Here is a 168,266-nt window from a genome sequence, read left to right on the forward strand (position 1 = left end):
GACAACCCGTTGGAATCACAGTCGCTCCGGCCAGCCAACCCCCGTTCCGATCGCGTTCAGAGACAGGCTCTTAGCGCCGGAATATTGCGCGCAATGATCCCCTGCAAGGCGATCAACACATGCGCAGCAACAAGTATCTGATCGGTGCACAGATGCGGTGACCCGCCGTGTCCGCCCCGGCCGCCAATGCGGATGGTGATGTCGGCCGTGGCCGCCATGACCGGGCCATCACGGCAGAACAGAACGCCCTCCGCCAGACCAGGCAGGTTGTGCAATCCGAACAACTGCCGGATCGGGAAGCGTTCGAGCAATGCGTCACGAAGCATCGCCCCGGCGCCGCGTCCGATCTCCTCCGCCGGCTGAAAGATTAGCACGACACTGCCGCGGAAGCGTCGGGTGGCGCAGAGGTATCGTGCCGCACCAAGCAGCATTGCGGTGTGGCCATCATGTCCGCACGCGTGCATATGGCCTCCATGACGCGAGGCGTAGGGCAGGCCGGTATCCTCGAGGATCGGCAGGGCGTCCATGTCGGCACGGAGTCCGATGAGGGGGCCATCGGCCGATCCACGCACGACGCCGCTGTCGCCGACGCCGACCTGCACCACGTCACAGCCGAACTCGCGGAGGCTTTCAGCGACGAACTGAGCCGTCTCTTGGAGTTCGAAGCCGAGTTCCGGTGCCGCGTGGAGCCGCTGCCGCCAAAGGGTCATTTCGGGGTGTCCACCCGCGATCTCAGGCAGAATCGGCATGGCTGCGACCGCCCCGACCCGACCGACGCGACCCGGAACGGGTCACGTGTCATGGCCAAACGGCGCAGCGTCATCTTGTTACGCCGAGTTGCATGGTCACATGTGTATTAAGGTCACAACTAGCGAGATATTTTGAAGGAACTGCTTTTCAGTTATCTTATGAATACAACGAGTTTATCTGAAGAATTAATTTATTCTCGCAACATATTTTACAGAAATTATGAAATATATCCATAATTTTCATGTATTTTTTCTATAGGCATTGGTGATGCGCGGTTTTCGGAATAATAATCCTTCCTAGTTTAGAGCCCGTTTCAGAATGCGCCGACTGGCACATTCTGAAATCCGGCGCCGGCCCGCACCTGCATTCTCAAACGGTATCTAATGGTCGGAATCTGACAGAAGGTACCGTGCGAGGCTCCCCGGAAGTCGCTCGCGAGAAGGCGTGCACGTATCCCGCGGCCACCCGCCTAGCCTGAGCTATGCGGTCGGATCCCCGACGCGGAGCGGATCTGATTCAAGCTGTCTGTCGGAGAGGGGGCCGACAGGCATGTCGAAGGCGTTGTCGGTCGATCTTCGGGAGCGGGTGGTGGCGGCGATCGAGGCTGGATCCTCGTGCCGGGCAGCCGCCTCACGCTTCGACGTCGGCATTTCGAGCGCGATCCGCTGGGCGTCCTTGAAGCGCTCGGTGGGCTCGGTGGCGCCGGGGCCACTGGGTGGGGATCGCCGCTCGGGTCGGATCGAGGCCCATGCGCCGCTGATCCTTGGACTGCTGGAGCGGACGCCGGACATCACGCTGAGCGAGCTACGCGTGGAACTGGCCGAGGCCGGCGTGCCGGTCGGCGTCGCCACCTCATGGCGGTTCTTCGCGCAGCGGCGGATCACGCTGAAAGAAAGTCGGCGCACACGGCCGAGCAGCAACGGCCCGACATCCTGACGCGACGCTGGGAATGGTTCGAGGACCAGATCGATCTCGATCCCGACCGCCTGGTGTTCATCGACGAGACCTGGGCCTCGACCAACGTGGCCCGCACCCGTGGGCGGGCACCGCGCGGCCAGCGCCTGCGCGCCGCCATCCCGCACGGCCACTGGAAGACGAGCACCTTCGTCGCCGGCCTGCGCAACAGCGGCATGGTCGCGCCGATGGTGTTCGACGGGCCGATCAACGGCATCGCCTTCCAGGCCTATGTCGACCAGGTGCTGGTCCGGGACCTGCGGGCTGGCGACATCGTCGTGATGGACAACCTCGGCAGCCACAAGCGGCCAAGCATCCGCGCGGCCATCGAGGCTGCCGGCGCGCGCCTGCTCTACCTGCCGCCCTACAACCCCGACTTCAATCTGCTGAGGAGCACTGCTCCGAAGGGACGCCTTCGCCAAGCTCAAGGCTATGCTCCGCAAGGCCGCCGAGCGAACCATCGACGGTCTCTGGTCCACCACCGGCAAGATCATCGACACCTTCAATTCAACCGAATGCGCAAACTACTTCAGTGCCGCTGGGCATGATCCAGCATGATCGGAAAATGCTCTGGTGCTGAACCGGAGCCTGATAAGGGCACCTATGCCCTGCATCGATTACGTGATCTGCCATGAGCTGTGCCATCGCTGCGAGGTCCACCATCGACCAACTTCTTGGCAACTCCTTTCCCACTACTTTCCCGATTGGGAGGATCGCAAGCGACGGCTGGACCATTTCGTGCTTTGAGCGATTGGTCCTGCCCCCTTGGGAGATCTCGGCGAAACGCGCCTGACCGAGCGATTCAGGCCAGGCGGCGTCCTGGACGCCCGGCAGCGATCTTGGCACGAGGCAGCGCGCATCTTCCCTATCGAACTGATGGCTTGCCCTCGCCACCAGTTGTAGGCTCTGGGCGACGCATCGCCCCCGGAGGTCAGGATCATGCATATGAACCTACGCCGCCATCCAACGATCGGAGTTGGCCGCAGCACGATCGAGAAGGCGGTGGAAGGCGAGCTCTTGCCTGTCCTACGGTCCGAGCCAGGCTTCGAGGCCTACTTCGCGTTCTGGGATGAGGCGGGCGCTGGCGTCAGCGTAAGCAGCTTCGCGGACGCGGAGACGGCACACCGCTCGACCGACGCGGCCCGCCGGTGGCTGGCAAGCCACCTGGACTTCTTCCCTTCGCCTGGCGAAGAGTTCTCAGGCGAGTGCTTCGTGCAGGAGGGAGCGCTGCGGCGCGCCTCGGGTGGCGACGATCCGCTCCCCTACCTTCTCGTCCGCATACTGGCCGGCGTTCCGGCAACGCAGGACACCCGGGCCTTCGTCGAGCAGCGGACGCTTCCGGTGATTGCACGCGCGCCGGGCTTCCGCGCCGTATGGATGGCCCGGAGCGATCGGGACGCAGACGGCGCCGCGGTCGCCACCTTCTTCGATGGCCGGGGCGAGGCCACGGCCTGCCATGAAGCGGCCGTGGGGCTGCTGCGTGAAGGACTCCCCACCGTTTCGGTGATACGCGTCCTGCAGGGTCGTGCGGTGATCGCGTGCGTCGGTGCGTCATGACTGGACGCGCAGGCTGACGCGCAGCTCTTGGCGCTACGCCTCGTTCTGCAAAATCGCGGCGGCAAAGCGGATTGGGCAGGAGCTGCTGGTGCGTCTGCTGCGCCGCACACTGCTCGCATCAGATTTCGTGAAATGCGTCCCGGACAAGCCGGCGTCGCACGGATTGGCGCTTCCGAAGCCGATGAGACCGCTTCCAAACACCCGGCAACCTCAACGGACTTGCCGGAAATTGTGCACGGGCGTTGCCTTGAAGCGCCTGGCTTTGATGCAAGCGCGATGCATGACATCGGCCTGACGCGCTGAGAAGATTCTCTCAAACCTCGTTCTCCAGACGGCCGGTAGAGAGCGAACGAATTTGGAAGCCAGCGCTGGTGCCTCGGACTCCAACATTCGGAGTTCCCTCGCACGCCGTGCGTTACCTTCGCCGATTGAACCGGAAACGAATTAGACTCGCGCCGAGAGGGGATCTCACATATAAAACCGGGCGGCGACTTACTCGGCGACAGTGATCAGCTTCTGCGTAATCCACTCGGTGCATTGGCACGGCTGGGAGCAGAAAGGGCACGGCCATGGAGAGCGCGGTAATTTCGGTTGGACGGATAGCGGCACCCTATCGCCCGCATGGGGAAGGCCTGGTCGTCGTGCGACCAGTCTCGGCACCAAGGCCGAGCCGAGCCCGGAAGCCTGCATCAGCGAAATCGCCCCGCCCCTACCGGATAATGTGCGACCGCGACCTGAACGCGTGTGTGAGGCGTCGCCCCCCCTGTCCTCGGAAGCAGCGCCAATGGCGGTAGCGATCGCTCTCATCCTGGTGGCCGTCGGCTCCGTCGCCTTCCATATGTTGAGCCCGTGGTGGTGGACACCCATCGCGTCCAACTGGAGCTACATCGACGACACGCTTATCGTGACCTTCTGGATTACCGGCGTCGCTTTCACGATCATCGTCCTGTTCATGGCGTATTGCGTGGTCAGGTTTCGACACCGCCCGGGACACAAGGCAGAACATGAGCCGGAGAATAAGCGGCTCGAATGGTGGCTAACGATCGGCACGACGATCGGCGTCGCGGCATTGCTCGCGCCTGGGCTGATCGTCTGGCATCGCTTCATCACCGTGCCTGCGAACGCGACCGAGATCGAGATCGTCGGCCAGCAGTGGCAATGGACCTTCCGCCTGCCTGGCCACGACGGGCGACTGGGTACCGTCTCTGTTCGATTCATCGGTCCGGACAATCCGCTCGGCATCGATCCTTCCGACCCAGCCGGGCAGGACGACGTGATCGTGGAAGGTGGGGAACTGCAGCTTCCGATTGGTCGTCCGGTCAAGGTGCTAATGCGCGCCATTGACGTGCTGCACAATTTCTACGTGCCGGAATTCCGCGCGAAGATGGACATGGTGCCGGGTCAGGTTACCTTCTTCTGGTTCACGCCGACGCGCACCGGCACCTTCGAAGCAGTCTGCGCGGAGCTCTGCGGCCTCGGCCACGCGGTGATGCGCGGGCGCGTCGTGGTGGTGGAGGAAGCCGAGTACCACGCGTGGCTCGAGCGCCAGCCCACCTTCGTGCGCCGCTTGGCCGCAGCGAGATAGGGCAGGCAGGAGAGGGACACGATGAGCATCGCATCCGGATCCGTTGATGGCATCCCGGCGGCCGAGGTCCCCGACGTCGAGCTGTATCACCCCCGAAGCTGGATCACGAAGTGGGTCTTCTCCCAGGACGCCAAGGTCATAGGCATCCAGTATGCCCTGACAGCGACGGCGATCGGCCTTGTAGCGCTGGTGCTGTCCTGGCTGATGCGCCTGCAGCTGGGCTTCCCGGGCGTCTTTGATTTCATCACCCCGGCCGAGTACTACCAGTTCATCACGATGCACGGCATGATCATGGTGGTCTATCTGCTGACCGCGCTGTTTCTCGGCGGCTTCGGCAACTACCTGATCCCGCTGATGATCGGCGCGCGGGACATGGTGTTCCCCTACATGAACATGCTGTCCTACTGGATCTACTTGCTCGCCGTCCTGGTGCTGGTGGCAAGCTTCTTTGCCCCCGGCGGGCCGACCGGCGCGGGCTGGACGCTGTATCCGCCGCAGTCGATCCTGTCCGGCACGCCGGGCGGGCAGGACTGGGGCATCATCCTGATGCTGCTGTCGCTGATGCTGTTCATCATCGGCTTCACCATGGGCGGGCTGAACTACGTGGTGACCGTCCTGCAGGCGCGCGCGCGCGGCATGACGATGATGCGCATGCCGCTGACCGTCTGGGGCATCTTCACCGCGACAGTCATGGCGCTGCTTGCATTTCCCGCGCTGTTCGTCAGCGCAGTGATGATGCTGCTCGACCGCCTGCTCGGCACCAGCTTCTTCATGCCGGCACTGGTCGAGATGGGCCAGAGGCTGAACCACGAAGGCGGCAGCCCGCTGCTGTTCCAGCACCTGTTCTGGTTTTTCGGCCATCCGGAGGTCTACATCGTGGCGCTGCCCGCCTTCGGCATCGTCTCCGACCTCATCAGCGTGCATGCGCGGCGGAACATCTTCGGCTACCGCATGATGGTCTGGGCCATCATCATCATCGGCGCGCTGAGCTTCATCGTCTGGGCGCACCACATGTATGTCAGCGGCATGAACCCATATTTCGGGTTCTTCTTCGCCACCACCACGCTGATCATCGCGGTGCCGACAGCGATCAAGGTCTATAACTGGCTGCTGACGCTGTGGCGGGGCGATATCCACCTGACCGTGCCGATGCTGTTCGCGCTCGCCTTCATCGTCACCTTCGTCAATGGCGGATTGACCGGCCTGTTCCTCGGCAATGTCGTGGTCGATGTGCCGCTGTCGGACACGATGTTCGTCGTCGCCCATTTCCACATGGTGATGGGCGTGGCGCCGATCTTCGTCATCTTCGGGGCCATCTACCACTGGTATCCGAAGATCACGGGACGGATGCTGAACGAGGTGATGGGCCGCATCCACTTCTGGGTCAGCTTCCTCGGCGCCTATCTGATCTTCTTCCCGATGCACTACATCGGTCTGCTCGGCGTGCCGCGGCGCTACCACGAGATCGGGGAGACGGCCTTCGTCCCGGCCTCCGCCCACACGTTGAACGCCTTCATCAGCGTCATGGCGCTGATCGTCGGTGCGGCGCAGATCGTCTTCCTGTTCAACCTGGCCTGGAGCATCCGGCGTGGCCGGTCGGCGGGCGACAATCCCTGGAATGCAGCGTCGCTCGAATGGCAGACGCCGCAGACGCCGCCGCCGCATGGCAATTGGGGGCAGGACCTGCCGGTGGTCTATCGCTGGGCCTATGACTACAGCGTCCCAGGTGCCGCGCAGGACTTCATCCCGCAGAACCAGCCGCCGGCGAAGGCCGCGGAATGACCGCCATCATCCTCTACGTCGCCGTCCTCGGCAGCATCGCGGCTTGGTGGCTTTCGCGGCAGCGGCTGATGGCGAAGCCGTGGCTGGAGGTCGGCGCGGCAGGCGAAGCGCCGGGCACCGGTGCCTCCGAGGTTCCGGCGGCAAAGCTAGGTCTCTGGGTCTTCCTGGCGGTGGTGGGTGCCCTGCTGACGCTGTTCGTCAGCGCCTACCTGATGCGCATGCACATGTCGCAGGATTGGCGACCATTGCCGACGCCGTGGATGCTCTGGTTCAACACGGCCCTGCTGGCGCTCAGCAGCTTTGGCCTCCATCGCGCTCAGATGGCCGCGCGCATCGGTTGGCGGCAGGGGATCGAGGTCGGGATGATCGCTGGCGGGCTCGCCGCGCTGGGCTTCCTGGCCGGGCAGTACCTCGCTTGGCAGCAGGTGATGGCGGAAGGCTTCGGCGTCGCCACCAACCCTTCCAGTTCCTTCTTCTATCTGATCACGACGGTTCACGGCCTGCATCTGCTGGGCGGTCTCGTCGTCCTTGGCAGGACCATCTACCGGACGGCGCGCGGTGCGGGGCTCGAGCAACTTCGCCTCAGCGTCGAACTCTGCGCCACCTACTGGCATTTCCTTCTGGTGGCATGGATCGCGCTGTTCGGCCTGTTGCTGCACGGTTAAGGGAGGTTCGCGACGATGGAAGGCATCGCTCAGACGCAAGCCGCCCAACGGCCCGGAGGCATGGAAGGCTTCGTCGCGGATTGGAGTTCCGACCAGAGGGCATTCAAGAATGTCTCCTGGGGGAAGGCCATGATGTGGATCTTCCTGCTCAGCGACACCTTCGTGTTCGGCTGCTTCCTGCTCTCCTACATGACGGTGCGGATGTCCACGCGGGTTCCTTGGCCGAATCCGAGCGAGGTCTTCGCGCTCGAGATCTTCGGCACGCATATGCCGTTGATCCTGATCGCCATCATGACCTTCGTGCTGATCACCAGCAGCGGCACCATGGCGATGGCGGTCAATTGCGGCTACCGCCGCGACCGGGGACGCACCGCGATCCTGCTGGTCGTGACAGCGCTGCTGGGCGCGACCTTCGTCGGCATGCAGGCCTTCGAGTGGACCAAGCTGATCCATGAGGGCGTGCGTCCCTGGGGCAACCCCTGGGGCGCCGAGCAGTTCGGTTCCGCTTTCTTCATGATCACCGGCTTCCACGGGACGCACGTGACGATCGGCGTGATTTTCCTGTTGATCGTCGCGCGCAAGGTCTGGCGCGGGGACTATGACGACGGTCGGCCGGGCTTCTTCACCAGCCGGGGCGGCCGCTACGAGATCGTCGAGATCACAGGACTCTACTGGCATTTCGTCGACCTGGTCTGGGTCTTCATCTTCGCGCTGTTCTATCTTTGGTAGGAGGCGAGGCATGGCGCATGCAGCGAAGGTAGGCGATGCACATGGGGGGCACGGTGCGGCCGCTCGGGCCTCGGTTGCGCACGAGGAAGGCCAGCAACATCCAATCCGGCTCTATCTCGTGGTCTGGGTATGGTTGTTCATCCTCAGCACCTTCTCCTACCTGGTGGACTTCTTCCACCTGCAGGGGATGCTGCGCTGGTCGCTGATCCTGCTGTTCATGATGCTCAAGGCAGGACTGATCGTCGCCGTTTTCATGCACATGAAGTGGGAAAGGCTGGCGCTTGGCTACGCCATCCTGGTGCCGCCGTTGGCGGTGCTGATCTTCGTTGCGATCATGGTGCTGGAAGCCGACCACACGCTGCTATCGCGACTGCAGTTCTTCAGCCCCAATCCCAACTGAGCTACCTCCCTGCGGAGCGCAAGGCCGCCGGGCAATGCCAATCATGCATCCACAACCCGGCGATACAAATGCCAGGTAGCGTGCCCCAGCACCGGCATCACCACCGCCAGGCCGACGAAGAGCGGCAGGCACCCAAGGGCGAGAAGTAGCGCGACGATGATGCCCCAGGCGGCCATCGGTACTGGATTGCGTAGCACCGCTCGTATGGAGGTCCGTACCGCCACGCGAAGTCCGACATTTCGATCCAGCAGCAACGGGAACGAGACTACGGTGAGGGTAAGGATCAGTAGGGCGAAGAAGAATCCGACCATATTGCCCCACAGGATCAGACTCCAACCAGCGCCAGTCGTCAGCACCTGTCCGAGCAGCGCCCAGAAGGAGTCGGGCAGTTCATCGCCCATCGTGCCCCGATAGACCGCCTGCGCGGCAAACAGCCAGGCCACGAAGATCACGCACATCACCACGCCGAGCGCCGCGATCGAGCCGATCGCCGGCGAGCGGAGGACATCGAAGGTGTTGAGCCAAGTGGTCGGGAGCCCCTTCTCGTGCCGCCGACTCAACTCGTAGATCCCGAGGGCCGCGATCGGTCCCATGAGCGACAACCCAGCGACCAGGGGGTACAGTAGCGGTAGTAGCGCGCCACCAGATGCCGCTCTTGCCGCAACGAAGCCAACGATCGGATAAATCACCCCAAGGAAGATCAACTGCGTCGGCATCTCCATGAAATCCTCGTAGCCCTTTGTCAGGGCAATCCGGATGTCGGAAAAGCCGATTGCCCGAACGACAGGCTCCACTTGGTCAGGATTGGCCTCGGAAGCCAGCGAGACCTGGGCCATCGCATCCCCTCCTTATGAACCACAAGCATCCGCCTTCGCGTGACCCAACGTCACGGAAGATGCCCCGGAAACCTGCCAATTCGAGGGTACCCTTGTGTCCGTCGAATGACAGGCTCACGGGTCAACTAATTCGGTGGTTTGTATCATATCTGGTGTCGCTTGGCACGCGTTGATGATGCTCGGCGCATGCTGCGTCGTCAGATCCCGCAGCGCCTGGCCGACCGCTGCTCTCTTGCTGAGATCGGGTCCTCTTGTTGGTTGTGGGCTATCGTCGCACTGACGGGGTTGTCGGGACGCTTGCGCGACCATCGCCCGGCGATTGCGCGGCAATCTGACGGGCTGCGCTGTGTTCCCCAAGCCGCGCCATGGTCATCGCGTAAAACAGCGCCGCCAGTCCGAGAAGAACGACAAGAAGTGCTCGAGATCGCTGCCGCCGACGCAACAGCGCCAGTTGCATGACATCGCTGTCCTGCTGGTAACGCTCAATGCTGGTCGGGCGCTGGTCGTTCGTCATGTGCCGCGCGTCCAGAATCGATGCTCTTATGCCATGCCACTACGGTGCAAGGCAGGTTCGTTGCGTTCAATGTGACCGATATCCGACCGTTGAACGGGCTGCGCCGGGGGCTGCTGGCGCTGTCGCGGCTGGCGGTGATGGACTGGCTGACGCGCAAGGCGCTGTCCTGGCGCGCGTCGAACACGACGGACGTGGCGTTCTGTCTGGAACCGCTGGAGGAGGACTTGGCGCGGTTCTGGCGGCCAGAGTTATTCCATACCGATCGGGGCATCCGGACACTGGTGTCTCCCAGGTGCCGGCGTTTGGACGTGACGGCATCCTGCCGCCGACGCGATGCAGCCCGTCAGCGACTAGGTGTTGGCCCTGCCAAGCGGTGCTGCCGACCTGCGTAGCGCCGGCGCACAGGTTTTCGCGGAGAATTGCATCGCCTGCCACGGAGAGAACGGAACCGGAGGCCTTGGGACCGGTGCGCCCTCGCTGGCCGGCGGCTGGCGGATTTATGGTGGCGACAGGGCGACGATCCTCACCGCGATCCATGGTGGCCGGCAGGGGGTGATGCCATCCTGGACAGGCCGGCTGAGTGCGGCCCGAAATCAACGTCCTCGCGATTTGTGTCTCGCAACTCGGAGCAATCACCCATCGCGCGGGGCACCATGATGGAACCGCGAGCGCAGAAGCTTCTCGCCATCCTGACCGTCGCGATCGTCTTTGGCGTGTTCCTCGCGGCGAATGCCCATCTCGTCCCGGCAGCCTTCACGTCGATGCCCGCTGACGAGCCGGTGCGCGGAGGGCATCGGTGAGCATGCAGGGCATCACCGCCTGATCTTCACGCACCGAGGGCGCGTCCTGCGGCTGACGGTGGACGCTGCCGGCGCCATCGTCTACCGAGTGATGTTTGCGCCTCCGCCGCCCGCCCGTCGCCGCGTGAATATCGGCTCCTAGGCCGGAAGGGCGCCGTACCTAGCGGCGCCGGAATAACGCCATCACGCCTCTTTGGGGCAGGACGCCGCGCAGACTAAATAGCTAGTCTCCAGTCGCGAACTCCGATCGGGTCAATGCAGTACCGCGTGGCAGGGAAGACCGCGTCCAGGCATTCGGCGATGGCCGTGGGCTTGCCGGGCAGATTCACGATCAGGCTCCGCCCCCGCGTGCCGGCGACCTGCCGCGAGAGGATCGCGATCGGCACGGCGCGCTGCGAGACCGCGCGCATCAGTTCGCCGAAGCCCGGCGGCAACCGGTCGGAGACTGCGTCCGTCGCCTCCGGCGTCACGCGGCGCCGGGCCGGTGCCGCCGGTGGTGACGATCAGCGGGCAAGCGTCGGCGTCCACGAGCGCGATCAGGGTGGCCTCGATCGCCGGCCGCTCGTCCGGTACCAGGCGGCGCACGGCGTGCCAGGGCGTGGCTAGGATGCGCGCGAGCGTCGCTTCGATCCTCGGTCCTCCCTGGTCCTGATAGACCCCACGGAAAGCGCGGTCACTCACCGTGACCACGCTAATTCGCACGCCCGCAGTCATGCGCCGAAGCGGGGAAAGAGCACGTTGTTCTCCAGATGGACGTGCTGCATCAGATCCTCGGCGAAGCGCGCCGTGGTGGTATCGTCAATGCCAATATTCGCAGGCCCTGCCGACGACGCAGAGCCCTGAGGGACGGAGCCTACGTCCATGACCTGGCCGAAGAGGCTGTTGCTCCTGCCGCTCCTGCTGTTCGAGCCGGAATGGCGCGTGCTGGCAGGGCGGGCTACGCTCGGGCGCACGTTCTGGGTCTATGGCGTATTGGTCAGCACGGGCCTGGCGCTGCCGTTCCTGCTGGCGCGGGAGGCCGGGCGCGCGGATCTGCAGCAGATCCTGCTCATCGTCTTTCCCGCCTACGCCACGGCGATCCTGGTAGCTGTGTGGCGGTGCGCCGAGCACGCGGCCGCGCCATGGGGCGTCATCGCGCGCGCGCTCACCGTGGCCTGGGCACTCAACACCCTGCTGCTCCTGCTGTTTCTCCAGATCGAGCTGATCGAGCTATGGGCGGGAGGCAGCGCATCATGACCACACTCACACATGCGACGCCGACGAGTTCAGCCTTCGGCACATTGGTTGCGGAGACGGCGCGCGATCTGTTTCCCGGGTATTTCGCGCTGGTCATGGCAACAGGCGTTGTCTCGATCGCCTGGCACCTGCTCGGCCTGCGGCTGATCGCCCTGCCGCTCGTTGGCATCGCCTGGACGGCCTATCTGGTGCTCTGGGGGCTGACGCTCGCGCGGCTCGTGCTGTTCCCGCGTCGCATCGTCGAGGACCTGTCGAACCACCAGCGCGCGCCCGGCTTCTTCACCGTGGTCACGGGCACCTGCGTGCTCGGAACGCAGACCGTGGTCGTCGCCGGTGCGGAGGGTGTCGCTGCCTGGCTCTGGTATCTCGGCGTCGGGTTGTGGTTCGTGGTGATGTACGCCTTCTTGACCGCGGTCACGATCCGCGCACGCAAGCCCACGCTGTCGGTCGGCATCAACGGCGCCTGGCTGATCGCGACGGTCGCGACGCAATCCGTCGTGGTGCTGAAGGGCACGCTGGGTGCCGCCGCGCCACCACCGCCCGAGGTGCAATTCCTCTGCCTCGCCTTCTTCATGATCGGCTGCATGCTCTACCTCGCGATCATCCCGGTGATCTTCTATCGCCTCACCTTCATACGGCTCAGCGCGGTGGATTTCGGCCCGCCCACTGGATCAACACGGGCGCGGTGACGAGCACCACGCTGGCTGGCTCGATCCTGCTGCAGCGCAGCGCAGCGCCAGCTGGCCGCTGCTGGCGGATTTCGTGCCCTTCCTATGCGGATTCACGCTGTTCTTCTGGGCGGCGGCGACCTAGTGGATACCCGTCCTCATCGCGCTCACGCTCTGGCGCTACCTCGTGCGACGGGAACCGCTGCGCTACGAGCCGACCCTATGGGGGATGGTCTTCCCGCTCGGCATGTACATGACCGGCACGCTGCAATTGTCGCGCGCGCTGGACCTGGCCTTCCTGGCGGCGGTGCCGGCCGTCTTCATCCACCTCACGCTCCTCGCCTGGGGGCTGACCTTTCTCGGCCTGCTGGGGCGGAACGGCGCCACGCTGCTGCTGCTGCTGCTGCTGCTGCGAACGAACCGGCGGGCGTGACAGGGTGCGCGGAAAGAGGTATTTTCATCTCCAATTCCGGGGTCCGTAATGCGCCTGCTCGCCTCCACCGACTTCGCGCTGCGCGTCCTGCTGACCCTGGGGGAGGCCCCGGAGCGCCGGCGCTCGACCGAGGAACTGGCCGTTGGCATCGGTGTGCCGCGCAACCACGTGCAGAAGATCGTGCAGGACCTGGCCGCGGCAGGGCTGGTTCGAACCCAGCGCGGCGCGGGCGGTGGCGTGGTGCTGGCCCGCCCACCGGAAGCGATCCGCATTGGCGAGGTGGTGCGTCGGCTCGAGGCCGACCAGGCGCTGGTGGAGTGCTTCCGCGCCGATGGCGGGGCCTGCTGCTTCTCGCCGACCTGCCGGCTGGCGGGCGTGCTGGGGCGAGCGCAGGACCGTTTCATGGCTGTCCTGGATGCGACGACGCTGGCGGCCTGCTTGGGAACCTTGCCACATATAGTAGCTGAATAGGCATTCCGAATACCACATAATAGGCTACACCAAGTCGCGCTCCTTGCGGCCGGAGCGGAAGGTTGTCCATGGACGGCTCGCGCATCGGCGTCGCAAGAGGCCCGTTTTGGCCGGTGCTAGCGTCGGCGAAGCGCCGCTGCCTGCCCGCACCGTCGACCCAGGCATGGATCTGGCCGTGGCGCGTCGTACAGTCTTCCGCCCGGAAGATGCGGAGGAGTTCGGCCGCGTCGCTCACCTCGTCGCCGCCGGCAACATGGCGTTGCTTGGCGCACGCGCGGATGCCACAGAACAGGCGCGGCTGCGCAACGCCATCGCCACCGGCGCGTTGATCACGTCCGGGCGCCACCTCCAGCATGGCAATGCGGCGCAGCCGGGGCGCAACATGGAGGTGTTCACCAACTGCGCGACGGCCATCACCTCCTTCGCGCTGTTCCACCTGTTGCTGAATGGCAGCGTTGGTCTGCCCCCTGAAAAGTGGTCCTCCCTGAAGTAGGCTTCTGGCCTGATGGAGGATGCTGAATGTCGCAGAAGAAGCATAAGCCTGAGGAGATTGTCGCGAAGCTGCGGCAAGTGGATGTTCTGGTTTCGCAGGGGCGTTCCGTGTCGGAAGCGGTGCGCGCCAACAGCGTGACGCCGTTCACGTATTACCGCTGGCGCAAGGAGTCTGGCGGCCTGAAGGGCGATCAGGTGAAGCGCCTCAAGGACCTTGAGAAGGAGAACGAACGGCTGCGCGAGGCCGTCTCGGATCTGACCCTGGAGAAGCTGATCCTCAAGGAAGCTGCCTCGGGAAACTCCTGAGCCCCGCCTTCGTCAGTGCAATATCGCAACATGAATCAGGTTGCTGATCCGGTCCATGCGGCGGTTGTGCCAGTCATTCCCCTGTCGCGCATTGCTCAGGAAGGCGAAGGACACGCCCGAGACCGGGTCCGCCCAGCACTGCGATGACCCTACGCCGCTGTGCCCGAAAGTCCGTGAGTGACCTATCGTGCCGAGACCTCGCGTCTCCAGCGTGGTCCCACGCGAAAAGGGCCCAAGGCCGCGATGCATCGCGATGCCGATCTGCTCATCCACGCGGTCGCCGGTGAAGTCTCGCGTCACAAAGTCCATGGTGCGCGGCGCAAACAGCCGTGTCGCGCCGAGCGACCCGCCCCGCGCCAGCATCTGGTAGAACATCGCCATGGCGCGCGCCGTGCCATGCGCCCCACCCGCGGCAAACCCTGCCTGACGGAAGGTCGCGCTGGCTTCGACCGGTGCGACGGCCAATCCGCCCGCGGCATCGGGCGCATGCATGGGCGCGGTCCGGTGCCATTCAGAGGGCGGAAGGCTCATGAACAGTTCCAGCTCCAGCCCCAGCGGCTCGATCAGCCGGGCGCGGACGACATCGCGAAAATCCTTGCCGGTCAGCGCCTCCACCAGCACACGTGCGACGCCGTAAGCGGCATTGGGATGTTAGGCCGTGCGTGTGCCCCGCGGCCATTCCGGGACGATGCCGCAGGCGGCTTCGCGCAGACGCGCTGCGTCGTCCCAACATTCGATCGGAATGACGGCCTTGGGGAAGCCTGCCTGATGGCTCAGAAGGTCGATGACCGTGATATCGCCCTTGCCGTGCGCCTCGAAGCCGGGGATGTGGTCCGCGATCGCGTCGCCGAAGCACAGCAGGCCGTCCTCGACCAGCAGCCAGACCGCAGCGGCGGTGATGACCTTGGTGTTGGAATAGAGAAGGAAAAGTGTCTGGCCTTCGACCGCTTGCTGACGATCGCGTTCCATGCAGCCGAAGCTGCGATGCAGCGCGAGCTTGCCATGCCGCGCGACGGCAAGCTGCGCGCCGGGATGAAAGCCCTGGGCGATGTCCTTTTCGACGAGTGCGCAGGCGCGATCCAGCTTGGAGGAATCCAGGCCGAGTGATTCGGGCGTCGCTTCCGGCAGGGGAAACGCCATCACGCTTCTCGTCCTAGGAGGCGATCGAGCGCATGGCGCAGCGCTGCCGCCGGGGCCTTCGGAAGCGCCGGGCAACGCCAGCCGACATATCCGTCCGGCCGCACCAGCACCGCGCCGTCCGGGTCTGCGCCATAGGCCTCCGTCCAGCCGCCCCCCGGATCATGGACGTCCTGCCCGAGCACCAGCGCCAGCGGCACGATCCCTTGCTGAGCCTGCGCCGCCGCGCGCCAGGCCTCGCCCTGCGGGCCTGCGAGCAGGACAAAGCCGCCGCCGAAGAGATCGATCGTCGAAACCTCCTTGCCACCGCGCTCCAGGCTCAGATGCGGCGCCCGGGCGCCGGGCCGGGCGGAGGCGACATACTGGGTGACAGGATCGTCGATCCGCGGAACTGGCGTTCCGTCAGGCACGACGGCGGCAGAATCGTAGAGAATGCCAAAAATCAGCCCGAGCTCGTTCAGATACTGCGCTCGCGGCAATTGTGCCTTGTCCTGCTTCTCCGTCCGACCCAGCGAGAGCATGTTGTCGAGCGTCGCTTGCACCGTCAGCTGCGCAGCGGGCAGTCGCTCGGCCTCATAGCTGTCGAGAAGGGCGGGGGCGGCCTGCCCGCCCAGCACGGCGGCGAGTTTCCATGCCAGATTCTGCGCATCCTGAATGCCAATGTTCATGCCGAAACCGCCACTCGGCGTCGTCTCATGGGCGGCATCGCCGGCCAGGAAGACGGAGCCGACGCGGAAGCGCTCGGTGACCATGGCGGAAGCTTGCCAGAAGCTGATCCCCAGCACCTCGACGGCCAGATCGGGCAGTCCCGCCGCCTGGCGTATCATCGCGACGCAACGATCCGGTGTCAGGGTCTCCGGCGTGAAGCCGTACTGCGTCAGGCTGTGGATCAGGAAACCCCAGCGCGTGCCGCCATCGATCGTCAGGAACGTTCCACGCAAGGTGGGCTGCTCGACATAGTAAAGCGAGGCTGGCCGATGCACGACCAGCGCGCGGAGATCGGCGCGGCAGTGGATGTTCACCGAATCATAGATGTTGGGCCGGCCGGTGCGCTTCAGCCCGAGCCTTTCCCGCACCGGGCTGCGCGCGCCATCGGCGGCGACCAGGTAGCGGGCGCGGACGATGTGCGGTGTGCCGTCGACGCGATCGCGCAGCATCGCGGTGACGCCGTCGGCATCGATGAAGAAATCGGCTAGCTCCACATTGAAGCGCAGGGCGCCCGCGGGCTGCTCTTCCGCGTGCCGCCGCAGCACGGGCTCCAGCAGATCCTGCGAACAGAGCGCGCCGCGCACCGACGACGCCGCGGCGCTCGCCGCCTGCGCCCGGGAAGAATGGCGGCGCGCGATTTCCTTCCCGGCGAGACTTTCCACCCAGATCGTCGTGCCGGCGAAGCCCTCGGGACTGTTGGCGCGAATATCCTCCTCGACGCCGATTTGCCGGAAGATTTCCATGCTGCGCGCGTTGATGCTGCGCGCCTTGGGCAGCATGGCCGTGCCGGGATGGCGCTCGACCAGCAGCGATGGCACGCCGAAACGCGACAACAGGAGCGACAGCGTCAGCCCGACCGTTCCGCCGCCCGCGATCAGGATCGGAATCTCGGACGGAAGCGCGGCGCTCACGGCGCCATGCCCGCAAGGCTGCGCTGCATCGCGATCTCACGCTGGAGATAGGCGGCGAATTCGGCCGGAGTATTCCCGGACGGTTCGCTATCGCCCTCGGCCACTATGCGCGCAACGTCCGGAACACGCAGCCCGGCGGCGACGGATTGCTGGACGCGCCCGATGCGATCCGCCGGCGTGCCGGCGCGGGTCCAGATTCCGGTCATGCCGAACAGCTTCCAATCGGGATAGCCCAGTTCCGTGAACAGCGGCACATCGGGCAGCAGCCCGGAACGGTGGTTGCCGGTATAGCCATAGGCGCGCAAGCGGCCCTCCTTCACCAGATCGGCGACCAAGCTGGCGCCAGCGAAGACGAGGTCCACATGGCCAGCCACCACCTCGGTGATGGCAGGGCCGGTGGCAAGCACCACCTCGAGAAGACGGGAGCCGACCATGCGATCGAACTGCCGCGCGGCCAGCTGTGTGATGTTGCCGGCGCCGGACACGGCGATGCTGAGCGCCTCCGTTTCCCGCCTGGCCAGTTGCGCGACCTGATCGAGGCTCGCTGCCGGAAGGTTGGGTCTGCCGACCAGGACGAGGCCAGAGCCGTATTGCACAAGCGTCACCGGCTGAAGGTCGCGGGCCGGATCGTAGGGCAGCGGCACCGGGCTGAAGAGCATGTTGCCGACGAAGGAGCCGGTCGTGATCAGGAGCGTGTAGCCGTCCGGCGCCGCAGTGGCCACGACCTGGGTCCCGATGATTCCGTTTGCGCCCGCGCGGTTCTCGAAGACGATCGGCTGGCCAAGCATCGTGCGCATCGCTTCCGCCAGAGGCCGCCCGATGCGGTCGAGCGGGCCGCCCGGCGGAAAGGGCACGATCATCCGTATGGGGCGGCTGGGGAAGGTCTCCTCGGTATGAGCCCCTGCGCTTAGCATGAGTGCGGGCGCCGCGAGCAGCGCCGTGCGACGGCAGACGGTCATCGGAGCGTTCTCCTAGACTTGACGTGGTGAATGGGAGAGATCTGAAGGGCAGGCTGCGGCGCCACGGCATGAGTCGTGGACGCTGGCGGCGAGCGCAGAGCTGACCGAGGCGGTGGCGCGTGAACAACGTGGTGGACTTCATCCGGCGCAACGGACTGCATGACGGCGATCGGCTCCCGCCCGAGCGTGAGCTGGCCGAGGCGCTCGGCATCAGCCGGCGCGCCCTGCGCGAGCAGCTGACCGAGCTCGAACTCGCGGGGCAACTCTGGCGGGAGAGGCGCATCGGCACCGTGCTTGGCCGACGTCGTGCCGCGACGATGCCCGGCATCGACCGGAAGCTGATGCGGGCGAGTCCCGACGAGATCCTGGAGAGCCGCTTGACGATGGAGCCGGCCATCGCGGCGCTTGCCGCGACCAAGGCGACCGAGGCCGATCTCGCGCGGATCGGCAACTGCATGCGCCGCACGGCGGAAGTCAGCGGCGACGAGCTTTGGGTGCAGTGGGACGGTGCCTTCCACCTCGCCATTGCGGAGGCGACGCGCAACGACGTTCTCGTAGCGCTGACGGCGGCCTTCAACGCGGCCCGTGCGACGACACGCTGGCGCAGCATGCGCGTTGCGGTGATCACGCCCGAGAAGCGCCGCCGGTCGGTGGCGCATCACCGGGCCATCCTCGACGCGCTGCTCGGGCGCCGGCCTGAGGAAGCGATGCAGGCGATGCAGCACCATCTGCTCGGCGTGCGCAGCAACCTCGCCGACTGAGGGGCTGCGCGTCAGCATGGCCGGAACAGCTCGTCGAACGTCCAGCGGCGCGTCGTCAATTCCTGCTCCATGAGATAGTCCTGCAGGCGGTCGATGACGGCGCGGTTTGCGACGCAGAGCCCGTAGGGCATCGGGTCTTCGCCGAACATCGCCATGGTGTCGCGCCACGTCGCCTCGCCCCATGGCAGGAAGGTGGATGCGAGGCGTCGCTGCCGCGCCCGCTGCTTGGCGTGCTGGTATGCCTCGACGACAGCGACCGGCAGCGTCGCCCGGCGTTCTGCTTCGGCCTGGTGCAGCACCACGACGTGGCTGATGGGATAGATGCCCGTCCGTTCGAACCAGCGCCGCTCGGCGGCCTGCCAGTCGGGCAGGAGGGGGCGGAAGCGCCGTGCCGCCTGCGGCAGGAGGAGGTCACGACTGCGCGGCGCGAGCAGCGCGTCGATCTCCCCATCCGCCAGCGCGTCCTCGAGGTCGCGATCCACTGGTGTGACGTGGGCGCTGACCGGGGGATCGAACCGTGGCGTGGCCGGGGCGAACCAACGCAGGGCCGACCAGTGCAGGCCAAGATCCTCGGCCATGATGCCGCGCGCCCATACGCCGGCCGTCATGCTGTAGTCGGCGATGCCGACGCGCCGTCCGGACAGGTCGGCGACGCAGGAGATCGGTTCGTCACGCCGGACCAGCATAGTGCCGTGGCGGAAGGCGCGGGCGGGAAAGACGGGAACGGCGGTCAGCCAGTCAGCACCACGATCACGCATCATGATGTAGTTCGAGAGGGAGAACTCGCAGGCCGCGAAGGGCTGGCGATGCAGGACACGGGCAAAGAGCTCCGGCCGATCGAGGGTTCGGTAGTCGAGGGCGAGGCCGTGGCGCACGGAACGGATCTCAAGCGTGTGCTCGTAGTCGCCGCCGTAGAGGATCACGCTGCGCTCCGTCGTTTCGTGGACGCTAGATAGGCGGCGATCGAATGGCGGCGTCAATTTGAACCAAACGTAAAAGGTCCCGAGTCCGGGAAATGATGATGGTGGGACTTCCATTTTTGCGCATATTAACCGTGATGTGGCCGGCAAATTTTTGGGCCAGAACTGAACCAATAAATGAATGGTTTTCTCTACGGCACGCATTAGGCGTGGCGGATCGAAAGGAGGTCCCCTATGGCTGACGAACGCAGGGCCCATTGGCCAAAAGACCTACAGGACGAGATCGAGGCGCGCGCGTGGAACGGATGCGTTGGTACCAAGCTCCTATCGGACACTGCCAGGGTCCGCGTTTGGCACCTGCACATTCCGCCCGGTGTCCGGTTTCCGTTTCACCGCCACGTGCTGAACTACTTCTGGACCGCGCTCGCGGACGGGCGCGCCCGCAACTTCTTCGAGGACGGGCGTCTCGCCGATTCGGAGATCCAGCGAGGCCTGACGCGGCATTTCGAGTTCGGTCCCGGGGAATACCTGCTGCATTCGGTGCAGAGCATCGGAACGACGACGCTCGACTATACAACAGTGGAGTTTCTCGACAGCCCCAACGCGCCGCTGCCGTTGCTGCCGGACCATTCGAACTGACGATGAACTTGGCAGCCTGTCGGCTTTGCGTCTGTGATCGTTGGGCCGGTCGGGCGGTGGTTCATACGGCCAGGCGCATGCGGTGAAGCCGGCGGCAGAGCTGGTCCCTGAAATTCGGACAGGTAGTTGAGTTCGGTCCGCCCACGAGAAGGACGGACCCGGATGACGGGCAAGCGGACGCGGTATTCGGCGGAATTCAAGGCGAAAGTGGCGCTGGAGGCGCTGCGTGGTGAGCTGACGGCGGCGCAGCTGTCAGCGAAGCACGGCATCCACCAGACGATGGTCGGCGAATGGAAGCGCCAGGCCACGGAAGGGCTGGCAGCGGTGTTTTCGGCGAAGTCCGTGGCGGTGGAGACGGCAAAGGCNAGCGGTGTTTTCGGCGAAGTCCGTGGCGGTGGAGACGGCAAAGGCGGTCGAGGCGGATGTCGAAAAGCTGCACGCGAAGATCGGGCAGTTGCTGGTGGAACGGGTCCTTTTTTTGGCCAAGGCGTCCGGTCGATGAGCATCGAACGGAGACGGCAGATGGTCGAGCCTGAGCATCCACGGCTGTCGATTGTGCGGCAGTGCGAGTTGGCGTCGATCAGCCGCTCCGGGATGTACCACCGGCGCGTGGGGGAGACGGCGCTGAACCTGACGCGGATGCGGCTGGTGGACGCGCAGTTTCTGGAGACGCCGTGGTACGGCTCGCGGCAGATGGTGCGTCATCTGCGCCGTGAAGGGTACGGTGTCTGGCGCAAGCGGGTTCGGCGGCTGATGGCCAGGATGGGGCTGGCACCGATCTAGCAGCGGCCGCGCACGACGGTGCCGCATCCCCAGCATCGGGTGTGGCCCTGCCTGTTGCGGGATCTTGCGGTGGACCGGCCGAACCAGGTCTGGTGCGCTGACATCACCTACATACCGATGCGACGTGGCTTCCTGTACCTGGTGGCGGTGATGGACTGGGCGACGCGCAAGGTGCTGGCGTGGCAAGTGTCGAACACCATGGATGTGGAGTTCTGCCTCGAGGTGCTGGAGGAGGCATTGGCGCGGTTCGCTCGGCCGGAGATCTTCAATACGGATCAGGGCAGCCAGTTCACCTCTCCGCGGTTCACCGGCGTGCTGCAGGCGGCTTGGCGTACGCATCTCGATGGATGGCCGCGGGCGGTGGATGGACAATGTGTTCATCGAGCGGCTCTGGCGCAGCCTGAAGTACGAATGCGTCTACTTGCACGCCTTCGAGACCGGCTCGGAGCTGCGGACCGGGCTCGCGGCGTGGATCGGCTACTACAGCGGTAGTTGGCCACATTCAGCGCTCAGCGGGCAGACGCCCAATGAGGCTTACGGGGCGGGCGAGACTATGAAATTGGCGGCCTGAGGACAACCAGGACCGAGCTCAACCAGACCGCCAAACTGTCCAACGGTTGGGGGCCAGCTCACGCCCGGATCCAAACCGTCACCAGGCCACGGCAACTGGTATGCGCTGTACGCAGCGGCAACAGGATCTTGGCGACGACACTCTTGGGCGGTCGTAGCCTCCGTCGCCTACCGCGTCGTCGGCTGGCTCAGCCGCGCCGCGATTCCAGTGCCCATGCTATCGCCTGATGGTCCCCTCGGAAACGGCAAAAGGGCACATCTTTCTGGCGCGCGTGGTTGCCGCCCGTCGCGCTCACGGGCCACCGACACCACGGATGCGCGACAGTGCGCGCCGTCCTTCGGGCGTCATCCGCGGCACGGCGTCCAGCAAGATGCTTTCCAGCACCGGTCCGAAGCGCTGACGCTGCCGCCGCGCCTCCACGATCGCCTCCCGCAGGGCGACAGGATCGATGGGATCGCGGGCGATCTCCTCGCGCGTGCGCTCCACCGCCGCGACAAAGCCACGACGTGCGTTCAGCAACTCGCCCAGCCTTGCGCGGACGGCGCCGCGAAGGATGGCTGCGTCATCACTCGACAGCCCTGCGCCGAACTGCTGCAACGTGCCCTCGGGGTCCTGAATCCCCCGCCCCTCGAGCAAGCCGACCGCCGGCATGGCAATGCGCTGCACGTGCACCGCCCGCCATCGCTGCGCGCCCACAAGCGCCACAAGGAACAGGTTCAGCGCGATCGACACGGCAAGGAACACTCGAAGCCGGCCTGGCGTGAGCCGCGGCATCATTGGAGCAGGTCCTCGAGACGGAGATCGGCGGGCATCTGATGCGGCGCCGTGCCGTCGCCTAGTTCCATGCCGACCAGCCAGCCGGCGACCAGGCTCGCCGCGAAGGCCGCGCCGATCGGCCGGGTGAACAGCCAGCGCCAATCCAGAAATGGCTCCGCCCGTACGCGCAGCCGCGCCATCGCACCGGCGACGATACGGGCCCGCCGCGCCGGATCCGGCACCGGCGCCCTGCCGGCGGCGAGCAACACATCAAGCCGCTTCGCCGCCATCCATTGCCCGCGTGCCGTGGGCGAGATCTCGCATAGCGCCCGCGCCGCCTCGCGCAGCGCCTCGGGCCAGCGATCCGGGTCGGCGCCATGGGTGTCGAGCAGGCGGGAGAATTCCCGGGGGTTCATCGGTGTCATTCCTTACATCCTCCCATCGGGGCCGGCATGGCGCTGCATCTGATCGCGTAGCGCCCGGCGCGCCCGTTCCAGCAACGACCAGAAAGCGCGCAGGTTGAGGCCGAGCGTCTCGGCTGCCTCGGTGCCTGCCAGTTCTTCCTGGTAGAAAAGGGTCAGCGCGACGCGTTGGCGTTCCGGCAGGGACGCCAACGCGGCACGCAGCGCCAGCACCTCGCGTCGCGACGACAGGGCTTCGAGCGCGCTCGGCGCCGGATCGGCCACCTCGCTCGCCGCGTCGATCGGCTCGTGGCGGCGTTGGCGCAAGCGGTCCACGCATAGACGCGCGACGATGGTGTGCACCCAGGTGCCTGGTTGGCCGCGCGCACCGTCCCAGCGCGCGGCGTGACGCCAGACGCGCAGCAGCGCTTCCTGCGCGACCTCATCCGCCTCGGCCGCCGAGCCCAGGATCGACTGGGCGAGCCGCAGCATCCGCCCGACATGGCGGTCCGCGAAATGGCGGAAGGCCGTCTCGTCGCCCGCGGCGATGCGCGCCATTAGGCAGGCGTCCTCCGGCGCGGCGGCCGCGGCGGTCAGCGCAGCGCGCATGGGGTAGGGAATCGCATCAGGCCCATGCTACGGGCCTCGCCGCACGAATCCTCGCCGTCGTCGCGGAAAAAATTCGCCCCCGGCGGCGGCGACTTCGCCGGACCACCCCGTATCAGGCTGCAGATACCGGGATGCCATGGGGCGGCCCGAGAGGATGCGGGTGCATGACAGCGGCGTCTCAGGCTCTTTCCGACAAGACCGCGGCGCGGCGGCCCGAGATCGCCCTGCTGCTCGTCGCGCCGCTGCTTGCCGGTTGCGGGGGGGCGCGGCTCAGCGACGAGGCCACCGCCGCGTCCGCGGGGCCGCCCCCGGCCCGGCTGCTGGTGGTGACCGATGGTGGGCAGGCCATCGCTGAAGGGGCTGACCCGGCGCTCGCCAGCCGCACGGCCAGCAGCCTGACCGAGACGATCGTCCAGGGGTTGCGGCAGCACGGCATTCCCGCCGAGATCGCCACCGTCGATGGCGCCGCGCCCGATGTGGCGCGCCTGTCGCTCGCCCTGCGCCGCGTCGAGGAGGGCAGCCGGTTCGAGCGCATCGCCCTCGGCTTCGGCCTCGGCCAATCGCGCATCGAGGTCACAGCCCGGTTGCACGCGGGTGCCGCGCCGCGGGACCTGCTTGCCTTCCAGGGTTCGGCGCATAGCGGCTACCGGCCCGGCCTCGTCATGCCGCTCGGCGTCGGGCTGGGCGCGCAGAGCGCCATGGCCCTTGTTGGCGCCGCCGGCGTCGGGGTCGCGGAGATCCGCGGGCGCGGCCCCGGCCGCGACGTCCGCGACCTGGCCGACGCCGTCGTCGCGCGCACGGCCACCTACTACCGCGAAGCCGGCTGGGGACCCCACGCCGTGCCGTCGAGCCACCCCGACGGCGGCGCGGCCATCGCGGCCCCCGCCGCCGAGGCCATGCGGCGCGGATGATCCGCCCGCCCCTTTCGCAAGGAGATGCCTTGATGACCCTGACGTTGATCGACCGGCTTCAATTGCTCGTACTCGCCGCCCTGCCGCTGCTCGCGGCGACGCCGGCGGCGGCCCAAGGCGGCATGTCACCGTCTCAGCGCCAAGCCGCCCAGGCGTGCATGCCCGACATTCGCACCTACTGCTCGAATGTCGAGCGCGGCGGCGGCCGCATCGTCGCCTGCCTTCGGCAGAACGGCGAGCGGCTCTCGCCCAATTGCCGCCAGGCACTCAGCGGCCTGCAGCGTTGAACTGCCCACTCCTCACCCAGCACGGAGACCCCACCAATGCGCAAGTTCCTCGTCACCGCCGCGGCGCTCGGCAGCGCCGCCTTCGCCCCGGCCGCCTTCGCCTGGGAGGCGCAGAGCACCGTCACCGGCCCCCAGGGGCAGACCATGACGCGCTCCGGCTCGGCCAGCTGCGCTGACGGCAGTTGCTCCCGGTCAGGCTCGGTCACCGGGCCGCAAGGCCAGACCGCCACGCGCAACCGCACCGTCTCGCGGGCTGCGCCGGGTCAATGGTCGTCGCAGGGCACCGCCACGGGGCCCCGCGGCGGCACGGTGACGCGTTCGCGCAGCGTGCAGCGCGGTTGGTGACGCACCGTCCGGGCGGGGACAGCCCCGCCCGGACGGCTTGACGGAAGGAGACACGCCGCATGGATGACGGTCCCGCCATCCGTCAGGGCCCATTGTCCGGACTTTCGCAGGCCGACCCGCCGCCCCCGCCGCCCCGCCGCCGGAGTGGGCGGCGTTGGCTCCTGCTCGCTGCCGCCTGCGCCGTCGCTGTGCTTGGATGGCGGTACGCCGTGCCGGCACGGGCCGAGGCGATCGAGATCCGCGCCGCGCCCTTCACGCGCACCGTCACCGGCCCGGCCCTGCTCGACGCGCTGGTGAAGGTGGATGTCGGGGCGCGCATCCAGGGCCGCATCGCCGAACTGCCCGTAGAGGAGGGCGACCGCGTCGCCGCCGGCGCGCTGCTGGTGAGGCTCGATACCGGCGATGCGGGGCACCTTCTCGCCCAGGCGGGGGCGCAGACCGCGGCCGCGCGCCGCGCCGTGACCGAGGCGGAGGCCGATCGCGACGCCGCCGAGGCCGCGCTGCTGCGCGCCGAGGCGGATTTCCGCCGCAAGAATGAACTGCTGCCCCGCGGCTTCGCGACCCGCGCGGAGTTCGACGCGGCGCGGTCGACGCTCGACCAGGCCGCGGCCAATGCCGAACGCAGCGGCAGCGCGGTGATGCGCGCCCGCGACCAGCTCAGCGCCGCCGAGGCCGGAGCGCGCGGCACCGGCGTGCGGCTGGGCGACACCGCCATCGCCGCGCCGGTGGCCGGCATCATCACCGACCGGCTGCACAGCGTCGGCGACGTCGTCGCCGCCGGATCGCCCATCCTGCGGCTTGTCGACCCGGCGAGCCTGGTGCTTGCGGCACGGTTCGACGAATCCGTCATGGCGCAGGTCGCCCCCGGACAGAGGGCGGAGCTGCGCTACGTCTCCTATCCGGGGCGCGTCTTCCGTGGGGCTGTGCTGCGTCTCGGCCGCAGCGTGGACACCACGACGCGCGAATTCACCGTGGAGGTGACGCCGGACGAACCGCCGCCGCATTGGGCGATCGGCCAGCGCGCCATGGTCACGCTGGCAACGGGCACGGCGCCCGCCGTCATCACGGTACCGCAGGACGTGCTGGCACCGCGCGGCGGCCGGGCCGGCCTGTGGGTGGCGGAGGGCGGGCACCGCGCGCGCTGGCGGCCCGTGCAACTGGGAGCCGCGGCCGATGGCCGGATCGAGGTCCCCGAGGGGCTGCGGGCAGGCGAGGTGGTGCTGCGCCGGCCGCACGATCTCTATGCCTTCATGCCCGTCAGGCCGGTGATGCCGTGAACTACCTCGCCTGGCGGGACATCACCGCGAACATGATGCGCTTCGTCCTGGCCGCCGCCGGCGTCGGCTTCCTGCTGACCGGCAGCATGGGGATGCTGGGGCTTTATCGCGGCGTGCTGCACGACGCGCTGTCGACGATCGAGGAGATCGGCGCCGATCTCTGGGTCGTGCAGGGTGGGCGCGCCGGACCCTTCGCGGAGGGATCCGTGGTGTCGGCCACCCTCGACCGCCGCGTCGAAGGCGTCGCCGGCACGACCGGCGTGCGCCGGTTCGTGCAGAACAACCTGCAATTCGACATCGACGGCCAGCGCCGGCGCATCGCCGTGACGGGCCTCGACTTCCCCAAGGACCAGGGCGCTTGGCTCAGCCTGGTCGAAGGCCGGCTGTTGCAGGCCGCGCGGGGCGAGGCCATCGCCGATGCGAGCCTCGGCCTCGCGCTGGGGCGCGAGGTGCGGCTCGGACGCGACCTCTATCGCGTGGTGGGCATCACCAGCGGCCAGGTGGACATGTCGGGCGACGGCCAGCTTTTCGTGACAATCCCCGACGCGATGGACATCGCCGACAGCCGGACGTCGGAGACCGTGCTGCTCGACCGCGCGCAAGGCCTCGGCGTCAGCGCGGACCGCCCGAGCCGCATCGCCGCCGTCATCGTCACCACCCTGCCCGGCATGAGCGGGGACGTTGCGCGAAGCATCGCCGCCTGGGGCGACGTCGCGGTCCTCAGCCGCGATGACCAGCGATCGGTCCTGGTCGATGGCAGGCTGTGGCGGTTGCGCCTGCAGATCCTGTTCTTCACCGTCCTGCTGCTGACGGTGACCGGCGTGGTCATCGCCATGACCATTTACAACAGTACCGTCGAGAAGTTGCACGAGATCGCCATGCTCAAGCTGATCGGCGCGCGCGACGGCTTCATCCTGTCCATGATCCTTGAGCAGGCGGTGCTGATCGGGCTGCTCGCCTATGGCCTGGCGCTGGCGCTTTCGATGCTGCTGTTCCCGCATTTCCCACGCCGCGTCGTGCTGCTGCCGGAGGATCTCGCGCTGATCTTCGGTGGCTTGCTGCTCGCCTGTGGGCTCGGCAGCTGGATCGGCATCGCCCGCGCGATGCGGGTGCGCGCGAAGGAAGTGCTGGCATGACACCGCGGCGCGGCAGGCCCGTGCTGTCGCTGCGCGATGTCGGGGTACGCTATCGCGGCGGCGACGGAGCAATGGTCGATGCACTGGCGGATGTGACGCTCGACCTGGTGGCGGGGGAGATGATCGGCATCTTCGGGCCCTCCGGCTGCGGCAAGACCACGCTGTTGATGGCGGCGGGGCTGCTGGAGACGATCACCAGCGGCAGCGTGCGCTTCGCCGGCACGGCCGCCGCGACGATTGTCGACGACGCCGCGCTGCGCGACTTTCGCCGGCGCCATATCGGCTTCGTCTTCCAGAAGCCAAACCTGGTGCCCTTCCTGACCGCCGTGGAGAATGTCGCCCTTGCCATGGTGATCGACGGCGTACCGCGCGCGGCCGCGGAACGGCGGGCGATGGGGCTGCTCGCCGTGCTCGACATGGCGCATCGCGCCGGCAACCATCCGGCGCGCCTGTCCGGGGGCGAGCAGCAGCGCGTCGCCGTGGCGCGCGCGCTCGCGAACGATCCGATTCTGCTGCTGGCGGATGAACCCACCGCGGCGCTCGACAGCCGGCGTGGGCGACAGGTGATGGAACTTCTCCTGGCGATCGCGCGGCAGCGCCTGGCCGCGATTGCAGTGGTGACGCATGATCCACGATCGATGGATCTCTTCGATCGGGTTGTCGAGATGGAGGATGGGCGGGTGGTGGCGGGAAATGCCTCGTCGGCCCGATAGCCCGCGCAGCCGAGAAGGCCGGAGCGTGCGGTGTCCAGCGCATCGCTTAGTAAATCGCTAGGCCCTGCGCCACGGTGATGAGCCGGCGGAGCACAGCGAATACGACTTGCAAAGTTGGCGGAGGGAGCGCGCTCGGATTCGAACGGTCTCTACTCCGCAGCACCCCGCTCATCTCCACCCAGCAGTAGTGGGAAACGGAGTCCAACCTTCTCAGGGGAGTGCGCAGCGCGATTGCCGCTGCGCCTCACCGGGATGCCCCAGGCGGCATTATGCTGGACGCGTCGCCTTGCGCGGCGCCGGCTTGGACAAGGTCTAGATGGCCGCCGCCAAGCGCTGCTCAAACCTCGCGGCGAACATCTCGCCCGAGATGTGCACAGCCGGGCCTATACCAGGCGAGCCAAATGACAACTTGCCCGGGTTCGCCTTGCCATAGTCGATCAACTCGCGCACCGAATGCACCGGCAAGCTCGGATGCACGGCGAGAATGTTTGCCACGTCGGCCAGATGCAGGATGGGTGTAACATCATTTACGGGGTGGAAGGGCTGGCGTGACAGCAGCGGGGCGGAGACCAGCGTGTCCGGCGTCATCACCCCTGAGACAGAACGGCGGCGTTGAGGAACGGAGGAGTGGCTGGAGCGTTACAGGCCGACGGAGATCGCCTGACGCGACGCCGCCTGCCCCTGCACTCGATCGCATCTGTTCAACACCGAGCAACGACCGTTGGTCGGTGGTGAACAGGGCGCCATGGTAGAAAGCCATTCGAAGACGCGAGGCGGAGGAGGAAAGCGGATGCAACGCCTGGTCGCACTCGGCATCTGCTCCACCGGGATGATCTGGACGATGGTCGCCTGTTCGATCGCACCCACGCCCGTCGGGCCAATGCCTGCTCAAGAGGGGCAGGTCGGCGGTGGAGAGTTCCGGCCACCACCGGGGCCGTATAGGTCAGCGCCGCGCGGCACTTTGCCGCGGTTGCGTGTTGCGCCGTCCGACGAGCGGCCACTCTGGCTTCGCGACCTGCCAGACCCGCTGGAGCGGCATCCTGCCCCGGAAGGTTGGGGCGGCGATCAGATGGCGGCGACCTGGATCCGTCCTGCCACCGGACGGCGAGTTACGCTGCCGCTGCGCGCCCCAGCACCCGCGCCACGGTGGTGTGAGTCCAGACTGTCCCGCCGCGAGGTATCTGGCTCGATATAGCGGCACGTCGCTATCGCGATTGACAGTCGGCGAGCGCGAAGCGCAGGCATGCGGATATGCAAGGGGCCAAGGCCTATTCCCGGAACGCGCCCGGGTGCGTGGACTGGGCCTGCCGCCGCAGCGGCAGGCGCGGATTGCTGGCTGGCCTGGGTTTACTGGCCAGGGACGCGATTGCCGCGACAGACGCTGAAGCCCGAGAAGCGATGGTCACTACCATCGCGCAGTATACCTCCGCCGCAGCAAGCGCACTCGGACGCGACAAGATCGACCCTCGCGTGCTCGACGTCATGCGGCGGGTGCCGCGTCATGTATTCGTCCCGGCATCGCTTAGGTCGAACGCCTATGACGACCGCCCGCTTCCCATTGGCTTTGGCCAGACAATCTCGCAGCCGTTCATCGTTGCGCTGATGACCGACATGCTGCGCACGGCGCCTGACCAGGTCATCCTCGAGATCGGGACCGGATCGGGTTACCAGGCAGCGGTCCTATCCGGGCTTGTGCGCACGGTGCACAGCATAGAAATCCTGGCGGCCCTGGCCGATGCTGCGCGGAGCCGGCTTCGTGAGCACGGTTTCGGGAACGTGCTGGTGCATCTAGGCAATGGATATTTCGGCGTGCCGAGTGCCGCGCCCTTCGACGGCATCATCGCAACGGCTGCTGCAGGATCGATTCCGTTGCCGTTGCTGCAACAGCTCCGGCCGGGCGGGCGGATGGTGATCCCGATTGGCAATCCCTTCGCGACCCAACATCTCATGCTCGTGGAAAAGGCGATGGATGGCGTGGTGCGAACACGCCGGACCTTGCCGGTGAGGTTCGTCCCCTTTGTGGACGCCGGGTGACCCGATCGCGGCGAGGCATTGAGCCCTAGGTGGGCATCGACTTCATGCGACGCATGAGGCACGAGACGGTGGTGTGGGTCCAAGTCGCGGTGCCTCGCGGTGTCGGAATACCTTGGGCGGTCAGCGCGCGAGCGATCTCGGCGTGTCCCGAAGTGCCGCCCGCTCGGCGGCCCCCTGGCGTGCGGCGGCGGCAGCCGAGGCGTCAGGCCCTGACACCGGCCGATAGCCCCTATCTCCGCCCAGGACCTTCCCGCGCGCCTTGGCGGCCGTCAGTGCAGCCTTGGTCCGTGCGCTGATCAGTTCGCGTTCCTTCTGCGCCATCGCCGCGTAGATCCGAAGCATGAGGTCGTCTACGCCGGGCATATCGGCGGCGCGGATTGAGACGCCATCCTCCAGCAACTGGGACAGGGTGTGGGCGCGGCGGGTGATCCGATCCAGCCGCGCTGCCACCAACGCGGCATCCAGCTGTCGGCATCGGGCCAGCGCCGCCTGGAACCCCGGCCGCCGATCGTCCTTGCCCGAGGCGAGGTCGGAATACTCCACCACCAGCGTCCAGCCCTGCGCGGCGATGAAGGTCCGGATGCTCGCCTGGTGGGCCTCGAGGCCCAGCCCGCTCTGCCCCTGCTCGGCGGTCGAGACCCGGGTGAGCCCAACCGCGAGGCGGGGCGCCTGTGCACCGAGGCGCATCAGTCGGCCTCCGCCGGTGCGATCGCGGCGGCGATCCGGTAGATCGAGTAGGAACCCTTGGCACCCTGCTTGTTCGGCCCGACCTGGTGGACGCGCTCCAGGACCTCGATGGTGACGCCGTGGCGCTTGAGGCCGGCAAGGAAGCCGCGAACCGTGTGCTGCTGCCAACCGGTCGCGTGGATGATCTGGGCGATGGTCGCACCTTCGTCCCGCCGCAGCAGGGCCAGTACCGTCTCCTGCTTCGTGCCGGTGCGGGGCTGGCGCGATGCACCCGGCTCACGGGCTGGACGAGCGGGTGGGGTCGTGAGCGCTGCGCGCAGGGCGGTTATGGCATTATCCAGCCCCTCGCGCGCGGGCGCGTCCCAGACGGTTAGAACGCCCGCCGCAGCCATGCGCAGGGCAGCCGCGCGGCCGTTGCCGCCGTGCCGGCTCACAGACGGCGGCTGAAGCGCCGCAGCGGCATCGTCGCTACCGCACAGGGCAGCGGAGCCGGAAACGCCGCCTGTGACTCTCCCAGGCTCGCCGCGGGGTGGAGGGCGGCGTCGGGCTGCGGGCCGCTATCGGACGACGCCGCCGGCTCCTGCGCCTCGTCGTCGTTCGGTTGGTTGCCACCGCGAGTACCGGTCGCGTCATCCAGCGGTCCGGCCGCACCCTCGCTCGGCTCAACGCCGATAGCACGCAGCCCCGCCTCCGTGATGCGCAGCAGCCAGGTGCGGCCGTCAGTCTGCCAGAGGTCTCGCGCGCTGTGGGCGCTGGCGTGCTCGTCGCTCACGAGGGCCTGCTTAATCAGCGACTTCGCAACGGTCTGCCGCGCCGCTGCGGGAAGACGCTCGGGCGGGATCGCCAGCTGATCGTCGCGCTGGCTGGCCTGGCTGAGAATGATGCGCTGGGTGTCGGGGAGTCTGGTCATCATCGGGCTCCGGTTCAGCACCCGATGATCCGGGTGCTACCAGCCGGAGCCCGGCGGTTGACGTCAGCGGGGCAGCGCGGCGTTCTTCGCGCACTCGACCATTCGCTCTGATGCCGAGCGAAGCCAAGCGAGGGTGCGCTCGCAGGGTTGCTTTCCCACCGGGTGTCAACCACGTTCCGTTAGTTCGCGTCCCCGGACATGGTGCAGTTGGCGGCGGACCCGGGTGCCCAAACTCGCCGGCCTGATGGACGGCGCCGAACCAGATGTGCGGGACTTCATGGCCATTCCCCAAGGAAGCCGGGCGTCCTTGGCGGTGGGCGTCGGCAACCACCGTTCCGGGTGCTTCGTGGCGGCATGTGATGCTACGCTGATGCCGTTCCGTGGCTGTGGGGTCTGCATGTTGACGACGCTCCTTGCACAGATCGGCGTCAGCGCCGCGGCGGCGCTGACAGTTGCTTGGGCGGCGGTGAAGTTCCTCGGTAAGTCGTGGGTAGAGCATCATTTCAAACAAGAGCTTGAGGAGCTCAAGCTTGGTCACAACAAGCAAATCGAACGCCTCAAGCTGGACCTCGACATACTGCGGAGCCGGATCTCCAAGCTCCATGATCAGGAATTCACCGTACTGCCGGAAGTATGGAGCAAGATGGCGGCGGCGCTGAGCACGATGATTGCCGCCAGCGACCCCCAGCGACCATACGCGAACACGATCGGCATGAACGATGGCGAGCTCAACGAGTATCTGGAAACCACGCGATTGCTGGCGTGGGAGAAAGGTGAGATCAGAAACTTCCCGAGGGACGAGCAGAAGGGGCGGGAAGCGAAGCTGCACAACATGCTCGATTGGGCGAACTATTCGAAGGCGCGCCAGCTCGCGGAGGAATTTCGCTCTTTCCTGCAGTCCCGGCGCATCTTCATGTCGGACGAACTCACCCGCGAACTCGACCGATGCAGTGAGATGCTCGACCGCGCCGTTGCCGAGTTCCGGCGATTTCTCGAGGCGCGGCAGGCGAATCAGCCGATCGAGCTGGTGATCTGTCCGACGCTGAAGGAGGAGTCGACGCGGATGATGGAAGCGGTGCGGCTCGAGATCCAGAGGAAGCTGTTCGGCGACCGGCCGACCTGAGCCGGCCTCATCCGCCTGCCGCGGCCATGCACGCTTCGTACAGCCGCGGATGGTGGCGACGGACGCGGGCGGCGAGGCGCGCCGCGACATCAGGATTGGCCTTGGTATCGCCGATCAGGTGGGTATAGCCGACCCGCTCGGCCTCCCGTGGGTCGAAGGCGTCGTTCGATGAAGGGAACAGGAAGCCGACACTCGCCGCGGCGCCTCCCGGCGCGTGGCGGGCATGCCAGTCGAGGAAGGCCGCCAGGAAATACTGCTCGACGAGGATGTTGTCCCGCACCCCAAGTGACGGGAATATCGGGCGGTTCCGGGGATGGCGGACCACCTCCATCGCCAGCGCGGCGTAGCGGGCGAGCAGGGCCGTGTCGTTGCCGCCCAGGATGCCGCAGCATATCGCCCGGTTGACCTGCCGCGCCGCATACTCGGCCCATTGCGGAGGCACCCATCCGTCACCCTGGACGATGCCGCGCATGAAGGCATCGATCCGGTATAGCGATTGCTCCTCAAAGCTGAAGCGTTCCGGATTCTGCGCGAATATGGCAGTCTGCGTGAGATGCGGCGGGAGAGGTTTCCAAAGGATCACGTCGCTGTCGAGGTGGACGAATGGTTCGGTTTGCGTGGCGTAGGTGCTGAGTTTGCCGAGCACCCACCATTCCAGGTCATCCTCCGCGTCGAGGAGATCGAGTGTCAGCTCGACGCGTCGGAAGGGCAGTTTCAGCCGGTCGACCAGCAGCTCGGCACCGGTGCTGTCGGTATGCAGGCAGGTAATCGGGTAGTGGTTCGCCGCCTCGGCGACCGAAAGCGCCCAGGAAAGAAGGTGCGTCAGCTCCGAATGCCAGGCGCGATGGTAGTAGGCGCGATAGGGCTTGGACCAGAAGGACCAAACGGCCCGGTTCACAACAGGTGGCTGCCGATGCCATGCGATGCGGATCCGGAATAGGAGGTCCCGACCGGCGCAACTACCCTGAAAACGTCCGGGACCTCGTAGAGCCGACCATCCAGGGCGACGAAGAGGCTGCGCGGGCCCATCACAGCGTCGCCAGCGATATCGATCGCGACGTCCGCCTCGTCCGCGCGTCGATTGATCACCTCGATGCCGATCCCCGATCCCGAAAAGCGCAGCTGCGCGCGGCCCAGCAGGCTCGATCCGCTCAAGGTCGCCACGATAAGCGACTGGGGAACGCCCCAACTGCGCGAGCATACGATCCAGTCAATCCGCTGCAAGCTCATTTCCTTTTCCCACATAAGCAGTAAAGCGTTTTCCGCTCGCACGAAAACGGCACCGGCCCACCCCCACCCGGCCACCATCCAGGATATTGTCGCTGGGTGGCCGGATAGGGGTGCGGGCCGGCAGGGGCCGGGGTCGCGTTCCCGGATAAGGTGTAGCAGGCCGCGGACCGGCCCGCCGCCCTGACTGCCAAGCGTCTTGGCGGCTGCGGGCCGGTCGGCGGTCATCGTGGTAATTCTGCGCAGGGTTGGGTTGCGACACGCAACTCTGACCTGGGGACCACCCCGATGACCGATGACAGGTTGGCGGCATCATCCGCAATGCCGGAAAGCTCTATACCGGACTGAACGTGATCCGACAGGCGCTGTCGGACTGGTCCTCCGAGGCCGATATCGGCATCACCGTCCGCCACGTGGATGCGGACCAGATCGAGCTGCGCCGCGCGGAAGGTTTCACGATCGGCATGCGCACGCTGGGTGATGGCCGCGGTGTGGAGGACAGCACCTTCACGCTGGGGCGGATCGTCAACAACCGCATCGGGCTCGACATCTGGTGCGCGACGGCGACGGCCTGGAACACCTCCATCCGCTACTATGGCGGGCACTTCGCCCAGGCGACCGGGGTGAATGCTGCGCAGGACCGCTTTGGGGTGCGGCTCGGGAACGAGGTCGGCGCCTGTTTCCATCACAACCGCCATGCCTTTGACGCGCCGAACTTCGAGCTGCGCCAGGCCGGTAGCAACATCGCCATCCCCTTCCTGAACCAGACCTCCGGCTCTGCCATCATCGCGCGCAACATGCGTATGGAGGCCTGCTCGCCCCTGGCGGCGCGACACACCGCCGGGGCGCAGGATTGCGAGTGCGACATCGCCTGAACTCCAACGAACTTCGCGGACAACCAGGCTACTGAAAACAATGGCTGGTGGCCGGATAACGAAGTCCGCAGAACTTCGGAATCAGGACACTCGCACGTCCTCTTCCGCGGTATCCGTCAGCGTGGCGGGCCTGACCTTCTCGATCACCGCCTTCGCCGCGGCCCGACGCGGGTCCAGGACGGCGGGGAGATAGAAGCCGCGGCGCAGCTACGGGGACGCGACCTACCGCCCCGTCACCGGACGCATGCCTTCATTGCGTCGTTTCGCACGGATCAATGATTGACGGCATACACCGCGCTAATCGCTAGACGGGATACGGCTCCGTGCTGCACGCCTCCTGCGCGTTAAATCATTGGACACTTCGCGCGATAGGTGCGATGCGAGAATGAGGCGCGGCTGACGTTTTTCCGCGAGCGGAGAGTTCAATGACAACCTTCACGGTGACCAACCTCAATGACAGCGGTGAGGGGTCGCTGAGGGCCGCCATTGAAGCATCCAACGCAGCGCCGCCCAACGTTCCGAACACGATCGAATTTTCGGTATCCGGAACGATCCTGCTGGCAAGCGATCTGCCCCATGTGACCAACACGGTGTCGATCATCGCCGGCGACACCGCCACCGGGAACGCCCCGACAGTCGGCATCGACTTCAACCAGCATGCTGGTCTGGTGTTCGAGCCGGGCTCGGCGGGCTCTCAGCTAATCGGTCTGTCACTGGGCAATGCCGACGGCGATGGGGTCACGCTGAGTGCCGGTAGCATCCTGCTCAACAACAACTACATCGGCCTTGCGCTGGATGGCACGGCGTTGGGCAATTCCGGCGACGGCATCTCCATCGCGGCCACCTCTTCCGCAAATCTGATCGGCTACAACCCCGACGCCGCTGCGCTTGCTGCAGCAGGAAGCCCCTCCGCGGGCGTGATTTCCAACGTCATCTCCGCGAATGGCGGCAACGGGATCAGCTTGCACGGTTCGGCGGACAACGTCGTCGTGTCGAATCGCATTGGCACCAGCGTCGACGGCAACACGTCGATGGGCAATGGCGGCAACGGCATCTGGCTGACCGATGGATCAAACGGCAACACGATCGGCGGTACGGTCGTCGGCAACGACGCCGCCGGCGACCCAAACGATCCGACCGGCGACAAGGGCACGGTGACACCGATATTCGTGGCGCCGCCGCTCGGCAATCTCGTCTCGGGCAACGGACAGAACGGCGTCCTGATCGACGAGCAATCGCAGAACAACCTCCTGAACGGCAACTACATCGGCACGACGGCCGATGGTAACACGGCGCTGGGAAACCAGGGCGACGGCGTCGCGATCATTAACGCGGATTTCAATTCGCTGCATGGCTGCACCGTCGTCGACAATCCTTTCATCTACTACAACGTCGTCAGCGGCAATGCCGGCAATGGCATCCATGTCACCGACTCCGACCATGTGACGATCCGTGCCAATTTCGTCGGCATAGGCGCCAACAACGCCGTCATGGTCGGCAATGCCGGTGACGGCATCCTGATCGACGGCTCGTCGCGCAACACGCAAGTGGGCGGCGTGATCCCACTCGGCAACGTCGTCTCGGGCAATGCCCTGAATGGCATCGAGGTCACCGACACAGCCAGCGGGTTCAGTACGCTCAATACCTTCGCCGGCATCTATGCCTTTGTCGGCATTGCGCCGAATGGCAATAACGGCATCCTCATCACGTCCACCGGCGGGAATCAGACCGTCCAGACCAATGTGATCTCGGGTAACCTGAACAACGGCCTGGAGATTTCCGGCGACGCCTGGGGCGTGACGGTCGTGCCGAACATCATCGGGCTCGACACTCGCGGCGACACCGCCTTCGCCAACGGCAATAACGGCATCCTCATCGCGGGCACCGCGCACGACAACGTCGTCGGCGGCACCGGCATTCTGAGCAACGCGTCCGTCATTCGCCAGAACACGATTTCCGGCAACAACAACTACGGCATCGTGATCAGCGAGCAGGCCCATAACAATGTGATCAGCCAGAGCGCGATCGGGACCGACATCCAGGAGCTTGCGGCCCTTCCCAATGGGGCCGGCGGGGTATTGCTGCAAAGTACGGGCATCGGGAACGTCGTAGGCACGGCCCATGTCGGCTGGTCTCCGCTGCCTTCGCCGGCTGAGCTTGTCAACGTGATCAGCGGCAACATCGGCAATGGCGTCACCTTGGACGCTGGTGTGGATCTCAATGCCGTCATCCGGAACTGGATCGGTCTCAATCTGAACGGCCAGTCCACCTTGCCGAATGGCGGCAATGCGATCGTCGATGGCGGCACGTACAATCTGATCTACGGCAACCAGACCGTCGCGCCGACGCCCCTGCCTTTGGAATCGCCGACAAGCCAGCTTGAGGCGCTCTATATCGGCTGGTTCGGCAGGGCCGCCGATCCGCTTGGCTTCGACGACCAGATGGGCCAGCTGCTCACGCTGATCACCGATGGCGTGTCACTCGCTGCCGCGATGCTCATCATCTCGGAAGGCTTCGCAACGTCACCCGAGAACGCACAGTTCGCAGCGCTGGCCGCCCAGACGGTGCCCGTCGTCACGCCATCGCTGCTGTTGATCGAACTCACCAACAACTTCATCAACCAGACTTTCACGAACCTGTTCGATCGGGCGGCGGACAGCGCAGAATTGGCGGCGTGGCGCACCGTATTCTTCTCCGGCGCGGTGCCTTACGCGGACCTGGTCTATGACATCGCCTTGTCGGCGCTGAACGACGACGTCACGGCGATGAATTCCAAGATTCAGGCAGCCGCATATTTCACCTCCGCGATGACGGGGCTCGCGGAGGTGCCGTCCCTCGCCGAGATGCAGGCCGCGGTGTCCGACATCTTCGACGCCACCACGGAATACACTTCCCAGGCCGCCACCGACGCTCAGGTGGGGTCAAGCCATGTCCAGATCGACTACCAGACGATCCTGAGCCCCCTGGACATCATCACCGGCGTACGCGCGGATCTGGAAGGCGCCGTGATCCTTACCGGCAGCAGGGGCACGAGCGGTTCGACAAGCACGCAGGCCTTCCTTTTCCAAGGCCCGCTGAACGACACCGCGGCCGGTACGGTCTATCTCCTGGATCCGGACTTCGGCAGCGGCCAGACGGTCACCACCGCGACGCTTTACGGACCGAATACCTCCATCTTCGCGCCGAGCATTGGCCTCGGCAATGTTCGCGCGGTGGGCAGCTATCAGTATTCGGAGAGCCCGACGGGGATCTTCAACCACGGCATGATCTACGAGGGGCGCGTCGACGGCACCAACGGCACCTGGACGCAGATCGACGTTCCGTCGGACGGTGTCGACGTGACCGATGGGATCGTGATCGGGACTGCCGTTAGAGACACGATCCTGCACAGCACGGCTGGTGAGCTGGTTGTCGGCAACTACGATCTCGTCGGGCCCGGCGGTACGCTGCTGGGCGCCAACGGCTTCATCTACAACATGGTGACCCAGCAATACACGTTGATGAATGTCAACGGCAGCTTCGATAACCTGACGTCGCTTTACGGCATATGGCAGAACGGTGTCGGCAGCACCTCCTACACACTGGCCGGTGGCACCAAGGACGCGGCCGGTCTGAATGCTGGCTTCCTGGCGCATTACGATCTGTCGACCGGCCTCGTCTCGGATCTGTCATATTACACCGGAAACAATGCACCGGGGGTCATCACCCATTTTGAGAACATCACCGCGGTCCCCGGCGGGTACAACCTGGTTGCGACGACCGACGCTGGCCCGGCATTCGTTTTCATCGAATTGAAGCCTGACGGCACCTTTGGCGAGGCAGTGTGGACCGCCGCGGATCTGCCGGGCAGCAACCTGATGACCGGCAACATCGTCTATCAGAACGTCTTCGGTGGCATCTACAACACCGACAGCGGCGATGACGTCGGCAGCTACCTTGGTGTGGTCGATCAGTCGCATGTCAGTGCCGAAGGCGGCCTGATCATGCCTGTCGGCTCATTCGATTTCGCCTATTCGCTGAACGTCGCCGGAAGCGTTGGTGTGTCCATCACCGGATCCGCGGTGGCCGGCAATGTTCTTGGCGGCTCGATCGGCAACGACACCCTCATCGGCACCCAAAGCCTGGTGCAGCCTGATACGATCTATACGGGCGGCGGCACTGATGTGATCGTGCTAGCGGCGGCCCATACGGCACGCACACGCATCGAGTTGTTCGCCGGGAACGGCCTGACCAACATCGCTGCCGTGGCACCGGGATTTGCGATGGACGCCGTCGCCGGCAGCATCGTGGACGCCGAGAATACCCCGCAGTTGGGCTGGTGGGGGCAGGCCACAGGTCAGTTCGGCGGTCCCGTATCGGACGACTCGACCAATGCGGGCTTGGGCAGTGGTACCAGCCAGAACATGTCGGTTGTGCTCAATTTCACGACGGGCACCGCCAACGATCCGGGTGATGTCATCGACATCGCGCTCGATGCCTTCAGCGACTATGTCCGCGACGCCAGCGGCGCGTCGCCGATGCCGGGCTACGCGGTCTTCAGCAACTTGCTCGAATCGGGCGGCGTCATCACCGTGACCAACGCCAATGTCCTGCTGATCGACAGCCCGATCGGCTTTGCCAATGCCGCGGAGCTTGCCGCGGAGTTGTGGGTGAACCCTATCAGCTTCGCCGGCCCCCAGAGCGGGGAGTTCAACCACTTCATCATTGCCTATGCCGACCTCGAGGGAGACGTCCGCATAGCTGACATGGACATCCAACTCGGCAATACCCCGACGTTCAACACGACCGCGCAAGGCGCGACCCTGTCCATCTCGGACATGGTGGAATTGCGCGGTGTGTCGTTGTCATCGCTGCAGACGGCCAACATCAACTTCCTGGGTGACGGTCACGCCGAGATCGCCAACTCCAGTTACCTCGATTTCACTGGCTACCGCATCACCGATGGGACGACGGTCGCGGCTGCCTATCACCTTGATTCGCGAAACGTGCAGCTCGCGACGCGGGCCGGCATCAACGTCGCCATCATTCTCGATCGGGTCGAGGATCCATCGGCGTTGCTGGGCGGAAGCTGGGGCGAGCGGCAGCGCGCGCTGGCCGATCTGAACGACAGCGGCACCTTGTGGAGCACCTACGGTGCCGACCAGGCGCAATACAATGCCGTCGTGAGCGTGCTGCAGAATACCTACAATCTGCGGGTCCTGGATGGCACGGATTCGGCGATCCACGGCGACTACGTTTCGTCAGCGGCATCGCGGACGATCTGGGTGGAAGTCGATACCGCCGCGCAGTTCGCCAATCTGTTCGACACGCCGCTGTACGTGAACAACGATGCGAGTAATCCCTTCGTCTTCTGGAACGGCAATCTTGCGCTGCCAGAGGAGTGGAACGTCCAGGGCCTGTGGTTCGATACCGAGAATGCGCCACCGGCCTCGAACATGGCGCCAGGCGGCGCGGTGTCGCTGACGCAGGGCCCGCAGAGCATCGGCAATGCGACGGCCTCGGTGCCGAACATGGCACCGAATGACATTGCTGCTCTTTATCATTTCCCACTGGACGGACAGTCCGTGCAGACAGGGTCCATCGCCCTGATCGCCCCGGGCACCGGCAACGTGGTGCCTAATGATGGTGGCGGCACCTTCGACCAACGGCTGGCGCAGTACCTCGCCTCGATTGGGCAGACGGGCAACGGCGCCGTCTTCGTGCAGGGCCTCAATGGCCAGAGTTATGTCGCGGGCGATCCTGGCGAGCGCTCGACTGATGTGGGCACCTTCGCCGCCATCAATCCAAACAGCGACATAGGCCTCTACAACGGCTCGGGCTTCAACGGAAATGCCAGCGCCTCGACCTTCACGGCACTGCAAAGCGCCATCTGGGACCAGGTGAACAACCCGGGCGTCATTTCCAATGCCTCGCACGATCTGCAGAGCATGTCGCCGAACTCGCCATTCTATCGCGCTTATTCGGAGCTCTATGTCGACGCGGCGTTGCGCAACCAGACGGTGCTGTCGGCTCTCGGCGACGGCGGCTCAGGCAACGGGACCGGCAACGGGCTCGCGAATGTCTCGTTCGACCTGACCAGCCCCTACGCCTTGCTCGTCGGCGGCACGTCGAAATCCACGCTCGCTGCGGCCGCGGGCGACCCGACGCTGTTCTCATCCTTCGTCGAGCCCGCCTTGGCAGGCGATCTGTCGACGATCTGGCAGCTCATGGCGAACGGGTTGACCAGGCTGCCCAGCAATGCGACCGCCGCGCAGGCTTTCGTGGAGACGGCGTGGAACAGCTATGTCGTGAACGGCGGCGCGATCACCTCCTCCGAGGCGTCCCCGGGAGGCTACGTGCGCGGCACGGCGGGCGCTGGTGGCGTCGACCCGACCCAGCCAACGCCATCCTACCAAGCCGCCTATGGGCTCAGCCCCGTCACGGCGGACCCCATGGCGCAGTCCGGCCGCGGCGTTCCCGACGTATCGGGCAATGCCGGCGGTAATCTCCACTATCTCGTTCCAGGCAATGACATGCTGGGCGCCACGGGACAGCACGGCACTGGTCCGGCAGCGGCGTTCTGGGGGGCGCTGACAACCCAGTTCAACCTGATCTTCGAGGATCAGGGATTGCCGCGTCTCGGTTACATGAACGACCTGCTCTACATCGCCTCGGTGATTGCCCCGGCCGCCTTCGCCGACGTGACGCTCGGCAACAATATCTCGTCCTTCGTCGAAGGACGGGGATACAGCACCGCCGACACCGCGGGCACGGGCCAGGTTGAGGTGACGCCGACCGGCCACGGATACTACGCCGGGCCCGGATACGACCTGGTAAGCGGGCTTGGTACCCCGAATGGCACGCTGCTCGCGCGCGCCCTGACGGCCATCGGCCATTCCGAGATGTACTTCAGCGAAAGCCCGGACATGCTCGACGCTGCCGGCGACGGCTGGACGAGCGGCGCGAACCAGAGCCTGTTGTTCCAAGCCATGTCCGCTGAGAGCGCGACGATCGACGTGAGCCTGGGGTCTCAGCTCCAGACCGTCTCCAGCGGTCCTTTAGGCGCCTACGCCTGGACCAGCCGACTGGCACAGCAGTCGCTGCAGGCAGACTTCGACCCGGTGCTGGTCAGGATGTTCGACCAGTACGCCCAGGGCGCGGTAATGCAGTCGCAGGTGTCGTCGGGCGAGGATGTCTCGGTGTCCATCAATGCCTCGATGGGCGATGCGATTCAGGGCTCCTTGAGCAGCGCCTTCGGCTTTGCCGATTTCCTGACGGATAGTGGCGCCGTCCGCGTCGCGCGCGCGGTCGCGGCTGCCGAAACGGCAGGTGGCCTCGACGACCAGATCGCCACGGTGCGCGTGCGACAGAACGGCACGGACAACCTGTCGCTCAGCCTTTACCGTGTCGACGATCTTGGCGGCATGATCGATGGCCTCAGCCCTGGCTCGGCCGGCTACGCCGACGCAGCGCAGACCCGGGCCTACCAATTTGCGGACAGGACAACGTCGCTCGACGGGCCTGGCTATGGAGAATACACCCAGGCTGCGCTTGTCGGTATCGATGCCGGTGACTTGATCGCCATGAGGCTCACCACCACCGACGAGACCTATTGGGCATTCGCTCAGGCCAATGAAACCGTGGATGGCCAACAGGTCGGCCATATCTGGAACTACGGGCTGAACACATGGGGATGGGAGGACCAGAAGGGTGGCGGCGACCGCGATTTCAACGACCTCGTCGTCCAACTCGACTTCAACAGTGCTGCCGGCCATGGCTGGCTCGTGTAGCCAGAGCTGATGGCCTGCTGCCGGTTCGATGGACACGGAGTTTGGCTTGAACCGGCCAAGCGCTCGAACTCCATAGGGCTGAGATACCCGATGGTCGAGTGCCGTCGTCCGGGGTTGTAGAAGCGCTCGATGTAGTCGAATACGTCGGCCCGAGCTTGATCGCGATTGCGATAGACCCGGTCCCTGACGCGTTCGATCTTGAGCGATGAGAAGAAGCTCTCCATCGCGGCATTGTCCCAGACATTGCCAGACCTGCTCATCGACCAGGTGACGCCAGGATCCGCCATCAAGCGCTGGAACGGATCAGCGCTATATTGGCTGCCGCGATCCGAGTGGTGGAGCACGGACCGCGGGCTGCCGCGCCGCCAGATCTCCATAACCAGCGCATCGGTGACGAGCTGCGCCGTCATGCTGGCGCTCATCGACCAGCCCACGACGCGGCGCGAGAACAGATCCAGCACCACGGCCACGTGAAGCCAGCCCTCGGCGGTCCAGATATAGGTGAAGTCAGCCACCCATTTCTGATGTCAATCGGCACGCAAACGGGACCCTCGATCGGCGTGCAAAAGGGACCCCCTTCTGATGCGGATGATCGCGCCCGGGTTGGCTGCTGCGGAGCCGTAGGCGCAGCGGCAGGCAACCCGGGCTCGTCGGCGCGTTCTGCTGTGGATCAGGCGCGGTTCTTGAACCGCCAGCTGTCGTTGCCGGTCTCGACGATGTCGCAGTGATGCGTCGGCGATCCAGCAGCGCGGTAGTCATCTTGGCGTCGCCGAACACGCTCGGCCATTCGCAAAAGGCCAGGTTCGTTGTCACCAGGATCGATGTCTGCTCGTACAGCTGACTGAACAAGTGGAACAGCAACTGCCCGCCCGAGAGCGCGAACGGCAGGTAGCCGAGCTCATCGAGCACCACGAGATCGACACGGCGCAGCTGGTCGGCCAGCCGTCACTACCGGCCCTTGCTGCCCAATGCCGACAGCGACTGGCTGTTTCCGTCCAAGACATACACGGACCAGCCGCGCCACAAGGGCGGCCTTGGCAACTCGATCAGCCTTGCCATCCACAAGAACGTTGGCGTGCGGATGTCCACCCATCAGTTCCGCGCGCTGGCCGATGCGTTCATCCTCGGCGCGAATCCTCATGCGATCGAGGATCTGCGCCTCGTGCTCGGGCACACGACCTTCGATACCTCGATGCGGTTCTACGCCTCCTCGGCGCCCAAGGGGGCTGTCGCACGGCTCTGCGAGGGTGATCACGACGGAGCGCCGGCGCACCCGGCTCCGCGATGGTGCGAGGTGCGGGATTCCCGCGAGTTGCTGGCCGACGCCATCGCGCTGTTCGAGATGGGCAGCACCGGGCGTGGCTATGCCCATGGACGGGTGGCGGTGCGCGATGCGGCGCTGCTCGGTCTGCTCGCCACACATGGGCCGCGCATCCGCTCCGTGGGCGCCATGGAGATGCGATCGGATCACGTGGCGACCTTTTGCAAGGCCTTCATCGAGGAGTGGAACCGGGCGCAGGCCGAGGTCTCGGTCGGCGCTGAGGGTGCCCGACGGGACTTCCAGGGCGTCCAGCGGAAGCTAGACAACCTGGTGGACGCCATCGCCGAGGGGAGTCCGCGCGCCCGGCGTGCAGCGCAAGCTCGAGGAGCTGGAGGCGCGCCGCGAGCAGCTCAAGGCGGAGTTGCAAGGCCATTCGGCGGTCGCGCCGGTCCTCCATCCCAACCTGGCCGAGGTCTACGCCCGCCGAGCCGCGGTGCTCCGGGATGCCATCGAGGGCCGGAACGACCCCGAGGTCCTGGAAGCGGCCCGCGCGCTCGTCGACAAGGTCATCGTCAGCCCCGGGCAGGGGCCAGACGACCCGCCAGAGATCGAACTCGTTGGTCACCTCGTCGGTATGCTGCGGGCCGGCGGCGCCGTCCTGGCCACGGAGGACGCCGCCGTCGGCGACGCCCTCAAAGCCTCGACCTCAGGTTCGGGAGAGGGGGGGCACCCAGGGGGCAGAGCCCCTCCATTCTTCATCGTCAAGCACATGGGCCGCCGGTATCAGGGCCTTTGGTGCGGTGAGGTCTGGAGAGGGGCAAAGCCTCTCCGGTTCCTATGCCGCCGGATCGCGCAGATAAGCCTCGACCGTCCCCGTCAACTTCAGTGTCAGCGGCTTGCCGCGGCGGTCCACGGCCTTGCCCATGCTGACCCGCACCCAGCCTTCCGAGATGCAATACTCCTCGACATTGGTTTTCTCCTCGCCGCGGAATCGGATGCCGACGCCGCGCTGGAGCAGTTCCTCGTTAAAATACGGGCTGGAGGGATCGGTCGAGAGCCGGTCGGGTAGTGTGTCAGCCATGGCGTGTTGCCTCCGCGAGATTCGGCCGCACGGCCGCAAGGAGCGCCCCGCCTAATCCAGCTTGGCGGCAAAGCCAAGGCGGCGGGCGCGGTTCATGCCACCTCAGCCGCCAACCGCGCCAGCAGCCAGTCGCGCAGGGCACGCATCGCCGGCGCCTCCGGCCGCGAGCGCAGCCGGGTCAACCAGTAAGCCCCCAGCGTGACCTCGGCGGCAAAGGGCCTTACGAGCCGCCCCTCGCGCAGGGCCGGCTCGAACATCCGCGCCGGCAGCAGCCCGACCCCGGTGCCCAGCATCGCCGCCTCCGCCATCGCCAGCGAGGAATCGAACACGAAGCCCCGGATATTCGGCGCGCCGAGCCCGACCGCCGCGAACCACTGCTCCCATTCGTCGACACGGTAGGACCGCAACAGCGTCTCGCGCAGCAGGTCGGTCGGCCGGCGCAACCGCTCGGCCACCGGCGGCGCGCAGAGCGGGCACAGCGGCGCCGCCAGCAATCGCGTCGCCTCCGTGCCATGCCAAGCGCCGTCGCCGAAGCGGATCGCCCCGTCCAGCCCCTCGCCGGCCAGGTCCACCCGGTTGTTGTTGGTCATCAGCCGCAGGTCGATATGCGGGTGCGCGGCGCGGAACGCCGGCAGCCGCGGCAACAGCCAGCCGGTGACGAAGGTGCCGACGGCACCGATCGTCAGCACCTCCTTCAGCCGCCCTCCCTGGAACCGCTGCAACGTGGCGCCGATGCTGCGGAAGGCGTCGCTCAGCACCGGCAGCAGCGCCTCGCCTTCCTCGGTCAGCGCCAGGCCGCGCGGCAGCCGCCGGAACAGCCTGACCCCCAAAATTTCTTCGAGCGCCTTCACCTGATGGCTCACCGCCGCCTGCGTCACCCGCAGTTCCAGCCCGGCGCGGGTGAAACTGAGATGGCGGGCGGCCGCCTCGAAGGCACGCAGGGCGTTGAGCGGCAGCGGCGGCAAGGTCATGGCTCATGATTAGAAATTCTAGGGTCATTGGCAAGAATTGATAGTTTGGGGCACGGCCCATCCCCAGCCAAAGCTGCGCCCGCCAGCAACACCAGGCGGGGATGACATGATCGACAGGCGAGACTGGTTGATGGGCGCGGCGGCAAGCTTTGCCACGGGCATGGCGCGCCGCGCCACCGCCGAGGAGGCGCTCACGGCGCAACTCGCGCGCATCGAGGCGGCATACGGTGGCCGCCTCGGCGTCGCCGTGCTCGACACCGCCACGGGGCGACAGCTCGGCCACCGCCCGACCGAGCGTTTCCCGATGTGCAGCACCTTCAAGGCACCGCTGACCGCCGCGGTGCTCGCCCGCATCGATGCCGGCAGCGAGCGCCCGGACCGGCGCATCCGCATCACGCGCGCCGACCTCCTCGCCTGGTCGCCGGTCACCGAGACCAGGCTGGACGGGCCGGGCATGACGATCACGGAACTCTGCGCCGCCACCATGACCATCAGCGACAACGCGGCGGCGAACCTGCTGCTGGCTACGCTCGGCGGGCCCAGCGGCCTGACCGCCTGGCTGCGCGGCATCGGCGACCCGGTCACGCGTCTCGACCGCACCGAACCCACGCTGAACGAGGCGACACCCGGCGACACGCGCGACACGACGACGCCTGCCGCCATGGCGGCGACGCTACGGCACCTCGCCCTCGGCGATGTCCTGTCCGCCGCCAGCCGCACTCAGTTCGTCGCCTGGCTGCGCGGCAACCGGACCGGCGATTCCCGTCTGCGCGCGGGCCTGCCGCCCGGCTGGCAGGTCGGCGACCGCACCGGCACTGGCGCCCGCAACACCAGCAACGTCATCGGCGTCATGTGGCCACCCGGCGACCGCCCGCCGCTCGTAGTGACGGCCTTCCTGACGGACGGCGCGCGCGAGGGTGCGCGCCGCGATGCGGCGCTGGCCGCGGTCGGCGCCGCCGTCTCCGGCACGGCCGGCTAACCGCGCGATCCTCCCGGCCCGATGCGCGCATCAGGCCGGGAGCGCCGCCTCCTCCCGCGCCATCAGCGCCAGTCCCTCAGCGACCGAGACGAACTCGCCCCCCGCGATGACGCACTCGGCGCCGAACCGCTCCTCGAACAACCGCCGCACTGCCGGCACGAGGGAGGTGCCGCCGGTCAGGAACACCCGGTCCACCGCGTCGGGCCCCAGCCGCGCATCCACCAGCGCGGCATCCACCGCCGTCGCGATGCGCGTCAGTTCCGGCTCGATCCAGCCTTCGAAATCGCCACGCGCGATCGGCGTGCGCAGCGCGAAATCGCCATGCGCAAAGTCGAGCATCGCCACCTCACTGCCCGACAGCGCCGCCTTTACCCCCGAGACCGCGCGATACAGCGCATACCCCGCATCATCCTCGATCAGTCGGATCAACTGCTGCAACCGCTCCGGATGCTCGGCGGTACGCGCGACGGTCGCGATGTCGCGCAGCGTGCGCGGCGCGCGCATCATCGAGAGCTGGTTCCACCGCGCGAAACTCGCGAACCAGGCCGGCGGCACCGGCAGCGGCTCGCCCCCCATGATGGAATAACTCGTCCCCTTGCCCAGCAGCGGCGAGACGACATGGTCGATGATCCGGTAGTCGAAGGCATCGCCGGCAATCCCCACGCCCGAATGCCCCAGCGCCGTCACCCGCCGTGGCGGCCCGGGCTCGAAGCGCAGCAGCGAGAAATCCGAGGTGCCGCCCCCGAAATCCGCCACCAGCACTGTCGCCGGATGGTCGAGGTCCTGCGCGAAGCGATGCCCAGCCGCCGCCGGTTCCAACCCCACCCCGACCCGCGCCAGCCCCGCCTCGGCAAAGGCCGCGCGCAGCCGCTGCTCGCCGAGATCGTCATCCGCTCGCTCGCCGACGAAACGCACCGGCCGCCCCACTGTCACCCGCGCTTCCGCCAACTCATCCGCGAAGGGGCCGAGCAATTCGCGCAGGAACACCGCGATCAGCCCCTCCAGCCCCCAGGCGCGGCCGAAGATCCGCGTCTCGGTGAAGCTGCGCTGCGCTAGGTATGATTTCATCGACATGATCAGCCGGCTCTCCAGAGGCTCCTCGAGATAGGCCTCGATCGCCGCCGGCCCCGCCGCATGGCTCGGCCGCCCATCGGCCCCGGCCCAGAAGCACAGCACGGAGCGGAACACATCGCCGGTATCGTGGCGCAGCGTGCGCACCGACCCATCCTCGCCGACGATGGCGACCACGGAATTCGTCGTGCCGAAATCGATACCGATGGCGGGGCGCATGGCGGGGGATGTCCGGGGCAGGGGGGCGCGCCTTGAAGCCGGTTCGGGCGCGCATGGCAAGCCGGGAAGGGCGCCGCCCTCCCCAGACGCGTTCACCCCACCCGTCGCCGCACCGCCATCCCCAGCCGCACCGCCGCCTGCCGCAACGCCTCGGCCTCATGCCCGGAATATCCCACCACGAACCCATCCACCTCGCCCGGCACCAGCCGCATTTCCGACAACAGCCACCCTTCCACCCGCGCTTCCTCCTGGATTTCCCGCGCCGTCCCATCCGGCAGCCCCGCCGGCAGCGTCGCCAGCAGATGCAGCCCATGGTCCGGCAGCGCGATCCCCAAGCGCCCGCCCGAGGCCCGCGCCAGCGTCCCGGCCACCATGTCCCGCACCGCGCGATACTGCGTGCGCATCCGCCGCAGATGCGCGGCGAACTCCCCGCTCGCCATCACCTCCGCCAAGGCACCGCCCATCAGCGGCGAGGGAAACCGGTCCGACACCGCCCGCGCCGCCACCACGCGCGCCATCAGCGCCGCCGGCACCACCACGAAGCCGATGCGCAGCCCCGGGAACAGCGTCTTGGAAAAGGTCCCGAGATAGATCACCCGCCCCCCACCATCGATCCCCGCCAGGGCCGTCAGCGGCGCGCCGGTGAAGCGGAATTCGCTGTCGTAATCATCCTCCATCACCCAGGCATCCGCCTGTCGCGCCCAGTCGAGCAGGGCCAACCGCCGCGCCATGCTCATCGTCACCCCGGTCGGGTATTGGTGCGACGGCGTCACATAGGCGAGGCGCGCGGCATCCTCCCGCGCGCGCCCGGCGGCCACATCGATCCCCGCCGCATCCACCGGCACCGGCACCAGCCGCGCGCCGAGCGCCTCGAGCGTGCGCCGCGCGGTGGGGTAGCCGGGGTCCTCCATCCACACCGCATCGCCCGGCCGCAACAGCACCTCGGCACACAGCCGCAGCCCCTGCTGCGTGCCGCTGGTGATGACGATGCGGCTCGCGTCGCAGGCCATTCCCCGCGTCGCAGCAAGGTGTTCGGCAATCGCCTGGCGCAGTGCCGGGTGCCCGCGCGGGTCGCCATAGCCGAGATCGGCTGGGTCGGCCCGCACCACCCGGTCGCGCAACGCTCGGCCCAGCCGGCGCAGTAGGATCGGGTCCACCGTCGTGCAGCCCACCGCGAAAGGCGCGCGGCCCGGCGGCGCCTCCGGCAACGCCACCGGATCGGGCGCCGCCGGCCCGCGCGGCACCTGCGCCGCGACATAAGTCCCGTCGCCGACCCGCGCCTCCGCCAGCCCGTCGCTCAGCAGCAATTCATAGGCGACGACCACCGCATTGCGCCGCACGCCGAGTTGTTCGGCCAGCGCCCGACTCGACGGCAGCCGCAGCCCCGCCGCCAGCCGCCCATCCAATATCGCCGCCCGCAGCCCGGCATGGACCCGCGAGGATTGGCTGCCGGCGCTGTCGTCCAGCCGCAGTGGCACATCCAGCACGGCGACATGGCTTTCGCGAATGGTCGGCATGAGACGCTCCGAATTGGCCCTCGTACCAACCAATCTCATGGCGCATCACACTGCCTGTCAAACCAGGACAAGCCGATGCCCGACACCGCCATGCCCAGCTACCCGATCGAGGCCCGCAACAAGGTCAAGCGCGTCCATCGCCGCGGCGCCTATGACCACGCCACGGTGCATCGCATCCTCGACGCCTCGATGATGTGCCACGTCTCCTACGTCATCGACGGCCAGCCCTACTGCACGCCGACGCTGTTCTGGCGGGAGGGGACGCATCTGTACTGGCACGGCAGCAGCGCCAGCCGGATGCTGCGCAACCTCTCGGACGGCCAGCCGGCCTGCCTGACGGTGGCGCATCTCGATGCGCTGGTGATGGCGCGCAGCGGCTTTCACCATTCGGTCGACTACCGCGCGGCCATGTGTTTCGGCCGGGCGCGGCTGGTGACCGACCCGGACCACAAGCGCCAGGCGTTGACGATGATGGTCGACCGCTTCTACCCCAACCGCACCGCCGGGCTGCGCGAGATCAACGCGCAGGAGTTCAAGGCGACGTCGGTGGTGTCGATGGAAATCGAGACTGCCTCGGCCAAGATCCGCATCGATGGCATCGGCGAGGAGGAGGAGGACTACGCCCTGCCCATCTACGCCGAGCGGATGCCCGTGCGCATGGTGCTGGGTGAGCCCGAACCCTGCCCGCGGCTGATGGCCGGGGTAAAGCGCGGGGCGGACCTCAACGCGTATCAGCCGGGTAGGGCGCTGGATGAGGCGCTCGTCGAGGCCTATGCGGAGGCCTATGGCACGGTGGCGCAGACCTGATCACGCATCATGCCCGAGCGCCCTGGCCCCGCGGCGGGACGCCGAAGGGGCCGGGGCCGGATAGCCCGGCGCTTGGCCGGCCGGGTCAGGCGCGCGTCACCTGTGGCGGGTACCAGCTGCCGTCGAGCACCGAGAATGCCGGCGCCGACATCGGCCAATACAGGCGGAACATCAGCACGAAGCCGTCGCGCGGCGCCGGCAGCCAGTTGGCCTGGCGATCCGACCCGGGGGCATCGGCCTGGATCAGCAGGTCGGTGGTGCCATCGGCATTGGATGTCAGCGCGTTGCGCGAGCTCAGCGTGTAGCGGTTGAGCGGGTTGTCGACGAAGAAGAAATTCGAATCATACATCGTCAACGACCAGAAGCCCCGAGCCGGCGGCCGCTGCCCCGCCGGGAAGCGTAGCCTGTAGCGATTGGCACCGCTCAGCTTTTGGCCGCTCGAATCCACCTCGGTGAAAGGGTAGACGGCGTCCTGCGGATGGTTGGCACCGAGCCCGACCGCGGTGACGTAGGCACGGTTCAGGTAGTCCGTCCCATAGGTCCCCGTCTGGGTGATGACGAACCAGTTGTTGGTCTGCCGCGCGCGGGTCTCGCTGGAGCGAATCCGCCCGGCGACGGCGGCTTGGCCGACACGCGGCGCGCCGTCGATGGCGCGACGCACCGCCTGTGGCGCCCGCGTCGCGTCGAAGGGCCGTCCCGGCACCAGCCCGAGCCGCGCCATCCGCGCGACGAAGGATGCATCCGCCGCGGCGGGCGGGTTCGCCGCCATCAGCGCCGAGAGCATCCGGAAGTAGTCGACGCCGTTCAGCCGATCCACCTGCGCGCGGACGCCGGTGCGCATGTCGATCGCCGGATCGACGCGGCCGGCTGGTGGCGTCCAGGCCTGTCCATAGCTCGACAGTGGCTGCAGCGTCATGCGGTTCTGAATGGCGTGCACCGCCGCGTAATCCTCCGGCGTGCCGGTGCAATAGACGCGGCCGAGGATCCACAGCAGGTCGGTCGGCGAGCGGATCACCGGAATGCCCGGCGGCGTCGCGCCGCGGAACGTCGGGCCCGCGATCACATAGGTCTGAGCTTGATTGCCGGTGGTGCGCGACCCGGCCGCCGCGATCACATTCGTCCAGCCGTCCAGCATCGGCATCAGATAGTAGCGGTCGGGCATGGCCGGCCAGGACACCACCCACGGCTCGGCGCCGAGATCGAGCCAGGCCGTGCAGTACAGCGTATCCGCATTGGGCGCCGTCACGTCGCGGAAGGCGGCCGTCGGATAGGAGCGCGACATGTGGAACTGCCCCATCGGCGCGCGGCCCACCTGCGCCGTGGCATCCGGTACATTGGTCGAGACGCGCCGCGTCATCTCCATGGTGACCAGCGGGTAGCCGAAGACATAGGCCTCGGCGGCGATGCGCGCGGCTTCGGCGTCGCTCAGGGCAGCGCCCTGCGCCAGCGCGGGCGCCGCGACCGCCGCGGCCGGCAGGGCCAAGGCGAGGCGACGGGACAGCCGCGCCGCGGCTTCGGATGATGGGGCAATGGGCATGGCGCGCGACCTCTTTTCCGGCAGTCCGTTTCCGGATTGAATCGGATTATGAACCACCGCCGTCCCTACTGCCATGCACCTTCGATATCCAGAACCGGCAAGTCTGCGCTCCTGTCGCCGGCGTGGAATTCATCCCGCCGCCTTGGCTTCCCGCCGCCGCTTCGTCAGCACGAATTCGGTATACCCGTTGGGCTGCTTCGCCCCTTCGAACACCAGGTCGCACGCCGCCTTGAAGGCCGGCCCGTCGAAGCCCGGCGCCATCGGCGTATAGGCGGCATCGCCTTCATTCTGCCGGTCCACCACGGCGGCCATGCGCTGCATCGTGTCCATCACCTGCTGCGAGGTCACCACCTCATGCCGCAGCCAATTGGCGATGTGCTGCGACGAAATCCGCAGCGTCGCGCGGTCTTCCATTAGCCCGACATCGTTGATGTCCGGCACCTTGGAACAGCCCACCCCCTGGTCCACCCAGCGCACGACATAACCGAGGATGCCCTGCGCATTGTTGTCGAGTTCCGCCTGCACATCGGCCGGCGACCAATTGGTGTCGCGCGCCAGCGGAATGGTCAGGATGTCGTCGAGCTTGGCCCGGCGCCCGCCCTCGAACAGTTCCTCCTGCCGCGCCGCCACATCCACCTCGTGGTAATGCAGCGCATGCAGCGTCGCCGCGGTGGGGGAGGGCACCCAGGCGGTATTCGCGCCGGCCTTCGGATGCCCGACCTTCTGCTCCAGCATCGCCGCCATCATGTCCGGCATCGCCCACATGCCCTTGCCGATCTGCGCACGCCCGCGCAGCCCGCAGATCAGCCCGGTATCGACGTTCCAGTCCTCATAGGCCTTGATCCAGGGCAGCGCCTTCATGTCGTTCTTGCGCACGACCGGGCCGGCCTCCATCGAGGTATGGATCTCGTCCCCGGTGCGGTCGAGGAACCCGGTGTTGATGAACACCACCCGATCCTTGGCGGCGGCGATGCAGGCCTTGAGGTTCACGGTGGTGCGCCGCTCCTCGTCCATGATGCCCATCTTCACCGTGGCGGGCTTCAGGCCGAGCGCTTCCTCGACGCGGCCGAACAGCGTGTTCGCCCAGGCCACTTCCTCCGGTCCGTGCATCTTCGGCTTCACGATATAGACCGACCCGGCGCGCGAATTCATCCGCTTGCCCTGGATGTCGTGCATCGCGATCGCCACGGTGCACAGCGCGTCGATGATGGTCTCGGGCACCTCCGCGCCATCGAGCGTGACGGCGTCGGTCATCATGTGGTGACCGACATTGCGCACCAGCATCACCGAGCGGCCATGCAGCGTCAGCGTCCCGCCGCCGGGCTTGGTGAACACGCGGTCGGCGTTCAGCCGGCGCACCATGGTCTGGCCGCCCTTCTCGAACTCGGCCGTCAGGTCGCCCTTCATCAGGCCGAGCCAGTTCCGATAGACCTCGACCTTGTCCTCGGCATCGACGGCGGCGACGGAATCCTCGCAATCCTGGATCGTCGTCAGCGCCGCTTCCATCACCACATCGGCGATGCCCGCGGCATCAGTCTTGCCGATCGGATGCGTGCGGTCGAACACCACCTCGATATGCAACCCGTTATTGACGAACAGCAGCGCGGTCGGTGACGCCGCGTCCCCCAGGAAGCCCACGCATTTCGCGGGCTCCGCCAGCCCGGTCGTCGTCCCGTCCTTCAGCGTCACCGCCAGCGCCCCGGCCTCGAGCCGGTAGCCCGTCGCATCCGCATGGCTGCCCGCGGCGAGCGGCGCCGCCTGGTCGAGCACCGCGCGCGCCCTGGCGATCACCTTTGCCCCGCGCGCCGGGTCATACCCCTTCGCCTTCGGCCCGTCCTGCGGGATGGCGTCGGTGCCGTACAACGCATCATAGAGGCTGCCCCAGCGTGCATTCGCCGCATTCAACGCATAGCGGGCATTGGAGACCGGCACGACGAGCTGCGGCCCGGCCATCGAGGCGATCTCGGCATCCACATCGGCGGTGCCGACCGCGACCTCGGCCGGTTCGGGCGCCAGATAGCCGATCCCTTCCAGGAAGGCGGCGTAGGCACGCAGGTCGATCGGCTGCGCCGGATGCGCGCGGTGCCAGGTGTCGATCTTGGCCTGCAGCTCGTCACGCTTGCGCAGCAGCACGGCGTTGGCGGGCGCGAGTTCGCGCAGGACGGTCTCCATCCCGCTCCAGAACCGCGCCGCATCCACCCCGGTGCCGGGCAGGGCCTCGGTTTCCATGAAGGCACGAAGTGCAGGCGCTACCTGAAGGCCGTTGCTCGCTGCCATCGTCACTCTCTCCCACCGGTCAGACGTCAACCCCAAGTGGGGCGAATTTCCAGCCGAACTGTCTACTGCGTTTTCCGAGGTTGCGAAATCAGCCGCGCCCCACCCACGCCAGCTCGTCGCGGCAGGCCTCGCTGAATCCCCTGAGCGGATCATTGTGGATCCGCCCCGCCTCCGCGGCGATCTCGGCGAAGGTCCTGTTCGGCGCGGCATAGGTCTGGATGATGTGCTCCAGGACTCCCTCGGCCTGCTCCGTCACCGCCGGCGTGGCGAACAGCCGGATGCGGCCCATCAGCGCATAGAGCCCCGCGAAGCTCTCGGCCGGCGCCCCTTCATGCTCCAGCGAATCCAGCAGCAGCCGCGCCGCTTCCTGCATGAACTCGACGTAGAGCGCTTCGCGCTTCACGATTTCGGCGGTCTGGCGCTGCTGCCGATGCGTGCCGCGCTGGCTGACCCAGGCGGTGGCGAGCGATGCGAAGGCGCCGATCGCCGACCCCGCCAGGGCCGAAACGGCCGACAGCACTGCGGGCTCCATGTCTCACCTCCAGCCTGTCCCTGCGATATTGCCCATGCAGGATCGATGCCCGTATCGGGCGGCGTCAAATCGGCCAGGGCTTGCCCCCCGCCGCGGCCGGCGCGAGGCTGCCGCCCGAACGCCGATAAACGAGGACGCCACCATGGCCTGGACCCCACCCCCGCATGTCAGCCAGCACTGGCAGGTGACCAAGCCCGGCGCTACCGGCAAGCGCGGCATGGTCGCCTCCCAGGCGCGCGACGCCGCCGAGGCCGGCATCGCCCTTCTCGAAGCCGGCGGCACGGCGGCCGATGCCGCGGTCGGCACCGCCTTCGCCCTCGCCGTCGTCGAGCCGTGGAACTCCGGGCTGGGTGGCATCGGTTTCACGCAGGTCGCCGGCCCCGGCCTCGCACCGCAGACCTTCGACTTCGGCCCGGTCTCGCCCCACGCGCTCGACCCCGCCGCCTTCCCGATGACGGGGAAGATGAAGAACGACCTCTTCACCTGGCCCGAGGTCTTCGAGGACCGCAACGTCCATGGCCCGCTCTCCTTCGCCATCCCGTCCTCGGTGGCGGGCTATGCCGAGTTGCATGCGCGCCACGGCAAGCTGCCGCTCTCGGTGGTGATGGAACCGGCGATCGCCCTGGCCAGGCGTGGCCTCGCGCAGGATTGGTTTACGACACTCAAGGTCGCCAACAGCGCCGCGGTATTGCGGATGTACGCGGAATCCGCGCGCATCTACTTGCCGAACGGCCTGCCGCCGGTTGCCCCCTACCAGGGCAGCCCGGGCTTCTTCCGTCAGGGCAAGCTGGCCGAGACGCTGGAAGGCCTCGCCTCCGCCGGCCTGCGTGACTTCTATGAGGGTGGCGTCGCCAGCGAGCTGCTGGCCGATTTCCGTGACATGGGCTCGCCGATCAACGCCGCCGACCTGGCCGGCTGCAAGGCGATCGTGAAGCCGGCGCTGGAGGCATCCTGGCGCGGCAAACGCCTGTTCCTGGCCAATGGTCTGACGGCGGCGCCGACGTTGATGCGCGTGCTGGAAGGCATGCGCGGCGCGGATTTCTCGGGCGCCGCGCCATCCGCCGCCTGGTATGCGCAACTCGCCCACGTGCTGCGCGACGCCTATGCCGAACGCCTCGCCGGCCTCGGCGATGCCGAACCGAAGGCCGCCGAATCCTGCACCACCCACCTGACCGTCTGCGACAAGGACGGGATGATGGTCGCGATGACCACGACGCTGCTGTCGTCGATGGGCAGCCGCGTCGTGCTGCCGCGCTCGGGCGTGCTGATGAACAACGGCGTCATGTGGTTCGACCCGCGCCCCGAGGCGAAGAACGCCATCGCCCCCGGCAAGCGGCCGCTGACCAACATGTGCCCCGTTATCGCCGCCGAGGGTGATGCGCCCTCCATCGCGCTCGGCGCCTCCGGCGGGCGGCGCATCATGGCCTCGGTGTTCCAGACGCTCTCCTACGTCGCCGATTTCGGCATGACGCCGAACCAGGCGGCACATCACCCGCGCCTCGACGTCTCGGGCCCGGAGGGGGTGACCGCCGACATCCGCCTCGGCGCCGAGACGCTCGCGGCACTCGCCGCAGATGACGAGGTGACGGAGGTGGAACACGCCGTGCTGCCGGTGAACTTCGCCTGCCCGAACCTGATCCGCATCACCGCCGACGGCACGCGCGAGGGCATCTCCGACGTGATGAGCCCGTGGAGCGCCGCGCTGGCGCAGTAGCACCAGCGCGGCCGTAAGGGCGGTTCAGGCCGTGGCCGGCATGCCGGCCTGTGTCGCGCACCAACGCGCCACCTCTTCATGCGTGCCGAACCAGACGCCCGGCGTGCCCTTCATATAGGCGACCAGCCGATCCAGCAGCGCGATGCGGCTACGATGGCCGATGACATGCGGGTGCATCGTCAACAGGAACAGCCCGCCCTCGGCGACCGCACCCTCGAATTCGGCGCGAAAGATCTCCTCCACCGCGGAGGGCGGCGTATAGGGCCGCAGCCCGGAGAAGCGCAGCATGTTGAAATAGACCGCATCGTCGCGGATCCATTCGGGCGGCAATTCGACGATGCCGGTCGCCTCGCCCTGGACCTCCAGTTCATAGGGGTCGTCATCGGCCATCAGCGAGGAATCATACAGCAGGCCAAGCTCGCGGATGATGTCCATCGTATCGACGGAGAAATCCCACGAGGCGGTGCGGATGCCGACCGGGCGGCGGCCGCTGATCTTCTCGAGCGTGTCGGTGGCGCGGAAGGTCAGCTCGCGCTCGACGCCCGGCGGCAGCTGCGTGTTGGCCTCATGGATCCAGGAATGGATGCCGATCTCGTGGCCTTCATCGGCGACGGCGCGCACTTCCTCCGGATGCAGCAGCGCGGAGACGGCCGGGTAGAAGAAGGACGCCCGCACGCCATGACGGTCGAGCAGCGCGCGGATGCGCTTCACGCCCTGGCGCGCGCCGTACTGGCCCTGGCTGATGCGCATCGGGCTTTCGTCGGAATCGCGCAGCGGGATCGTCTCATGGTCCGCATCGAAGGACAGGGCGACGGCGCAGCGCGCCCCACCCGGCCAGGACGCGGGGGCCAGGGACCGTCCGGCGCGCGCGCGCCCGACGATGCGCCGCCATTCCGGCTCGCTCCAGTCCCAAGGCTTCGCCGTGCTGTCGTTCATCGCTCATCTCCGCCCATCCAAGGATGGCACGGTACTTGCGGTGCGGCCGGGGTCAACCGGCGGCCTTTGCCAGGCCAACCCGCAGCGGAGCGAACCATGGACATCGGCGTCTTCATTCCGATCAACAACAATGGCTGGCTGCTCTCGGCCACCTCGCCGCAATACATGCCGAGCTTCGAGCTCAACAAGGCGGTGGTGCAGAAGGCCGAAGGCTATGGCTTCGACTTCGCGCTTTCGATGATCAAGCTGCATGGTTTCGGCGGCAAGACCGAGTTCTGGGACCATGGACTCGAATCCTTCACCCTGATGGCCTCGCTGGCGGCGGTGACCACCCGCATCAAGCTGTTCGCCTCGACAGCGGTGCTGACGCTGCCGCCGGCGATGGTGGCGCGCATGACCAGCACGATCGACGACGTTTCGGGCGGGCGGTTCGGCGTCAACATCGTCTCGGGCTGGCACAAGATCGAATACAGCCAGATGGGGCTGTGGCCGGGTGACCAGCATTTCGGCAAGCGCTACGACTACAGCACGGAATATGTGCGCATCCTGCGCGATCTGTGGGAGACCGGCCTGTCGAACCGCAAGGGCGAGTTCTTCCAGATGGACGATTGCGTCCTGAGCCCACGGCCGAAGAAGCCGATCAAGGTGGTCGCCGCCGGTCAATCCGACCGCGGCATGGAATTCGCCGCCGAACTTTGCGACTACAATTTCTGCCTCGGCGAGGGGGTGAACGAACCGACCCGCGCCGCGTCGGTACCCGCCCGCGTGCTGGAAGCAGGTAAGAAGACCGGCCGCGATGTCGGCGCCTACATGCTCTACATGGTCATCGCCGAGGAGACCGACGCGGCGGCGATGGCCAAGTGGGACCTCTACAACCAGGGCGCCGACAAGGAGGCGCTGGCCCATCTGCTCGGCAAGGCGGCCGAGGACACCACGGCGGCGGACACATCGATGGCTGCGGCGGTGCTGCGCTCGCCCTCGCCGATCAACTTCAACATGGGCACGCTGGTCGGCTCCTATGCGCATGTAGCGAAGATGCTGGACGAGGTGGCATCGATGCCCGGCGTGAAGGGCATCATGCTGACCTTCGACGATTTCCTGCTCGGCCTCGACAAATTCGGCCAGCATATCCAGCCGCTGATGAGCTGCCGCGCCGGGCGCGTACTGAACGCCGCCTGACTTGAACAGTGCGGGTCGGGAGGACATGGTGGCCCCATGTCTGAGACCGATCCCGCCCTGATGTCCGCCGAGACGCTGCTCGGCCTCTACGCACGCCGCGCGCTGTCGCCGGTCGAGGCGCTGAAGGCCGTGATGGAGCGCGTCGCCCGCTACAACCCCTGGGTCAACGCCTTCGCGGCGATGAACCCGCATGCGCTGCGCGCCGCCGGCGAGAGCGAGGCGCGCTGGGCCGCCGGCCGCCCGATCGGCCCGCTCGACGGCGTGCCTGCCACGGTGAAGGACCTGCTGAACCTGGCCGGCTTCCCGACCCGGCGCGGCAGCCGCACCACCGACACCACCGTCGCCACCGAGGACGCCCCGGCCGTGATGGGGCTGAAGGAGGCCGGCGCGGTCATCCTTGGTAAGACCACCACCACGGAATTCGGCTGGAAGTCCCCGGGCGACTGCCCGCTGCACGGCATCACGCGCAATCCGTGGAACCCGCAGCGCACGCCGGGTGGGTCCTCCTCCGGCGCCGGAGCGGCGGGGGCGGCCTGTTTCGGGCCATTGCATATCGGCACCGATGCGGGGGGATCGATTCGCATCCCGGCGGCCTATTGCGGGCTGGTTGGCGTGAAGCCCACCTTCGGTCGCATCCCGCAATGGCCGCTCGGCGCCTTCGGCCATGTCGCCGCGGCCGGGCCGATGACCCGGACGGTGCGCGACGCGGCGCTGATGTTCTCGGCCATGGCGCGCTTCGATCTGCGCGACCCCTATTGCCTGCCCGATGAACCGCGCGACTGGCGCCATGGCATCGAGGACGGCGTCGCCGGCCTGCGCGTCGCCGTGGTGCGACGGATGGGCTTCGAGCCGCCGCTCGATGCCGATGGCGACGCCGTGCTGACGGGTGCTGCGCAGATGCTTGCCGAGCAGGGCGCGCTGGTCGAGGAAGCCGACCCCGGCCTGCCCGACACCCGCGCCATCTTCGGACGGGTCTGGGGCGTGGCGCTGTCGCGCGTGCTCGCCACCATCCCGCTCGAGAAACATGAATTGCTCGATGCCGGCATCCTCGAAGTCGCGCGGAAGAACGGCGAGATGTCCGCGGTGGACTACCTCGCCGCCGAGGCGATGCGGCTCGAGGCCGCGCACGCCATGGCGCGCTTCCACCAGCGCTACGACCTGGTGCTGACCGCCTGCACGCCGACCGCCGCCTTCGCCGCCGACCAGCCGACGCTGAAGCCGGCCGAGGCGCTGTGGCGCGACTGGGCACCCTGGACCTTCGCCTTCAACCTGACGCGCCAGCCGGCGATCAGCGTGCCGGTGGCACTCGACGGGGAGGGCATGCCACGCGCCGTGCAGGTGGTGGCGGCACTGTATCGCGACGACCTTGCCTTTCGCGGCGCGCGGGCGCTTGAGATGGCGGCGACGTTGCCGCTGGCCAACCCGGCCGAGACCGGCCGCCTCGCCAAGGGAGGCTGAGATGGCCGAGGACAGCGACGACTACGTCTATGACGAAACGACCGGCGAATGGCGCCCGGCCGCCGAGGTCGCCGCCGCTGCCGCCGAAGCCGGCAAGCGGGTGGTGCGCGATTCGGCCGGCAATGAACTGGCCGACGGCGATTCCGTCACCGTCATCAAGGACCTGAAGGTGAAGGGCGCCGGCCAGACGCTGAAGCAGGGCACCGTGATCCGCTCGATCCGCCTGACCGACAGTGACGAGGAGATCGACTGCCGCTACGAGGCGATCAAGGGTTTGGTCCTGCGCACCGAATTCGTGCGCAAGCGGTAAGGGAGGGTTCGCATGCGGCTGGTCACATTCAAGGACGCCAAGGGCACGCGCCTCGGCGCGCTGGATGAGGCGGGACAGGTGCTCGACCTGCTCGCGGCGGACGCCGCGCTGCCGCAGGGAATGCTGGGGCTGATCGCGGGCGGGGAGGCGGCGCTCGCCGCCGCGCGTGCCGCCGCGATGACGGCGCCGGTCGTCGAGGGCGCCACTATCCTCGCCCCCATCCCGCGCCCGGCGAAGAACATCTTCTGCGTTGGCAAGAACTACCACGAGCACGCGAAGGAATTCGCCTCCAGTGGCTTCGACGCCACCGCCAAGGAAGTCGTGCCCGAGGCGCCGGTGGTGTTCTCCAAGCCGCCCACCAGCGTGATCGGCCCGCATGACCCGATCCCGTCCTACCTCGATACGTCCAACAGCACGGACTACGAGGGCGAGATCGCCGTCGTCATCGGCCGCGGCGGGCGCGGCATCAGCGAGGCCGACGCCTATGCCCATGTCTTCGGCTACACCATCGTCAACGACGTGACGGCGCGGACGCTGCAGCACAAGCATCGCCAATGGATCCTCGGCAAGGGCATCGACGGCTACTGTCCTATGGGCCCGGCCATCGTCACCGCGGATGCGGCCGGCGTGCCGCCGAGACTCGCCATTTCGACCTGGGTGAATGGCGAATTGCGCCAGCGCGCACCGATCAACGACCTGATCTTCGCCATCCCGACGCTGATCGCCACCATCAGCGCGGCGATCACGCTGGAACCGGGCGACATCATCGCGACCGGCACGCCGGCGGGCGTGGGGATCGGCTTCACGCCGCCTCGCTTCCTGAAGCCGGGCGACAGGATTCGCATAGAGGTGCCGGGGATCGGCGTGTTGGAGAACCCTGTCGCGTGACCTGAACGAACCAAGCAACCGGGAGGAAACAACACATGAAAAGACGCGAGCTGCTGGCCGGTGGCGCCGGCGTCATCCTGGCGCCCGGCCTCGCCAACGCCCAGGACGCGTACCCGTCCCGCGCCGTGCAGATGGTTGTGGCCTTCCCGCCTGGTGGCCAGGCCGACATCGTGGCGCGGCCGGTCTCCTCGGCGCTCGAACGCCTCTGGCGCCAGCCGGTCCCGGTGGTGAATCGCGGCGGTGCGGGCGGTGCGATCGGCAATGCCTCCGTCGCCCGCGCCACGCCGGATGGCTATACGCTGCTGATGGCGCTCTCCTCGCTCGCCATGTTGCCGGAGGCGGACCGCCTCAATGGCCGGGCGCCATCCTACACCGTGGACCAGTTGGCGCCGATCGCGCTGATCACCGCCGACCCCACGGTGCTGGTGGTGAATGCCGATTCACCGTGGCGCACGCTTGAAGACTTCGTCGAGGATGCGAAGCGTCGCCCCGGTGCGATCACCTATTCCTCGGCCGGCAACTATTCGACGCTGCATGTCGCCATGGCGATGTTCGCCGGCGCCGCCGGCATCGACCTGCTGCATGTGCCGTTCCAGGGCGGCGGGCCGGCGATGACGGCGTTGCTCTCCGGTACGGTGCAGGCACTCTCCTCCGGGCCTGGCCCGGCGCTGTCGCAGGTGCGCGACGGCAAGCTGCGCGCGCTCGCGCAGTGGGGTGCCACGCGCGCGCCGGGTTTCGAAGATGTGCCGACTTTCATCGAGAAAGGCTATCGCGACGTTGAGTTCTATATTTGGGCCGGCGTCTTCGCGCCGGTGGCGACACCCGCTTCGGTGCAGGACAGGCTGCGCGCGTCACTGCGCGAGGCGGTGCAGGATGAGGGGCTGAAGCGTGCGCTAGCTGCGGCCGGCAGCCCGATCGATTTTCGCGTGGGTGATGCTTTCGCGACCTTCTTTCGCGAGGACAGCGCGCGGCTGGTGCGGGCGGTGCAGCGGATTGGCAAGGTGGATTGAAGGTTGGGGGAGGAGAACCTCCCCCAAACTCCCTCCCTTTTTCTTCCTGTTGGCACTGGCCGCCGACGTCAGTCTCCAATGGATAGAAAAAGGAGGGGTTCGGGGGAGTTCTCTCCCCCGACCTTCACGCCCCCCAATTACGCGCGGTGAACTCCATCACGAAGGACTGCGAAGCCCGCCAGGGCATATCCTTCCGCTTGCCCGTGAAGTTCGCCGTCTGGAACAGCACCGTATAGGCGGGGTCCTCGCGTTCGGTCAGCGTCAGCAGCCGCTGGAAGGTGGCGCGGCGCTTCGCCAGGTCGGTCTCGACCTGCAGCGCATCCAGCAGGCGCGGCGCTTCGTCGTTCTGCCACTGCCCGGCGGCCCAGGTCTGCCCGCCCGGCCCATAGACCGACATCGGCGCGACCGGGTCGTTGAACACCGCGGTGTTGGAATTGTCGCACAGCCCACGGCCAGGGAAGCGGCCGAGGATCTGGCCCCAATTCTCCTTCATCTCGATTTGCACGTTGAGCCCGGCGGCGCGCCAGCCCTCGACCAGGATCTGCGAGGAAGCGACCTGGCCGGTGTAATAGTTGTTCAGCAACTGATATGGGATCGGCTCGCCCCGGTAATTCGCCTCGCGCAGCAGGCGGCGGGCCTCCGCGATATCGAAGCGCGGCGCTTCCCAATCGCGGATCATCATCTCGCCATAGACATCCCATTGCAGCCCGCGCGGCACCGCGGTGCGGCCGGACCATAGGCTGTCCACGATCGCCTGCCGGTCGATGCTGTGCGACATGGCACGCCGTACCAGCGGATTCGCCAGCACCGGATGCGTCTTGTCCCAGACGATGAGGCGGATGTTGTTGATCGGGCCGCCGACCACTTCATGGCGCGCGCTGCGCTCGACGCCGCCGATCTGGTCGGGCGGCAGGTCGCAAATGAAATCGTAGTCGCCGGCGAGCAACCCGTTCACCCGACCGGCCACATCCGGCACTTCGACCAGGCGGATCGACTTCAGCGGCGGACGCCCGCCCCAGTATTCATCATGCGCTTCCAGCACCAAATCTTGGCCCGGCCGGTGCGAGACGATGCGATACGGCCCGGTGCCGACCGGCTTGCGCGCCCAGTCCAGCCAGGATGGCGCCGCATCGAAGGCGGCGCGCGAGAAGATCGCGCCGGAGGTGCGCGTTAGCCGCCCTTCCAGCGTTACATCCGGCACCGAATTGACGAAGCGCACCGTGCGCGCATCGACCACTTCCATTTTCTCGAAGCCCGGGAAATGGGCGCGCGAGATGGCGACAGCTTCCGGCGGCGGCGTCTTGCCGCCCTGGCCGGCGGTTGTCGAGACGAACAACCCGCGGCTGTCGGCGGCGAGGCCCGTCCACATGCGTTCGCGCGAGAAGGTGAAGGCGACATCCTCGGCCGTCATGGTGCGGCCGTCATGCATCACGACGTTGTCGCGCAGCGTCAGCTCCAGCGTCTTCGCATCGATCCGGCGCCAGGCGGTGGCGAGCATCGGTTCTGCGCGCTGGCTCACCAGCCAGTCGATGCCGATCAGCGGCTCGGAGAAGGAGGGCATGATGCGGAAGCCGACATTCGACTGTTCGCGCATCGGCTCCAGCGTGCCGGAGGTGGACAGCACCTGGACGGCGATGGTGATGCTCGGCCGCGTGTCGGCCTGGGCGATCGCGACGCGCGGCAACGTGGCCCCGATGGCGAGGCCGCTGAGCAAGGACCTGCGGCGAAGCGTCATGATGGAATCCCCCGATCTGATCGGGGCGGACGCTAGGCGGGCTGCATGACTGGATGCGGTCAGTCCCGTGAACCCTGTGGGTCGCCGCGGGACCTGTTCCGCAGTTGTCGGTATGCGGCGGCGATTCAGCCCGCCGTCGCGCCGCTGCTGCGCACCGCTTCGGCCCAGCGCGTGCGTTCGCGGGCGAGAAATCCATCGATGCCACCGGCGCCGATCGCCACCGGTGTCGCGCTGCGGGCGCGCATCAGCGCGCGATAGGAATCGGCTTCGGTCACCTCGGCCAGCGCGGCGGACAGGCGCTGCGCGATCGGCGCCGGCGTGGCGACCGGGACGAATAGGCCGAACCAGTTCGGCACGTCGAGATTGGGGTAGCCGGCCTCGACGAGCGTCGGCACCTCCGGTAATTCGGCGGCGCGCGTGCCGGCGGCGATGCCGACGATGCGCACCTGGCCGCCCTGATGCAGCGGCAGCGCCGTGGTCAGCGCGTCGCACAGCATCGCCACCTGGCCGGAGACCAGATCGGCCATCGCGGGCGGGCTGCCGCGATAGGGGACGTGGAGCATTTGCAGCCCGGCATCCTTGGCGAAGAGCTCCGCCGTCAGATGCGTGAGCGAACCGCTGCCGGATGAGGCGAAGGCGACCTCGCCGGGCTTGGCGCGGGCGGCGGCGACCAGTGCCGGCAGCGTCGGTTCCGGCAGGGCACGTGGGCTGACCAGCATGACATTGGCCTGGCCGCCGAGCATGCCGAGGCAGGCGAAATCGGCATCCGGATCATACGTCAGCCGGCCATAGAGCGGCTTCGCGATGCCCATCACCGCCGGCCCAACGGCGAGCATGGTGTAGCCATCCGGCGCCGATTTTGCGACCGCTTCCGAGCCGACATTGCCGCCCGCGCCGGCGCGGTTTTCCACCACCACCGGCTGGCCGAGCTTGGCCGCCAGGCCTTCCGCCGCGGCGCGCGCGAGGATGTCGGTGATGCCGCCGGGCGCGAAGGGCACCACGACGCGCAGCGGCTTGTTCGGGAAGCCCGCCGGCTGCGCCGAGGCGATGCCGGGTGCAGCGAGTGTCGCGGCCAGCAGGGCGCGGCGGGAAGACAGAAGCGGCATCGCGATCTCCAGGCTCATCGATGGTGAAACTCGTTTAGTCGAATGATTGCGGCATGAAAGATGCTGACTGCGCCAACACTGCCGGATTTTCGGGCTGCGAGACACGAGTGAGAGTGAAGATGAGGCATCTGGCCCCAAGGCTGCGACTGCATTGGGCAGTACCCCTGGCCGCCCTGTTGGTCGCCACCGCGAAGACGGCGATGGCGCAATCCCTGACGCTGGCCTTGGCGGCGACGCCGACGGCGGTCGATCCGCATTTCCACAACTTGGTGCCGAACAACGCGATCGCCGCGCATGTCTTCGACAGGCTGGTGCATCAGGATGAACGCCAGGCACTGACGCCGGGCCTCGCCGAATCCTGGCACGCGCTGTCCGATACGGAATGGGAATTCCGCCTGCGGGGCGGCGTTGCGTTCCATGACGGATCACCGGTCGAGGCCGAGGACGTCGCCGCCAGCCTGCGCCGTGTGCCCGCCGTGCCGAACAGCCCGGGCCCCTTCACGCAATTCGTGCGTGGCATTGATTCGGTCGAGGTGCTGGATGCGCGCACCCTGCGCATCAAGACACGCGGTCCGCAGCCGCTGCTGCCCACCGACCTCTCCGTCATCGCCATTATCCCGCGCCGTTTCGAGACTGCGAGCACCGCCGAGTTCCGCTCGGGTGCGGCGATGATCGGCAGCGGTCCCTTCCGCTTCGAGAGCTTCACGCCGGGCGACCGCGTGGTGCTGGCACGCAACGATGCCTATTGGGGCGGTGCACCGGCCTGGGCACGCGCGACGCTACGCATCGTGCCAAACGACAGCGCCCGCGTCGCCGGCCTGCTCGCCGGGGACGTCGATGGCATCGAGGCCGCGCCGATCTCGCAACTCGATGCGCTGCAACGCCGGCAGGACATGCGGCTGTGGCGCACCACCTCCAACCGGGTGATGTTCATCAGCTTCGACACCTTCCGCGAGGTGACGCCGGAGGCCGCGGCGCGCGATGGGCAGCCGCTGCCCGCCAACCCGCTGCGGGATGTCCGCGTGCGGCGCGCCATCTCCATGGCCATCAACCGCCCGGCCATTGTCGAGCGGCTGATGAGCGGCCAGGCGATAGCCGCCGGCGGCCTGCTTGCCGAGGGCTTCTTCGGCGCCAGCCCGCACTTGCCGCCGCCGGCCTTCGACCCGGACGGCGCCCGCCGCCTGCTGCGCGAGGCCGGTTATCCCAATGGCTTCCGCCTGACCATCCATGGCCCGAACGACCGCTTCCCCAATGACGAACAGATCCTCCAGGCCGTCGCGCAGATGCTGACCCGCGTGGGCATCGAGCTGCGGGCCGAGGCGATGCCCTTCAACATCATCCTCTCCCAGGGCGGGCCACCGAACCACGCCTTCTCGGCTATGCTGCTGGGCTGGGGTAGCAATACCGGAGAAGCCTCCTCGCCGCTGCGCGGGTTGCTCGCCACGCCCGATCGGGGCCGCGGCCTCGGTGTCGCCAACCGGGGGCGCTATTCCAATCCGGCGCTTGACGAGATCATCATCCGCGCGCTCGGCACCGTCGATGACGGCAGCCGACGTGCGTTGCTCGAGGAGGCGCAGGACCGCGCCATGGCCGACCAGGCCCTGGTGCCGATCCTGTATCAAGTGAATATCTGGGCGACCCGCAACACCCTCGCCTATGTCCCGCGCGCGGACGAGTTCACACTCGCGCGCTTCTTCACGCCGGCGCATTGAAACAGAGACAGACCCCATGACCGATAACATCTGGCAGCTTCCCGCCACCGCGCTGGCCGCGCGCTTCCGCGACGGTTCCCTGACGCCGAGTGCCGCGCTGCGCGCCGTGCTCGACCGCATCGCCGCGGCCAACCCGGCGCTGAACGCCTTCGCCATCCTCGATGAAGCCGGCGCGACCGAAGCCGCCGCCGCCGCCGATGCGCGGTACGCCGCCGGCAAGCCACTCGGCCCGCTCGATGGCGTGCCGGTGACGATCAAGGACAACATCACCGTCGCCGGGCTGCCCTGCGCCTGGGGCAGCGAGCTGTATCTCGACTACGTGCCCACGGCCGACGAGACGCCGGTCGCGCGGCTGCGTGCCGGTGGTGCGGTCATTCTCGGCAAGACCAACGTGTCCGAATTCACCCTCGGCCGCGGCAATGTCGACACGAAATCCTTCGGCACCACGCGCAACCCGTGGAATACGGCGCTGACCTCGGGTGCCTCCACGGGCGGCGGTGCGGCCTCGGTCGCCTCGGGCTTCGGGCCGATCGCGCTCGGCACCGATGGCGGCGGGTCGATCCGCCGGCCGGCCAGCCATTGCGGGCTGGTCGGGCTGAAGCCCTCCACCGGGCGCGTGGCGCGGCGCAACGGTCTGCCCATCATCCTCGACGATGCCGAGGTGATCGGGCCGCTGGCGCGCACGGTCGATGACCTGGCGCTGACACTCTCGATCATCCAGGGGCCGCTGGACGAGGACCGCCTGTCGATCGGGGTGCCCGGCCCGCATGAGGAGCCGCCGCCGCCCAAGGGCCTGCGCATTCTCTACGTACCGCGCATCGCGCAATGGCAGGTGGACGCGCCGGTCGCCGAATCCTGCGCGGAGGCGGCGCGCAAGCTCGCCGCCCTCGGCCATCACGTCACCGAAGGTGTGCTGCCGGTCGATATCTCTTTGTTCGAGAAGCATTGGCCGTCGATCGGCGCGGCCGGCCTGTCCTGGGCGCTGCGCGGGCGCGAATGGCGCGGCAAGATCGGCGCGATCTACGAGGAGATGATGGAACGCGCCGAGACCATCTCGGCCGCCGACTATATCGACGCGCTCAATGCCTTCCGCGAGGTGCAGGCGCAGTTCGCCGTCGCCTTCCGCGACTGGGACGTGATCGTCACGCCCTCCGCCGGCGCGCTGCCCTGGGATGCGACCAAGTTCGGTCCGCCGCACCACCGTGCCTTCACCGGCATCGTCAATGCCGGCGGACTGCCGGGGCTGAACGTGCCGTGCGATCCCTCGCCGGAGGGGCTGCCGATCGGCGTGCAGTTGGTCGGTCCCTTCGGCGCGGATTGGCTGCTGATCGCGCTGGCGCGCCAGTATGAGGCGGCCTATCCCTGGGCGCAGCGCTGGCCGGCGGTGTAGGGCAGAAGGTTGGAGGGGCGCTGCCCCTCCAAGCCACCCCGCCAAAGGCCGGGGCCCTTTGCGAAGCGCGCCTTGCGGTGCAAATCTCCGCCGACAAGGAGACACCGCATGAGCACCGAAGCGCAGATCACCGCCTGGCTGGCATCGCAGAAGGAGGCGATGCTTGCCGAACTCGCCGAGATGGTGAACACCGATGGCGGGTCCTACGACAAGGCGGGCGTCGATCGCACCGGCGCGCAGGTGAAGCGTTTCCTCGAATCGCACGGTATCGCCACCGAGGTGGTGCCGCGCGAGAAGCATGGCGATTGCATCCGCGGCATTGTCGATGGCGGGCATGCGCTCGGCACCGGCAACCAGCGCGCCAACATCGTGCTGATGGGGCATCGCGACACCGTCTTCCCGAAGGGTGAGCCGGAACGCCGCCCCTTCACCATCAAGGATGGCCGCGCCTATGGCCCCGGTGTCGCCGACATGAAGGCGGGCATCGTGATGAACATGTTCGTCCTCGCGGCCTATGCAAAGTTCGGCGGCGCGCCGGGCCCGCTGGTCGGTCTGTTTACCGGTGACGAGGAGATCGGCAGCCCAGAAGGCCGTCCCGTCATCGAGGCCGAGGCGAAGAATGCCCGCGTCGTCTTCAACAGCGAGCCGGGGCGTGTCTCGGGCAATGTGGTGAAGGCGCGCAAGGGCGGCGTGTTCTCCGTGGTCGATATCGAAGGCAAGGCCGCGCATTCGGGCGGCAATTTTGAAGCCGGCATCAGCGCGATCGGCGAGGCGGCGAACAAGATCGTCGCCATCGATGCGCTGACCGACCTCAAGCGCGGCCTGACGCTGAATGTCGGGCTGATCCAGGGCGGACAGTCAGTGAACACCACGGCGCCGAGCTGCCAGTTCCAGATCGACCTGCGCTATGTCGAGCCGGCCGATCGCGACGAGGTCATGGGCAAGATCCACGACATCGTGGCGCGGGCTTATGTGCCGGGGACGAAGTCCGCCCTGACCATCAAGGGGGAGTTCCTGCCGCTGAACCCGACGCCGGCGTCCGATCGTGTCTTCTCCATCTATCAGGCGGCGGCGGCGGAAAGCGGGCTGAAGGTGGAGGGCGAGTTCACCGGTGGCTGCGCCGATTCCGGCTTCACCGCGGCGATGGGCGCACCGACCTTGTGCGCTGTCGGGCCGGTGGGCGGGCTGGCGCATAGCCCGGAGGAATATCTCGAAGTGGAAAGCTTCGTGCCGCGTGCGCAGGCGATGGCGCGTGCGATTGCGCGGATCGAACAGGCGGGGCTTTGACGTGATGGATGCGGCGCTGCGCGACCGCTTCGGCGTGGAGGGCCCATGGGCCCTGTGGCAGGAACACACCATTCGCTGGGCGGAATGCGACATCTACGCGCATGTGAATCACGCCGCCTATCTGACGTTGTTCGAGGATATGCGTATTGCCTGGTGGCTGGGTGCCGGCGGCACCTTCGCGCCTGATGCGCCCGGCCCGGTGGTTGGCACGCTGGAGGTGAAGTACCTTCGCCCTGGTCATTTCCAGGACAAGGTGCTGCTGACGGCGCGAACGGTCTCGTTCCGCCGTTCCTCGTTCGTGCATCAATACGGGATGTGGCGCGACGGGCTGCTGTGCTCGGCGCGCGCGTTGTGCGTCGTGATCGACAATGCGACGGGCAAGAAGGCGGAACTGCCGGAGGCGATGCGCCGCCTGATGACCGAACGCGATGGCGCGGTGGCTGAGGCCTGACCACCAGCCCTTCGATTTCGCAGAAATCGAACGAAGCTACTGTAACCTTCGTTTTCGTGCCGCGGTGCTCGAGGGGCCGCGCCCCTCGACCTCCTTTACAACCCCCGGTCGGCTTTGGTGGCGGCGAGGTCATCCTCGATGAACGCCTGCACCAGCTCCTCGAGCGATTCCTGCTCGACGAACCCGAAACGCCGCGCCCGCGTCGCGGCGAAGGCGGCCGGCCAGCCGACGACGATGTCATAGATCTCCCGGTCGAAGGCGAAGCCGACCTTCTCGCGCGCGGCCTTGCCGGCCACGGTCTCCAGCGCTTCCAGCATCTTGGCGATGGTCGCGCTGCGCCCGGGCGGGTTGATGCCGCGATCGGCGCCGAGCGGCGTGGTGTCCATCGTCGCCGCATGGAGGAACCATTCCATCGTGCTGCGCGGTGAACAGATCCACACCGCGAATTCCGGCGGCACCGGGCAATCGGTCGACAGCCCGAGCAGCGGTTCGCGCACCACCGCCGAGACGAAGGACGACGCCGCCTTGTTCGGCCGCCCGGGCCGCACCATCACCGTCGGCAACCGGATGCTGACGGCGTCGAGGAAGCCCTTGCGCGACGCGTCCTGTAGCAACAGCTCGCCGATCGCCTTCTGCGCGCCATAGGAATTTGTCGGCACCTGCCGCCCGTCATCGGGCACCACCGCATCCTGCCCGCCGCCGAAGGAGGCGACGGAGGAGGTGAAGATCACCCGCGGCTTGGTCCCCAGGGCCCGGCAGGCGGCGAGCACCGCCAGCGTGCCCTGCAGGTTCACCTTCATGCCGAGGTCGTAATCGGCCTCCGCCGCGGCGCTGACCACGGCGGCGAGGTGGAACACCACCTCCGTCCCCGGCGGGATGGCGGCGGCCACTGCGGCCGGGTCGGCGACATCGCCGCCCAGGCAGCGCAACGGGAAGGGGGTGGCCAGCGGTGCCGGCGCCGCCAGGTCGAACAGCGTCAGTTCGGTGATGGGCTTGCCGCCCAATGCGCCGTCCTGCGCCAGCCGTGCCGCCAACTTACGCCCCAGGAACCCGCCGCCGCCAAGGATGGTGATCTTCATGCCGTGCCTCCGATCTCCCGTCCGGTTTGGCGCGGGGCGCGGCCGGGCGCAATATGCCGCTACCATGATCCCCACCTTTCCGTTCCGTTTCATGATCAATCGCCGCCACGGCACGCCTGGCGTCGTTGTGCTCCCCGATGGCGGCTTCCGCCGCGCCAAGGCGGAAATCGCCTCCTGGCCCGGCTATGCGGTCACGCCGCTGGTCGACCTGCCGGACGCCGCCGCCGCCGCGCGCGTGGCCAGCGTGCAGTACAAGGATGAGGGCGGGCGCTTCGGCCTCGGCTCGTTCAAGGCGCTGGGCGGCGCCTATGCGGTGATGCGGCTGCTGCAGGCGGTACTCGCCAAGCGCGGCGTGGCCAACGCTGCTACCGCGGCCGACCTGATGGAGGGCGCGTTCATGGACGCGACCAAAGTCTTCACCGTCTGCTGCGCGACCGACGGCAATCATGGCCGCTCCGTCGCCTGGGGCGCGAAGCTGTTCGGCGCGGCCTGCGTCATCTTCGTGCATGAACATGTCAGCCAGGGGCGACGCGACGCGATCGCGAAGTATGGCGCCGAAATCCGCGTCGTGCCCGGCAATTACGATGACGCCGTGCGCGAGGCGCAGAAGCAGGCCGACGCCAATGGCTGGTTCGTCGTCTCCGACACCTCCTATCCCGGCTACACAGAGGTGCCGCGCGACGTGATGCAGGGCTATCGCGTCATGGCCGACGAAGCGGCCGAGCAGATCGGCACCGCGCCGACGCATGTCTTCATCCAGGGCGGCGTCGGTGGCGTCGCCGCCGCTGTCGCCGCGCAGATGCGCGCGCGATTCGGTGCTGCTGTGCGCGTCATCATCGCCGAGCCGGAGAAGGCCGCCTGCCTGCTTGCCAGCGTCGAGGCCGGCGCACCCACCACGATCGAGGGCGATCTCGATACCTTGATGGCCGGGCTAGCCTGCGGCGAACCCTCGCTGCTCGCCTGGCAGGAACTGGAACGCAGCGCCTTCGCCGTCATCGCCGTCCCGGATGACAGCGCCGTCGCCTGCATGAAAGCATTGGCCGCGCGCAAGCCGCCGATTGTGGCGGGCGAGAGCGCGGTGGCCGGCCTTGCTGCGCTCCTGCTGGCGGCGGGCGAACCCTTCGCGCGTGCAGCATTGGGGCTCGACGAGAACAGCCGCGTGCTGCTGTTCGGCACCGAGGGCGCGACCGATCCCGAGGTCTATGCCCGCCTTGTCGGCCATCCACCGGAAGGCGCTTCATTGAACTGAAACATAACTGTAGTCTGCCCGAAACGAGCCAGGGCTACCTGGCCCTGGACATCGCAATGGGAGATTACGCCGTGATGCAGCGCCGCACTCTGCTGGCCGGGGCCGCGACCCTTGGCCTCGCCGCCCCCGCCCTCGCGCAGGCCCCGGTCGAAATCCAATTCTGGCACGGCCTGGCCCAGCCGCTTGGCGGCCTGCTCGAACAGCGCGTCACGGCGTTCAACGCCAGCCAACCGCGCTTCAAGGTGGTGCCGACCTATCGCGGCAGCTACCCCGAGACCATGGTCGCTGCCATCGCCGCCTTCCGTGCCAACAGCGCGCCGCACATCGTGCAGATGTTCGAGGTCGGCACCGGCACCATGATGGCCGCCGGCCGCGCTATCAAACCGGTGCATGAACTGCTGGCCGAGACCGGGGTGCAGATCGACTTCAACGACTACCTGCCCGGCGTGCGCGGCTATTACAGCCTGGCGGACGGGCGGATGATGTCGATGCCGTTCAACAGCTCGACCGCCATCGTCTGGTACAACAAGGACGCCTTCCGCCGCGCCGGCCTCGACCCGGATCGCTTCCCCACCACCTATCAGGCGCTCGCCGAGGTGTTGGCGAAGCTCAAGGCCGGCGGCTCGGACGTGCCGATGAGCACCGCCTGGCCGACCTGGGCGCATGTCGAGAACTTCTCCGCCATCCACGACATCCCGCTGGCCACCAAAGGCAACGGCTTCGGCGGTCTCGACACCGAGATGCGCATCAACAACCCGGTGATGCTGCGCCACATGCAGAACCTGGTGGATTGGCAGAAGGCCGGCCTGTTCCGCTACGGCGGCCGCACCAATGTCGGCGAGCCGGCCTTCCCCAAGGGGGAATGCGCTATCCTCACCACCTCCTCGGGCTTCCGCGCCCGGGTGCAGCGGGAGGCCCAATTCTCCTGGGGCGTCGCGATGCTGCCGTACTACGAAGGCACGCCGCGTGCGCCGCTCAACTCCATCATCGGTGGCGCCAGCTTCTGGGCGATGACCAAGGGCCCAGCCGCCGGCGGTGGCCGCACGCCGGATGAATACCGCGGCGTCGCGGAGTTCTTCCGCTACATCAGCCAGCCTGAGGTCGATGCGCAGTGGCACATGGACACCGGCTATGTCCCGGTGCGCCGCGCCTCCTACGCCATCGCGCGCGACCGCGGCTTCTACCGCGAGAACCCCGGCGCCGATGTGCCCATCGAACAACTGCTGCGCGGCGGCGGCCAGCTGACCGAAAATAGCCGCGGCATCCGCCTCGGTGGCTTCGTCGAAATTCGCACCATCATGGAAGAAGAGATGGAGCGCGCCTTCCAGGGCCAGCAGACCGCCGAGCAGGTCCTGGTCAATTCGACGACGCGCGCCAACCAGGTGCTGCGCAACTTCGAACGCGCGAATCGCGGTTGATGCATCGCGCGGCGCCGCGGAGCGACCGATGAGAAAGAAGGTCATCTTCCGCGGCGCCCTGCTGCCGTACCTGCTGCTCGTGCCACAGATGGCGGTGACGCTGGTGTTCTTCTTCTGGCCCGCCGGTATGGCGGTCTGGCAGTCGACGCTGCGCCAGGACGCCTTCGGCCTGCGTACCGAATTCGTCGCCTTCGAGAATTTCACGGACCTGTTCCGGGATGAGCGCTACCTCGGCGCCGTCCTGAACACGGCGTTCTTCTCCGCCGCAGTCGCCGGCCTCGCGCTGGGTGCCGCGCTGTTCCTCGCCGTGCAGGCGGACAAGAAGATCCGCGGGGCGGGGCTCTACAAGACCTTGCTGATCTGGCCCTACGCCGTGGCCCCCGCCCTCGCGGCCGTGCTGTGGCTGTTCCTGTTCCATCCCTCGATCGGGCTGATCGGGCGTGGCTTCACCGCGCTCGGCATCACCTGGGACTACCGGGTCAATGGCGGGCAGGCGATGGCGATGGTCATCCTCGCCGCCGCTTGGAAGCAGGTGTCCTACAACTTCATCTTCTTCTTGGCCGGGCTGCAATCCATCCCGACCTCGGTGCTGGAAGCCGCCGCCATCGACGGCGCCCGGCCGATGCGCCGCTTCTGGACGGTGATCTTCCCGCTGCTCTCGCCCACCGCCTTCTTCCTGCTGGTGGTGAACCTGGTCTACGCCTTCTTTGACACCTTCGGCGTCATCCACGCGCTGACGCAGGGCGGCCCCGGCAATGCCACCGAGACGCTGATCTACAAGGTCTATGTTGACGGCGTGCAGAACCTCAATCTCGGCTCATCCGCCGCGCAATCGGTGGTGCTGATGGTCATCGTCATTGCGCTGACCGCTATCCAGTTCCGCTTCATCGAGCGCCGGGTGCATTACTGATGTCGGCCACGATGGACGTCGAAGCCCTTGCCGCCGCCTCGCGCCGCCGCCGCACGCGCGAACGCATCCTGACCCATGTCGCGCTGATCCTCGGCGTGTGCCTCTTCGCGCTGCCGATCTGGATCACGCTGATCGGCTCCACCCACGAGGTGGACACCATCGGCCGTGGCGACGTGCCATTGCTGCCGGGGGCCGAGGCCGTGCACAACTACGCCACCGCCTGGTTCCGTGGCGGCGGCAGCCGCAACACCTTCCAGGTGCCGGCGAGCACCATGCTGTTCAACAGCCTGATGATGGCGCTGCTGATCGCGGTGGGGAAGATCGCGATCTCCTTCCTCTCGGCCTTCGCCGTGGTGTTCTTCGCCTTCCCCGGGCGGATGATCTTCTTCTGGATGATCTTCATCACCCTGATGCTGCCGGTCGAGGTGCGCATCATCCCGACTTTCCAGGTGATGACCGACCTGTCGCTGATCGACACCATGACGGGGCTGACCCTGCCGCTGATCGCCTCGGCCACGGCGACGCTGCTGTTCCGCCAGTTCTTCCTCACCATCCCCGACGAGTATGTCGAAGCCGCCAAGATGGACGGCGCCGGGCCGCTGCGCTTCCTCAAGGACGTGGTGCTGCCGCTGTCGGTGACGAACCTCGCCGCGCTCTTCGTCATCCTGTTCATCTATGGCTGGAACCAGTATCTCTGGCCGCTGCTGATGGTCACCGACCGCTCGCTGGAGACCGTCATCGTCGGCCTGACCAAGATGATCGGCAATGGCGACGCGCAGAACGAATGGAACGTCATCATGGCCACCGCGGTGCTCGCCCTGCTGCCGCCGGTCGGTGTCGTGGTGTTCATGCAGCGCTGGTTCATCAAGGGCCTGACCGAGACGGAGAAGTAGCCGCGTGGCGAGCCTCGATATCCAGGGCGTGACCAAATCCTTCGGCGTGACGCAGGTGCTGCACGGCATCGACCTCGCCGTGCGCGACGGCGAGATGGTGGTCATCGTCGGCGCCTCCGGCTGCGGCAAGTCGACGCTGCTGCGCATCGTCGCCGGGCTCGAGATACCGACAGGCGGCCGCGTGCTGATCGAGGGCCTCGACGTGACGCCCCTCGAACCCGCCGACCGCGACATCGCCATGGTGTTCCAGACCTACGCGCTCTATCCGCACATGACGGTCTTCGAGAACATGGCCTATGGCCTGAAGATCCGCGGCCTGCCGAAACCCGAGATCCGCGCCCGCGTCGAGGAAGCCGCCGCGCTGCTCTCGATCGGCCAGTTGCTCGACCGCAAGCCGCGCCAGCTCTCCGGCGGGCAGCGCCAGCGCGTCGCGATGGGTCGCGCCATCGTGCGCCACCCCAAGCTGTTCCTGTTCGACGAGCCGCTGTCCAATCTAGACGCCAAACTACGCGTGCAGATGCGCGCCGAGATCCGCCGCCTGCAGAAGCGCCTCTCGGTCACCTCGCTCTTCGTCACCCATGACCAGGTGGAGGCGATGACCCTCGGCGACCGGCTGGTGGTGATGCATGAAGGCCGCGCCGCGCAGATCGGCACGCCGATGGAAGTGTGGTCGCGCCCCGCCGATACCTATGTGGCCAGCTTCATCGGCAGCCCGGCGATGAACTTCCTGCCCGCCACCCTGACCGAGGGCGGCCATGCCGCCCGGCTCGCCGGCGGTGCTGTCTGGCGCTTCACTGATGGCGCGCGGCCGGGTGGGGAAGGGCAGCCGGTCACCATCGGCATCCGGCCCGAACATTTGCTGCCGGGCGGCCCGGATGGCCTGGCCGTGAGCGTCGATCTCGCCGAACCGCTCGGCTCGGAAACCGTACTGCATGGTCGCCTCGCCGATGGCACCGAACTCACCGCCCGCATCCCCGGCGGGGTGCCGGGGGAGGGGCTGCACCTCGCCCCCGACCTGGCCGCACTGCACGTCTTCGATGCGACGAGCGGGCGGCGTCTCGATCCAGCCTGAGACCATTGACGTAGGCCGCACGGGGCTTCCAGATACCGGCAAGCAACCGGGAGGAAACCCACCGATGAATCGTCGCCACATCCTCGGCCTCGGCGCCGCCGGCGCCCTGGCCCCCTTCGTCGCCCACGCTCAGCAGGCGCCCGTCTGGCCGACCGCGCCGGGGCGCATCGTCGTCCCCTTCGCCGCCGGCGGCCCGACCGACATCCCCGCCCGTCTGCTGGCCGATGAGATGTCGAAGTTCCTGCCCAATCGCCTGATCGTCGAGAACCGCACCGGATCGGGTGTGCTGATCGGCACCGATGCTGTCGCCAAGGCACCGAAGGATGGCCAGACCATCCTCTACACCACGGTTGGCCACGCCTATCTGCCGGGCCTGTTCGAACACCTGCCCTTCGACCCGGTGGCGGATTTCACGCCCTGCGCCTTCATCGGCCAGATCCCGATGATCCTGATGGTGAACAAGGACTTCCCTGCCCATAACCTGCCGGACCTGATCAAGCTGCTGCGCGACAATCCGGGCAAATACGACTACGCTTCCTCCGGCAATGGCGGCGCGGTGCATCTCGGCACCGAACTGTTCCTGCACATGGCGGGCGGGCTGCGGGTCAATCACATCGCCTTCCGCGGTTCCTCCGCCGCCATGCCGGAAGTGCTGTCCGGTCGCATCCCGATGATCTTCGACGTCGCCTCCGGCGCCTTGCCCTACATCCAGCGTGGCGAGTTGCGCGCCATCGCGATCAGCACCCGTACCCGCATGCCCTATCTGCCCGACCTGCCCACCTTCATCGAAGGCGGCGTGCCGAATTTCGAATGCTACACTTGGCACATGGCGATGGTGCCCTCGGGCACGCCGATGCCGGTGGTGAACGCAATCAACGCCGCCTTCAACCGCGCGCTGGCGCTGCCGGCGGTGCAGGAACGTCTCGGCCAGATGCTGATGAACGTGACCACCGACAGCACGCCCGAGAGCGCGGCGCGCTTTCTCGCCAGCGAGATGGCGAAATGGACGCCGGTCATCCGCAGCGCCGGCATCCGCCCGAGCTGACCGGGCGATCCCCGGAGCGGTTGACGCATGCCAGGGCTTGGTTCATGCGTCGGCGCTTCGGGAGATTGCCATATGAACCGTCGTGATCTGCTGGGCCTCGGCGCTGCCGCGGCCCTTGCCCCTGTCGCCGCCCGCGCCCAGGCCCCGGCTTGGCCGACCCAGCCTGTGCGCCTCGTCGTGCCCTTCGCCGCCGGCGGGCCGACCGACATCCCGGCGCGCCTTTTCGCCGATGAACTCTCCAAGATCCTGCCTCAGCGTGTGATTGTGGAAAACCGCACCGGCGCGGGCGTGATCGTTGGCTCCGATGCCGTCGCCAAGGCGCCGAAGGACGGCCAGACGCTGCTCTACACCACGGTCGCGCATTCGGTGCTGCGGCCGCTCTTCCCGCGCCTGCCCTTCGATCCGGTGGCGGATTTCACGCCCGTCTCACTGATCGGCGTGATCCCAATGGTGATCACGGTGAACAAGGACTTCCCAGCCCGGACGCTGCAGGAACTGGTCGATCGGATCCGCGCCGAGCCCGGCAAGTACGACTATGCCAGCAGTGGCAATGGCGGCGCGCTGCACCTCGCCACCGAGCTGCTGCTCCGTCGCAACAATCTGCGCGCCAACCACGTGCCCTATCGCGGCACCGCGGCGGCAATGCCGGACGTGCTGAATGGTTCCGTGCCGATCATCATCGATGTCGCCACCACCTGCCTGCCCTTCGTGCAGCGTGGCGAGACCCGCGCGTTGGCGGTGATGGACGAACAGCGCCTGCCGCAGCTGCCCGACGTGCCGACCACGGCCGAGGCGGGCTTCCCCGGCCTGCTCGCCTATACCTGGCACATGGTGATGGCGCCGTCGGGCACGCCGGCGCCGGTGGTCGATGCCGCGGCAGCCGCCTTCGGCAAGGTTGCTGCCGAGCCTGGCGTGCGGCAACGCCTGGGCGACCTCGCCATGCGCGTGGTCGACAACAATTCGCCCGCCTATGCCGCGACCTGGCTCGAGGCCGAGCGCACCAAATGGGAAACCATCATCCAGGAGGCAGGCATCCGCGTCGATTGACCGGCCGGCGCCGCCCATCGCGCATGGGCGGCGTTACGGTCACGGGCCGCCATTCGCGTTCCAGCCGGCATCCACCGCCAGCACCGCCCCGGTGATCGCACTCGCCGCCGGCGAGGCCAGGAAGCAGGCCAGCGCCGCGACTTCCTCCGGCCGCACCAGCCGCCGCAGCGGCGCGCGGGCGGTCAACCTGTCGCGATCCAGCCGCCCCTGTGCGACGAGGTCGGTCACCATCGCTGTCTCGGTATAGCCGGGTGCCAGTGCATTCACGCGCACCCCCCGCAGCCCCCATTCGCAGGCCAGCGCGCGGGCGAGGTTCGCTACCGCCGCCTTGGTCGCGCAATAGCCCGCCCGATCCGCCCCGCCGACCGTCCCGTACAGGGATGAGGTGAACAGGATCAGTCCCGCCCCGTCGCGCAACATGCGCCGGCCGGCGGCCTGCGCGGTGAGGAAGGCGCCGGTCAGGTTCACATCCACGATGCGCCGCCACGCGGCGACGGGCAGGTCGATGGTCGGCGTGTTCATCGCGAAGCCCGCATTGGCCAAGGCGACATCGACGCCGCCCCAGGCGGCATCCATCGCGGCGAAGGCGGCCTCGACCTCGGCTTCCTCCGCGACATTGCCGGCGACGCAGAGCCAGCCCGCCGGCGCATCCGGCACTGCATCGCGGTCGAGGATGCAGATGCGCGCCCCCTGCGCCGCGAAGGCGTCGGCGACGGCGCGCCCGATCCCGCGCGCCCCGCCGGTCACCAGCACGCGCGTGCCGCCCGGCAGCAGCGGCGACAGTACCGCGGTCATCGGGGCAATGCCGCCCGTGCTGCGTTGGTGTGCGTCATTGTTGGTGTCCTCCCCTATCGCACGCCCGCCCGTTACCCGGCGGGGTCGCCCATCTGCCCGCGAAGTTGGGCGACCGCGGCCTCCTGCGGGAAGACCGTGACCTGGTTGCCATCCTGCCATTGCAGCAGGAAAGGCTTGGCGCGAGTGTTCTGGCCGCGCTCGTCGAACCGCACGCCCCAGCCGGTCGCCGTTGTCCCGTCGGCGATATCGGTCGCCAGCACCGCGGTGCGGATGCGGTCCTTCTCCGTCGCGCCGGCGCGCTGCACGGCATCGAGATAGACCTTCGCACCGAAGTAATTCGTCAGCGAATGCCCCGAGCGCGGCTCGGACCCGTAGCGCCGCTTGTAAAGGTCGACGAAGGCGGAGACGCCGGGCGCGAAGCGCTCATTCACCGCGAACTGCGTGAAGTCCACATTCATGACGCCGTTGAAGGCCGGCCCCAAGGCGCGCGCCGTATCGGTCAGCGAATATCCCGCCCCCGAGCCGATCACCATGCGCGGCTTCCAATTGGCTTCCTGCATCCCACGGAAGAACAGCACGATGTCGTTCTGATACCCGGTATGCAGCACGATATCGGCATTGACGCCGCGCAGCCGCTGGATGACCGAGGCCATGTCGACCGACCGCGCCGAATAGCCGAGCTTCTCGACCATGGTCAGGCCGCGCGCGCGCAACTGCTGTTCCTGGAAGCCGGACACCGTCTGGCCGTACAGCGCGTCCTCGAACATCACGGCGATGCGCAGCGACTTGGGGTCGACATCGTAGATCGGCGCCAGCGTGTTCGGCACCGCGGCTACCGTGGCGGCACCGAAATCCGACGACCGAGGGCAGGTGCGAAACACGTAGCGGAAGCCGCGTTCGGTGATCGGGTCGCTGATCGCGCCCATCTCGAAATAGGGCACGCCCTGCAATTCGGTCACCTGCGTCGCGGCGAAACTGAGCGGAGAGGCATAAGTGCCGAACACCGCGAGGACACGCTCCGCAGTCATCAGCCGGCGCACCTCGCTGGTCGCCTGCGCTTGGTCGACCGCGTCGCCCTTGACCAGCCGTATCTGGCGCCCGAGCAGGCCACCGGTGCCATTGCGTTCCTCGGCCGCAACCTCAAGGCCGCGAAAGCTCTCATCCCCCAGCAGCGCGAGCCCGCCCGAGAACGGAAACAACGCCCCGAACTTCAGATCCGCGCCTTGAGCCACGGCGATTCCCGGCGCCGCGACCGCGGCGGCAAGGCCCGCCAGCAGCGGACGGCGACGGATCTGCTGCATGGACGGCCTCCGGTATCGCGGACTCGCCGCGATGTTCCGCGCCCGGCCGGCCTATGGCAAGCCCGCCGCCGCCTTGACGCGCATGCGCGGGGGGGAGAATGGTCCCCCGACACGCCAAGGGGAGACGACGCAGATGGCCACGCTGCCGCAGCAGATGACGATCATCGACCACGGCGCCGGTGGCGGGCCGGAGGTTCTGGTGCCCGCGGCGGCGCCGCTGCCGGTGGCGAAGCCGGATGAGGTGCTGATCCGCGTCATGGCGACCGGGGTGAACCGCCCCGATGTCCAGCAGCGCAGCGGCAACTACCCGCCACCCCCCGGTGCGAGCCCCATCATGGGTCTGGAATGTTCCGGCGAGGTCGTCGCCATCGGCACGGATGTCGCCCGCTACAAGCTTGGTGACCGGGTCTGCGCGCTTACCAATGGCGGCGCCTATGCCGAATATTGCACCGCCCCCGAGGCACAGACCCTGCCGTGGCCGGATGGCTATGATGCGATCCGCGCCGCCGCGCTGCCCGAGACCTATTTCACCGTCTGGGCCAACATGTTCGGCCATGGCGACCTGCAGGCCGGTGAGACGCTGCTGGTCCATGGCGGCACCTCGGGCATCGGCGTCACCGCCATCCAGCTCGCCAAGGCCTTCGGCGCGCGCGTCTTCGCCACCGCCGGCAGCGAGGACAAGGTCGCCGCCTGCCTGCGCTTCGGCGCCGATGCGGCGATCAACTACAAGACTCACGACTTCGCCGAGGAAGTGCGCCGCCTGACCGATAAGAACGGCGTCGACGTCATCCTCGACATGGTCGGCGGCGCGTATTTCCAGCGCAACCTGCGCTCACTCGCCTGGGATGGGCGGCTGGTGCTGATCGCCTTCCTGGGTGGCTTCGAGGTCGAGAAGGCCGATCTGCGCCCGATCATGCTCAAGCGCCTGACAGTGACCGGCAGCACCATGCGGCCGCGCACCACGATGCAGAAGGGCAAGCTGGCGGCGGCACTCGAAGCCAAGGTCTGGCCGATGCTCGCCAAGGGCGCCGTCGGGCCGGAGATCTTCCGCGTCTTCCCGCTGGCCGAGGCCGCCGCCGCGCATCGCCTGATGGAAAGCAGCGAGCATATCGGCAAGATCATGCTGAAGGTCGCCGATTGATCGGCAATTCGGTGAGCGCGCGGCGCGGCGTTGGCGCCGCTTGAGGGAGACGGGCGATGTTCGACCTGACGGGCAAGGTGGCCCTGATCACCGGCGCCAATGGCGGCATCCCGCGCGCCACCGCGACGCTGTTCCGCAAACTCGGCGCGCATCTCGTGCTCACTGACCTCGACCCGGAGGCGATGGCGCATTTCGCCGCCTCCCTGGCGCCCGGAGAAGCCCGCATCCTGACCGCCCGCGTCGACGTGACCAAAGCCGCCGAGGTTGATGAGGCCATTGCGATGACCGGGCGCGAATTCGGCGGCCTCGACATCCTGGTGACCGGCGCCGGCCTCTATGTCGAACAGGAGGTCGCGGCCATGACGGACGACGATTGGCGGCGGACGATCGCGGTCAACCTCGACGGCGTGTTCCATGCCTGTCGCGCGGCGATGCTGCTACTGCGCGCGGGCGGGTCGGTCGTCAACATCGCCTCGATGGCCGGGCATCGCGGTTCGGTCCGCCACGCACATTACGCCGCCTGCAAGGCGGCGGTGCTCGCCTTCACGCGGTCCCTGGTGCATGAACTCAGCCCGCGAGGCGTGCGCGCCAATTGCGTCTCCCCGGGGATCATCGCGACGCCGATGACCGAAGCGATCATGGCGCAGAACGGCGCCGCGCTGATCGCCGCCACGCCGATGCGCCGCTTCGGCACGCCGGAGGAAGTCGCCTCCGTCATCGCCTTCCTCGCCTCCGACGCGGCCGCCTTCGTGACCGGCGAGACCATCCACATCAATGGCGGCCTCTACATGGACTGAGTGCGATGTTCCTCGCCCTGCTTGCCGTGGCGGCCCTGCTGGCAGTGCTGGTCGGTCGTCTGCCGCGTGGCGCCACGCGCTCCTTCGCCGCCGGCGGTGCAGTACTGGCCCTGGTCAGTGCGGCGCTGGTTCGACTGCGTGCCGGTCATATGCCCGGTCATGGGCCGCGTCGATGGCATAGTGCCTCCTGACAGGGCAGCTCAATCGTCCGCTGCATACGATTTCACTGCCGCGAAGCTTTCCAAAAAGTCGTACTTAGGCTCAGATTAGCACAGAATCTGTGATCTTCCTTCGGCCTTGCCAACGGACCGGGACATACTGGCTCACCAATGCGCTCGGCCCTGCACCTCCTGCTCGTCGCGATCATCCTGTTTGGCGGCGCTTGGCCCGTCACCAAGGCGGCGCTCGCCAATGCCTCGCCGATGTGGTTCGCGCTTGGGCGTGCCGGCCTTGCCGCCATCGTCACGGCGATCCTGCTGGCGTTGCTGGGCCGTCTGCATCTGCCGCGCCGGCGGGACTGGCCTTCGGTCCTGTCGCTTGGCGCATTGCAGCTTGGTCTCTTTTTCGTCCTCGCCCATGCCGCGGTCGCCATGGTCCAGGCCGGGCGCACAGCGATCATCTCGGCGGTCGTGACCTATTGGCTCATCCCGCTCTCGGTTCTGGTGCTGGGGGAAAAGGTGCCACTGTACCGATGGGCCGCGGCCGGCCTCGGTCTCGCCGGTGTTGCCGTGCTGGCCGGCCCCTGGGCGGTGGACTGGACCGATTTGAACCAGCTTCTCGGCCATCTGATGCTGGTGCTGGCGGCGCTGTTCTGGACCCTCGCGATCATCACCACGCGGCGCTTTCCACCGCAAAGCTCGATCTTCGAGTTGCTTCCCTGGTGCTTTGGCCTGGCGACGCTGCTGATCCTGCCCTTCGCGCTGGTGCTGGAACCCGACGGCGGCATCCACGGACCATCGTGGCCGTACATGCTGTATATTGGATTGATCGTGGCACCGATCGGCACCTGGTGCGTCATCGAGGTCGGCCGCCGACTGCCTGGCGCCGTCGCCTCGGTCGCCTTCCTCCTGGTTCCCGCCTTCGGCGTGACGGTCAGCACCTTGTGGCTGCATGAACCGATGGGCTGGGACATGCTGACGGGCGGTACGCTGATCGTCGCCTCCGTCGTGCTGGCGGCGCGCGAATGATCCTCGCATCGACCGAGGCGGGGGAGGGGCCGCCACTCATCCTGCTGCACGGCTTGTTCGGCGCCGGTCAGAATTGGGGCGGCATTCGTCGCGCCCTGGCGCCAAGCCACCGCGTCCTGACGCCGGATCTGCGCAACCACGGCGCGTCGCCGCGCGCCGGGGCGATGGACTACGCCACCATGGCCGCCGACCTCGCTGAGACGATGGACGCCGCCGGCGTGCCGCATGCCTCGCTGCTCGGCCATTCGATGGGCGGCAAGGTGGCGATGGCCTTCGCCCTGGCACACCCCGAGCGGGTCGAGCGCCTCATCGTCGCCGACATCGCTCCGGTGCGCTACCGGCCCGCCCTGCGTGGCTATGTCGAGGCCATGCAGACGCTGCCGCTGCGCAGCGGCATGACGCGCAAGGAGGCCGACGCCCACCTTGCCGCGACCATCCCCGAAGCCGGCATCCGTGCCTTCCTGTTGCAAAGCCTGCGCTTCGAGACTGATCCGCCGGCCTGGCGGCTTGGCCTGGCCGAACTCGCCGCCGCCATGCCCACCATCGAGGATTTCGCGCCGCCAGCCGGCGCACGATTTGATGGCCCGGTATTGGTGATGGCCGGGGATCGCTCCGGCTATATCCGCCCGGAACACCATGCGGTGTTTCGCGCGCTGTTCCCGCAGGCGGCCTTCACCACCATCCCGCATGCCGGGCACTGGGTGCATGCGGAGAATCCGCAGGGCTTCCTTGCCGCGCTGGAGCCTTTCCTGGCGGCGTAGGCAACCTCAGCCCGGCGGCACCCAGGCGAGGATGTGGCTGCCCACCAGGCAGGTCTGCCCATCCTGGTTCACCACATCGAGCCGTGCGCGGGTGCGGGCGCGCGCATCGTCCACCTCCTCGATAACGTAGCGCGCGGTCAGCGTGTCGCCGGCGAAGACGGGCCGCGTGAAGCGAATGCGGTCGTAACCGGCTGAGACCGGCGTGCCGGTCGCACCGCGGGCGACGGACCGTCGCGACATCATGCTGGCGGTGGTCGAGAGGAGCCCCATGACATGCGCACCATGGGCGATGCAGCGGCCAAAGGCGGTGCGAGCGGCGAAGTCCGGATCGGTGTGAACCGGGTCGTCATCGCCGCTGATGCGGGCGAAGGCAGCGATGTCCGCTGCCTCGATGGTGCGCGTGTATTCGGCCGTCTCACCGGCATCGAGAAAACACGGCGCCTTCATGGCAGGCGATCCGCATTCGCGCGCGCGGGGCGCGGCTTCAACCGGGCGGCCAGGCCCATGGGTTCATCAGCGAACAACGCGGCGTCCATGGTCCGCAGCGACGGCGACACCGCGGGCCGAAACGCCATGGCGCCGACCACGTCACGCTCCACATCGAGGCCTGGAGCAATCTCGATCAGTTCGGGTCCTGTATCGCCCAGGCGGAACACTGCGCGCTCGGTGACATACAGGACCTCCTGCCCACGCTCGCGCGCATAGGGGCCGGAGAAGCTGATCTGCTCCACCTGCCGTACCGCCTTCCTCGATTCACCGGCGGTCAACGTGCCGCCGAAGATCACCCGCCCGGCACCCTGGCTGATGTTCACGAAACCCCCCGGCCCGACGATGCGTCCTCCGAAGCGCGAGACGTTGACGTTCCCCTCGGCGTCGAATTCCGCAAAGGAGAGGAAGGCGAGGTCCAGGCCGCCGCCATCGTAAAAATCGAACTGATAGGGCTGGTCCACCTGCGCATCGGGGCTGCTCGCGGCACCGGCCTCGTTGCCGCTGGCCGGTGCGCCGCCGATATTGCCCTGTTCATTGGTCAAGCAGATGCGATCGAGCATCGCCTCCTCCGCCGCAACATTGGCGATCCCGGTTGAGATGCCCGAGCCGAGATTGCAGATCGCACCTTCGAACAATTCGAGCGCGCCGCGCCGCGCGACAATGCGTCGCGGCCCGGCCGGCAGGCGTGGCACCTCGTCGAAGGCGACGCGGTGATGCCCGGAATAGGCGGCGCTGTCATAGGTCTCGTAGGTCTGCCACTGGTCGGGCACGATGACATAGGCGTCGATCAGGATGCCCGGCACCTTCACCATCTTCGGATGCAGCGAGCCACGCGGCACGAGATGCTTCGCCTGGGCGACGACGATGCCACCCTGCCGCCGCGCCGCCTGCGCGATGGACAGCATCTCCAGCGTGACCGCCTCATGCTCCATCGAGAGGTTGCCCGCCTCGTCGATCGCCGAACCGCGGATGAAGGCCACGTCGAGCTTGTACGGCTTGTAGAAAAGGAATTCCTCGCCGCGCAGCGTGACGACCTCGATCAGGTCTTCGGTGGCGCGCTCGCTCTGCCGCCCGCCGCCGATGCGCGGATCGACGAAGGTGCGCAGCCCGACCTTCGTCAGCAGCCCCGCGCGCCCTGCCGCCATCTCCCGCATCAGTTGCGACAGCGCGCCCTGCGGCAAGGTGTAGGCTTCGATCTTCTCATCCAGCGCGAGCCGCGCGATGCCTGGGCTGTTGACGAAGGTGCCAGAGACGACGCGCTTGAGCAGGCCGTCCTGTGCCAGATGCCCCGCGCCGCGCGTCTTGCCGTCGCCAAGGCCGACCGGGTGCAGCGCCGTGATGCCGCGCGGCGCGGCGGTCTCGCGGAAGCGGTTGCCGACGGCTTCCAACAGTGCGTCCGGCACTGCATGCCCCCCGCCGGAACCGCCGATCACCAGCGTATCGCCGTCGCGCAGAATGGCGGCGGCCTGCTCGGCCGTGATGCGTCTCATGGGCTCCCCTGCAATGGCTTGAGTGAACCTGGCGCGTGGCACAGCACACGGTGCCCCGGCGCGATCTCGGTCAGTGGCGGTGGTTCGGCGCAGATCGGCCGCGCGACCGGACAACGTGCCTGGAAGGCGCAACCCTGCGGCAAGCGCAGCGTGGAGGGGGGCTCGCCACTCAGCACGATGCGCTGCCGCCCTGGCTCCGGCACCGCCGAGAGCAGCGAGACCGTGTAGGGATGCGATGGATGCGCGAACAACTCCGCCGCCGGTGCTTCCTCGACGATGCGCCCGAGATACATCACCGCGACGCGGTCGCAGAAGGCGCGCACCACCGCGAGATCATGCGCGATGAACAGATAGGACAGCCCCATCCGCTCGCACAGGTCGAGCATCAGATTCAACACCTGCGCCTGCACATTCACATCGAGTGCCGACACGGGTTCATCGGCGACGATCAGCGCCGGCTCCAGCGCGAGCGCGCGGGCGATCGAGATGCGTTGTCGCTGGCCGCCGGAGAATTCATGCGGGAAGCGCTCGCCCCAGGCCTTGTTCAAGCCGACCATGTCGAGCAGCCCTCCGACACGCTCGCGCGCCTCGGCCGCATTCTTCACGCGGCCATGCACCAGCAGCGGTTCGGCGAGGATATCCCCGATGCGCATGCGCGGGTTCAGCGAGGCATAGGGGTCCTGGAACACCATCTGCAATCGCGGCCGCAGCAGGCGCAATTCCTCCCCGCTGAGTGTCGCGATGTCCTGTCCATCGAAGCGGATATGGCCGGCATCTGGCGCATGCAGCCGCGTCACCAACCGTGCCAGCGTCGACTTGCCGCAGCCGCTCTCGCCGACGATGCCGAGCCTCTCGCCGGGCATGATGTGCAGCGAGACGCCGTTGACGGCATGCACGACTTCGCGATGTCCGAAGAAGGACTTCTTCGGCAGCGGGAAGTGTTTCACGAGATCCTGCGCCACCAACAGCGGTTCGGCGGTGGATGGGATGGGCGGCTTGGCGTGGGCGGGGATGCTCGGCGGCGGCAGGCTGCGCCCGTCGGCCGTCACCCAGCAGCGCGCCTTGCGACCGGGCGCGACCTCGGCCAGCGGCGGCCGCTCATCGCCGCAGCGCGAGATGCGCCAGGGGCAGCGTGGGGTGAAGCGGCAGCCCTTCGGCATGTCCAGCGGATCGGGCGGCATGCCTTCGATCCCCGGCAATCGATCGGCGACCGGTGCATCCAGCCGCGGCACCGCATTGGCCAGCGCCCAGGCATAGGGGTGGCGCGGATCGTCCAGCACCGCGGCGGTCGGGCCTTCCTCGACTACCTCGCCGGCATACATCACCACGATGCGCTTGCAGATCGTACCGATGACGCCCAGGTCATGGCTGATCAGCACGATCGCCGTGCCGAAGCTCTCATTCAGGTTGGCGAGCAGGTCGAGGATCTGCGCCTGGATGGTGACGTCGAGCGCCGTGGTCGGCTCATCCGCGATCAACAGCGTCGGATCATTCGCCATGCCCATGGCGATCATCACCCGCTGCCGCATCCCGCCCGAGAATTGATGCGGGAAGGACGCCGCCGCGCGCTCGGGCGAAGCGACGCCCATGCGACGCAGCAGGTCGATGCCGTGCCGGCGCGCGGCGCGCTTGTCCATGCGCCCATGCGCGACGACGTGTTCGGTCACCTGGCGCAGGATGCGCAGCACCGGGTTCAGCCCGGTCAGCGAATCCTGGAACACCATGGCGGCGCTCGCACCGCGCCAGGCGGTCAGCTCGCGCTGCGACATGCTCAGCACGTCGCGGCCCTCGAACAGCACCTGGCCGCCCTCGATGCGTGCTGGTGGATCGAGCAGTCGCATCAGCGACTGCGCGGTGACGGATTTGCCCGACCCGCTCTCGCCGACGATGCCGAGCGTCTCGCCCTTCGCCACGCTGAAGGAGACACCATCGACCGCGCGCACCGGCCCGGCATCGGTGTGGAAGACCGTGACGAGTTCACGGACATCGAGGACCGGCGTGCTCAACGGCTCTGCGCCTTCGGATCGAGCCAGTCGCGCAGCCCATCGCCCATGAAGTTGAAGCCGACGACGACGCTGAGGATGGCGATGCCGGGGAAGGTCGCGACCCACCATTGCTCGACCAGTTCGCGCCCCTCTGCGATCATCGAGCCCCATTCGGGCGTCGGCGGCACCACGCCGAGGCCGAGGAAGGACAGCCCGGCAAAGGTGAGAATGGCGATGCCGAGGTCGAGCGTGCAGAGCACCGCGATCGGCCCGAAGGTGTTCGGCAGCACGTGGCGCAGCAGGATGCGCCTCTGCGGCAGGCCGAGCACCGTCGCGGCTTCGACATATTCCTGGCTGCGCTGCACGATGGCGAGGCTGCGCGCGAGGCGCGCGAATTTCGGCCACCACACGGCCAGCATGGCGATGATCGTGTTGGTCGTGCCGATGCCGAGCGCCGCCGCCAGCGCCAGGGCGAGGATGATCGGCGGAAAGCACAGCACCAGGTCGGTGAAGCGCATCAGCGCCTCCTCCCCGATGCCGCGCAGCCATGCCGCCAGGATGCCGACCGCCGTGCCGATGGTCGCGCCGATGATGACGACGGAGAAGCCCGCGAACAGGGACACGCGCGAGCCATGCAGCAACCGCGAATAGACGTCGCGGCCAAGAATGTCCGTGCCCAGCCAATGCGCCGCCGAGGGCGGTTCCAGGCGGGCGGTGATCTCCTGCGCCTCGGGCGGGTAGGGCGCCAACCAGGGCGCGAAGATAGCGACCAGGATCCAAGCCAGGACGATCGCGCCCCCCGCCCAGGCGAGCCCATAGCGACGGATGCGGCGGCGCAGACGCGACGCCGGCATCGCGGTCGTGGCACTCACCGCCGCACCCGCGGATCGAGCAGCGCGTAGGAAAGGTCCACCAGCAGGTTCACGATCAAATAGGTCGCCGAGACGATCAGCGTGATGCCCATGATCGCGGGAAAATCGAGCGCCGCCGCCGAGCTGAACGTGTACCGCCCAAGGCCCGGCCAGGCGAAGATCGTCTCCGTCATCACCGCGCCGGTCAGCAGATTGGCATAGGCCAGCCCACCCAGGGTGACGACCGGCACCAGCGCATTGCGCAGCGCGTGGCGCAGCACCACGGCACGTTCGCCGAGACCCTTGGCGCGCGCCACGCGGACATAATCCTGGTGCAGGCATTCCAGCATCGCCGCGCGCGTCGTGCGCGTGACCAGGCCGAGTGTCGCCGCCGCCAGCACGATGGAAGGCAGCACCAGATGCGCGAGGGCGTCGTGGAAGGTCTCCCAATCCCCCGCCCGTGCCGAATCCCACAGGAAGAAGCCGGTCCCGCCTTCCGGCGCGAAGGCGATGGGATCAAGCCGTCCCGGCCCCGGCGCCCAATCGAGCCATCCGTAGAAGATCGCCAGCACGATGAAGGCGAGCCAGAAGGTCGGCGCCGAGACGCCGAGCAGCGAGACGGCGCGAGCCACCGCATCCACTATGCTGTCGCGCCACACCGCCGCCGCGACCCCCAGCGGCACGCCGATCACCAAGGTGAGCATGAAGGACACGGTGGCGAGTTCGATCGTCGCCGGCGCGAATTGCGCGATGTCGTTCAGCACCGGCCGCCGCGTCGCGATGGAGGTGCCGAGATCGCCGTGCAATAGCCCCTGCAGGAAGATCCAGTAGCGATCCCACAAGGGTAGATCGAGTCCCCATTTCGCCCGCCATTGGGCGACGACGGCCGGATCGCTCGCGAGAATGTCGCCGAGCTGCGCCAGCACCGGGTCGCCGGGGACGAAGTTGGAAATGAGGAAGATGACGAGGCTCGCGAGCAACGCCATCACAACAGCCGATACCAAGCGTATGGCGATGTATCGCAGCACGCGACGGTTTCCTTCCCTTGGCGGACATGCTGCACTTGAGCCGTCGAGACAATCAAGATGTCGACGGAGGAACGTGATGGACGGCGCGATTTCGGTGAGCCTGCGCGGCACCGTGGCGGAACTGCTGCTGGACCGCCCGGCCAAGCACAACGCGATCACCCCCGCGATGGCCGCCGCGATCGCCGATACCGCCCGCGCCCTCGACGCCGATGACGCGGTACGCGTCGTGCTGCTGCGCGGTGCGGGCGAACGTGCCTTCTGCGCCGGCAGCGACCTCAACTCCCTCGCTGCCTATCCAAGCACTTGGCATTTTCGCAACCGCGTCGAGTACGCCACCGCCATCCGCAACATCCGCAAGCCGGTGATCGCCGCGCTGCAGGGCTGGACGCTTGGCGGCGGGGCGGAGATGGCACTCGGCGCCGATATCCGCATCGCCGCCGAAGGCACGCGCTTCGGCTTTCCCGAAGTGACGCGCGGCTGGGTAGGCGGTGGCGGCGCCTCGCAGATGCTCCCGCGCATGATCGGCGTGGCGCGCGCCACCCGCATGCTGATGATCGGCGACCCCATCGAAGCCGCCGAAGCCCAGGCGCTCGGCCTGTTCGACCAGTTGGTGCCACAGCCCGATCTACTCGCCACGGCGCGCGCCCTGGCCGACAAGGTCGCCGGCTTCAGCCCGGTCGCCGTACAATCGGTGAAGGCGTCCATTCGCATGGCGATGGAGGCGCCGCTGACCGCCGGCCTGCTCTATGAGAACGAGATGAACGTGCTGTGCTTCTCGGCCGGCGATCATCTGGAAGGCATCCGCGCCTTCGCCGAGAAGCGGGGCGCGAGCTTCAACCGCTGAGCCCGCCGCCCCGCGCCTCGCGTTACGCCGGCCGCACCTTCCCAGTCTCCAACTGCCACCCTGCTGCGGTCAGCGGGAAGGCGCCAATCGTCTTGCGCACGGCGATCTGATAGGTTGGCTGGAACAGGATGAAGTGATGCGCGACATCCACCACGCCGCGCTGCCATTCGATCCAGAGCGCCGCGGCGCGTTCGATGTCCTGTTCTTCCGAGGCGCGCTTCACCAGGTCCGTCATTGCCTGCGGCACGGTCCAATGCACGCGGCGCGCGACGCGTTCCACCACCGCCGAAGCCCATAGGTCATTCGACACCGCCGGCGGATTCCAGAAGGTCAGCACGCCGCCGGCCATTCGGCCCTGGGTGTAGCTCGTGCGCAGGTTCACCTGGTCCATCGGGTTCAGCCTCACGCGAATGCCCACGCGCGCGAGGTCCGCCTGCAACTTCTGCCCCAGCACCTGGTACGAAATGCCGGCAACCGCCGCATTGCCGTAGGCGATTTCCATCTCGAAGCCATCCGGCACGCCGGCGGCCTGCAGCATCTGTCGCGCGCGATCGAGATTGGTGTTGAACCCGACCTCGCGCGCAATGCGCTCGGTGCTGCCATTCACGCCGATCGGCAGGAAATGCGCTGGCCGCACCGCCGCTCCACCCAGCAGGCTGCCGAGAATGCCATCATAGTCGATCGCATAGCCGATCGCGTGCCGCGCTTCTTTCTTCGCCAGCACGGGGTTGGCCTCGGGGCTCTCGGTGACAGCCATGTAGACGAAGTCCAGGCTGGGCATGCGGTCGATGCGCACATCGCTCTCGCTGCGCAGGGTGGCGATCTGCTCCGGGATCAGGTTGAAGGCCGCATGCACGTCGCCACGCCGTACCGCGAGAAGCTGCGCGGCGCTGTCCGACAGATGGCGGATCACCACGCGCTCGAAGGGCGAGGCTTCGCCCCAGTAGTGTGGGTTGCGCACCAGCTGGATCTGGTTGTTGCGCTCCCACCGCACGAGGCGAAATGGGCCGGTCCCGGCGGAGTTGCTGTTCAGCCAATCGGTGGCCTTGTCCGCCTCGCGCGCATTCGCCGCGTCGGTCCCGCCATGTGCCGTCACCGCGGCCTTTTCTAGAATGCCATTGCCGGGTGCGGCCAGGATCGGCAGGATCGGCGCATTCGGCGCGTTCATGATGAAGTCGACGGTCTTGGCGTCCACCGCCTCAACACGGTCGACGGATTTGATGTACTGCTGCGTCTGCTCGCGCATGTTGATCAGGCGCATGAAGGTGAAGCGCACATCCTCCGCCGTCATCGGATTGCCCGAGGCGAACTTCACGCCGTCGCGCAGGGTGAAGCGCCAGCCACGCCCATCCGGCGTGCGCTGCCATGATGTCGCCAGCGACGGCTTCACGCGCACCAGGTCATCGGGTGTGAGCGTCACCAGCGCATCATAGGTTGCTGCCAACGTCAGCGGCGGCGTGTACTGCGCCTGGCGCACCGGATCGAGCGTGACGGTGTCGCTGATGTCGAGGCCGATCACCAGCGTGTCGCGTCGCGACTGCGACAGGGCCTGGGCGGGAAGCATGGGCAGCGCGGCGGCGGACAGGCCCAGCATGCGCCCAAGCGTACGCCGGTCGATCACGGTAACAGTCATCGAGCATTTCCTCCTGCGGGACCCTTGTGTCGGATCGTTTCGGGAGTCAGCCTAGACCTCGCTCGCGACGGCGTGGAAGCCGGAATCGACGATGGGAGGAATGCCGACATGACGATCGGCGTCGGTGTCATCGGCCTCGGCATGGCCGTGACGCCGCATATGCTGGCCTTGCGGGACCTGGCGCAGGCCGGGCGCCTGCGCATCATCGGCGGGCATGCACCCTCTACCGCGCGGCGCGATGCCTTCGCCGTGCGCTGGTCCGCGCCGGTGTTCGATACGCTGGACGCGCTGCTGGCGGCACCGGGCCTCGACCTCGTGCTGATCCTCGCACCGCCCGGCGAGCATCTGCCACTCGCGGAAAAGGTTGCAGCCGCGGGCAAGCACATGATCGTCGAGAAGCCGCTCGAACGCACCCTCGCGCGCGCGGATGCCTTGGTTGCCGCGGCGGATCGTGGCGGGGTGCATGCTGCTGTCTGCTTCCAACATCGCTTCCGCCCCGGCGCGCTGGAATTGGCGCGTCGTCTGCGCGCGGATGAACTCGGCAGGCCGCTGAGCGCCTCGGCCAGCATCCGCTGGTGGCGCGACGCCAACTACTTCGCGCAACCGGGGCGCGGCACCATGCTGCGCGATGGCGGCGGCGTGCTGCTGACCCAGGCCATCCACACCATGGACCTGCTGCTGCACCTGATGGGCCCGGTACGCGATGTGGCCGGCTTCGCGATGAATGCCGGCCTGCGGGCGAACGACACCGAGGATGTCGCCGCCGCCGCGATCCGCTTCGAGAATGGCGCGCTTGGCGTGGTCGATGCGACGTCCGTCGCGCGCCCCGGCTTTCCCGAACGCATCGAGATCGCCGGCACCAATGCCAGCGCCGTACTCATTGGCAACCGCCTGGAATGGTACGCCGGAGACAACCCGCCCGAGGTGATCGACCCTGGCACCGGCACCGGCGGTGGTGCCGACCCGATGGCCTTCGACCACGGTCCACACCGCGCGCTGATCGCCGAGATGATCGATGCCATCAGCGACGGGCGCGCGCCATCGAACGACGCGCGCAGTGCGCTGCCGGTTCAGCGCCTCATTGAATCCTGGCTTTCTGTTGCGGGGTTTCGGCCATGACCATCACCGGTGCGACGCGTCTGCTGGCGATCATTGGCGATCCGGTCGCGCCGTTGCGCTCGCCTGCGGTGTTCAACGCGGCGTTCGAGCGGCTTGGTCATGACATGGCCTTCGTCGCCTTCCAGATCAAAGCCGGCGACCTTGAATGCGCCTGGCCGGCATTCGTGGCGATGGCCAATCTCGATGGCCTGGTCATCACCATGCCGCACAAGGAAGCGGTGTTGCCGCTGCTGGCCGCTCTCGGCCCGACCGCGCAACTGACCCATTCGGTCAACACCATCCGTCGCCGCGCCGACGGCGCCTTCGAAGGCGACATGTTCGACGGCGAGGGGTTCCGCGATGGCCTGGAACGCGCCGGCCATCCGCCGCGCGGCAAGCGCATCCTGCAGGTCGGCTGTGGCGCAGCTGGCACGGCGATCGCCTGCGCCCTGGCACGCGCCGGTGCCGCGACGCTGACCCTTTACGACAGCGCAGCCGCGCGGCTCGAGGCGCTGACGGCGCTGCTTCACGCCCATTTTCCCGAAACGAAGGTGCAGGCGGGACACCCCGATCCACGCGGCTTCGATATCGTGGTGAACGCAACACCGCTTGGCCTGCGCCCCGGCGACCCGATGTCGATCGACGCGTCGCTCCTGTCTCCGTCCCAGATAGTCGCGGACGTCATCCCGAACCCCGAAGTCACGCCCTTGATCGCCGCGGCGCGCGCCATCGGTTGCGCGACGACGACCGGGCGCGACATGCATGAAGGCCAGGCGCGCCTGGCCGCCGCCTATCTCGGTATCAAGGGTTGGGACGTCTAGCCAATCCTGCGATGCACCATCAGGTCGTTCTCGCCGGCCTGCACCACCTCGCCGCGCTGGTTGAACAGCGTGATGTCTAGCGTGACGATGCCGCGATCCGCATGGCGCGTGGTGCGTTTCGCGATCACCTTGATGCGCGCCTGCACGCGGTCCCCCACCAGGATCACGCCGGTGAAGCGCCACCGCCACCCCATCGAGACGATCGCCGCGAGCCGCACCGCCGATCGGTTCTTCAACCCATCCGCCAGCGCGAGGCCCAGCAGCCCATGCGCGACGCGCCCGGGGTAGCCGAGCGACCGCGCGTAATCGTCATCCACATGGATCTCGTAGAAATCGCCCGACAGGCCGGCAAAGGCGAAGATGTGGCTCTCCGTCACCGTTATGCCGGGCGTCTCCCAGGCGAGGTCATCCGCAATGTCCTCATAGGCAAGCCGTCCGTCATCCTGCATGGCGTCGTGTTCCTCAGGCGAGCAATGTCCGCGCCATGATCATGCGCTGGATCTGGTTGGTGCCTTCATAGATCTGCGTGATCTTCGCATCGCGATACAGCCGCTCGACCCGCACACCGCGAATATAGCCGGACCCGCCATGGATCTGCACCGCATCGGCCGTGCGCGCGACCGCCGCATCCGCGGTGAAGCACTTGGCCATGCTGGCCGCGAGCGTCGCCCGCCCCCCACCATCGAGCAGCCGTGCCGCCTCCATGATCATCAACCGCGCCGCCTGCGCGTCCTTCGCCATATCGGCGATCATCCATTGCACGGCCTGGAACTCGGCGATCGGCCTGGCGAACTGCACGCGCTGCTTCGCGTAGGCGATGCTGTCCTCGAGCGCCGCCATCAGGATGCCGAGCGCCAATGCCGCGATGCCGACGCGCCCCTTGTCGAGCACCGACATCATCATGTGAAAGCCGCGCCCCTCGGTGCCGAGCAACGCGTCGCCGGGCAGCCGCACCGCGTCGAAATTCAACCCGCCCACCGGCGATGCGCGCTGGCCCATCTTGTGCTCGCGTCGTCCACGCGCCACGCCGGCGGCATCGAGATCAACCAGGAACACCGACATGCCCCGATGCCCCGCGGCGGGATCGGTGCGTGCCAGCACGGCAGCGAAGTCCGCCACCGGCGCGTTGTGGATCCACAGCTTCGCGCCGTTCAGCACCCAGCCGGCACCATCGCGCGTCGCCGTGGTCTTGAGCGAGCCGAGATCCGATCCGGCATCCGCTTCCGTCAACGCATAGGCGCAGCGCCGTTCCGCCTTGAGCAGCGGCACCAGATACCGCGCCTGCTGCGCCGCACTGCCATGGTGCGTGATCAGCGTTCCCAACAATTCGACGAGCCCGACCTGGTCGGCGACGGATGCATAGCCGCGCGACAACTCCTCCATCACCAACGCATAGGCCAGCGCATCCGCTCCCGCGCCGCCCAGCGCGTCAGGCACGGTGATGCCGAACAACCCGGCTTTGGCCAGGCTGCCATATAGTTCGGCCGGATAGGCCTCGCTCTCATCGAGTTCCGCGGCGATCGGGGAAATCTCGGCCTCGGCGAAGCGCCGCGCGGTGTCGCGCATGGCGGCATGCGTGTCGGACAGGCCCTGCGCGTCCAGAAGTTCGATGGTCATGCGACCTCACGCGGTTCGAATGGCGGCAAAGTCTGCACCATGACGCGAGGATCGCGCCATGTCCTGCTGCGGCCCATGCATCGTCGCCAGTGTGCCCGGCGCACCGGATACTGGCGGTCAGATCGCCTTGGGCAGGCGGAACCGCCCTTCCTTATGCAGGTCGGCGGCACGCCAGAAGTACCAGGCGGCGGTGGTGCGATAAGGCGCCCAGGCTTCCCCGATCGCGGCGAAGGCGCGCGGCTTTGGCTGTTCGTCGAGGCCGGCGGCGACGCGGTATCCCTCGCGCACGCCGAAATCATCGACCGGCAGGATGTCGGCCCTGCCAAGGGTGAAGATCAGCAGCATCTCGACCGTCCAGCGCCCGACACCGCGCAGTGGCACGAGGCGCTCGATCAGCGCGTCATCGGTCAATCGCCGCGCCGCGGCACGGGTCGGCACCACGCCGCCGGCCGCCTTCTCGGCGATGTCGCGAATGGCGAGCACCTTGTTCGCCGAGAATCCGCAGCCGCGCATCGCCTCGGGCGTCTGCGCCAGCACCGCCTCGGGCGCGGGAAAGACTGGCGCATCGCACAGCGCGAGGAAGCGACCGAGGATCGCCTCCGCCGCTCGGCCATGCACCTGTTGATGGGCGATGGCGCGCACCAGCGCCTCATAGGGTTGACGCTTGGCCATGGTCAGCGTGCAAGGCCCGACCTGGCGAATCACCGCCTTCAGCACAGGATCACGCCGAAGGTGCCGGAGCGCCTCCGGCGTGCCGATGCTCATCGGAAGACCAGGTTCGGCAGCGTCAGCGTGATCGCCGGCACGTAGCTGATGATCATCAGGCAGGCGAAGACCACAGCGATGAACACCGAAAGCGGCCGGATCATCTTGTCGACACCGCAGCCGGCGACCTGTGCCGCGGCGAACAGGTTGACGCCGAAGGGCGGGGTGATCATGCCGAGCGCGAGGTTCACCACCATGATGGTGCCGAAATGCACGCCGTCGATGCCGACACGCTCGGCCGCTTCCTGCAGGACCGGCGCCAGCACGATGATGGAGGCCGAGGTCTCCACGAACATGCCGACGACGAACAGGAACAGGTTCACCACCAGCAAATAGGCCGATGGGCTGTCGAACGACGTCGCCAGCCAGGCCGCCGCCGCATCCGGCACGCCCTGCCGGTTCAGCAGCCAGGAGAACATCGCCGCGCAGGCGATGATGAACATGATCACCGAACTGCTGATCACCGATTTGCGGAAGATCGGATACAGATCGCGCAGGGTGATTTCGCGATGCAGGAACATCCCCACGATCAGCGCGTAGACCACCGCGATGACGGAAGCCTCGGTGGGCGTGGTAATGCCGCCATAGATGCCGCCCAGCACCACCACCGGCATGACCAGCGCGAAGCCGGCCTCGCGCGTCGCAGTCAGGAAGGATAGCCGGCCGACGCCGTCTTCCTTGCCCCAGCCTTTGATGCGGCACCAGATCAGCACGGTCGCGATCAGCGCGCCGCCAATCAGAAACCCGGGCCCGAATCCGGCGATGAACAGCTCGGGGATCGAGGTCTGGGTGGTCACGCCGTACAGGATCATCGGGATGGAGGGCGGGATGATGACGCCAAGTTCCGCCGCCGTCGCCTGCAGCGCTGCGGCGAAGGCGACCGGGTAGCCGGCGCGCACCAGCGCCGGGATCATGATGGTGCCGATGGCGAAGGTGGTGGCGACCGAACTGCCGCTGATCGCCGCGAAGATCATGCAGGTGACGACGCAGGTCGCCGGCAGGCCGCCTTGCACGCCACCGACGATCGAACGCGCGAACTCCACCAGGCGCCGCGAGATGCCACCGACTTCCATCAGATTGCCGGCGAGGATGAAGAACGGGATCGCCGCCAGCGGAAACTTGTCGAGCGCGACGAACAGCTGCTGCGCCGCGACGATCATCGGAAAGGACGTGAAGCCGGCGATGCCGACGATCGTGGCGATGCCGATCGCCAGCGCGACCGGGATGCTGATGGCGAACAGCACCAGCATCGTCGTGAGCATGGCGCCGCTCATTGTGCCGCGCCTTCCACTGCCGCGCGGCCTGCACGCCGATCATTCATCCGCATCATACGGCCAGATCCAGTTCTTCGGAACGCCTGTCGAGGAAGTGCGCGACCGAGCCCACCATGGCGAAGGCGGCGCCGATCGGAATCGCCGCGTATCCCCAGGACATCGACACTTCGAGGCCCGCCATCTCCTGGAACGTCACCCGCTGCGCCATCAGCCAGCCGAACCAGAACATGATGCCGAGCATCGACAGCGCCGAAGCCAGCGACGCCGCTTCCAGCGCGCGGCGCACCCCCCCGCCCGAATAGCGGTGCGCGACGTCGATCGACACCAGCGCACCCGCCCGCAGCGCCACGGCGACGCCAATGAAGGCCATCCAGATCAGCGCCGTGCGCACCAGCGCCTCGGACCACACGGAGGGGGTTTCGGTCGCGAAGCGCGCGACGACCTGCCATAGGCCGGCCGTCACGGCGACGGTCAGCGCAAGGCTCGCCGCCAGCGTCGCGATCCCCGTGGTCACACGGTCCGCGAGCAGGATCGACCGGCGGACAGTACCGCGCAGGCCACCACCTGATCCCGCCCACATCGCGAGGGCAACGGTGGCGAGTGTCGCGACCACCGTCACCTGTAGTGGCAGCACATTCATCGCATTCATTGAAACCCCCCAGACGGCCATCGGGGCACGACCGACGGTCGCGCCCCGTTCAGTCAGACCGGCAGATCAGTTCGGCTGCCAGTCGCGGATACGACGCAGCGTCGCGGCATCGAGCGTCCGCTCCCATTCCGCGAAAGCCGGTGCCAGCGCCGCCTGGAACGCGGCGGTGTCGACCTCGGTGACCACGGTCATGCCACGGCGGCGCAGCTCGGCCACCCCGGCGTCGTCATCGGCGGTCACGCGGGCGCGGTTGGCGGTTTGCGCCTCGACCGCCGCCTGCTGGAACAGCGCGCGGTCCGCGGCGTTCAGCCGGCCGACGGTCTGCGGATTGCAGATCATCACCTGCGGCGAATAGACGTGCCGCGTCATGGTCATGTAGCGCTGCACCTGGTTCAGGTTGTTCGCCACGATCACCGAGATCGGGTTTTCCTGACCATCGACAGTGCCCTGCTGCAACGCCGGCACCAACTCGCTGAACGCCATCGGCGTCGGCAGCGCACCCAGCGTCGTGAAGGCGCGCATATGCACCTGGTTTTCCATGGTGCGGATCTTCAGCCCGCGCACATCGGCCGGCGTGCGCACCTCATGGCGCGAATTGGTCAGGTTGCGGAAGCCGTTCTCGATCCAGATCACGCCGACCAGGCCGCGCGCCGGGAAGCGTGCGAGCACCTGCTGGCCGGTCTCGCCGTCGAGCACGCCACGCGCATGCGTCGCGTCGCGGAACAGGAAGGGCACGTCGAAGAGACGCACCTCGGGCACGAAATTGCCGACCGGGCCGGTCGAGGTGAAGGTGCAGTCGATGGTGCCGATCTGGACGCTCTCGACCATCTCGCGCTCATTGTCGTTGCGCTGGATGACAACCTTGTAGCGGCCATTGGTCAGCCGTTCGAAAGCCTGGCCAAAGGTTGAGGCGCCGACGCCGGTGTGGCTGTTGGCGGGCAGGGCGTGCTGGACGGTGATCTGGGTCTGCGCCATCGCGGGCGCGGCGGCCAGCGGTGCGGCCAGGACGGCGGCGAGGGCCAGGCGTCGGGTCAGGGTCATAGGCGTGCTTCCTCCATATTAGTTATTGATGGGCACATAGCCGGGCACCGAGGCCGCTGGCAATGCTGCCTCCGGCAAGGGCTTCCAGCGTTTGCCTCGTTCTTGGGCGAATGCCCTGATCCTCGCCATGCGGCCAGGATCAGGGACGGTTTGAGCCGGGGCTCACCGGCGATCTTGCACGAGAGCGGGCCGGCGCCGGAGGGGAGAATGTGCCATGGGGCGCATTCCCAACCGGATGGTCAGTTCGGCTGCCAAGCGCGGATGCGACGCAGCGTGGCGGCGTCGAGCTCACGCTCGTACTGCGCGAAGGCCGGGGCGAGTGCGGCTTGGAACGCCGCGGTATCGACCTGGGTCACCACCTCCATGCCGCGCTGGCGCAGCGCCGCGACGCCCGAGGCCTCGTCGGCGCTGACGCGGTCGCGATTCGCCTGCTGACCGGCGCGCGCGGCCGCCAGGAAGGCCGTGCGATCGGCCGCCGACATCTGCTGCATCATCGCCGGGTTGCAGATCAGCAGCCCCGGCGAATAGACGTGGGCGGTCAGCGTCAGGAAGCGCTGCACCTGGTTCAGGTTGTTCGCCACGATCACCGGGATCGGGTTCTCCTGCCCATCGACGGTGCCCTGCTGCAGCGCCGGCACCAGCTCGCTGAACGCCATCGGCGTCGGCAGCGCGCCGAGGGTGGAGAAGGCGCGCATGTGCACCGGGTTCTCCATGGTGCGGACCTTGAGCCCCCGCACATCCGCCGGGTTGTTCACCGCGTGGCGCGAATTGGTCAGGTGGCGGAAGCCGTTCTCCATCCAGATCACGCCGACCAGGCCGCGCGCATTGAATTGCTGCAGGATGGACTGGCCGATCTCCGAATCGAGCACGCCACGCGCATGGGCGTAGTCGCGGAACAGGAACGGCACATCGACCACCCGCACGGCGGGGACGAAATTGCCGACCGGGCCGGTCGAGCCGAGATAGCATTCGACGGTGCCGATCTGCACGCTCTCGATGATCTCGCGCTCATTGTCGTTGCGCTGGATGTTGATGCGATAGCGCCCGCCGGTCGCCTGCTCGAAGCTTTCCTTCAGCGCGGCGGCGCCGGCGCCGTAATGGCTGGCGCTCGGCAACGGGTGCTGAATGGTGATGGTGGTCTGCGCGCGCGCGGGGCTCGCGGCCGCGGCGGCAAGGGCCAGCGCGGCGAAGGCCGCGCGACGGGTCAGGGTCATTTCCTGGGGTCTCTCCCTCGCGGGCGGCGTCCAGTGCCGCCCGCTTGCCTAGCCCTCTACGCGAAGGCCGTGCCGGAGATCAATGTGCGACCTCGCCATGCGGGGCTGGCAGCGGCAGGCCCATATGCAGTGCCGCATTGGCGTTCAGCGTGCCGTCCCACATCAGTTCGAGACCGATCCAGGCGATCAGCGCCACGCCGATATAGGCAATGAACTTGAACCGATCGAGCAACCGCGCCAGGAAGCCGCCCAGAACGCCCATCATGACGATGGAAACGGTCAGGCCGATGATGAGCATCGTGATGTCGTTGCGCGCGACCGCCGCCACCGCCAACACGTTGTCGAGGCTCATCGACACGTCGGCGACGACGATCTGCCACAGCGCGGCGGCGAGCGTCTTCTCCTTCACCTCGCCGGCCTCGCTGCCTTCCTCCTCGCCGTGATGGAGCAGTTCCTTCATGAAGGACCAGGCGATGTAGAGCAGCGCCGCACCACCCAGGAAGGCGATCCACCACAGACCCAGCAGGTAGGTCGCGAAGACTGAGAAGATGATGCGCAGCACCGCCGCGGCGATGATGCCGAACATCACCGCCTTGTTGCGCATCGCCAGCGGCAGGCCCGCGGCCGCCATGCCGATCACCACCGCATTGTCTCCCGACAACACGATATTCAACCAGAGAATCTCGAAAAAGCGCGGCGCCGCCGCGATCAGGCTATCCATGCGTCACTCCCGGCGCCGCCCCGAATGGGCAGGCTGAATTGCCGCGCGACGCTAGCTACCGCCAGCCGCGCGGCAAGTTTCTTCCATGTAATTTAGTAGCCATGTTCAAGTTATTTAAATCGATGACAGATCAAGAGCCGCGTTACCGCAGCAACGCGACCGTCGCCCAGCCGAGCAGGATCACCGCGGCGAAGGAAGGTAGCAGCAGCCGCCACACCTGCGCCGGCCGCGTGCCATCCGCGAGCAACCCGCAGACCAGCGCCGTCCCCGCGAAGGACATGCCCGCCCCGGCCGCGCCGGCGAAGTTGTGCACCGCCGGCGCCAACAGTGGCGGCAGCCCGGCGGCCAGGCCCAGCGCCTGCTGCACCGGCATCATCGCTGCGTTCGATCCGACATTGCTGCCCGTCACCATCCCCGCCGCCAGACCCAGCACCGGCACGGCATAGGGAGCGAGGTCACCCAGCGCGCCCGCCGCTGCATTCGCCAGCGCGCCTGTGGCACCGCTGCCGGCCATCCAGCGCGCCAGCAACACGTACAGCAGCAGCACCGCCGCCGGCCGCGCCGCGCGCCTCAACGCCTCCGTTGCGCGTCGCCCCGCAGCGGGCCGCGTCAGCAGGATGCCGGCGGCCACCACCATCAACACCACGGCGACATGCGTCACCGGAAACGCCGGCAGCCCGTCATAGGGATGGAAGGATGGCGGATTCGACACCGCCCGTGCCGCGAGCAAGGCCACGGTCAGTAGCGCATAGGGCCACAGCGCCCGCATGGCGCGTCGCCAGCCGGCGCCGTCGCGCGGCGGCTCGGCCAGCCACAAGGCCACCAGCAGCGGCACGCCAGCACCGAGGATGCCCAGCACTTCGAAGGGCACCACCCAGTGGCCGGCGACCAGGATCGCCGCCATCACCGCCAGCAGCGCCATCTGCGTCGCCCGCTCGCGCCCCTGCACCGGCACGCCTGCCGACGCCGAGAGGCGCCAGCACACCGGCCCGAGCACCAGCACCCACACCGCATTGGGCAGCGCCGTCAGTGCCGCGATCGCCTGCGCCGGCATGCCGAGCAGCGCCGCGCCCAGCGCCGTGCCAGGCCCAAGCCCGCCCCACGGGATCAGGCACAGCGCCAGCAGCGCCAACGCCGCCGCCGGCGGCCCGCGCAATCCCATCGAGCGCAGCGCCGCCAGCGCGAAGACGGCGCCGACGCCGAAGCCCGTCACGCTCTCCATGAACACGCCCATCAGCAGCGTCGCGGTGAAGATCGCGCGTGGCGTCGCACTCTGCCGCGCCGCCGCGTCGCCACGCCCCTGCACCGCGCCATGAAACAGCAACCCGCCCAGCACGACGCCGATCGGCTGAAGCGCGAGGAAGCTGCCACGCTCCGCCTCATCCGCCAGGAAGGCCACGAATCCCGTGCCGGCCGGCAGCGACACGAAGGCCGCCGGCAGCGCCAGCGCCAGCGCCGCCAGCACCGCGGGCAACGGTCCCGCACGCCCCGAGACCAGCAGCCCCAACAGCAACAGCAGCGGCGCCGCCTGAAGAAGAAGGATCACGCCTCCAGCACGAAGGTCTTGCCCACCGCCCCCGGCACCACGACGGCCTCGCCATAGGCGCGTTCCAGGGCGTTCAGCGCGCGCCATCCGGTGCAGTGCGAGGGAAACATCCAGCGCATGCCAAAGGTGCCGAGATCGGCCACGGTCTGCGGAATGATGCGTTCATTCGTGCCCGACAGATGAAAGCCGCCCATCGCCGCGAGCAGCGGGATGTCGGGCATCAGCCGGCGCGCCTCATGCAGCACGTTGACGATGCCGCAATGCGAACAGGCGGAGAAGACGACCAGCCCCTTGCTGCGGAGGTGCACGGCGACGAAGCGTTCATCGACGAGCCATTCATCCGGCTGCCAGTCCGCCGCGTCGTCATCCCGCGCCACCTGGCCGGGTAGGCCGGTCTCGTATTCCGTCACCCGTGGGATCTCGCCACTCACCAGCACATGGCCGGCAATGACGGCCGGTTCGCGCGAGACATGCGGCACCGCCCCCATCGCCGCCCAATCCGCCGGCGTCGGCACGCGGTCCATCGGCAGCACGCCGCCATCCGACTGGCGGCTGCCGCGCTCGCGGAACATCCCCGGATGCAGATGCAGCGGCACCGGCTGCCCACCATTGGCGGCGCGCACCATCTCAATCGCCTTAGGCAGCCCGCCCGCATGGTCCCAATGCCCATGCGAGAGCACCATCGCCTCGATCGCGCCGAAATCGACCCCAAGCCGCGGCCCATTGCGTTCCACCGCGTAATCCACCGGCCCGCCATCGAACAGGATGCTGCGCCGCTCGCCATCCGCCTCGACCGTGATGACCAGCGACAGCCCATGATTGGCACAGCACAGCGACCCGCCCGCGGTCCGCTTCATCCCCTTCTGCTGCAACCGCACCCATTCCCGCGTGACGAAAGGCGGCGTCGAGGAAAGGCTGTCCGTGACGTTGTCCACCAGTGTCGTTATCTCGATCCGATCGACCGGCCGAGGTGCCTGCATGCCCGCTTTCCTTCCCGAACCCTACGCAGCCTATGGCAGCAACCTGTGGCGCGACCAGATGCGCCGCCGCTGCCCCGACGCGGAGGTAGTCGGCAGCCTGCTCCTGCCGGGCTGGCGCCTAGTGTTGCGCAAATACGCGCTGATCCGTCGCGACGACACCGCCGACTGCCCGATCGGGCTGTGGCGCATCACCCAGGCGGATCTCGACGCGCTCGACCGCTTCGAGGGGCCGCGCACCTATGCCCGCATCCTCGTCCCCCTGCCGGATGGCAGCCAAGCCTGGACCTATGAAGAAATCCGCATCCGGCCGGGGCCGCCAGCCGGTGAATATGTGCGGCGGCTGCGGCGTGGCTATGCCGACTTCGCCTTCGACAGCACGCCGCTCGACGCGGCCATCGTCGAGTCGGGGTACGTCGAATAAGGTCGAGGGGCGCCGCCCCTCGAGCACCCCGCCAGGGAACTCAGTTCCCTGGACCTTCGGGCGATTTCTGCGAAATCGAACGGCGCGCCTCGGCCAGGGTCACGATCAAGGCGCCGGTCAGGATCACCACGGCGCCGGCCCAGGTCCAGCCATCTGGCACCTCCTGAAAAAACAGCCAGCCGAAGCCGGTGACGAAAATCAGCCGCAGATACTGGAACGGCGCGATGGCCGACGCCTCGCCAAACCGATACGCGCTGGTGATCAGCCAGATGATCCCCGGCGCGATGCACGCAACCGCCATCAGAACCGCACAATCGAATACCCCCAACGGCACCCACGCCATCACCGCGAAGGGCGCCGACCCCGCACTCGTCACCAGCCCGACCCAGGCCATGATCGTCGCGTTCCTGTCCTGCTGCGCCAGCACGCGCGATGACAGCGTGATCCCGCACCACGTCACCGCCGAGGCCAAAGCCAACGCAACACCCAGCGTCGACACCGTCGTCCCCGGCCGCAGCATCACCGCCACGCCGACGAACCCCGCGATCGTGCCCGCCCAGCGCCAGCGATCGACGCGCTCGCCCAGCACCGGCCCGGCCAGCAGCGTGGTGAACATCACATTGGTGAAGGACAACACCGTCGCCGTTGCTAGGTCGAGCGGCCCGAAGGACGCGTAGTAGAGCCCCCAGGTCAGCAGGCTCGATGCACCGCGCAGCAGATGCAGCCCGGGCCGCGTGGTACGGAACACCGCGAGCCCGGACCGCGCGATCAACGGCGCCACCCAGAACAACTGCCCGAGCGACCGCGCGAAAACCTGCATCTCCACCGGAATGCCCCGCGCGGTCATCAGCCGGATCGCCAGCGCCTCGGCGGCGAAGATCACCGCCGCCACCGCCATCAACGCGCCGCCGCGCAGATTCCCCGACACGCCCTGATGCATTGACGGCGACAGCCTCCAGCGTAGCGTGACGCACAGTGCGGCGGCCCCGGCAGGCCGTCTAGGCGGGAAGGGCTCTCATGACGAATGCAGCGGCAGCGGTCGATGGCGACCCGATCCTGGTCTGGGGCGCCGGCGCCATCGGCGGCACGGTCGGCGCCGCGCTGGTGCGGGCCGGCCAGCCCGTCACTTTCGTCGACATCGAGACCAACCACGTCGCCGCCATCGCCGACCCATCCCGCGGCCTCTCCATCGAAGGCCCGGTGGACCCGCACCGCATCACCGCCCCCGCCTTCACGCCGGAAGCAGTGCAGGGCACCTACCGTCGCATCTTCCTCTGCGTGAAGGCGCATCACACCGAAGCCGCCACCCGCGCGCTGCTGCCGCACCTTGCCGAGGACGGCTATGTGCTTTCCCTACAGAACGGCCTGAACGAGACGATCATCGCGCCCATCGTTGGCCGCGAACGGACCATCGGCTGCTTCGTGAACTTCTCGGCTGATTGGCACGGGCCGGGGCAGATCATGTATGGCGGCCGCGGCGCACTGGTGCTCGGCGAACTCGACGGCACGACGACGCCGCGGCTGACCGCGCTGCATGCGCTGCTCGCCACGGCCTTCGAGCCCAACGCCATCATCACCCCGACCATCTGGGGTTATCTCTGGGGCAAGCTCGGCTATGGCGCGATGCTCTTCGCCCAGGCGCTGGGTGAGAAGGGCATCGCCGATTGTCTCGCCCGCCCCGAATTGCTGCCCCTGTGGCGCGCCCTCGGCGCCGAGGCCATCGCCGTCGCCCGTGCCGAGGGCGTCACCCCGCTCGGCTTCAACGGCTTCGAGCCGGCGGCCTTCTCGCCTGGTGCGACCGAAGCGCAGGCCGCTGCCTCTGTCGCCGCCATGGTGGAGTTCAACCGCCCCAATGCCAAGACGCATTCAGGCGTCTGGCGCGACCTCTGGGTGCGCCATCGCCGCACCGAGATCGACGTGCAGATCGCCCCCATCGCCACCATCGGCGCGACGCATGGCATCGACTGCCCTTCCGTGCGGCGGCTGGTGACGCTGATGCATGAATGCGAAGCCGGCACGCGTCCGATGTCGGATGCCAACCTCACGGAGATGCTATCGCCATGAAGGAATACGACTTCACCGGCGTGACCGTCGCGGTCACCGGCGCCGGCCACGGCTTCGGCCGTGCCATCGCGCAATCCTTCGCCGCCCTCGGCGCGCAGGTCTTCGCCACGGACCTTTCGGCGAGCGAGTTGGAACAGACCGCCGACCACCCCGGCGCCATCCACACCAGCGCCTTCGACCTCACCGCACCCAGTGCGCCGAAAGCCTGGATTGCCGATATCGAGAAGCGCAGCCAGGGCCCGATCGGCGTCCTGGCCTCCAACGCCGGCGGCGTGCGCGGCCAGGTGATGCGCCCCATCGAGGATGTCCCCGAAAGCGATTGGCACGACATCATCGCCATCAACCTGCATGCGCATTTCATGCTCGCCCGGGCGGTGGCCCCGGGCATGAAGCGCGCGGGCCGAGGCCGCATCGTCACCATCAGCAGCGGCGCCGGGCTGCAACCCTCGCGCACCGGCATCCAGGCCTATACCAGCGCGAAGCACGGGCTGATCGGCCTGACGCGACAACTCGCGCATGAACTCGGTCCGCACGGCATCAACGCGAATTCCGTCGCGCCGGGGCTGATCCTGTCCAACCCCGCCTCCATCAAGCAGTGGGAAGCCTACGGCCCCGAAGGCCAGGCGCGCGTCATCGCCTCCATCGGTTCGCGACGTCTCGGCGAGGCGCAGGACATCGCCAACGCCGTGCTGTTCCTCGCCTCGCCTATGGCGAACTACATCAACGGCCAGGTGCTGAGCGTGGACGGCGGCAAATAGCGCGCATGCTTCGGCGCGCACCGCAGCATGCGCGACATCGCGCAGTCCAGGTTGCGCGCCCCATCACGGAGCGCGCTTCATGTCTGCCATCACCACCGAGGCACCACCGGGCATGACCGCCGCCCCACCAGCCTTCACCGGCTGGCGCGTCGTCTGGGCCGCCTTCACTGTCGCGATCTTCGGCTGGGGAGTCGGCTTCTACGGCCCGCCGGTCTTCCTGTTCGCGGTTCATGAGTCTCGCGGCTGGTCCATCCCGCTCGTCTCCGCCGCCGTCACCTGTCACTTCCTGCTCGGCGCGCTCGTCGTCGCCAACCTGCCGGCCATTCATCGCCGCTTCGGCGTGCCGGGCGTCACGCGCTTGAGTGGCGTGCTGTCGGGGGTGGGCGTGCTCGGCTGGGCGCTCGCCGCCGCGCCATGGCAACTCTTCGCCGCCACCGCGCTGAGCGGCGCCGGCTGGGCGATGACAGGCGCGGCGGCGATCAACGCCATGGTCTCCCCCTGGTTCATCCGCCGCCGCCCCGCCGCCCTCAGCACCGCCTACAACGGCGCGAGTGTCGGTGGCGTGGTGCTCTCGCCACTCTGGATCATGCTGATCGCCTGGGTTGGCTTTCCGGCGACGGCGGCGCTGATCGGGCTGACCATGGCCGCGGTGCTGTGGTGGCTCTCGTCGCGCTACCTGGCGCATGGCCCGGCCGCCCTCGGCCAGCAGCCGGATGGCGAGGCCCCGCCCGCCACCACCACGACCCACACGGCCCCCGCCATCGCACCGATGCCCGCGCGCGGCCTGTGGCGTGAACGACGTTTCCTCACGCTCACCCTCGGCAGCACGCTCGGCCTCTTCGCGCAGGTCGGGCTGATCGCGCATCTGCTCTCGATGCTGGTCGCCCCGCTCGGCGCGCAGCGCGCCGGTCTGGTGGCGGGGATGATGACGGTCTGCGCCATTCTCGGGCGCACCGGCATGGGCTGGGTGCTGCGGCCGGGGATGAACCGTCGCCGCGCGGCGGCCGGCAACTACGCGCTGCAACTGACTGGCTCGGGGGTGCTGCTCGCGGCCGGCGGGACGGACGTGGCGCTGCTGCTGCTCGGCATCGCGCTGTTCGGGCTGGGCCTCGGCAACGCCACGTCGATGCCGCCATTGATCGCGCAGACGGACTTCGCGCCGGCCGATACGGCGCGTGCGGTGGCGCTGATCACCGCCTGCGGCCAGGCGGCCTATGCCTTCGCCCCGGCAGCGTTCGGGCTGCTGCGGGCGGTCGATCCGGCGCTGATCTTCATCGCCGCTTCGGTCTTGCAGGGCTTCGCTGCGCTGGTGCTGCTGACGGGCCGACGTTCGGGCTGAGTATCCGCGTGATATCGCCAACGGCACGCAATCTTTCAGTCGTGCCGAGGTTGCCAATACAGGGACGGTATGCGCCGAAAGGCGCCTTCTGAATTGGACACCGACAGGCGTTGCGCTACAGGCTGAACGGATTGCCAGGCTGCACTGTCATTGTCGTCCACAGCGATCCGTTCCAGTAGGCCCGCAGCGTCGTGCCGTCGCGCCACACGTCAAAACAGCGTTCGGCGCCACCCCGCAATTGTGGCGATTGCGAGCAGAACCCGAATTCGGCCGCACGTATGCGGCCGACATAGCGCGTTTCGGTGCCGTTCGGCTGGCGTGCGGACCCGCGTTGTTCGAGGTCCGGCGTGGCATAGGTGCGGGCTACCCAGCCATCATTGCTGCGACTTTCCATCGTATTGCCGCGCACAAGCTCAATGAAGGCCGCCCGGGTCATCCGCTCACCCGGCGGCGGGGTGGTGGCGCAGCCGGCAAGGATGAGGCTGTAGGCCAAACCTGCGACGATCTTCATGTGCCATTCCATTCAGCCATGCGTGACGGCCAATGCTGAACGATACGAAATCAAAATGAAATGGCGCAAGCATTTCCGCCGCGCCCTTCACGCCAGCGTCGTCATCAGCCCCGCCAGCAGCTTCGCCCGGGGCACCAGGCTGTCCACCAGCACATGCTCCTCCAGCGTATGCGCCAGTGCCCCCTGCACGCCGAGCCCGTCGAGCGTCGTCACCCCCAGCGCCCCAGTGAAATTCCCATCCGACCCGCCGCCCGCGCTCTGCGGATTGATGTCGAAGCCGATGGCATTCGCGATCTTCCGCGCCTGGTCATACAGCGCCATCCCCTTCGCATCCGGCTCCCACACCGGCCGCGTCACGCCGCGGGTCACCTCCAGCGACACGTCATTGGCGTTAGACCGCAGCGCCAGCATCTTCCGCACGCCGGCATCGAGGTCCTCCTGCCGCTTGGCCATCGACAGCGATTCCGCCTCGCAAGTGGTGGACACGCAATTCACCCACTGCCCGCCATGAATGACGCCGACAGAGAAGGTGCAATCCTCCGTCGTCATGTCCTCGATGGCGACGATCTGCCGCGCCATCTCGCGGATCGCGCTGCGCCCTTCCGCCAGCCTTGCGCCGGCATGCGATGGCCGCCCCGTAGTCTTGAGGTTGAACCGCGCGATTGCATACCGCCCCGTCACCACCCCGCCATCCGGCCGCGCCGGCTCCGGCACCAGCACGAAGCGGTTGCGCTGCGCCTCCGCCTCGATGATGTCGCGCGTCGACGGGCTGCCGATCTCCTCGTCGCTGGTCAGCAGGAAAGTCACCGGCAGATGCGTCGCCATCCCGGCGGCGAGGATCTGGCGCATCGCCTCGACCGCCAGCACCGTGCCGCCCTTCATGTCCTGGATTCCCGGGCCATAGCATTTGTTGCCTTCGCGCCGGATCGGCAGCTTCGCCAGCGTGCCGACTGGATGCACCGTGTCGAGATGCGCCAGCACCAGGATGCCCGGCGCTGCATCCCCGGCCGGATGCGGGAAGCGCGCCCGCACGCAGTCACCGAGTCCCATCCGACCCGGAATTCGATCGATTCGCGCGCCCAGCAGCGCCAGGTCCCGCGCCGCCATGTCCATCATCCGGTTCACCGCCGCCGCGTCGAATGTCGGGCTCTCGCAGGCCGACCAGCGCGTCAGCCTGGCGAGGATCTCCTCGGTGTCGAAGGGCAGGGCGGTGGCGGGGAAGTCGATCATGCGTTCTCTCCGGCGATAGGACCGGCGCAGGTTCGACCCGTCCCGCCGATCCGGCAAGAAGGTGGGCGCCTTGTGACCTGACGCACCGCACATGCTACCAATACGTGTATGAACCCCCCCTCGCGACCCCGCCCGAGGCCCGTGCCCCAGACCGGCCCCGCCGTCTGGGCGGCGGGCGACCTCACCGCCGCGGATTGGATGGTGCCCGTCGGCACAGAAGAGGCCGCTGAACTCGAAGCCGCGCTGACCGCCGCGCATGCCGCCGCCCCGGTGCCGGCGCTGACCCGCCTCGCGCCGATCCTCGCCGATGTCACCACCCGGCTCGACACCGGCCGCGGCTTCTGCCTGCTGCGTGGCCTGCCCTTCGACCGCCACGGCGCGGCCGCGGCCGAAGCCGCGCTGCTCGCGCTCGGCATGGAACTCGGCAAGCCGCTGAACGGCCAGGCACCGGCGGTCAGCCGCCTGATCGGCCTTCCCCTCACCGAGGCCGGCACGCGCTCCGGCCCGCCGCGCTTCCACACCGAGGCCTGCGACGCCATCGCGCTGCTTTGCATGACCAACGGACCGGAGGCGCCGCCCCATGTGCTGGTCTCCGCCGGCGCCGTGCACAATGAAATCATGCGCAGCGACCGCGCCGCGCTCGCCGAACTCTACGAACCCGCGCCGTTGATCGAGGAAGGCGAACCCGTCCTGCGCGCCGTCTTCACCGTGACCGGCGGCGCCTTCGCAGCACGCTATACCCGCCACGCGGTCGAGGAAGCCGCGCGGATGCCGCAGCCAGGCGCGCCGCCCCTGCCCGTCGGCCTGCGCCCGGCCTTCGACCTGCTCGACAAGGTCTGCGCCGAACCGGCCCTGATGCTGCGCATCGAACCGCGGCCCGGCGACCTCATGCTGTTCAACCCGCATCTGGTGTGGAAGCTGCGCACCCTGGTCGAGGCGGCCCCCGACGCCCCGGAAGCCGCACAGGAATTCCGCCGCCTGCGCATCACCATGGCGCATTCGCGCCGCACCGTGGCGGAACCCGGCTGATGCGCCTGCTGGTCGCCAACGCCAACACCACCGAGGCGATCACCCACGCCTGCGCCGAGGCCGCGCGCGCCGTCGCCGCGCCGGGCACCGAGATCGTCGCCGCCACGCCGCGCTTCGGCCCCGCCGTGGTCTCGACGCGGGCGGAGAACATCGTCGCCGGCCATGCGATGCTGGAACTGCTCGCCGAACATGCCGGCAGCGTCGACGCCGTGCTGCTCGCCGTCAGCCATGACACCGCGCTCGATGGCGCGCGGCAGATGATGCCCTGCCCGGTGGTCGGCATGACCGAGGCCGCTTGCCTGACAGCCTGCATGCTCGGGGGCCGCTTCGGCCTGATCACCTTCGGCGGGGTCGAACAGTATCGCGAATTGATGGCCCGCTACGGCCTCGACTCCCGCCTGGCCGACATCGTCGCCGTCAACGCCTCGCCGCCCGAGGCGGTGGCCGACCCCGACAGCGTCGGCACCAAGGTGCTTGCCGCGGCCAAGGCGCTGGCGGCCGAGGGCGCCAATGCCGTGGTGCTGGCCGGGGCCGCGCTGGCCGGCTTCGACAACCGGCTGCAGGCCGCCGCCCCGGTGCCGTTGCTAGACGGCATGGCCTGCGGCGTTCGCATGGCGGAGATGCTGGTCGCGCTGCGCCTGCCCAAGCCCCATGCCGGATCCTACGCCGCGCCGGTCGGTCGCATGACGGGAGGCATCTCTCCGGCTCTTGCCGCGTTGTTGCGAGGCAACCTGTAGCGGAGCAGCGCCATGCGTCTCGACGGTCCGGAGAGCGACAATGTCGAGGACCGGCGCGGCCAGCGCGTCACGGGCCGCGGCGTGGTGGTCGGCGGCGGCCTCGGCACCGTCGTCATTGTCATCATTGGCCTGCTGCTCGGCGTCGATCCTGCCGTGTTGTTGCAGGGCCAGCTTGCCGAACCGACGCCGGCCGCCCGGCAGCAGGCCGCGCCGCGCGACGACGCCGGCCGCCGCTTCATCGCCCAGGTGCTGGGCGAGACGGAGGAGGTCTGGCGCGCCGAATTCGCCCGGCGTGGCGCGCGTTATGAAGACCCCAGGCTGGTCTTGTTCAGCGGCGCGACGCAATCCGGCTGCGGCCATGCCCAGGCGCAGATGGGCCCCTTCTATTGCCCGGTCGACCGGCGCGTTTACATCGACCTCGACTTCATGGCCGAACTGCAGCAGCGCCTCGGTGCGCGCGGGGATTTCGCCGCCGCCTATATTGTGGCGCATGAGGTCGGCCATCATGTGCAGAACCTGATGGGCATGCTCGGCCGCGTCGATCAGGCGCGGCGCGGGCAGGGGGAGGCGGCCTCCAACGCCATGCAGGTGCGTATCGAGCTTCAGGCCGACTGCCTGGCTGGTGTCTGGGCACGCCGTGCGCAGGAGACGCGCAACATCCTCGAGAAGGGCGATATCGAGGAAGGGCTGAACGCCGCCGCCGCGGTCGGCGATGACCGCCTCCAGCGTGCCAGCCGCGGCTATATTTCGCCCGAGAGCTTCACCCACGGCACCTCCGCCCAGCGCGTCGGCTGGTTCCGCCGCGGATTGGACAGCGGGCGGATCGAGGCCTGCGACACCTTCGCGCGCGACTGACGGCCACACGCCGACGTGTGGAACGCCATTTGCTGGACCTCGCCGGATGTACCGGGCGAGGATGCCCGCAGGGATGGCAAGGGGCTGACGATGATACAGCGGCGTGACCTTCTTGGGTTGGCGGCGGCGGGCGTGGTGCTCCCGGCCCTGGTGCGCGCGCAGGGCGCACCACAATTCACCTTCCGGCTGCATTCCTTCTCCTCGCCCACCGCGCTCGACCACACCATGCACCTCGATCGCTGGGCGGAACGCATCGCCACGGCCTCCGGCGGGCGCATCAAGGTCGAGGTCTATCCGGCCATGCAGCTCGGCGGGCAGCCGCGCGACCTGGTGCAGCAGCTCGAAGACGGCGTGGTGGACCTGATCTGGACCGTGCCCGGCTTCACTCCTGGCCGTTTCATGGGCGTCGAGGGCCTCGAACTTCCCTTCATGAACACTGGCCTGTCGGTCTCCGAGAGCCCGGCCGCCTTCAACTTCGTGCAGAAGCACCTGGCCGACAACGAATTCCGCGGCATCAAGATCGTCGCCATCAACGCGACCGACCGCGCGCTGGTGCACACCACCCGCAAGCCGATCCGCACGCTGGAGGATTGGCGCGGCATGCGCATCCGCGTCGCCGGCCGCTGGATCGGCGAGGCGGTCACCGCCCTCGGCGGCACCCCGGTCGGCATCGCGCTGCCGGGTGTCTATGAGGCACTGGCGCGCGGTCAGGTGGAAGGCATGATGATCAACTGGGCGATCACCCAGCCCTTCCGCTTCTACGAGGTCGCGAAGTTCCACTCCGAGCCGCGTGGCGGCATCTTCCAGGGCATGATCCTGACGCTGATGAGCCAGCGTTCCTACAACCGCCTGCCGGCCGACCTGAAGGCGGTAATCGACGCCGATTCCGGCGCGCCGCTCTCCGCCCGCCTCGGCGAGATCTGGGACAGCCAGACCCAGCCGGCCATCGATGCCACCAAGGCTGCCGCCGGCAACGAGATCATCGAGATCCCGGATGAGGAAAAGGCGCGCTGGCGCACCGCCGTGCAGCCCGTCTACGACGCCTGGATCGCCGAGATGACCCGTCGTGGCCGCAATGGCCGCGCGATGTTCGAGGATATCCAGGCGATCGCCGCCTCCGCCCGTTCGTGACTCGGCTGCGCGCGCTGCTGACCGGCCTCGCCCAGGTCGGAGCGCTGCTTGGCGGCGCGCTGCTGCTGGTGGCGGTGGGCGTCACCTGCGCCTCGGTCGGGCGTGGCCTGGTCGGGCGCCCGATCCTGGGTGATTCGGAAGTCGTCGAGATGTGCCTCGGCATCGCCGTCGCGCTGTACCTGCCCTGGGCGGAAATGCGCGGCAGCCATGTCATCGTCGATGTCTTCACTGCGCGGCTGCCGGCGCGCGGCCTCGCCTGGCTCGACGCGGTGATGCGCGGCTGCGTCGCGCTGGTCGCGACGGTGCTGGCGGTGCAGACCATCGACGGCACCTACGGGCAATGGGACCGCGAACGCGCCACCATGTTCCTCGAACTCCCTTATTGGTGGGGCTATGCGGGGGCGGCGGTCGGCCTCGCGCTCTGGACGGTGACGGCCTTCTTCGTCGCGATCGAACGGTTCAGTGAGGCACGGCACCCTGCATGACTGGCTTCGAGATCGGGCTGCTGATGTTCGCGGCCGCGCTGCTGCTGATTGCCCTGCGCATGCCGGTGGGCGTGGCGATGCTGCTGGTGGGCGGGCTCGGCTATGCCGCCATCACCGGCTGGACGCCGCTGCTCGCGACGCTGCGCAGCATGCCGTTCAGCAAATTCTCCTCCTACACGCTGTCGGTCATCCCGCTGTTCCTGCTGATGGGGGATTTCGCCACCAAGGGCGGGCTGAACCGCGCGCTGTTCAACGCCGCACGCGCCTGGTTCGGCCATTGGCGCGGCGGCCTCGCGGTCGCGACCATCGGCGGCTGCGCGGCCTTCGGCGCCATCTGCGGCTCCTCCCTCGCCACCGCCGCGACAATGAGCCAGGTGGCGCTGCCCGAGATGCGCCGCCACGGCTATTCGCCCGCGCTGTCCACCGGCACGCTGGCGGCGGGCGGCACGCTCGGCATCCTGATCCCGCCCTCGGTGATCCTGGTCATCTACGCCATCTACACTGAGCAGAGCATCGGTGTGCTGTTCATCGCCGCCGTCATCCCCGGCATCCTCGCGACCGCCGGCTACATGGCGGTGGTGAACCTCTATGCCCGGCTGTACCCGGCTGCCGCGCCGCCGGCCGAGCGCCTGCCCTGGTCGTCCCGCTGGAAGCCGACGCTGGAGGTCTGGCCGGTCATCCTGGTCTTCGTGCTCGTCGTCACCGGCATGTATGCGGGCTGGTTCAGCGCGACCGAAGGGGCGGCCATCGGCGCCGCGGCGACCGGCGTGCTCGCGGTCACTCTCGGCGGCATGCGCTGGCAGGGGCTGAAGGAAAGCCTGCTCTCCACCGCCGAGACCACCGGGCTGATCTTCATCATGCTGCTCGGCGCGGAACTGTTCAGCGCGGCACTCGCCCTGTCGCGCGTGCCGGCGGAACTCTCCGCGACGGTGGCGGCGATGGACCTGCCGCCGCTCGTCGTGCTCTTCGCCATCCTGCTGATCTACTTCATCCTCGGCTGCTTCATGGAAAGCATGGCGATGGTGCTGCTGACGCTGCCCATCTTCATCCCGCTCATGCTCGCCCTCGACTTCGGCATGAACCCGCAGCAAGTGCTGGTGTGGTTCGGCATCCTGGTCCTCGTCAGTGTCGAGGTCGGGATGATCTCGCCGCCCTTCGGCCTCAACCTGTTCGTCATCAACGCCATGGCGAAGGACGTGCCGATGAGCGAGACCTACAAGGGTGTCGCCGCCTTCTGCGCCTCGGATGTGGTGCGCATCATCCTGCTGGTCCTCGCACCGGTCCTGTCGCTGTGGCTGCCCGGCCTCTGGTGATGGCCTTCGCGCCGGGCGGCTCCTGATCTAGGCTCGCCCGGCGAGGAAACATCAGGACAACGGCAATGGCGAAGACCAATGGGTTGCGCCCCGTCGACGGCAGGGCGCTGTGGTACGGCTCCGACCTGGCAGGCCGCACCGACTGGCTGCGGCACCTCACGCCAAGCGAGATCGAGGCACTGGAAGCCGCCTCCGGCCGCCTCGCCGACAGCGCCATCGACGTCGCGGCGATCGGCCCCGGCGACCTCGACGTCCCCGCCCTTGCCCCCCTCGTCGAGGAGATCCGCGACGCCGTCCTGCGTGGGCGCGGCTTCATCCTGCTGCGCGGCGTGCCGGTGGAGCGTTGGTCACGCCGGCAAAGCGCCTGCGCCTATGTTGGCCTTGGCGCGAAGCTGGGCGAGCCGGTCTCGCAGAACGCGATGGGTCACATCCTCGGCCATGTGAAGGATATCGGCGGCGACTACGCGCAGCCGACGCATCGCGGCTACCAGACCGCCGCGCGGCTGCCCTATCATTGCGATGCCTCCGACGTGGTCGGCCTGCTCTGCCTGCAACCATCGAAGGAGGGCGGCAAGTCGAGCCTGGTCAGCGCCTGGGCGCTATACAACGAAATGCTGGCGCGCCACCCCGACCTGCTGCCGGAACTGACGCAGCCGGTCTATCGCGACCGCCGCGGCGAAGTGCCCGAGGGCGCGGACCCCTGGTACGCCGTCCCGGTGTTCAATCCGATGCCCGATGGCGGCCTCGTCGCCACCTATGTCCGCAGCACCATGCGCAAGGCACAGCGCTTCCCCGAGGTACCGCGCACCACGCCGACGCTCGAAGCTGCCTGCGACGCGCTCGACGCGCTGGCCGAAGACCCCGCGATCCATCTCGACATGGATTTCCAGCGTGGTGACATCCAGTTCGTCAGCAACCACTGGATCATGCATTCGCGCACGGCCTTCGAGGACTTCCCGGAACCGGAAAATCGTCGCCATCTCTACCGCCTGTGGCTGGCCTGCCCGGACGGCCCGGCGCTGCCCGAGGTCTATACGCGCGCCTGGCAGGGTGCGACGCAGGCGGGGCGCCCGGCCGGCATCCGCGTGCCCGGCGTCGACCTCTCCGCGCCGCTCGATGCGAGCTGGTGAATGGCCCGCCAGCTCCACCTAAACCTGTTCATCCATGCCCGCGGCCATCACGAGGCCGCGTGGCGCCACCCCGCCGCCTCGCCGCTCGCGCTCACCGATATCCGCTACTACAGTGACCTCGCGCAGCGCGCCGAGGCCGGGCTGTTCGATTCAATCTTCCTCGCCGACCAACTCGCCCTCGGTCCTGACGTCGCGCATGCGCCGCGCATGTGGCTGGAACCCATCACCGTGCTGGCCGCGCTGTCCGGGGCGACCAGCCGCATCGGCCTGATCGCCACCTGCTCGACCACCTATACCGAGCCCTACAACCTGGCACGGCAATACGCCTCGCTCGACCACATGAGCCGGGGCAGGGTGGGCTGGAACATCGTCACCTCCTGGCTGGCGACGGCGGCGGCGAATTACGGCGATGCCGGGCAACTCAGCCATGCCGACCGCTACGCCCGCGCCGAGGAATACATGCAGGTCGTCACGGGCCTGTGGGATTCCTGGGCGGACGACGCCGTGGTGGATGATCGTGCCAGCGGCCTCTATGCCCATGCCGATCGCATCCGGCGCATCGACCATGCAGGCCCGCACTACAAGGTTGCCGGCCCGCTCAACATGCCGCGCGGCCCGCAGGGACGCCCTGTCTTCGTGCAGGCGGGGTCATCGGAGACCGGCAAGCGCTTCGCCGCCCGCCACGCCGAAGCGGTGTTCACTGCGCAGATGGAAAAGGCGACAGCGCGCGACTTCTATGCCGAACTCAAGGCGCTCGCCGCCGCCGAAGGCCGCGACCCGGACCAAGTGCTGATCCTGCCCGGCCTCAGCCCGGTGATCGCCGCGACCGAGGCGGAAGCCGAACGCCTGTCGCGCGAACTCAACGACCTGTCCGACCCCGAAGTCGGCCGCTCGCGCCTGTCGGGCCGCTTCGGCGGCCACGACTTCTCGCATCTGCCGCTCGACCGCCCGCTCTCGCCCGAGGACTTCCCCGACCCTGCCACGGTGGAGGCTGCGCGCAGCCGGACCGAGGTGATCATCGGCCTGGTGCGCCGCGAAAAGCCGACGCTGCGGCAATTGCTCGGCTACCTCGCCGGCGCGCGCGGCCACTACGTCACCACCGGCACGCCCGAACGCATCGCCGACCTCATCGAGGACTGGTTCACCGACGGCGCCGCGGATGGCTTCAACGTCATGCCGCCGGTGCTGCCCTCGATGCTGGACGTCTTCGTCGAGCAGGTGGTGCCGCTGCTGCAGAAACGCGGCCTGTTCCGCACCGCGTACGAAGCGAACACGCTGCGCGGGCACTACGGCCTGTCACGCCCGCCGGGGTTCTGATGCGGCGGACGCGTGGCGCGCACGTCGCGCTGCGGCGGCATGCCTGGGGGGCGACGGCACCGTCCGTCGGCACGCCGTTGACCACCTTCACGTCGCCGGGGTGATTCCACCCACGCGCCAACTGCCCTACCATCCCGGCATGCCGCACATCGCCGTTGCCCGCCTGTGGTTCGAAGGCAATTCCTTCACCCCCGTTCCAACCCCCCGCAGCGCCTTCGAAAGCCGCGAATGGGGCAGCGGCCCGGGCCATCTCGCGCGCTACGCCGGCACTGCCACGGAACTCGGCGCGCTGCACGCCTTCCTCGCCGACCGGCCAGGCTGGCACGCCACGGTGTTGCCCTGCCTCGCCGCGCAACCCGGCGGCCCGATGACCGACGACACCATCGCCGCCTGGCGCAGCGACGTCGAAGCGGCCCTGAAGGCACAGCGCTTCGACGGCATCTACCTCTCCCTGCACGGCGCCTGCGTGACGGAATCCGACCCTGAGGCGGATGCCACCACCATCGCCCGCATTCGCGCCATCGTCGGCCGCGACACCCCGATCACCGCGAGCTTCGACTTCCACGCCAACATGGCGCCCGAGATCGCCCAATGGCTCGACGGCGCCTCCGCCTACCGCACCTATCCGCATATCGATATGGATGCGGCGGCGACGCGCGCGCTGCACCAGCTAGAACGCCGCCTGTCCGGCGCACCGCGCGCCCATGGCCACATCGCCAAGCGCCCGATGGTGCTGCACAGCTTCCACATGCGCCACGAGGCCGGCCCCATGGCCGAGGTCTGGGCCGAGGCTGCGGCAGCGGAACGCGCCCCCATTCTCGACGCCTCCATCTTCGGCGGCTTCGCCTGGGGCGACAGCCCGCATGCCGGCCCTTCGGCCATGGTCTGGGCCGAGGATGCCGCGGCCGCGCGCGACCTCGCCGAACGCCTCGCCGATGCCATCGCATCGCGCCGCGCGCGCTTCGCCGTCACACTGCCCGACCCGGCCGCAGCCCTCGCCCAGGCGCTCGCCGCGCCGCCCGGCCTCGTCGCGCTGCTCGACCCAGCGGACAATCCGCTGTCGGGTGGCATCGCCGACACGCCGGCGATGCTTCGCACGCTGATCGACGCGCAGCTCGACGTGCCATCGGTCTTCGCCTTCCTGCATGACCCGGCCTCGGTCGCCGCCGCGCGGGAGGCCGGCATCGGTGCGACGTTGACGCGCCACCTCGGCGCCACCGTCACGGAGATGTTCGGTCGCCCCGTCATCGCCGAGGTCGTCGTCGAACGCCTCACCGACGGCCACTTCGTCAATGAGGGCCCGATGGAACGCGGCGCGCCGGTCGACCTCGGCCCGAGCTGCGTGCTGCGTGTCGGCAATCTGCGCATCATCTGCACGACGCTGAAGGAATCCGCCGTCGATCCGGGCTTCTTCGCGCTGCACGGCATCGACCTCGCCACCACGCGGCTGCTTGCCAACAAGGGCAAGAACCATTTCCGCGCCGCCTTCAAGGATCGCTGCGTCGCCATCGTGGAATGCGATGCGCCGGGACCCGCGGCGCTTGATCTCGCGGCGCTGCCCTGGCGCCATGTGCCCCGCGAATGGCTGTCCTGACCGACGCGAAACCATAGCGCGCGCATCCTTGCGCCTGGCCTGCGCGCGGAGTAGCGCCCAGCCACACCGTTCAAGGATCCCCCCAATGACGCGCATCACCCGCCGCGCTGCCCTCGGCACCGTCTCGCTGCTCGCAGCACCCGTCGCCCTGCACGCCCAGCCCACCTGGCCGAACCGCCCGATCCGGCTGATCGTGCCCTTCTCCGCCGGCGGCGCCACCGACGTGACTGCGCGCGTCATCGCCGAACAGCTCGGCGGCAGCCTCGGGCAGCCGGTGGTCGTGGAAAATCGTGGCGGCGCCGGCGGCAATATCGGCGCCGACGCCGTCGCCAAGGCCGACCCGGATGGCTACACGCTGCTGATGGCCACGATCGGCACTGCGGCGATCAACCAGTACCTCTACGCGCGGATGCCCTTCAAGCAGGACGACCTCGCCGCCATCGCGATGGTCAACCAGGTGGCCAACGGCATCTTCGTCAACCCGGAGATGCCGGCGACGACCCTCGCCGAACTGATCGCTCTGGCCAAGAGCAAGCCCGGCGAACTCAACTACGGCACGCCGGGCAATGGCACCTCGGGCCACCTGTCGGCCGAATTCCTCAAGTCGCGCGCTGGCATCGATCTGCAACACGTCCCCTTCCGCGGCACCGGCGGCGTGATCCCGGAACTGCTCGCCGGCCGTGTGCAGGTCGCGGTGGACAACCTGCCGGCCTACCTGCCGCATGTCGCCGCGGGGCGCGTCCGCCTGCTCGCCGTCACCTCGCGCGAACGCTGGTTCTCGGTGCCGCAGACCCCGACGGTCGCCGAGAGCGGCTTCCCTGGCTTCGAGGCGGTGGCCTGGTTCGGCCTGCAGGCGCCCGCGCGGACGCCACGTCCGATCATCGACCTCGTCTCGGCCGCCACGATCGAAGCCATCAACAAGCCCACCGTGCAGGCCAAGCTGCGCGAGGTCGGCAGCGAGCCGCGGCCGCTCGGCCCGACCGAATTCCAGGCCTTCATCAACGAGGAAAGCGTGAAGTGGCGCGATGTCGTGCGCATGTCGGGCGCGCGGTTGGATTGAAACAATGCCTAGGCACGCGTCGTTGACGCGTGCCTAGGCCGCGAATGCAGTCAGGCGAAAGCCAGGAAAATCGCAGTTTTGCGCGTAACGCAGAACGCACGCCTTCTGCGTTACGCGTCTGAGGGCAAGGAATAGCGAACGCCAACGGCCGGCGAATTCCACCGCCGGCATCGATCACAGGAAGGCTTGAAGGCACCGCTCCAAACCCGGCCATCCATCCAGCACATTCTCGCTGGGCGGCCTTGTGCGGGCCGGTGCCGTTCATCGAAGAAGCACTCTATCAGCGCCGCACTACGCGTCCCTCTTGCCCGCCCACAGCATCCCCATCACCAGCCGCACCAACGCATCCTCGAAGGCCGGTGTGCCAAGCAGGGGGCTGCGTTCGATCGCCGCCGCCCGCACGCAGCCCACGATCGCCCGCAGCAGCACGAAGCGCCCGGCCTCGCCGAGCGGCGGGAAATGCCCGGCGCAACGGGTCTCCAGCGCGGCCAACAGCGGCTCGGCCACGCCCACGGAGACGAACGGGTCGTCCGGCATCCGTCGCATCATGGTGAGGATGATCGCGCGCCTCACCCCATGGCGCCCACGGAACGCCCCCAGGAAGACACGGATGGTCTGGCGCAGAGCTGGCTCCGGATCGGCCGGGTCGAACTCGGCAAATTCCGTCGCGAGCCGCGCGAGCACACGCTGCTGCTCACGCGCCGCCATGGCGCGCAGAATGGCGTCCCGATTGGGGAAATACTGGTAGAGCGTGCCGATCGAAAACCCCGCCCGCTCTGCGATGCGGTTGGTCGTCAGCGCCGCCTCGCCATCCTTCTGCAGGATCTGAGCACTGGCTTCGAGGATGGTCTCGACCGTCTCCTGCGAACGTCCCTGGACGGGAGTTTTGCGCATTGAAATCAACGACTTGGTCTGTTTCGCCATGTAACCTCGGCGGCGTCGGGATGCGAGTGGAGAAAACTGAGGATCGCTCGGATATTCAGCTCACCGATGACGCTGTCGCAACGGTGCGGCGGCCGGGTCGGCAAGGCAAGGATTTCCAGCATGCGTACTCCGTTCGGCGTCGCTGCCGCCTCGGCCCTCCGGTTCGCCGCCCCGATCACGCAGGCACGCGACATCGCCCGCACCGCCACCGCCAACGTCAGTCGCTGAGAGGGAGACAGCCGTCATGTCACAGAATCCTTTGCTTCTCGCCCTGCCGGCACTGATGGCGGCCGGGCTGATCGAGGCGATGCTCTGGCGCCGCCTGCACGGCCAACGCTACCCCTGGGGCGAGGGCCTCGCCTCGATCGGCGTCGCCATCGGCCAGGCGGTGCAGCGCCTGCTCGCCGGCGGCGTGGTCGCCGCGCTGTTCTTCGCCGTCTGGCAGTGGCGCCTCTGGACCGTGCCGCTCGACACCGCCTGGGGCATCGCGCTGCTCTTTCTCGCGGTGGAGTTTGCCTATTACTGGCATCACCGCCTGCACCATCGCGTGCGCTGGTTCTGGGCGACGCATGCGGTGCATCACTCGCCGAATGAGATGACTTTCCTCACCGCCATCCGCCTCGGCTGGACGGCGGAGATCTCCGGCGGCTTCCTGCCCTTCCTGCCGCTGGCGCTGCTCGGCTTCCATCCGGTCGGCATCTTCGCCGCGCTGGCGGCCAACCTGATCTACCAGTTCTGGATTCATACCGAGATGGTGCCGCGGTTGGGCTGGCTGGAGCTTGTGCTGAACACGCCGTCCAACCACCGCGTCCATCATGCCAGCAACGAACGCTATCTCGACCGCAATTTCGGTGGCGTGCTCGTCATCTTCGACAGGCTCTTCGGCACCTACGTGGCCGAGGCGCAGGACGAACCCTGCCGCTACGGCCTGACCACGCCGCTGGTCAGCACCAATCCGGTGACGATCGCCTTCCATGAATGGCGCAACATGCTGCGCGACGCACGCCGCGCCCGTGGCTGGAAGGCGAAGCTGCGCATGCTGTTCGGCCCGCCCGGCGCACCGCTGGAGACGCCCTGATTCAGGCGAGCACCGCGCCCTCCGGCTGCGCCATGCCTCGCTGCACGGCAGGGCGCGCGCCAACCTCGGCGAACCAGCGCGCGAGATGTGGCGTGTCCGCGATGCGCCGTTCCGCCCATCCCGCCCGCGCCACCCAGGGGAAGGCCGAGACATCCGCCACCGAATAGGTCTCGCCCCCGAGGAATGCCGTCGTCGCCAGGCGTTCATCGAGCAGTCGATAGACGCGATCGACCAGCGCGAGGCTATGCGCCCGCGCCGCTTCCGGCTTCTCCGGCGCCAACTCCGTCCAATGATGCGCCTGCCCCGTATAGGGCCCGAGCGAGGTGAGGGCGACCATCAGCCAGGCCATCACCTCGGCGCGGGCGCGCACCTCGCGCGGCAGCAGGCAGCCCTGCGTCTCGGCGAGGTGCAGCAGGATCGCCCCGCTCTCGAACAACACCAGTGGCGCGCTGCCATCCTCCGAATCCTCGACCAGGATCGGCACCTTGCCATAGGGGTTCAGCGCCAGGATCTCGGGGGCGAATTGCTCGCGCTTGCGGATATTCACCCCGCGCACGGCGTAGTCGAGGCCGCATTCCTCGAGCATCACCGTGACGCGGTTCGAATTGGGCGTCGCCCAGCCGTAGAAGGTCCGCTGCATCGCCTCAGCCCAGCCGGTCGCCGGAGGCGCGCATCGCCTCGGCCCATTTGATGATCTCGACGCGCATGAAGGCCCCGAAGGCGGCGGGCGCGGTGCCACCATCGGTGGTCAGGTTCGGCATCTCGGCGCCGAACTCGGTGAGGCGCGAGCACAATGGCGGTTCCTCGCTGATGGCGTCGACCAGCGGGCGGCGGTCGAGGGTCAAGCGGCGCAACTGGGTCATCTCACCATCTCCCGCGATCGCATCGTGATCTGCTTCATAGCGCCGATCGGGGCCCCTGGCACGATGCGGCCAAACCGGGAAAGGACGAATCGATGGCGTGGGCCTTGGCTGCATTGGCAGGCGCTCTCGGCCTGCTGGCCGTGATCGCTGGCGGCATCGCGGTCGTCGTGGCCAGGGCGGCGCGCCGGTCGTTCGAGGCGGCACTGGCCGACGATTCCGAAGACGGGCTTCGCGCCCGCGGCACCGTTCTGGTCGAGCGTATCCGCAACCCTGCCCTGCGCTGGGCTGTCAACCGCCATACCGGCGCGCTGGCCGGCCGGGTGGCGGTGGGCCTCGTGCGCGACCGGCTGGACACGATGCGCCGGGGCGGGCTGCTGTCGGTCAGCCTCGGCATCGTCGCGGTCGTCCTTGCCATCGTCATCCCCGCGACGATGCGGTAGCCGCGCGCCGTCGACCTCAATCGACGGTGATGTTGCCGCGCCGGACCACCTCGCCCCATTTGGCGATCTCGTCGCGGATGAAGGCATCGAAGGTCGCCGGCGTGGAATAGCCATCCGGCGTCAGGTCCGGCTTCATGCCGCCGAGTTCCTCGATCCGGCGCCACACCGTCGGGTCGGCCAGCGATTCGTTCACCGCCTCGGCGATGCGGTTGATGATGGCCGGCGGCGTCCGCGCCGGCGCGCAGATGCCGAACCAAGCGGTCGCTTCCACCGCCGGGAAGCCGGCCTCGGCCGTGGTCGGCACGTCGGGCAGGGCGGGCGAGCGCGTCTTCGTCGTCACCGCGAGCGGCCGCAGCCTTCCGTCGCGCAAATGCCCGATGACCGATGGCAGGTTGTCCACGCCCACCTGGATGCGCCCGGCGATGATCTCCTGCAGCATCGGCCCGGCGCCGCGGAAGGGGACGTGGGTCATGTCGATGCCCGCGGCCTGCTTCAACAATTCGCCCGTCATGTGCAGCGAGGTACCGACGCCCGAGGAACCGATGTTGAGCTTGCCCGGCTCGCGTTTGGCGAGGTCGACCAACTCGCGCAGCGTGCGCACCGGCAGGTCGTTGTTGACGAAGATCGCGTTCGGCACCTTCACCACCAACGCGACACCGGCAAAGTCTTCCGGCCGGTGCGGCATGCGCGCGCCGTACAGCCCATGGTTGATCGCGCCCGAGGACACGGTCTGCATCAGCAGCGTGTAGCCATCCGGTTCCGCCTTGGCGACGACATCGGCGCCGATATTGCCGCCTGACCCACCCGGCCGGTTCTCGACGACGACAGGCTGGCCGAGCCGGCGCGTCATCGGTTCGGCCATCACGCGCGCGGCGATGTCGGTGGTGCCGCCGGGCGGGAAGCCGACGATGAGGCGGATTGGCCGCGTCGGCCAGGCCTGGGCGAAGGCCGGCATGGCCAGGGCGCTTGCGGCGATGCCGCCCAGAAGGGCGCGGCGTTCGATCATTATTGTTCCTCCCGCGGCCGGCCGAAGCCGACCATACTGTGACGTTACCCGGCAAACCTGACCCGGCACGGCATCGAGATCAACCGTTCCGGTTGGCGCCGATACCGCATGAACGGTAAAGGCATCACTCTGTCGCCAGGCTGTTGGCGACGCTGAAGGGGCTGACCGCATGCGGTTTCTGAGGCTTTACGGGCGCGTGCTCTGGCTGCTCGGCGCCGATCGCCCGTTGGCCTGGGGCTTGGCCGTGGCGGCGCTGGCGATGGCGGGGCTGCAATTCCTGGAACCCGTGCTGTTCGGCCGGGTGGTGGACCTGCTCGCGCGGTCGGAACGGATGGCGCCCGGAATGCTGTGGCAGGAAGCGACGCAGCTGCTGGTGGTCTGGGGGGTGGTCGGACTCGCCGGCATCGGCGCCAATGTCGCGGTCGGGCTGCTGGCCGACCGCATGGCGCATCGCAACCGCCTCAAGGTCATGCACGACTATTTCCAGCATGTGCTGGCGCTGCCGCTCTCCTTCCATGGCGACACGCAGTCGGGCCGGCTGATGAAGATCATGCTGGTGGGCACCGACAACCTGTTCGGTCTGTGGCTCAGCTTCTTCCGCGAGCACATCGTCACCTTCGTCTCGCTCATCGTACTGCTGCCGCTAACCATGGTGATGAACTGGCGGCTCGGCCTGCTGCTGGTCATCCTCGTGGCGGTCTTTGCCGTGGTCTCCGCCTTCGTCATCCGGCGTACCCAGGATGCGCAGGCGAAGGTGGAGGAATTTCATTCACGCCTCGCCGGCAACGCGCAGGACGCGCTGTCCAACGTCGTGGTGGTGCAGTCCTTCACCCGCCTGAATTCCGAGGCGCGGATGTTCGGCGACATCATTCGCCAGGTGCTCGACCACCAGTTCCCAGTGCTGAACTGGTGGGCGATCGTCTCTGTGCTGACGCGCGCGGCATCGACGATCTGCGTCATCGCCATCTTCGTCCTTGGCACCATCCTGCATGTGCGCGGCCAGGCGACGGTCGGCGAGATCGTCTCCTTCATGGGCTTCGCCACGCTGCTGATCGGGCGGATGGAAGGCGCCGTCAGCTTCGTCTCCCACATGGTCTTCGTCGAACCGCGCCTGGTGGAACTCTTCGCCGTGCTCGATGCGCGTTCGACCGTGGCCGAGGCGCCGGACGCCATCGACATCGGCCGGGCCGAGGGACGCGTCGCCTTCGAGGCGGTCGGCTTCGCCTATCCGGGCGGCCCGCCCATTCTGCAGGACGTCGCCTTCACCGCGGCACCGGGGACGACCATCGCGCTGGTCGGCCAGACCGGCGCCGGCAAATCCACCGCCATGGCGCTGCTGCAACGGCTATGGGACCCGTCGGAGGGGCGCATCACCCTCGATGGCCACGACCTGCGCGCGATCAGCCTCGAATCGCTTCGCCGCAACATCGGCGTGGTGTTCCAGGAATCCATGCTGTTCAGCCGCACCATTCGCGAGAACCTGCTGGTCGGCCGCCCCGAGGCGACGCAGGAGGAGATCGAGACTGCCTGCCGCCAGGCCGAGGCGCATGACTTCATCACACGCCAGCCGCAGGGCTACGACACCGTCATCGGCGAGCGCGGCTCGAACCTTTCGGGTGGCCAGCGTCAGCGCCTCGCCATCGCCCGCGCACTGATCAAGAACCCGCCGGTGCTGATCCTCGACGAGGCGACCTCGGCGCTCGATGCCGCGACGGAAGCGCGGGTGCAGAAGGCGCTCTCGGCGCTGATGGCCGGGCGCACCACCTTCATCATCGCCCATCGGCTGTCCACCGTGCGTGAGGCAGACGAAATCCTGGTCTTCGACGGCGGCCGCGTCGTCGAGCGTGGTCCCTTCGCGGAACTGGTCGCGCTCGATGGCCGCTTCGCTGACCTGGTGCGTACGCAGCTTGCCGGCGGTGCGGCGGCGTCGGCGCATTGATGTCGCGCCGCATCCACCCATCCTGGGTCGTGATGGACAGCCTCGAGAACGCCGAGGGCAATCGCTGCGTCGATATTTTTCGCCGTCCCGACGGCAGTTTCGGCTTCGAGGAATTCCGGCGTGACGCCGAGGATCGCGGCGCCTGGACGCCGGTCCAGTACTTCTCCGCCACGCGGCACGACACCAGGCAGGCGGCTCTCGTCGCGGCGCGCCGGGCAGTCCCCTGGCTCGCGGAGGCGGACACCGCTCACTGATCCGCGAAGCGGCGCAGTTCCTTCTTGCACCGTGGTGTTCTCCGCTGGCACGCTCGCCTTCTGGTTGCGCGGACAGGGATCGCCGGACCCCTCGCTTCGCTGCTGCCCCCGGCGCATCCCGCGACCGCGTCCCGCAGGCCCCCCGGCCTGCGGCGGAGGAGGGAGCGGACATGAACATCACGAATATTCTGCGCCACAAGGGGGAGGACGTCTTTTCGGTCGGCCCCGGCGAGGACGCCACGGTGGTTTCGCGCATGCTGTCGCAGCATCGCATCGGCGCCGCACTGGTGCGCGATCTGGCCGGTACGGTGCTCGGCATCATCAGCGAACGCGACATCGTCCGCGCCGTCGCCCGCGAAGGCGCCGCGGCACTGTCGCGCACCGCCCGCGAACTGATGACGGCCGACCTCGTCACCGTCACGCCGGCGACCAGCGTCGCCGAAGGCCTTGCAATGATGACCGAGCATCGCTGCCGGCACCTCCCGGTGTTGGATAACGGCCGGCTGGCCGGCATGGTCTCGATCGGGGATCTGGTGAAAGCGCGTATCGCCGAAGCGGAGCAGGAGGCGGAAAATCTCCGCGCCTTTGTGACGGCCGCGTGACGCGCCACGCTGTCGCCCACTTGGCGCATCCGCTTCGGCCAGGCACCTAGGCTGGATGGCGCGCCGCATCGCCCGCCCCCCACGGTCGGCTTGCGGCGCGGCGTCGGGCATCGCCGCCGAGCCCGAATGCCGCCAGTGACAGGATGGTCAACCTACCGGCTGGCCGAACCCGCCCGGCGGCCGCGCCGCGAGAACCGGATACAACGGACATAGCGGTGGCCCGCGGGACGGCGATCAAGCGCCCGTCGCACCGCCTCAACGCGACCATCGCTCGCCCGGGTATCGGGGCGCTGAGCCGCTTCGCCGGCATGCCCACCCGAACGCGGCGTAACGCACCCGAGCGATGATGGCGACCGGACGCAGCAGCAGCGTCTGGTCGGGCCATGGCCCAGCCTGCGACCCAAGGGCGGGGAACTGCCTTGGTCCGGAACGTCGCCGCGCCATCGCCCGCCACGCCGCGCCGTGTCAGGCTGGCGGCCTCGCCACGGTACGGATCATCTCCCATGGATCTTCAACTCATCGGCAAGGTCGCGCTGGTCACCGGCGCTTCGGTCGGCCTCGGGCGCGCCATCGCCCGCATGCTGGCCGCCGAGGGCTGCCGCCTCGCCGTGCTCGCCCGTCGCCGCCCGCTGCTCGAAGCCATGGCGCGCGACCTGCCCGACTCGGCGACACCCCTCATCATCGAGCAGGACATCACCGCGCCGGACGCCGCGACGCGCATCCGCGATGCGGTGCTCGGCCATTTCGGTCGCTGCGATATCCTGGTGAACAATGCCGGCGGTTCGCGCCCGCAGACCGACCTCGGCACCGACGCGGTGTGGGAGGAGGCGATGGAGCTGAACTTCCAGGCCGGCCGCCGCATCACCCACGCGCTGATCCCCTCGATGCAGGCCAACAAATGGGGCCGCATCGTCAGCCTGACCGGCACCGATGAGCCGTTCTCCATCAATCCCGCCAATGCGCCCAACGGCGCAGTGCATATCTGGTCGAAGGCGCTGTCGCGAGTGCTCGGGCCGGATGGCATCACGGTGAACTGCGTCCCGCCCGGCCGCCTTCGTTCGGAACAGATCGACACCCGCGTCATGCCGACCGAGGAATCCCGCCGCGCCTGGGCCGAGAAGGAAGTACCTGTCGGCTATATCGGCGAACCTGATGACCTGGCCGTGCTGGTCGCCTTCCTGTGCTCGCCGCGGGCGCGCTACATCACCGGCCAGGTGATCCACGTCGATGGCGGCACGCTGCGGTCCAGCCACTGAGGCGCCGGCCCGCGCCGCCGAGGAAGTCCAGCATGTCACGTAGCGCCCACGCCCCGCCGCGCCCCGCTTCCGCGCAGCCGAGCCATATCCGCCGAACCATCGCGCTGGCCCGCCGCCGCCGCAAGAGCGGCCCGCCGCCACCGATACCGATCGGCGCGCGGCTCGCCGACGCGGTCGCCGCCGCGGTCGGCTCCTGGCGCTTCATCGTCATCCAGTCGGCGCTGCTGGCGCTCTGGATCACCGGCAATGCCGTGGTCGGCCGCAGCGCCTGGGACCCATTTCCCTTCATCCTGTTGAACCTGCTGCTGTCCTTCCAGGCGGCCTATACGGCGCCGATCATTATGATGAGCCAGAACCGGCTGTCGGATGTCGACCGCGAGCGCGCCCTGGCCGACTATCAGGTCAATATCCGCGCCGAGGCGGAGATTGCCCTGCTGCATGAAAAGATCGACCTGATGCGCGAACGCGAATTGATGGAACTGACCCTTCTGCTCAAGACGTCGCTGGCGCGCATCGAAAGCCTGGAGAATGGGGGCAAGCCGGCATGATCAACCTTGTGGTGCGCATTATCCTGGCGGCAGGCGGCAGCCTGGCGGCGCTGTTCGTGGCGCGTGACAGCCCCAATTTCGGCGTCGTCCAGGGCATGCTGTCGACCGTGGTGCTGGTCTGCATCGTGCTGATCCTGGTGCTGTGGCGCTGGAGGAAGGAGGAGGAGGAGTAGGGCGCCACCGCGCCGTTCGCCGGCAGCGGACCGCGCGCATGGCCCCGGACGCGTCGCGGGGTGCTGGGCGGTGACAGGCGGCGTGACGGCGCGCACCCCGCAGGCCGCCCGGGACCGGAAACCGCAGCCCGACTCCCATCTGCCGCTTCCCAGGCCGCGCCGGGCTTGGCAGTTTCGCGGCAATGGAAATCGTAGAAGTCCTTCTGGCGCTGATGGCGGCCTGCGTCGCCTTCGCGGTCCTCGCCCGGCGTGCCCGGCTGCCCTACGCGGTGGTGCTGGTGGTCGGCGGCATGGTGCTCGCCTTCATCCCCGGCATGCCGGAGGTGGAACTCGACCCCCAGGTCGCGCTGGCCTTCTTCCTGCCGCCACTGTTGCAGGCCAGCGCCTATCGCACCGACTGGAAGGCCTTCAAGGGCAGCCTGCGGCCGATCCTGCTGCTCGCGGTCGGCGCCGTCCTGTTCAGCGCCTTCTGCGTCGGCGTCGTGGTCAAGCTGCTGATCCCGGGCTTCCCCTGGGCGGCGGCGATCACCCTCGGCGCCATCGTCGCCCCGCCCGATGCGGTCGCCGCCGCAGCCGTGCTGAACCGGCTGCGCCTGCCACGGCGCATCGTGACCGTGCTGGAAGGCGAGAGCCTGATCAACGACGCCACGGCGCTGGTGCTCTACCGCTTCGCGGTGGCGGCCACGCTGGCCGGCAGCTTCTCGTGGTTCGAGGCCGGGTTCAGCTTCCTCGCCCTGGCTATCGGCGGCGGCATGATCGGCTGGCTGGCCGGCTGGCTCGCGGTGCGCGCGGCGCGCCGGCTGCAGGACACGCTGCTCGAGACCGCCTCCTCCTTCATCGCCTGCTTCGCCTCCTTCCTGGCGGCCGAGGCGGTGCATGTCTCGGGCGTCATCGCGGTGGTGACCACGGGCCTCGTGCTCGGCCACGCCCAGCACGCCTTCACCGCCCAGACGCGCCGCGATTCCCGCACGGTCTGGCAGTTCATCGAATTCGTGCTGAACAGCCTGATCTTCATCCTGATCGGGCTGCAACTGAACGGCATCCTCGATCGCCTGCACGAATATCCGAACTGGCACCTGGCGCTGCTTGCCGTCTGTGTCTCGGTGGTGCTGATCCTCGCCCGCTTCATCTGGGTCATCCCGGCGGTTTGGCTGCCGCGGCAGATCCCCTCGATCCGCCGTCGCGACCCGATGCCGCCCTTCAGCCACACCATCATCATCTCCTGGGCGGGAATGCGGGGCGTGGTCTCGCTCGCCGCGGCGATGGCGCTGCCGGTCACCTTCCCCGAGCGCGACCTGCTGGTCTTCCTCGCCTTCTGCGCCATCCTCGCGACGCTGGTGCTGCAGGGCACCACGCTGGAATGGCTGATCCGCAGGCTGGGCGCGGAGGAGAAGCGCCGCACCGTGATGCCGCATGAGGAAGCCGCCGCGCGCACCCTGATCGCCCATGCCTCGCTGCGCGAGATGGAACGCCGGGCGGAGGACTTTCTCTCGGGTGCGATCGCGCAGGACCTCCTGCCCGAATTCCGCGACCGGGTGCGGCTGCTGGACGGCATCAACCAGGGGCCGATCGCCGCCGAGCGCGCCGCGCGGCTCGAACACCGCCTGCATGCGCTGCGCGCCGGGCGCGCCCGGCTGTTGCGCCACCGCGACGAGGATGGGCTCGAAGAGGAACTGATGACCCGCTTGGTCGAGGAACTGGACCTGGAGGAGTTGCGGCTGCGGCGGTTGCTGGGGGCCGCGGATGCGTAGGTCCGTCTGCTTCTACGTGGCGATGCCCGCCATCGCCGCCTTTGCGGTCCTGGCCGGGCTGATGACCTGGCGGGAGGTCGCGATCTTCGTGCTGATCGCGCCCGTCTGGTATCCCAGCGACCGAAAGATCCTCGTCGCCATACCCGGCCTGCACCAGCGGAGAGACCAGGACACGCCATGACCGATCTTCGCCAGGCCCTCGAGGAGGCGCGCCGCGCGCTGCTCGACCTGTCCACCCGCAACCGGCTGCTGTCGCTGCCCAAGCCCGGCCGCTCGCGCGGCGTCGTCATCCTCGATGACGAGGACGCCGATTTCGTCGTGGGCGCGCTCGCCGCCGGCCGCGCCTTCGGCTTCGATTGGCTTGGCGAGGATGCGCCGCCGCCCGGACTGCCGGAACCAGCCGCCACGGGCAAGCCACGCCGCAGCGCCCGGCGTGGAACCAGGGCCGCGGCGAAGGCCGAAGGCATCGGCAGGGCCGACGACACGGTGAGCCGCGAGGAGTGGCAACGCGATACGCAACTTCGCGTCCGCATGTCCGCGAGCGAGTTGACCCGCCGCCTGCGCGACCTGATGACCGATGCCCGCACCGCTCGCGAGGAAACCGGCGTACCGACGCTCTACCTCACCCTCGGCGCACTCATCTGGCGCGACCCCGCGACACCCGAGACCGAACGCCGCGCCCCGCTCGCCCTGCTGCCCGTCACGCTGGAACGCGAGGGCGTCTCCCAGACCTTCCGCCTGCGCGCCAGCGCCAATGAGGTCGCCGAGAACCTCTCCCTGCGCGAGATGCTGAAGGTCAACTTCAACACCGCGCTGCCCGATTTCGACGACACCGCCTACAACCCCACCGCCTGGGCGGAAGCCGTCGCATCGGCCGCGAAGGACCGCCCCGACTGGTCGGTCGACGCCGACGCGCTCGCCCTCGGCCTGTTCTCCTTCGCCAAGTTCCTGATGTGGCGGGACCTCGGCCCGGAGGAAAATCCCGGCCTCGCCGACCACCCGCTGGTGCGCGCCCTGGTTGGCGGCGAGGCGCTGGCGACGCAGCCCACCTTCCCCGACGACGCCGATGTCGATGAGGCGATCCCTGTCGAACGCCTCGATCATGTGGTGGACATGGACGGGTCCCAGGCGCTGGCCGCGGAATCTGTCCGGCGCGGCGGCCATGTGGTGATCCAAGGCCCGCCCGGTACCGGCAAGTCGCAGACCATCGCGACCATCCTCGCCCAGGCGGTGCTGGATGGACGCAGCGTTCTGTTCGTCGCGGAAAAACTCGCGGCGCTGGAAGTCGTGAAGCGGCGTCTGGAGAACATCGGCCTCGGCGCCGCCTGCCTCGAACTGCATTCCGAGAAGCAGTCCAAGCGCGCCGTGCTCGACGAACTGCGCGCCACACTCGCCTTGCCGCCGCCGCCGAAGCCGAACCGCCAGGCGGTGATCGACCGGTTGGCCACGCTCCGCGGCCGGCTGAACCGCCATGCGGCGGCGATGCGCGGGCCGGCCGGCGCCTCCGGCATCCCGCTGCACCAGGTGATCGGCACGCTGGTCGGGCTGCGCCGGCGCGGCCTGCCAGTGCCGGACTTCACCCTCGACGCCGCCGCCTGGGACGGTGCGACCATCGCGGCCAAGCGCGACGCCGTGCGCGACCTCGCCGCCCGCGCAACCGAGGCCGATGGCGCCAACAACCCCTGGCGCGGCGTCACCGCGGACCTCGGCCCGGCCGATGCCGACCGGCTGATGATGCGCCTGCCAGGCTGGATCCGCGCCTTCGCCGCCGCCGGCGCGCAAGCCGGCGGCAGCACCGGCCCGGCCGCCATCGCCAGCCGCCTGCGCTCCGCCGCCGCGCTCCGTGAAGCCCCTGCCCACGACAAGGCGGCGATGGCCAGCGCGGCCTGGCGCGCCGACCCCGCGCCGCTGGTCTCCCTCACCGAAGCCGTCGCCAAACTCGCCATCGCCAGGCGGGATGCACGGTTGAAGCCGGGCGCACTCGACCTCACCGGCCTGGCCGAGGCGCGCGAGACGCTGGCCTCCTCCGGCGGCTTCTTTGGCTTCCTGAATTCAGCCCGCTCCGCCGCGCAGGCCACCGCCGCCCGCGTCGCTCGCGACGGCACCGACCCGCTCGCCGCGCTGGACGCCGCCATCGCCGGCCAGGCGGCGCGCGACCGCGTCCGCAGTGGTAACGCGTTGGGCCAGGCCGCCTTCGGCCGGCTGTGGCGGGGCGAGGACACCGACCCCTCGGCGATGTCCGCCCTGATCCTCTGGCGCCAGAAACACGGCGCCGACGCCGCCATGGCCCTCGCCGCCGAAACCCCCAGCGGCGATGCCGCCACCCTGGAGGCCGCCGCCACCGCCTGGACGGAATTGAAGGAAGCGACCGGCCTCGACCCCGTCACCGCCTTCGGCACCACCGACCCGCCCTTCGCCGCGCTCGCCGACCGCCTCGGTGCCTGGGCCGGCGCGCCCGAGGCGCTGCCCCTCTGGCAGGGCTGGCGCCGTGCCCTGGCCGAAGCGCGCGGCATCGAACCCATCGTCGAGCGCCTGCAATCCGGCCGCCTCGCCCCCGAGGCCGCCGAGGACGCCTTCGCCTACGCCCTGCATGAGGGCCTGCTGCGCGCGGCGACCGCGCTGCACCCCGACCTCGCCGCCTTCGACGCCGCCGCCTATGACCGCTTGGTCACCGAATTCCGCGACGCCGACCGCGCCCGCGTCACGCTGACCCGCTCCGAAGCCGCCCGCGCCCATGCGGACCGCGTAAAGCGGGTGCGCGACGGCGCCCCCGGCATGACCGTCATCCGCGGCGAGATGGAAAAGAAGCGCGGCCACCTCCCGGTGCGGGAATTGCTGCTCCGTGCGGCGCCGGCCGTGCAGCAGGCCAAGCCCATCTTCATGATGTCCCCGCTTTCCGTCGCGCAATTCCTCGCCCCCCCGCACGGCCTGCGCCCCGGCCTGACCTTCGACCTGCTGGTGATGGACGAGGCCTCGCAGATCGAACCCGTCGATGCGCTCGGCGCCATCGCGCGCTGCCGCCAGGTGGTCGTCGTCGGCGACGACCGCCAGATGCCGCCCACGCGCTTCTTCCAACGCATGACAGGCGAGGAGGACGACACGCCGCCCGAGGACGCACCGGAAGCCGTGGCCGCGCGCGACGTCGAATCCATCCTCGGCCTGTGCAATGCGCGCGGCGTGCCCGGCGCGATGCTGCGCTGGCACTACCGCAGCCGCCACGAAAGCCTGATCGCCACCTCCAACGCCGAATTCTACGACAACCGCCTGCTGGTGCTGCCCTCGCCGCGCCCGCGCTCGGCGCTGCTCGGCCTGTCCCTGCTGCGCGTCGATGGTGCCTGGGAGACGGGCGAGGGCACCAACCGCGCCGAAGCCGCCGCCGTCGCCGAAGCGGTGATGCGCCACGCCAAGGAAACCCCCGGCGACACGCTCGGCGTCGCCGCCTTCTCCATCAAGCAGCGCGACGCCATCATGGACGCTATCGAGGCCGCCCGCCGCGCCGACCCCTCCGCCGACGCCTTCTTCACCGACCACGCCGACGAGCCCTTCTTCGTGAAGAACCTCGAGAACGTGCAGGGCGACGAGCGCGACGCCATCATGATCTCGGTCGGCTACGGTCGCGACAAGGATGGTCGCCTCGCGATGCGCTTCGGCCCGCTTTCGGCCGAGGGTGGCGAGCGCCGCCTCAACGTGCTGATCACCCGCGCCAAGAAGCGCTGCATCGTCTTCTCCGGAATCACCGGCGAGGACATCGACACCACACGCGCCTCGGGTCGTGGCGTCGCCGCGCTCAAGACCTTCCTCACCTTCGCCGGCGCCCCGGCCAGCGCCCCGCGCGCCGGCGGGGCGGGCACCGGCAGTGCCATCGCCGACGCCATATCCGAGGCGGTGCGCGGGGCCGGCCGCGACCCGGTGCAGCATGTCGGCCTCGCCGGCCTGTTCCTCGATGTCGCCGCGAAGGGCGAGCAGGGCTACGACCTCGGCATCGAGGCTGACGCCGGCGACTGGTCCGCCCTGCGCTGCGCGCGGGACCGCGAACGCGGCCGCCCCGGCGCGCTCGAGATGATGGGCTGGACGCTCGCCCGTGCCTGGTCTCTGGCCTGGTATGCCCGGCCCGAGGCCGAGGCCGCCAAGGTGATGACCGCCCTCGGTGCCACTCCGGCCGCCGCACCCCCCACCGAGGCGACGGCGCCACCACCCGACCCTGGCCTCGCCGAACCCTATCGCGAGGCCACGCCGGCCATCGCCCAAGGCCCGCTCGACACGCTGCCCGCCGCGACGCTGGCCGCCGCGATCGGCGAGATCGTCGCGGTCGAGGCGCCGATCACCGCCGACAGCCTCGCCGAACGCCTGCGCCTGCTTGCCGGCCGCGACTCCCTTACCGCGAAGGAGAAGGACGCGATCCGCCAGGCCACGACCCTCGCCCGCACCCAGCACGGCGTCATCGAGGCCGCAGGCCTGCTCGCCACTGCGACGACAGTGGTCGCCCCGCGCGACCGCCGCTCAGCCGCCGCCCATCTGCGCCGCGCCGCCGCCGTGCCGCCTGCCGAGATCGCCGCCGCCGCTGAGGCGCTGCTCGCCCGCCGAGGCTTACTGACCGAGGCCGAACTCGCCGCCGCTATCCACGCGCTGCTTGGCCTCGATGCCGGGGCGCAGATGGCCATTGCCGCGCGTCTCGCCGCCCTGGTCGGCGGCGGCACCATCCGGCTGCCGGGCTGACCGCGTCGTGGCGGAGCCCGAGGCCGCCGCGATGATGGGGCGCCTGCTCGCCGCCACGCTGGCGGCGATCGACGCGCTGGACGATGCCGCGCGCCACATCGCGCCCGATACGCTGGAGGCGCTCGCCGCCCATGCGGATGCGACGCTGCTCGCCACGGTACTGGAGGCGGCGGAAGCCTTCCCCTGGCCCGACCGCCTCGCCCCGATGCGCGACTGCCTGATGCAGGCCGCCACTGAGGCCCGCGCCGCGACTGAGGGCTTCGCCACCGCCCCCGCCGACGCCAACCCGATGCTCGCCGCCGCCCGCGCCCTGCGACGCCGCGCACGGGCGGAGGCGGCGCTCTACCCGCTCACCCCCTTCCTGCCGCCGGTCAGCCGGCATTTCCTCGAACCGGCGGCACGCGACGATGCGGCATTGCTCGCCCGGCTCGCCGCGGTCCCGCCGGGGCGCGACGGCACCGGGGTGATGCATCTCGGCGGCCCGCCGGGCACGCGTGGCGGCACCGCGCTCTACGTCCCGGAAACCTACGACCCGACGCACCCGCCGCCGTTGGTCGTCGCCCTGCATGGCGGCAGCGGCAACGGCGCAGACTTCCTCTGGACCTGGCTGCGCGAGGCACGCACGCGCGGGATGCTGCTCGTCGCCCCCACCGCGCCGGGCCGCACCTGGACCCTCGACGACCCCGGCGCGGATGGCGAGGTGATCGACCGCATCCTTGCCGAAGTCGAAGTGCGCTGGCCGACTGACCCCACCCGCAGCCTGCTGACCGGCATGAGCGATGGCGGCACCTTCACCTAGGGCCTCGGCCTGCAGGATGGGCAGCGATTCACGCATCTCGCCCCCGTCGCGGCGGCGTTCCATCCGGTACTGATGATGCTCGCCCACCCGGCGCGATTGCGCGGCCTGCCGATCCATATCCTGCACGGCGCGCGCGACTGGATGTTCCCCGCCACCATGGCGCGGGAGGCGGCGCGGGTGCTGGGTGGCGCCGGCGCGCGGGTGACTTATGAGGAGGTGGCCGACCTCGCCCATGTCTGGCCACGTGAGAAGACGGCGGGGATTGCTGGCTGGTTTCTGGGTTGACGGTACCACGGAGAGGGGCTCTGCCCCTCTCCGGACCTCACCCCGCCAAAGGCCGGGGGGCCTTTGGAAACCGATACTTGGCGCCGGGCAGACGCGTTGGGAGCGGCCCGCACGACGCGCGATGGGCCTGGCAGCTGGTTTCGGCACCTGGCCTGGCAGTCGAGCCCGAGGCCCATGAAAGGCATTCCAAAGGGCATGGCCCTTTGGCGGGGTGGTTTGGCGGGGCGGCGCCCCTCCAGCCTGCGCGCTACGCCGTCGGTGGCGGTGTCGGCGGCCGCGCCTTCAACTCGTCGCGGATCTCCATCAGCAGCACCTCGGTCGGCGTCGGCTCCTTCGGCTTCGGCGCTTCCTCCGCGCGATGCAACTTGTTGATCAGCTTCACCAGCCAGAACACCGCGAAGCCGACGATCACGAACTTGATCACGGCATTGAGGAAGGAGCCGATCGCCAGCACGGAGGCGCCGCCCTCCCGCGTCGCTTCAAGCGACGGCCGGCGCTCCCCGAACAGCACGATAAACAGGTTCGAGAAGTCGATCCCGCCCAGCAGGATGCCGACGATCGGGTTGATCAGGTCCTGCACCACGGAGGTCACGATGGCAGTGAAGGCGGCGCCGATCACCAGGCCCACGGCCAGGTCGATGACGTTGCCGCGCATGATGAACTTCTTGAATTCCGCCAGCCAAGCCGGCTCCTTCAGCGGAAGCTGGCTGGTGATCTTGTTCGCGAGGTCACTCATGCGGTGCTGCCCCTCTTGCGGTGGAATTGCGCGGCCGCCCCTGTGGCGGCCCGACGGCGGATCATCCCGTGTCTTCAACGGTATGGCCAGCAATGCCGAACAGCGGGCCGCGGCGCTGCCGGATCAGGCCTCAGTGCGGACGAACGGTCGCCGCGCGCCACGGTCGCGCCCCGGGGTGAGTTGATCGCGCACATAGCCGATGTCCCGCCGCAGCGCGAAGACATGGCGCCGGTAGGTCACCGGCAGCGACAGCCGCGCCACCTGGCCTTCCAGCACTTCCAGCCGCTCGCGCAGCGCCGCCCGTGCCACGGCATCCTCGGTCGCTTCGGCCTGTGCCTCAATCCGGCGCAGCGTCTCGTAGTGGCGCCAGACCCGTTTCTCCATCTGCGAGGCATAGAGCGTCGGGCCAAAGCGGATCAGCGGCAGCGCGATGCCGAGCACCGGCAGCAGGATCACCAGCAGCCGTTCCACCGTCACCGCCACCCAGAAGGGCAGCCAGGCCTGCAACACGCTGCGCCCGCCCGCATAATATCGCGCGGCATCCGCATTCATCGGCAGGTCCTGCGCAAGGGTATTGGGGAACATCCCCTCTGCCGAGAACACCGTCCGCGGCCGATGCACCTCCTGCATGATGCTGACCAGGAGGCTGACCACCTGCGGGTGGACATCCTCATGCACCACCACCGAGGCAACCGGGGCGAGCAGTGTCACCGCATGCGGCGGGCGGTTCTGTGCCAGCGAGATCCCGCCTTCCGGCAGACGCACGGTGTCAAGGAAGGGCAAATGCGCCTCATAGGCATCGGCGACGGAGGCGAAGTCGCGCAATTCGACCAAGGGCGTCGTCATCAGCCGGCCCACCGCGCCGCCCAGCCGGGCGGAGACTAGGATCGCCGCATCCGCACTGCCGTCGGCCAGCGCCTCCACAGCCTCCGTGCCAGTGACGGGCAGCACCTCGATATCGCCGGGCCCGAGGTCATTGGCCGCCAGCAAGGCGAGGGCGAGGACGCGGGTGCCGCTGCCCTCCGGCCCGATGGCGACACGCCGGCCGCGCAGGTCCGCCAGCCGCTCGAGTCCGCGATCGCTGCGCCGGAAGGCCCAGACCGGTTCGTAGAAGACGGCGCCGAGGGATTCGAGCCCGCCATCGCGTTGGCGGTCGGCGATGCCCCCCTGCACCATCGCGACATCGACCCGGCGTTCGCGCAACAGGGCCAGGTTCTCGACCGAGCCCTCGGTCGGTACGCGACGCACGTGGAAGCCGGTCGCTTCCAGCCTGGCGGCATAGGCCGCGGCGGCCTGCGTATAGGCGGAATCCGCCGCGGTGCCGACGGCGATGCGGATTTCCTTGGGCGGCGGCGGGGCCGCCAGCGAATAGCCCAGCACGGCGCAGCCGAGCACCAGCACGATCGCCGATAGCACCCATTGGCGGACGATCATGACAAGCAGACGCTGCATTCCGCACAGACGATGCCTTGACCGACACGTCGCCGCAATCCCGCTGGCCGGTTTACACGTCCCCGTCCATGCTGGCCGCATGAGCGCGCCCTTCGATCAGCAGGTCACCTTCCTCTATGCCGAGGACCCCGCGCCATCCTGGCGCTTCTATGAGGAGGTGCTGGGCTTCGACCTGGTGCAGGACCAGGGATCGTGCCGCATCTATGCGCCGGCGCCAGGTGCGCGTGCCTTCCTCGGCGTGTGCCGCGCGCGCGGGCCACGCGTGGCCGACAATCCGCGCTTGCAGGGCGGCGCGGTGGTCACCTTCGTGGTGCAGGATGTCGAAGGCTGGCACGCCCGGCTGAAGCAGGCCGGGGTCGAGTTGGCGACGGCGCCCAGCCTGTCCGAAACCTACCGTGTCACCTCCTTCTTCTTTCGCGACCCGGCCGGCTACACGCTGGAGATCCAGCGTTTCGAACGACCCGACTGGCCCGCACCGACCTGAGAGAACGGCGGAAGGCCGCCCGGCGCCACATGTGTAGCGATCCGTGGCCGGATCGGCCGGATGGTCAGCCCACTCGCGCGGCCTCGCCATCGGCGCCCTGCCGCGGTCCGATGCGAGACCAGCCGCCACCGTCAGCATGGCATTCGTTGCGACAACATGCGCCCGACGTCGCAATGGGGTTGACAAAACCGTGTCCGGCAGCCTCTCAGAGGGGGAGTGAATCCGGTCGTCATTCCCCTGGGAACCTCCAGCGGGCAGGATGGCCGCAATAAGCACGGGGGCTTCCGGTTGGCCGAATTCTGGGCCGAATGGGGCGCGTTCGCCTATCTGGGCGCGGCGCTCTGGTCGTTCTTCGAGGGGGAAACCTTCGTCCTCGCCGCTGCCGCCATCGGCGCGACGGTTGGTCTCGTTGATCCATGGATCCTGCTCGGGTCGGTGTGGATCGGCTCCTATCTGGGCGACCAAACCTGGTTCTACCTGGGCCGGCGCTATGGACCGTCAATCCTGCAGCGCTTCCCGAAGTCGCGGCCGCGGGTGGAAAGCGCCAATCGGCTGCTCGAGCAATATGGCACGCTGTTCGTCCTGACCTTCCGCTTCCTCTATGGCATCCGCAACATCGCCTCGGTCGTTTGCGGCCTTGCGGGCTACAGCCGGGTTCGCTTCGCGGTGCTGAACTTCGTTGCCGCCGGCATCTGGGCCAGCAGCTTCGTCGCCGCGGGTTGGTTCCTCGGTGCCTGGCTCGGGGTGGAGCGGCTGTTCTGGACAATCTGCGTCATCGCCGGCGTGGCGCTGGTCTTCTTCGTGGCGCGGCACTTCTGCACCCGCGGCCGCCGCGCCGCGGCGGCGGCGAGGCGCGGCGAACCTGTCATCGTCAGGGACTGACGGTTGCGCCGCAGCTGAAGGGCTGCGCGTCGCGGCGCAGCAGCGGCCAGCCTCCCTGCGCAATCTTCGCGCGCATATCCTCGAGCGCCATCTCGCTGCGCGGGGCGTTTTCGGGGTCGTGGTAGATCATGTTGACGTCGTTCACGCCGATGATCACCGAGATATGGCCATAGGTATTGCCGCCATGGGTCTTTATCCATGGCATGAACAGCGGGCCCCATTGCCGCAGCGTGAGGTCGAGCTCGGCGACGGAAGCGGGCAACCCGTCATCCAGCACCACCAGATGCTCATTGGCCATCAGCGTCGGCAGCCAGCCATCGGTGATGGCCCAGTGGCCCGTCTTGGTGCTGCCATCGGCCTGCGGCAACGGCATCGAGTAGAGCGCCGGGACACCCTGGCGCGGCCCCGCCTCGAAGCTGTAGGCGATCATGCAGGCGCTGGCGTACCAGCACCCCGTCGGGTCATCGAGGTGCTGGTCGCCCCCGAAATCCAATTGGCTGACGAAAGGGACGTTGAGATACATGACGCATTTCCCGGATGGGACAGGCCATTACCCGTTCCACATCCGGCAAGAATGCCACGACCCTAGCCCTGCCGCCAGTTCGCCGTCAGCGCTGCATCATCGTCGTCGGCAGCCAGGTCACGATCGCCGGGAACACGGTGACGATCCCGACGCCCACCACCATCAGCAGGAAGAACGGCGTAGTGTTCTTCGCCACCTCGAAGATGCCCTTGCCGGTCAGCCCCTGCAGGACGAACAGGTTGAAGCCCACCGGCGGCGTGATCTGCGCCATTTCTACCACCAGCACGATGAATATGCCGAACCACACCAGGTCGAAGCCGGTGCTCTGGATGATCGGCAGCACCACCGACACCGTCAGCACGATCATGCTGATGCCATCGATGAAGCAGCCCAGGATCAGATAGATCACCGTCAGGCACAGGATGATCACGTAGGGGCTGAAGCCCTGCGCGCCGACCCAGGCCGCCATCGCCCCTGGAATGCCGGAATACGCCATCGCCTGGGTGAGGAAGGCGGCACCCGCGAGGATCAGGTTGATCATGCACGACAGCCGCACCGCGCCCATCAGGCTCGCCGAGAAGGAGCCGACGGTCAACGAGCCACCCCACGCCGACAGCGCCAGCGCACCGATCACGCCGAATACCGCGGCTTCGGTCGCCGTTGCCCAGCCAAGATAGATGCTGCCCATCACGAAGCCGATCAGCAGCACCACCGGCAACAACTGCCCGCTTTCGCGCAGCTTCGCCCGGAACGGCATCGGCGGGTCGCGCGGCGGCGTCAGCTTCGGGTTCAACAGCGACCAGATGGCGATGTAGCCGCTGAACAGCACCATCAGCATCACGCCCGGCAGGATGCCGGCCATGAACAGGCGCACGATCGAGACCTCGGCCGCGACGCCATAGACGATCATGACGATGGAGGGCGGAATCAGAAGGCCGAGCGTGCCCGCGCCGGCCAGCGAGCCGATCGCCATCGGCACGTGGTAGCCGCGTTGGGTGAGCGCGGGCAGAGACATCTTGCCGATGGTCGCCGCCGTCGCCGCCGAACTGCCCGACACGGCCGCGAAGATGCCGCAGCCAATGACGTTCACATGCATCAGCCTCCCCGGCAGCCGCTGCACCCAGGGGGCGAGGCCGCGGAACATGTCCTCGGACAGCTTGGTGCGGAACAGGATCTCGCCCATCCAGATGAACAGCGGCAGGGCGGCGAGGGTCCAGGAGGCCAAGGACTGCCAGATCGCCGTGCCCATCACCTTCTCGGGCGGCATGGCGGGCATCGAGGTGATCAGCATCGGCAGGGCGATGATGCCGACCAGGCCGACTGCCATGAGCGCCAGGCCGATCCACACCCCCATGCCGAGGAACAGGAACAGCAGGCCGAGCAGCAGAAGCCCCGCCTCGGCTTGAGCGAGGTCCATCATAGTTCTTCCCCCGCACGCTCGAGCGCGCTTGCTTCCGCCGCGCGGCGATAGGACGGCGTGCCTCCGCTGACATGCGCGACGAGGTCATCGATCAGGCAAAGGGCGAACAGCGCCGCGCCGATGCCGCACAGCATTTGCGGGATCCACAGCGGCCAGGGCACCGAACCCTGCGCGACATCGCCAAAATCCAGGCTGTCGGTCGCGAGGTCGAGGGTGGCGTAAGCGAAATACGCTGCCACACCCGCCGCCATCAGCAGCGCCACCGTCTCCATCACGTAGCGCGCCGCACCCTTCAGATGGCCGATGATGAGGTCGACGCGGATATGCGCGCCCTGGCGGAACGCATAGGCGAGCGGCAGCGTCGCCGAGGCCGCGACCGAAAAGGCGGTGAGGTCGTCGGCGCCGAGCACCGTCAGGCCGAATTGCCGCCCGATCACCTGGGTCGCGATGATGACGCCGATCGCCATCAGGGCGATGGCGCCGAGGATGCCGCCCGAGAGGTAGAGCGCATCGAGCACGCGCCTGAGCGCGCTCAACGGCGCCCTGCCGCGAGGTTTGTCATGCGAGACATTGTGTTCTCCGTGCAGTCGCGCCGGTCAGTGCGCTTCCGGCCCGCGGCGGGGGTGCCGCAGGCCGGGCAGTCGTCAGCGGATGGCGGCGCGGTAGGCGTCAATCAGGCGCTTGCCTTCCTCGCCCGTCTTAGCCACCCATTCATCCGCCTGGGTGTTGCCGATGCGGACCAGGCCTTCCATCAGCGCCGGGGAGGGCGTGCCGATGGTCATGCCGTGCTGGGCCAGCGTGTTCTGCTTCTCTTCCTCGTCGCGCTTCGCGGCATCCAGGCCGCGCGCGGCCGCCGCGACTGCCGCGGTGCGGACCGCTGCCTGCACATCGGCCGGCAGCGCGGTGAACTGCCGCGTATTCACGAAGACGGCGTTCTTGGTGCGCGTGAAGCCGACCGGGGTGAAGTGACGCACGAAGTCCCAGGCTTGCACGTCAACGCCGGTCGCCGCGCTGGTCACCATGGTGTTGACCACGCCGGTCGCGAAGGCCTGCGGCACCTCGGCCGACTGCACCAGCGTGGGCGTCGCGCCGCAGAGCGTGGCAAAACGGTTGGTCAGCGGGTTGTAGGTGCGCATCTTGGTGCCGCTCAGCGTCTGCACCGTCTCGACGGGCACGTTGCTGTAGATGCCCGACTGCGGCCACGGCACCGTGTACAGGAGCGTCAGCCCGGTGCGCTGGAAGCGCGCCTCGATATAGGGGCGCTGCAATTCCGCGAGCTTGCCGGCCTGCTCCCAATTGGTGACCAGCATCGGGATGCCGTCCACCTCGAAGAACGGGTCCTCGTTGCCATAGGCGGACATCAGGATTTCGCCGAGCTGCGCCTGGCCGGTCTGCACGCCGCGCTTGATCTCGGGCATGCGCAGCAGGGAGGCGTTGGAATGCACCTGGATCTGCAGCTTGCCGCCGGTCGCGGTCTGCACCTGCTCGACGAATTCGCGCAGGTTCCTGGTGTGGAAATTGCCGTCGGCATAGGCGGTCGCGAACTGCCAGCGGGTCTGCGCCTGGGCACCCGAGGAGCCGATCGCTGCGGCGGCAACACCGCCGGTGGCCGCGAGCATTGCGCGGCGACGGGTAACATTCATAGTCGAGCCCCCTGTGGCTGGTTCTTGATCCTCGCCATATTCGGCGCCGGGCACGGGGGGACGCAAGGGGGGCAGGCGGCGCAAGGGCACTGCCCGGGCCTTCTTGCCTGTATTCCAGGCCATCATCGCCGAAGCTGCCACAATCCCATGCAGCCAATACAGCCGTCTTGACCGCATGGGTTGATCAGCATGACCGATGATGCACGCCATGCCGATCGTGGATTTTCACTGAACGCCGCGCCAAGCGGCGTCGAGCGTCAGACCGGGAAGGCCGCCGGGTCGACGCCGGCCTCGGTCAGGAAGTGGCGCAGTGCCACAACTTCTTCCTTCGAGAGGCTGTGATGCGTGTCGTGGAAGGCGTGCGAACGCCCATTCAGCTTCACGCCGACGCGCCCGGTCCCGGTGTGGTCGACCTCGGCGCCGAGCTCCTCGAAGACGGACTGCACGTGCTTCGGGTCGATATTGGCGCTGACCGGATGGGCGAACAGCGCGTGCAGGACCTTGCGGTGACGATGGTTCATGGATGACTGGCCTTTCGTGGCGTTGTCGTGCGATGCGCCATAATCGGCGCTTTTCGCCGCGCCGCCTTGCGCCGCATCAAGAAAGCGCACGACGATGCGCGCGCACCGTCAGGCGCCATGGCCCGCCCGAAGGATGAAGCCGGGACATGGGGTTCCAACCGGCTCCGAACGCCAGGATCCGCCCGGCGGCGCATTCTCGGTCGCGCCAGAAGGCCAGGACCGAACTGCGTGCCTCGGCCAGCAAAGGCATGCCGCGTTCACAGGCGTTCATGCCGCCTGCTCCACGCAATCCGTGGCAATCATCCTCACGCGTCCGGTTGATTCGACCGGAACGCGATCTTCCCTTCCGCATGCTGCGACCGCGCTGACCGCCATCCCCGCAAACCAATGCCCGGCGCGAGGTCCCAGGCGCTATGCGCGCCCGTAGGTGTCCTCGTAGCGAACGATGTCGTCCTCGCCGAGATACGACCCCGACTGCACCTCGATCAGCACCAGCGGAATGATCCCCGGATTCTCCATCCGGTGCACGCAGCCAAGCGGCAGGTACACGCTCTCATTCTCGCGCAGCATGATCTCCTCGGCGTCGCGCCGCACGATGGCGGTGCCCGAGACGACAACCCAATGCTCAGCGCGGTGGAAGTGCTTCTGCAGCGACAGCTTCGCCCCCGGGCGCACCTGGATCTTCTTCACCTGGAAACGCTCGCCCAGGATCAGCCCCTCGTAATGCCCCCACGGCCGATAGGCGCGGCGATGCTCCGTCGCTTCCTTGCGGCCCTTCGCACGCAGTTGCTCGACCAGCTTCTTCACGTCCTGCGCGCGGTCGCGATGCATCGCCAGCACCGCATCGTCGGTGACGACGACAATGGCATCCTCAAGCCCGACGACGCCCGCCAGGATTCCCTCGCTGCGCACCAGGCAGTTCTTCGCATCGACCAACTCTACCGGCCCCTGCGTCGCGTTGCCCGCGGCGTCCTTCTCGCTGATCTCCCACAGCGCGGCCCAGGAGCCGATGTCCGACCAGCCGATGGCGGCGGGCACCACGGCGGCATGCTCGGTCCGCTCCATGACCGCGTAATCGATGCTGATCGACGGCGTGGCAGCGAAGGCCTCAGGCGCCAGGCGGACGAAATCGAGGTCGCGCTTCGCCCCTTCCACCGCCGCCCGCACCTGCGCGAGCATCGCCGGCTCCAGCCGTTCCAACTCGGCAAGGAGGGTCGAGGCGGTGGCGACGAACATCCCCGAATTCCACAGATGCTTCCCGCCGGCGACGAAGTCCGCGGCGCGCGCACTGTCGGGCTTCTCCACGAAGCGGGCGATCGCCTGCACGCCGGGCAGGCCGGGCAGGGCATCGCCGGCCTCGATATAGCCATACCCGGTCTCGGGCGCGGTCGGCTTCATGCCGAAGGTGACAATCCGCCCGGCGCGCGCCGCCGCGGCGGCCTGCTGCAGCGCCGCATGCAGCGCGGGCAGGTCACCTACCGCCGAATCGGCGGCCATGATCCACATGACGGTGTCCGGGCCGGCTTCCTCGGCGAGCAGCGCCGCGGCGGCGATCGCCGGGGCCGAATTGCGCCCGACCGGCTCCAGCACGATGCGCGCGCCGCGCCCGCGCAACTGCTCGGCCACCAGGAAACGATGCGCCTCATTGCAGACGACCATGGCCGGCAGGAAGCCGGGGCCCTCCGCCCGCGCAGCAGTCTCCTCCAGCATCGGTTGCGCGGAAGCGAGCGGCCAGAACTGTTTCGGATAGCCCTCCCGCGACAGCGGCCAGAGCCGGGTGCCGGTCCCGCCCGAGAGGATAACGGGAAGGATCTGCGTGGTCGTCTGTGTCATGTCGTCCAGCGGTTTGATGCTAAAGCGGGGCTGATATGCGATGCAAAGGCGGCAAATGGAAGGCGCCAACGGCCCAAGGCCGCTGCCGGCCTTGGCAAACCAACACTAACATCCCACCGATGACAACCAGGGGGCGTGCATGGTGGATGGCAGGGCGGCGGATGGCGTGGTGGAGAGGGCGGGCGGCATCCCCGACGGTTTTCTGCCACGCCGCGCGGGTGGGCCGTTTCTTGAGCCGATCGGGCCGATCTATCTGCAGGCCGGTGATGGTGGGTCGCGCTTCGGCATCCGGCTGGAACGGCGCCATTGCAACAACCAGTCCGTCGCCCATGGCGGGATGCTGGCCACCTTCGCCGACCTGGTGCTGGGCATCGGCGGCACCGAGCAGGCCGGCACGCCAGGCCATTTCATCACCGTCAGCCTGGTGACGGACTACCTGGCGCCCGCGCCGCTCGGCGCTTGGCTGGAATGCCGGCCCGTCCTGCTGCGGCGCACCTCGCGGCTGATGTTCGTGGAAGGGCGGTTCGAGGCAGACGGCGTGGCGGTGCTGCGGGCGAGCGGGGTGTTCTCACTGCCGCGGCCCAAGGCGTGAAGGGCGGGGGAGGGAACGCACCCGCACTCCCTCCTTCGTCCGGCCGACACCAGGGGTCGGATGCAGTATCCGGTCACCAATGAATCGCGGCCCACCGCGGTCCGGGACCGCACGGCGCGACCGCGCCCAACCGGCGCGGCGCCGTCAGCGCACCAGCGCATGGCGCGAAACCAGGGCTCGCGGATGCGGGCCGGCCGACGTTTGAAGGTGCCATAGAAAATGCGAAAGGCGGGCCCCCGAAGGAACCCGCCTTTCCAATCCGTCAGCCGATCGCGGCTGGCGCCAATATCAGCCGCCTTCGGCCAGGGCGGAGTCCTTGCCCTTGCGGATGTTGGGCATCAGCATCGCGGCCAGCGCGATCGCCGCGATCGCCAGCATGGTCGCGCTGATCGGCCGCTGCAGGAAGATCATCGCATCGCCGCGCGACAGCAGCATGGCGCGACGCAGATGTTCCTCCATCATCGGACCGAGCACGAAGCCGATCAGCATCGGCGCCGCCTCCAGCCGAAGCTTGGAGCAGAGGTAGCCGAAGATGCCGAAGAACACCGTCTGGTACACGTCGAACACGTTGTTCTGCAGCGAATACACGCCGATCGCGCAGAAGATCATGATCGCCGGGTACATGTAGCGGTACGGTACCGACAGCAGCTTCACCCACATGCCGATCATCGGCAGGTTGATGACCAGCAGCATGAGATTGCCAACCCACATCGAGGCGATCAGGCCCCAGAACAGGTCCGGCTGGGCTTCCACCATGCGCGGTCCGGGCTGGATGCCCTGGATGATCAGGGCGCCGACCATCAGCGCCATCACGGCGTTGGCCGGGATGCCGAGGGTCAGCAGCGGAATGAAAGAGGTCTGCGAGGCCGCATTGTTCGCCGCCTCCGGCCCCGCCACACCCTCGATCGCGCCGGTGCCGAACTCATGGCGGTACTTCGAGAGCTTGCGCTCCATCATGTACGACCCGAAGGACGACAACGCCGCGCCACCACCCGGCAGGATGCCGAGCATTGTGCCCACTAGCGTTCCGCGCAGCACCGAGGGAATGGCGCGGTGGAATTCGGCGCGTGTCATCATCAGGCTACCGACCTTGCCCGACATGACGTTGCGCGATTCAGGGCGCTCCAGGTTCAGAACGATCTCGGCAATGCCGAACATGCCCATTGCCATGGAGACGAAGCCGACGCCATCCGACAGTTCCGGGATGCCGAAGGTGAAGCGCTGCTGGCCGGTCTGCACGTCGGTGCCGACCATGCCGAGCGACACGCCCAGAGCAACCATGCCGATCGACTTGATCACCGAGCCCTGCGCAAGCACGGCCGAGATCACCAAGCCCAGAAACATGAGCGAGAAGTAATCGGCCGGCCCGAAGGAAAGCGCGACCTGCGTCAGCAGCGGGCCCGAAGCAGCGACCACGATGGTCGCGACCGACCCGGCGAAGAACGAGCCGAGCGCGGCGACCGACAGCGCCGCGCCTGCCCGCCCGTTGCGGGCCATCTTGTAGCCTTCGAGCGTCGTGACGACCGAACTGACCTCACCTGGCAAATTCAGCAGGATGGCCGTGGTCGAACCGCCATACTGCGCGCCGTAGTAGATGCCGGCGAGCATGATGATGGCCGTGGTCGCTGGCTGGCCGAAGGTGATCGGCAGCAGCAGGGAGATGGTGGCCACCGGGCCGATGCCCGGCAGCACGCCGATCGCCGTGCCGATGATGCAGCCGATCAGACAGAACAGGATGTTGTTGAACGTGAGCGCGACGGCGAAGCCGTGCCCGAGGTTGGATATGAGGTCCATGGATGCGCTTCCCCGGTCTCAGAACTGCGGCCAGACGGGCACGCGGATGTCGAGTTCGTAAATGAACACCGCCCAGCAAAGCACGCACAGGAAAACCACCAGTCCCGTGACGCCTTTTGGTGTGTGCGTTTCATCGGCGAAGGCTGACAGGATGACTGCGGCGGCGATCGCCGCCATCAGACCGACCGGCTCAAGCATCAGGCCGAACAGCGCGAAGGCCGCGCTGATCAGGAACAAGGGTCGCCAGGACTTGACGATGCTGGGGATCATGCAGCCGACGAAGATGCCGATGCCGAGCGGGTTCCAACTGGCTGAAGCCCACCCCGGCGCCTGTGCCGCGAGCATTCCTGCCGCAGTGCCGAGCACGGCTCCACCTATCAACGAGAAGATCTCCGCCGAGGTCCATTTTTCTATCGGGTCGGGCCCGTTGAACAGCCCCGATCCCAGCACCAGGATTCCGAGCCCCAGCATGACCGCGAACGAAAGCCAAGGCATGTAGCCTGGGCCCATCCGTCGCGCGCTGCCCATGGTATGGTCCATATTCAGCCATAGCCCGATCGCCGCTAGGCCAATCAGGAGACCCGCTGACAACAGGTCCTTGGTGTTTAGCTTCATCCGCTTTCGCCCACCCACTAGATGATGAAGTTGATCTGAACTCGGCTAATCGGCCGATGCGCCGGAAGCCTGCACGAGCGGCGCCCAGACGGCCACCTCCCGACTTACGAATTCCGTGTAACCTTCCGGCGTGAGGTCCCCCGGCGTCCCGCCAAGCTCGGCAAAGCGAGCCCTGACGGCAGGATCGGCGAGGTAGGCCCGCGTCTCGCGGCTTAGCCTGTCCACGATCTCCGCCGGAACGCCAGCAGGAAAGGACAGTCCGAACCAGGAATCGCTCGCGATGTCGAAGCCCTGCTCGCGGAAGGTCGGAACATTGGGGAAGGACGGGTGGCGCTCGGCCGAGGCCATGCCCACCGCCACCACCGAGCCCTGATTGATATGCGCCGCCGCCGAGGGCAGGCTGTCGGACATCATAGCCACCTGCCCGGCGACCACCGCCTGCATGGCCGGGCCGGCGCCGCGGAACGGGATGTGGTTCAGCTCCTTGCCGATCAGCTGGCTCATGCGCACCACCATCATGTGGTTCGAGGACCCGGCGCCGGAGGTCGCGACATCCAGCCCGCTCGGCGAACGCGCCTTGGCCACCGCATCGGCGAGCGTGCGGATGCCTGAATTCGGGTTGGCAACCCACACCGTTGGGTTGCTCACCACCAGCGCGACATGCGTGAAGTCGGTCACCGGGTTGTAGCGCACGCGGCGGCCATAGACGGCCGGGCTGATCGCATGGCTCGCGATGTTCGACATCACCATCGTGTAGCCGTCGGGTGCGGAGCGCGCGACGAACTCGCTGCCGAGCGTGGCACCGGCGCCCGGCCGGTTGTCGACGATGACGGTGGCGCCCAACCGTTCCTGCAGACCCGCCGCGACCAGGCGCGCGACAAGGTCAGTCGTCCCGCCGGGTGCGAACGGCACCACGAGACGGATCGACTGCGACGGCCACGCCTGCGCGAAGGCACGGCGTCCGGCGATCGGTGCAACAACGGATGTGGCCAGCAAAGCGCGCCGGCCAAGCGCCACGGACATTGGACCCCCCCACATTCTTCCTGGCTCGCCCTATGGCATGCGCCTTGCGGGCGGGCAAGCACCAGCCTTGTTTGCGACGCGCGCCTACCTATGCTCGATGTAATCTGACGTTTCATCGGAACCCCGCCATGCTCCCCAACGACCCGCAGCGCGCGATCCGCGAGGCCGCCGATGCCGCCGCGCCGCATCTGATCGCGCTGCGCCGCAACATTCATCGCGTGCCTGAACTAGCCTTCCAGGAAACGCGCACCGCCGGGATCGTCGCGGCGGAACTGGCACGGCTTGGCATCGAGCATCGCACCGGCATCGGCGTCACCGGCGTCATCGGCGAGATCAAGGGCGGGCGCCCTGGCCCGACGCTGGCCATCCGCGCCGACATGGATGCGCTGCCGATCCATGAGGAGACGGGGCTCGACTTCGCCTCCGGCATCGATGGCCAGATGCATGCCTGCGGGCATGACATCCATACCGCGACGCTGCTCGGCGTGGCGGCGGTGCTGAAGGACCTCGCGCCGCAACTGGCCGGCACGGTGCGCCTGATCTTCCAGCCGGCCGAGGAAGTGCTGGAAGGCGCCGCGGCGATGATCGCCGAGGGTGCCGCCGATGGCGTGGATATCGCGCTTGGCTTCCACAACCATCCCGACATGCCGGTGGGCAGCTTCGGCTTCGTGCGCGGCCCGTGCCTTGCCGCGTCGGACCGTTTCGACCTGGTGGTGCAAGGCAAGTCGGGCCATGCCGCGCACCCTTACGCCGCGGTGGACCCCATCGTCGCCGCCGCGCATTTCATCACCCAGGCGCAGACCGTGGTCAGCCGCGAGATCAAGCCGCTGCATCCGGCCGTCGTCACCGTCGGCATGATGCAGGGCGGCGCCACCTACAACATCATTCCCGAACGTGTGCATCTGAAGGGCACGGTGCGCACCCTGCACGCTGCTGCGCGCGACACCGCCGAAGCCGCGCTGCGCCGCCTCGCCGAGGGGTTGCAGACCACGATGCGCGTGCGCTGCACGATGACGTATCAGCGCATGGTGCCGGCGCTGGTGAACGATGATGCGGTGCTGGAACCTGTGCTGGCATCGGTGGCGCGCCAGATGGGCGTTGCGCCCGAGGAAGGCGAGCCCTCGATGGGTTCGGAGGATTTCGCCGCATTCGCCGCCCGCGCGCCGGCCTTCCATCTGCGGGTGGGCTCCGGCGCGCCCGGCCGCGACGATCGCCTGCACAACGCCATGTACCAACCCGACGAAGCCTGCATCGCCCTTGGCGTTCAGGCGCTGTCGCGTGCCGCCCTCGACATCCTGTCATAGGATGGCTCCTGCCCGCCGCGTCCAAGCACCCTGTCGACCGATAGAAGAAGGAGGGGGTGTGGGGGAGTTCTCTCCCCCGCCCTTGATCAGCACATGACCCACCGCATCGCCCACCTCGCCGCCCCCGAGGTGGCCTCGCGCCTCGCCGCCGGCGCCGTCGCCCTGCTGCCCATGGGCAGCCTCGAGACCCATGGCCCGGCCCTGCCGATGGGCGACTACCTGGTGGCCGAGGACATCGCCGAACGGATCGCCTCAGCGGCGTTGATACAGGGCGCCGATGCCCTGGTCGCCCCTGCGATCCCCTTCGGTGGCGAGGATTTCTTCGCCGGTGTCGCAGGCGGCATCACACTGTCCGTCGCGACGCTGACCGCGGTGATCGAGGAAATGGCCGAGGCCTTCATCCGCATCGGAGCGCGGCGGATCATGATCGTGAACGGCCATGCCGGGACGATCGGCCCGGCCGAGGCGGCCGCGCGCGCGATCCGCCACCGCCATGGCGTCATCATCCCGGCGCTGCATCTGTGGCGCGAGGCGGGCAAGTTGCATGGCGAGCTTGGCGGCCCGGTTGAGAGCTTCGGCCACGGCGGTGACCCGGTCGCCTCGGTGACGCTGCATCTGCGCCCTGAATTGTGCCGCCCGCAGGATGCGCGCGAGCGGCAGGCGACGGGCCCGTATCTGGGCCTGCCGCCGACCGGCTTCGGCGCCGTGCGCACCCATGGCGTGGATTTCGCGGTGCCGATGTGGGTGGAGGAGGTCGCGCCGGGCGGCGTCGCCGCGCCCGATCCGCGTAGCGCCAATGCGGCCCATGGCGCGGCGATCGTTGACCGGCTGGTGGCGGCCGGGGCGGGGATGTGCGCGCAGCTGCGCGACACGATCGGCGCGTAAGCGAGGTTTTTCTTGCCTCAAACGCCGGCACGCGCCTCCGCGCGCTTGGCTTTCGCGCCGTGCACCGGTGCTCTGGCGGCGGCGGGCAGTCTGGGCGCGGTCGCGCCGTGCGCTCCCGGATCGCGGCGCGGCCGCGATCCGCTGTTTCGGGTGTGGAAGGCGCGCTTCCACGCCTGTGTGCCGATGGCATGAGTCTTGATACCCACGTCGCCAGCCTTCCAAGGATATCCCCATGACCCGTATCTGCGTCTTCGGCGCCGGCGCCATCGGCAGCCATCTCGCCACCCGTGCCGCTCTCGGCGGCGCGGAGGTCTCCGTCATCGCCCGCGGCCCGCATCTCGAGGCGATGAAGGCCAACGGCATCACCCTGCATGCCCATGACGGTATCAAGACCGTGAAGGTGCAGGCTGCGGCGACCGCGGCCGAGATCGGCCCGGTCGATGCCGTGCTGATCACCACCAAGGTGCCGGCGCTGCCCATTGCCGCCGAGGCCATCGGCCCGCTGCTCGGTCCCGACACCCCCGTCGCCTTCGTCACCAACGGCATCCCCTGGTGGTACTTCCTGCGCCATGGTGGCGCGCAGGAAGGCCGTCGCCTGCCGCTGCTCGACCCGAACGGCGTGATCGAACGACTGGTCGGCATCGAGCGCACCATCGGCGGCGTGGTCTACTCCGCCAGCGAGGTCACGGCGCCGGGCGTGGTGAAATCCGAACATGCCGACATCAGGCTGATCCTCGGCGAACCGGATGGGTCAATCAGCGAGCGTGCCAGGGTGATTGCCGGCTTCATCGCGGCCGGCGGCATGCCGACCCCGGTGGTCGAGGACATCCGCCGCACAGTCTGGGCCAAGCTGATGGGCAACATCACCTCCGGCCCGCTGTGCATTCTGTCGCGCTCGCACATGATGGGGACGCTGGCGAACCCGGCGATCTTCGCCGCCGCGGTGCGCGTCGCCGAGGAAGGCGCCGCGCTCGCCAAGGCCTATGGGTGCGACGTCGGCACCGGGGCGGAAGGGCGGATGCGGCGTTCGGCCACCATCGCGCACAAGCCGTCCATCCTGCAGGACCTCGAACTCGGCCGCGCGATGGAGATCGACGCGCTGATGACCGTGCCGCTGCAGATGGCGAAGGAGGCCGGCGTGCCGATGCCGACCTTCGAACTGACCGCCGGTCTGGCGACGCTGGCGGCGACCGCGGCCGGGCTCTACGCGCCGCCGGCCGCATAAATCATCGCCACCGGCAGCGATGTGATGAAACTCTCCGGCCGCTGCCGCGTCATCACCTATGACGCGGCAGAAGGACACGGCCCGATGAGCAGCAACAGCCTCTATTTCCTGGTCGGCGCGCTGCTGGCCGGCGTTATCGGCGTGGGCATCTGGATGTACCAGGACAGCCAGCGTTCGGGCGTCGAGATCTCGGTGGGCCGCAACGGCGTTTCGATCGAAGGTCGCTGACGGACGGGCGGCACGCTCGCCACCCCGTGCCAATGGCGTGACGTGCCCACCACATCCGCTTCTGGAGGCCACTGGCCATGACGCTCGGCACCATCCTCATCATCCTGCTGCTCATCGCCCTGCTGGGCGGGTTCAGCGGCCGCTTCGGCGGCTATGGCTATGGCTTCGGCCATGGCGGCGTCGGCCTGCTCGGCGCGGTGCTGATCCTGCTCGTCGTGCTGGCGCTGCTCGGCCGCATCTGACGCGGCGGCGTCAGGCGCTTTCGGGCAACAACCCGGTGCGGATGACATGCGGCCAGGCGGCGTTGAAGCCCACATCATGGGCCCGCCGCGCCGCCGCCTCCCAGTCATAGGCAATCGCCAGCAACTCCACCTGCACGGCATCGCCATCCAGATGCAGCACGGCATACCGCGCATGCGGCGTGCCGGCCTCCTGCCGGTGCGCCGGTTCGCGGGAAATGCGGAATCCCGGCAGACCGAGGCTGCCCGGATTGACCACGAGCGGTCCGCCCGGCACCTGCACCATCCCGCTACGATGGCTGTGCCCGCACAGCACGACGCGTGCGCCCATCCCATCCACGCCCAGCCGCTCGCGTAGCACCGCCATCGGCGCCGGGCGCAGCCGCTCGGCGACCACTTCCTCGATCAGGTTCTGCATATCCGACCCCGGTGACCCATGCACCGCCAGCACACCCGGCGCGGGCTGCATCGATGTCGGCAGGTCCATCAGCCAGCCGCGCTGCTCGGCCGACAACTCGTCATAGGCAAGCCGGTCCTGCTTGCCCATCGTCGCCGGCTCATGCTCGCTGATCCAGCGGTCATGGTTGCCGCGGATGCAGGGAATGCCGGTCGCCTGCAGCATCTCCACCGTCTCGCGCGGCCAGCCGGCACCTGAGGCGATGTCACCGAGGCAGATGATGCTGCGCAGCCCGCGCGCCGCCGCATCCTCGAGCATCGCATCGAGTGCCGCGGCATTGCCGTGGATATCCGTGATGACCGCGATGCGCATGCAAACCATCCTTCAAAGCGGGCCGCAGTCTCCCCGCTTTGCCTCGTCGCGTCACCCCCAACCGGCACCGGCCACGCCGGCCTGCGCCGCCGCGCGGTCGCGCATCGCCTGGAACAGCGCGCGCTGCGCGTGGCTCCCGCCGGTCTCATGCAGCCGGGGCAGCGCGGCGGACAGCAACCGTTCCGCCCGCGCCGCATCGCCGCTCACCGCCGCGGCCACGCCGCGCGCGGCATCGAGCCCGACCGCCTCATGCACCCGCGCCACATCACCGCCGCGCCCCGCCGCATGGCCGGCGATGCCGAGCAGCATCTCCGCCAGCGCCTCGCGCCGCCCGGCGGCGGCGAGGCACAACACATGGTGCAGATCGGCGAAGGCCCAGGCGTGATCGCCGCTGCGCTGCTCCGCGATATCGGCAAGTTCCTGCCAGCGCCGCGCGCCCACCGCGACGCCATGTGCCTCCAGCCGCCACAGCAGGGACGCGGCATTCGTCAGGTCGCGCACATCCTCGCTCGGCGTTGCCCAGACGCGGGTGTCGTGCAACGCCAGCGCCGCCGCCTTCTGCCCGAGGGCGAGATGGAACAGCGCCTGGTGCCAATGCACATGGCGCACGAAATTGCTGCCGCCGGCCAGATGCGGCTCCAGCCAGCGGAGCCAGGCGATGCCTTCGCGCATCCGCCCCTGCTCACCCAGCGCATGGGCCACCGCATGCGCGCCCCACAGATCATCCGGCGCCATCGTCACCGCCTCGCGGCCGATGATCTCGGCGCGCCTGACATCGCCGGTCTCCTCCAGCGCGAAGGCATGACAGCCGAGCAGATAGGAGTAGCCCGGCATCGCCGCATCCCAACGCGGCAACGCCTGTTCCAGCGCGTTGCGCATCGCCGCCGCATCGCCCAGCATGAAGCGAATGCCATGGGACAGACGCAGGGCGAGAACGTCATGCGGGTCCTCCTGCACGATGGCTTCAAGTCCATCGGCGGCGCGTTCCATCGCACCGCCCTCCTGCCAGGCGGCCAGCGCCTGCACCAGCGCGCGTTCCCGCGGCGTGCCGCCGCGCATCGCCAGGCCCGCCCGCGCCGCGGCCAGGCTGGTGCCGGCCATCTCCATCAGCGGCCGGCGCGCCGCGATCATCTGCGACAGCCCGGCCATGGCGTGGCCGGCGACCAGCAGGGGGTCGGCCGCCAGCGCCGCGGCCAGCCGCGCCCCGGTGTCGGCGCGCTGGGCCAGCAGCCCCATCACGGCGCCATCGAGCGCCTGGGCAGCAAGGGCATTGTCGGTAGTGATCGCCAATCCGCGCGGGTCGTGTTGCATGGTGGGCTCCTGTCGGCTCACCCAGGCTTTCGCCACGTCGAGGCGGCCCGTTACGCCCGGGGCAGCGCGGTCTGCCCCAGCACCCAGCCTTCCCAGGCGCGGATCGAGGCGTCCTGCGGCACGAAATCCGGCCGCAGCCCGTCCAGCACGCCGATCAGTCCGAGCAGGCCGATGACGGAATCGAAGCGGTCCTCGCCCGCGGCATCGGCGCCGAAACCGGCTTCGGCCATGGCGCGCAAGGCCGGGGAGGGGACCACCCGCCGCACCGCCATCACCGCCAGCAAGGCGGTGCCGAGCGCCGCGCGATCCGCCTGCACCCGCTTCGAGCCGCGCATCACCAGGCCAAGATGGCGCAACGCCTCGGCCGGATAGACCTCCGCCAGCACCGCGCGGCCGGGGGCGAGCAGCCCATGCAACCCGCCATCGAACGGCCAGATCGCATAGGGCGCACCGGCCGCCAGCCCCGGCGCCAGCCAGTCCCGCCAGGCCGCGATCGCCGCCTTGCCCGACTGGTTCGCCCCGAGCGTCCAGAACACCGGCGCCCCGGCCGGGCGCTCGGCGGTGGCGCGGTCGCACCAGCGCGACAGGCCGGCCGCATCGGCCAGCCCCAGCGCGGCCGCATGCGCCGCCCGCGTCATCCCCTTCACGCCGCGCGCCGGGTAGAAGGGGCGCTCGCGCGACACATCCGCCAGCGTTGCCGCCACTGTGAAGAAGCCGGCATCGCCCGCCCGTCCGCGCAGGAACTCCACGAAGCCGGCTTCGCGCCGCCCGTCGGCGAAACCGCGCGGCACGCCGAGCGGCAAATCGAGCCCCATCGCCACCGGCACGCCCTCGGCCAGCAGCGAGGCCAGCAACGCGGCGGGCGCGCCGACCGGCACCGGCGCCTCGGCGCGCCAGCCTTGGGGGCCCTGTCGGGCGATGCTGACCCACCGCTTGCGCGGGTCGATGCTCCAATCGGCGTGTGCCGCGATCATTGTCACCCGCCATTCGCTCCCGACATGCGATAGGCTGACGCGACGAGCCACCGGAGAGCCACCATGGACGCGACCCACGCCGCCGCCTTGCCGGGCCAGGACGCCGCCCACCCCGACGGCCAATACGGCAGCGTCGCCAAATGGTTCCACTGGATCACGGTCGGGCTGATCGCCATCGCGCTGCCCACCGGCTTCGTCATCAAGTTCATCACCGAGGCCTCCGACAGCGTCTACAAGATGGGCTTCTATGCCATCCACGAAAGCGCGGGGCTGACCATCCTGCTGACCGCCATCGCGCGCATCCTGTGGAAGCTGACGCACAAGGCGCCGCCGCACCCGCCCGGGTTGCCGGCCGTCCTGCGCATCGCCGCGACAGCGACGCATCACGGCCTTTACGCCATGCTGATCATCCAGCCGGTGCTGGGCTTCTTCGCCACCAATGCCTGGGGTTTTCCGCTGCAGGGGCAGACCGCCTATCTCGGCTTCATCAACCTGCCGAAATTCATGGAGACCTCGGAGGGGTTGGCCAATGTGCTGTCCTGGGGCCACACCATCGGCGGCTACCTGTTCGTGGTACTGCTGGTGGGCCATATCGGCGGGGCGATCTTCCACCATGCCATCCGCCGCGACGGCACGCTGATGCGGATGCTGTGATGGTGGCGACGCGCGCCGCGATCGAATGCCCCCATTGCGGGGAAGCAACGCTGCCCAACCCCCTGTCGGACGGTACTGTGGTGTGTTCCTGCGGCGCCGAACGATTGCTGCCCGCCCCCTCGAGGTCGCAGAAATCGCCCGAAGGTCCAGGAAACTGAGTTCCCTGGCGGGGTGCTCGAGGGGCGGCGCCCCTCGACCTTGCGCCCCGCTCAGAGCGGCTTCTGCGCCTTCTCGAGCAGCCGCCCGAAAAACCCGGTCTTTTTCGGCGCCGCGGCCTTGGCGACCGTCACGGCGTCCTCGCGTGCCTCGGCGGCGGCGCGCCTTTCCTTGTCGGACAGCCATTTGTCGAGGCTCATGCCCGCCTTGGCGGCGCGCTTCGCCTCATAGGCGCGCTGCGCCTCCGTCATTTTCCGATCGCTCATGCCGGGAACCTTCATCGAGGCCCCGTGAATGGCCCGTGCCGCGCCTTCCGGCAAGAGGCTACGCATGCGAGTCTGCCAGGATGACGAACGCCAACACGATCACCCGGCCCGCGACCGCGCCGGTGCCGCCCCGCCCGGCCGCCCGGCGCCGCCCCGGCCTGCCCCTCCGCCCGACCATCGCGCCCGGCGGCATCTGAGGCGCGCCGCATGGAACCGAAGGTCAAGGCCGCGATCTGGGTCTCGATGGCGATCCGCCTGTCCGACATGGCCGGCCGCCCGGCCGCCGTGCTGCGCAAGGGCGACCCGGATTCGGGGGGTATCCTGTGCGTGCTGCGAGGGCGGGAGGGGATCGTCGTGCTGTCCCAGGCACGCGACGCCGAGGGCCGCGCATCCTGGCTGCGCAGCACCGGCGCGGCCGCCGTCGAGCAGGATGTCGCCGATGCCTATGTCGAGCGCCAGGTGAAGCGCGACCCGGATCTCTGGGTGCTGGAATTCGAGGCCCCCGACCTGGTGCCGCCCTTCGAGGCGCGGATGATCTGACCGGCGCGGGGCCGGCGGTTGCCCGGCATCGCACCTTCCGCACGGACGCGGCGCGCCGGCGTCAGGCCGGCGCCGCAGCGGTCAAGACGCGGTCCCGACCGCTTTCCTTCGCGGCATACAAGGCGCGGTCCGCGGCGATGAGGGCCGCCTCCAGCCCCGGCGCCCCGACCGCCGCCACCCCGGCGGAAGTGGTCACCATCCCGCCATCGCCCGCCGGATGCGGCACCTCGTCACGAATGCTCTCGCGCACCCGCTCGGCCAGCGCGGCGGCCTGGGCCACCGACATGCCGGAACACAGCGCGACGAATTCCTCCCCGCCCAGCCGCCCCACCACATCCGAGGCACGAAGATGCCGGCGCAGCACCGCGGCCACGCCGCGCAGCACCGCATCGCCCGCCGCATGGCCGTGACCGTCATTGATGCTCTTGAAGCGGTCGAGGTCGAACATCACCACGGCGGCGCCCTCGCCTCGTCGTTGGCAGGCCTGCAGCGCCGCCGCGGCCGCATTGGCAAAGCCACGACGATTGGGCAACTCGGTCAGCGCATCGGTCACGGAAGCCAGCGCGAGCGTCGCCAGCGCCTCGTCGCGTTGGCGCATCAGCCGCAGCGCCTGGAGCATTAGCAGCGGCACGCCCGCATCGAACAGCAGCCAGAGCCAGGCACCGTCATAGGTAGGCATCTGCTCGCCGGGGCTGAGCGCCGCGTGGATGTCGTTGAGCGTGAGTAGGCTGGCCGCCAGCAGCAAGGCGACCGCGAAACCCAGAAGGGGCCGCTGCGGCGCGCCGGGCGCGGTGCCCGGGCGTGCGTCGCGCGTGACGATCACCAGCGTGACCAGGCACAGCCCGACGATGCCGAACCGCGCCACGACGAAGATGATCTCGGAAGGCGTCATGGTCATCAACTCACCGATCCGTCAGCCGGACCTCGATGCGTCGGTTTCGCGCATAGGCGGCCGGGCCCTCGCCCTCGTCGATCGGCTGGGTATCGCCGAAACTCGTGGCGGCCACCCGGTTGGCCGGCAGCCCTTCGGCGATCAGCAACTGGGCCACGGCGATGGCCCGCGCGGCCGCCAATTCCCAATTGCTGGCGAAGCGCGAGGAACGGATCGGCGTACGGTCGGCGTGGCCATCGACGCGCACCACCCAGGCGATCTCGGGCGGGATCTGCGGCGTGACCTCCAGCAGCACGCGGGCAAGGTCGCGCACCTGCTGCCGCCCGGCTTCCGACAGTTCGGCCGAGGCGGGAGAGAACAGCACCTCGCCCTGGAACACAAAGCGGTCTCCGACGATGCGCACCTCGGGCCGCTCGCCCAGCACCTGGCGCAGCCGGCCGAAGAAGTCCGACCGGTAGCGCTGCAATTCCTCGACCCGCGCGGCCAGCGCCGCATTGAGCCGCTGGCCGAGATTGGTGATCTGCGCATCCCGGTCGCGCCCGGCGGCTTCCTCCAGCTCCAGCGCGGTCACCAGCCGGGCGAGTTCGGCGCGCAGCGTCGCGACCTGCCGGGTCAGCAGCGTGACCTGCGCGCGGGCGCTCTCCGCCAGTCTCGTCTGCTCGGTGGCCTGGGTCTCGGCGGCGGCGGCACGGGTGGTGGCCTCGCCGCGCTGCGCCTCGGCCTGGGCGCGTAACGCGTCGGCCTCGGCGCGGGCCTGTTCGGCGGCGGCGATGCGCGCGGCGGCCTCGCGCTCCGCCTCGGTCCGCGCGCGTTCGGCCGAGGCCTGCACCGTCGCCGCCTGCCGGGCGATGTCCTCGGCGCGCTGGCGGGCCTGTTCAGCCGCGGCGGCGCGCGCGACGGCGTCACGCATCGCCGCTTCGGCGCTCGCCTGGGCGGCCTCGGCGCCGGTGGCGCGCTGGGCGGCGCCGCGCGCCTCGGCCTCGGAGGCGCCGGCGCGGGCATTGGCCGCCGCCGCGAGGCCTTCCGCAGCCTCCCGCCGGCGCTGCGCCTCGGCAACCTCGGCAGCGGAACGCGCCGCGGCCTGTTCGGCGGCCTGGCGGTTGCGTTCCTCATCCGCCGCCCGCGCCAGGGCGGCCTGCACCTGGCGCTGCAATTCCTCGCGCAGCGCCGAGAGCGCCTCGACCTGCTGGTTCAACCGCGCGAGGTCGGCCAGCCTCGCCTGGATCGTCGCGCGGTCGGCGGTGACCTGCTGGTTCAGCTGCGCCGCCTCGGCGCGCAGCGCCTCGAGGTCGCGCCGTGCCGCGGCCAATTCCCCGGCGGTCTGCGTCGCCTGTTGTTCTAGCGCCGCCCGCTGCTGTTCGGTCTGCGTCAGGCTGCGCCGCGCCTCGGTCAGGTCGCGCGTGGTGCGCGCGGCATCGCCGCCGACCGTCTCCGCCCGCGCCACCGCCTCGGCCAATTGGCGTTCCAGCGTCGCCACGCGGTCCTCGGTGCCGCGCGCGCCGACGCCAAGATCAGCCAGCCGCGCGGCGAGACGTTCCTGTTCGCTGCGGGCGGTGTCGCGTTCACCGGCCAGCCGGTCGCGTTCCTCGCGCAGCGTGCCGAGCGAGCGCACCGCGTCATCACGCGCCGCGGCGGCGGTGGCGAGTTCGCTGGTGGCCCGTGCGAGGCCGCTGCGCAGTTCCTCCGCCTGGCCGCGTTCCAGCGCCAGCAATTCGGCCAGTTCCGAGACCTGGCGGTTGAGCCTGTCGAGCGCCCGGTCGCGCGAGGTCAGCGCCACCGACAGGAACCCCTGCGCCAGCACGAAGACCAGCAGCACGAAAATGATGACCATCAACAGCGTGGACAGCGCATCCACATAGCCCGGCCAGGCATCGAGGCCGCCACCGCGCCGACGGTCTCTGGGACCGGCCATGGCTAGGCGTGCAGCCGGGAGGGCGCCGCCCTCTCCGTCTCCCGCAGCCTCACCGTGGCGAATCCTCGGCGATCGAGGCGATCGTCCGCGTCAGGATCTTGATCTCGTTGCGGATCTCCGCCGTCGCCTGCACGCGCCCCTGCGCCATTTCCTCGATCAGCCGCGCCATGTAGATCTCGATGTTGCGGATATTCCCCCGCGTCCCCTCGTCGATCGCCCCGCGCTCCTGCCCATCCGCCAGCTTCGCGAGCGCCATCGCGATGGTCGACTGCCCCTCCGCGACGCGCACCATCACCTGGTTGTTGGCGCGCATCTGCTCGGTCAGCACGGTCAGCCGCTCAGTCATCGTCATGATGGCCTGGGAGGTCGCTGCCCGCCCTTCCTCGCCCCGCTGCAGGATGGTCTGCAGCCCTTCGAGGTTCTCCGCCGTCTGCTCCAGCAGCGCATTCACATAGGCGGGGATGGAACTGTCCCCTTCCTGCCCCAGCACGCCGGTCGAAAGCCGCGACAGCCCGGCGAGCCACTCCTCCAGCTCATTCGTGAAGCGCGTCTGCGCCTGCCCGGCGGTGAGGTCCATGAACCCCAGCACCAGCGCCCCGGCGAGACCCAGCATCGAGGTCGAGAACGCCGTCCCCATCCCCTCCAGCGGCCGCGCCAGCCCGGCCTTCAACTGATTGAACAACTGGTTCAGGTCGCCCGATCCCACCGACATGTTGCCGATGACATCAGCAACCGACCCGATCGTCAGCAACAACCCCCAGAACGTCCCGAGAAGACCGAGAAAGATCAGCAACCCGGTCATGTAGCGCGACAATTCGCGCGTCTCATCCAACCGCGAAACGATGCCATCCAGCAGCGAGCGCATCGCGATCGCCGACATCGACACCCGCTCGGTCCGCCGCGCCGAGAGCATCGACGCCATCGGCGCCAACAGCCGCGGCTGCACCTGCTGGTCCGCCCCGCGCACTGAGCGGAACCCCTCCAGCCAGGTCACCTCGGTCCGCAACACCAGCACCTGGCGGATGTTCCACCCGATGCCGAACAGCAGCACCGCCAGGATCACCCCGTTCAACACCGGGTTCGCCGCAAACGCCGTGCGCAGCTGCGCCCAGACGGCAAAGGTCACCACCGCCACGAAGGCGAGGAACCCCAACATCCGCCACAGATAGACAACCGGCTGCGTCATCGGCCGTTCCGCGCCTCCGTGTTCGGGCTTGCCGCGCCGGGCGGCAGAACGTCCACCGCATCCACCCCGGCCGCCAACCGCCCCAACGGGCGCAGATCGATCCGAGTCGCGTCCAGCCCGCCGGCGACCAACAATGCCTTCACCGCCTGCGCCCGTGCCAGCGAGGCCCGCCGCGCCATCGAGGCATCATTCGCCGGCCCGACCACCTGCACCTCGACAGCGACGCGCCCGAACGGCAGCGCCCCCAACCGCTCGCCCATCGCCCGCAAGGTCTCGGCCAGGGCGGGCTCGATAGCTTCGCCATGCAAGGTAAACCGCACCACGCCATCCGGCCGCACCGTCATCCCGGCCGGCAGATTGGCCTGCGGCGGCGGCGGCACCATCGGCGCCCCGGTCGGCGCCAGCGCGGGTGGCGCCGGCGGCGCGGGCGCCGGTTCCGGCGGCAACAACGCGTCAGGCACATCCTGCGCCCGGGCAACACCGCCCAGTAGCAGCAGCCCGACCAGGAGCGCCCGCCGCCTCATCCGGCCGGACGAGCCTTCACCGCGGCGATGCCATCCACCACCAGCTCGCGCAGCTTCGGCTGCAGCGTCTGGTTGCCCGCCACGACATTGCCGGAACCATAGGGGTCGCCGCCATCCGGGTCACTCGCCGCGCCACCGGCTTCCTTCACCATCACCAGCCCCGCCGCGATGTCCCACTTCTTCAGCCCGAGTTCCCAGAACCCGTCATACCGGCCGGCCGCCAACCAGGCGAGGTCAAGCGCCGCCGCCCCGAACCGCCGCACCCCGGCCACCTGCGGCATCACCCGATGCAGGATGGAACTGAACTCCGCCTTGCGCGGCACCCCCGCGAACGGAATGCCCGTGGCAAACACCGCCTCGCGAATATCCTTGCGCCCCGACACCCGCAGCCGCCGGTCATTGAGAAAGGCCCCGACACCCTTCTCCGCCCAGAACAACTCATCCGACGCCGGATTGTAGATCACGCCGGCCACGACCTCGGACGTCTCCGTCCCCGTGCGCTTCTCGATGCCCACCGAGATCGCCCAATGCGGAATGCCATGCAGGAAGTTCGTCGTCCCATCCAACGGATCGACGACCCAACGCCACTCCCAGGAGTCATCGCCGGACTCGCCCGACTCCTCCATCAGGAAGGCAAAGCCAGGCCGCGCCTTGGACAACTCCTCCTTCAAGGTCTGCTCCGCCCGCAGATCCGCCGTCGAGACGAAATCCGACGGGCCCTTCATGCTGACCTGAAGCTGCTCGACCTCGCCGAAGTCCCGCAGCAGCCGACGCCCCGCCTTGCGGACGGCCGTGGTGACAACCTGCATGGCAGGCGAAAGACGTGACGAAACCATAGCCATGACGGATGCAAACCTTGCGGGGGAGAAAGAGCGGAGGGAGGGTTAGCGGAATGGCGGCGCCCATGCCAGAGGGGCGCGGGCGGACATGGGTTATGGCGCGCCCAGGCCAGGGGGCGCCGCCCCCTGGACCCCCGCCGGGGACCGCCGCGGTCCCCGGACCCCGCGTCGAGTCTAGCTTATTGGCGGCCGACGCGGTTCACAGGGCCGCCGCGATTGGTCGGGGTGCCAGGCAGCACGCCCACGCCGGGGGCACCGACGCCCGGCGCCACACCCACACCCGGCGCACCCACGCCCACACCCGGCGCGACACCCACACCCGGCGCACCAAGCCCAGGCGTCGCCCGCCCGACCGGGCGCACCACACACCCGACCGGCACACCCCGGCCCGTGCAATACACCACCGCCTCAGCCGGGCTGGCCAGGCCAGCCAGCGCCACCAACCCCAACGATGCGAACAGAACCGACCGACAACGCGCCATGCAGCACCTCCCGCCGGTGCGAGCACCGCACCGGTAGGCGGAATGATAGCAGAAAGTGGTTAGGCGAGCATTGCCCGCCCCAACCGTTTCTTACTTCGCGCGCTCGTAATACGTGCCGTCAGCGGTCTTCACGACGATCTTCTCGCCCGCCGTGATGAAGGGCGGCACCATCACCTTCGCGCCATTCGACATCACCGCCGGCTTGTAGGAGGACGACGCCGTCTGCCCCTTCACCACCGGGTCAGCCTCGACCACCTCGAGCACGATGGTCTCCGGCAGGTCCATCGAGACCGGCTCGCCCTCGATGAGCTTGACGTTGACCGTCATGTTCTCCTGCAGGAAGGGCAGACGGTCGCCGAGGATCTCCTGCGGCACCATCGTCTGCTCGAAGGTTTCCGGGTCCATCAGCACCAGATTGGTGCCGTCGATGTAGGAGTAGGTGAACTCCTTGTCCTCGGTCTGCAGGCGCTCGACCGTGTCGGCGGTGCGCCAGCGCTGGTCCTTCTTGGCACCCGTCTTGATGTTGCGCATGTCCACCTGGATGATGGCATTGCCTTTCCCTGGGATCATGATGTTCTGCTTGATGATGGTGTAGCGCTGGCCTTCGAACTCGATGACCATGCCGGCACGCATCTGGTTGGCTTGCATCTTTGCCATGGGGGAGGGACCCTTGAAAACTAAACTGTGGCGCCGCCCGTGCGGCCCGTCTCACGCCGCCGTTTAGTGTGTGCGCGCCTTGACGGCAACCATCGCAGATATCCGCGGCGGTCCACGCGATTAAGCCAGAATTAGCGCCGAAGACTGAGCGCAATCTTAGCATTCTTTATAGAGTTATTGATAGAATTCGCGTCGAGAGAATGGTCAAGGATGGCGTGGATGTCCTTTAGTGTCATTTTAGACCATTTTTTCTCGCCAATGGTGCGAATTATTTGAATAAGATAATTGCGAGAGTCAAAAAACAGAGCATCAGAATTAATGGATAGTTTTGCTTTATGAGCATATCTATTTCTCATCCTATTCAATAAGTTGAGTTTTATCTTTCGAAAATGCGGCGTCTCGGACATAAATGAGGCGCGATGTATGATAGTTTTGGTATTTTCTTGAGAGTTATAACTCGAAAATAAAACCTCGATCGCATTCCATATCAAAAGTATTCTTAATCCCCCATTTAATTCAGCGCCAGCTTGATGAATAAGATGAAGACTAGATATTAGATCGTCTTCAATATTAGATTTTTGGATATTATGAAAGAATTTTTTGGCGATATTAATTGCGGGTTCGCTAACTTTTAGTGGGAATATCTCATCTTCTTCGTAAGGTGAGTACCACCAAACATCCGTAATGAGTCGTTTTTTGTTGTCTGCGATAATCTGATATTTTGACGGACGGATTCGATGAAGAGATTTGTGGCTGCCAAAATTGTGCGCATAGTAACTTGTAATTCCGTTGAGGAATCCCATGAATGCGTACAGTACTCGCTGACTCGCGTCAGCAGCTTCGGTATGCGATTTTGATCGTATTTTCACATAAAGTGGGCAATATAGTGATGGATCTCTCACGCTAACAGTTCGAAAATTCCCTTCAAACTCTGTTCCATAAAATTTATCATGCGCTGTCGGCCCAAAAACAATAGAGTGATTTTGTATGTTGATAATATAGTCAGTATTCGGTTGATTTATTGAAAGTCGTGTCAGATAGTAATAGGTATTAAGAGGTTTTTGTTGTGATTTTGCTCTTTCATGGCTGAATTTTGAAAAAAACTCTTTGAATTCGATGGTCTTGGTTGATAAATTTCCTTCCACTATAGAGCTAATTGAATCGACAAAGATTTTATTAATTTGATTTTCATCCCAGTGGTCTGGCCATTCAATTTCGTTAGAGCCCATCCGGGAAGTTCCGATTCATGCTGAGGGCATTGCTGCCAGTCGGCGGAGCATGATGCGGATCATGGCCATGCG

Annotated in this window: 166 protein-coding genes and 7 pseudogenes; 93 read left to right on the forward strand and 80 right to left on the reverse strand. The window is 68.0% G+C overall.

Going from position 1 to position 168,266, the window contains the following annotated elements; genetic code table 11:
- Positions 1-56 precede the first annotated feature (56 nt).
- Positions 57-749 (reverse strand): amidohydrolase, encoded by a 693-nt coding sequence (locus IEY36_RS24100; protein WP_188971715.1) that lies wholly within the window; start codon positions 747-749, stop codon positions 57-59.
- A gap of 550 nt (positions 750-1,299) precedes the next feature.
- Here IEY36_RS24100 and IEY36_RS24105 point away from each other — a divergent pair.
- The 8 genes and pseudogenes from IEY36_RS24105 (at position 1,300) to IEY36_RS24140 (ending at position 8,422) form a co-directional block, all read left to right on the forward strand.
- A pseudogene (locus IEY36_RS24105) lies at positions 1,300-2,262 on the forward strand (IS630 family transposase).
- Positions 2,263-2,277: 15 nt separating this feature from the next.
- Positions 2,278-2,451, forward strand: a complete 174-nt coding sequence (locus tag IEY36_RS31440) for a YgjP-like metallopeptidase domain-containing protein (RefSeq protein WP_373290346.1) — start codon at positions 2,278-2,280, stop codon at positions 2,449-2,451.
- Positions 2,452-2,649: 198 nt separating this feature from the next.
- The gene (locus IEY36_RS24115; protein WP_188971719.1) at positions 2,650-3,261 is read left to right on the forward strand and encodes a hypothetical protein; all 612 of its coding nucleotides are present in this window, start codon (positions 2,650-2,652) and stop codon (positions 3,259-3,261) included.
- 784 nt (positions 3,262-4,045) lie between these two features.
- Complete coding sequence (locus tag IEY36_RS24120) at positions 4,046-4,846, forward strand: cytochrome c oxidase subunit II (protein WP_188971721.1); 801 nt, start codon at positions 4,046-4,048, stop codon at positions 4,844-4,846.
- Positions 4,847-4,867: 21 nt separating this feature from the next.
- On the forward strand, positions 4,868-6,628 hold the full coding sequence (ctaD, locus tag IEY36_RS24125) for a cytochrome c oxidase subunit I (protein ID WP_188971723.1): 1,761 nt from the start codon (positions 4,868-4,870) through the stop codon (positions 6,626-6,628).
- Entirely contained in the window at positions 6,625-7,293 is a 669-nt protein-coding gene (locus IEY36_RS24130) for a cytochrome c oxidase subunit 3 (RefSeq protein WP_188971725.1), read from the forward strand. Before ctaD ends, IEY36_RS24130 begins: the two co-directional genes overlap by 4 nt.
- Positions 7,294-7,422: 129 nt before the next feature.
- Positions 7,423-8,022, forward strand: coding sequence for a heme-copper oxidase subunit III family protein (locus tag IEY36_RS24135; RefSeq protein ID WP_229681546.1), 600 nt, complete (start codon positions 7,423-7,425; stop codon positions 8,020-8,022).
- Positions 8,023-8,032: 10 nt separating this feature from the next.
- Positions 8,033-8,422 carry a cytochrome C oxidase subunit IV family protein gene (locus IEY36_RS24140; RefSeq protein ID WP_188971730.1) on the forward strand — a complete coding sequence of 130 codons (390 nt, stop codon included), beginning with the start codon at positions 8,033-8,035 and terminating at the stop codon, positions 8,420-8,422.
- A 41-nt stretch (positions 8,423-8,463) separates the two neighbouring features.
- On the opposite strand, the gene IEY36_RS24145 is transcribed toward IEY36_RS24140, so the two are convergent.
- The gene (locus IEY36_RS24145) at positions 8,464-9,258 is read right to left on the reverse strand and encodes a DUF2189 domain-containing protein (protein WP_188971732.1); all 795 of its coding nucleotides are present in this window, start codon (positions 9,256-9,258) and stop codon (positions 8,464-8,466) included.
- Positions 9,259-9,523: 265 nt separating this feature from the next.
- On the reverse strand, positions 9,524-9,772 hold the full coding sequence (locus IEY36_RS24150; RefSeq protein WP_188971734.1) for a hypothetical protein: 249 nt from the start codon (positions 9,770-9,772) through the stop codon (positions 9,524-9,526).
- Between the two features lie 354 nt (positions 9,773-10,126).
- On the opposite strand from IEY36_RS24150, the gene IEY36_RS31445 reads away from it, so the two are divergent.
- The 3 genes from IEY36_RS31445 to IEY36_RS31450 are packed head-to-tail and all read left to right on the forward strand — an operon-like array spanning position 10,127 to position 10,714.
- Entirely contained in the window at positions 10,127-10,429 is a 303-nt protein-coding gene (locus IEY36_RS31445) for a c-type cytochrome (protein ID WP_188971736.1), read from the forward strand.
- Positions 10,426-10,572, forward strand: coding sequence for a hypothetical protein (locus IEY36_RS24160; protein ID WP_188971738.1), 147 nt, complete (start codon positions 10,426-10,428; stop codon positions 10,570-10,572). The genes IEY36_RS31445 and IEY36_RS24160 overlap by 4 nt, the downstream gene beginning before the upstream one ends.
- Positions 10,502-10,714 carry a DUF6522 family protein gene (locus tag IEY36_RS31450; protein WP_373290348.1) on the forward strand — a complete coding sequence of 71 codons (213 nt, stop codon included), beginning with the start codon at positions 10,502-10,504 and terminating at the stop codon, positions 10,712-10,714. Before IEY36_RS24160 ends, IEY36_RS31450 begins: the two co-directional genes overlap by 71 nt.
- A gap of 73 nt (positions 10,715-10,787) precedes the next feature.
- On the opposite strand, the pseudogene mog reads toward IEY36_RS31450, so the two are convergent.
- Positions 10,788-11,286 (reverse strand): annotated as a pseudogene (gene mog, locus IEY36_RS31260) (molybdopterin adenylyltransferase).
- A 147-nt stretch (positions 11,287-11,433) separates the two neighbouring features.
- Between mog and IEY36_RS24170 the strand changes: the two are divergent.
- The 6 genes and pseudogenes from IEY36_RS24170 to IEY36_RS24195 form a co-directional block, all read left to right on the forward strand.
- Positions 11,434-11,808, forward strand: a complete 375-nt coding sequence (locus tag IEY36_RS24170; protein WP_188971740.1) for a hypothetical protein — start codon at positions 11,434-11,436, stop codon at positions 11,806-11,808.
- A complete protein-coding gene (locus IEY36_RS24175) occupies positions 11,805-12,497 on the forward strand; it encodes a tellurite resistance/C4-dicarboxylate transporter family protein (RefSeq protein WP_188971742.1) in 693 nt (230 codons plus the stop codon). The genes IEY36_RS24170 and IEY36_RS24175 overlap by 4 nt, the downstream gene beginning before the upstream one ends.
- Positions 12,498-12,636: 139 nt before the next feature.
- Positions 12,637-12,909 carry an SLAC1 family transporter gene (locus IEY36_RS24180; RefSeq protein ID WP_268238190.1) on the forward strand — a complete coding sequence of 91 codons (273 nt, stop codon included), beginning with the start codon at positions 12,637-12,639 and terminating at the stop codon, positions 12,907-12,909.
- A 48-nt stretch (positions 12,910-12,957) separates the two neighbouring features.
- Positions 12,958-13,380 (forward strand): RrF2 family transcriptional regulator, encoded by a 423-nt coding sequence (locus IEY36_RS24185; RefSeq protein ID WP_188971746.1) that lies wholly within the window; start codon positions 12,958-12,960, stop codon positions 13,378-13,380.
- 175 nt (positions 13,381-13,555) lie between these two features.
- A complete protein-coding gene (locus IEY36_RS24190) occupies positions 13,556-13,873 on the forward strand; it encodes a hypothetical protein (protein ID WP_229681548.1) in 318 nt (105 codons plus the stop codon).
- Between the two features lie 26 nt (positions 13,874-13,899).
- Positions 13,900-14,210 (forward strand): annotated as a pseudogene (locus tag IEY36_RS24195) (transposase); the annotation flags it as partial.
- Here IEY36_RS24195 and IEY36_RS30805 read toward each other — a convergent pair.
- From IEY36_RS30805 to IEY36_RS24215, 3 genes and pseudogenes are all read right to left on the reverse strand, one after another.
- A pseudogene (locus tag IEY36_RS30805) lies at positions 14,191-15,318 on the reverse strand (serine hydrolase domain-containing protein). The pseudogenes IEY36_RS24195 and IEY36_RS30805 overlap by 20 nt on opposite strands.
- A complete protein-coding gene (locus tag IEY36_RS24210) occupies positions 15,318-16,934 on the reverse strand; it encodes an FAD-dependent monooxygenase (RefSeq protein WP_188971752.1) in 1,617 nt (538 codons plus the stop codon). Before IEY36_RS24210 ends, IEY36_RS30805 begins: the two are co-directional and overlap by 1 nt.
- Positions 16,931-17,893 (reverse strand): Bug family tripartite tricarboxylate transporter substrate binding protein, encoded by a 963-nt coding sequence (locus IEY36_RS24215; protein ID WP_308423198.1) that lies wholly within the window; start codon positions 17,891-17,893, stop codon positions 16,931-16,933. The genes IEY36_RS24210 and IEY36_RS24215 overlap by 4 nt, the downstream gene beginning before the upstream one ends.
- 119 nt (positions 17,894-18,012) lie before the next feature.
- Between IEY36_RS24215 and IEY36_RS24220 the strand changes: the two genes are divergently transcribed.
- The gene (locus tag IEY36_RS24220; RefSeq protein WP_188971755.1) at positions 18,013-18,654 is read left to right on the forward strand and encodes a FadR/GntR family transcriptional regulator; all 642 of its coding nucleotides are present in this window, start codon (positions 18,013-18,015) and stop codon (positions 18,652-18,654) included.
- A gap of 11 nt (positions 18,655-18,665) precedes the next feature.
- Here the strand turns inward: IEY36_RS24220 and IEY36_RS24225 are convergent, their stop codons facing one another.
- On the reverse strand, positions 18,666-19,577 hold the full coding sequence (locus tag IEY36_RS24225) for a substrate-binding domain-containing protein (RefSeq protein WP_188971757.1): 912 nt from the start codon (positions 19,575-19,577) through the stop codon (positions 18,666-18,668).
- A 231-nt stretch (positions 19,578-19,808) separates the two neighbouring features.
- On the opposite strand from IEY36_RS24225, the gene IEY36_RS24230 reads away from it, so the two are divergent.
- Positions 19,809-20,213: a cupin domain-containing protein gene (locus IEY36_RS24230; protein WP_188971759.1), complete on the forward strand. Its 405-nt coding sequence runs from the start codon at positions 19,809-19,811 to the stop codon at positions 20,211-20,213.
- A 162-nt stretch (positions 20,214-20,375) separates the two neighbouring features.
- Positions 20,376-21,567: pseudogene (locus IEY36_RS24235) on the forward strand (IS3 family transposase).
- A gap of 291 nt (positions 21,568-21,858) precedes the next feature.
- Here the strand turns inward: IEY36_RS24235 and IEY36_RS24240 are convergent.
- The 3 genes from IEY36_RS24240 to IEY36_RS24250 are packed head-to-tail and all read right to left on the reverse strand — an operon-like array spanning position 21,859 to position 23,333.
- Positions 21,859-22,344 carry a periplasmic heavy metal sensor gene (locus IEY36_RS24240; protein WP_188971761.1) on the reverse strand — a complete coding sequence of 162 codons (486 nt, stop codon included), beginning with the start codon at positions 22,342-22,344 and terminating at the stop codon, positions 21,859-21,861.
- Positions 22,341-22,739, reverse strand: a complete 399-nt coding sequence (locus tag IEY36_RS24245; RefSeq protein ID WP_188971763.1) for a hypothetical protein — start codon at positions 22,737-22,739, stop codon at positions 22,341-22,343. The genes IEY36_RS24240 and IEY36_RS24245 overlap by 4 nt, the downstream gene beginning before the upstream one ends.
- A 12-nt stretch (positions 22,740-22,751) precedes the next feature.
- Complete coding sequence (locus tag IEY36_RS24250) at positions 22,752-23,333, reverse strand: sigma-70 family RNA polymerase sigma factor (protein WP_188971765.1); 582 nt, start codon at positions 23,331-23,333, stop codon at positions 22,752-22,754.
- A 164-nt stretch (positions 23,334-23,497) separates the two neighbouring features.
- Here IEY36_RS24250 and IEY36_RS24255 point away from each other — a divergent pair, with 164 nt between their 5' ends.
- From IEY36_RS24255 to IEY36_RS24280, 6 genes are read left to right on the forward strand one after another with little or no spacing between them, the layout of a single operon-like run.
- Positions 23,498-24,244 carry a DUF4410 domain-containing protein gene (locus tag IEY36_RS24255; protein WP_188971767.1) on the forward strand — a complete coding sequence of 249 codons (747 nt, stop codon included), beginning with the start codon at positions 23,498-23,500 and terminating at the stop codon, positions 24,242-24,244.
- 32 nt (positions 24,245-24,276) lie between these two features.
- Complete coding sequence (locus IEY36_RS24260; protein WP_188971769.1) at positions 24,277-24,531, forward strand: cysteine rich repeat-containing protein; 255 nt, start codon at positions 24,277-24,279, stop codon at positions 24,529-24,531.
- A gap of 36 nt (positions 24,532-24,567) precedes the next feature.
- Complete coding sequence (locus tag IEY36_RS24265; protein WP_188971771.1) at positions 24,568-24,876, forward strand: hypothetical protein; 309 nt, start codon at positions 24,568-24,570, stop codon at positions 24,874-24,876.
- Positions 24,877-24,935: 59 nt separating this feature from the next.
- Complete coding sequence (locus tag IEY36_RS24270) at positions 24,936-26,153, forward strand: efflux RND transporter periplasmic adaptor subunit (RefSeq protein WP_188971773.1); 1,218 nt, start codon at positions 24,936-24,938, stop codon at positions 26,151-26,153.
- Entirely contained in the window at positions 26,150-27,289 is a 1,140-nt protein-coding gene (locus IEY36_RS24275; RefSeq protein ID WP_229681549.1) for an ABC transporter permease, read from the forward strand. Before IEY36_RS24270 ends, IEY36_RS24275 begins: the two co-directional genes overlap by 4 nt.
- Positions 27,286-28,002 (forward strand): ABC transporter ATP-binding protein, encoded by a 717-nt coding sequence (locus tag IEY36_RS24280; RefSeq protein ID WP_188971775.1) that lies wholly within the window; start codon positions 27,286-27,288, stop codon positions 28,000-28,002. Before IEY36_RS24275 ends, IEY36_RS24280 begins: the two co-directional genes overlap by 4 nt.
- A 312-nt stretch (positions 28,003-28,314) precedes the next feature.
- Here the strand turns inward: IEY36_RS24280 and IEY36_RS24285 are convergent, their stop codons facing one another.
- On the reverse strand, positions 28,315-28,590 hold the full coding sequence (locus IEY36_RS24285; RefSeq protein WP_188971777.1) for a tripartite tricarboxylate transporter substrate-binding protein: 276 nt from the start codon (positions 28,588-28,590) through the stop codon (positions 28,315-28,317).
- 810 nt (positions 28,591-29,400) lie between these two features.
- On the opposite strand from IEY36_RS24285, the gene IEY36_RS24290 reads away from it, so the two are divergent.
- Positions 29,401-30,036: a protein-L-isoaspartate(D-aspartate) O-methyltransferase gene (locus IEY36_RS24290; protein ID WP_188971779.1), complete on the forward strand. Its 636-nt coding sequence runs from the start codon at positions 29,401-29,403 to the stop codon at positions 30,034-30,036.
- Between the two features lie 25 nt (positions 30,037-30,061).
- On the opposite strand, the gene IEY36_RS31455 is transcribed toward IEY36_RS24290, so the two are convergent.
- The 4 genes from IEY36_RS31455 to IEY36_RS24305 are packed head-to-tail and all read right to left on the reverse strand — an operon-like array spanning position 30,062 to position 31,636.
- On the reverse strand, positions 30,062-30,172 hold the full coding sequence (locus tag IEY36_RS31455; protein ID WP_373290349.1) for a hypothetical protein: 111 nt from the start codon (positions 30,170-30,172) through the stop codon (positions 30,062-30,064).
- Positions 30,157-30,723 carry a recombinase family protein gene (locus IEY36_RS24295; protein ID WP_229681550.1) on the reverse strand — a complete coding sequence of 189 codons (567 nt, stop codon included), beginning with the start codon at positions 30,721-30,723 and terminating at the stop codon, positions 30,157-30,159. Before IEY36_RS24295 ends, IEY36_RS31455 begins: the two co-directional genes overlap by 16 nt.
- Positions 30,723-31,115 (reverse strand): DUF3489 domain-containing protein, encoded by a 393-nt coding sequence (locus IEY36_RS24300; RefSeq protein WP_188971781.1) that lies wholly within the window; start codon positions 31,113-31,115, stop codon positions 30,723-30,725. Before IEY36_RS24300 ends, IEY36_RS24295 begins: the two co-directional genes overlap by 1 nt.
- Before the next feature lie 38 nt (positions 31,116-31,153).
- The gene (locus tag IEY36_RS24305; protein ID WP_188971783.1) at positions 31,154-31,636 is read right to left on the reverse strand and encodes a hypothetical protein; all 483 of its coding nucleotides are present in this window, start codon (positions 31,634-31,636) and stop codon (positions 31,154-31,156) included.
- 220 nt (positions 31,637-31,856) lie between these two features.
- Between IEY36_RS24305 and IEY36_RS24310 the strand changes: the two genes are divergently transcribed.
- The gene (locus tag IEY36_RS24310) at positions 31,857-32,756 is read left to right on the forward strand and encodes a hypothetical protein (protein WP_188971785.1); all 900 of its coding nucleotides are present in this window, start codon (positions 31,857-31,859) and stop codon (positions 32,754-32,756) included.
- Between the two features lie 7 nt (positions 32,757-32,763).
- On the opposite strand, the gene IEY36_RS24315 is transcribed toward IEY36_RS24310, so the two are convergent.
- Together IEY36_RS24315 and IEY36_RS24320 are read right to left on the reverse strand one after the other, a co-directional pair.
- A complete protein-coding gene (locus tag IEY36_RS24315; protein ID WP_188971787.1) occupies positions 32,764-33,654 on the reverse strand; it encodes a DUF6734 family protein in 891 nt (296 codons plus the stop codon).
- Complete coding sequence (locus tag IEY36_RS24320) at positions 33,651-34,211, reverse strand: hypothetical protein (protein ID WP_188971789.1); 561 nt, start codon at positions 34,209-34,211, stop codon at positions 33,651-33,653. Before IEY36_RS24320 ends, IEY36_RS24315 begins: the two co-directional genes overlap by 4 nt.
- Before the next feature lie 122 nt (positions 34,212-34,333).
- On the opposite strand from IEY36_RS24320, the gene IEY36_RS24325 reads away from it, so the two are divergent.
- Together IEY36_RS24325 and IEY36_RS24330 are read left to right on the forward strand one after the other, a co-directional pair.
- Positions 34,334-34,858 carry a hypothetical protein gene (locus tag IEY36_RS24325; RefSeq protein WP_188971791.1) on the forward strand — a complete coding sequence of 175 codons (525 nt, stop codon included), beginning with the start codon at positions 34,334-34,336 and terminating at the stop codon, positions 34,856-34,858.
- Positions 34,859-35,283: 425 nt separating this feature from the next.
- Positions 35,284-42,627, forward strand: coding sequence for a DUF4114 domain-containing protein (locus IEY36_RS24330; protein WP_188971793.1), 7,344 nt, complete (start codon positions 35,284-35,286; stop codon positions 42,625-42,627).
- 56 nt (positions 42,628-42,683) lie between these two features.
- On the opposite strand, the pseudogene IEY36_RS24335 reads toward IEY36_RS24330, so the two are convergent.
- The 4 genes and pseudogenes from IEY36_RS24335 to IEY36_RS24350 all read right to left on the reverse strand — a co-directional run.
- Positions 42,684-43,154, reverse strand: a pseudogene (locus IEY36_RS24335) (IS3 family transposase); the annotation flags it as partial.
- A gap of 143 nt (positions 43,155-43,297) precedes the next feature.
- Positions 43,298-43,572: pseudogene (locus tag IEY36_RS24340) on the reverse strand (ATP-binding protein); the annotation flags it as partial.
- A gap of 1,151 nt (positions 43,573-44,723) precedes the next feature.
- Positions 44,724-44,969: a DUF3297 family protein gene (locus IEY36_RS24345; RefSeq protein ID WP_188971795.1), complete on the reverse strand. Its 246-nt coding sequence runs from the start codon at positions 44,967-44,969 to the stop codon at positions 44,724-44,726.
- 92 nt (positions 44,970-45,061) lie between these two features.
- On the reverse strand, positions 45,062-45,940 hold the full coding sequence (locus tag IEY36_RS24350) for a LysR family transcriptional regulator (RefSeq protein WP_188971797.1): 879 nt from the start codon (positions 45,938-45,940) through the stop codon (positions 45,062-45,064).
- A 106-nt stretch (positions 45,941-46,046) separates the two neighbouring features.
- On the opposite strand from IEY36_RS24350, the gene bla reads away from it, so the two are divergent.
- Positions 46,047-46,919 carry a class A beta-lactamase gene (bla, locus tag IEY36_RS24355; protein ID WP_188971799.1) on the forward strand — a complete coding sequence of 291 codons (873 nt, stop codon included), beginning with the start codon at positions 46,047-46,049 and terminating at the stop codon, positions 46,917-46,919.
- Positions 46,920-46,949: 30 nt separating this feature from the next.
- Here bla and IEY36_RS24360 read toward each other — a convergent pair whose 3' ends face one another.
- Positions 46,950-48,209 (reverse strand): Hsp70 family protein, encoded by a 1,260-nt coding sequence (locus IEY36_RS24360; protein ID WP_188971801.1) that lies wholly within the window; start codon positions 48,207-48,209, stop codon positions 46,950-46,952.
- Between the two features lie 92 nt (positions 48,210-48,301).
- Positions 48,302-49,726, reverse strand: coding sequence for a MocR-like pyridoxine biosynthesis transcription factor PdxR (gene pdxR, locus IEY36_RS24365; RefSeq protein ID WP_188971803.1), 1,425 nt, complete (start codon positions 49,724-49,726; stop codon positions 48,302-48,304).
- Positions 49,727-49,801: 75 nt separating this feature from the next.
- Between pdxR and IEY36_RS24370 the strand changes: the two genes are divergently transcribed.
- Positions 49,802-50,533 (forward strand): pyridoxamine 5'-phosphate oxidase family protein, encoded by a 732-nt coding sequence (locus tag IEY36_RS24370; RefSeq protein ID WP_229681551.1) that lies wholly within the window; start codon positions 49,802-49,804, stop codon positions 50,531-50,533.
- Between the two features lie 85 nt (positions 50,534-50,618).
- Here IEY36_RS24370 and IEY36_RS24375 read toward each other — a convergent pair whose 3' ends face one another.
- From IEY36_RS24375 to IEY36_RS24385, 3 genes are all read right to left on the reverse strand, one after another.
- On the reverse strand, positions 50,619-52,070 hold the full coding sequence (locus IEY36_RS24375) for a DUF1254 domain-containing protein (RefSeq protein WP_188971805.1): 1,452 nt from the start codon (positions 52,068-52,070) through the stop codon (positions 50,619-50,621).
- A gap of 129 nt (positions 52,071-52,199) precedes the next feature.
- Positions 52,200-54,347 carry a malate synthase G gene (locus IEY36_RS24380; RefSeq protein ID WP_188971807.1) on the reverse strand — a complete coding sequence of 716 codons (2,148 nt, stop codon included), beginning with the start codon at positions 54,345-54,347 and terminating at the stop codon, positions 52,200-52,202.
- A gap of 88 nt (positions 54,348-54,435) precedes the next feature.
- Positions 54,436-54,879 carry a hypothetical protein gene (locus IEY36_RS24385; RefSeq protein ID WP_188971809.1) on the reverse strand — a complete coding sequence of 148 codons (444 nt, stop codon included), beginning with the start codon at positions 54,877-54,879 and terminating at the stop codon, positions 54,436-54,438.
- Between the two features lie 142 nt (positions 54,880-55,021).
- On the opposite strand from IEY36_RS24385, the gene IEY36_RS24390 reads away from it, so the two are divergent.
- Entirely contained in the window at positions 55,022-56,593 is a 1,572-nt protein-coding gene (locus tag IEY36_RS24390; RefSeq protein WP_188971811.1) for a gamma-glutamyltransferase, read from the forward strand.
- A 24-nt stretch (positions 56,594-56,617) separates the two neighbouring features.
- On the opposite strand, the gene IEY36_RS24395 is transcribed toward IEY36_RS24390, so the two are convergent.
- The gene (locus IEY36_RS24395) at positions 56,618-57,529 is read right to left on the reverse strand and encodes a polysaccharide deacetylase family protein (RefSeq protein WP_188971813.1); all 912 of its coding nucleotides are present in this window, start codon (positions 57,527-57,529) and stop codon (positions 56,618-56,620) included.
- A 96-nt stretch (positions 57,530-57,625) separates the two neighbouring features.
- Between IEY36_RS24395 and rutA the strand changes: the two genes are divergently transcribed.
- The 5 genes from rutA to IEY36_RS24420 are packed head-to-tail and all read left to right on the forward strand — an operon-like array spanning position 57,626 to position 62,374.
- Positions 57,626-58,708, forward strand: a complete 1,083-nt coding sequence (rutA, locus tag IEY36_RS24400) for a pyrimidine utilization protein A (protein WP_188971815.1) — start codon at positions 57,626-57,628, stop codon at positions 58,706-58,708.
- Between the two features lie 36 nt (positions 58,709-58,744).
- Entirely contained in the window at positions 58,745-60,166 is a 1,422-nt protein-coding gene (locus IEY36_RS24405) for an amidase (protein WP_188971817.1), read from the forward strand.
- Position 60,167: 1 nt separating this feature from the next.
- Positions 60,168-60,476, forward strand: coding sequence for a zinc ribbon domain-containing protein YjdM (locus IEY36_RS24410; RefSeq protein WP_188971819.1), 309 nt, complete (start codon positions 60,168-60,170; stop codon positions 60,474-60,476).
- 12 nt (positions 60,477-60,488) lie between these two features.
- Complete coding sequence (locus IEY36_RS24415; protein WP_188971821.1) at positions 60,489-61,364, forward strand: fumarylacetoacetate hydrolase family protein; 876 nt, start codon at positions 60,489-60,491, stop codon at positions 61,362-61,364.
- 35 nt (positions 61,365-61,399) lie between these two features.
- Entirely contained in the window at positions 61,400-62,374 is a 975-nt protein-coding gene (locus IEY36_RS24420; RefSeq protein ID WP_188971823.1) for a Bug family tripartite tricarboxylate transporter substrate binding protein, read from the forward strand.
- A 124-nt stretch (positions 62,375-62,498) separates the two neighbouring features.
- On the opposite strand, the gene IEY36_RS24425 is transcribed toward IEY36_RS24420, so the two are convergent.
- Positions 62,499-64,109, reverse strand: a complete 1,611-nt coding sequence (locus IEY36_RS24425) for an ABC transporter substrate-binding protein (RefSeq protein ID WP_188971825.1) — start codon at positions 64,107-64,109, stop codon at positions 62,499-62,501.
- A gap of 125 nt (positions 64,110-64,234) precedes the next feature.
- On the reverse strand, positions 64,235-65,215 hold the full coding sequence (locus tag IEY36_RS24430) for a Bug family tripartite tricarboxylate transporter substrate binding protein (RefSeq protein WP_188971827.1): 981 nt from the start codon (positions 65,213-65,215) through the stop codon (positions 64,235-64,237).
- 119 nt (positions 65,216-65,334) lie between these two features.
- Between IEY36_RS24430 and IEY36_RS24435 the strand changes: the two genes are divergently transcribed.
- The 4 genes from IEY36_RS24435 to IEY36_RS24450 all read left to right on the forward strand — a co-directional run bounded on the left by IEY36_RS24435 (position 65,335) and on the right by IEY36_RS24450 (position 70,055).
- Positions 65,335-66,927, forward strand: coding sequence for an ABC transporter substrate-binding protein (locus IEY36_RS24435; protein ID WP_188971829.1), 1,593 nt, complete (start codon positions 65,335-65,337; stop codon positions 66,925-66,927).
- A gap of 16 nt (positions 66,928-66,943) precedes the next feature.
- On the forward strand, positions 66,944-68,317 hold the full coding sequence (locus IEY36_RS24440) for an amidase (RefSeq protein WP_188971831.1): 1,374 nt from the start codon (positions 66,944-66,946) through the stop codon (positions 68,315-68,317).
- 108 nt (positions 68,318-68,425) lie between these two features.
- Complete coding sequence (locus IEY36_RS24445) at positions 68,426-69,604, forward strand: M20 family metallopeptidase (RefSeq protein ID WP_188971833.1); 1,179 nt, start codon at positions 68,426-68,428, stop codon at positions 69,602-69,604.
- A gap of 4 nt (positions 69,605-69,608) precedes the next feature.
- Positions 69,609-70,055, forward strand: coding sequence for an acyl-CoA thioesterase (locus tag IEY36_RS24450; protein ID WP_229681559.1), 447 nt, complete (start codon positions 69,609-69,611; stop codon positions 70,053-70,055).
- 95 nt (positions 70,056-70,150) lie between these two features.
- On the opposite strand, the gene denD is transcribed toward IEY36_RS24450, so the two are convergent.
- Positions 70,151-71,134: a D-erythronate dehydrogenase gene (denD, locus tag IEY36_RS24455; RefSeq protein ID WP_188971837.1), complete on the reverse strand. Its 984-nt coding sequence runs from the start codon at positions 71,132-71,134 to the stop codon at positions 70,151-70,153.
- A gap of 64 nt (positions 71,135-71,198) precedes the next feature.
- Between denD and IEY36_RS24460 the strand changes: the two genes are divergently transcribed.
- From IEY36_RS24460 to IEY36_RS24490, 7 genes are all read left to right on the forward strand, one after another.
- Positions 71,199-72,383, forward strand: a complete 1,185-nt coding sequence (locus IEY36_RS24460) for a diaminopropionate ammonia-lyase (RefSeq protein WP_188971839.1) — start codon at positions 71,199-71,201, stop codon at positions 72,381-72,383.
- Between the two features lie 74 nt (positions 72,384-72,457).
- Complete coding sequence (gene ugpB / locus IEY36_RS24465) at positions 72,458-73,801, forward strand: sn-glycerol-3-phosphate ABC transporter substrate-binding protein UgpB (protein WP_188971841.1); 1,344 nt, start codon at positions 72,458-72,460, stop codon at positions 73,799-73,801.
- A 28-nt stretch (positions 73,802-73,829) separates the two neighbouring features.
- Positions 73,830-74,711 (forward strand): sn-glycerol-3-phosphate ABC transporter permease UgpA, encoded by an 882-nt coding sequence (ugpA, locus tag IEY36_RS24470; protein ID WP_188971843.1) that lies wholly within the window; start codon positions 73,830-73,832, stop codon positions 74,709-74,711.
- The gene (gene ugpE / locus IEY36_RS24475; protein WP_456307060.1) at positions 74,711-75,604 is read left to right on the forward strand and encodes a sn-glycerol-3-phosphate ABC transporter permease UgpE; all 894 of its coding nucleotides are present in this window, start codon (positions 74,711-74,713) and stop codon (positions 75,602-75,604) included. Before ugpA ends, ugpE begins: the two co-directional genes overlap by 1 nt.
- 4 nt (positions 75,605-75,608) lie before the next feature.
- Positions 75,609-76,676 carry an ABC transporter ATP-binding protein gene (locus IEY36_RS24480; protein ID WP_188971845.1) on the forward strand — a complete coding sequence of 356 codons (1,068 nt, stop codon included), beginning with the start codon at positions 75,609-75,611 and terminating at the stop codon, positions 76,674-76,676.
- Between the two features lie 64 nt (positions 76,677-76,740).
- Complete coding sequence (locus IEY36_RS24485) at positions 76,741-77,721, forward strand: Bug family tripartite tricarboxylate transporter substrate binding protein (RefSeq protein ID WP_188971847.1); 981 nt, start codon at positions 76,741-76,743, stop codon at positions 77,719-77,721.
- 72 nt (positions 77,722-77,793) lie between these two features.
- Positions 77,794-78,768 (forward strand): tripartite tricarboxylate transporter substrate binding protein, encoded by a 975-nt coding sequence (locus tag IEY36_RS24490; RefSeq protein ID WP_188971849.1) that lies wholly within the window; start codon positions 77,794-77,796, stop codon positions 78,766-78,768.
- 39 nt (positions 78,769-78,807) lie between these two features.
- Here the strand turns inward: IEY36_RS24490 and IEY36_RS24495 are convergent, their stop codons facing one another.
- A complete protein-coding gene (locus IEY36_RS24495) occupies positions 78,808-79,563 on the reverse strand; it encodes an SDR family NAD(P)-dependent oxidoreductase (RefSeq protein WP_188971851.1) in 756 nt (251 codons plus the stop codon).
- Between the two features lie 71 nt (positions 79,564-79,634).
- The gene (locus tag IEY36_RS24500) at positions 79,635-80,864 is read right to left on the reverse strand and encodes an ABC transporter substrate-binding protein (RefSeq protein ID WP_188971853.1); all 1,230 of its coding nucleotides are present in this window, start codon (positions 80,862-80,864) and stop codon (positions 79,635-79,637) included.
- A gap of 133 nt (positions 80,865-80,997) precedes the next feature.
- On the opposite strand from IEY36_RS24500, the gene IEY36_RS24505 reads away from it, so the two are divergent.
- Together IEY36_RS24505 and IEY36_RS24510 are read left to right on the forward strand one after the other, a co-directional pair.
- The gene (locus IEY36_RS24505) at positions 80,998-82,005 is read left to right on the forward strand and encodes an NAD(P)H-quinone oxidoreductase (RefSeq protein WP_188972025.1); all 1,008 of its coding nucleotides are present in this window, start codon (positions 80,998-81,000) and stop codon (positions 82,003-82,005) included.
- 56 nt (positions 82,006-82,061) lie between these two features.
- Positions 82,062-82,802 (forward strand): SDR family NAD(P)-dependent oxidoreductase, encoded by a 741-nt coding sequence (locus IEY36_RS24510; RefSeq protein WP_188971855.1) that lies wholly within the window; start codon positions 82,062-82,064, stop codon positions 82,800-82,802.
- Here the strand turns inward: IEY36_RS24510 and IEY36_RS24515 are convergent.
- Positions 82,790-82,963: a hypothetical protein gene (locus tag IEY36_RS24515; protein ID WP_188971857.1), complete on the reverse strand. Its 174-nt coding sequence runs from the start codon at positions 82,961-82,963 to the stop codon at positions 82,790-82,792. The two genes, IEY36_RS24510 and IEY36_RS24515, sit on opposite strands and share 13 nt — an antisense overlap.
- A gap of 168 nt (positions 82,964-83,131) precedes the next feature.
- Between IEY36_RS24515 and IEY36_RS24520 the strand changes: the two genes are divergently transcribed.
- Together IEY36_RS24520 and IEY36_RS24525 are read left to right on the forward strand one after the other, a co-directional pair.
- Positions 83,132-83,989, forward strand: a complete 858-nt coding sequence (locus IEY36_RS24520; protein ID WP_188971859.1) for a DMT family transporter — start codon at positions 83,132-83,134, stop codon at positions 83,987-83,989.
- Positions 83,986-84,750, forward strand: a complete 765-nt coding sequence (locus IEY36_RS24525; protein WP_188971861.1) for an alpha/beta fold hydrolase — start codon at positions 83,986-83,988, stop codon at positions 84,748-84,750. Before IEY36_RS24520 ends, IEY36_RS24525 begins: the two co-directional genes overlap by 4 nt.
- Before the next feature lie 6 nt (positions 84,751-84,756).
- Here the strand turns inward: IEY36_RS24525 and IEY36_RS24530 are convergent, their stop codons facing one another.
- The 5 genes from IEY36_RS24530 to IEY36_RS24550 are packed head-to-tail and all read right to left on the reverse strand — an operon-like array spanning position 84,757 to position 90,593.
- Positions 84,757-85,197 (reverse strand): MaoC family dehydratase, encoded by a 441-nt coding sequence (locus tag IEY36_RS24530; RefSeq protein WP_188971863.1) that lies wholly within the window; start codon positions 85,195-85,197, stop codon positions 84,757-84,759.
- Positions 85,194-86,729 (reverse strand): acyl CoA:acetate/3-ketoacid CoA transferase, encoded by a 1,536-nt coding sequence (locus tag IEY36_RS24535; protein ID WP_188971865.1) that lies wholly within the window; start codon positions 86,727-86,729, stop codon positions 85,194-85,196. The genes IEY36_RS24530 and IEY36_RS24535 overlap by 4 nt, the downstream gene beginning before the upstream one ends.
- Positions 86,726-88,735 carry an ABC transporter ATP-binding protein gene (locus IEY36_RS24540; protein WP_229681552.1) on the reverse strand — a complete coding sequence of 670 codons (2,010 nt, stop codon included), beginning with the start codon at positions 88,733-88,735 and terminating at the stop codon, positions 86,726-86,728. The genes IEY36_RS24535 and IEY36_RS24540 overlap by 4 nt, the downstream gene beginning before the upstream one ends.
- The gene (locus IEY36_RS24545; RefSeq protein WP_188971869.1) at positions 88,732-89,586 is read right to left on the reverse strand and encodes an ABC transporter permease; all 855 of its coding nucleotides are present in this window, start codon (positions 89,584-89,586) and stop codon (positions 88,732-88,734) included. Before IEY36_RS24545 ends, IEY36_RS24540 begins: the two co-directional genes overlap by 4 nt.
- Positions 89,583-90,593, reverse strand: a complete 1,011-nt coding sequence (locus IEY36_RS24550; protein WP_188971871.1) for an ABC transporter permease — start codon at positions 90,591-90,593, stop codon at positions 89,583-89,585. The genes IEY36_RS24545 and IEY36_RS24550 overlap by 4 nt, the downstream gene beginning before the upstream one ends.
- A gap of 76 nt (positions 90,594-90,669) precedes the next feature.
- Here IEY36_RS24550 and IEY36_RS24555 point away from each other — a divergent pair, with 76 nt between their 5' ends.
- Entirely contained in the window at positions 90,670-91,437 is a 768-nt protein-coding gene (locus IEY36_RS24555; RefSeq protein ID WP_188971873.1) for an enoyl-CoA hydratase/isomerase family protein, read from the forward strand.
- 22 nt (positions 91,438-91,459) lie between these two features.
- On the opposite strand, the gene IEY36_RS24560 is transcribed toward IEY36_RS24555, so the two are convergent.
- Positions 91,460-93,070, reverse strand: coding sequence for an ABC transporter substrate-binding protein (locus IEY36_RS24560; RefSeq protein ID WP_188971875.1), 1,611 nt, complete (start codon positions 93,068-93,070; stop codon positions 91,460-91,462).
- Between the two features lie 108 nt (positions 93,071-93,178).
- On the opposite strand from IEY36_RS24560, the gene IEY36_RS24565 reads away from it, so the two are divergent.
- Together IEY36_RS24565 and IEY36_RS24570 are read left to right on the forward strand one after the other, a co-directional pair.
- The gene (locus tag IEY36_RS24565) at positions 93,179-94,189 is read left to right on the forward strand and encodes a Gfo/Idh/MocA family protein (RefSeq protein WP_188971877.1); all 1,011 of its coding nucleotides are present in this window, start codon (positions 93,179-93,181) and stop codon (positions 94,187-94,189) included.
- Positions 94,186-94,989 (forward strand): shikimate dehydrogenase family protein, encoded by an 804-nt coding sequence (locus IEY36_RS24570; protein WP_188971879.1) that lies wholly within the window; start codon positions 94,186-94,188, stop codon positions 94,987-94,989. Before IEY36_RS24565 ends, IEY36_RS24570 begins: the two co-directional genes overlap by 4 nt.
- On the opposite strand, the gene IEY36_RS24575 is transcribed toward IEY36_RS24570, so the two are convergent.
- The 10 genes from IEY36_RS24575 to IEY36_RS24620 form a co-directional block, all read right to left on the reverse strand.
- Entirely contained in the window at positions 94,986-95,438 is a 453-nt protein-coding gene (locus tag IEY36_RS24575) for a MaoC family dehydratase (RefSeq protein WP_188971880.1), read from the reverse strand. The two genes, IEY36_RS24570 and IEY36_RS24575, sit on opposite strands and share 4 nt — an antisense overlap.
- A gap of 13 nt (positions 95,439-95,451) precedes the next feature.
- Complete coding sequence (locus tag IEY36_RS24580; protein ID WP_188971882.1) at positions 95,452-96,606, reverse strand: acyl-CoA dehydrogenase family protein; 1,155 nt, start codon at positions 96,604-96,606, stop codon at positions 95,452-95,454.
- A gap of 117 nt (positions 96,607-96,723) precedes the next feature.
- A complete protein-coding gene (locus IEY36_RS24585; protein ID WP_188971885.1) occupies positions 96,724-97,371 on the reverse strand; it encodes a DNA-3-methyladenine glycosylase family protein in 648 nt (215 codons plus the stop codon).
- The gene (locus tag IEY36_RS24590; RefSeq protein WP_188971887.1) at positions 97,368-98,645 is read right to left on the reverse strand and encodes a TRAP transporter large permease; all 1,278 of its coding nucleotides are present in this window, start codon (positions 98,643-98,645) and stop codon (positions 97,368-97,370) included. The genes IEY36_RS24585 and IEY36_RS24590 overlap by 4 nt, the downstream gene beginning before the upstream one ends.
- Positions 98,646-98,697: 52 nt before the next feature.
- Complete coding sequence (locus IEY36_RS24595; RefSeq protein WP_229681553.1) at positions 98,698-99,294, reverse strand: TRAP transporter small permease; 597 nt, start codon at positions 99,292-99,294, stop codon at positions 98,698-98,700.
- Positions 99,295-99,360: 66 nt separating this feature from the next.
- Positions 99,361-100,335, reverse strand: coding sequence for a DctP family TRAP transporter solute-binding subunit (locus IEY36_RS24600; RefSeq protein ID WP_188971889.1), 975 nt, complete (start codon positions 100,333-100,335; stop codon positions 99,361-99,363).
- A 239-nt stretch (positions 100,336-100,574) separates the two neighbouring features.
- Positions 100,575-101,549, reverse strand: a complete 975-nt coding sequence (gene dctP, locus IEY36_RS24605; RefSeq protein WP_188971891.1) for a TRAP transporter substrate-binding protein DctP — start codon at positions 101,547-101,549, stop codon at positions 100,575-100,577.
- A 79-nt stretch (positions 101,550-101,628) separates the two neighbouring features.
- The gene (locus IEY36_RS24610; protein WP_188971893.1) at positions 101,629-102,270 is read right to left on the reverse strand and encodes a YjbE family putative metal transport protein; all 642 of its coding nucleotides are present in this window, start codon (positions 102,268-102,270) and stop codon (positions 101,629-101,631) included.
- 142 nt (positions 102,271-102,412) lie between these two features.
- Entirely contained in the window at positions 102,413-103,816 is a 1,404-nt protein-coding gene (locus tag IEY36_RS31150) for an L-lactate permease (RefSeq protein ID WP_188971895.1), read from the reverse strand.
- A complete protein-coding gene (locus IEY36_RS24620; RefSeq protein ID WP_188971897.1) occupies positions 103,813-104,796 on the reverse strand; it encodes an MBL fold metallo-hydrolase in 984 nt (327 codons plus the stop codon). Before IEY36_RS24620 ends, IEY36_RS31150 begins: the two co-directional genes overlap by 4 nt.
- On the opposite strand from IEY36_RS24620, the gene IEY36_RS24625 reads away from it, so the two are divergent.
- The gene (locus IEY36_RS24625; protein WP_188971899.1) at positions 104,795-105,217 is read left to right on the forward strand and encodes a gamma-glutamylcyclotransferase family protein; all 423 of its coding nucleotides are present in this window, start codon (positions 104,795-104,797) and stop codon (positions 105,215-105,217) included. The genes IEY36_RS24620 and IEY36_RS24625 overlap by 2 nt on opposite strands.
- A gap of 40 nt (positions 105,218-105,257) precedes the next feature.
- On the opposite strand, the gene IEY36_RS24630 is transcribed toward IEY36_RS24625, so the two are convergent.
- Positions 105,258-106,145, reverse strand: coding sequence for a DMT family transporter (locus IEY36_RS24630; RefSeq protein WP_229681554.1), 888 nt, complete (start codon positions 106,143-106,145; stop codon positions 105,258-105,260).
- Between the two features lie 89 nt (positions 106,146-106,234).
- On the opposite strand from IEY36_RS24630, the gene IEY36_RS24635 reads away from it, so the two are divergent.
- From IEY36_RS24635 to IEY36_RS24645, 3 genes are all read left to right on the forward strand, one after another.
- Positions 106,235-107,281, forward strand: coding sequence for a ketopantoate reductase family protein (locus tag IEY36_RS24635; RefSeq protein ID WP_188971901.1), 1,047 nt, complete (start codon positions 106,235-106,237; stop codon positions 107,279-107,281).
- The gene (locus IEY36_RS24640) at positions 107,278-108,039 is read left to right on the forward strand and encodes an SDR family NAD(P)-dependent oxidoreductase (RefSeq protein ID WP_188971903.1); all 762 of its coding nucleotides are present in this window, start codon (positions 107,278-107,280) and stop codon (positions 108,037-108,039) included. The genes IEY36_RS24635 and IEY36_RS24640 overlap by 4 nt, the downstream gene beginning before the upstream one ends.
- A gap of 79 nt (positions 108,040-108,118) precedes the next feature.
- Positions 108,119-109,378 carry an MFS transporter gene (locus IEY36_RS24645; RefSeq protein WP_229681555.1) on the forward strand — a complete coding sequence of 420 codons (1,260 nt, stop codon included), beginning with the start codon at positions 108,119-108,121 and terminating at the stop codon, positions 109,376-109,378.
- A gap of 115 nt (positions 109,379-109,493) precedes the next feature.
- Here the strand turns inward: IEY36_RS24645 and IEY36_RS24650 are convergent, their stop codons facing one another.
- A complete protein-coding gene (locus IEY36_RS24650; RefSeq protein WP_188971905.1) occupies positions 109,494-109,889 on the reverse strand; it encodes a hypothetical protein in 396 nt (131 codons plus the stop codon).
- An 87-nt stretch (positions 109,890-109,976) separates the two neighbouring features.
- Positions 109,977-111,119, reverse strand: a complete 1,143-nt coding sequence (locus tag IEY36_RS24655) for a M20/M25/M40 family metallo-hydrolase (protein ID WP_188971907.1) — start codon at positions 111,117-111,119, stop codon at positions 109,977-109,979.
- A gap of 141 nt (positions 111,120-111,260) precedes the next feature.
- On the opposite strand from IEY36_RS24655, the gene IEY36_RS24660 reads away from it, so the two are divergent.
- The 10 genes from IEY36_RS24660 to IEY36_RS24705 all read left to right on the forward strand — a co-directional run bounded on the left by IEY36_RS24660 (position 111,261) and on the right by IEY36_RS24705 (position 121,770).
- Positions 111,261-112,148, forward strand: a complete 888-nt coding sequence (locus IEY36_RS24660) for a TauD/TfdA family dioxygenase (protein ID WP_188971909.1) — start codon at positions 111,261-111,263, stop codon at positions 112,146-112,148.
- Positions 112,148-112,885, forward strand: coding sequence for an aspartate/glutamate racemase family protein (locus IEY36_RS24665; protein WP_188971911.1), 738 nt, complete (start codon positions 112,148-112,150; stop codon positions 112,883-112,885). Before IEY36_RS24660 ends, IEY36_RS24665 begins: the two co-directional genes overlap by 1 nt.
- Before the next feature lie 12 nt (positions 112,886-112,897).
- Positions 112,898-113,740 (forward strand): KPN_02809 family neutral zinc metallopeptidase, encoded by an 843-nt coding sequence (gene ypfJ, locus IEY36_RS24670; RefSeq protein WP_188971913.1) that lies wholly within the window; start codon positions 112,898-112,900, stop codon positions 113,738-113,740.
- A 90-nt stretch (positions 113,741-113,830) separates the two neighbouring features.
- On the forward strand, positions 113,831-114,871 hold the full coding sequence (locus IEY36_RS24675) for a TRAP transporter substrate-binding protein (protein ID WP_188971915.1): 1,041 nt from the start codon (positions 113,831-113,833) through the stop codon (positions 114,869-114,871).
- Complete coding sequence (locus IEY36_RS24680) at positions 114,868-115,356, forward strand: TRAP transporter small permease (RefSeq protein WP_188971917.1); 489 nt, start codon at positions 114,868-114,870, stop codon at positions 115,354-115,356. Before IEY36_RS24675 ends, IEY36_RS24680 begins: the two co-directional genes overlap by 4 nt.
- Positions 115,353-116,669 (forward strand): TRAP transporter large permease, encoded by a 1,317-nt coding sequence (locus IEY36_RS24685; RefSeq protein WP_188971919.1) that lies wholly within the window; start codon positions 115,353-115,355, stop codon positions 116,667-116,669. Before IEY36_RS24680 ends, IEY36_RS24685 begins: the two co-directional genes overlap by 4 nt.
- Before the next feature lie 65 nt (positions 116,670-116,734).
- Positions 116,735-117,799 carry a TauD/TfdA family dioxygenase gene (locus IEY36_RS24690; protein WP_188971921.1) on the forward strand — a complete coding sequence of 355 codons (1,065 nt, stop codon included), beginning with the start codon at positions 116,735-116,737 and terminating at the stop codon, positions 117,797-117,799.
- On the forward strand, positions 117,800-119,116 hold the full coding sequence (locus IEY36_RS24695; protein WP_188971923.1) for an LLM class flavin-dependent oxidoreductase: 1,317 nt from the start codon (positions 117,800-117,802) through the stop codon (positions 119,114-119,116).
- 139 nt (positions 119,117-119,255) lie between these two features.
- A complete protein-coding gene (locus IEY36_RS24700) occupies positions 119,256-120,710 on the forward strand; it encodes a M81 family metallopeptidase (RefSeq protein ID WP_188971925.1) in 1,455 nt (484 codons plus the stop codon).
- An 85-nt stretch (positions 120,711-120,795) separates the two neighbouring features.
- A complete protein-coding gene (locus IEY36_RS24705; protein ID WP_188971927.1) occupies positions 120,796-121,770 on the forward strand; it encodes a Bug family tripartite tricarboxylate transporter substrate binding protein in 975 nt (324 codons plus the stop codon).
- Positions 121,771-122,061: 291 nt separating this feature from the next.
- Here IEY36_RS24705 and IEY36_RS24710 read toward each other — a convergent pair whose 3' ends face one another.
- The gene (locus IEY36_RS24710) at positions 122,062-122,664 is read right to left on the reverse strand and encodes a TetR/AcrR family transcriptional regulator (protein ID WP_229681556.1); all 603 of its coding nucleotides are present in this window, start codon (positions 122,662-122,664) and stop codon (positions 122,062-122,064) included.
- Positions 122,665-122,938: 274 nt separating this feature from the next.
- Here IEY36_RS24710 and IEY36_RS24715 point away from each other — a divergent pair, with 274 nt between their 5' ends.
- Positions 122,939-123,772 carry a sterol desaturase family protein gene (locus tag IEY36_RS24715; RefSeq protein ID WP_188971931.1) on the forward strand — a complete coding sequence of 278 codons (834 nt, stop codon included), beginning with the start codon at positions 122,939-122,941 and terminating at the stop codon, positions 123,770-123,772.
- A 1-nt stretch (position 123,773) separates the two neighbouring features.
- Here IEY36_RS24715 and IEY36_RS24720 read toward each other — a convergent pair whose 3' ends face one another.
- On the reverse strand, positions 123,774-124,412 hold the full coding sequence (locus tag IEY36_RS24720) for a glutathione S-transferase family protein (RefSeq protein ID WP_188971932.1): 639 nt from the start codon (positions 124,410-124,412) through the stop codon (positions 123,774-123,776).
- 4 nt (positions 124,413-124,416) lie between these two features.
- A complete protein-coding gene (locus IEY36_RS24725; RefSeq protein WP_188971934.1) occupies positions 124,417-124,635 on the reverse strand; it encodes a hypothetical protein in 219 nt (72 codons plus the stop codon).
- Positions 124,636-124,727: 92 nt separating this feature from the next.
- Between IEY36_RS24725 and IEY36_RS24730 the strand changes: the two genes are divergently transcribed.
- Positions 124,728-125,075 carry a hypothetical protein gene (locus IEY36_RS24730; protein WP_188971936.1) on the forward strand — a complete coding sequence of 116 codons (348 nt, stop codon included), beginning with the start codon at positions 124,728-124,730 and terminating at the stop codon, positions 125,073-125,075.
- Positions 125,076-125,091: 16 nt separating this feature from the next.
- On the opposite strand, the gene IEY36_RS24735 is transcribed toward IEY36_RS24730, so the two are convergent.
- Positions 125,092-126,081 carry a Bug family tripartite tricarboxylate transporter substrate binding protein gene (locus IEY36_RS24735; protein WP_188971938.1) on the reverse strand — a complete coding sequence of 330 codons (990 nt, stop codon included), beginning with the start codon at positions 126,079-126,081 and terminating at the stop codon, positions 125,092-125,094.
- Between the two features lie 169 nt (positions 126,082-126,250).
- On the opposite strand from IEY36_RS24735, the gene IEY36_RS24740 reads away from it, so the two are divergent.
- The 11 genes from IEY36_RS24740 (at position 126,251) to IEY36_RS24790 (ending at position 138,404) form a co-directional block, all read left to right on the forward strand.
- Positions 126,251-128,020 (forward strand): glucan ABC transporter ATP-binding protein/ permease, encoded by a 1,770-nt coding sequence (locus tag IEY36_RS24740; protein WP_188971940.1) that lies wholly within the window; start codon positions 126,251-126,253, stop codon positions 128,018-128,020.
- On the forward strand, positions 128,020-128,274 hold the full coding sequence (locus IEY36_RS24745; RefSeq protein ID WP_188971942.1) for a hypothetical protein: 255 nt from the start codon (positions 128,020-128,022) through the stop codon (positions 128,272-128,274). Before IEY36_RS24740 ends, IEY36_RS24745 begins: the two co-directional genes overlap by 1 nt.
- Before the next feature lie 170 nt (positions 128,275-128,444).
- The gene (locus tag IEY36_RS24750) at positions 128,445-128,876 is read left to right on the forward strand and encodes a CBS domain-containing protein (RefSeq protein ID WP_188971944.1); all 432 of its coding nucleotides are present in this window, start codon (positions 128,445-128,447) and stop codon (positions 128,874-128,876) included.
- A 503-nt stretch (positions 128,877-129,379) separates the two neighbouring features.
- Entirely contained in the window at positions 129,380-130,132 is a 753-nt protein-coding gene (locus IEY36_RS24755) for an SDR family oxidoreductase (RefSeq protein ID WP_188971946.1), read from the forward strand.
- A 32-nt stretch (positions 130,133-130,164) separates the two neighbouring features.
- Positions 130,165-130,680: a DUF1003 domain-containing protein gene (locus tag IEY36_RS24760; RefSeq protein ID WP_188971948.1), complete on the forward strand. Its 516-nt coding sequence runs from the start codon at positions 130,165-130,167 to the stop codon at positions 130,678-130,680.
- Positions 130,677-130,853: a hypothetical protein gene (locus IEY36_RS24765; protein WP_188971950.1), complete on the forward strand. Its 177-nt coding sequence runs from the start codon at positions 130,677-130,679 to the stop codon at positions 130,851-130,853. The genes IEY36_RS24760 and IEY36_RS24765 overlap by 4 nt, the downstream gene beginning before the upstream one ends.
- A 182-nt stretch (positions 130,854-131,035) precedes the next feature.
- The gene (locus IEY36_RS24770; protein ID WP_188971952.1) at positions 131,036-132,604 is read left to right on the forward strand and encodes a Na+/H+ antiporter; all 1,569 of its coding nucleotides are present in this window, start codon (positions 131,036-131,038) and stop codon (positions 132,602-132,604) included.
- Entirely contained in the window at positions 132,597-132,785 is a 189-nt protein-coding gene (locus IEY36_RS24775; protein WP_188971953.1) for a hypothetical protein, read from the forward strand. The genes IEY36_RS24770 and IEY36_RS24775 overlap by 8 nt, the downstream gene beginning before the upstream one ends.
- Positions 132,782-137,320, forward strand: coding sequence for a DUF4011 domain-containing protein (locus tag IEY36_RS24780; RefSeq protein ID WP_188971955.1), 4,539 nt, complete (start codon positions 132,782-132,784; stop codon positions 137,318-137,320). The genes IEY36_RS24775 and IEY36_RS24780 overlap by 4 nt, the downstream gene beginning before the upstream one ends.
- Positions 137,321-137,327: 7 nt before the next feature.
- On the forward strand, positions 137,328-138,119 hold the full coding sequence (locus IEY36_RS24785) for a hypothetical protein (protein ID WP_188971957.1): 792 nt from the start codon (positions 137,328-137,330) through the stop codon (positions 138,117-138,119).
- 72 nt (positions 138,120-138,191) lie between these two features.
- Positions 138,192-138,404: a hypothetical protein gene (locus tag IEY36_RS24790; protein WP_188971959.1), complete on the forward strand. Its 213-nt coding sequence runs from the start codon at positions 138,192-138,194 to the stop codon at positions 138,402-138,404.
- A 247-nt stretch (positions 138,405-138,651) separates the two neighbouring features.
- Here IEY36_RS24790 and mscL read toward each other — a convergent pair whose 3' ends face one another.
- Both mscL and IEY36_RS24800 read right to left on the reverse strand, forming a co-directional pair.
- Entirely contained in the window at positions 138,652-139,140 is a 489-nt protein-coding gene (gene mscL / locus IEY36_RS24795; protein WP_188971961.1) for a large conductance mechanosensitive channel protein MscL, read from the reverse strand.
- A 123-nt stretch (positions 139,141-139,263) separates the two neighbouring features.
- Positions 139,264-140,592: a TAXI family TRAP transporter solute-binding subunit gene (locus tag IEY36_RS24800; protein ID WP_188971963.1), complete on the reverse strand. Its 1,329-nt coding sequence runs from the start codon at positions 140,590-140,592 to the stop codon at positions 139,264-139,266.
- A 79-nt stretch (positions 140,593-140,671) separates the two neighbouring features.
- Between IEY36_RS24800 and IEY36_RS24805 the strand changes: the two genes are divergently transcribed.
- Together IEY36_RS24805 and IEY36_RS24810 are read left to right on the forward strand one after the other, a co-directional pair.
- The gene (locus tag IEY36_RS24805) at positions 140,672-141,076 is read left to right on the forward strand and encodes a VOC family protein (protein WP_188971965.1); all 405 of its coding nucleotides are present in this window, start codon (positions 140,672-140,674) and stop codon (positions 141,074-141,076) included.
- 288 nt (positions 141,077-141,364) lie between these two features.
- The gene (locus IEY36_RS24810) at positions 141,365-141,958 is read left to right on the forward strand and encodes a DedA family protein (protein ID WP_188971967.1); all 594 of its coding nucleotides are present in this window, start codon (positions 141,365-141,367) and stop codon (positions 141,956-141,958) included.
- On the opposite strand, the gene IEY36_RS24815 is transcribed toward IEY36_RS24810, so the two are convergent.
- The 6 genes from IEY36_RS24815 to IEY36_RS24840 all read right to left on the reverse strand — a co-directional run bounded on the left by IEY36_RS24815 (position 141,948) and on the right by IEY36_RS24840 (position 147,898).
- Complete coding sequence (locus tag IEY36_RS24815) at positions 141,948-142,481, reverse strand: papain-like cysteine protease family protein (RefSeq protein WP_188971969.1); 534 nt, start codon at positions 142,479-142,481, stop codon at positions 141,948-141,950. The genes IEY36_RS24810 and IEY36_RS24815 overlap by 11 nt on opposite strands.
- 85 nt (positions 142,482-142,566) lie before the next feature.
- Complete coding sequence (locus IEY36_RS24820; protein ID WP_456307061.1) at positions 142,567-143,901, reverse strand: TRAP transporter large permease; 1,335 nt, start codon at positions 143,899-143,901, stop codon at positions 142,567-142,569.
- On the reverse strand, positions 143,898-144,437 hold the full coding sequence (locus tag IEY36_RS24825; RefSeq protein ID WP_188971970.1) for a TRAP transporter small permease: 540 nt from the start codon (positions 144,435-144,437) through the stop codon (positions 143,898-143,900). The genes IEY36_RS24820 and IEY36_RS24825 overlap by 4 nt, the downstream gene beginning before the upstream one ends.
- A gap of 108 nt (positions 144,438-144,545) precedes the next feature.
- Positions 144,546-145,544, reverse strand: a complete 999-nt coding sequence (locus IEY36_RS24830; RefSeq protein WP_188971972.1) for a TRAP transporter substrate-binding protein — start codon at positions 145,542-145,544, stop codon at positions 144,546-144,548.
- A gap of 257 nt (positions 145,545-145,801) precedes the next feature.
- Entirely contained in the window at positions 145,802-146,065 is a 264-nt protein-coding gene (locus tag IEY36_RS24835; protein ID WP_188971974.1) for a hypothetical protein, read from the reverse strand.
- A gap of 411 nt (positions 146,066-146,476) precedes the next feature.
- Positions 146,477-147,898: a mannose-1-phosphate guanylyltransferase/mannose-6-phosphate isomerase gene (locus tag IEY36_RS24840; RefSeq protein ID WP_188971976.1), complete on the reverse strand. Its 1,422-nt coding sequence runs from the start codon at positions 147,896-147,898 to the stop codon at positions 146,477-146,479.
- 139 nt (positions 147,899-148,037) lie between these two features.
- On the opposite strand from IEY36_RS24840, the gene IEY36_RS24845 reads away from it, so the two are divergent.
- Positions 148,038-148,490 (forward strand): PaaI family thioesterase, encoded by a 453-nt coding sequence (locus IEY36_RS24845; RefSeq protein ID WP_188971978.1) that lies wholly within the window; start codon positions 148,038-148,040, stop codon positions 148,488-148,490.
- Between the two features lie 288 nt (positions 148,491-148,778).
- Here IEY36_RS24845 and IEY36_RS24850 read toward each other — a convergent pair whose 3' ends face one another.
- The 3 genes from IEY36_RS24850 to IEY36_RS24860 are packed head-to-tail and all read right to left on the reverse strand — an operon-like array spanning position 148,779 to position 151,922.
- Entirely contained in the window at positions 148,779-150,284 is a 1,506-nt protein-coding gene (locus IEY36_RS24850; protein WP_188971980.1) for a tripartite tricarboxylate transporter permease, read from the reverse strand.
- A gap of 18 nt (positions 150,285-150,302) precedes the next feature.
- Positions 150,303-150,899 carry a tripartite tricarboxylate transporter TctB family protein gene (locus tag IEY36_RS24855; protein ID WP_188971982.1) on the reverse strand — a complete coding sequence of 199 codons (597 nt, stop codon included), beginning with the start codon at positions 150,897-150,899 and terminating at the stop codon, positions 150,303-150,305.
- Positions 150,900-150,944: 45 nt separating this feature from the next.
- The gene (locus IEY36_RS24860) at positions 150,945-151,922 is read right to left on the reverse strand and encodes a Bug family tripartite tricarboxylate transporter substrate binding protein (protein WP_188971984.1); all 978 of its coding nucleotides are present in this window, start codon (positions 151,920-151,922) and stop codon (positions 150,945-150,947) included.
- Positions 151,923-152,050: 128 nt separating this feature from the next.
- Between IEY36_RS24860 and IEY36_RS24865 the strand changes: the two genes are divergently transcribed.
- The 5 genes from IEY36_RS24865 to IEY36_RS24885 all read left to right on the forward strand — a co-directional run bounded on the left by IEY36_RS24865 (position 152,051) and on the right by IEY36_RS24885 (position 155,806).
- Positions 152,051-153,226, forward strand: a complete 1,176-nt coding sequence (locus IEY36_RS24865) for a M20 metallopeptidase family protein (protein ID WP_188971986.1) — start codon at positions 152,051-152,053, stop codon at positions 153,224-153,226.
- A 93-nt stretch (positions 153,227-153,319) separates the two neighbouring features.
- On the forward strand, positions 153,320-154,111 hold the full coding sequence (locus IEY36_RS24870; RefSeq protein ID WP_188971988.1) for a creatininase family protein: 792 nt from the start codon (positions 153,320-153,322) through the stop codon (positions 154,109-154,111).
- Positions 154,112-154,343: 232 nt separating this feature from the next.
- On the forward strand, positions 154,344-155,336 hold the full coding sequence (locus IEY36_RS24875; RefSeq protein ID WP_188971990.1) for a ketopantoate reductase family protein: 993 nt from the start codon (positions 154,344-154,346) through the stop codon (positions 155,334-155,336).
- Positions 155,337-155,420: 84 nt separating this feature from the next.
- Positions 155,421-155,564, forward strand: coding sequence for a hypothetical protein (locus tag IEY36_RS24880; RefSeq protein ID WP_188971992.1), 144 nt, complete (start codon positions 155,421-155,423; stop codon positions 155,562-155,564).
- Between the two features lie 77 nt (positions 155,565-155,641).
- Positions 155,642-155,806, forward strand: coding sequence for a DUF3309 family protein (locus tag IEY36_RS24885; RefSeq protein ID WP_188971993.1), 165 nt, complete (start codon positions 155,642-155,644; stop codon positions 155,804-155,806).
- A 10-nt stretch (positions 155,807-155,816) separates the two neighbouring features.
- Here IEY36_RS24885 and IEY36_RS24890 read toward each other — a convergent pair whose 3' ends face one another.
- Genes IEY36_RS24890 through IEY36_RS24900 form a run of 3 tightly spaced genes read right to left on the reverse strand, consistent with a single transcriptional unit; the run spans position 155,817 to position 158,857 of the window.
- On the reverse strand, positions 155,817-156,572 hold the full coding sequence (locus IEY36_RS24890; protein ID WP_188971995.1) for a metallophosphoesterase family protein: 756 nt from the start codon (positions 156,570-156,572) through the stop codon (positions 155,817-155,819).
- Positions 156,573-156,623: 51 nt separating this feature from the next.
- A complete protein-coding gene (locus IEY36_RS24895) occupies positions 156,624-157,883 on the reverse strand; it encodes a tetratricopeptide repeat protein (protein ID WP_188971997.1) in 1,260 nt (419 codons plus the stop codon).
- A gap of 50 nt (positions 157,884-157,933) precedes the next feature.
- Positions 157,934-158,857, reverse strand: coding sequence for a hypothetical protein (locus IEY36_RS24900; protein ID WP_188971999.1), 924 nt, complete (start codon positions 158,855-158,857; stop codon positions 157,934-157,936).
- Positions 158,858-158,920: 63 nt separating this feature from the next.
- Between IEY36_RS24900 and IEY36_RS24905 the strand changes: the two genes are divergently transcribed.
- Positions 158,921-159,511, forward strand: a complete 591-nt coding sequence (locus IEY36_RS24905; protein ID WP_188972000.1) for a cytochrome b — start codon at positions 158,921-158,923, stop codon at positions 159,509-159,511.
- Between the two features lie 209 nt (positions 159,512-159,720).
- Here IEY36_RS24905 and IEY36_RS24910 read toward each other — a convergent pair whose 3' ends face one another.
- The gene (locus tag IEY36_RS24910) at positions 159,721-159,933 is read right to left on the reverse strand and encodes a hypothetical protein (RefSeq protein WP_229681557.1); all 213 of its coding nucleotides are present in this window, start codon (positions 159,931-159,933) and stop codon (positions 159,721-159,723) included.
- A 207-nt stretch (positions 159,934-160,140) separates the two neighbouring features.
- On the opposite strand from IEY36_RS24910, the gene IEY36_RS24915 reads away from it, so the two are divergent.
- Positions 160,141-160,473, forward strand: a complete 333-nt coding sequence (locus tag IEY36_RS24915) for a DUF1491 family protein (protein ID WP_188972003.1) — start codon at positions 160,141-160,143, stop codon at positions 160,471-160,473.
- Positions 160,474-160,534: 61 nt separating this feature from the next.
- On the opposite strand, the gene IEY36_RS24920 is transcribed toward IEY36_RS24915, so the two are convergent.
- The 8 genes from IEY36_RS24920 to IEY36_RS24955 form a co-directional block, all read right to left on the reverse strand.
- On the reverse strand, positions 160,535-161,371 hold the full coding sequence (locus IEY36_RS24920; RefSeq protein ID WP_188972005.1) for a GGDEF domain-containing protein: 837 nt from the start codon (positions 161,369-161,371) through the stop codon (positions 160,535-160,537).
- Positions 161,372-161,375: 4 nt separating this feature from the next.
- Positions 161,376-163,277 carry a peptidoglycan -binding protein gene (locus tag IEY36_RS24925; protein ID WP_188972007.1) on the reverse strand — a complete coding sequence of 634 codons (1,902 nt, stop codon included), beginning with the start codon at positions 163,275-163,277 and terminating at the stop codon, positions 161,376-161,378.
- Positions 163,278-163,326: 49 nt separating this feature from the next.
- Entirely contained in the window at positions 163,327-164,463 is a 1,137-nt protein-coding gene (locus IEY36_RS24930; protein ID WP_188972009.1) for a flagellar motor protein MotA, read from the reverse strand.
- Entirely contained in the window at positions 164,460-164,987 is a 528-nt protein-coding gene (locus tag IEY36_RS24935; protein WP_188972011.1) for an OmpA family protein, read from the reverse strand. The genes IEY36_RS24930 and IEY36_RS24935 overlap by 4 nt, the downstream gene beginning before the upstream one ends.
- Positions 164,984-165,829: an inositol monophosphatase family protein gene (locus IEY36_RS24940; protein WP_229681558.1), complete on the reverse strand. Its 846-nt coding sequence runs from the start codon at positions 165,827-165,829 to the stop codon at positions 164,984-164,986. Before IEY36_RS24940 ends, IEY36_RS24935 begins: the two co-directional genes overlap by 4 nt.
- Positions 165,830-166,005: 176 nt before the next feature.
- Positions 166,006-166,308 carry a hypothetical protein gene (locus tag IEY36_RS31155; RefSeq protein ID WP_188972013.1) on the reverse strand — a complete coding sequence of 101 codons (303 nt, stop codon included), beginning with the start codon at positions 166,306-166,308 and terminating at the stop codon, positions 166,006-166,008.
- Between the two features lie 90 nt (positions 166,309-166,398).
- A complete protein-coding gene (efp, locus tag IEY36_RS24950; protein WP_188972015.1) occupies positions 166,399-166,965 on the reverse strand; it encodes an elongation factor P in 567 nt (188 codons plus the stop codon).
- A 131-nt stretch (positions 166,966-167,096) separates the two neighbouring features.
- Positions 167,097-168,194: a hypothetical protein gene (locus IEY36_RS24955; RefSeq protein ID WP_188972017.1), complete on the reverse strand. Its 1,098-nt coding sequence runs from the start codon at positions 168,192-168,194 to the stop codon at positions 167,097-167,099.
- Positions 168,195-168,266: the final 72 nt, after the last annotated feature.

It is taken from the genome of Neoroseomonas lacus (genome assembly GCF_014644535.1).
Taxonomy (GTDB): Bacteria; Pseudomonadota; Alphaproteobacteria; order Acetobacterales; family Acetobacteraceae; genus Neoroseomonas; species Neoroseomonas lacus.

Excerpts from the sequence above, each read along its gene's own strand:
- IEY36_RS24100 (WP_188971715.1), bottom strand. The coding sequence starts at position 749 with ATGCCGATTCTGCCTGAGATCGCGGGTGGACACCCCGAAATGACCCTT.
- IEY36_RS24115 (WP_188971719.1), top strand. The coding sequence starts at position 2,650 with ATGAACCTACGCCGCCATCCAACGATCGGAGTTGGCCGCAGCACGATC.
- IEY36_RS24120 (WP_188971721.1), top strand. The coding sequence starts at position 4,046 with ATGGCGGTAGCGATCGCTCTCATCCTGGTGGCCGTCGGCTCCGTCGCC.
- ctaD (WP_188971723.1), top strand. The coding sequence starts at position 4,868 with ATGAGCATCGCATCCGGATCCGTTGATGGCATCCCGGCGGCCGAGGTC.
- IEY36_RS24130 (WP_188971725.1), top strand. The coding sequence starts at position 6,625 with ATGACCGCCATCATCCTCTACGTCGCCGTCCTCGGCAGCATCGCGGCT.
- IEY36_RS24135 (WP_229681546.1), top strand. The coding sequence starts at position 7,423 with ATGATGTGGATCTTCCTGCTCAGCGACACCTTCGTGTTCGGCTGCTTC.
- IEY36_RS24140 (WP_188971730.1), top strand. The coding sequence starts at position 8,033 with ATGGCGCATGCAGCGAAGGTAGGCGATGCACATGGGGGGCACGGTGCG.
- IEY36_RS24145 (WP_188971732.1), bottom strand. The coding sequence starts at position 9,258 with ATGGCCCAGGTCTCGCTGGCTTCCGAGGCCAATCCTGACCAAGTGGAG.
- IEY36_RS24150 (WP_188971734.1), bottom strand. The coding sequence starts at position 9,772 with ATGACGAACGACCAGCGCCCGACCAGCATTGAGCGTTACCAGCAGGAC.
- IEY36_RS24160 (WP_188971738.1), top strand. The coding sequence starts at position 10,426 with ATGATGGAACCGCGAGCGCAGAAGCTTCTCGCCATCCTGACCGTCGCG.
- IEY36_RS31450 (WP_373290348.1), top strand. The coding sequence starts at position 10,502 with ATGCCCATCTCGTCCCGGCAGCCTTCACGTCGATGCCCGCTGACGAGC.
- IEY36_RS24170 (WP_188971740.1), top strand. The coding sequence starts at position 11,434 with ATGACCTGGCCGAAGAGGCTGTTGCTCCTGCCGCTCCTGCTGTTCGAG.
- IEY36_RS24175 (WP_188971742.1), top strand. The coding sequence starts at position 11,805 with ATGACCACACTCACACATGCGACGCCGACGAGTTCAGCCTTCGGCACA.
- IEY36_RS24185 (WP_188971746.1), top strand. The coding sequence starts at position 12,958 with ATGCGCCTGCTCGCCTCCACCGACTTCGCGCTGCGCGTCCTGCTGACC.
- IEY36_RS24215 (WP_308423198.1), bottom strand. The coding sequence starts at position 17,893 with ATGACCGTCTGCCGTCGCACGGCGCTGCTCGCGGCGCCCGCACTCATG.
- IEY36_RS24230 (WP_188971759.1), top strand. The coding sequence starts at position 19,809 with ATGGCTGACGAACGCAGGGCCCATTGGCCAAAAGACCTACAGGACGAG.
- IEY36_RS24240 (WP_188971761.1), bottom strand. The coding sequence starts at position 22,344 with ATGATGCCGCGGCTCACGCCAGGCCGGCTTCGAGTGTTCCTTGCCGTG.
- IEY36_RS24245 (WP_188971763.1), bottom strand. The coding sequence starts at position 22,739 with ATGAACCCCCGGGAATTCTCCCGCCTGCTCGACACCCATGGCGCCGAC.
- IEY36_RS24250 (WP_188971765.1), bottom strand. The coding sequence starts at position 23,333 with ATGCGCGCTGCGCTGACCGCCGCGGCCGCCGCGCCGGAGGACGCCTGC.
- IEY36_RS24255 (WP_188971767.1), top strand. The coding sequence starts at position 23,498 with ATGACAGCGGCGTCTCAGGCTCTTTCCGACAAGACCGCGGCGCGGCGG.
- IEY36_RS24260 (WP_188971769.1), top strand. The coding sequence starts at position 24,277 with ATGACCCTGACGTTGATCGACCGGCTTCAATTGCTCGTACTCGCCGCC.
- IEY36_RS24265 (WP_188971771.1), top strand. The coding sequence starts at position 24,568 with ATGCGCAAGTTCCTCGTCACCGCCGCGGCGCTCGGCAGCGCCGCCTTC.
- IEY36_RS24270 (WP_188971773.1), top strand. The coding sequence starts at position 24,936 with ATGGATGACGGTCCCGCCATCCGTCAGGGCCCATTGTCCGGACTTTCG.
- IEY36_RS24280 (WP_188971775.1), top strand. The coding sequence starts at position 27,286 with ATGACACCGCGGCGCGGCAGGCCCGTGCTGTCGCTGCGCGATGTCGGG.
- IEY36_RS24285 (WP_188971777.1), bottom strand. The coding sequence starts at position 28,590 with ATGACGCCGGACACGCTGGTCTCCGCCCCGCTGCTGTCACGCCAGCCC.
- IEY36_RS24290 (WP_188971779.1), top strand. The coding sequence starts at position 29,401 with ATGGTCACTACCATCGCGCAGTATACCTCCGCCGCAGCAAGCGCACTC.
- IEY36_RS24295 (WP_229681550.1), bottom strand. The coding sequence starts at position 30,723 with ATGCGCCTCGGTGCACAGGCGCCCCGCCTCGCGGTTGGGCTCACCCGG.
- IEY36_RS24300 (WP_188971781.1), bottom strand. The coding sequence starts at position 31,115 with ATGGCTGCGGCGGGCGTTCTAACCGTCTGGGACGCGCCCGCGCGCGAG.
- IEY36_RS24305 (WP_188971783.1), bottom strand. The coding sequence starts at position 31,636 with ATGATGACCAGACTCCCCGACACCCAGCGCATCATTCTCAGCCAGGCC.
- IEY36_RS24320 (WP_188971789.1), bottom strand. The coding sequence starts at position 34,211 with ATGACCGCCGACCGGCCCGCAGCCGCCAAGACGCTTGGCAGTCAGGGC.
- IEY36_RS24330 (WP_188971793.1), top strand. The coding sequence starts at position 35,284 with ATGACAACCTTCACGGTGACCAACCTCAATGACAGCGGTGAGGGGTCG.
- IEY36_RS24345 (WP_188971795.1), bottom strand. The coding sequence starts at position 44,969 with ATGGCTGACACACTACCCGACCGGCTCTCGACCGATCCCTCCAGCCCG.
- IEY36_RS24350 (WP_188971797.1), bottom strand. The coding sequence starts at position 45,940 with ATGACCTTGCCGCCGCTGCCGCTCAACGCCCTGCGTGCCTTCGAGGCG.
- bla (WP_188971799.1), top strand. The coding sequence starts at position 46,047 with ATGATCGACAGGCGAGACTGGTTGATGGGCGCGGCGGCAAGCTTTGCC.
- IEY36_RS24360 (WP_188971801.1), bottom strand. The coding sequence starts at position 48,209 with ATGCGCCCCGCCATCGGTATCGATTTCGGCACGACGAATTCCGTGGTC.
- pdxR (WP_188971803.1), bottom strand. The coding sequence starts at position 49,726 with ATGCCGACCATTCGCGAAAGCCATGTCGCCGTGCTGGATGTGCCACTG.
- IEY36_RS24370 (WP_229681551.1), top strand. The coding sequence starts at position 49,802 with ATGCCCGACACCGCCATGCCCAGCTACCCGATCGAGGCCCGCAACAAG.
- IEY36_RS24375 (WP_188971805.1), bottom strand. The coding sequence starts at position 52,070 with ATGCCCATTGCCCCATCATCCGAAGCCGCGGCGCGGCTGTCCCGTCGC.
- IEY36_RS24380 (WP_188971807.1), bottom strand. The coding sequence starts at position 54,347 with ATGGCAGCGAGCAACGGCCTTCAGGTAGCGCCTGCACTTCGTGCCTTC.
- IEY36_RS24385 (WP_188971809.1), bottom strand. The coding sequence starts at position 54,879 with ATGGAGCCCGCAGTGCTGTCGGCCGTTTCGGCCCTGGCGGGGTCGGCG.
- IEY36_RS24390 (WP_188971811.1), top strand. The coding sequence starts at position 55,022 with ATGGCCTGGACCCCACCCCCGCATGTCAGCCAGCACTGGCAGGTGACC.
- IEY36_RS24395 (WP_188971813.1), bottom strand. The coding sequence starts at position 57,529 with ATGAACGACAGCACGGCGAAGCCTTGGGACTGGAGCGAGCCGGAATGG.
- rutA (WP_188971815.1), top strand. The coding sequence starts at position 57,626 with ATGGACATCGGCGTCTTCATTCCGATCAACAACAATGGCTGGCTGCTC.
- IEY36_RS24405 (WP_188971817.1), top strand. The coding sequence starts at position 58,745 with ATGTCTGAGACCGATCCCGCCCTGATGTCCGCCGAGACGCTGCTCGGC.
- IEY36_RS24410 (WP_188971819.1), top strand. The coding sequence starts at position 60,168 with ATGGCCGAGGACAGCGACGACTACGTCTATGACGAAACGACCGGCGAA.
- IEY36_RS24415 (WP_188971821.1), top strand. The coding sequence starts at position 60,489 with ATGCGGCTGGTCACATTCAAGGACGCCAAGGGCACGCGCCTCGGCGCG.
- IEY36_RS24420 (WP_188971823.1), top strand. The coding sequence starts at position 61,400 with ATGAAAAGACGCGAGCTGCTGGCCGGTGGCGCCGGCGTCATCCTGGCG.
- IEY36_RS24425 (WP_188971825.1), bottom strand. The coding sequence starts at position 64,109 with ATGACGCTTCGCCGCAGGTCCTTGCTCAGCGGCCTCGCCATCGGGGCC.
- IEY36_RS24430 (WP_188971827.1), bottom strand. The coding sequence starts at position 65,215 with ATGCCGCTTCTGTCTTCCCGCCGCGCCCTGCTGGCCGCGACACTCGCT.
- IEY36_RS24435 (WP_188971829.1), top strand. The coding sequence starts at position 65,335 with ATGAGGCATCTGGCCCCAAGGCTGCGACTGCATTGGGCAGTACCCCTG.
- IEY36_RS24440 (WP_188971831.1), top strand. The coding sequence starts at position 66,944 with ATGACCGATAACATCTGGCAGCTTCCCGCCACCGCGCTGGCCGCGCGC.
- IEY36_RS24445 (WP_188971833.1), top strand. The coding sequence starts at position 68,426 with ATGAGCACCGAAGCGCAGATCACCGCCTGGCTGGCATCGCAGAAGGAG.
- IEY36_RS24450 (WP_229681559.1), top strand. The coding sequence starts at position 69,609 with ATGGATGCGGCGCTGCGCGACCGCTTCGGCGTGGAGGGCCCATGGGCC.
- denD (WP_188971837.1), bottom strand. The coding sequence starts at position 71,134 with ATGAAGATCACCATCCTTGGCGGCGGCGGGTTCCTGGGGCGTAAGTTG.
- IEY36_RS24460 (WP_188971839.1), top strand. The coding sequence starts at position 71,199 with ATGATCCCCACCTTTCCGTTCCGTTTCATGATCAATCGCCGCCACGGC.
- ugpB (WP_188971841.1), top strand. The coding sequence starts at position 72,458 with ATGCAGCGCCGCACTCTGCTGGCCGGGGCCGCGACCCTTGGCCTCGCC.
- ugpA (WP_188971843.1), top strand. The coding sequence starts at position 73,830 with ATGAGAAAGAAGGTCATCTTCCGCGGCGCCCTGCTGCCGTACCTGCTG.
- ugpE (WP_456307060.1), top strand. The coding sequence starts at position 74,711 with ATGTCGGCCACGATGGACGTCGAAGCCCTTGCCGCCGCCTCGCGCCGC.
- IEY36_RS24485 (WP_188971847.1), top strand. The coding sequence starts at position 76,741 with ATGAATCGTCGCCACATCCTCGGCCTCGGCGCCGCCGGCGCCCTGGCC.
- IEY36_RS24490 (WP_188971849.1), top strand. The coding sequence starts at position 77,794 with ATGAACCGTCGTGATCTGCTGGGCCTCGGCGCTGCCGCGGCCCTTGCC.
- IEY36_RS24495 (WP_188971851.1), bottom strand. The coding sequence starts at position 79,563 with ATGACCGCGGTACTGTCGCCGCTGCTGCCGGGCGGCACGCGCGTGCTG.
- IEY36_RS24500 (WP_188971853.1), bottom strand. The coding sequence starts at position 80,864 with ATGCAGCAGATCCGTCGCCGTCCGCTGCTGGCGGGCCTTGCCGCCGCG.
- IEY36_RS24505 (WP_188972025.1), top strand. The coding sequence starts at position 80,998 with ATGGCCACGCTGCCGCAGCAGATGACGATCATCGACCACGGCGCCGGT.
- IEY36_RS24510 (WP_188971855.1), top strand. The coding sequence starts at position 82,062 with ATGTTCGACCTGACGGGCAAGGTGGCCCTGATCACCGGCGCCAATGGC.
- IEY36_RS24515 (WP_188971857.1), bottom strand. The coding sequence starts at position 82,963 with ATGACCGGGCATATGACCGGCACGCAGTCGAACCAGCGCCGCACTGAC.
- IEY36_RS24520 (WP_188971859.1), top strand. The coding sequence starts at position 83,132 with ATGCGCTCGGCCCTGCACCTCCTGCTCGTCGCGATCATCCTGTTTGGC.
- IEY36_RS24525 (WP_188971861.1), top strand. The coding sequence starts at position 83,986 with ATGATCCTCGCATCGACCGAGGCGGGGGAGGGGCCGCCACTCATCCTG.
- IEY36_RS24530 (WP_188971863.1), bottom strand. The coding sequence starts at position 85,197 with ATGAAGGCGCCGTGTTTTCTCGATGCCGGTGAGACGGCCGAATACACG.
- IEY36_RS24535 (WP_188971865.1), bottom strand. The coding sequence starts at position 86,729 with ATGAGACGCATCACGGCCGAGCAGGCCGCCGCCATTCTGCGCGACGGC.
- IEY36_RS24555 (WP_188971873.1), top strand. The coding sequence starts at position 90,670 with ATGGACGGCGCGATTTCGGTGAGCCTGCGCGGCACCGTGGCGGAACTG.
- IEY36_RS24560 (WP_188971875.1), bottom strand. The coding sequence starts at position 93,070 with ATGACTGTTACCGTGATCGACCGGCGTACGCTTGGGCGCATGCTGGGC.
- IEY36_RS24565 (WP_188971877.1), top strand. The coding sequence starts at position 93,179 with ATGACGATCGGCGTCGGTGTCATCGGCCTCGGCATGGCCGTGACGCCG.
- IEY36_RS24570 (WP_188971879.1), top strand. The coding sequence starts at position 94,186 with ATGACCATCACCGGTGCGACGCGTCTGCTGGCGATCATTGGCGATCCG.
- IEY36_RS24575 (WP_188971880.1), bottom strand. The coding sequence starts at position 95,438 with ATGCAGGATGACGGACGGCTTGCCTATGAGGACATTGCGGATGACCTC.
- IEY36_RS24580 (WP_188971882.1), bottom strand. The coding sequence starts at position 96,606 with ATGACCATCGAACTTCTGGACGCGCAGGGCCTGTCCGACACGCATGCC.
- IEY36_RS24585 (WP_188971885.1), bottom strand. The coding sequence starts at position 97,371 with ATGAGCATCGGCACGCCGGAGGCGCTCCGGCACCTTCGGCGTGATCCT.
- IEY36_RS24590 (WP_188971887.1), bottom strand. The coding sequence starts at position 98,645 with ATGAGCGGCGCCATGCTCACGACGATGCTGGTGCTGTTCGCCATCAGC.
- IEY36_RS24595 (WP_229681553.1), bottom strand. The coding sequence starts at position 99,294 with ATGAATGCGATGAATGTGCTGCCACTACAGGTGACGGTGGTCGCGACA.
- IEY36_RS24600 (WP_188971889.1), bottom strand. The coding sequence starts at position 100,335 with ATGACCCTGACCCGACGCCTGGCCCTCGCCGCCGTCCTGGCCGCACCG.
- dctP (WP_188971891.1), bottom strand. The coding sequence starts at position 101,549 with ATGACCCTGACCCGTCGCGCGGCCTTCGCCGCGCTGGCCCTTGCCGCC.
- IEY36_RS24610 (WP_188971893.1), bottom strand. The coding sequence starts at position 102,270 with ATGGATAGCCTGATCGCGGCGGCGCCGCGCTTTTTCGAGATTCTCTGG.
- IEY36_RS24625 (WP_188971899.1), top strand. The coding sequence starts at position 104,795 with ATGCCCGCTTTCCTTCCCGAACCCTACGCAGCCTATGGCAGCAACCTG.
- IEY36_RS24620 (WP_188971897.1), bottom strand. The coding sequence starts at position 104,796 with ATGCAGGCACCTCGGCCGGTCGATCGGATCGAGATAACGACACTGGTG.
- IEY36_RS24635 (WP_188971901.1), top strand. The coding sequence starts at position 106,235 with ATGACGAATGCAGCGGCAGCGGTCGATGGCGACCCGATCCTGGTCTGG.
- IEY36_RS24640 (WP_188971903.1), top strand. The coding sequence starts at position 107,278 with ATGAAGGAATACGACTTCACCGGCGTGACCGTCGCGGTCACCGGCGCC.
- IEY36_RS24645 (WP_229681555.1), top strand. The coding sequence starts at position 108,119 with ATGTCTGCCATCACCACCGAGGCACCACCGGGCATGACCGCCGCCCCA.
- IEY36_RS24650 (WP_188971905.1), bottom strand. The coding sequence starts at position 109,889 with ATGAAGATCGTCGCAGGTTTGGCCTACAGCCTCATCCTTGCCGGCTGC.
- IEY36_RS24655 (WP_188971907.1), bottom strand. The coding sequence starts at position 111,119 with ATGATCGACTTCCCCGCCACCGCCCTGCCCTTCGACACCGAGGAGATC.
- IEY36_RS24665 (WP_188971911.1), top strand. The coding sequence starts at position 112,148 with ATGCGCCTGCTGGTCGCCAACGCCAACACCACCGAGGCGATCACCCAC.
- ypfJ (WP_188971913.1), top strand. The coding sequence starts at position 112,898 with ATGCGTCTCGACGGTCCGGAGAGCGACAATGTCGAGGACCGGCGCGGC.
- IEY36_RS24675 (WP_188971915.1), top strand. The coding sequence starts at position 113,831 with ATGATACAGCGGCGTGACCTTCTTGGGTTGGCGGCGGCGGGCGTGGTG.
- IEY36_RS24685 (WP_188971919.1), top strand. The coding sequence starts at position 115,353 with ATGACTGGCTTCGAGATCGGGCTGCTGATGTTCGCGGCCGCGCTGCTG.
- IEY36_RS24690 (WP_188971921.1), top strand. The coding sequence starts at position 116,735 with ATGGCGAAGACCAATGGGTTGCGCCCCGTCGACGGCAGGGCGCTGTGG.
- IEY36_RS24695 (WP_188971923.1), top strand. The coding sequence starts at position 117,800 with ATGGCCCGCCAGCTCCACCTAAACCTGTTCATCCATGCCCGCGGCCAT.
- IEY36_RS24700 (WP_188971925.1), top strand. The coding sequence starts at position 119,256 with ATGCCGCACATCGCCGTTGCCCGCCTGTGGTTCGAAGGCAATTCCTTC.
- IEY36_RS24705 (WP_188971927.1), top strand. The coding sequence starts at position 120,796 with ATGACGCGCATCACCCGCCGCGCTGCCCTCGGCACCGTCTCGCTGCTC.
- IEY36_RS24710 (WP_229681556.1), bottom strand. The coding sequence starts at position 122,664 with ATGCGCAAAACTCCCGTCCAGGGACGTTCGCAGGAGACGGTCGAGACC.
- IEY36_RS24715 (WP_188971931.1), top strand. The coding sequence starts at position 122,939 with ATGTCACAGAATCCTTTGCTTCTCGCCCTGCCGGCACTGATGGCGGCC.
- IEY36_RS24720 (WP_188971932.1), bottom strand. The coding sequence starts at position 124,412 with ATGCAGCGGACCTTCTACGGCTGGGCGACGCCCAATTCGAACCGCGTC.
- IEY36_RS24725 (WP_188971934.1), bottom strand. The coding sequence starts at position 124,635 with ATGACCCAGTTGCGCCGCTTGACCCTCGACCGCCGCCCGCTGGTCGAC.
- IEY36_RS24730 (WP_188971936.1), top strand. The coding sequence starts at position 124,728 with ATGGCGTGGGCCTTGGCTGCATTGGCAGGCGCTCTCGGCCTGCTGGCC.
- IEY36_RS24735 (WP_188971938.1), bottom strand. The coding sequence starts at position 126,081 with ATGATCGAACGCCGCGCCCTTCTGGGCGGCATCGCCGCAAGCGCCCTG.
- IEY36_RS24740 (WP_188971940.1), top strand. The coding sequence starts at position 126,251 with ATGCGGTTTCTGAGGCTTTACGGGCGCGTGCTCTGGCTGCTCGGCGCC.
- IEY36_RS24745 (WP_188971942.1), top strand. The coding sequence starts at position 128,020 with ATGTCGCGCCGCATCCACCCATCCTGGGTCGTGATGGACAGCCTCGAG.
- IEY36_RS24750 (WP_188971944.1), top strand. The coding sequence starts at position 128,445 with ATGAACATCACGAATATTCTGCGCCACAAGGGGGAGGACGTCTTTTCG.
- IEY36_RS24755 (WP_188971946.1), top strand. The coding sequence starts at position 129,380 with ATGGATCTTCAACTCATCGGCAAGGTCGCGCTGGTCACCGGCGCTTCG.
- IEY36_RS24760 (WP_188971948.1), top strand. The coding sequence starts at position 130,165 with ATGTCACGTAGCGCCCACGCCCCGCCGCGCCCCGCTTCCGCGCAGCCG.
- IEY36_RS24765 (WP_188971950.1), top strand. The coding sequence starts at position 130,677 with ATGATCAACCTTGTGGTGCGCATTATCCTGGCGGCAGGCGGCAGCCTG.
- IEY36_RS24770 (WP_188971952.1), top strand. The coding sequence starts at position 131,036 with ATGGAAATCGTAGAAGTCCTTCTGGCGCTGATGGCGGCCTGCGTCGCC.
- IEY36_RS24775 (WP_188971953.1), top strand. The coding sequence starts at position 132,597 with ATGCGTAGGTCCGTCTGCTTCTACGTGGCGATGCCCGCCATCGCCGCC.
- IEY36_RS24780 (WP_188971955.1), top strand. The coding sequence starts at position 132,782 with ATGACCGATCTTCGCCAGGCCCTCGAGGAGGCGCGCCGCGCGCTGCTC.
- IEY36_RS24790 (WP_188971959.1), top strand. The coding sequence starts at position 138,192 with ATGATGCTCGCCCACCCGGCGCGATTGCGCGGCCTGCCGATCCATATC.
- mscL (WP_188971961.1), bottom strand. The coding sequence starts at position 139,140 with ATGAGTGACCTCGCGAACAAGATCACCAGCCAGCTTCCGCTGAAGGAG.
- IEY36_RS24800 (WP_188971963.1), bottom strand. The coding sequence starts at position 140,592 with ATGCAGCGTCTGCTTGTCATGATCGTCCGCCAATGGGTGCTATCGGCG.
- IEY36_RS24805 (WP_188971965.1), top strand. The coding sequence starts at position 140,672 with ATGAGCGCGCCCTTCGATCAGCAGGTCACCTTCCTCTATGCCGAGGAC.
- IEY36_RS24815 (WP_188971969.1), bottom strand. The coding sequence starts at position 142,481 with ATGTATCTCAACGTCCCTTTCGTCAGCCAATTGGATTTCGGGGGCGAC.
- IEY36_RS24820 (WP_456307061.1), bottom strand. The coding sequence starts at position 143,901 with ATGATGGACCTCGCTCAAGCCGAGGCGGGGCTTCTGCTGCTCGGCCTG.
- IEY36_RS24830 (WP_188971972.1), bottom strand. The coding sequence starts at position 145,544 with ATGAATGTTACCCGTCGCCGCGCAATGCTCGCGGCCACCGGCGGTGTT.
- IEY36_RS24835 (WP_188971974.1), bottom strand. The coding sequence starts at position 146,065 with ATGAACCATCGTCACCGCAAGGTCCTGCACGCGCTGTTCGCCCATCCG.
- IEY36_RS24840 (WP_188971976.1), bottom strand. The coding sequence starts at position 147,898 with ATGACACAGACGACCACGCAGATCCTTCCCGTTATCCTCTCGGGCGGG.
- IEY36_RS24845 (WP_188971978.1), top strand. The coding sequence starts at position 148,038 with ATGGTGGATGGCAGGGCGGCGGATGGCGTGGTGGAGAGGGCGGGCGGC.
- IEY36_RS24850 (WP_188971980.1), bottom strand. The coding sequence starts at position 150,284 with ATGGACCTCATATCCAACCTCGGGCACGGCTTCGCCGTCGCGCTCACG.
- IEY36_RS24855 (WP_188971982.1), bottom strand. The coding sequence starts at position 150,899 with ATGAAGCTAAACACCAAGGACCTGTTGTCAGCGGGTCTCCTGATTGGC.
- IEY36_RS24860 (WP_188971984.1), bottom strand. The coding sequence starts at position 151,922 with ATGTCCGTGGCGCTTGGCCGGCGCGCTTTGCTGGCCACATCCGTTGTT.
- IEY36_RS24865 (WP_188971986.1), top strand. The coding sequence starts at position 152,051 with ATGCTCCCCAACGACCCGCAGCGCGCGATCCGCGAGGCCGCCGATGCC.
- IEY36_RS24870 (WP_188971988.1), top strand. The coding sequence starts at position 153,320 with ATGACCCACCGCATCGCCCACCTCGCCGCCCCCGAGGTGGCCTCGCGC.
- IEY36_RS24875 (WP_188971990.1), top strand. The coding sequence starts at position 154,344 with ATGACCCGTATCTGCGTCTTCGGCGCCGGCGCCATCGGCAGCCATCTC.
- IEY36_RS24880 (WP_188971992.1), top strand. The coding sequence starts at position 155,421 with ATGAGCAGCAACAGCCTCTATTTCCTGGTCGGCGCGCTGCTGGCCGGC.
- IEY36_RS24885 (WP_188971993.1), top strand. The coding sequence starts at position 155,642 with ATGACGCTCGGCACCATCCTCATCATCCTGCTGCTCATCGCCCTGCTG.
- IEY36_RS24890 (WP_188971995.1), bottom strand. The coding sequence starts at position 156,572 with ATGCGCATCGCGGTCATCACGGATATCCACGGCAATGCCGCGGCACTC.
- IEY36_RS24895 (WP_188971997.1), bottom strand. The coding sequence starts at position 157,883 with ATGCAACACGACCCGCGCGGATTGGCGATCACTACCGACAATGCCCTT.
- IEY36_RS24900 (WP_188971999.1), bottom strand. The coding sequence starts at position 158,857 with ATGATCGCGGCACACGCCGATTGGAGCATCGACCCGCGCAAGCGGTGG.
- IEY36_RS24905 (WP_188972000.1), top strand. The coding sequence starts at position 158,921 with ATGGACGCGACCCACGCCGCCGCCTTGCCGGGCCAGGACGCCGCCCAC.
- IEY36_RS24910 (WP_229681557.1), bottom strand. The coding sequence starts at position 159,933 with ATGAGCGATCGGAAAATGACGGAGGCGCAGCGCGCCTATGAGGCGAAG.
- IEY36_RS24915 (WP_188972003.1), top strand. The coding sequence starts at position 160,141 with ATGGAACCGAAGGTCAAGGCCGCGATCTGGGTCTCGATGGCGATCCGC.
- IEY36_RS24920 (WP_188972005.1), bottom strand. The coding sequence starts at position 161,371 with ATGACCATGACGCCTTCCGAGATCATCTTCGTCGTGGCGCGGTTCGGC.
- IEY36_RS24925 (WP_188972007.1), bottom strand. The coding sequence starts at position 163,277 with ATGGCCGGTCCCAGAGACCGTCGGCGCGGTGGCGGCCTCGATGCCTGG.
- IEY36_RS24930 (WP_188972009.1), bottom strand. The coding sequence starts at position 164,463 with ATGACGCAGCCGGTTGTCTATCTGTGGCGGATGTTGGGGTTCCTCGCC.
- IEY36_RS24935 (WP_188972011.1), bottom strand. The coding sequence starts at position 164,987 with ATGAGGCGGCGGGCGCTCCTGGTCGGGCTGCTGCTACTGGGCGGTGTT.
- IEY36_RS24940 (WP_229681558.1), bottom strand. The coding sequence starts at position 165,829 with ATGGCTATGGTTTCGTCACGTCTTTCGCCTGCCATGCAGGTTGTCACC.
- IEY36_RS31155 (WP_188972013.1), bottom strand. The coding sequence starts at position 166,308 with ATGGCGCGTTGTCGGTCGGTTCTGTTCGCATCGTTGGGGTTGGTGGCG.
- efp (WP_188972015.1), bottom strand. The coding sequence starts at position 166,965 with ATGGCAAAGATGCAAGCCAACCAGATGCGTGCCGGCATGGTCATCGAG.
- IEY36_RS24955 (WP_188972017.1), bottom strand. The coding sequence starts at position 168,194 with ATGGGCTCTAACGAAATTGAATGGCCAGACCACTGGGATGAAAATCAA.